This window comes from Chelatococcus sambhunathii (assembly GCF_001418005.1).
GTDB lineage: Bacteria > Pseudomonadota > Alphaproteobacteria > Rhizobiales > Beijerinckiaceae > Chelatococcus_A > Chelatococcus_A sambhunathii.
In genome coordinates this window covers 1-222,718 of sequence record NZ_LIOL01000004.1, presented here as the reverse complement: position 1 = coordinate 222,718, position 222,718 = coordinate 1, and the positions used below count along the sequence as shown (strand labels likewise).

The following is a 222,718-nucleotide window of genomic DNA, read 5'->3' as shown; positions in this document are numbered from 1 at the left end:
ACGACGAAGACCTTGACGACCGCGATGAGGATATAGGGCGCCGAGGCCAGGCGCGCGAAGCGCCAGTTGCGCCACAGCCCGACGGCGAGGATGGCGACGCCGATGACGACGAGCGCGGCGGAATAGGTCCACAGCTCGGCCTCGCCCATCTGGCGCCAGAGGCCGATCTGCGGCCCCTGGAAGAGGAAGCGGATGATGTTGATGGTAAAGGCGAGGTGCAGGAGCAGCGCCAGCGCCAGCGCGCTGCGCACGTACCAGGTCGGCCGGTGCGCCCGCGCGAGCCAGGCGAGGCCGGCGGCGATGACGGCCGGCACGAGATAGGCGAGGACGAGCGTGTTGAAGACGGCGCCGCCGAGGACGGGCTCGTCCGTGAACAACGGGTTTTCGGCGAGGAGGAGCCCGAAGCCGGCGACGATGAGCGTCAGCACGCCGAAGGCGAGCCCAGCGAAGTGGTAGACCGGATCGGCACGGTGCAACTCGAGCCGCATCAGCACGATCGAGAAGGCAAGGCCCGCCGTCGCCATGAGCCCCATCTCGACGAAGCCGGAGTCGGGCGCGAAGGGATCGCCGCCGTGCAGCGCGTGGCGGATCTCGAAGAAGACCAGCAGGGCGCAGAACAGGATGGCGAGACTCTCGCACAACTGCGTCACCCAGTCCCGCCCGCTCATGGCGAGCACCCGGGCGGCCAGCACGAAGGCGAGCGCGGGCACGCCATAGCCCCACAGCAGCCAGTTGAAGATCGGGGTGGTGCCGAGCGCGTCGCCCGCGATGGCCGGATCCCAGACGACACGACCGAGGACGAGGAGGCCGGTGGCACCGACCGCGTAGCGCAGCACCGGCACCGCGATGCGTTGTGAGACGAACGCGGTGCCGAGCGCCGACAGGGCGAAGGCGACGGTGAGCATGCCCTTTTCGAGCGCGAAGGTGAGGCCGAGCGCCAGGGCCGCGAGCGCAGCCGCCGCCATCGCCCCGGTGCCGAGCGCCGCGACCGGCCGGGCTTCGCTGCCGTCCCCGTGCAGCAGCCGGGCGGCCCCTGTGAACAGGAGCGCAAGGACGGCCGCGCCAAGCGCGAAGGGCACGCTCGTATCGAAGGCGGTGACGCGCCAGTATGCGATGACGAGCAGGGCGAGGACGCCGGTGGTGCCGGCCGCCGCATGGCACGCCGCCGCGACGAGCGGTAGGTCTTCGCCGCGCATGAGACGCCGCACGGCTGCCGCAAGGAGCGCCGCCCCCGCCGCGATGGCGAAGGCGAGATAGAGGCTGAGGGCCGCCGGCTGCTCGCCGGGCGCGAGCGCGGGGCCACCGGGCAGGGAGGCGCCGCCGGGGTCGAGCATGGCGAGGCGCGCGACGGGCCAGAAGGCGAGGCAGCCCGCCGCGACGAGGGCCGCGATCAGGCCCGCGCCGGCCGCTGCGGCATAGGTGAAGCCGGTGGCAAGGAGGATGGCGACCATCGCGCCCGAGAAGGTCGCCCGCCCGCCGCCCCCGGCGAGATCGCCCGCGAGAATGGCGAGCGCGCCGAAGGCGCTGAGCACGGCGAGGGCCGGAATGTCGAGCGGCCAGGTCCAGAAGGGCGGCTCCGCCTTGGGCTCGGCCGGCGCGGCCCCTTCGGCATCACCGCCGTCCTCGCCGGTTTCGGCCGGAGGCTCTCCCTCCGTCTCGGCCGCGGCCACATCCGCCGGGAGGGGAAGGGCGCCGCCGTGCGGCAGCGCGACGAGGAACACGACCGCGAGCACGGTCTGCGCCAGCACCAGCACCATGGCGGGCAGGGCGTCGGCGTTGCCGACCGTGGACACGACGAGCCAGCCCCACAGCAGGGCGCCGCCCGCTGCCGAATACGCCAGCCACCGCCACAGACGCAGCCGCGCGAGGCCATAGGCCGCCGCGACCACGGCGACGAGATAGATCACCACCGGCCACGGCTGCGGATCGTCGCTCGTGACGAGGAGCGGCGCCGCAAGTGCGCCGAGAAGGCCGAGGGCGGCGAGCGCCGGCCCGTGCAGGGCGGCTGCGACCATGGTCGCGACGCCGATGAGGCCGAGCAGCGCGAAGGCGAAGGCCGGGCCGATGAAGCCGTAGAGCGCATGGGCGGCATAGACGCTGGCGAAGGCCGTCATGGTGCCGGCGGCAGTCAGCACGCTCGGCACATGCGCGGTGACGACGCCTCCGGTGGAAAGGGTGGACGCCTCCCCGGCATGCTCGCGCCGTCGCAGCCACTCGCCGCCCGCGATCAGCGTTAGCGCCGTGGCAAGGCCGGCAAAGATACGCGCGGCCGGCCCGAAATAGCCCTCCTCGATGGAATAGCGCACGAGCAGGACGCCGCCGAGCGCCAGAGCGACGCCGCCGACCCACACGGCCCAGCGGGAGCCAAGCCGCTCCTCGAGCCCGGCCTGTGGCGCAGCCGCGGCAGCGGCTGCGGGCGCCAGATGGGGAGCGGGTTCTTCCGCAGGCTCTTCCGGCACGAGCGGACCTTCGGGTTCGGTCGCCGGCTCGGGACGCGGCGCGACTTGCGCCTTTTCTTCCGGGGCGGGGGCTGGCTGTTCCGTGCCGGAGAAGGCGTCGCCGGAGACAACCGGCACCATGATCCCGGCTTCGGCGAGCTTCAGTTCCAGCGCCGCCAGCCGTGCCTCGAGGGCCGACGTGCGGCCGCGTAGCCCGAGCGCCATGAAGAAGCCGGCAATGGCGGCAACAGGTACCGCAAGCGCGATCAGAACGATGAGCGCAATGATCGAATCGTCGCCCACGGCGGTCCCCCCGGAAAGATCGGTGCACTTTGCCGCGGGATGGTCGTCGATGCAAAGCAAGGCTCGCTGTGCGCAGGCGCACCTCAGGCCAGGCGGCGCGTATGCCGCTTCCGGGTCAGGCCCGCGTGCCGAGGCGCAGGCCCGGCGCCGGTCGCTCCTGCAGCACCTCCCGGCGGAAGCGGAAGAGCGCGGCGGGGCGCCCGGCCGTCGGCATCATCTCGCCGGTGGGTTCGACGAGGGAGGTCGCCTCGACGAGGCGGCGGAAGTTCTGCTTGTGCAGGTGCCGGCCGGTGATAGCCTCGACGCTCGTCTGCAGGGCCGTCAGGGTGAAGCGCTCTGGCATCAGCTCGAAGACGACGGGGCGGTACTTGAGCTTGGCTCTGAGACGGCTGATGGCCGTTGCGAGGATGCGCCGGTGGTCGTAGGCAAGCGGCCTGCCGAGCGGCGGCAGGCTGGCGCGCGCCAGTGCGGCGGGCCGGCCGTCGCGCGCCGCCTCGGCGACGAGCCCGGCCTCGTAGAGGAGTTCGTAGCGCTCCAGCGCCTTTTCCTCATCCCACGGGCTGCCGTCGCAGCCGAAGCACAGGCGCAGGCGCTCCTCGCGCGTGAGTGCTCTGATCTGGCCGTCGTCGGCATGCGGCGTCCGGGCCCATTCCTTGAGCTGCGGCAGAATGTGCGCTGCCAGGATGGCGGGCGGACCGGTGCGCCAATCCTCCCACGGGAAGAAATCGTACCAGGGCATGAAGCCGGCGTCGCCTGCAGGTGCTGCCGTGCCGGCGAGCCCTCGGGTGAGTGCGAGATAGCCGACGGAGACAACGTGTGGGCCGATATCGCCGGCAGCCGCGCTGCGCCCCCGATCGCCGAAGGTGTAGAGCTGCTCGACATAGCCCAGCGCCAGGCCCGTCTGCTCCCGCACCCAGGCGCGCAGGCCGACCTCGAAGGTGCGGTGGGCCAGGGGATCGAACGGCCCCGCCGGCAGGGCCGGCATCTCCGCGTCCGGACGATGCGCGACGAGGATCTGCGGCATGTCGCCCTCGACGGCCACGATGGCTGCGGCGAGGCCGATCTCGATGGCAGGCCGCGGGCGGGGAGGGCTGGCCTCGGTCATGACCGTTCAGCGGTCGAGGGGGAGGGCGAAGGGTGTGCCCTCGAAGGCATCCACGCCGCGGCCGATGGCGGCCACGGCCTCGCTCATCCGGCCGCGCCGGCCCAGCAGTTTGTCGGCCGCCGCCACCAGCCGGGCGTTGGGCGTCGCACTCGGCGCCGCCTGGCGCAGGCGCTCGGCGAGGAGAAACTCGTCGAGGTCGGGTCGCAGCGCGCACAGGCCGATATAGGCCGCGGCGGTGGAGCGGCTGATACCGGCATAGCAATGCACGACCATGGGCCTTGCCCGGTCCCAGCCGCGCACGAAGCCGATGACCTGCCGGGCGTGCTCCTCGCCGGGCAGAATGTGCCCCTCCATCGCCTCAACGATGTCACTGACGCCGATGAAGAGGTGCCGCTCGGGCTGGATGCCGTCCGGCCGCGGGACGGGCGTCGCGGCATTGATCAGGGTCAGCACGTGGCTCGCGCGCACGGCAGCGACCGTTTCGGCGAGGCGCGAGAGGGGGCATACGTGAAGGGCCGGCATCGTCGTCGAACCTCCGCAAACGCTCCCCGATCTCCAGAACGATAGTGGGGCGATTCGATGACGGCGACGATACTGAGCTGTGGACCGGCGCAGTGATCAGGGCGAGGGAGCAAGGGCGTTGAAGCGGGCGAGAAACCGCGTCTCCGCCTCTCCGGCGGACCAGGGCGCGAGCAGGGCATCGATCGCCGGCGGCAATGGCGCCGGACGGCCGAAGAAGGTCAGCGCCTCCTCCCGGGCAAAGCCGGCAAGGCGCGTCGCCTCGAGGAAGGCGGCAATCCTGTCGGCGCGCTTCGTTACCCGCACGAGGGCCGCGGGCGTGGTCGCCGGCAGGCCGAAGCGCAGGTGGATCGCTGCTGCCAGCCGGTGCTCCACCTCCTTGTAATTGCCGCCGAGCACCGCCTTGAAGGGCGAGATCATGTCGCCGATGACATATTCCGGCGCGTCGTGCAGGAGCACGACGAGGCGCGCCCGGGCGTCGAGCTCCGGATAGACGTGCCCAGCGATCGCATCGACCAGAAGCGAATGCTGCGCGACCGAGAAGATGTGCGGACCGACGGTCTGCCCGTTCCAGCGCGCGACGCGGGCAAGGCCGTGGGCGATGTCCTCGATCTCGACATCGAGCGGGGAGGGGTCGAGCAGGTCGAGCCGCCGCCCGGACAGCATGCGCTGCCAGGCGCGCGGGGGCTTGGCTGGCTTGCCGCTCATCGCCCACCACGTGCTGCGGGCACGCATTCCACGGTCGGGCGGGCCGGAGAAAACGCTCGCGACAATCCGTGCAACAGGGATCTCCTCTTCCTTGCCGTCAGGCATGCCGAAACAGGCCGGAACCGCTCGGCTCGCTCCCTACCTAGCACCATGAGGCATGCGGGCAAGACGCCGGCGGCGGCATGGCGGCGGCGCTCGGCCTCGAAGGCGGACGAGAGGGCGCCGTTTGCCACCGACCGCGACGCACATTGCGAGGCGCGAATAGAAAATTATTGTAATCGTCCCGCCACTACTTTGCGTATGAACCTGATCAACCCGAGAATTGATATATCAGGGCGGTCAAGGCCGCTCGATGTGGTGCCTATGCTTCAATTCCCATAAGCAATGGTGCCTTTATTCTCTTCTCGGGGAGAGCGGGGTCGCGCGAAGAAGCAGCGATCAGGCGAGAAACATAATGAAACTTTCAGAGATGCGTTTCCGTGGCTCGTCGCCGCGGACGATCGAATTCGTCCCCACGATGCAGGTGCTCCTGCCGAGAAGAGAGGGAATAGGGATTCGGGCAATCGCGCTCAGGTATCTTGTCGTGTCGGTCGCGATTTTATCCTGCTTGAGCCCCGGGGAATCCCGCGCGCAACTCGCCTGCACCAACGGCGCAAACTATTCATGCGAGCCGCCATCCAAGAACGGCCTCACACTCACGGCGAATCCCGATTCCATCGTGGCCGATGAGAACATGGTATTGCGCGGCGGCGGGTCGGGACAGCCCGTGCGCAACTATTTCGTCGGCAATGCCGACAACGCCAACCAGGCGAACGTCTGGATCGGCGATGCCGGCCACACGGATTCGACCACGACGATCTATGCCAACCACTTCGCTGTCGGGGACAGCACGACCTCGGCCTCCGGCGCCAATGCGGCGGCCATCGGGCCGGGCGCGGTGGCGAGCGAGGCCGATGCGCTGGCATTCGGCGCCGGTTCGCAAGCGACGGCGGAAGGAGCGGTCGCGCTCGGCGCCGGCTCGGCGGCCGACCAGGCCAATACCGTGTCGGTCGGCGCGGTCGGGAACGAGCGGCGCATCGTCCATGTCGCGGCGGGCGTCGACCGCACGGATGCGGTCAATGTCGGCCAGTTGCGGGATGTGGAAACGGCGTTGAACGAGCGCATGGACATCCTTCAGGGGATCGTGCTCGAGACGCGCAGGGAAGCCCGCCAGGGTGTCGCCGCCGCCGTCGCCATGACGACCGCGCCCATGCCGTCGGCGCCCGGGCGCACCAGCTGGGCCATGAACCTCGCCACCTTCAAGGGCGAATATGCCTTCGGCGGCTCTCTGGCCTATCGCTTCGACGCACCGGTCCCCATCGCCCTGACCGCCGGCTATGCCTATGGCGGCGGCAAGTCCCACGCCGCGCGCGTCGGCCTGCAGGGGGAGTTCTAGGGCGACGGCAGCCCGGCGGCCGCTCCTGGCGGTGCGTCGGGCGCGCCGCTCACCGCGTGTCGCGGGCGAGCGCGGCGCATTCCTCGCGACGATAGCAGCCGACGAGATGGTCGTTCACCATGCCTACCGCCTGCATGAAGGCATAGACGATGGTGGGGCCGCAGAAATTGAAGCCGGCCTGTTTCAGCGCCTTCGACATCGCCCGTGATTCTGCCGTCTCGGCCGGCACCTGGGCCATGGCGGAGAAGCTGTTCTGCCGCGCCCGTCCGTCGAGGAAGCCCCACAGGAAATTGCTGAAGCCGTCGCGCTCCATGATGGCGAGCCAGGCGCGGGCGCTCTGCACGGTGCCGGCGATCTTGGCCCGGTTGCGCACGATGCCGGCGTCCTGCATCAGCGCCGCGAGCTTCGCCTCGTCATAGCGCACGATGGCCGCGGGATCGAAGCCGTCGAAGGCTCTGCGGAAATTGTCACGCTTGCGCAGGATGGTGATCCACGACAGGCCGGCCTGGAAGCCGTCGAGGATCAGCTTTTCGAAGAGCGCGCGGTCGTCATACTCCGGCACGCCCCACTCGGTGTCGTGGTAGGTGACGTAGAGCGGGTCGACGCCCGGCCAGCGGCAGCGCCATTTTCCGTCCTCGTGCAGGATGAGATCCGCCTTCGCCACGTCGTTCATGGCCCCCTCCGTCACCGTCATCCCCGCGCCGGGTCAGGAGCCGATTCGCCGGGGAAGGCGAAGGTGGCGAATCCCGGCTTCTCGAGGGTGAGGGCGAGGCCGCCGGCGGTCGGCGTCAGGCCCGCGGCGAGCGCATCCGCCACGCGGTCGAGCCGCAGCATGGCGAGGCCGCGCCCGCGGGCGCAGGAGCCGACGTGGCCGAGCGTCTTCTCGCCCGCGACGACCGCGGCCCCGTCCTCCGGCACGAATCCCCCGGTGAAGACGACGGGTACGATGCGCGTGCGGGCGGTGCCGCGGTGCTGCATGCGCGACACCACCTCCTGGCCGACATAGCAGCCCTTGTCGAAGGACACGCCGCCGAGCTGGTCCATCAGCACCTCGTGCGGGAAGGCTTCGCCATAGGTGAAATCCTTGCCGCCCTCCGGCACGCCCGCCGCGATGCGCATGGCGTGGTAGTCGGCGAGCGCTGCCTCACCGAAGGCCTCGATGTCCGCCCGTGGGCCGATGGCACGTCGCCCGAGAGCGGTGAGGCGCGGGTCTTCGTAGACCTGGCCAGGCGCCGCTGTCTCGTCGCCCCACAGGGCGGCGACGGCGAGCGCCTCGCTTTCGTCGGCGATGATCACCTTGGCGCGCAGCTTGTAGAAGGCGAGGCGCTTGACGAGGTCGTGCGTGAGCGCCCGCGGCGCATCAAGCAGATAGCCGCCGCCGTCACCCTCCGGCACGGCGAGGACGAGAAAGTCGAAAAGAATCTTGCCCTGCGGCGTCAGCAGCGCCGCCCACCGGGCCGTTCCGGGCGCAAGATCCGCGACGGCGCTGGTGACGATGCCGTCGAGGAAGCTGCTGGCGTCCTCGCCCGTCACCCTGACGACGCCCCTGTCCGGCAGAAAAGTCCTCGGCATTCAGCCCTCCGTCCGATCTCGCTCGAGAGATAGGGGGAGGGCGTGCACCGCTCAACCCGGTTTCGAGAGGATGCCCGTCAGGCCGGACGCATCAGTGCTTGCTGGCGGTGGAAAAGGCGCCGCCGCGGATGCGCTCCGGCAGGCGCTCCGCAAAATCCGCCACCGCTTCCTCGCCATAGGTGCTCACGAGTTCCTGAAAGGCGGCGAACAGCGCGGCATGGGCCACGCAGTCTCCGTCGAGGCCGTCGAGCTGCGCCTCGGCGAAGGCCTCGCTCAGATAGGTGAGCGCAGCGCGCTTCTCCTCGGCGGCCCCGAGGAAGTCGTCATCGTGCTGGTTGAATTCGTCCATGTTCCTGCCGTTACGCAACCCGTGGCGCGCTGCCGCCGGTCCACCCACTCTAGCAGCCGCGGGCCGGCACTCTAGCGGCTTCTTTACGCGAGGTTAACAGCGCGGAGAAAATGCCTGCAATCCACAGGGGACATGGCTGGGCGCGGGATCGCGCCCGGCGGCGGCAGCATCACGCCTCACTGGCCGAAGCGCGTCGCCAGGGTGCGCGTCAGGCGCTGGCCCTCGGCGACGTGCAGAGCGCGCGCCGCCCGCGCCGCATCGGTGCAGCGCCGATAGGTCAGGGCATAGCTGCGATAGCCCCGGTTGTAGGCGCCGGCGAGGCGCTCGCGCCGCTGCGGGCTCGCGCCTTCGGCATCGAGCAGGTCCGCCATGCGCTCGCGCCATTGCTGCGCATCGGCTTCTTCGCACAATCCATCGATGAAGGTGAGCACGCCCAGCACACGGGCGAGGCGCTGCATGTCGGCATCGTAGGGTGGGGGCGTCTCTACGCCGCTCTCCGGCTGCGCTGCGGGCGGCAGCGTCTGGGAGAAGGTGGCCGTGGCGAGGCTTGCTGCGATGGCGGCGCAGGCGGCGAGCGCGACCGGTTTCATCGCGGCCCCCCGTCGAGAACGGCGGCGGCCCGGGTGACGATGGCGGCAAGACCGGGTGTCGTCCACAACTGCGCCACCTCGTCCGGCAGGGCCCAGCGCACCGCGCCTGCTTCAGGACCGGGGGTCGGTTCGCCGGCGCGCCAGCGGGCAGCGAAGGCGGCGATGACGAAATGATGCACGACGCCGGTCGCGTCCCGCTCGATGATCTCGACATGGTCGACGAAGGCGGCGATCTCGGCCTCGACGCCCACCTCCTCGCGCAGTTCCCGGAGCGCGGCGTCGTGGAGGCTCTCTCCCGGCTCGACGAGCCCGCCTGGCAGGCTCCAGCACGCCTCCATCGGTGGGCGGCCGCGCGTCGCGATCAGCACCCGCCCGTCGCGGAAGGTCGCGACGCTCGCGGCGAGGAAGGGGCGGGCCGGATAGCGGCGGTCTTCGGGCATGCCGAGCGCTCTAGACGTGCTGGCCGCCGTTGATGTGCAACTCGGCACCGTTCACGTAGGAGGAGGCCTCCGTGCACAGGAAGTAGATGGCCTTGGCCACCTCGTCGGGCGTGCCGAGGCGGCGCAGCGGGATCTGCTCGACGAGCTTCTCCGTGCCGGGCGACAGGATGGCGGTGTCGATCTCGCCCGGCGAGATGGCGTTGACGCGGATGCCGCGCGGGCCAAAATCCGCTGCCATCTCCCGCGTCAGTCCGGCGAGCGCCGCCTTGGACGTGGCATAGGCGGCCCCGGCGAAGGGGTGGACGCGCGAGCCGGCGATGGAGGTGACATTGACGACGGAGCCGCGCGTGCGGGCGAGCTCCTCCACGAGGCCGCGCGCCAGCATGATGGGGGCGAAGAAATTCACCTGGAAGACCTGCTTCCAGTCCTCGAGGCGCGTGTCCATGGTGCCGAGCCGCGAGCCGCCCGGCCCCTTCGGCGAGATGCCGGCATTGTTGACGAGCGCGTGCAGTACGGCGCCCTCGGGCTCGAGGCGGCGCTTGATCTCCTCGATCGCTTCCACGGTGTTCTCGGGATCGGCGAGATCGACCTGGATGTGGTCTTCAGGGCCCATCTCCCACGGACATTCCTCCGGAAAGGAGTGGCGCGAGCAGGTGATGACCCGCCAGCCGGCGGCGGAGAAGCGCTTGACCGTCGCATGGCCGATGCCACGGCTCGCCCCGGTCAGGAGCATCACGCGCCGGGTCGCATTGGTGGATGGGGGCATGGCGGTTCGTCCTGCTGGTGATCGGGGCGTCGAAGGGGCTCGCCCCTCAGGGATATAGGCGCTCGCGCTGCCACGCGCCATCGGGCGCCGGCCGGTGGAAGCGGATGCGATCGTGCAGGCGGAAGGGCCGGTCCTGCCAGAATTCGATCGCCACCGGCCGTACGCGGAAGCCGCGCCAGTAGTCGGGGCGCGGGATCTCGCCGACGCCGAACTTGGCCGTGTAGACGGCAACCGCCTTCTCGAGCGCGAAACGGCTCTCGAGCGGGCGGGACTGCTGCGAGGCCCAGGCGCCGATGCGGCTGCCGCGCGGGCGCGAGGCGAAATAGGCGTCCGCCTCGGCATCGGTGACGTTTTCCACCGGGCCGCGCACGCGCACCTGCCGGCGCAGGCTCTTCCAGTGGAAGAGGAGGGCGGCCTTCGGCACCGCGGCGAGCTCGCGCCCCTTGGCGCTCTCGGCATTGGTATAGAAGACGAAGCCCTGCCCGTCGAAGCCCTTCAGCAGCACCATGCGCGCGTCCGGCAGGCCGTCCGCGTCCACCGTGGCGAGCGCCATGGCGTTGGGATCGTTCGGCTCGCTCGCCGTCGCGTCCTCCAGCCAGCGGGCGAAGAGCGCGAAGGGATCGGTTTCGTTGGCGAAGTCACCGCTCGTTAACGCTTCCACGGCTTAAATTCCTGACGGATTCGAATGGATCGGCGAGGCGGCTCGTGACCCGGGGCGATATGCGCAGCTCTTATAAGAGAACAGCGTCGTTGTGCGAAGGCATTCACGCGGGTCGTGGCGTCGCACGCGCTGCCGCGCTCGTGGCGGCACTGGCTGCGGGCGGCTGCAGCATTTCCTTTCCGCTCGGCTCCCTCGTTGGCGAGGACGTGGCGACGACGAGTTCGGTCGCGCCCGCGCCATCGCCTCTCTCGCCCGAGCTGACGGCGGAGGACTGGCGTCGCGCCAGAAGCGCTCTCGAGGTCGCGCTCGACCCCTTCGGCAACGGCACCAGCGCCTCCTGGGATAATCCGGAAACCGGCGTCAAGGGGGCCTTCCTGCCGCTCGGGCAACCCTATGTGAAGGACGGCGACGTGTGCCGCGCCTTCCTCGCCGACCTGTCGCTGCAGGTCGGCGCGCAGGCCATGCAGGGCACCGCCTGCCGGCCGTCCGGCGGCGGCTGGTCCATCACCGAGGTGAAACCCTGGCGCAAGCCCGCCTGAGGCTCCCGGAATCGCGCAATAACCGTTGCAGCCGTGCAACAGTTGCCCCATATGGGAGGGGATTGGTTGCGGTGCCCCGCTCCCTGACGGAATATCCATGCGCGATCCATACAGCATTCTCGGTATTGCCAGATCGGCGAGCGACGCGGAGGTCAAGAAGGCGTTCCGCAAGCTCGCCAAGGCCTATCATCCCGACCAGAACAAGGATGATCCCAAGGCGAAGGAGAAGTTCGCCGAGGTCAATGCCGCCTACGAGATCCTCGGCGACAAGGCGAAGCGTGCCCAGTTCGACCGCGGTGAGATCGACGCGGAGGGCAAGCCGCGTTTCCAGGGTTTCGACGGGTTCTCGGGCGCAGGCGCCGGGCGCGGCCAGCACGGCGGTTTCGACTTCCGCCGCTCCGGCGCCGGCGCCGGTTTCGACCCGCAGGACTTTTTCTCGGACCTTTTCGGCGAGGCGATGCGCAATGCCGGCCGCACGGCCGGCGCGGGTCGCGGCCGGACCCATCATCCGCGCGGCGAGGACGTGAAGGCCGACATCACCGTCACGCTCGAGGAGGCGGTTCATGGCGGCAAGCGGCGTATCAACTTCACCACCGGCCGCGAGGTCGAGGTCAACCTGCCCAAGGGCGTCAGCGACGGCAAGACCATCCGCCTGCGCGGCCTCGGCGAGCCGAGCCCCTTCGGCGGCGAGCCGGGCGATGTCCTGCTCACGGTCCATGTCGCGCCACATCCGCAGTTCCGGGTTGAGGGCAAGAACCTGCGCCTGCGCCTTCCGGTGCCGCTGGCCGATGCGGTGCTCGGCGCCAAGGTGCGCGTGCCGACCCTCGATGGCGCCGTCAGCATGACGATTCCACCGATGTCGAGCGGCGGCAAGAGCTTCCGCCTGCGCGGCAAGGGCATCCCTCAGAAGGACGGCCCGGGCGACCTTATCGTCACGCTCGACATCATCCTGCCGGATGCCGCCGACCCGGCGCTCGACGCGCTCATGCGCAAGTGGCGCGAGGCGGCCTCGGCCAAGAGCTGAGCGGTACGGGCAAGCCTTCGGCTCGGCTTTTTGTGCTGATTCCCGGCTCTCGCCCGCGCTTCGCGCACGACAGTCGGGAAGCGAGGTCGTTCGCCGAGAGGACCTCGTTGCTCGAACAGACGCGGCAAAGCGGGACGGGAGGCCGTGCCCAGCTTGAAAACCCGCCGGTGCCCGTAGGCATCGCCACTTCTCCTGGCCACCCGAATCAGTTCGGCGTGTGCTGCCCGCGGCTCTGCCGCTTATGCCCAGGCGAAAGGCTTGTCACATCGAAGTGGCGCGCCGAGGCTTCCGTCCGCCGTCGCTCTCGGCTAATGATGCGGGTCCGCTCCGGACCATCCGGCTTTCAGACAGATCAGATTTCGAACGGCCATGGCAGACAACTCAGCGACACGCCCGTCCATCATGTCCGGCAAGCGCGGGCTCATCATGGGAGTGGCCAACAACCGCTCCATTGCCTGGGGCATTGCCAAGGCCGCGCACGCCCATGGGGCCGAACTCGCCTTCACCTACCAGGGCGATGCGTTGAAAAAGCGCGTCGAGCCGCTTGCGGCGGAGCTTGGCGCCGAGGTCATCGGGCATTGCGACGTCACCGACGGGGCGACCATCGATGCTGTCTTCGCAGAAGTGGAGAAGCGCTGGGGCAAGCTCGACTTCCTCGTCCATGCCATCGCTTTCTCAGACAAGGACGAGCTTACCGGTCGCTACGTCGATACGAGCCAGGAGAACTTTTCCAAGAGCCTGCTGATCTCCTGCTACTCGCTGACGGCCGTCGCCCAGCGCGCCGAGAAGCTGATGACGGACGGCGGCTCCCTGCTGACGCTGACCTATTACGGCGCCGAGAAGTGGATGCCGCACTACAATGTCATGGGCGTCGCCAAGGCGGCGCTCGAGGCAAGTGTGCGCTATCTCGCGGCCGACCTCGGCCCGCAGGGCATCCGCGTCAACGCCATCTCTGCCGGGCCGATCAAGACGCTCGCCGCCTCGGGCATCGGCGACTTCCGCTACATCCTCAAGTGGAACGAGTACAACTCGCCGCTGCGCCGCACGGTGACCATCGAGGAAGTGGGCGAGACGGCGGCTTATCTCCTGTCCGACATGTCGCGCGGCGTGACCGGCGAGATTCACCATGTCGATGCCGGCTATCATGTCGTCGGCATGAAGAACCCCGACGCGCCCGACATCGTGCTCGGCAAGGAATGACGGCAAGGCCGCGTCTCTTCTTCGTCCGCCACGGCGAGACGGACTGGAACGCCGAGGGGCGCCTGCAGGGCAAGCGCGACACGGCGCTCAACAACACCGGACGCGGCCAGGCCCAGACGGCGGGGCGCCTGCTGCGCGGTCTCGTGCCCGATTGCGAGGGCCTCGACTTCATCGCGAGCCCCCTCGCGCGCACGCGCGAGACGATGGAACTGCTGCGCCACGCCATTGGCCTGCCGCGGCAGGGCTACCATCTCGAGCCGCGCCTCGCCGAGATCTCGTTCGGCGAATGGGAAGGGCGGACGTGGAAGGAGCTGCGCACGAGCGAGCCCGACCTCTATGCCGCCCGCAAGCGCGACTGCTGGCACTTCACGCCCCCGGGCGGCGAGAGCTACGCCGCGGTCGCGGCTCGGGTGCGGCCGCTCCTCGAGAGCCTGACCCGCGACACCCTCGTTGTCTCGCACGGCGGCGTCGCCCGCGCCGTGCTGACGCTCCTCTCCCGCGTCGCGACGCACGAGGCGCCGCACATCGACATCTGGCAGGGCCGCATCCTCGTCTTCGACGCCGGCGACCACCGCTGGGAGCCGGCCTGAGCGGGCTGGCATCTAGGCCAACGCGTCTGAAGCCGTGCTGATGGTTAGGCACGTCGCGAAACGATGAACCGTCGGCTCCCTCTTCTCCCTCCCCGCCGCAGGCGAGGGGAGGGAGGCCCGGCCGTGCCGGTGGTCCGGACCGGGCCGTTTGACGATGCGTCCCCGCGCGCGTAAGACGCGCCGAGCATTACGGCGGCGAGATCCATGTCCCACAACAGCTTCGGCCACCTCTTCCGTGTCACCACCTTCGGCGAGAGCCACGGGCCTGCCATCGGCTGCGTCGTCGATGGCTGCCCGCCGCGCATTCCGTTGACCGAGGCCGATATCCAGCATGACCTCGACCGCCGCCGGCCGGGCCAGTCGCGCTACACGACCCAGCGCCAGGAGCCGGACCAGGTGCGCATCCTCTCCGGCGTCTTCACCGACGAGAAGACCGGCGTGCAGATGACGACGGGCACGCCCATCGGCCTCACCATCGAGAACGTCGATCAGCGCTCGAAGGACTATGGCGAGATTCGGAACAAGTATCGTCCGGGCCACGCCGACTATACCTATGACGTGAAATACGGCATCCGCGACTACCGCGGCGGCGGCCGCTCCTCGGCGCGCGAGACGGCGATGCGCGTCGCTGCCGGTGCCGTCGCCCGCAAGGTCGTGCCGGGGCTCCTCGTGCGCGGCGCGCTCGTGCAGATGGGCCCGCACCGGATCGACCGCTCCCGCTGGGATTGGGACGAGACCGGCCGCAACCCCTTCTTCTGCCCGGACGCCGAGGCGGCGGCCTTCTTCGCCGACTATCTCGACGGCATCCGCAAGAAGGGCTCGTCCATCGGCGCCGTCATCGAGATCGTGGCCGAGGGCGTGCCGCCCGGCCTCGGCGCGCCGATCTACGGCAAGCTCGATGCCGACCTCGCCGCGGCATTGATGAGCATCAACGCAGTCAAGGGCGTCGAGATCGGCGCCGGCTTCGAGGCGGCGGCGCTGACGGGCGAGGAGAACGCCGACGAGATGCGCCTCGGCAACGACGGCAAGCCGCTCTTCCTCTCCAACCATGCCGGCGGTGTCGTCGGCGGCATCTCGACGGGCCAGGCGGTGGTGGCGCGCTTCGCCGTCAAGCCGACCTCCTCGATCCTGCAGCCGCGCCTGTCGGTCGACCGCTTCGGCGCCGAGACGGATGTGGTGACCAAGGGACGGCACGACCCCTGCGTGGGCATCCGCGCCGTTCCCGTGGGCGAGGCCATGGTCGCCTGCGTTATTGCCGACCACTTCCTGCGCCACCGCGGCCAGGTGGGCGAGACGATGCCCTGGCCGATGGATTGAGTGTAGCTAAACGGGAGAGCCCCGTCCCCACGTCGTGCCCGCCGCTTTCACCGCGTCATACCCGCGCTCGTCGCGGGCATCCACGCCGCGACGGATGCGCCAGGCTGAAGGGCGCGGATCGCCGGGACGAACCAGGCCATGACGGCGGAACGCTTGCGTTGCAGAGCATCGCGTCATCGTTGTCGCGTGATCCAACAGCCGTGCGACGAGAACCGGCAGGACGGCGAGCAGGGGCGGGAGCCAAGTCGGCGCCACCTCGCAACTTGGCGATTTTAGTTGAACTAAAATCCCGCCGGCGTTAGCGTCGCCTCATGAGACTGGCCGACTGGCTTATCCGCGAGAACATGACGCGCGTGGATTTTGCGCGCCGCATCGGCGTCACGCCCGGCGCGGTCACGCAGCTGTGCCGCGACGATGGCGCCTGGCTATCGCGCGAGACGGCGCGCCTCATTCTCGAGGTGACCCGTGGCGCCGTCACTCCCAACGATTTCATCGACGCCCGGAGCGGTTCTCCGGTGCGCGAGGAGGCTTTCATGACCCAGACGGTGACCGAGGCGATCGAGGCCTTCGCCCGCGGCGAGATCGTCGTCGTGACGGACGACGACGACCGTGAGAATGAGGGCGACCTCGTCGTCGCCGCCTCGCTCTGCACGCCGGAGAAAATGGCTTTCATCATTCGCCACACCTGCGGCATCGTCTGCGCACCGCTGACCGGCGCCGACGCACGGCGCCTCAGGCTCGACCCCATGGTGGCAGCCAACGACGCGCCGCTCGGCACGGCCTTCACCGTCTCGGTCGACGTGCGCCACGGCCTCACCACCGGGATTTCGGCCGAGCAACGCAGCAACACGGTGCGCGCCCTCGCCAACAACAACATGGGGGCGGGCGATTTCGTGCGCCCCGGTCATGTCTTCCCGCTCATCGCCAAGGACGGCGGCGTGCTCATCCGCTCGGGCCACACGGAGGCGGCGGTGGACCTCTGCCGTCTCGCGGGGCTGCCCGAGGTGGGCGTCATCTGCGAACTCGCCAACGACGACGGCACGGTGATGAAGGGGCGCGAGATCGACGATTTCGCCAGGACGCACGGCCTGAAGCGCCTTTCTGTGGCCGACCTCATCGCCTATCGCCAGGCGCGCGAAAAGCTGGTCGAGCGTGTCGCCACCTTCCCGGTGACGACCGAGATCGGCGAGATGACCGGCCATGCCTATGTCACGCCTTTCGATACCGTGAACCACTTCGCCTTCGTCTACGGCAACATCGGCGACGGCCGGGGCGTGCCGGCGCGCCTGCACCGGGCCAATGTGGTGGCCGACGTCTTCGGTGGTGGCAGGACGCTCAACAAGGTGCTCGGCCAGTTCGCCAAGGAAGGGCGGGGCGTGATCGTCTACCTGCGCGACGGCACCGCCGGCGTGCCGCTGACCGTCGTCAGCGAGGATGCGACCGGCTCCGAGTTCGCCCGCACCCAGCAATGGCGCGAGGTCGGCCTCGGCGCGCAGATCCTGCGTGACCTCGGCGTCACCTCGATCCGCAACCTTGCTTCCAGCTCGCGCGCCTATGTCGGCCTCAGCGGCTTCGGCATCGAAATCGCTGATACGGTCATCCTGGAGGGGTGAGGGGCCTGGCAGGGCACGGCTCCCCCGCGAGGACAACGACACACCGTTCCCGCGTCATGGCCGGCCTCGTCCCGGCCTCCACGCTTTTCCGCCTTGCGTAACGTCAGGGCAGGGATGCCCGCGACAGGCGCGCGCATGACGGGTCTCCTTTCTTTGACCGTCGGCGAGGGACTAGGCACCGCTCTTCTCCCTCTCGACCACAAGGGGGAGGGGAAGCAACTCGCTCCGACAGCCGTCCCTCGCGCCGTCGAAACTCACCCCCGCATCAGGCACTGCACGTGGGCGGCCACGGAAGCCGCCAGGCCCTGCAGGTCATAGCCGCCTTCGAGCAGCGACACGATGCGCCCGCCGCACTGCCGGTCGGCGATGTCCATGAGCTCGCGCGTCGCCCAAGCGAAGTCTTCCTCCGTCAGGTTGATGTTGGCGAGCGGGTCGCGCCAGTGGGCGTCGAAGCCGGCGGAAATGATGATGAGGTCCGGCCGGAAAGCGGAGATGCGCGGAAATATGGCGACTTCGAGCGCCTCGCGGAAGCTCTCGCCCCCTTCGCCCGCATGCAGCACGGCATTGACAATGTTGTCGTGCGCCCCGCGCTCGGAGGCGGCACCGGTGCCGGGATAGAGCGGCATCTCGTGCGTCGAGCAGTAAAGCACGCTCGCATCGTCCCAGAAGATGTCCTGCGTGCCGTTGCCGTGGTGCACGTCCCAGTCGAGAATGGCGATACGTTGGAGGCCATGCCGTTTCTGCGCGTGTCGCGCGGCGATGGCTGCGTTGTTGAAGAAGCAGAAGCCCATCGCCGTCGCCTTCTCGGCGTGGTGGCCGGGCGGGCGGGCGGCGCAGAAGGCATTGGTGGCCGAGCCGCCCACCACCTCGTCCACCGCGAGGATGGCCGCGCCCGCGGCGTGCACGGCGGCCTCCAGCGTGCCTGCCGACATGGTCGTGTCGGCATCGATGCTGACCACTCCCTCGCGCGGCGCGGCGGCGACGAGGGCATCCACGTGCCTTGGCGGATGCGCGCGGCAGATGGCATCCCGATCCGCAGCCGGCACGTCGCGGATGCGCACGAGATCGGCGAATTTCTCCTGCTCCAGCGCCTGCTCGATGGCCCGCAGGCGCTCCGGCCGTTCCGGATGGCCTGGCGGGGTCGCGTGGGCCATCGAGGAAGGGGGGGAGATGAGGAGCGTCGTCACGGCGATATCCCAGGAGAGGATGCAGCTTTGCAGGCGGCGGGCGTTGTGTCCATGTCACGCTTGGCGAGTATTTGCCGATCGGGGTCGTTTTCTTGTCGGCGGCCGTTGCTACGCCGTTCGCATGTGCCATACAGCACCGCGAATCGGGCGCGTCGAATCGCATCTTACGCCCGATCGATGATCGTTTGGGGGCGATTGGCATGTTCTTGAGGATGTTGGGTGCCGTCGTGGTGATCGGCATGTCGCTGGCCGGCTGCAATTTCAAGGGTGTGCCCGACCCGGATGTCTCGGCGCGTGACCGCGAGTGGATGTCGCTCGTTCCCCAGGCAGACGTCGATCCGCAGTTCGGCCGCTACATGATCGACGATCCAACCGGCGAACCCCCCGGCACCATCGTCGTCGATCAGAAGTCGCGCCTGCTTTACTTCGTCTTGCCTGACCGCAAGGCCATCCGCTACGGCGTCGCCGTCGGCGACGAGGCCTACGGCTGGACCGGCACGGCCGAGGTCGCCCGCAAGGCCGAGTGGCCCAACTGGAATCCGCCGGCCGAGATGAAGGCCCGCTGGCCGCACGTGCGCTTTACCGAGGGCGGGCCGAACAACCCGCTCGGTGCCCGCGCGCTCTATCTCTACGAGAACGGTCGCGACACGCTTTACCGCATCCACGGCACCAACGAGCCCGAGAAGATCGGCCAGGCCGTGTCCTCCGGCTGCATCCGCATGCGCAACATCGACGTGATCGACCTCTACAACCGCACCAAGGTCGGCGCGCGCGTCATCGTCAAATAGCGGCGCTCACGTCAGCGGCCCCGGCTGGCCGCCGAGATGGATGAGCACAATCTCCGGCGGCACACCGAGGCGCATGGGCAGGATACTCGTGCCAAGGCCGCCGGAGACGATCATCGTGCGGCCGCGCTCGGCCACGAGGCCATAGGCATAACGATTGCCGTAAGCGGACGGTACGACGGGCGAGTAGCCGAGTAAGCGCACTTGCCCCCCGTGGGTATGGCCGGCCAGCGTCAGGCTGACGCGCGCCGGCACGGTGGGGAAGATGTCCGGCTCGTGCGCGAGCAGGATGACGGGCGCGGTGTCGTGGACCTGGGCGAGCGCCGCGGGCAGGTCGTCGACACCGCGGAATCTGTCCGGCCCGAGAATGTGGGCGATCTGGTCGCCGAGGCCGATCAACCAGAAGGCCCTGCCGTCCTTCTTCAGCCGGACGGCGTCATTCTCGAGCACCGGGATGCCGACGCCCTCGAGCGTGCGCCGCATGGTACGCGCCCCGTCCGCTGGCATGCCAGGCGCGATGGCGTGCCACCAGTCGTGGTTGCCGAGGATCGAATAGACGCCGAGCGGCGCCGCGAGCCGGCCGAGCGGCTCGGCCCATTCCTCCGGTTCGAGACGTCGCGTCACGAAACGGTGCGTGCCGATGTAATCCCCGAGCAGCACCGTCACGTCCGGCTTGAGCGCATTGGTCGCCGCGACGATCTCCGCGACGCGGGCGGCGGGCATATGCGGCTCGCAGACGTGCAGGTCGGCGATGGCGGCCAGCGTCAGCTCCATGTCCGACGGCCAGCCGCGCGGCGTAATCCAGTAGCGCTTGACGATGAGCCGCATGCCCGGCTCGACCGCCAAGGCGTAGGAGGCGAACCCGGCACCTGCAACGACCGTCCCGGCGAAGGCTTTGAGAAGAGTTCGCCGGGTCGGCATATTTCACGAAGGTCCTGTCAGCTGGCAAAGGGTCCGTCGCGCAGATAGTCGGGCAGCCGCTCGGCCTTCCTCTGCCTGCCACGGCGGAATTGCTCCACCGCGGCCGCCACCGCCGGAATCCCGATGGCACGAAACGTTGGCGCATCCGCCTTGCCTTGGCAAGCGGGGGTGATCCGGGCGGTGGCCACGGCCGTCTTCCCGGCCTTATCTTCGGAACGTGAAGGGATCTCGGTCATCTGCTCGGTCTCATGGCTCTGCCGGCGGCCGGCCGGCTGGGTGCGCCGCCTGCCGTGCGGCGCGACGTTCGTCACCATCGCGCCCGATCGCGTCGGGCGCTTGGCGGCACTGCGGCAAAGGCGTGTTATATCGCGATCGACTCCGCGACAGGGTTAACAGCGCCGTGCGGATCGAGACGCTAACCAGCCGACGCCGCACGGGATGTGCGCTGGCGCTCCGAGAGGCCGGGACTTGTCTTTCAGGCGTTCCGGCCGGGCGGCACGAAGCGGCAGCCGCGTTCCTCCAGGAGGCGGGCGACGGCAATGGCCGTCGCATCGGCCCATTCTGCCGCGACGATCTGTACCCCCGTCGGCAGGCCGGCCGCCGTGCGCATCACGGGTACCACCGCCGCCGGCAGATGCGCAACGCTCGCGAGCGAGGACCACAGGAGGAAGTCGAAGTAGGGGCGCTCCGTACCGTTGACGGCGATCGTGCGGGCGTGGATGTCCGGCGTTTGGTCGTGCGGAATGGCCGCCACCGGCGCCGGTGGCATCAGCACCACGTCCCAGTCTCTGAAGAAGACGGCCCAGTGCTCCTTGAGCGCGCGCCGGCGCTCCAGCAGCCTTTGCCAGGTGGTGACGTCGAGCCGTGCTCCGCGCGATTGCAGGGCCCGGTGCGACAGGTCGCCGGGAGCGTAGCTGGCGGCATCGGCCGCCAGCCTGTCGCGCACCTTCTGCGGCAGGCCGGCCGCCACGATGGCGTGGTTGAGAAGCGCGTAGACCTCGAAGGTCTCGGCGAAGGAAAAGCCCGGCCGCGCCCGCTCGTCGACGATGGCTCCGGCCTCGGCCAGCAGGGATGCGGCATGGGCGACCCCGGCCGCCACCTCGGCATCGACCGGCGCCAGGGGCTCATCGAGCCAGACGGCGACCCTGAGGCCGCGCCCGTCGAGACGCGGCACGTCGATCGGCCGGCCGTCGCGCGCGATGACGGGCAGGATCAGCGCTAGGTCTTCCGCCGAGCGGGCGAGGGGGCCGGCGACGACGAGGTCGCCCTCCTTGGGCGTGCCTGGCGCGGGCGGCACGTGGCCGAGTGTCGAGACGAGAGACCAGGTCGGCTTGAGGGCGAAGACGCCGCAGGCATGCGCCGGCCAGCGCAGCGAGCCGCCGAGGTCCGACCCGAGCTCGAAGGCGCTCATGCCGGTCGCGACGGCAGCGGCCGCCCCACCCGACGAGCCGCCCGTGGAGCGCGTGATGTCCCAGGGATTGTTGGTGGTGCCGTGGACGGGGTTGTACGTCTGGAAATCCCCCGAGAAAAGCGGCACGTTCGACTTGCCGAGGATGACGCAGCCTGCTTCGCGCAGCCGTGCGACGGCCGCCGCATCCGCTTCGGGCACCCGGTCGCGGAAGCTCGGCGCCCCGGCGGTCGAGACCATGCCGGCGACGTCGAAGGCATCCTTGATGGTGATGACGAGCCCGTCGAGTGCGCGGGCCTTGCCCGCGGCCCGGCGGGCGTCGCTTTCTTCGGCGGCGCTGCGTGCCGCGATCGTGTCGAGTGTCACGATGGCGTTCAGCGCCGGGTTCTCGGTGGCAATGCGCGTGAGCGTCATGTCGAGCAGCGCGACGCTCGACAATTCGCCGCGCTCGAGGCAGGAGAGGATGGCATGCGCGGGTTGCGTCAGGAGATCCACGGCCCCTCCCAGGGTTCATACGAGCTTGTCCTGCGGCCCGTTCATTCGGCCGCGGGAGAGCGGATGCGCCCCGGCCTGCCGGCAGGGTCGCTCCGGTCCTCCTCGTCGCGGCGCAGGATATCGCGCCAGGCAAGGAGCACACGTTCCAATTCCGCGATATCGGTGTGCGGAAGAACGCCCAGGGTCCGCTCAACATAGGCGCGCTGGGCGGCGATGCCGCGCTCGGCAAGCGCACGCCCCTTCTCCGTCAGATGGAGCGCATAGGAGCGGCGGTCCCCGGCAATGGGCTGGCGCACGACGAGGCCGCTCGCCGCGAGCCGGTCGACGAGGCCGGAGACGTTGCCCTTCGTCACATAGAGGCGCTCTGCCAGCTCCTGCTGCGTGATGCCCTCGCGCTCGGTCAGGGTGGATAGCACGTCGAACTGGGGAATCGACAGGTCGAGCCGGCGCAACTCCTGGTTCATGGCCGCATAGAGCCGCTGGTTCATGCGGACGAAGCGCAGCCAGGTTCGTATCAGCGCGTCGCCCTGCTGAACGCCTTCTGTCATCAGTGTCGGCCCGTCCCCATGCTTGCCCCAAGGCCTTAACCCATCTGCGCGGCGATGAAAACACCGCCCGACTGCACGATGATGCCGCCGCGACGCCGATGCCGTTGCGCCCGCCGCCATGCGATGCCATCCATGGCTACGCGGTCGTCCCGGCCGTTCCTGCCGTCGTCTCTCCTGCCGCGAGCCGTCCCATGCGCCGCCTGATCGTCGAGGAGCCTTTGTCGCAAGCGGCCGTCTGGAGCCGCAGGGTCGGCTGGTTCGCCCTGCTCGTGGCGGCGGCGGGCGTGCTGCTGACCCGCCTCGGCCTCGTCGAATGGTTCGCCGGCCTGTCGGTCATCGCAAGCGCGGTCGCGCTGGCGCTCGTCGCTCTCGCCCTCGCGGTCGCGGCCTTCGTTTTCATCTGGCAGGAGGGGCAGCAGGGGCTTACCCTCGCCGTGCGGGGCGCCGTGCTGGCCCTCGTTGTGCTCGGCTGGCCGGCATTCCTCGGCTTCAAGGCCGTCGTCCTGCCGCGGATGAACGACATCAGCACCGATATCCTCGACCCGCCCGCCTTCTCGCGCTCGGCGCAGGTGCTTGCCGCCCGCGCGGGCCACGTGCCCCGCGAGATCGCGGCGGACGAGCGCTTGCCGCAGCGCGACGCTTATGCGGACGTCGTCCCGATCTATGCCGAGCTGTCGCCAGAGGATGCGCTGTCGGTCGCCGAGAGGGTGGCACGCACGCTCGGCTGGGACATCGCGGAGGTGCGGCAGCCCGGCGGGCGTACCGGGCGCGGCCAGATCGATGCCGTCGACCACACCTTCCTGCTGCGCTTTCCGGACGACATTGTGATCCGGGTGACGCCGCGCGCAGAGGGGACGAGGGTCGATGTGCGCTCGGCTTCCCGCTATGGCGTGCACGATTTCGGCGTCAATGCCGAGCGCATCGCCCGCTTCATCACCGAGTTCGAGCTGCAGGCGAGGGCGGCGCAGTTCTGACCGTCACGCCAGCCGGTAGCGGGCCGTGAGCGTCGGCGCGCCATCGCAGGCGACGAGTCTGCGCGCCACCAGGTCCTCGAGGTGGGCGAAGACGGAGAGCCCGGCTGCGCCGAAGAGCGCCGGCGGCAGCCCCTCGTAGAGGGACGGGACGATCTCGGCGATGGTCTCGTCGCCGGCCGCAAGCCGGTTGAGGATCGCGGCCTCGCGCTGCCGCCGGTGGTGGACGAGGGCGCGCAGGAAGCGCTGCGGCTCGCGCACGGGGCCGCCGTGGCCGGGCCGGTAGATCGTCTCCTCGCGCATCTTCAGCTTCGCGAGCGAGGCCATGTAGGCCTGCATCGACCCGTCCGGCGGCGCGACGATGGTGGTGGACCAGGCCATGACGTGGTCACCCGAGAACAGGGTGTTCTCCTCGGGCAGCGCGAAGGCGAGGTGATTGGCCGTGTGGCCGGGCGTCGCGAGCGCCGTGAGTGTCCAGTGCGGGCCGGCCACGGCCTCGCCGTCCGCGAGGACGACATCGGGCGCATAGGCGTGGTCTGCCGAGGCATCGAGCGCATTGGCCTCGCCGAGTGCCAGCGGGCGCGACGCGACATGGGGTCCGCAGCCGACGACGAGGGCGCCGGTGGCTGCGCGCACCGCGGCCGCAGCCGGGGAGTGGTCCCGGTGAGTGTGCGTGACGACGACGTGCGTCACCGTCTCGCCCCGCACGGCATCGAGCAGCCGCGCCACATGGGTGGCGTCGTCGGGCCCCGGGTCGATGATGGCGACCCGGCCGCGGCCGACGATGTAGCTGCACGTCCCGCGATAGGTGAAGGGGCCGCCGTTCGGCGCGACGAGCCGCCGCACGAGCGGCGTGAGCGCCTCGGTCCGCCCGATCGGGGCCTCCATCTCCTCTTCGAAGGGAATGGCCTGCGTCATTGATTCGGCCCTCACCGGGATGCGGCGACCGGCTTTCGGATCACCCGAGGCGCTCTTGTAGCACGAGCGGTTGGCAACGCGACCATCGGCCATCAGCCGGTCTACAGGCCGTATGCGAATGGCGCCGGAGAAGGCTCGCATTCTATGCAAAGTTGCATAAAATGCTATTATTAGCGCGCTGGTTGCATTGCTGTATGAGCATTTGATGTTCAGTTTTGAGGGGTAACTTTTCGCTACGACGTCAGTCGAGAGAAATAAAATGATAAAACAAAATGAATTGAGCGATGTTAATGTCGTAATTAGGACAACTTATAATAGAATAGATGGCGAGTTTCAGTCGGATATGTCGGCCCTTGTCGGGGTCGACAAATGCGATTTCATGCTGGATGGTGAGTTCAGGGCAGCCATCGATTGGATAAAGTATAACGACATGCGCGTCTGCAGCATGGCGTTGCCGCCGGGGCGTCTTCTGCGCGAAGTGGTGCAGGTTGCAGGCAAGGCGCCCTGCATCGTCATGACGGCCGTACAGAACGGTGCCATGCGGCTGACGCTGGAGCATGGCGCGTTCGATGTGGGTGGCGAACGCATCGTTGTGTTCGACGCGCGGGCACTATCGTCGATCGATATGATGGCGGGTGAGGACGGGCGGTGCACCTTCCAGTGGCTGGAACTGTCGTCGATGACGGATTTCGCCGGGGCGCTGAAGGGGGAGGCGGCGAGCATCGAATCCGTTTCGTTGCGCGAATACATGCAGTTCTTCTCCCGCTTCCTCCTGAAGTATGGCAATTCGCATATCTCGGACTATGTGGATGTCTCGATCCGCCAGAACATCGTCGAGATGCTCAAGACGTTCCTGCGCGACCAGACGGCGCGCAGCGATGGCGGCAACAAGGCGCGCCTCGCCAACGACATCATCGAATACATCAAGAAGAACATCGATAATCACGACCTGGGGGCCGGGCGCATCGCCCGCCAGTTCAACATTTCCCAGCGCAAGCTGTACAAGATCTTCGAGGAATCGGGACTGTCGCTGCGCGACACCATCCTGCACTACAGACTCGAGGCGGCACGCAAGGAGCTGGCGTCGTCGTCTGAGAAGAAAATCATCAACATCGCCTTCGACAGCGGTTTCAACGACGTCTCGACCTTCTACCGCAACTTCAAGCGCAAATACGGCTACTCGCCGCGCAGCTCCCAGTAGCGGGGTGGTCGACGCGGCGGCGTGGGAGGCGCAGCTTCCCATACTCGGGGGCGTCGCAACTGGCGCAGCATATCCAATTTTGCTAATTGTGTCTCATGAAAGAGAACAATTCGCGATTTTTGGAGATTGGCCTGCGCCTGCGCGCCTATCGCCTGGGGCGTGGCATCACGGCGGAGCAGGTCGCGGACCGTCTTGAGATGTCGCGTGCAGCCATCTACCGCCTGGAGAAGGGCGAGGTGGTCAAGATCGAGACGATCCAGCGCATCGCCGACCTCCTCGATGTCTCGGTTGCCTCGCTGCTGGGCGTCAGCGTCGAGTATTACGACAACGCGGTGGCCTATTTCGAGCGCATGCGCCAGCTGGAGGAGGGGGCCGAACAGATCCTCGCCCATTTCGCGCCGTTCTCGTACCTGCTGTCGTCGGACGAATATGCCCATGCCGTCGAACTCGCCATCCGCGAGACGGTGGTCGGCGACGTCGGCGAGGAGGAGGTCGCTCCCGAGGTCGAGGCACTGGTGCGCATCCTGCGCGAGCGGCGCGGTCACGCCAGCCGCCGGCGGCCCGGCATCGTCAGCATCGTCGGGCTACAGGACATCGAACGGCTCTTGCGCAGCGGCGTCATCGGCCGTTTCGACCTGCCGGAGGAGGAGGCGGCCGAACGGCGGGCGATCGCGCGGCGCGAAATCCTGCGTCTCGCCGATCTCCTCGAGGAGGAGCCCATCGGCATCCAGATCGGCATCGTCGAGGAAACCCTGCCGCAGCAGACCTTCCAGATCTTCCGGCAGAAGGAGCGCACCTTCGTCGCCATGAGCCCCTTCCGCTTCGCCGACCATCCCAACATCCGCAATGGCGTCGCCATGGTCACCGAGGCACCGGACGCCGTGCAGCTGTTCGACAACCTCATCGCCTCTCTCTGGCGCAGGGCAGCAAAAGGCCGGGAAGGCGCCGAGCGCCTGCGGCAGGTTGTCGAGCGAGTCGATGCTGGCGTGCGCGACGCGTAAAAAAAATTAGACAACACTCAAAAAAGCGATATCGTTTCGGCTTCCGTATAGCCGGAGGAAGAAACGGATGCTCACGCGCAGATTAGTTCTGCTCGCGGCCGGGCTGGTCATTGCGGGGACCTTCGCCGCCCAGGCCCAGCAGGCCAAGTACGTCGCCAAGATCGGCCATCTCGAGGCCGCCACCCAGCCGCGCCACAAGGGGCTTGAAAAGGTCGCTGCGCTCGTCAAGGAGCGCACCAATGGCGAGGTCGAGTTCCAGCTCTATCCCGCCTCGCAGCTCGGCAATGCCCGCCAGATGGTCGAGGGCGCCCAGCTCGGCTCGTCCGAGGGCACGGTGATGCCGGCCGCCTTCCTCGGCGGCTTCAATCCCGTCGTCTCGGTGCTCGACATCCCCTTCATCATGCCCGAGGACCGCGCCAAGTCGCAGGCCCTGCGCGATGGCCCCTTCGGCCAGGCGATCCTCGATTCGTTCACCAAGCGCGGCCTCGTCGCCATCGCCATCTGGCCGAACGGGCGCAAGAGCGTCACTTCCGCCAAGCCTCTCGCCGGCGTCGACAGCTTCAAGGGCCAGAAGTTCCGCGTCATGGATTCGCGGATACTCATCCAGCAGTTCGCGGGCGTCGGCGCCGCCGCCATCGCCATTCCCTTCGGCGAGCTCTACACGGCATTGCAGACTGGTGTCGTCGACGGACAGGAAAACCCGCTCGATACGATCTCGACCATGAAGTACTACGAGGTGCAGAAGGACCTCGTGGTCTCCAACCACGGCGCCATGGAGGACCTCGTCCTCTTCAATCCAGCCTGGTGGAACAGCCTGCCGGAAGGCCACCGAGACGTCATCGTCAAGGCCTTCCTCGAGGTGCGCCCGCAGGTCGAGACTCTGAAGGAAGAGGTGCAGACGCTGGCCTTCAACCAGATCAAGGAAGCGGGCGTGAACGTGCGCGTTCTCGGCGACGCAGAGCGGGCCGACTGGCGCGCCAGGATGTTCCCGCCCGCCCGTGACGCCTATCTCGAGCGCGCCGGCGCCGAGGGCAAGGCCGTCATGGAGGTCTACGAGGCGGAAGCGAAGAAGCTCGGCCTCGCCAACTGAGCCTTGCGACGAAACCCGAGGGCGCGACCCCATGCTCCGCACCGCAATGACCGTCCTGCGCACCTTCGAGCGCAACATCATCGGCCTTCTGCTCGTGGCCATGTCGGCCGGCTATGTGGTCAACGTGCTGGTGCGTGTTTTCGCGCCCTCGCAATCCCTCCATTTCGCCTGGATGGAGGAGGCGGCGCTGTTCATGCTCGCCTGGCTCGTCTTTCTCGGCCTCGGACTGACGCTGGAGAAAGGCCGTCACATCGCCATGACAGCGCTCTACCGGCGGATGCCGGCGGGCGTGCAGCGCGTCGTGGCCTTCGTCATCAATGCCGTCGGCCTTGCCTTCTGTGCCTATCTGACGAAGGTCGGCTACGATTTCGCGCGCTTCATCGTCAATTCCGGCCAGACGAGCCCGACGCTCGATGTGTCCATGGTCTGGCTCTATGCGGCCCTGCCGGTCGGCTTCGTGCTGCTGGGCCTGCGCTACCTGCTTGAGCTTGTCGGCGTCGAGAACCGCTTCGTGCTCGCCGACCGTGGCCAGGACCACTGAACCCAACCACCGCGGCGGACGGTCCGACGTATCGAAGAGGGCGCTTTTCCCGTGTTGATCCTGCTCTGCATACTGGCTGCCCTGCTTCTCGTTCTCGGGTTCGAGATGCTGCTCGTCATGGGCGTGCCGAGCGTGCTCGCCCGCCTTGCGGAATTCCCGAACCTGCCGGACATCGTCATCGCCCAGAAGATGGTCGGCGGTGTCAATGTCGGCACGCTGCTCGCCATTCCGTTCTTCATCTTCGCCGCCGATCTCATGGCGCACGGCACCATCGCCGAGCGGCTCATGAACCTCGTCAAGAAGAACCTCGGCCATCGCGCCGGCGGCATCGGTCACACCACGGTCGTCTCGTGCATGGCCTTCGGTTCGGTCTGCGGCTCCGCGCCGGCCACCGTCGCCGCGCTCGGGCGCTTCCTCCATCCCGAGCTGATGCGCGCCGGCTACAAGGAGCGCTTCTCGCTCGGCCTCATCGCATCGAGCGCGGAATGTGCGCTGCTCATCCCGCCGAGCATCACGCTCCTCGTCTATGCCTGGCTCACTGGCACCTCCGTCGCGGCGCTGTTTGCCGGCGGCCTTGCCGTCGGCGTGGTCCTCGCCCTCGCCTTCATGCTCTACGTCGCCTTCGTCACGCGCCGTGCGGGCATCGAGCCCGCCCCGCGGGCGAGCAGCGCGGAGCGCTTCGAGGCGGTGAAGGCCTCGCTGCTCGCGCTCGGCATGCCGGTCATCATCCTCGGCGGCATCTATTCCGGCTTCTTCACCGCCACCGAGGCCGCGGCGGTTGCCGTCGCCTATGCCCTCCTCGTCGAGATGGTCATCTACCGCCAGCTTGGGTGGCGGGACGTGATGCAGGTTGCCGAACAGAGCGCGCTCACCATCGTCGCCATCTTCATCCTGCTGGCGGTCGGCTCGCTGCTCTCCTATTTCGTCACGCTTGCACGCCTGCCGGATCAGCTTCTCATGCTGCTCAACGACTGGCAGGTGAACTGGATCGTCTTCCTGCTGATCATCAACGTCGTGCTGTTGATCGCGGGGATGTTCATCGATCCCAATTCCATCATGGTCATCCTGCTGCCCGCCATCTTCCCGGTGGCGACGGCGCTCGGCATCGACCCCATCCATTTCGGGCTCGTGGTCTGCCTGAACATCTGCATCGGCATGATCACGCCGCCCTTTGGCCTCGACCTCTTTGTGACGTCGTCGGCCTTGCGCAAACCGGTTGAGATGGTGATCGCGGGCATCTGGCCGTTCGTGCTGACGAACATCGCCGTGCTGCTCGTGATCTCCTACGTGCCGTCCATATCGACGGCGCTGCCGCGGCTGCTGGGCTACTGACCCGGCAGACCTGGGAGAAGAAAACATGTTGCAAAGCCTCGAGACGCGGTCCGTATGGACCGCGAACGATGCCCCCGTTGCCGATGCCGAGACCGTGGTCCTCAGTCACACGGCCGTCAACGACGAGTACCGACACCTCGTGCTGCGCGCCGGCAGGCCGGCGACGCTCGCCGCCCCGGGCCAGTTCTTCCACCTCCTGTGCCCCGCGAGCGGCGCGGACAAGCCCTACCTGCGCCGGCCGATGAGCACCTACAAGGCCGACCCGGAGGCGGGCACGCTCGAATTCCTCTACAAGGTCGCCGGACTCGGCACCCGCGCCCTCGCGACCTTGAAGCCCGGCGACCCGTTCCGCGTGCTCGGCCCGCTCGGCGTCGGCTTCAGCCTCGACGACGACTGGCGCCACATCGTCGTGCTCGGCCGCGGCGTCGGCCTCGCGACGCTCGCCCCGCTCGCCGAGGCTGCGGCCGAAAAGGGCATCGGCGTCACCGCCATCCTGAGCGCCCGCCGACCCGATCTCGTCATGTCTGTCGACCGCTTCGCGGCCGTCGGTGCCGACGTGCGCCCCGTGCTCGACAGCGACGGCTCCAGTACGCCCGAGAATGTACGGGAGATTCTCGCCGGGCTGGCCCGCCAGGGAAGGGCGGATGCCATCTTCACCTGCGGCTCCAACCGCCTGTTCCGCCTCGCCAAGGACTTCGCCCGCGAGGCGGGCATCGCCGGCCAGGTGGCGCTCGAACAGCAGATGGCCTGCGGCATCGGCATGTGCTTCTGCTGCGTGCGCAAGTTCGAGGTCGACGGGGATCTCGTCGACAAGCGCGTGTGCTGGGACGGGCCCGTGTTCGATCTGAAGGAGGCCACCTCATGGTAACGGCCATGTCGTCTCCCGCCGGTTCCTCCGTCTCCCTTGCCGTCGACGTCGGCGGGCTGCGCCTTGCGAACCCCGTCATGCCGGCCTCGGGCACCTTTGCCGAAGGGCTCGACAAGGTGATCGACCTCAATCGCCTAGGCGCCTTCGTGACGAAGACGATCACGCGTGAGTTTCGCGCCGGCAATCCCGTGCCGCGGGTGTGCGAGACCACCGAGGGCCTGATCAACTCGATCGGCATCCCCTCGAAGGGGCTCGACTATTTCCGTGACAACGTGGTGCCGTTCTACCGGGCCTTCTCCCCGCCGCTCGTCGTCTCGATCTCGGCTCCGACGGTGGACGACTTCGCCGCCATGGCGCGCGACCTGACGGTGGCCGGTGTCGCCGCCATCGAGGCCAACATCTCCTGCCCCAACATCGAGGAGGACGGCCGCTCCTTCGCCATGGAGCCGCGCCTGACCGAAACGGTGACGGCCGCCATGCGCAAGGCGACTGCCCTGCCATTGTGGGTGAAGCTGACGCCGAACACCGGCGACATCGTCGCCGTCGCCCGCGCAGCGGAGGTGGGCGGTGCGGATGCGGTCGTGGTCGCCAACACCATCCTCGCCATGCGCATCGACACCGAGACCTTCCGGCCCAAGCTCGGCAACGTGCTCGGTGGCCTCTCGGGGCCGGCGGTGAAGCCCATCGCCCTGCGCATGGTCTACCAGTGTGCCGACAAGCTCACCATTCCCGTCATCGGCTGCGGCGGCATCGCCACCGCTGAGGACGCGGTGGAATTCCTGCTCGCTGGCGCCCGCGCCGTGCAGGTCGGCACGACCACCTTCGTGCGCCCGACGGCTATGATCGACGTCATCGAGGGGCTCTCGGCCTTCTGCGCCCGCCGTGGCATTGCCGATGTCAACGCGCTTGTCGGCGCGGTCGCTGATGGCAACACGGCGCCCGAAGAGGCGGAGGCCGTGCTGTGAAACCGCTCGCTCATCCGACGCGCAACGAGCGCGACTGGGAGGCGCTGGCCGTGGAGGTCTTTGCCGAACTGCACCAACTCGGCTTCGATGGGGTCGGCATCACGCGCCAAGCCTTCGGCGAGGGCGAGGCGGCGGCGATGGCTGTCATGGAGCGCCTTGCCGGGCGCGAGGGCCTTCTTGCCACACGCGATGCCGGGGACAATCTTGTCGTCTCTCTGCCCGACGAGGCGCCCGGGCCTTACATCCTTGTCGGCTCCCATCTCGATTCCGTGCCGCGCGGCGGCAATTTCGACGGTGTGGCGGGCGTACTCGCCGGGCTCATGGTGCTGGCGCGAATGAAGAGCGAGGGCATCACACCACCGCGGCCCGTACGCGTCATCGGCCTGCGCGGCGAGGAATCGCCGTGGTTCGGCAAGCCTTACATCGGCTCGTCGGCCCTGCTCGGGGCGCTGAAGCCGCAGGACCTCGACCTCAGGCAGCGGGACGGCGCGCGCAGCCTCGCCGAGGCGCTCGCCGGTGTCGGCATCGACGTCGAGAAGGTGAGGGAGGGCACGCCCCTCGTCGACAAGCGCGATATTGCCGCCTTCCTCGAATTGCATATCGAGCAGGGCCCCGTGATGGTCGCCCGCGCATGGCCGACGGCGGTTGTCACCGGCATCCGCGGCAACATCCGCCACCAGCGCATCCTGTGCCAGGGCCAGGCCGGCCATTCCGGCGCCGTGCCGCGCTGGCTGCGCAAGGATGCGGTCTTCGCGCTCGCGGAGCTCGTCTCGCGGCTCGACGAGCATTGGCGCGTTCTCCTGGAGCGCGGCCTCGATCTCGTCGTCACCGTCGGCATCGTTGCGACGAACCCCGAGGATCACGCCTCGACCCGCATTCCGGGCGAGGTCGCCTTCTCCTTCGAGATCCGCAGCCAGAGCCGGGAGACGCTCGAAGCCTTCTACGTGCTCTTCGAGACGGAATGCGCCAACATCGCCCGGGAGCGGGGCGTGAAGTTCGTCTTCGACCGGCGGCAGGACGCGGCGCCCGGGCGCATGGACGAGGGCTGGGTGAAGCACCTCGTCGAAGCCTCGCGCCGTCTTGGCCTGCCGGCCGAGACCATCGCGAGCGGTGCGGGGCATGATGCGGCCGTCTTCGCCAATGCCGGCATTCCGGCGGCCATGGTCTTCGTGCGCAACGAGCATGGCTCGCACAATCCGGACGAGGCGATGGCGATTGCCGATTTCCTTGCCGGCGTCGATCTGCTCTATGAGGCCCTGACGAAGGAGCCGTAAGATGACCGAGACCATCACCATCCGCCGCCCGGACGACTGGCACGTGCACCTGCGCGACGGCGCCATGCTGAAGGCGGTGCTGCCCTTCACCGTCGCGCAGTTCGGCCGCGCCATTATCATGCCGAACCTCGTGCCGCCGGTGACGACGACGGCGATGGCCGATGCCTATCGTGCGCGCATCATGGCCGCCCTGCCGGCGGGCAGCTGCTTCGAGCCGCTGATGACGCTGTACATGACGGACGACACCGACCCGGCCGACGTCCTCTCCGGCTACGAGAGCGGGCGCATCGCCGCGGTGAAGCTCTACCCGCAGCACGCGACGACCAACTCGCATTTCGGTGTCACCGATATCGAGAAGATCCATCCCGTGCTCGCCGCCATGGAGAAGGCGGGAGTGCCGCTGCTCATCCATGGCGAGGTGACGCGGCCGGACGTCGATATCTTCGACCGCGAGGCGGTGTTCATCGACACGGTGCTCGACCCGCTGGTGCAGCGCTTTGCCGGTCTCAAGGTCACGCTGGAGCACGTGACGACGAAGGAGGGCGTGGACTACGTCACCGGCGCGCGCGAGCGTGTGGGCGCCACCATCACGCCGCACCACCTCATCTTCAACCGCAATGCCATCTTCCAGGGCGGCATCCGCCCCCACTACTACTGCCTGCCGATCGCCAAGCGTGAGGTGCACCGGCAGGCGCTGCGCCAAGCGGCGACGTCGGGCAATCCGCGTTTCTTCCTCGGCACCGACACCGCCCCGCATACCCGTACCGCGAAGGAGGCGGCCTGTGGATGCGCCGGGCTGTTCGTGGCGCCGGTCGCGCTTGCGTGCTATGCGCAGGTTTTTGAGGAGGAGGGCGCTCTCGACAGGTTCGAGGCTTTCGCGAGCCTCAACGGCCCGCGCCACTATGGCCTGCCCGCCAACGAGGGAACGATCACCCTCGTGCGCCGGCCGCGGATGGTCGCCGAGGATGTCGCTCTTCCCGCAGGCGAGGCGGTGCACGTCTTCCGTGGTGGCGAGACGGTGTCGTGGGCGGTTGACGACGCGGACAGCGCCGCGGCTGCCGTCGCCTGATTGGACAACCAAACCGGGGGCCGAGGGACCATGGACAAGTCATTCATCGCTTCACAGACGGCCCGTATGATGCTGGAGGTCCAGGCCATCCAGTTCAACGCCGAGAAGCCCTTCATCTTCACCTCGGGCTGGGCGAGCCCGGTCTATGTCGACTGCCGCAAGCTCATTTCCTTCCCGCGCCTGCGCCGGCGGCTGATGGACTTCGCCGCCGAGCAGATCCTGTCCGAGATCGGCACCGAATCATTGGACGCTGTGGCCGGCGGCGAGACGGCGGGCATCCCCTTCTCCGCCTGGCTGGCGGACCGGCTGATGCTGCCGATGCTCTACGTGCGCAAGAAGGCCAAGGGCTTCGGCCGCAATGCGCAGATCGAGGGTGACATCAAGGAAGGCGCGCGCGTCCTCCTCGTCGAGGACCTGACGACGGACGGGCGCTCCAAGCTCGCCTTCGCCGAGGCGCTGCGCCGCGCCGGGGCTGACGTGCAGCACACCTTCGTCGTCTTCCACTACGGCATCTTCAAGGAAAGCACGGCGACGCTCGCGGAGCACGGCATCAAGATGCACGCCCTCGCCACCTGGTGGGACGTGCTCGCCGAGGCGCGCGAGCGCGGCTATTTCGCTGCAAGCACCCTCGACGAGGTGGAGAAGTTCCTGCACGCCCCGGCCGAATGGTCGGCAAGGCACGGCGGCAAGTCGGATTTCTGAGAAGAGCTGCGGTTGGGAGTGGGCAGTCGGCCGTCGGAAATAGGCGGTCTGGCGAGCGGCAGTTGGGCGACCGGCGGTCGGGCGATCGGCAGGCGCCGCATGCAGCACGCCATGCGCAGTCCCTAGCGCGTCATGGCCGGGACAAGTCCGGCCACGACGCTGGGAAAGGCTCAGCCCGGGCGATTGGGGGTGCTGCGCATGCGTCCTGGCCGATGGCCGTCTAAAAAATTTGATCCGTGCCGTCTTTTGGGATAGCGTCCCTTTTTAACGTGCACTGTGAGGGAGCGATGAACACGCGCGCGTTGCTTGAGTGGTTCCGCCAGCAGAATGAGGGTCTGCGCACCTATTCGTCCCTGCGCGAGTTGTGTGCCAAGGACATGGCCCCCGGCGCTCCCGATGCGGCGGTGCGACAGCTCCTCGTCTGCGCGCTCGACGGTTTCATCGACCGCTATTTTGGCGAGCCCTTCACGAGCGAGGTGGCCCGCACGGCGCGCGAGAACACGCTCAAGATGCTCGAGGAAGCTGCGGCGGCAAGCGAGGCGGATGCGGCCGGCAAGGTCGCCGCGCTCGACGGGCTGGCCTTCCGCCAGATTGCTGACTGAGCTTCTCCAATATCCTTCGGCCGAAGCCGTGACCGCTGCCGCGGGCGCGGCTTCTTGCGTTTTGGTAGCCACCGCCGCGGCCGGGACGACGCCTACGCAAGGCGCTGCGATTTTCGCGAAAGTCGCTTGAACAGGACCTCGCGCCTCCCCTATTGTAACGATTTAAAGAACCAATTCGCCAGAAGGCGATGGACAAGGGCGAGCCGGTAAGCGGCTGCTCCACGGGACCGGAAACAGTTCGAGAGAGGAGACCTTGATGCGCAGGACTTTCCTGAAAACGCTTGTCGCCGCGGCGGCCGCGGCAACGCTCGCCCTGCCGGGCGCGGTGCTGGCGGCCTATCCGGAGCGGCCGATCACGATGATCGTGCCGTGGGGTGCGGGCGGCGGTACCGATGCGACGGCCCGCATCGTCGGCTCGCTCCTCGAGAAGGAACTCGGCCAGCCGGTCAATGTCGTCAACCGCACGGGCGGCTCGGGCGTGGTGGGGCACGCGGCCATCGCCGACGCTGCGCCGGACGGCTATACGCTCGGCATCATCACCGTCGAGATCGGCATGATGCACTGGCAGGGGCTGACGCAGCTCACCTACGAGAGCTACACGCCGCTCGCCCTCATGAACATCGACCCCGCCGGCGTGCAGGTGCGTGCCGACGCGCCCTACAAGGATGTCAAGGAACTGCTCGCCGCCATCAAGGCGAACCCGGGCAAGTTCAAGGCCTCGGGTACCGGCCAGGGTGGCATCTGGCATCTCGCCCTCGCGGGCATGCTGGCAATGGACGGCATTCCGCCGAACGCAGCCCCGTGGGTGCCCTCGAACGGCGCCGCCCCGGGCCTGCAGGATCTCGTGGCCGGCGGCGTCGAGGTCGTCACCTGCTCAGTGCCGGAGGCGCGTTCGCTCATCGACGCAGGCCGCGTCAAGAGCCTCGCCATCATGGCCGACAAGCGCAGCGACGCCTTCCCCGATCTGCCGACATTGAAGGAAGCGGCCGGCATCGACTGGACGCTCGGCGCCTGGCGCGGCTTCGCCGCTCCCAAGGGGCTGCCGGCCGACATTCAGGACAAGCTCGTCGCCGCGCTCGACAAGATCTACAAGGGCGCCGAGTTCCAGGATTTCATGAAGGGCCGTGGCTTCGGCGTGTCCTGGGCGCCCAAGGACGAGTTCGTTGCCTTCATGAAGCAGAGCAACGAATCGCTCGGTACCGTCATGAAGGAACTGGGGCTCGCCAAGTAGGGCGCCCGACGGGTCAGGCGCCTCACAATCAGGCGCGTCATCGAGGTTGCCCGGGGCATGGCCCGCGCCTGCCACGGGCAACCGGTTCGATCCGGCCCGCACCATTCATCAGGCGCCGCGAGTTACCGTTCATGGTCAAGTCGGACATCATCATCGGTTTCATCCTGACGATGCTCGGGGTGGCGGTCATCCTGCACGCGCAGTCCTTCCCCGCCATTCCCGGCCAGGAATATGGCGCCGCCGTCTTCCCGGTGCTGATCGCGGGTGCGCTCGCGATCTGCGGCATCCTCCTCGCCTTCGGCGCCTGGCGGCGCAGGGCCTCGCTCGCCGCGGTTGATCTGGAGCACAGCATGGCCGGTATCACGTCGGCCGGCTGGACGAAGGGGTTGGCAACGATAGCGCTCGTCGTCGGCTATTGCCTGTTCGCGGACCGCATCGGCTTCATTCCCGCGATGGCGATCGTGCTGATGGTGGGCATGCTCATGCTGGGCGTGCGCTGGTGGGTGGCGCTCCTCGTCAGTGCGGCAACGATCCTCGTGATCTATCAGCTCTTTGTCGTTCTGATGCGCGTTCCGCTGCCACGCGGATTGCTCGCACCGTTCCTCTGAGGCGCCCATGCAAGCCATCGAGAAAGCCTTCGGGCTCGTCGCCACGCCGGGCGTGCTCATTTCCGTCCTGCTCGCCTCGGCCTTCGGCATGGTCATCGGCGCCATCCCGGGCCTGACGGCGACGATGGCGATCGCGCTGCTCGTGCCGATCACCTTCTTCATGGACCCCCTGCCGGCCGTCGGCGCGATGATCGCCTGCTCGGCCATGGCCATCTTCGCCGGCGACATTCCGAGCACCCTGCTGCGCATTCCCGGCACGCCCGCCTCCGCCGCCTATACGGACGAGGCCTACGCCATGACGCGCAAGGGCGAGGCGGAGACGGCGCTCGGCGCCAACCTCCTGTTCTCGGCCATCGGCGGCCTGTTCGGCACGGCCGTCCTCATCGTCGCCGCGCCGGCCCTTGCCGAGGTGGCCCTCCGGTTCTCGTCCTTCGAATATTTCTGGCTCGCGGTGCTGGGCCTCACCTGCGCCATCTTCATCGGCGCGGTCTCGCCCCTGAAGGGCCTCATCAGCCTCTTCATCGGCCTGCTGGTCGCCACCGTCGGCCTCAACAACCCGGCCGGCGTGCCGCGCTTCACCTTCGGCTATACGGAGCTGATGGGCGGCATCGACTTCATCCCGGCGATGATCGGCCTCTTCGCGGTCTCCGAGGTGCTGCGGGCCATGGTGCATGGCGCAACCGACCTCAAGGTGACGCAGAGCCGGGTCGGCAACCTGTTCCGCAACTGGGGCGGGATGATCAAGACCTACTGGCGCCAGCAGGTGCGGGGCAACACGCTCGGCACGGCCATCGGCATCCTGCCCGGCGCGGGAGCGGACATTGCCGCCTGGGTCGCCTATGCGATGTCGAAGAAGTTTTCGAAGACGCCCGAGAAGTTCGGCAAGGGCCATGTCGAGGGCATCGTCGAGAGCACGTCGGCCAACAATGCGGCCCTTGGCGGCGCGTGGGTGCCGGCGCTCGTCTTCGGCATTCCGGGCGATTCCATCACGGCCGTTGTCATCGGTGTGCTCTTCATCAAGGGGCTCAACCCCGGACCGACGCTCTTCATCAACAATCCCGAGAGCATCTACGCCGTCTTCCTCATCTTCATCCTCGCCAATCTCTTCATGATCCCGCTCGGCTGGGCGGTCATGAAGGGGGCAACGGTCATCCTGCGCGTGCCGCGGCGCGTGCTGATGCCGCTCATCCTCGGCTTCTCGATGGTTGGTGCCTTCGCCGTCAACAACACGGCCTACGGCATCGTCATCATGCTCGCCTTCGGCGTGCTCGGCTTCCTCATGGAGGAGAACGACATTCCCGTTGCGCCATGCATCCTCGGCATCGTGCTCGGGCCGATGATCGAGGAGAACTTCGTGACCTCGATGATCAAGTCGGACGGCAGCTTCCTCGCCTTCTTCGAGCGGCCGATTGCCGGCGCGCTCGGCGTCTTCACCATCCTCGTGGTGCTGAGCCCGCTCATCGGCATGGCGCTGCGGCGCATGCGGCGCCCGGCGGCGAACGCGGCGTGACGGGGAGGGGTCCCGGCTCCCCAAGCAGAAGAACCTTGTGCCCCGGACACGCCGCAGCCTGACACGATGCGGCGCCGATCCGGGGCCTATTCATTCGCGCCTTCGGCAAGTTCTTGCGCTGGTTCCCGGCTCGCATTCCGCTTCGCTGCATGGGTCCGGGAAACGCGGTTGCGCGACTGCGGGTCGCCCCTCGGTCGTCACGTCCGGGCTCGTTGTTCAGCCCGGAGACAGCGCCGAAGGCTGTTCGGGGAGATGAAGATCATCATCGCATCGATTGGGCTTGAGGGAGGCCATCCACGCCTTTCAACCCCGCTGCGCGAGCGTCGGCGGCGTGGATGCCCGCGACGAGCGCGGGCATGACGTGGAGACGGCTGCGCAAACGGAGCGGGGAGCGTGGCACAACCTCTCCACCCGTCTTGGCCGGGCTTGTCCCGGCCATCCACGCCTTTCAATCCCGCGCGAGCGTCACGGCCTGGATGCCCGCGGCGGGCGCGGGCATCACGCGGCGGCGGCTCCTCGCCGGTCGCCTCACACCGGCGGCGTCTTACCCGTGCCGAGATCCCAGTAGAGCCCGGCCATGAGGCCGAGAGCCTCGCGCGCGATCGCGACCGGCAGGTGCTCGTTCGGCGCATGTTGCGAGCAGCCGGGGTAGGAGTGCGGCACCCAGATAGTGCGCAGGCCGAGCACCTCGGAAAAGATGTCGTTGGGCAGCGAGCCGCCGAGATTGGGCAGGATCGCCGGCTTCTTGCCGGTGGTCTGCGCGATGGAGCCGACCGCCCAGGTCACCCACGGGTCCTCCGGATCGAGCCGGGTGGCGTGGAAGATCTCGTCGCGGCTCTTCTCGACCTTGACCATCGTGAAGCCGTGCCGAGCGAGGTGGCGCCGCAGGGCCGGCAGCACCTCCTCGGGATCCACGCCGACGACGAAGCGCAGCTGGCAGCGCGCCCAGGCCTTGGGCGGCACGGCATTGACCGGCGTCTCGGGATTGCCGGCCTTCATGGCGAGCACGTCGAAGGAGCACCAGCCGAAGACCTGCTCGGCCGGGCTGAGGCCGGGCTCGCCCCATTCGGGATCGATGGTCGGGCCGTCCGGGCCGCCATCCACCTCACAGTCGGCGAGCACGCGGCGCACGCTCTCGGGCAGCTCCTTCGGCACCCATTCGTGGATGCGGATCTGCCCCGTCGGCGAGACGATGGTGGAGATGGCGTGGGCGAGCTGGATGGCGGGATCCGACAGGAGGCCGCCCCAATTGCCGGAATGGTGGCCGCCCTCGCGGGCGTCGATCGTCACGTCGAAGGTCACGCCGCCGCGCGAGCCGAGGAAGACCGTTGGCCGCTCGGCGTTGAGCCGCGGCCCGTCCGAGCCGATGAGCACGTCCGCCCTGAACAGCTCCTTCTGCTCGGCGCAGAGCTCGCGCAGGCCGGGCGAGCCCATCTCCTCGCCCATCTCGATGAGATACTTGGCGTTGAAGCCCAGCTTGCCGCGCGTCTGCAAGACGGCCTTCAGCGCCGCGATGTTGATGACGTGCTGGCCCTTGTTGTCGACGACGCCGCGGCCGTACCAGCGGTCGCCCACCTCCGTCAACTGCCAGGGCGAGAGACCCTCCTTCCAGTCTTTGTCGAGGCCGCGGATGACGTCGCCGTGGCCGTAGCCGAAGATGGTCGGCAGGGCGGGATCCTCGATGCGCTCGGCATAGAGGAAGGGGGCGCGCGCCTTCGGGTGCTCGAGGAGGCGGCAGGCGAAGCCCAGCGCCTCGAGGGCAGGCACCATCTCCTTGACGAGATAGTCGCGCAGCACGGGCGCGCGCTCCGGGTTCTGGCTCTCTGTCGGCATGGCGACGAGGCGCGCCAGGTCGGTCTTGAGGGCTCCAGAATCGAAGTAGTCTTCGGCGCGGGCGATGGCCGCTTCACGGGTCATGGTGTCTGGCACTCCTTGCGGGTGGAACGGCGGGGCTCACGGCGCCACTGCCGGAAAGGGAGAGACCTGCTCGTAGGCGCGCACGAGCTGCAGCACGGAGAGGTCGTCGCGCGGCCGCCCGACGAGCTGCATGCCCATGGGCAGGCCAGCCGCGTTGAAGCCGACGGGAACCGAGACGGCGGGGCAGCCGGAGAGGGTGACGGGGGCCACCACTTCCATCCAGCGGTGGTAGCTGTCCATCGTCCGGCCGGCGATCGTCTGCGGCCATTCCTCCTCCAGGGGGAAGGGGAAGACCTGCGCCGTCGGCAGGGCGAGATAGTCGAAGTGCTCGAAGAGCCTGAGCACGCTCGCGTACCAGGCCGAGCGTACGGTGCTCGCCTCGTAGAGCGCGTAGGCGCTCAGCCGCTGGCCGCCCTCGATCTCCCAGCGCACGGCGAACTTGAGCTTCTCGCGCTTCTCCGGATCGTCGTAGAGCGCCTTCAGCTTGCCGCCGACCATGAAATGGCGCAGCGCGACGAAGGCCTGCCACAGGGCCTCGAAGTCGAAGGCCGGCACGTGTGGCTCGACGACGAGGCCGGCATCGGCGCTCAGCCGCAGGCCGCCCTCGCACAGGGCGAGGATGCCGTCCTCCATGGCAAGGTGCCCGCTAAGGTCGCCGAGCCAGGCGATGCGCTTGCCCTTGAGGTCGGTATCGAGCGCGGCTTCGTAGTCGTGCCCGCTGCCGTCGAGCGACAGCGGCGCGCGCGGATCGTGCCCCGCCTGGACGGAAAGGAGCCGCGCGAGGTCCGCCGCATTGCGCGCCATCGGCCCCTCGGTGCCGAGCTGGGTGAAGAAGCCTTCCGGCGCGGGCAGGCTCGGCACGCGGCCCTGGGACGGGCGGAAGCCGAAGATGTTGTTGTAGGCAGCCGGGTTGCGCAGCGAGCCGCCGAAGTCGCTGCCATCGGCGACGGGCAGCATGCGCGTGGCGAGCGCCACGGCCGCCCCGCCGCTCGACCCGCCGGCCGTGCGGGCGGGCGCATAGGCGTTGCGGGTCGCGCCGAAGACGGGGTTGTAGGTGTGCGAGCCGAGGCCGAATTCCGGGGTGTTCGTCTTGCCGATGATGATGGCACCGGCGGCGCGCATGCGGGCCACCGCGATGGCATCGGCCGGCGGCACGAAATCGGCGAAGAGCGGCGAGCCGAAGGTGGTGGTGAGGCCCTTCGTCGGCGCGAGGTCCTTGATGGCCTGCGGTAGGCCGTGTAGCGGACCCGCCGCCTCGCCCCTGGCGAGCGCAGCGTCCGCCGCATCCGCCTCGGCGAGGATGTCCGCGCGCGGGCGCAGGGACACGATGGCGTTGTAGGTCGGGTTGATCGCCGCGATATGGTCGAGAAAGGCGCCGATCACCTCGCGCGCCGAGACGTCCCGCCGCTTTACGAGACGGGCGAGCGTTCCGGCGTCGAGGCGGCACAGCTCCGGCGCCTTGCCGGTGATGTCGCCCGTCGGGTTCGCTGCAGCAAGGCGCATGGCGCCTCTCCTTCAGTGGGGCGCCGGGCCTTGCCCGTGGAGATGGCAGGCGACGGCGCCCGTCTCGTCGCGCAGGATCTGCGGCACCACGCTCGCGCATTGCGGCAGCCGCTCGGGGCAGCGCGGGTGGAAGGGGCAGCCCGAGGGCGGGTTGAGCGGGTCGGGAAAGGCGATGCCGAGCCCCGTGTCCGGGATGCCGAGCCCGGGCTCCGGCGTCAGCACCGAGGCGAGCAGCGCCTTGGTGTAGGGATGGCGCGGGGCCTTGAAGAGCGCCGCCGTCTCGGCGAGCTCGACGACGCGGCCAAGATACATCACCGCGACGCGCGTCGCGATGTGCTCGACGACGGCGAGGTTGTGGCTGATGAAGACATAGGTGAGGTTGAGCTCGCGCCTGAGGTCCATCAGGAGGTTGAGGATCTGCGACTGCACCGACACGTCGAGCGCCGAGGTCGGCTCGTCGCAGACGACCACCTCGGGCTTCATGACGAGCGCGCGCGCGATGGCGACGCGCTGGCGCTGGCCGCCGGACAGCTCACGCGGATAGCGGTCGGCGAAGCGCTGCGGCAGTCCGACCTTGTCGAGCATCTCGATCGTCATCTTCCGCCGCTCGGCCGCCGTGCCGATGCCGTGCACCTCGAGCGGCAAGGCCACGATGGAGGCGATGGTGCGGCGCGGATTGAGCGAGGAATAGGGATCCTGGAACACCGGCTGCACGCGCCGGGCCATGCCCTTGCGGCCGAGGCTGCGGATGTCCTGCCCCTCGAGCGTGATCGCGCCGGCACTCGGCGGCAGGAGGCCGAGCAGCATGCGCGCGAGGGTGGACTTGCCGCAGCCGGATTCTCCGACGATGGCGAGCACCTCGCCCTGGCGGATGTCGAGCGAGATGCCGTTCACGGCATGGAGCGTGCGCTTGCCCTTGAACATGCCACGGCTCACCTCGAAGGAGCGGGTGAGGTCGTGCGCTTCGATGAGAGCCGTCATGCCGCGTTCTCCAGGATGCAGCGCCAGCGGTGGCCGTCCGCGGTCTCGCGCACGGGCGGGGCGTCGAGGCAGGCCTGTTGGGCCTTGGTGCAGCGATCACGGAAGCTGCAGCCGCGCACCTCCCCGACGAGCGAGGGCACGACGCCGGGAATGACGCCGAGGCGCCCGCCGGGCTCGGTGCGGCCGGGCACAGGGATACACGCGATCAGCCCCTGCGTGTAGGGATGGCGCGGGGCGTTGAAGAGGGAGGCTGTCGGGCCCTCCTCCACGATCTGGCCGGCGTACATCACCGCCACCCGGTCGGCGATGCGCGCCACGATGCCGAGGTCGTGCGTGATCAGCACCATGGCGATGCCGAGCTCCCGCTGCAGGTCGGCGAGCAGGCGCAGGATCTGGGCCTGGATGGTGACGTCGAGCGCCGTCGTCGGCTCGTCGGCGATGAGCAGTTCCGGCCCGCACATCAGCGCCATGGCGATCATGACACGCTGGCGCAGGCCGCCCGAGAGCTGGTGCGGATATTGCCCGAGGCGCTCGGCGGCATTGGCGATGCCGACCTTGCCGAGCAGGAAGACGGCGCGCTCGCGCGCCTCCACCTCCGAGGCCTTCTTGTGCAGGCAATAGGCTTCGACAAGCTGATTGCCGATGGTGTAGGCGGGGTTGAGCGCCGTCATCGGCTCCTGAAAGATCATCGACATGCTGTTGCCGCGCAGCGCGTTGATGCGGCCCTTGCCGGCGCGCGACAGGTCCTCGCCCGCGAAGGCGAGACGCCGCGCCGTCTTCGTCGCGGCCTTCGGCAGGAGGTCCATGATCGCGAGCGAGGTCATGGACTTGCCGCAGCCCGATTCACCGACGAGGCAGAGCGTCTCGCCGCGCTTCACGGAAAAGGAGATGTCGCGCACGGCGTGCAGCGTGCCGCCCGCGGTCCTGATGTCGACGCTGAGGCCGTCGACCTCGAGAACGATGTCGCTGGAATTGGCCATGCCGTCAGCTCCGTCCTTCGGGGGCGATGATGTCGCGCAGGCCGTCGCCGGCGAGGTTGATGGCGAAGATGAGCAGCGCCAGCGCCGTGCCGGGGATGGCGATGAGCCAGAAGGAGAAGAACATGTAGGCCTTCGCCTCCGAGATCATCAGGCCCCAGGAGGGCAGGGGCGGCTGCACGCCGAGGCCGAGGAAGGAGAGGGCGGCTTCGAGCAGGATGGCGCTCGCCGCCTCCAGAGTCGCGACGACGATGAGGTGCGGGGCGATGTTGGGCAGCACTTCGCCCAGGACGATGCGCGTCGTCGAGGCGCCGGCCGCCTCCGCCGCCGCCACATAGTCGAGCGAGCGCACCTGTTGCGTCGCGCTGCGCATGACGACGGCGAAGCGGTCCCATTTCAGGAAGCCGAGCACCAGGATGACGATCCACAGCGAGCCGCCGATCATGGCGACGACGGCGAGCGCCACGAGGATCACCGGCATCGACAGGCGCGTGGTGACGAGGAAGGTGACGAGCATGTCGACCTTGCCGCCGAAATAGCCGGCCGCGAGCCCCAGCGTCGTGCCGATGAGGCCGGAGATGATGACGACGCTGATGCCGATGAGCAGCGAGATGCGCGCGCCGTAGATGACGCGCGAGAGATAGTCGCGCCCGAGCTGGTCGGTGCCCAGCGGGTGGACCCAGGAGCCCTTGGCGTACCAGAAGGGCGGCACGTTGCGGGCGCTGAGGTTCTGCAGATAGGGATCGTGCGGCGCGAGCACCGGCGCAAGGAGCGCGATGAGCACGATGGCGGCGACGATACCGATGCCAATGACGAAGGCCTTCTGCCCCAGCACGCGGCGCATGAGGCGGGAGTAGGCGGTGGGCTCTGCCGCGGCGGGCAGGGAAAGCGGTTCGCTCGTCATGTCATGCCACCCGGATGCGCGGGTCGAGCCAGGCGTTCGCGATATCCGCCGCGAGCGTCAGCAGAACGTAGAGGACGGAGAGCATGAGGACGATCACCTGCATCACGGGAAAATCCTTGAAGGTGATGCTCTGGTAGGCGAGGTAGCCGAGCCCATCGAGGGCGAAGATGGTCTCGATGACCACCGAGCCGCCGAGCAGGAAGCCGAGCTGCACGGCCGTGAGGGCGACGACCGGCACCACCGCGTTGCGCAGGGCGTGCTTGAAGATGACCTTGCGCGTCGGCAGGCCCTTGGCGCGGGCGGTGCGGATGTAGTCCGCCGACAGCACCTCGATCATGCCGGCGCGGATGAGCCGCATGAAGGCCGGCGCGACGTAATAGCCGAGCGCGATGGTCGGCATGATGAAATTCGCCCATGTCTTCGAGCCCGAGACCGGCAGCCAGCGCAGCGTGATGGAGAACAGCATCACGAGGATGAGGGCGAAGAAGAAGTTGGGCAGCGCCTGCCCGACGACGGCGATGGCGAGCGCCAGGCGGTCGATCCAGCTGTTGGCATAGACGGCGGCGAGCACGCCGAGCGGGATCGAGACGAGGAGCGCGAAGCCGAGGGAGAGGACGCCGAGCAGCAGCGTCGTCGGCAGCTTGGCGAAGACGAGCGTGGCGACATCGGTCTTGAAGTAGATCGACGTGCCGAAGTCACCCCGGAGCGTGTTCCACAGCCACTCGACATATTGCACCACGAGGGGCCGGTCGAGGCCGTAGGTGCGCCGCACGAGCTCGATGTCCTCCTGCCGCGCGCCCTCGCCGGCGATCGCGATGGCGACATCGCCCGACATGCGCAAGAGGAAGAAGGCGATGGCCGAGACGGCGAGCGCGACGAGCAGCGCCAGCCCCAGTCGTTTCAGAATATAGCCGATCATGGGCCGTTCTCCGGGCTCTTGCTCCGGTTGGGCGCCAACTCCCCTCCCCTTGTGGGGAGGGGTAGGGGTGGGGGTCGTCACCGGCGAGTGTGCCGCCGTTCGTTTGGCACCGCCCCCCTCCCTAACCCTCCCCACAAGGGGGGAGGGAACAGGGCGCGCACGCTCCGACGTTCAGCTGGAACAGTCCCCAGCTACTCGGGCGGTCCTTACTTCTTCCAGGTCATTTCCCAGAAGCGCGGCATCTCGTCCGGATAGGCGCGGAAGTCGAGGTCTGCCGTGGCGACGTAATAGACCGGCAGCGAATAGAGCGGCACGGCATAGGCCTTCTCGGCGATGCGGGTCAGCGCTTCCTTGTAGGAGGCGTTGCGCACGGCCGGGTCGACCGAGTTGTCGCCCTTGTTCAGCGCGTCACGCACTTCAGGATCGCGCGAGATGTCGTCGTCGCCCATGGCGAAATAGACCGGCGTCGAGGCCGAGACGTCGTTGACCGAGAACGAGCCCCAGGTCTGGTGCGTCAGCATCGCCTTGTTGCCGCGGATCTGCTCGCGCATCGCGGCATATTGCAGGAAGCGCAGGTTGGCCTTGATGCCGACCGCCTGCAGGTAGCCGATGATGGCTTCCGTCTGGTTGCGCTCACGATAGGCGACGATGTCGAGCTCGAGCCCGTTGGGAAAGCCCGCTTCGGCGAGGAGCGCCTTGGCCTTCTCCGGGTCGTACGGATACTTCGGCGCGCCGTGGTCGGTGCAGCCGAACTGCGAGGGGAAGCAGATCGTGTTGATGACGCGCGAGCCCTTGCCGACGATCTCCTTCACCATCGTCTCGCGGTCGATGGCGTGGATGATGGCCTTGCGCACGCGCTCGTCCTTGAGCGCGGGGGCGGGCGTGCCCTCCTGCGAATTCATCTGCATGAAGACGATGCGCATCGTCTCGCCCGAGACGACCTGCAGGTGGGGCGCGGCCTCGAGCTGCTCGGCCTGGTCCTTCGGCACGTGCATGATGAAGTCGACGCCGCCCGAGATGGCCTCGGCCATCTGCGTCTGCCGGTCCGGGATGAAGCGGATCTCGACCTTCCCGATCGTGGGCTTCGGCTTCGGCGAATCGGCGAAATAATCCGGGTTCGTCTCGAGCACGATCGACTTGCCGGGGACGTATTCCGTCACCTTGTAGGGGCCGGAGCCGACCGGCTTGTCGTTCTGGCCGGCCGGGCCGACCTTCTCGTAATATTCGTTCGGGTGGATCACCACCGGCCCGGCGAGATATTCGATGGCCGCGGGGAAGACCTTCTTGGTCGTGATGCGGACTTTGTATTTGTCGAGCTTCTCGGCCTTCTCGATCCAGCTGACGTTCTGCTGGGTGGTGACCTTGTTCTCGGGCTTCGAGACGAAGTTCAGCGTGTAGACGACGTCGTCGGCGTCGAATTCCTCTCCGTTGTGGAACTTGATGCCCTGGCGCAGCTCGACCTCGAGCGTGCGGTCGTCGACCCATTTCCAGCTCTTGGCGAGCTGGCCCTTGTAGTCGTTCGTGATGGGATCGCGGTAGATCAGCGTGTCCCAGACGTGCTGACCGATGATCACGCCGATGCGGACGTTGTTGAAGAACGGATCGACGCTTTCCGGCGCCTGGTCATAGGCCATGACGACGGAATTGTCGCTCTTGCCGGCGAAGGCCGGCGCGGAGAGCGCCAGGGCGCTGACCGCGGCAAGGGTCGTGAGCTTGATCAGGTTGCGCATGTTCACCCTCTTTCTGGCGGAACGTGGCAACCCCGACGCCAATTATGACGCAGCGCCTGCGCCTCTCGCGCGCGGCGGCTCCGTCACCGGCTCTGACCGGCTGTTCCCCGTTCCCTTGGCTGGAGGGGACATTTTCGCCCTCCTCCGTTGCGAGCCGGCCAAGCCGGTCCGAGTGCATATTTTCAGAACACGACTACACTTTCTGCAATTATATTGTTTCGAAACTTTCATTGCCGATTTGGCAAGGCAGAGGGTAAGGCGTCATGCAAGGCACGGCCCTGCGCTATTTTCTGGAGGTGGTGCGCACCGGCTCGGTGAGCGAGGCGTCGAGCCGGCTCAACGTGGCCGCCTCCGCCGTCTCGCGGCAGATCGCCAAGCTTGAGCGCGACCTCGGCAGCCGCCTGTTCGAGCGGCGGCCGCGCGGCATGGTACTGAGCGAGGCCGGCCGCCTACTCGCCACCTATGCGCGGCGCATGGCGCTGGAAGGCGAGCGGGTGGTGGGCCGCATCCGCGAGCTCGAGGGTCTCGCCCGCGGCGAGGTGCGGATCGCGACGACGGAGGGCTTCGCGCTCGACATGATGCCCGAGGCGATCGTCGCCTTCCGCCGCCGCTACGAGGGCATCCGGTTTGACCTCGCGGTCGTCCCGTTCACGGCGGTGACGCGCCTCGTGCAGAACGGCGATGTCGACATCGGCGTCACCTTCGGCCTCGCGCCGTCGCCGGACGTCAAGGTGCAGCGCGCCTGGCCGGCGCCGATCCTTGCCGTGATGACGCCGGACCATCCGCTCGCCGTCCGCGAGAGTCTGACGCTGCACGACCTGCGCGACCATCCCGTCACCTTGTCGGAGGCAAACACGACGCTGCGCCAGCTCGTCGACATGGCCTGCGCCGACGAGGGTGTGGCGCTGGAGCCGGTGCTCATCACCAATTTCGTCTCCGCGCAGCGCCGCTTCGTCGAGACGAAGGGCGGGGTGCTCGTCGCTTCGCCCTTGTCGATGGTCTCGGGGCTCCTTTCGGGCCGTCTCGTTGCCCGCCCGGTGCGCTCCGAGTTCCTTCATCGCCGCCGCTTCGAGATCCAGACCATGCTGGATCGCACCCTGCCGACGGCGGCCGAGGCCTTCGTCGCCTTCCTCAGCGAACATATCGACAACGACCTTGCCGCGCTGTCGCAGGTGCTCGGCTTCCTCGTCTATCTCGCGCATACGGAGGCGGAAGCCGAGATTTGATCAACCGCAAGGACGTCCGCCGGGCGTGCCGTCATGGTCGGGCAACGCCGGGCCTTCGCGCCGGCAAGTCGTTCGAGAGGTTGGTCGATGAACGAGGACAAGGCGTCCGCCTATGGCGACGAGCGCCTGCCGCGCTATACGAGCTACCCCACCGCTCCGCATTTCTCGGATGCCGTGACGGCAGACGTCTATGCGCGCTGGCTGGGCGAACTGTCGCCGGATCTGTCGGCCTCGCTCTATCTGCACGTGCCGTTCTGCCGGCAGATGTGCTGGTATTGCGGCTGCAACACCACCGTGATGCGCTCGGATGCGCCGATCTCGGCCTATGTCGCCGAGCTCTGCCGAGAGATCGACACGGTGGCCGGTTGCGTGCCGCATCCCCTGACGGTCGGCCACGTGCATTTCGGCGGCGGCACGCCGACGATCGTCGCGCCGCATGAGTTCCTGGCGCTGATGGCACTGCTGCGTCGGCGCTTCGATCTCGGCCCCGATGCTGAAGTCGCCGTCGAGATCGATCCGCGGCGCCTCGAGCGGCCGATGGCGCAGGCCCTCGGCGAGGGCGGCGTCAACCGCGCCAGCCTCGGCGTGCAGAGCTTCGACCCCGTGGTGCAGCAAGCCATCAACCGTGTGCAGAGCTATGCCGTCACGGCCGCCTCGGTCGAGATGCTGCACGAAGCGGGCATCACGGCCGTCAATTTCGACCTGATCTACGGCCTGCCGCACCAGACCGTGCAATCCTGCCGCGAGACGGCGCGCCAGTGCCTGGCGCTGCGGCCGGCGCGCTTATCCGTCTTCGGCTATGCGCACGTTCCATCCTTCAAGCCGCACCAGCGCCTCATCGACGAGGCGGCTTTGCCGAACGGCGCCGAGCGGCGGCGGCAGGCAGAGGCGATCGCCGAGGTCCTGTGCGCGGGCGGCTACCGCCGCATCGGCTTCGACCATTATGCCCTGCCGGACGACGAACTCTCCATCGCCGAGCGGGAAGGGCGCCTGCACCGCAATTTCCAGGGCTATACGAGCGACGCCTGCGACGTGCTCGTCGGCTTCGGCGCCTCCGCCATCGGCCGCCTGCCCCAGGGCTATGTGCAGAACGAGCCGCTGCCGCGCCGCTATTCCAGGCTGATTGGGGAGAGGGGCCTCGCCACCGTCAAGGGCTACGCCCTGACCGCCGACGACCGGCTGCGGGCCGACATCATCGAGCGTCTCATGTGCGATTTGGCCGTCGACGTGGGTGCCATCTGCGCCCGGCACGGCACGGATCCGGCGCCGCTCATGAACGCGCCGCGGCTCGGCGACGTGGTCCGCGACGGGCTCGCCCGCATCGAAGGCCATGTCGTGCGCGTGCCCGACGAGGCCCGCTTCCTCGTGCGCACCATCGCCGCCGCCTTCGACGCCTATCTCGGCCAGGGCGGCCGCGCCCACAGCCGCGCGGTGTGAGGAGAGGGACGCCCCGCACGCAGGCCTTTCCCGGACGCGTTGAGCGAAGCGCCGGCGGGTGGACCCCGGCTCAGTACCGCATCATTTCATGCTGCGGTGCGTCCGGGGGCGAGGATGTTCCGTGGTGGAGGGCAACCCTTCGGCCAGACCATGCGCAGCCTACGCCGCACAACCTCGTTTCCCGGACGCAGCAGCGATAGCGGAATGCGATCCGGGAACCAGCGCAAGAATCTGCACGGCTCCAAAGTAATCTGCACGGCTCCAAAGTGGGCGGCCGGTACCGCGCGCTGCCAGCGCTCCGGAAAGTCAAAAAAATCGTCCGAAAGGGTCTGCCACCTTTCGGACGATCAAGGGCCGGCCCGGCAGAGCCGAGAGGGACTGGAGGTCAACCGTTGAGACGGGCGAGAGCCGCCTTGTCGCGCAGGACGATCGTGCGGCGGCTGGCCGGTACGTCGATGATGCCCTTGCGCTCGAGCTCGGTCAGCGAGCGCGACACGGTCTCGATGGTGAGGCCCAGGTGGTCGGCGATGTCGAGCCGCGACATGGGGAGCTCGACGGCATCGGCGCCGGCGAGCCGCTCGGCCATGTCGACGAGGAATGTTGCGATCTTCTCGATGGCGGACTTGCGGCCGAGCAGCAGCATGTGGCGCTGGGCCCGCTCGAGCGCATGCATCATCGCGCCGAGCACCTCGCGCGAGAAGGTCTCGTCGAAGAGGAGGTCGTCGAGATCGCGCCGGCGGTAGGCGACGACGGTGGCGGCGCTGGCCGCCTCGGCGCTGAAGCGGTGCTCGGCGCCGGCTTCGACGCCGAAGACGTCGCCCGGGAAGTGGAAGGCGTCGATCTGCCGCCGGCCGTCGCTGAGGAGTTTCGACGTGCGCACGACCCCCTGGGTGACCCTGTAGAAGGACACGGCCGGATCGCCCTCGGCGAACAGCTCCTCGTCCTTGTCGAGGGTCCGCACGGAGCCGACGCCGGCCGGGCGCCGGCCCTGCGCGACCGCGGCGCGGGACAGGACGGCTGCGTCGAAGTGCCTGGCGGCGGGGGTGTTCATCACGATCTGCATCTGCACCTCCTCGAGGGCACCCAAATGACTTGTTGCATGATGGGTAGCCCGGACGCGGCATGCGGAAAATTCCGCTCGATACCTAAGGGAAACCCCTGATGACCGCCTGTCGCAGCCCAATGGCACGCCTAGCCGGTGCCACGCCGGCACCGGCCTTCAGGAAGGAATGAGGGAGGATCAGGGTGAGTCGGCGAGGGCCGTGCGGATGCCGTCGAGCAACTGACTGTCTTCGAGCGGCTTCTCTAGCACCTGGCGGAAGCCGTGGCGCTCCGCCTGGCGGCGCAGGTCGTCATTGACCTTGCCGGAGATGAGAATGGCGGGCAGGCCGATGTGGCGCAGGCGCAGGGCATCGATGAGCTCGAGCCCGCTCATGCCGGGCATCGAATAGTCGACCACGATGCAGCCGTGCGGCGGAAGCGCCTTCTCCGCCAGAAGCTGCGGGGCGCTTTCGTAGAGGCGCACATCGAGCCCTTCGAGCTCCAGCGCGAATTTGAGCGAGGCGCGGACCGCCGCATCGTCATCGACGATGAGGACAGGCCCCCCAACCAGCGACATCAACACGTCCCGTATGGTCTTGGCGATTGGGAACACCCTACGCCGTCGACGCGAGCAACGGCTTGATGTGCCTCAAGACCGGGCCATGCTCCAATTACGGAAATCTACCTACTCGCCGCCTCGCCGGCGGCGCGGCTCACGCTTCCCGGCGCTCGCCGGCGCCCTCGCCGACGAGGACCATGCGCACGAGCTGGGACAGGCTCGCCGCCTGCATCTTGGCCATCACGTTGGCGCGATAGATCTCGACCGTGCGCGGGCTGATGCCGAGCTCGAAGGCGATGACCTTGTTGGCCTTGCCGTCGACGAGCCCTGCGAGCACCTGCCGCTCGCGCTCGCTGAGCGTCGAGAGGCGCTCGTTGAGGGCGCTCGCCTCTGCCACGCGGCGCGCCTCTTCGGCATTGCGGTCGAGCGCAGTGCGGACGGCGGCGAGGAACAGGTCGTCGTCGAACGGCTTTTCGAGAAAGTCGACGGCACCAGCCTTCATCGCGGATATCGCGAGCGGCACATCCGCGTGCCCGGTCATGACGATGACCGGCAAGGTGCTGCCGCGGCGCCTGAGCTCCTGCAGGAAGGCGATGCCGTCGAGCCCGGGCATGCGTACGTCCGTGACGATGCAGCCCGCCTGAGCTTGCACGGCGCTCGCGAGGAAGGCGGTAGCCGATTCGTGCAGGCGTACCGGCAGGCCGTCCGAGGCAAGCAGGAAGGACAGCGACTGGCGCACGGCGAGATCGTCGTCGACCACGTGAACCACCGCCTCAGGTGCCATGGATGAACTCCTCCTCTCCAGCCGTCCGCAATGTGAAATGGAACGTGGTGCCGGCACCGGCCTCCGTCTCTGCCCAGATCCGACCCCCATGGGCCGCAACGATCGTGCGGCAGATCGACAGGCCGACGCCCATGCCGTGCTGCTTGGTCGTCACGAAGGGCTCGAAGAGGCGGTTGCGCACCTCTTCCGACAGGCCCGTGCCCGTGTCGGACACGGCGATCTCGACGAGGTGCTCGTCGGGCAGCGCGCGGGTCGTGACCGAAAGCTCGCGCACGGGGGCATCCTGCATCGCCTCGATGGCGTTGCGGATCAGATTGAGCAGGATCTGCTGGATCTGGATTCGGTCGGCGAAGACCTCGGAGGCCTGCGGGTCGAGGCCGAAGGTCACGCGCACGCCCTTTTCCCGGGCGCCGACGAGGGCAAGCGCGCTCGCCTCCTCGATGAGTTTGGGCAGGCTTTCCAGCCGATGCTCGCTCTCGCCGCGGGCGACGAACTCGCGCAGATGGCGGATAATCTGTCCCGCCCTCAGCGCCTGCTCGGCGGCCTCGTTCACGCCGTCGCGCAGCAGCGCGATGCGCTCGCCCTCCAGCTGCCCGAGCAGGCGGTGGCAACCCTTGAGATAGTTGGTGATGGCGGTGAGCGGCTGGTTGATCTCGTGCGCCAGCGTCGAGGCCATCTCGCCGAGGGCCGTGTAGCGGGACATGTGGACGAGCTCGGCCTGCAGCTCCTGCAGCCGTGTCTCCGTCTTCTGCCGCTCCGTCAGGTCGCGGATGAAGCCCGTGAAATAACGCGCTCCGCCTGACACCATCTCGCCCACCGCGAGTTCCATCGGGAAGGTCGAGCCGTCGCTGCGCTGGCCGACCACGACGCGGCCGATGCCGATGATGCGCCGCTCGCCGGTCGTCAGGTAGCGCTCGATGTAGCCGTCGTGCCGCTCGCGGTAGGGCGAGGGCATCAGCATGCTGACGTTGCGGCCGATGACCTCGGCCGCCGAGAGGCCGAAGAGGCGCTCGGCCGCCACGCTGAAGGACTGCATCAGGCCCTGCTCGTCGATGACGATCATCGCGTCGGGCACGGTCTCGAGGATGGAACGCAGATGGGCCTCGCGCGCCTTGAGCGTTTCCTCCGCCGTGGCGCTGGCAGAGATGTCGCGGATGACGAGCGCAAAGCCCATGGGCGTGCCCTGGTCGCCGAGTGGCGTCAGGCTGGCCTGCGCGACGAAGGTGCCACCGTCTTTGCGCTGCAAGGGCCGCCGCAATTCGTGTCGCCCTTCGGCCGCCGCCGCGGCGAGCGCCTCCGCGGGCAGGCCAGCGGCCGCCGCGTCGGCCGGGAACAGCTTCACCCAGTTCTCGTCGAGCAGTTCGTCCTCGCGCCAGCCGGTGATGGTGCGAGCGCCGGCATTCACCGTCGTGATCACGCCTCCGGTGTCGAGTACGAAGAGCGCGATGTCGGCGACGGCGTCGATCAGAAGTTCGGCGCGCCGGCCCCGTGAGGCGGCGAGCGCCGATTGGGCGCTGGCGTCGGTCAAGCGATCCCCCGGATGATCGGTCACGCCGATTGTATAACGCCCTCAGGTGCCGGGGGCCACCGTCCCGCGTGCGTGGCAGCCTTGCGGCGGCGCGTCGCACGCGTGGCGCGCATCAGAGCCTGACCGACCGGCCGGAGGCCAGCGACGTCACCGCGGCATCGGCCAGCCTGAGCGCGGCCAGACCGTCCTCGCCCGTCGGCACCGCGATGTCTTCGCCAGCCGCCAGCCGGCAGAAGGCCGCGAGCTCGAGCCGGTAGGCCTCGGCATAGCGCTGCATGAAGAAGTCGAGCAGCGGGTCGCTGGTGAAGCCGGACGCATTGGCGCGCGTCAGCGTCGTAGCCGTCTCGTTGCCCGCCTGGATCATGCCCTTCTCGCCATGCACCTCGAGGCGCTGGTCGTAGCCGTAGCTCGCCCGGCGCGAATTGGTGATGACGGCGATGCGCCCGCTCGCCGTCTTCAGTGTCGCGGTCGCCGTGTCGACATCGCCCGCTGCGCCGATGGCAGGATCAACGAGGGCGGCGCCGGTGGCGAAGACTTCCGTCACCTCCTCGCCGAGCAGGAAGCGCGCCATGTCGAAGTCGTGGATCATCATGTCGCGGAAGAGCCCGCCCGAGCGCTTGATGTAGTCGACCGGCGGCGGAGCGGGGTCGCGGCTCGTGATCTGCACGAGCTCGACCTTGCCCACCGCGCCGGCCTCGACCTCCGCCTTGAGGCGAGCGAAACTCGGGTCGAAGCGGCGGTTGAAGCCGAGCATCAGCCTGGCATTGTGCTCGCGCACCACGGCGAGGCAGGCCTCGGCGCGGGCGCTGGAAAGGTCGATCGGCTTCTCGCAGAAGATCGCCTTGCCTGCGCGCGCCGCTTCTTCCACCTGCGTCGCATGCAGGTCCGTCGGCGTCGCCACGATGACGGCGGCGATGTCCTTGTCCGCCATGATCTCCTCGACGCTGGCGCGCCGCGCCCCCGTCAGCGCCTGCGCCGCGTCGGCGGCCGCATCGACGGGATCGAAAACGGCCGCGATGCGCGCGTCGGGGAGGGCGATCACGGCCCGGGCGTGGGTGATGCCGATGCGGCCTGCGCCGAGCAGTCCGATATTGAGCATGGGTGTCGTCCTTGGGTCGGGGGCTTCTATCTTGGCGGCGCGCCGCCACACCAACGGCCCTGTTTCCCCACCGTCATGCCCGCGCTTGTCGCGGGCATCCACGCCCTGAAGCCTGAGCTATGTCAGAGGCGTGGATGGCCGGGACAAGCCCGGCCATGACGGTGGAGGCGAGGGCCGTTTGCATCACTTGTCGCGCTGGAAAATCCAGTCGTGGTCCGGGTGGTTCTGGAAACGCCATTTGCGGATCGGGCCCGCCATGACGTTGAGGTAGTACATCTCGTAGCCGTAGGGCGTGCCGCAGGGATGGTGGCCGCGCGGCACCAGCACCACGTCGCCGTCGCTCACCGCCATGGTCTCGTCGAGCGTGCCGTCCTCGGTGAAGACACGCTGAATGCCGAAGCCCTGCGCCGGGTTGAGGCGGTGGTAATAGGTCTCCTCGAGATAGGTCATCTCGGGATAGCGGTCCTCGTCGTGCCGGTGCGGCGGGTAGCTCGACCAGTTGCCCTGCGGCGTGAACACCTCCGTCACCAGCAGGCTGTCGGCGACGTCGCTGTCCTCCATGGCGATGGGATGGATGTAGCGCGTGTTGGCGCCCTTGCCGCGCGTGACCTTCTCGATGCCGGTCAGCACGCGGGCCTCGTGCCCGCCCTTGCCGGGCGCCGTGCAGATGGCGAGCGTGCAAGGCGTCGTCGCCCGCGCCGACCAGGTGGTGCCGTTCGGCGCATAGACGCCGTGCGGCGGCGTGCCCTCGAAGACGTTCAGGCGCTCGCCAAGCTCGCCGAAGCTTTTGTCGCCGACGCCGATCTCGGCCTTGCCCTCGACGAGCACCAGGATCACCTCGGTGTCGCCGGTCGGCTCCGCCGCCGTCTCGCCGGGCACGAGCCGGTAGAGGCCGAAGCCGACATAGCCCCATCCGGCGCTCGTCGGGGTGATGTCGTGCACCTTGCCCGTCGTGCCGGTGGGCTTGCGCAAGAGCTGGGTCATTGCATCGTCTCCGCCTGTTCCGGGCTGTCTCTTCCTGCCATCACGCCTTGTCCAGCCCCGCCTCGCGCGCCATGGCTTTCAGCGCCTTCAGCCCCATCGACTGGTATTCGTAAGGGTTGCGCACGGCCGGATCCTGCTCGGCCTCGATGACGAGCCATCCCTGATAGCCGTGCTCTGCGGCGATCTTGAGTACGGGCGGGAAGTCGACGCCGCCCTCCGGGTCGCCCGGAACGGTGAAGACGCCGCGGCGCACGCCCTCGAGGAAGGAGAGACCCTCCTTCTCGACCTCGGCGCGGATGGCGGGGCGCACGTTCTTGGCGTGGATATGGGCGACCCGGTCCATGTATTTCTTCGCGACGCGCGCCGGGTCGCCGCCGCCGAACCAGCAATGGCCGGTATCGAGCAGGAGATGCGTCGCCGGCCCCGTATGCGCCATCAGCGCGTCGATCTCCTCCTCCGCCTGCACCACGGTGCCCATGTGGTGGTGATAGACGAGGGTGATGCCCTCATCGGCGCAATATTGCGCGATCTGTTCCACGGCGGCGCCGAAGGCCTGCCAGTCACCGGCCGGCAGCACCGGCCGATCGCTCAACGCCACCGCGTCGTTGCCGTGGATGGCGTTCGACGTCTCGCAGACGATGCAGACCTTGCATCCCATGGCTTTCAGCAGGTCGAGATGCGGCCTGATCGCCTTCTTCTCCTCCTCCACCGAATGGGCGAGCAGGTTGAGCGAGTGCCAGCCGGAGACGAAGGAAAGCCCGTGCGGCGCGAGCGCGGCCTTCAGTGCGGCGGGCTCGGTGGGCATCTTGTGGCCCTTCTCGATACCGTCGAAGCCGATCTTGCCGGCCTCGCTCAGGCACTGCTCGAGGCTGATATTGGCGCCGAGGCTCTGGTCGTCGTCGTTGGACCAGGCGATGGGATTGGTGCCGTAGAGGATCATTGCGCTATCCGCGTGGGGGCTGGTTTGGCTGAAGGTGGTTGCGGCGATGCCCTCTCGGGCATCGGGTTGTCCGCTGGTTCCCGGCTCTCGCCTGCGCTTCGCGCATTCGGGCCGGGAAACGGGGGTGTGCTTTGAGAAGAAGCCTGTTCCCCGGATGCATTGAGCGAAGCAGAACGCGAGCCGGCGCGCTGCGCACGGAGCCGTGTCGAAGGCTCGCCGCCACGCCCGATCGGTCTCGATCCTGCCCCGCTCATCTCAGGCTCCGGGAAAGGCCTGGCGTCAATCCGCCGGGCGCTGGTTCTTGAGGTTCTTTTCATAGGCGGCACGGGCGGCGTTGACCTCCGGCCGCACGGAGACCTCCGGCACCGCCACGTCCCACCAGTGGCCGCCGGCCTCCGTCGTCGGCATCGGGTCCGTGTCGATGACGATGGCGCTCGGCCTGTCCGCCTTGCGGGCGCGGGCCATCGCCTCTTCCAGCTCGGCGATGCTCGCCACCTTCTGCGCATTCGCGCCCATGGAGGCGGCATGGGCGGCGAAGTCGACGGCGGAGGGTACCGCATGGCGGGCCGTGTCGAGCAGGTTGTTGAAGCTCTCGCCACCGGTGGCGCGCTGCAGGCGGTTGATGCAGCCGTAGCCGCGGTTATCGAGCACGACGACAATGATCTTCTGGCCGAGCATCACCGCCGTCGCGAGCTCCGAATTCGCCATCATGTAGCTGCCATCGCCGACCATGACGACGACCTCTCGGTCGGGCCGCGCCATCTTGACGCCGAGCCCGCCGGCGATCTCGTAGCCCATGCAGGAGAAGCCGTATTCGAGGTGGTAGCCGTTCGGGCGGCTTGCCTTCCACAACTTGTGCAACTCACCGGGCAGGCCGCCGGCGGCACAGACGAGGATGGTGTCTTCGCCGACGCTGCGCTGCACGGCGCCGATGACCTGCGCGTCCGACGGCAGCACGTTGTCGCCGGGCGCCATGGTGGCGGCATCGACCGCCTTCAGCCATTCGGCCTTCAGTTGCGGCTCGGGCGCCGCCGCCTTGTGCCCGCCGAGCGCTGCCGACAGCGCTTCGAGCGCCACCTTGGCGTCGGCGACCAGCGGGATCGCCCGGTGCTTGCCGGCATCATAGGGCGTCACGTTAACGGCGAGGATGCGCCGGTCGGGATTGCGGAACAGGGCCCAGCTTCCGGTGGTGAAGTCCTGCAGGCGGGTGCCCACCGCGATCACGAGGTCGGCCTCGGCCGCCACCGCATTGGCGGCGGAAGAGCCGGTGACGCCGATGGCGCCGAGATTGAGCGGATGGTCCCACGGCAGAGACGACTTACCCGCCTGCGTCTCGGCAACCGGAATCTGGTGCGTCTCGGCGAAGGTGGTGAGTGTCTGCGTGGCGAGCGAATAGAGCACGCCGCCGCCGGCGATGATCAGAGGCTTGCGCGCGCCGCGGATGGCCTCGGCCGCCTCGGCGAGCTCGCGTGCATCCGGCTGCGGGCGGCGGATGTGCCAGGCGCGCGGGGTGAAGAACGTCTCCGGCCAGTCATAGGCTTCGGCCTGCACGTCCTGGCAGAAGGCGAGTGTCACCGGCCCGCAGTCCACCGGGTCTGTCATCGTTGCCATGGCGCGGGGGAGAGCGGTGAGCAACTGCTCCGGCCGCGCGATGCGGTCGAAATAGCGGCTGACCGGCTTGAAGCAGTCGTTGGCGCTCACCGTGCCGTCGCCGAAATCCTCCACCTGCTGCAGCACCGGGTCGGGTGCCCGGTTGGCGAAGACGTCGCCGGGCACCAGCAGCACCGGCAGGCGGTTGACGTGGGCGAGCGCCGCGGCGGTGACGAGGTTGAGGGCGCCCGGGCCGATGGAGGTCGTCACCATCATCGCCCGCTGGCGGTTGAGCGCCTTGGCATAGGCGATGGCCGCATGTGCCATGGTCTGCTCGTTGTGGCCGCGCCAGGTCGGCAGGGCGTCGCCCGCGCCGTGCAGGGCCTCGCCCATGCCGGCCACGTTGCCATGGCCGAAGATGGCCCAGCAACCGGCGATGAAGGGCTCGCCGTCGGCCGTCTTCTGGGCGGCGAGCCAGCGGACCATGGCCTGAGCGGCCGTGAGGCGGATGGTGCTCATGACGGTTGTTCCTTCTGCGTGCGGACGCGGTCCCAGATGTCGCACAGCATGCGGTATTTCTCGGCCATCTCCGTGACGGCCTCCTCGTCGCCGGTCTCGCCGGCGAACCAGCGTCGTGCCGCGTCGCCGAAGATGGTGCGGCCGACGGCGAAGCCCTTCACGAGATCGAAGGCCGCCGCCATGCGAAGGCTCGCCGAGAGCTCCTCGAGGGGCGCATCGAGCCCGAGGACGACGATGCCGCGCGTATGGGGATCGTTGCGCGAGACGGCCTCGACCGCATTGCGCCAGGCGGTTTTGCTGCGTAGCGGCTCGAGCTTCCACCAGTCGGGGAAGACGCCGATCTCGTAGAAACGCTCGATGACGCGCGCCGTGGTCGTGTCGTCCACCGGCCCCGCCTTCGAAGCGATGATCTCCAGCAGGAATTCGAGGTTGTTGCGCCGGGCCGCCTCGGCGAGACGCTTCACCGTCTCCTCCTGCCGTGCCTTGAGGCCGGCGTCGTCGTCCGGATGATAGAAGCACAGCACCTTGACGACATGCTCGACCGGCCATTCGGCGAGCGCCGTGCCATAGTCTAGCCCCAGTTCCGCTTCGAGTTCGAGTGGACGCGACCCCGGCCGTTCCACGGGGCGGCCGATCCACAGGCCCGTGCCGGCGGCGGCATGGAGCGCTTCGCGTCCGAGGCGGCCGTCGCACAGGATGCCGTAACCCGCCTTTCCATCGGCGACGCGCTGCGCCGCCCTGAGGCACAGGGACTTGAAGGGGCCGATGCGCTCGCGCGGCGCACCCGCCTGGTCGGCCATGTCCTCGAGCTGCATGCGGTGGTCGAAGGCGAAGACGCGCATGTGCGGCCATTGGCCCTTGCGCGTCGTCGCCCAGTGGATCTGCTCGAGCTCGGTGTCGTGGCGCAGCGCCGGAGTGACGATGCCGCGCTTCAGGAAGAACTGCAACTCCTCCCAGCTCGGATAGGCCGGCGTGCAACCGTGGCGCGAGACGGCGAAGGCACCGCAGGCATTGGCGTAGGTGAGGCTCGTCACCCAGTCCTCGCCGCGGAGCCAGCCGCGCAGGAGCCCCGACATGAAGCCGTCGCCGGCGCCGAGCACATTGAAGACCTCGATCGGAAAACCCGGCCCGGAGATGCCGTCGTCGAGGCTGTCGGGAATGGCGCCCTCGAAGGCGGCAGCGCCCATCGGCCCGCGCTTGCACACGAGCGTCGCGTTGGAAACGGCGCGCACGGCGCGGAGCGCTGCGACCGTGTCGGTCGTGCCGCCGGCGATGTGGAACTCCTCCTCCGTGCCGACGATGAGGTCGAAGAGATGCAAGGTCGACTGCAGCTTCTGTGTCACCGCTGCGGAGGCGATGTAGCGGCTCTCGCCAGCGCCGTGGCCGGCGAGGCCCCAGAGATTGGGGCGATAGTCGATGTCGAGCGCCGTCTTTGCCCCGTTGTCCCGCGCGAGCCGCACGGCCTTGAGCACAGCCGCCTCGGTACGCGGATGCGACAGGTGCGTGCCGGTCGCGGTCACGCAGCGGCTGCCGGCGATATAGGCGGGGTCGATGTCATCCTCGCTCAGCGCCATGTCGGCGCAGTTCTCGCGATAGAAGATGAGCGGGAACTGGTGCTGGTCGCGGATGCCCAGGATGACGAGGGCGGTGAGCCGCTCCGGGTCCGTCTTGACGCCCGTGACGTCGACACCCTCGGCGATGAGTTGCTCGCGGATGAAACGGCCCATGTGCTCGTCGCCGACGCGGGTGATGAGGCCCGACTTGAGGCCGAGCCGCGCCGTGCCTGCGGCCATGTTGGTGGGCGAGCCGCCGATATATTTGCGGAAGCTCGCCATGTCCTCCAGCCGCCCGCCGACCTGCGCGCCGTAGAGGTCGACCGACGAGCGGCCGATGGTGATGACATCGAGCATCACACGGTCCCTCCGAGCGAGCTTTCGAGCACCGCGAGTTCCTGGCCGCCAGCCATCAGGTCCTGCAGCGCCTCGGCCGTGATCTCGCCGCGCACGGCCGTGCCCAGCGTCTTGCCGCGGTTGAGCACGGTGAAGCGGTCCCCGACGGCCATGGCATGGCGTACGTTGTGGGTGATGAAGACGATCCCGATGCCCGCCTTGCGCACTTGGTCGATGGTGGCGAGCACGTTGGCCGTCTGACGCACGCCGAGCGCCGAGGTCGGCTCGTCGAGGATGAGTACCTTGGCGCCGAAATAGACCGCGCGGGCGATGGCGACCGTCTGGCGCTCGCCGCCCGAGAGGGTGCCGACCGCCTGCTCCGGCTCGCGCAGGTTGATGCCCATGCGCGCCATCTCCCGCATCGTCACCTCGTTCGCCTTGGCGAAGTCGATGGTCTTGAAGGGGCCGAAGCCCTTCTCCGGCTCGCGGCCCATCCAGAAATTGCGTGTCACGCTCATCAGCGGGATCATCGCCAGATCCTGATAGACCGTCGCGATGCCGGCTGCCATGGCGTCGCGCGGGCTGTCGAAGACGACCTCCTGACCTTCTACCACCATGGTGCCGCGCGAGGGCTTGTGCACGCCCGACATGGTCTTGATGAAGGTGGACTTGCCGGCGCCGTTGTCACCGAGCAGGCAGTGGCACTCGCCCGGACGCACGTCGAAGGAGACGCCGCCGAGCGCGATCACCGGGCCGAAATGCTTCTCGATGTTGCGCATCTCGATGATGGGAGCGGTCATCAGCGTTCTCCCGTGATGAGACGGCGGATGTAGGTGTTCATGATGACCGCGAGGATCAGGATCGTGCCGAGGAAGACGCGGAACAGCGAGCTCTCCGCCCCGGCGAAGAACAGGCCCTGCTGCACGACACCGAAGATGAGCGCCCCGAGCGCCGCCCCGATGACCGAGCCGTAGCCACCGGTGAGCAGCGCCCCGCCGATGACCACGCAGATGATGGCCTCGAACTCCTTGAGGAGGCCGCGGTCGGCGGCAGCCGAGCCGAACTCCATCACCTGGCACATCGCGAAGACCGTGGCGCAGAAGGCGGTGAACATGAACATCAGCACCTTCACGCGGTTGACCGGCACGCCGACGTAGCGCGCGGCCTGTGCATCGCCGCCCGAGGCGAAGATCCAGTTGCCGAAGCGCGTCTTCGCAAGGAGCCAGTGGCCGAAGATGATGAGCCCGATCGCCCAGACGATGAGCATCGGCACGCCCTCGACCACCGGCTGGCCGGCCCGTGCGCCGCGCGTGAAGGTGTCGATGAGGCCCACGTCGCCGAGCCACTGGAAGAAGCCCTTGAAGATGACCCCGCCGAAGAGGGCAGCGAGCCAGTCGCCCTCAGCCGCCTCGCGCACACCCCCGATGATGGTCTGGCGCGTGGTCAGGATCGATAGCCAGATCGTGAGGCCGCGCAGGATGTAGAGGAAGGCGAGGGTGACGATGAAGCTCGGCAGCCCGGTGCGAATGACGAGCAGGCCGTTGATGGCGCCCAGTCCGATGCACACGGCGAAGGTGACGAGGATGGCGAGCCACGCCGGCCAGCCCCACTGCACGGTGAGGATGGCGGCGATGACGCCGGCAAAGCCGATCATGGAGCCGACGGAAAGGTCGAACTCGCCCGCGATCATCAGGAGGCAGGCGCCGACCGCGATGATGGCGAACTGTGCCGAGACGACGAGCCAGTTCTGGAAGCCGGCCGGCGCGAACATGCCGCTGTCGCCCGCGACCATCAGGAAGAAGGCGAAGACCAGGATGACCCCGCAGATCGCCCCGAGTTCCGGCCGGATCATGGCGCGGCGCAGCGAAGAGACGGGCATGAGCCGCTCGTCCGTCATGACGTTTCCCCGTTTTCGATGGTGCTTGGCATGCGGGGCGCGAGGCGCGCCCCGCCGCAGTCCTCAAACGCCGGGGCGCGAGGCGCGCCCCGCTGCAGTCCTCAAACGCCGGGGCGCGAGACGCGCCCCGCCGCGGTGTTTCGCATGCGGGGCGCTCGGCGGCGCCCCGCAGCATCGACCAATGTTTCAGCGGTATTCGCCGGCGAGCTTCTCGACGAGGGCGATGTTGTCCTTGGTGATGAAGCCCGGGCCGGAGTTGATCGCGTTCGGCGGTATGACGCCGTAGCGGGCATAGTTCGTCAGGAGCACCACCGGCAGATAGCCCTGCAGGTAAGGCTGCTGGTCGATGGCGAAGGCGATGGTGCCGTCCTTGATGGCCGCAGAGATGCCGGCCGACAGGTCGAAGGTGCCGAAGTGGACCTGGCCGGCCATGCCGTTCTCCTTGAGCGCCGCGATCGTCGGCTCGGCGGAGTTGGGGCCGAGGGCGATGATGCCGTCGGTGTCGGCGTTGGCACGCAGATAGGCGGAGACCTTGTTCTTGACCTCGGAAGGGTCGAGGCCAGTGTCGATCATCTGGTTGCCGAGCGGCACGTTCAGCCCGTCGGCGAAGCCTTGGCAGCGCTGCACGGAGGCCGGATTGGTGATGTAGTGGTTGACGCACAGGAACTTCTTGACGCCGGCTGCCTTCGCCCGCTCGCCGGCGGCGAAGCCCGCCGCATATTCGGGCTGGCCGATATGCAGCAGCGCGCCGATGTCTTTCGACTCCTCGATGGTGCCCGAGTTCACGGTGATGACCGGGATGCCCTGCTCGACTGCCTTGGCGAGCGGGCCCTTGAGGACGTTGAAGTCGGCGATGGTCGAGATGATGCCAGCCGGGTTCGAGGCCGTGGCCTGCTCGACGATGCGGGCCATGTCGGCGAGGTCGCCGGTCGGCGGGTTGCGGTATTCCACCGTCACGCCCATCTGGCTGCTCGCCACCTTGAGCGCGTTCTTGATGGTGTTCCACCAGCTGTCGCTGTCAGGTGCGTGGCTGACGAAGACGAAGCGCTCGCCCTCCGCGTGGGCCGGCGTCGCCAGGCTGCCCGCGAGCGCGAGGGATGCGACGGCGAGCGCCGCAAGTGTCTTTCTCATGGTTCCTCTCCCAGACTTCAGAAGTGTCAGGCCATCGAGCTTGCGCGGATCCCGCCCGGCGCAGTCCCGCTTGGCGCGGCGTCTCCGTGCGTCCGGGAGCTGCGGCCGCCATTGGTCATGGGCCGTCTCGCAGGCTCTTGGATGGAAATTTTGTTCCAAAAAAATCAGAATGCAATAAAAAAATTCCATATCATCGTGATTGCCGCACCGCCCCCACGGCCACGGCCAGCGCGATCGCGAGCGAAAGGGTGGCCGACAGGGCGCGGAACGAGCCGACATCCACTTCCGAGACATCGAGGGCGTGGACGCCGAGGCGCCTGAGCGGGCTGGTGACGGTGTCGGTGATGGCGACAACCTCGTTGCCGCGCTCGCGCGCATAGGCGGCAAGGTCGATGGTCTCCTGCGTATAGGGCGCGAAGGAGATGGCGATGACGACGTCGCCCGGGCGGATGGCGTGGCGCCGCCCCAGCTTGCCGACGCCGTCATGCAGGATGGAAGGGATATCCATCTTCTCGAAGGCGTAGCTGAGATAGGTGGCCACCGGGAAGGCCCGGCGCATGCCCATGACGTGGATGGTGGGCGCAGCGGCGAGCGCGGCCACAGCGGCATCGAGCGCTTCCGAATCGACCGTCGAAGCCAGACGCTCCAGCGACAGCCGGCCCGCCTCGATGAATTCGGCGAGCAGCGCCGACGGGCTCTGCCCGCCCTCCGCGCGCAGGTTGTCGAGCCGCGTGGCATAATCGGGCCAGCGCTGGCCGTAGCTGTCGCGGAACAGGCGCTGCATGTCGCTGAAACCAGCAAAGCCGAGCAACTGACAGAAGCGCATGAAAGCTGACGGCTGTACGCCGGCGCCCGCCGCCAGTTCCGCGACGGTGGAGAGGGCGATCCTGTCCGTGTTGTGTGCCACGAAATCGGCGCACTGCCGCAGGCGCTTGGGCAGCGTGTCCGCGATCTGGACGAGCCGCTCCTGAAATTCGTCGACGGAGGCGGGTGCGGCCGGCTTCTTCATGACATTGTTCCTTGACAGAACCGTCGTTCTATATTCATCGATTGAATGGAATATATATTCCATTTGCTCGGGAGGGGAGCCGGAAAATGGAAAGCCTGGGCATCGGCCTCATCGGGACGGGTTTCATGGGCAAGTGCCATGCACTCGCCTTCGGCGCGGTCAAGGCGGTGATGGGAGACGTGCCGACGCCGCGGCTCGAGCTCCTGTGCGAGACGCCGGCCGACAAGGCGGCGGCCATGGCCGGCCAGTTCGGCTTCGCCCGTGCGACCGACGACTGGCGCGCGCTCGTCGCCGATCCCGCCGTCGACATCGTCTCGATCACGACGCCGAATCGCCTGCACCACGAGATCGCCATGGCGGCCATCGCGGCGGGCAAGCACGTCTATTGCGAAAAGCCCATGGCGCTGACGCTGCACCAGGCCGAGGAGATGGCGGCGGCAGCACGCGCGGCCGGCGTCAAGACCATCGTCGGCTACAACTACATCAAGAACCCCACCTTCATGCATGCGCAGCGCCTCGTGCAGGAGGGCGCCATCGGCCGCATCGTCCACTTCCGCGGTTGGGTGGACGAGGACTATCAGGCCGATCCCGACCTGCCGTGGACCTGGCGCGCGCGCCACGCGGAGGCCGGGCTCGGGGCGCTCGGCGACCTCGGCTGCCATCTCGTCTCCATGGCCTACGGCCTCGTCGGGCCGATCGAGAGCCTCGTTGCCGACATGCAGACCGTCCACCGCACGCGCCCGCTCGCCGACGGCTCGGGCGAGGCGGCGGTGGAAAACGAGGACGTCGCCACCGCCCTCGTGCGATTCAAGGGCGGCTTCCACGGCAGCCTCGCCACCTCGCGCAGCGCCTGGGGCCGCAAGAACCGCCTCGGCTGGGAGGTGCACGGCACGAGGGGCATGCTGATCTTCGACCAGGAGCGCATGAACGAGCTGCAGCTTTACGAGAATCAAGGCCCCGGCGCGCAGCAGGGCTTCAAGACCATCCTGACCGGCCCAGCCCACCCGCCCTTCGGCGCCTTCGTGCCGGCGGCGGGCCACCAACTCGGCTTCAACGACCTCAAGGTCATCGAGGCTGCCGCCCTCCTGCGTGCCATCGCCGAAGACAGCCGGCCCGAGCCTGATTTCGTTGCCGCGCTCGCCTTCGAGCGCGTGATCCACGCCATCGCGGAGGCGGCCCACACCGACCGGCGGGTGGTGATTTAACATCGTCGGCGAGCGCTCGCGGATTGGAATGCATGCTGACAGAAACCGTCAGCATCGATGCTATGCTGGCGCCATGTCGCGCGCGCACCGCCTGTTCGATCTGCTGCAGATGCTCCGTCGCCACCGCCGGCCGGTGAGCGGGGCGGCGCTCGCGGAGGAGGCCGGCGTCAGCCTGCGCACGCTCTATCGCGACATCGCCGCGCTGCAGGCCATGGGCGCCGAGATCGATGGCGAGCCGGGCGTGGGCTATGTCCTGAAGCCGGGCTTTCTCCTGCCGCCGCTCATGTTCTCTGCCGAAGAGATCGAGGCACTGGCGCTCGGCCTCAGATGGGTGGCGGGGCGTACGGACGAGAGCATGGGCGCGGCGGCGCGCGATGCGATGGCCAAGCTCGCTGCCGTCCTTCCGCCGGATCTTGGTGAACGCATGAACGACGATGCGCTCGTCATCGGCGCCGGCTGGGAACGTCCCAAAGGCGTCGCGCTGGCGCTCCTGCGGCAGGCGCTCAATACCGAGCGCAAGCTGGCGCTCACCTATGTCGACGAAGCCGGCGCGAAATCCGAGCGCGTCGTGTGGCCCGTGACGCTCGGCTTCTTCGAGACGAAGCGGGTGCTGGTGGCCTGGTGCGAGCTGCGCAATGCCTTCCGCAGCTTCCGCGCCGACCGCATGCTCGCCGCTGAAATCCTTCCCGATCGGTCGCCGCGGCCGCGCCGGCAGATGGTGCAGGAATGGCGGCAAACCATGCTGACAAAAACTGTCAGTGAGCCGTCCTATCGTGGGGTTACGTCAACCGACGTCACCAGAGACCGCGAGGAGATCCACATGAGCAAGGAATTGATTTTCTACACGAATCCGCAGTCGCGCGGCTATATCGTGCACTGGATGCTGGAGGAGGTCGGCTGCCCCTACACCGTCAAGGTGCTCGATTTCGGCACCACGATGAAGGCGCCGGACTATCTGTCCATCAACCCCATGGGCAAGGTGCCGGCGATCGTCCATGGCAACCAGGTCGTCACGGAAGCCGCCGCGATCTGCGCCTATCTCGCCGATGCCTTCCCGGACGCGGGCCTGCTGCCGGCGCCCGAGCATCGCGGCGCCTACTACCGCTGGCTGTTCTTCACTGCAGCCTGTCTCGAGCCGGCGGCCTCCAACCATGCGGCAGGCTGGAATCCCTCGCCGGAACAGCAGCGCAGCTTCGGCTATGGCTCCTACGAGATGGTCCTCGAGACGCTGGCGGGCGCGCTCAAGGGGCGGCGCTATATCGCTGGCGACCGCTTCAGCGCGGCCGATGTCTATCTCGCGAGCCACCTGCAGTGGGGCATGATGGTCGGCATGATCGAGAAGCGCCCCGAGTTCGAGGCCTATTGCGCGCCGCTCGTCTCCCGGCCGGCGGCCGAGCGCGCCGACACCGAAGTCAAGAAGCTCGAAGCGCAGAAGGCGTGGTCGGCGGCCTGAGGATGGATAACAACATGAGTCCCGCCGCCTGGCGGCGGGACAGCGTGGCCTGGCGGGCCGATCTGGCTGGGGCGGCAGGATTCGAACCTGCGAATGGCGGTACCAAAAACCGCTGCCTTACCACTTGGCGACGCCCCAACAGCACTCAGGCGGGGCGGACCATAATTCGAGCGACGGCCTGACGCAACGCCGATGCGGCGGCCGGGCCGGGCGGATGGCGCCGGCCTAGCGTTGTCCACAAGCGGCGGGCGGAGCGGAACGGCGACTGACCGCGCGCCCGCTTCGCGGCCGTTGCAGCACTTGCCCCACGGCGGCATGTGGATGCATGAAAAGAAGTTGCGCGAGGACGCTTGCCGGCCGCAGGCGTCGAGTCTATAAGACCGCCTGCCGACGGGCACATGTCGGAGTGTAGCGCAGTCTGGTAGCGCACCTCGTTCGGGACGAGGGGGTCGCAGGTTCAAATCCTGCCACTCCGACCATTTTGCAGCTCTTCACGACATCACAGCAGACATCCCGGTGACGCGCCTTTCGCAAGGGTGCGTACGCCGGTGCCATGCCCCGGCCCGGCCTGAAGCCGGCCGTGCCGAGACGAAAGCCTTCTCAGGCGAGAGGCTCCTCGCTCGCCCCCGTCTGCACGATGGCGAAGGCATAGAGCCGCGCCACCTCTTCCAGCCGTTCGAAGCGTCCGGCGGCGCCGCCGTGGCCGGCTTCCATGTTGGTGTGGAGGGCCACGGGGCCGCCGCCGGTCATGCGCTCGCGCAGGCGCGCCACCCATTTGGCCGGCTCCCAATAGGTGACGCGCGGGTCCGACAGGCCGGCGACGGCGAGGATGGCGGGATAGGTCTGCGGTTTCACCTGGTCGTACGGCGAATAGGCGAGGATTCGCCGGAAGGCCGCCTCGTCGCGAATCGGATCGCCCCACTCCGGCCATTCGGGCGGCGTCAGCGGCAGGCTGTCGTCGAGCATGGTGTTCAGCACGTCGACGAAGGGCACTTCGGCCAGGATGGCGCGGAACAGGTCCGGTGCGTCGTTGGCAACGGCGCCCATCAGCATGCCGCCGGCGCTGCCGCCATGGGCGACGAGCCGCTGCGGTGCCGTATAGCCGAGCGCCGCGAGGTGCCGGCCGGCGGCGATGAAGTCGCTGACGGTGTTGGTCTTCTTCTCGCGCTTGCCGTCCGTGTACCAGCGCCAGCCCTTCTCCGTGCCGCCGCGGATATGGGCGATCGCATAGACGAAGCCGCGGTCGACCAGCGACAGTCGGTTGGTCTCGAAATCGGCGGGAATAGCGATGCCATAGGCGCCGTAGCCGTAGAGCAGGCACGGCGCCGTGCCGTCGAGCGCGAGGTCGCGGCGGTGCAGCACCGAGATCGGCACCGTTTCGCCGTCCGCGGCCGTCGCGAAGAGGCGCTTCGTCACGTAGCGGGCCGGGTCGTGGCCGCTGGGCACCTCGCGCCGCTTGATAAGCTGCCGCGCGCGGCTCGCCATGTCGTAGGCATAGGTCTCGGCCGGCGTCGTCATCGAGGAATAGGTGAAGCGCACGACCGGCGTGTCGTATTCGTAGCCCGGCTCGTAGCGCAGGCCGTAGGCCGGCTCATCGAAGGCGATGGCGTGTTCATCGTCCGTGGCGAGCGCCCGCACCACGAGGCGCGGGTTGGCGTCCTCCCGCTCCAGCCGCACCAGGAAGTCGCGGAAGGCGGTGTGCTTCAGCAGCATGATGCCCGGCCGATGCGGCACGAGCTCGCGCCAGTTCTCGCGCTCGGGGGCGGAGAGCGGCGCCGTGACCAGCTTGAAATCCTCCGCCCCGTCCGCGTTGGTCGAGATGACGAGATCATCGCCCATGTGCTCGACGCTGTAGCGGTGGCCCGTCTCGCGGGCGACGACGAGGCGCGGCCGGGCGGAAGGATCGGCGAGGTCGATGAGATATACTTCGCTCGTCTCGTGGTCGGAGACGCTGATGAGGCCGAACGCGCCGGACTGGGTGCGCGACAGGTGCACGAACCAGCCTGCGTCGTCCTCACGGTAGATCTCCTCGTCATTCGCCGGATCCGTCCCGAGGATGTGGCGGAAGACGCGCGAGGGCCGGTGGTTCTCGTCGAGGCGCACGTAGTAGAAGCTGCGCGAATCGGCAGCCCAGACCACCTCGCCCGTTGTCCGCTCGACCGCGCCGGTGGCATCTGCGCCGGTCGCCAGATCGCGCAGGCGGATCGTGTGCAGTTCGCCGCCCGTCTCGTCGGCGCTCCAGGCGAGCAGGCGATGGTCAGGCGAATGCTGCGCCTCGGCGAGGTCGAAGAAGGTCTTGCCGGCCGCCAGCGCATCTGCGTCCAGAAGGATCGTCTCCTCGCCGCCGTCGCGTGGCCGGCGGCAGACGAGCGGATGCTGCCCGCCTTCCCGGAAGCGCACATAGTAGCTGTAGGGCCCGTCCGGGCTCGGCACGGAGGAGTCATCCTCCTTGATGCGCCCGCGCATCTCGGCCACGAGCCGGCGCCGCAAGTCTCCGGCCGGGGCGAGGATCGCGTCCGCATAGGCGTTCTCCGCGCGGAGATGGTCGCGGATGTCGGCCGGCAGGAGAGTGGGATCGCGCAGCACGTCGCGCCAGTTGTCGGCCCGCAGCCAGCCGTAGGCGTCGGTGATGTCGGTCCCGTGGACTGTCCGGGTGACCGGTCGGGCCGGCGCACGGGGGGGAAGGGGCTGTGTCATCGCTCGTTCCGTGTCTTCTCGCCGGCTCCTCTCTCGGTCCCTTCTGGCTCGAAGACAAGCGCGCTGCCATTGGTGCAATAGCGCAGGCCCGTCGGCTGCGGTCCGTCGGGAAAGACGTGGCCGAGATGGGCGTCGCATCGGGCGCATCGGATCTCCGTGCGCGGCATCGCAAGTTTGTGATCGGGCGCTTCGGCGATGGCACGACGATCAACCGGCTCGAAGAAGCTCGGCCAGCCAGAACCGGATTCATACTTGGCATGGCTCGCGAACAGGGGCTCGCCGCAACAGACGCAACGGTAGAGACCCGGCCGTTTCTCGGTATTGTAGGGGCTCGAAAACGGTGGCTCCGTGCCGCCGAGGCGGGCGATGCGAAACTGCTCGGGCGACAATTCGGCGCGCCATTGCGCCGCATTCTTCTCCACCTTGCCGTTGCCGTCCGATGCTGGCATGGATTTTCCCTCCTTGATCGTGCTGACGATATGTTCCCGCGCCAAGGCCGGCGCAAGCCGGCGCGCGCAAAGTTCGCAATGCTCGGCGCGGGACAGTGCACGCGCGGGGCGCGCGCGCCTGCTGGAGCTTCAGCTATTCAGGGTTGTTCACACAGCTGCGCCTGATTACGAGAATTTCAAAGAAGTGAAAAACTTGTCTTGCGAAATTCTCAACTTTGCCATACTTCATGAGTGTGATTGGAACACGAAAATGCCAGTGTTCGCAGGGTGGCTGTTCAAGCTCTCGCCGGCGCAACGGTAGGCGGTTTGGTGTTGTCGCCGGTTACCTGCCGGCATTGGCTGGTAACCGGATGATCGGGACAAAGAGAGGAATTCGGGTTCAATGAACGACAATGCAGCGTCAGCGAACTATATCGAGCTCGCGGCCGATATCGTTTCCGCCTACGTGAGTAACAATTCTGTCGCCTCCGCGGACCTGCCCGGGCTGATCAGCGAAGTCCATGGCGCACTGATGCGCGTTGCCGGCGGTGTCGTCGAGGTGCCGGTCGAGGCTCCCAAGCCGGCCGTTCCGATCAAGAAGTCGGTTACGCCCGACTTCATCATTTGCCTGGAAGACGGCAAGAAGTTCAAGTCGCTGAAGCGTCACCTGCGCACGCAGTACAACATGACGCCCGAGCAGTATCGCGAGAAGTGGGGCCTGCCGGCCGACTATCCGATGGTGGCGCCGAACTATGCCAAGGCCCGTTCGCAACTCGCCAAGGAGATGGGCCTCGGCCAGCAGCGCCGCAAGCGGCGCACCTCGAGCCGCGGCTGATGCGGCTTCGCCGCGCGGCGAGCGGCGGATCGGCAATGAATGGACGGGGCAACCGATGGGTTTGCCCCGTTTGCTTTTGTCCGTCGGATGATGCTTTCCGACGGCCCGGCATGGTCTCTTGCGTCGGCGGCAAGCGGCGTCAGGCGCTGTGCTGCGGGGCGAGCGGGTGATTGCCGACCACGCGGTCTCGCCCCTGTCGCTTTGCTTCGTAGAGATGCGCATCGGCATGGGCGACGAGGTCGCGAACCGTGTGCGCGTCATCGGGAAAGGTGGCGATGCCGATGCTGACAGTCGGCGCGGCCGCGAATTCCCGGGCCAGCGTCTGATGCAGCGAGAGGCGCATGCGTTCAGCCGAGGCTAGGGCCGCCATATGCGGCATGTTTTCCCAAAGAATGACGAATTCCTCGCCGCCGTAACGAAAGACGAGGTCATCGGTCCGGATCTCCGCCCGCAGGCACGCGACCACGCGCCGCAGCACCTCGTCGCCGGTGACGTGCCCGTAGCGGTCGTTGATGCCCTTGAAATGATCGACGTCGACGAGGGCCAGGCTGACGGGCCGTCGGGTTGCCGCATTGCGGTCGAGAATCACCTGACCCAGCGTCTCGAAGCGCTCGCGCGTCAGCGCGCCGGTCAGGGCATCATAACGGGTCTTGCCGAGAAGCTCCTCGTACTTGTGGCGGTAGGTGAGCTTGTAGAAGACGTCCGATATGGCCTGGGGCGCCACGCTGCGCGCCTCCCGCTCGAATAGCGCAAGGTATAGCCCGATCAGGCCGCTGTAGACGGCAGCGGCGCCCATCTTCGCGATCCAGCCGCCGATTAGTGCGTCGAAGGGCGTACCAGTCACGAAACGCAGGCCGATGAAGAAGAAGATCTGGTCGAAGGTCAGGATCACCGCGAGGGTGGCGCAGGCCCGCAGTACGACCGATCCCCTCAGGACTGATCGCATCTTCTCGTAAAGCAGGATGAGCGCGATCGCGTCGATGAACAGCAGCGTTGTGCCCCACACCATCAGCGCCCCCATCTGGTCTATCAGCACGAGATCGGGGTTGTAGCCCGGCAGGGGCACGGGCGGGCCGGCGAGCCGCAGCGTCGCCACGAGGGCGACCATCAGGAAATTGCCGATGAGGAGGCCATAGATCGGCTGGCGAACCGTCTCGGCATCCTCGCGGATGTAGAACAGCAGGATGATCGCCAGCTTGCCCGAGAACAGGACCGTCGAGCCAGGCGAGAGAAGGCCGAAGGGTAGCTCGATGAAGAAGACCGCCGCGAGATAGGTCTCGAGGAAGTGCATGACACCGAGGGCGCACAGGAAGGCGCCGAGGCCCATCCTGTGCCGCAGCCGGAAGAGGGCCGCCATCACGCCGAAATAGATCAGCGCCTGCGAGAGAAGAAGGACGGTACCCGACATGGATTGCGGCTGCGCAAGGAAGGCAATGCCTTTACAGCACGGTGACGGGCGCGCCTGTCAACTGTCTCCGGTGGTGCCGGCCGCATTCTGCGGTCTCCTGTGCCTCATGGAGCACGGCGTGCGCCGCCGCGCGGCATGAAAAGGCTCGCACCGGCGCGCCTCGTCGGGGCCGGCCGCGGGCGGCCTTCCAACGGGGGCTTGCCTGAACAAATATAGGAATGTATACCTATAAACACTCCCCTTCCTCCCGATCGGGCGGCGGTTGGAGAGAACATATAGTGAACATATCTGCGGTTTGGCGCAACGCCCTTGTTTCGGCAGCGATGGCGGCATCTTTCCCTGTCGCACCGGCGCAGGCTGGCTTTGCCCCTGACAGGAAGGATCGGATGATGACCCGACATGTTGAGAACCTGAGCGCGGCCGGTCAGCGCCTGCTCCTGCACCTCGCACAGGCGGAGGGCGCCTTCGCCCAGGCGAGCGTGGACGACGCCGGCCATGTCGCGCTTTATGCGCGGCGCGGCGCGACCACCCTCGGTGCAGGCCGTGTCCCCATCGCGGCGGCCGAGCGGCTGGTAGCGGAAGACCTTGCCTGCTGGGAGCGCCCGTCGCGTGGTCGCCGCCTGCTGGTCGCCACCGGTGCCGGTCACGCCCGCGCCGCGCGCCTGCGGGCCGGCGATGGAGCGGAGGGGTTTCAGGCCCAGCACCGGGACCTGGTCGAGAGGGTCGAGCGGCCGGCGGCCGGCGACGAGGCGCGCCGGTTGCGCGTGAATGCGGCCGAGAGCCCGCTGCAGTCGCTGGCGCGCCGGCGCGGGCGCTGCGGCACGCCACTGGTCGATGCGGCCGGGCTCGAGGCGGGAGAGCGTCTGCGACGGGACATCACCATGGGCCAACTCCTGCCGAGCGTCAGCGCGCGCTGGCATCCCGTCGGCGGGCAGGGGGGTGGGGGGATGCACGATCCGGCGAGCGCCAGCGATGCCGTCATCGCCGCCCGCCAGCGCGTGCGGCGCGCCATGAAGGCGGTCGGGCCGGAATTCGCCGATCTCCTGTTCGACGTCTGCGGCTTTCTCAAGGGCCTCGAGACGGTTGAGCGCGAGCGAGGCTGGCCGGCGCGCTCCGCGAAGCTCGTGCTGGGCATGGCGCTCGCGCGTCTCGCGGAGCACTATGGTCTTGCCGTGGAGGCGCGGGGTCCGGCGCGCGCCCGGTCTCTGCGGCTGTGGCGTGACGAAGGTACCGCAGCCCCGATCTAGGCCGGTGCCGACGCTCGGCGCTCAGGCGGCGGCCAGCGCGGCGCGGGCCTCGCCCTTGATGCGCTCGACCATGGAACGCAGGCCGTTCGAGCGCTGCGGCGTCAGGTGCTCCGACAGGCCGAGCCGCTTGAAGATGGCGAGCGCATCCGTGTCGATGATCGTCGTCGCCGGGCGGCCGGAGAAGATCGCGAAAGCAAGCGCGACAAGCCCGCGCACGATATGCGCATCACTATCGCCGCGAAAGTCGAGCACCGGCTCCCGGCCCGGCTCCCGCACCACGCGGGTGTCGAGCCAGACCTGGCTGGCGCAGCCGCGCACCTTGTTGGCGTCGGTGCGCGCCTCTTCCGGCAAGGGCTCGAGCGTGCGGCCGAGTTCGATCAGATAGCGATAGCGATCATCCCACTCGTCGAGCAGTTCGAAATTGTCCAGAATCTCGTCGAGAGAAGGCTGCATCACCAATCGTCCATTGCCCGGCCCGTCACAATCCGGTGCAGGCTTTCTGTCACCGAGACTTATATAGACGATCGGCGGCGGATTGCACGGTGCGCAGGGTCGCGGGCAGCGACTGGGGTCAACCCCTGCCGGCGTGGGGTCCCCGCCACGGAACGTCGCGATCGCCTTCGTTCAGCGTGTCACGGCTGCCGGCTGCAGCAGCCGGGGGGGCCTTCGTCGCCGTCTGGCCGGTCAGGGCTTCGACGAGGCGGCTGCGGGTATCGTCGTCGAGCATCTGCCAAAAGGCGAGCGCCCGCTGGGCCGCGTCGGCCGATCTTGCAACCTGCCCCGGCAGGGGCTGGGCGACAGCGGGGAATCCCGAACCCGACGCTGCGGCGGAGCGTCCGTCATCGGCTTCCTCGCGCACGGGAGAGAGAAGGAAGATCACGCCGATGACGAGCGCGCTGCGCAGCAGGAAGGTCATGGGATCATGCGTCCGTCGTCTTGTGTCCGTCGTCTCGCGCGGCTGATCCGCCGAGCCTGCCACCCGTTCCGCAAGGGCCGGTGAACGGGATTGTTACAATTCGACCGATCCTGGCCGCGCTGGGGTGACAGCCCTTGCAGCGGGCCGGGCGGTACTGGCCAATCCCTTGTCGGGCAGGATCTCCCGCATGTTCACCCTTCGTTAACAGCGATATGAGTCCGCAACCGATTCCCAATTCCGCCGCCGTAAGGAACGTGACGCGGCCGGCCGTCGTGGCGGCGCATTTTCGCCGCCGCCTTTAGGGTTCGCTTAATCGCAGGGTGGCAAGCTGCGGGCACGAGTTGGAAGGAGCGCGCGAGGGGTCTCGTGCGGACGTGTGTAGAGTGGCTGCAGCGCAGATCCTGTCGATCCTTCGGGCGCGCATCGGCGTCCTCGTCCATCCGGCGGTCGAGGACGAGGCCGAGCGTCTGCGCCACATCGACTTCATGCTGACGCGCCTTGCCACCGGCCTTGCCGCCCTTGCGCTCGTGCCGGTCTATCTCGTCGTCTGGGGGGCACCGGGAGGCCTGGCTGCACTCGCCCTGTCCAGTCTTGCGCTGCCGGTCGTCGCCGCCGCCGTCCTCTCCCGCACCGGACGGCTTCTGCCCGCCCATGCCATTTCGTCGCTGGCGCTTGCCGGCCTCATCCTGACCGTCAGCCGCGGTACGGGCGGGATGGCCTCGCCGGCGCTCATTTTCCTGCCGCTGATGCCGCTCGCGGCACTCGCCTGGGGCGATCGGGGCGCCGCCCTCGCCGCCGCGGCGATCGCGACAGCGACGGCCGGCGTCGTGCTCGCCGCCGAATCGCTCGCCGGTCCCGCCGCCAGCATCCTGTCCGCATGGGTCGGATGGCCGCTCGCGGCCGCCACGGCGATCGCCTACGCCACCGCCCTCGTGCTCCTCGCCCAAGGGCGTGACAGAGAGGGGCGGCGGCGGGAAGCGGCGCGTCACATGCGCGACCGGGCCGTCCTCGGTGCGCTGAACGATCTCGTCACCTGGCACGATGCCGCCGGGCAGGTGGTGTTCGCCAGCGAGGCGGCGCGGTCTCTTCTCGGCGCGGCGCCTGAAGGCCTCGGTGGCCGTGGCCTGTTCGAGCGCGTGCATGTGGCGGACCGGCCTGCCTTCCTCAAGGCGCTGGCGGACGCCCGCCACACGGCCCGGCCGGTGGAAGTCCGCTATCGGCTGATGACACCGTCCCCCGAAGGGTGTGGCGCGCCCACGGTGCGCTGGGTTGAGATGCGGGCCGCACCGGCGGATGCGCAGGCGCCCGACGGCTGCGCCGTGATCGCGGTGACGCGCGACGTCAGCGACCAGCGCCAGCGCGAGCGCGAGCTCGAGGAAGCGCGTCGCGCGGCCGTTTCGGCGAGCGAAGCGAAGGACCGCTTCCTGGCCGTCGTCAGCCACGAGCTGCGTACGCCGCTCAACGCCATCATCGGTTTCTCGGAAATGCTGGCGAGCGATGCGCTGTGCCCGGCCGACGAGGCGCGCCGGCGCGAATATGCCGGCATCATCGCCGGGTCCGGCCGGCACCTGCTGGACGTGGTCAATGCGCTGCTCGACGTCTCGCGCATCGAATCGGGCAATTTCACCATCGCGCCGGAGCCGTTCGACCTTGCCGCGCTCGCGCGCGAATGCTGCGACATGATGGAGGTTAAGGCCCGGTCAGCCGGAGTGCTGATCTGCCGCGAACTCGGGACGGATGCATGCACGATCGTGGCCGATCAGCGTGCCTGCCGGCAGATCCTCCTCAATCTTCTCGCCAACGCCCTCAAGTTCACCCCGCAGGGGGAGGTCGCCGTGCGGCTCGCCCATCGTGGCTCCCATGTCACGCTCACGGTCAGCGACACCGGCGTCGGCATGGCGGAGAGCGACCTGACCCAGCTCGGCAAGCCTTTCTTTCAGGCGCATTCGTCCTATGATCGGCCGCACGAAGGCACAGGCCTCGGCTTCTGCGTGGTGCAGGGGCTCGCGGCCCTGCATGGCGGCACGGTCGAGGTGACGAGCCGCAGCGGCGAAGGCACGACGGTGACGGTCTCGCTGCCGCGCGACGGCCTAGGCGCCCTGCCTGCGCCGGCGGCCGTTGTCGAGACCCTCGCCCGCCCGCGCGGCTCGGTTCACCCCTTCAAGGAAGAGATGAAGAAAAGTGCGTGAAGCCCTCGCCCGTTCGGACCACGATTTCGTGCTCTATGAGCGCCCGCAGGGGCGGACGCAGCAGCGCGGGCGGATCGTGGCCGCCTCGCAGCGAAAGGCCTTTGCCGGCCGCCTGATGGGGCTCGTGCTGCGCCGCCCGAGCCGCACCTTCGGTGTCGTGCTGGCGGGTGGCTTTGCCGTTGCCGTCGCGGTCAATGCGCTTGTCATGCAGCCGCGGCCACATCCGGCGCCACTCTTCACGGCACGGGGAAGCGAAGCGCCCGTCCGCATGGCGCCGCCTGCACGGCCCACGCCGCAGCCCGCGGCCGTCGTCGACACGGCTGCGCCGGCGCCCGCCGCCGTGGCGGAGCCCGCGCCGCCATCGCGCCCCTCGGCCCTGACGCAGCATCTCATGGAAGGAGCCGGCGAGGTCATGCCGCGCCCGCGGCCGGCCGATCCGATCGGCGATCTCATACGCACGGGCCTTGCGGGCGCAAGCGGAGGGGACACGGCCGTTCTCGACGCCCAGAAAGCGCTCGCCAAGCTCGGCTACGGCGTGACGCCGGACGGCCTGTGGGGGCCACAGACCCGTCAGGCCATTGAGCAGTTCGAGCGCGACCGCGGCCTGCCCGTGGCCGGGGAGCTCACCGACAAGATGCGTTCCCTGCTCGCGGCGGCAGCCGGCAACGCCGGCCGGTGAGCGGCGTGCGGCTACGCAGCGACATCTGGGTTTCGGCCTATATGCGCCGCTGCCGCATCGAGGGGGCCTTCGCCTATCTGCGCCGGCGCGGTGCGGAGGAGGCCGGCGCCATCTTCATCAAGCTCGATTCGCTCGACGGCTCGGTGCGGCTCTTCGGACCGGCGCCGCAATATGCCGTCGAGGACAAGGGCGCGGACCGGCTCTTCGTCGAGTTGCCGCTCAAGGGCGACATTCCGGCGCTGGCGGCGGAGGAGAAGCTGCAGCGCGAGATCTCCTTCGATCCCGACCTGTGGGTGGTCGAGGTCGAGGATCGGGCCGGGCGCCATTTCCTCAACGTCGTCGAAGTCTGAGGCATTCGCCGGGCGACGCGCGGGCGGTCAGCCCTGCCGGCGCACCGATTCCCTTTCGCCCTTCACAGACGGCGAGGCGTCTGCCGCCGCGCGCTCCGGTGATCGCGACGGCGCCATCGCCGGCACATGGCCTGCGCCGCGGCCGCCGGCGCGGTCGAGGCGCTTGCCGAGGCACGCCTCGAGCGCGAGGAGGGCGGTTTCGGCGTCGGTGGTGCGAACACGCTCCGTCAGGGTGAAGACCGTTTCCACCGAACGGGCGATGGCGGGCTCCAGGGTGAGGAAGATGCGCACTGCCTCGTCCGGCGTCAGACCGGCGACGATGAGAGCCAGCGCCAGAAGCTCGCCGGTCGGGTCCGTCAGTACCCGCGCGGCTCCTTCCGCATCAAGCCCGATGGCTCTCGCGATGAGAACGCCGAACCCGAGCCTGTCGCGGTCGGCGGCGTGATCGATGAGCGCCCGGGTCACGGCCGAGCCTGCGGGGCGGGTACGGCGTGGCGCGACACGCGCCTGTTCGGCGAGCCGTGTGAGAATGGCCTTGCGCTGGCGGACTGGAGCCAAGGGCAGAAGCGAGGCTGCGTCCATTGCCGGCAGATCGGGCCGCGCGAGCAGGGCGCGGGCGAGCGGGACGTGCCGGCGCGCCCGGATGGTCAGGTCCCGGATGACGGCGTCGGGCAGAGGCGTGGCGCTGTTGCGCGCGATGGCCAGCATGATCGCTTCGTCGCTCCGGGCGGCAAGGTCCCGGACCACGGCGGTTGGCAGGTCGGCGCGCGTCGCCAGCGCGGCGAGAAGCTGCCGGTCTCCCGACGCCAGCACCTCTTCGCGCCACCGTTCCGGCAGTGTGGGCATCGCCGCGATGACGGCTGCCGCCGCATCGCCGCCGCTGCGCAGGAGCGCTTCAAGCACCGCTGCCGGCGCAGCCGGATGACCGGCGAGCGCCTGTGCCACGAAGGCGCGGGTGTCGGCGTCGACGAGGGGGACGAGGCCGCATGCCAGGGTGGTGAAGGTCGCGATGTCGTCTCGCGAATAGGAGGCAGCGTCGAGAAACAGCCGTGTACGAACACGCAGCAATGTTGGGCGCGCCTCGGCCGCGCCGGAGCCGGCGAGATCGGCCAGGCCCGACAGGTCACGATCGCGCAGCGAAGCCTTATCCATGAGCGTGAAACAAAACGGTGAACGCGGCGTTCGATAATGGCAGCCTGCTGCTTAGCGTCGGGTTAACCATCGCGGGCCCGGTTGCCACACGAGACGTGTCAACGATTTGTTAACCTTGACGAAGGCTTAATGCCGAGGATGTCGGCGTAGGGATCCTCGAACCGGCCTGGAGGGCGAAATGAGCGACATCGCCGGCCACAGTGGAGACAACCTCGTCGCCTTTCCGATGGCGCGCCGCCTCGAACGGGCTCCGGCTCCGCCTGAGGAGTGCGGTACCGTCCTGCTGTTCACGGGTGTGCGCTACAGCCGCTGGGGCAGCGACGATGCCGACCCGGCGGGCCGCTCCGGCGGCGGTGCGACGACGGGTCGCTCGCAGCGGGCCGGGCGCAGTCTCGTTCGCGGATCTTGAGTCGTAAGCCCGTTCGGATCACGTTGCTGTGCAATCCGATCCGCAGAACGGTCTGTTTCTTGGCGTTCAGAGACGGATCGACCGATCAGGTTGGCCCAACCCGATCGGATTCGGGTCTAGTCCGACTCGCTCAGGCATTCCATCGCCGCCGCGCGCTCGCGCGCCTCGGGCAGGCCGCTCGGATAGGCGGCGAGCGCTCGCACCAGCACCAGCCCCTGCACTCGCGGCGAGACAAAGCGCAGTTCCGAGCCGGCGTCATCGCCCCGCCCTCTGGCCAGTGCCTCGTCGTGCTGCTGGCGCGTCATGACGATGAGGGTCACGACCCCGTCGACCGCTGTGCGGTCCGTCACGGAATAAAGAACGGTGCCGTCGCGGCCATGGACGGAGAGCGAGCCGAAGCCCTCGGGCATCGGCGCCTCCACGCGTAAGGGCGCGTCGCTGATATCGAACGCGCACACCGCCATTGCCATTGCAGGATCGGCAAAGGGCACAGCCGTCTCGTTCTGCTGGGCGGCGAGCAGCCGGGTCTCACCGGGTGCCAGGGCGGCGGCATGGCGGTCGAACGCGCTGTTGCCTGCCAGCGTCGGCATGGCGAGGATGATCGCCAGATGGGTCATGCCGCCGAGCAGGAGCCCGGCCGCGAGCGCGATCCCGAGGGAGCCGGCCAGGCGCCTCACGAGCAATCCCCGCGGATAATGCGCGGCATGGTTGCCGGCTCGATGGCCGCTGCATCGGCCGACTGGGGAGAGTCATAGAGCCTCAGGGCGAGGACGAAGCGTCCGATGGCCGGCAGCGGCAGCCAGTTGCCCGGAGATGCGCGGCGCGAAAGCACGATCTGCGCTTCGCCGTTTGGCGCCCGCAGCACCTCTGCCGACGTGAAGCCGGCGCGCTCGCCATATGCCTTGCCGGCGGTATCGTAGACGGTCAGCGTCCAGGCGCGGGCGGCCGGCATGGCGCCGGCGACCGTGTAACTGCAAGAGGCCTGCAGAGGGCGTCCCGCATCGTCCCGTGCGGCGAGAAACTCAAGGCCCTCGCCGGCACCGAGCGGCAGCGTTCCCGAGCGGACCGTGATCGCCCGAGCATAGGGGTCGACGTCGCGCCCGCCGAGGGCGGGCCACGTGACCCAGGAGCCGATCGTCAGGGCGCCCAGCGGCGGGCGGCCAGATGTCGCCCAGTCCGCGCTCGTGACGCCGGTCAGCGCGCCGATCGCGAAAGCGACGAGGATGCAGAGGATGGCGGGCACGGGTCTCGTAGCGTGAGGGACGGCGAAGAGGTGCGCATACCAGCCCGTGGAACGGCTCCTCGTCAACCGCCTCGCAGGGGCCTTTCCGGCATCGGCTCGGGTGATCACCGCGGCTCTCAGGGCAACGCGATGCGGCCGCCGAGCGCCCGCACGCCGTCCTGGGCGATCTGGGCGGGGTATCCGTTCCCCCCGCCTGTGGCCTGCCGGTCGGGACGTGCCGGCCGGCGCAGGAGGTTGCCGATGCTCTCGATGACCTCGAAGGAGCGGCGCGAGAGATTGCCGCCGCTCGACTGCGCGGCATCCGCGTCGCGGTTGTCGCCAGCCTGGGCGACCGCGCCCGCCGTTCCTTCGAGGCCGGGCAGCGGGCCGGTTTCGGTTCCCTGATGCGCGAAGGCCATGACTTCGTGCCAGGTCATTGCCGGCAGCGTGCCCCCCGTCATTCGGTTGGTCGACGTGTAGTCGTCGTTGCCGAACCAGACGGCCGTGACGAGGCGGCGAGTGTAGCCGACGAACCAGGCGTCGCGATAGGCGTTGGTCGTGCCGGTCTTGCCCGCGGCCTGCACGCCCTCGATGATCGCGCGGCGGCCGGTGCCGGCCTCCACCACCTTGTTCAGCATGAAGTTCATGTCCGCCACGACGGATGTCGCCACCACCTGCTCGGCCGGCTTCGCATTGGCATCGTGACGCCAGATCGTCTCGCCATGGTTGTTGCGCACGTCGAGCGCGGGATAGGGCCGGGCGCGTCGGCCGCCATTGGCGAGGACCGCATAGCCGGCCGCCATGTCGAGGACCGTTACCTCGGCGGCGCCGATCGGCAGGGAGGTCGTATCCTTCAGCTCGGTCGTCAGCCCCATGGCCCGGCACATCTCGATGATCTTGGCGCGCCCGGCCTTGGCATTGCCCTTGCCGAGCGCCAGCGACATGCGCACCGGGATGGTGTTGATCGAGCGCGCCAGGGCCGAAGTGAGCGGCATCGCCCCGGCATAGGAGCGGGTGTAATTGTTGGGGCACCAGTTGCCGATGCACACCGGCGCGTCGACGACCGTGCTGTTCGGCTTGTAGAGCCCCGCGGCGAGCGCCGCGGTGTAGACGAAGGGCTTGAAGGCGGACCCGGGCTGGCGGAGGGCATCCGTCGCCCGGTTGAACTGGCTTGTGCCGTAGTCCCGGCCACCGACCATGGCGCGGGCGGCGCCATCCGGGTCGAGCACGACGATGGCGCCCTGCTTCGCGCCATAGGTCTTGCCGTGCTGGCGCAGGCCGTTTTCCAGGGCTTCTTCCGCGCGCTTCTGGATGGCCGGGTCGAGCGGCGTCTTGACGGTGAGCACGCGCTCATGGCCGAACAGGCCGTCGCGCGCCATCTTCTGCACTTCGCCGAAAGCCCAGTCGAGGTAGTAGTCGGGACTGAGGTCGCGCTGCCGGTCGACGGGGGTCGCCGGATTGCGCCGCGCCGACAGCATCTGGCCTTCCGAGATGAAACCGGCTTCCACCATGTTGGCGAGCACGTCGTTGGCGCGGGCGCGTGCCGCCGGGAGGTTGACGTGTGGCGCAAAGCGCGTAGGCGCCTTGAAGAGGCCCGCCAGCATCGCGGCTTCGGCAATGCTGATGTCCTTGACATTCTTGCCGAAGTAGAATTCGGCCGCCGCCGCGACGCCGAATGTGCCGCCGCCCATGTAGGCCCGGTCGAGATAGAGCTTGAGGATCTCGTTCTTGGTGAGGTGCGTCTCGAGCCAGACGGCGAGGAAGGCTTCCTTGACCTTGCGCTCGATGGAGCGCTCGTTGTTGAGGAAGAGGTTCTTGGCCAACTGCTGCGTGATGGACGAGCCGCCCTGCACCACGCCGGAGGCGCGGGCGTTCGCCGACAGGGCGCGCATGGTGCCGATGACGTCGATGCCGAAATGGCTGTAGAAGCGCCGGTCTTCTGTGGCCAGCACCGCCTTGATGAGGTGGTCGGGCAATTCCTCGAGCTTCAGGGAATCGTCGTGCAGGATGCCTCGCTTTCCGATTTCGTTGCCGTAGCGGTCGAGGAATGTGACGGCGAGCTCCTGCTGCTTAAGCCAGTCCTCGCTCGTCTCGCGGAAGGCGGGTATGGCGAGCGCCAGCATGACGACGCAACCGGCCGTGCCGATGTTCACGGCCTCGCTGGCCCCTTCGAACGCAAGGCGCCAGCCGCCTCGCACGGCGAAACGGTCGAAGAGGCCGGAAAAATTCACCCATGCCTCGCCCGCGCGCTGGCCGGCGGTGTAAAGGGAAGCGTCGATCCACGAATCGACGGCGAGCGCGGCGCGCTTGATGCGCATCAGAAGCGTCGTCTCGCCGAAGAATGCCACGATCGTCTACTCTTAAGTCCGGACGCAGATGGGAGGCGCCGATCGGGCGCCCCATGCTGCTGATAGTAGCGCTAATCGTATTGCGCGACGGAGGCTAAAGCAAAAGGTGCATTCGCACATTCAGGACAACGAAAGGGGCGGCCAGAGGCCGGCCGGACAGGCATGAAGGACGACACGCCGTTCTGGCGCCTCAAGACGCTCGAGGAGATGACGGCCGGCGAATGGGAGAGCCTGTGTGACGGCTGTGGCCGCTGCTGCCTCGTCAAGCTGGAGGACGAGGACAGCGGCAAGATTCTCTTCACCGATGTCGGTTGCACGCTGCTCGACGGTGAGAGCTGCCGATGCCGCAACTACCCCGAGCGCCAGGGCATCGTCGCCGATTGCGTGCGCCTGACGCCGGAGGTGGTGCGCACGCTCACTTGGCTACCGCCGACCTGCGCCTATCGGCTGGTGCGCGAAGGCCGGGATCTCTACTGGTGGCATCCGCTCGTCTCGGGCGATCCGGAGACGGTGCACTTGGCCGGCGTCTCCGTGCGCGGCCGCGTCTCGGCCAGCGAGGACGACGTCAGCCTCGACGACATGGTCGATCATATCGTGACGTGGCCGATGCGCGTACCCAGGGCGGCCCGTGGGTCCGGGCCGCGCTCATGATGGAAAGTCGCCTTGACCGGCGCGGAAATCAGGCGGCATGAAGGCTTGCGACCCTCCTCACGACGCCCATTCCGCATAGGCCTTCACCAGCCCTTGATACCGGTCCATTTCCGGGAAGGTCTCGAAGCTCTCCACGGCGCCCGTCTCCGCGAACGGCAGCTTCGCCGATGTGTAGGTTTCCATGAACGGCCGGAACCAGCTGGTATCGTCGAACAGCGTCGGCCGCACGTTGACGAACCAGTCCATGCCCTCCGGCTTCGTGAACATCCACGTCATGCAGTGGCCGCAGAAATAATGGTGGACATCGGGCCCGTGCAGGCCGCCGATCACCGGATCGCCCTTCGTTACCGCGAAGCCGTCGGCAGGCATGATTGCCGTCAGGGAATAGGCCGAGGACGACATCTTCTGGCAGCCCCGACAGTGGCAGGCGCTGGTTGCGAGCGGCGGCTTCGTCAAGCGGACTTCCACGCGCCCACAGCGGCACGATCCGGAAAGCGGCAACGGAATCGGTTTCATGGCAATCTCCCGATGTGGGCGACCAGTATAGCCTACCGAGCCACCTTGCTGCGGCTTCAACGCCAGACGGCGATCTGCGCCTGGCCGTCGATCTCGGGAAGGTCGGTGACGGCGAGGTCGGGGTTGACGCCATCGTCGCCGGGGAAGGGCGCCACAGCGTCGTGCGATGCCACCCGTGGGCTGCCCGAGCCAAGCACCGTGACGCGCGTGCCGATAGGGACGCGGCGGTGCAGATCGATGATATCCTGGTTGATGAGACGGATGCAGCCGCTCGATACGGACTGGCCGATCGACCACGGCTCGTTGGTGCCGTGGATGCGGTAGAGCGTGTCGCGGTCCCCCTGATAGAGATAGAGGGCGCGCGCGCCGAGGGGGTTGTCCATGCCGCCGGGCATGCCGCTGGCCCATTCGGCGAGTTCCGGCTGACGGCGAATCATCGAGGCGGGCGGGGTCCAGGTCGGCCAGGCGGCCTTGCGGCGGATGGTGGCATTGCCGCTCCAGCCGAAGCCCTCGCGTCCCACGCCGACGCCGTAGCGCATGGCCTGTCCGCCTTCCATCACGAGGTAGAGGAAGTGGCGATAGGGATCGACGACGATCGTCCCGGCCTCCTGAGGGCCGGCGAAGGGCACCACCTGGCGCAGGAAGATGGGGTCGATCTGCGTGAGGTCGACCGCCGGAACCGAATAAGGCTCGGTGGTGATCTCGTCGTACATGTCGAAGTACATCGGGTCGATGCGGGGCCCTTGAGCGACGGGGGGCGGAGCCGTCGTCGTGCAGGCGGCCAGCGCTGCGGGCGCGCCGATCAGGAACGAGCGGCGGCTGATGGAATGCATGTGATTGTCACCTCGATCATTGCTTTCGGTTCGTATCGAACGTGAAAATGCCGACAATGGGGCCGGGTGGAGGCCCGGCCGGGATGATGAATGGCCCACGCCGCGGGAAAGTTCCAGGCCGTGGCGGCTCGAACCATGCCCCTCACCGAATGCCGCGACATTGCACCGAGCGCTGATGACCTTTGAACGTCGCGCATTGACCGAACCTTGCGGCGCGCTCGTCGCGCAAGTCCAAACCATCGTGGATTCACCCGAACGTGAACGCGCGATTGCTTGATAGGAATTTAATCATTGACTTGCGCGCGGTGATAGGATAGTGTTCAAGCATGCTCCGGTTCTGCGCCCGACGGCGCTCCTCCGGGCGGTTCATTCCTTTCCCATCGCCGATGCCGCTTCGCTGCCCTCCGGGGGGCGGTCGAGCATCGTCGCGGAGGCCGAACCTGCATGACGACAGATGATGATGACGCTGCCGGCCGGAGGAGCGCCGGCAGAAGCCGCCGTACCGGCGAGACGAGGCGGCGCTCGACGCTTGTGGCACGGCTGTGGCGCGCTGCCGAGCGGCAGGTGCGCGAGATCGAGGCGCGAGCGAAGACGGTGCGCGGCGACGCCGCCGGGGCCGAGCGCGACGCCCGGGCACTGGCGACGCTGGCCCGCACCCTGCGCGAACTGACGGAATTCTCTGCCGAGCCCGGCGGCGTGGCGGCCGGGCGGGAAAGGGACGAGGATGGCGCTGCATTCCGCGAGTTCGACGATTTCCGACGCGAGCTTGCGCGCAAGCTTGATCGACTGCGCGAGGAGCGGGGTGCTGCCGACCCTGCTCAGCCGTTGTGACGAGCCGCTGCTGCGCTGGATCGCGCATCACTGGCCCTTCTTCGCCCGGCCGGACCAGATGCCGCCGCCCGGCGAGTGGACGGTCTGGCTGGTGCTCGGCGGGCGCGGCGCGGGCAAGACGCGCACAGGCGCCGAATGGGTGAGGGCGCAGGCCCTTGGCCGCAACGGGGCATCCGTCTCGCCGATCGCCCTCGTCGGCGAGACGATGGCCGACGTCCGCGACGTCATGGTCGAGGGCGTCTCCGGCCTGCTTGCCGTGCACCCGCGCGACGAGCGACCGCACTGGATCCCCACCCGCCGCCGGCTCGAATGGCCGAACGGGGCGTTGGCCATGGTCTTCTCGGCGGAGGACCCGGATGCACTGCGCGGTCCGCAGTTCGCCGCGGCCTGGGCGGACGAATTGTGCAAATGGCGCCATGCCGAGGAGACGTGGGATATGCTGCAGTTCGGCCTGCGCCTCGGGACGCGCCCGCGCGAGGTCGTCACCACGACGCCCCGTGCCATGCCGCTCCTGAAGCGGCTGATGGGCGATGCGCGCACGGCGCTCTCCCGCGCGGCGACGCGTGACAATGCGCTGAACCTGGCGCCTGCCTTCCTTGAGGCGGTCGTCGGCCGCTATGCCGGTACGCGCCTCGGACGGCAGGAACTTGACGGCGAGCTTATTGAGGAGAGGGCGGACGCCCTCTGGTCGCGGGCCATGATCGAGGCTGCGCGCATCGATGCGACGCCGCCCCTCGAACGGGTGGTCGTCGCTGTCGATCCGCCGGCCTCGTCCGGCCGGCGGGCAGATGCCTGCGGGATCGTAGCCGCCGGCTGCGATGCCGCGCGGACGATCTATGTGCTGGAGGATGCGACGCTGCTGCGCGCGAGGCCGCTCGCCTGGGCCGAAGCAGCCATCGCCGCCTATCATAGACATGAGGCCGACGCCCTCGTCGTCGAGGTCAACCAGGGCGGCGAGATGGCCGCCGCCGTGCTGCGCGACGTCGATCCAACAGTTCCAGTCACCAGCGTCAGGGCGACGCGCGGCAAGTACCTGCGGGCCGAGCCCATCGCCGCCTTGTCGGCGCAGGGACGGCTGAAATTCTGTGGCGCCTTTCCGGCGCTCGAGGACGAGATGACCGATTTCGGCCCGGGCGGCCTGACGAGCGGGCGCTCGCCCGACCGGCTCGACGCGATGGTCTGGGCGGCGACCGCCCTCATCGGCGCCAGCGGCTCGGGGCCGCGCGTGCGCCGCATCTGACTGTTACCCGACGAGAGACGACATGATGGCAGCCTGGATCGACCGCTGGACGCGGCGGCGCGCCCCCGCGCGCCTTGCCGACGCCGTCCCGGAAACGAAAGCCTCGCGCGTTGCGCCCCTTCTCGCGATCTACGGCGTCGGCCGGCCGGTCTGGACGTCGCGCGAGTTCGAGGCGCTCGCCCGCGAGGGCTTTTCGCGCAATCCCGTCGTGCACCGCTGCGTGAAGCTGGTGGCGGAGGCCGCCGCCTCGGTGCCGTGGGTCCTGCACGATGGCGCCGAGGAACCCGAGCGGCATCCGCTGCTTGATCTCGTCCGGCGGCCGAACCCGCGCGAGGACGGCGGCTCGTTCCTGGAGAGCCTGTTCAGCCACCTGCTCGTCGCCGGCAATGCCTATGCGGAGGCGGTGTGCATCGGTGAGGCGCCGCGGGAGCTCTACGTGCTGCGGCCCGACCGCATGCGCGTCGTGCCCGGCGGCGACGGCTGGCCCGCGGCCTATGACTATACGGTGGGCGGACGCACGGTGCGCCTGGCGCGCCGCGAGGGCAGTCCCGTCGAGCCCGTGCTGCATCTGCGCCTGTTCAATCCCGTCGACGACCACTACGGCCTTTCGCCGATGGGGGCGGCGGCCGGGGCCGTCGACATCCACAATGCCGCAAGCGCCTGGAACAAGGCGCTGCTCGACAATGCCGCCCGCCCCTCCGGTGCCCTCGTCTACAAGGGGCCGGACGGTGTCGGCCTCACCGACACGCAGTTCGAGCGCCTGAAGGGCGAGCTCGAGCAGCAGTTCCAGGGGCGCGACAATGCCGGCCGGCCATTGCTGCTCGACGGCGGGCTCGACTGGCGGCCGCTGTCGCTGTCGCCCAAGGACATGGATTTCGTGGAGGCCAAGGCGGCGGCAGCACGGGAGATCGCGCTCGCCTTCGGTGTGCCGCCGATGCTGCTCGGCCTGCCCGGCGACAACACCTACGCGAATTTCGCCGAGGCCAACCGCTCCTTCTGGCGCCAGACGGTCATCCCGCTCGCCCAGCGCGCGGCGGCGAGCGTCGCGCACTGGCTCGCCCCCGCCTTCGGCGGCGAACTGCGCTTCGAGATCGACCTCGACCGCATCGACGCCCTGGCGGGCGAGCGCGAGGCCCTGTGGCGGCGCATCTCCTCCGCCGATTTCCTGAGCGAGGACGAGAAGCGCGAGGCCGTCGGCTACGGGCGGCGCGAGCGCCTTCCCCAGAACGAATGAGGCCTGCGATGGACGCCGTGACGGACAGCATCATCGCGCGCGGCGACCTCGCCCATCTGGCGCTGTTTCTGTGGGCGAGCGGCGCCTCCGCCATGCTCGCCATCGTGCTGCGCGAGCTCGCGGCGGCGAACCGGCGCTTCGACCATTTCGTGCGCGAACTCGCGCGCTTCAACCGACGCTATTCGGGAGACGATCCATGAGTCGCAAGCGATCGAACGGCCCAGCCCGCCCGCGCGCCGAGCCGCGGGTGACGGCCCGCGCCGGGGAGGCACGTTTCAAGGAGGCGGTCGCCGGGTTCGTCCGCGCGCTCGAGCGGCTCGACGGCGCGCGTCGCCGCGGCGCGGCGCCTCCTGCCCAACCGGGACCGGCCACGTGAGCGCCGGCGTGATCGTGCAGGGCGGCGCCCGGCCGGACGAGGCCCCCCTGGTCTTCGAGGGTTACGCGAGCCGCTTCGGTGTGCCGGATCTGGGCCGGGACGTGGTCGAGCGCGGCGCCTTTGCGGCGAGCCTCGCCCGGCGCGGCGCACGCGGCATCCGGATGCTCTTCCAGCACGATGCCGCCCAGCCGCTCGGCACTTGGCTGGCCCTGCGCGAGGACGCGCACGGGCTCTTCGTGCGCGGACGGCTCAATGCCGGTGTCGCCCGCGCCCGCGAGATTGCGAGCCTGATCGCGGAGGGCGCTCTCGACGGTCTTTCCATCGGTTTCCGCACACGACGGGCCGTCAACGATGCGCCCGGCCGCGTGCGCCGCATCCTCGAGCTCGACCTGTGGGAGATCTCGCTCGTCACGTTTCCCATGCAACTGGGGGCGCGGGTCATCGCGCGCCCCGCCCACCACAAGGCCGCGGCGCAGGGCGCCGATGCCGGCGGCCTCGCGCGCCTTGTCCGGGATGCCGCACGCCGCATCAATCCAAGCGAAAGGACCCTTGCATGAACAACGCTCCGGAAACGAAGGCGCTCGGCATCGATGTCGGCGCGGCCTTCGAGGATTTCTCGCGCGCCTTCGAGGCTTTCAAGGAGACCAACGACCAGCGCCTCGCCGCGCTGGAGACCCGGCGCCCGGTCGACGTGCTCGTCGAAGAGAAACTCGCCCGCATCGATGCGGCGCTCGATGAGGCCCGGAGCCGGCTCGACCGGCTGGCCCTCGATGCACGCCGGCCGCCGCTCGGCGGCACGAGCGAGCCGACGGCGCCCCTGGTGGGCGAGCACAAGAGCGCCTTCGATGCCTATGTCCGTACCGGCGAGGCCGGAGGCCTCAAGGCACTGGAGGAAAAGGCGCTCAGCGCCGGCTCCGGCCCCGACGGCGGCTATCTCGTGCCGGCGCAGGTGGAAAGCGAGGTGCTGCGCCGCCTCGCCGCCGTCTCCCCCATCCGCGCCATCGCCTCGGTGCGCGTGATCTCGACCGGCACCTACAAGCGCGCCGTTGCCGCGGCGGGGCCGGCCACCGGCTGGGTGGGCGAAGAGGCGCCCCGGCCGCAGACGAGCGGCCCGACGCTCGCCGAGCAGTCCTTCCCGGCCATGGAGCTCTACGCCATGCCGGCCGCGACACAGACGCTGCTCGACGACGCTGTGGTCGACATCGACGCCTGGCTCGCCGAGGAGGTGGAGACGGCCTTCGCCGAGCAGGAGGGGGCGGCCTTCGTCAACGGCGACGGCATCAACAAGCCGAAGGGCTTCCTCGCCTACGACCGCGTCGCCAACCAGAACTGGAGCTGGGGCCGTATCGGCACCATCGCGACCGGGGTCGCCGGTGCCTTCTGGGAAGAGGCGCCGGCCGACGTGCTCATCGACCTCGTCCACGCGCTCAAGGCGGGCTACCGTCAGAACGCCTCCTTCGTGCTCAACCGCAAGACGCAGAGCGTTATCCGCAAGATGAAGGACGAGGAGGGCCGGTATCTCTGGCAGCCGCCGGCCGGTGCCGGCCAGCAGGCGTCGCTCATGTCCTTCCCCGTCGTCGAGGCCGAGGACATGCCGGACATCGCGGCCGATGCCGCGGCGGTCGCCTTCGGCGACTTCCGGCGCGGCTATCTCGTCGTCGACCGTGCCGGCGTGCGCGTGCTGCGCGATCCCTATTCCGCCAAGCCCTACGTGCTCTTCTACACGACGAAGCGTGTCGGCGGCGGCGTGCAGGATTTCGACGCCATCAAGCTGTTGACCTTCTCGGCGTAAGAGGACAGGCGCGTTTTGCGCATCGCCCGCTTCCTCGCTTGGCATAACTGGCCGATCATCGGCGCAGCTGAGGGGCGGGCGAAGAGCAAGTTACAGGAGGTTTACCTGTCTCGTATTGAACGTGAGACTTCAGCCATACTGGCTGCGATAGTTTATTCGATTCGTCGAGGGGCGCCTTGCCGCTGAAGTTTCACCCTGAGCCGGGTACAGTGTTAATTTGCGACTTCGATAGTGGATTTCGCGAGCCTGAAATGGTCAAACGCCGGCCGGTTGTGGTCATTTCCCCGCGGCTGAAACGGCGTACCGGATTGGTTTCCGTGGTGCCGCTAAGCACGACGCCGCCCGATCCCATCGAGGACTATCATTGCGAAGTTCGGATGGAGCCACCCCTGCCGACGCCCTTCGATTTACCGACCGCTTGGGTGAAAGCCGACATGCCCTATACGGTTGGTTTCCAGAGGCTTGAGCTCGTCCGTACGGGACGTGATCAATACGGAAAACGCAAATACTTAACGCCTGTGCTTGCCCCGGTGGAACTGGCGAGAATTCAGCACTGCGTGCTTGTCGCTCTCGGGCTTTCCGGATTGACAAAGCGGTCCGAGTAGCCATCTTTACATCGTTCCTGCGCTGCCTATGGCATCAGGCTTTCAAGACCTCTTCGGAGGCGGTCGTGCGAACGGGCGATGACAAGCTCGCTGCACGACCTTGAGGCCCCGCCGCTAATCACGGCGGGGCTTTGCCTTTCCAGGCCGCAAGCAGAGGCATCACGGCTCATCCCGGCGACCTGCGAAACTGGCTACCTCACTCGGCCCAGTTGGCCTCGCGTCCCCAGTGCCTGAGCGTACCGTCGATGAAGGCACGCTCGGGCGCGACGAGCGTGCCCTGGGTCATAAGCCCGCAGCGGTCGCGGCCCTCGCCGCGGGCAAAGCCCGTCACGGCGACCACGCGCCCTGCGGCATCGGCGATGGGGCCGCCGGAATCGCCGTCGCAGGCACCGGCGCGGCGCTTCGGCCCGTTGCCGAGCCAGACGAGAATCCGCCCCGGCCCGTAGGGCTCCACGACGGACATGTCGAGCGCGCGGAAGGTGCCGGTGCTGCGGTGGTCGCCCTCGGCGGCGACGCCCCAGCCGCCGAGCGTCATCCGGGCGCCCTCGCGTGGCGCCGCCGCGCGCGACAGGGTCGCCGCCGCGAACGTGGCCGGCAGCGGCTCCGGCAGCCGCACGAGGGCGAGATCGACCGATTGCCGCCGGGCCTTGATGGCGTCACGGTCGTAGCGCGGATGGACGACGACCTCCCGCGGCACGATCAGCACCGGCTCGCCGGCCTCGTCGCGATAATGCACGCGATAGGCGTCGGCCCCCGTCACGCAATGGGCTGCGGTCAGCACCGCATCGGGCGCGAGCACGATGCCGCTGCACACGCCGCCGCGCGCGTTCAGCACCATGACGCTCGCGTCAGCGAGCGGTCCCGCATCCTCCCGCCCGCCGATGACGGCTTCGGCCGGCATCCGTGCGGAGACCAGAAGGCCGGCGAACACGCAGGTCATCCAGGCGAGCCGTCGGGCGGCGCGGGGCAAGAGCCGTTGCACGAGCAGTCCTTTCGTTGGCTGCGCCAGCCTTAGCGGCGGCTCCGGCCGGCGCAAGGGGGTGCATACAGTTTTGAGGTTTCCATGACACCCATTCTGCTGCAGCCGCCGGCCGAGGAGCCGGTGCCGCTCGACGAGGCAAAGGCCTTCCTGCGCCTTGACGACACGGCTGAGGACGGGCTCCTCGCGGCGCTCGTCACTTCGGCGCGGCTGACGGTCGAGGCCGTGAGCGGGCTCGCGCTCGTCTCCCAGACCTGGCGCTTCGTGCTCGGTGCCTGGCCCGGGGCCGGCGTGCTGCGCCTGCCGATGGCCCCGGTCGATGCCGTGCTGGCCGTGCACGGTCGCGACGCGGGCGGTGCCCCGCTCGCCTTGCCGGACGGCATCGTTGCGCCTGCCGCCGCCGTCGAGCGCGACGCCCTTCTTTTCGGTTGGCTCGCAGCTTCGCCCGCCGCCGTCGAGGTCGACGTGCGGCTGGGCTATGGCGCCGCCGCCGATGTGCCCGGGCCGCTGCGCCAGGCCGTGCGCCTACTGACCGCCCACTGGTTCGAGAACCGGGGCGATGCGCCGGCGGCGGGCAAGCCGCCCTTGCCGCCGGATGTCGTCGCCCTTCTCACCCCCTGGCGCCGGATGAGGCTGTGACATGGCCGACCTTCCCCTCGGCCGCCTGCGCCGCCGTGCGGCGCTGCTGCGGCCACGCGAGACGCCGGACGGTACCGGCGGTGTGGTTCGCGCCTTCGAGCCGGCCGGTCATCTGTGGTGCTCGCTGGATGGCGTGACGGCGGGCAGCGACGAGCGCGAGCACGCCGACCGACGCGATCTCGCCGCCCGCTTCCGGGCCGAGATGCGCTGGCGCGGCGATGTCGACGGCACCTGTCGCTTCGCCATCGGCGGGCGGTCCTTCGCCGTGCTGTCGGCCGTCGACCCCGACGGGCGCCGGCGCCGGCTCGTGTGCACGCTGCAGGAGGTGACGCCGTGAAGCCGTCCCACATCGCGCTCCGCGAGACGCTGATCGCGCGCCTCACCGGCGACGCCGATCTCGTCGCCCGCCTCGGAGGGGCGCGCATCTTCGACGAGACGCCGCGGGGACTCGACGGGCTCTACTGCGTCATCGGTCCCTGGAAGGCGCGCGACTGGTCGACCGGCACCGATCGAGGTGAGGAGCACGACATCACGCTCACCGTCTGGGCTCGTGCCGGCGGCGCACGCAGCGCCCTCGAAAGCGCCGGGCGCATCGACGCGCTGCTCAGCGAAATATCGCTGCCGCTCGACGGCCACCGGCTCGTGAACCTGCGCACCGTCGAGACGGAGGCGCGCCGCGACGAGCGCGCCGACCGCTCGCGCGTGACGCTGCGCCTCAGGGCGGTGACGGAGCGCCTGCCGGCGCCGTGACGCCGGTGCCATCGACCAATCGGAGAGGACACGACATGGGTGCCCAGAAAGGCAAGGACCTGCTGCTGAAGCTCGACATCGGCGGCACTTTCGTCACGGTCGCGGGCCTCCGGGCCCGGCATATCGCCTTCAACGCCGAGACGGTGGACGTCACGCATGCGGAATCGGCAGGCCGCTGGCGCGAATTGCTCGCCGGTGCCGGCGTGCGCCGGGCCGGCATCAGCGGCTCCGGCATCTTCAAGGACGAGGCGTCCGACGCCTATGTCCGCGAGCTCTTCTTCGACGACGACATCCGCCCCTGGCAGGTCGTGGTGCCGGATTTCGGCACGATCGAGGGGCCTTTCCAGGTCACCGCGCTCGAATACCGCGGCGACCACGCCGGCGAGGTCACCTTCGAGCTCGCGCTCGAATCCGCCGGCGCGCTCGCCTTCTCAACCCTGTGAGGCGGCCATGGCCAATCTGAGACGCGGCGAAATCACGGCCGAGATCGGCGGTGAGACCTTCGTGCTGTGCCTGACGCTCGGGGCGCTGGCCGAGCTGGAGGACGCCTTCGGGGTCGAGGATCTCGCCGGGCTCGGCGAGCGCTTCGCGCGCGGGCGCCTGTCGGCCGGCGACATGATCCGCCTCATCGGCGCCGCCATCCGCGGCGGTGGCGGGGCGATGAGCGACCGCGAGGTCGCAGCCCTGCCGATCGGGCAGGGGCTTGAGAACCTCGCCGCCATCATCGCCCGGCTGCTCGCCGTCACCTTCGGCCCCGGGGAGGCCACGCCGCCAAACCCTTGACCGCCGCAGGGCGCCCTGAAGCCACGGCCGCCTCGCCCTTTCCGTGGGACGAGGTGCAGGCCTTCGGCTTCGGCGCTCTGCGGCTCGGTCCGGACGCCTTCTGGCGCCTGACGCCGCGCGAGATCGCGGCGACGGCGCGTGCCCTCGGCCTCGGCCGCAGCGCCACCCCGGCGCGTCGGGATCTCGCCGCGCTGATGCGCGCCTTTCCCGACACGGCCGCCTCAACGGGAGCCATAACGCCATGACGAGTGATCCGCAGGACCTGCGCATCGACCTTGACGAATTGCGCGAGGCCAACCGGCTGGCGACGAGCTTCGGCGCGGCGCTCGTCAAGGCCTTCTCGTCGAGCGTCGTCGAGGGCCGGCGCTTCGAGGACGTGCTGCGCAGCATCGGCCAGCGCCTCATCGACATTGCCCTCAAAGCCGCCACGAAACCGCTGGAAAGCGCGCTGGGCAGCGGCCTCGAATCCCTGTTCTCGGGCCTGTCGAGCGCCTTGCCCTTTGCCAAGGGCGGCGTGATCTCGCGCGGTCTCGTGCAGCCTTTCGCCCAGGGCGGCGTCGTCGCCGCACCGACCTATTTCCCGCTCGCCGGCGGGCTCGGCCTCATGGGCGAGCGCGGCGCCGAGGCGATCATGCCGCTGGCGCGCGGACCGGACGGCCGGCTCGGCGTGCGCGCGGCCGGTTCGCAGGGCGGACCCGTGGCGCAGGTCACCGTCAACATCAGCACCAACGATGCCGAGAGCTTCCGGCGCTCGGAAGCGCAGGTGTCCGCGGCGCTCGCCCGTGCCGTCGCGCGCGGCCAGCGTGCGCTGTGAGGGAGAAGCGATGAGCTCGTTCCACGAAGTTAGGTTCCCCGTCGACATCTCGCTCGCGAGCAGCGGCGGCCCGGAGCGGCGCACGGACATCGTCCTCCTCGGCTCCGGACGCGAGAGCCGCAATGCGCGCTGGCACCACGCGCGCCGGCGCTACGAGGCCGGCTATGGCATCAAGACGCTCGACGCGCTGGCGGCGGCCGTCGCCTTCTTCGAGGAGCGGCGCGGCCGGCTCTACGGCTTCCGCTGGCGCGACCGGCTCGACTTCAAGTCGTGCCTGCCGTCGCAGGAGCCTGCGCCGACCGACCAGGCGATCGGGACCGGGGATGGGGAGAGGGCGAGCTTCCAGCTCGTCAAACAATACGGCGGCGCCCATGCGCCCTATGTGCGCCCCATCGCCAAACCCGTCGACGGCAGCGTCCGCATTGCCGTCGACGGACAGGAACTGACGGCCGGTCTCGAGTTCACCTGCGATGCAACGACGGGCCTCGTCACCTTCGCCGAGGGAAGCGTTCCGGCGCCGGATACGGCGGTGACGGCCGGCTATCTGTTCGACGTTCCGGTCCGCTTCGATACCGACCGGCTCGAGGTGGATTTCGCGGCCTTCTCAGCCGGCGCCATCCCGCAGCTGCCGGTGATCGAGATCGTCCCGTGACAGGGCCTTCAAGGACATTGCCATGCGCGACATCGACCCCGCCTTCGCCGAGCATCTTGCGGCGAGCGCGACGACGCTCTGCCATTGCTGGAAGCTGCTGCGCCGGGACGGGGCCGTCTTCGGCTTCACGGACCACGACCGCGATCTCGCCTTCGCCGGTGTCACCTTCGCGGCGCGCAGCGGGCTCGAGCCCTCCGAAGTCTCGGCGGAACTCGGCTTTGCCGTCGCGACGAGCGAGGTCGCCGGCGCGCTGAGTGCGGTGGCGCTGACCGAGGCCGATATCGTCGGCGGGCTCTATGACGATGCCACCGTCGAGACCTGGCTCGTCAACTGGGCCGATCCGGAGGCGCAGCGCCTCCTCGTCGACGTCGCCTCGATCGGCGAGATCAAGCGCACCGACCATGCCTTTCTCGCCGAACTGCGCGGCATCATGCATCGCCTCGATCAGCCCCAGGGGCGGCTCTATTCGCTCGCCTGCGCCGCCGATCTCGGCGATGTCCGCTGCGGCGTCGACCTGACCCTGCCGGCCTTCCGGGCCGAAGGCGCCGTGACGGCGACGGACGGGCGCCTCGTGGTGCAGGCGCGCGACCTCGGCGACCATGCCGACGGCTGGTTCACCGGCGGGCGGCTGGTCTGGACGGGCGGCGCCAACGCCGGTGCCGCCGTGGAGGTCAAGCACCATCGCCGTGACCAAGGGGTGCATCTCCTGACGCTCTGGCACGCGGCGCCGGCGACCATCGGCGAGGGCGACGCCTTTACGGTGACGGCGGGCTGCGACAAGCGCCATGCCACCTGCCGGGACCGCTTCTCCAACACCGTCAACTTCCGGGGTTTCCCCCACATGCCGGGCAACGACTTCGTCGTCACCTATCCGCGCGAGGGCGAGGGGCATGACGGCGGGAGCTTCTTTCGATGAGCGGGGGCGTCGCCCGGGCCGCCATCGTCGCCGCGGCGCGCGGCTGGATCGGCACGCCCTACCGCCACCAGGCATCGCTCAAGGGCATCGGCTGCGACTGCCTCGGCCTCGTGCGCGGTGTCTGGCGCGAGGTGGTGGGGCAAGAGCCCGAGGCGGTGCCGCCTTATGCGCCCGACTGGGCCGAGGCCGGCCTGCGCGAGATGATGGCCGAGGCCGGCGAGCGCCATTTCATCCGCATCGCCCCTGCGGATGCCGGCGCGGGCGATGTCCTCCTCTTCCGCTGGCGCGCGCATCTGCCGGCCAAGCATGCGGCCATCATGACGAATGCTGCGGGCATGGTGCATGCCCATGACGGCGCCGCCGTCGCCGAGGTGCCGCTGAGCGGCTGGTGGCGGCGCCATCTCGCCTTCGCCTTCCGCTTTCCAGGAGTGACCGACTGATGGCCACGATCGTCCTGCAGGTTGCCGGTGCCGCTCTGGGCGGGCTCGTCGGCGGGCCCGTCGGCGCCATGGTCGGGCGGGCGCTCGGCGGCCTCGCCGGGGCCGCCATCGACGGCGCGCTCCTCTCGCGCACCGGCGGCGGCACGCGGCGTGTGGTGGAAGGGCCGCGCCTTCAGGATGTCGACGGCATCACCTCGACCGAAGGCGCGCCCATTCCCCGCGTCTACGGCCGGGCCCGCGTCGGCGGGCAGCTCATCTGGGCGACGCGCCTGAAGGAGGAGGCGGTCACCACCGTGACGCGCACCCCTTCGTCCGGCGGCAAGGGGTCGCCCCCGAAGACGACAACGATCGAGACGACCTACAGCTACTACGCCAATATCGCGATCGGCCTGTGCGAGGGGCCTGTCGCCTACATTCGCCGCGCCTGGGCGGACGGCAAGGAAATCGACCTTGCGCGGGTCAACATGCGCGTCCACCGCGGCAGCGAGAGCCAGACACCCGACCCGCTCATCATCGCCAAGGAAGGCGCGGCGAACGCGCCCGCCTACCGCGGCCTTGCCTATGTCGTCTTCGACCACCTGCCGCTCGCTGCCTACGGCAACCGCATTCCGCAATTCTCCTTCGAGGTGGTGCGGCCGGTCGAGGGGCTCGGCAGCGCCATCCGGGCGGTCAACCTCATCCCGGCGGCGAGCGAGTTCGGCTACATGCCGGGCCATGTCACGCAGGTGCTCGGCTTCGGCGCGTCGCGCTCGGAGAACCGCCACCAGCTGATGAACAGCGTGGATGTGGTCGCCTCGCTCGACATGCTGACAGCGCTGTGCCCCAACCTCGAGCGCGTCGCGCTCGTCGTCAGCTGGTTCGGCGACGACCTGCGCGTCGGCTCCTGCACCATTGCGCCGCGCGTCGAGACGGCGGCCAAGGCGACCGAGGACGGGCGCGGCCAGCTCCCGTGGCGGGTCTCTTCGCTCACGCGCGAGGCGGCGCGTCTTGTCAGCCATGTGAACGGCCGGCCGGCCTATGGCGGCACGCCGTCGGACGACAGTGTGATCGCCCTCATCCGTCACCTCAAGGCGCGCGGTCTCGAGGTCGTGCTCTATCCGTTCATCATGATGGACGTGCCGGCCGGCAACGGCCTGCCCGATCCCTGGACGGGCGCCGCCGGGCAACCGGCCTATCCCTGGCGCGGGCGCCTCACGTGCCACCCGGCCCCGGGCCGGCCGGGATCGCCGGACGGCAGTCCCGCCGTCTCGGCACAGGTTGAGGCCTTCTTCGGCCATGCCCAGCCGCAGCATTTCGCCCGTTCGGGAGACGCCATCTCCTACCAAGGGCCGCCGCAGTGGTCCCTGCGCCGGCAGATCCTGCATTATGCCCATCTCGCGGTGGCGGCGGGCGGCGTCAAAGGCTTCGTCATCGGCTCGGAGCTCGTGAGCCTGACGCGGCTGAGCGCCGCCTCGGGCCACTATCCGGCGACATCCGCGCTGATCGCATTGGCCGAAGCGGTGCGCGCGGTCGTCGGCCCGGGCACCGCCATCACCTATGCGGCGGACTGGACGGAATACGGCGCCCATGTGCGCGACGACGGCAGGGAGGTGCGCTTCCCGCTCGATCCGCTCTGGGCCTCGCCCGCCATCGACGCGGTGGGCATCGATTTCTACCCGCCGCTGAGCGACTGGCGCGACGGCACCGACCATGCCGACGCGGGAGAGGCGCGTGCCATCTATGACCGCGACTACCTGCGCGGACGGCTCACCGCCGGCGAGGCCTACGACTGGTATTACGCGAGCGAGGCGGATCGCATCTCCCAGCGCCGCAGCCCCATCACGGACGGCGCCTACGGCAAGCCGTGGCTGTTCCGGCAGAAGGATCTGGCCGGCTGGTGGGCGAATGAACACGTCGAGCGCGTCAACGGCGTCGAGACCGGCCGCACCGCCTGGCAGCCGGGCGCCAAGCCCGTCTGGCTGACGGAGCTCGGCGTGCCCGCCGTCGACAAGGGCACCAATGCGCCGAACGTCTTTCCCGATCCGAAGTCCATCGACGGCGGGCGCCCGCCGTTCTCCTCGGGCGGGCGCGACGACCTCATCCAGGTCCGCGGGGTCGAGGCGATGCTCGCCGTCTATGGCGCGCCGGGAGAGGCCAACCCGCTCTCGCCGGTCTACGGCGGCACCATGGTCGCGCCCGGCCATGCCTTCGTCTGGGCCTGGGACGCTCGGCCTTTCCCCGCCTTTCCCGAACTCACCGGCGTTTGGTCCGACGGGCACAACTGGCAGACCGGCCATTGGCTGACGGGACGGTTGGAGAGCGTGCCGCTCGACAGGCTGGTCGCCGCCGTTTTGCGCGACTTCTCCGTCAATCTGCCACAGCGGCTCGACATCGACGGCATGGTCGACGGCTATGTCGTCGACCGGACGATGGCGGTCCGGCAGGTGCTGGAGCCGTTGGCGCAGGCCTTCGGGTTCGATGCGCTGGCGAGCGGCGGCGTGCTGCGTTTCGCTATGCATGCGCGTCGCGTGGCGGCGACCCTCGGGGAAGACGATCTGGTGCCGGACGAGAACGGCGCCCTCATCGTCCTGCACCGCCAGCAGGAGACGGAACTGCCGCGCGAGGTGCGTATTGGTTATAGCGACAGCGAGCGCGACTTCCGCCGTGCTGCCGCCCGGTCGCGCCGGCTTGCCGGGGAAAGTGAGCGCGAGGCGAGCGCGGACTTGGCGCTGGTCACGCGCGCAAGCGAAGCGGCCCGCCTCGCCGAGGTCTGGCTGCAGGACCTGTGGGTGGGGCGCGAGAGCGCGGAGTTCTCGCTCTCGCCGCGGCTCGCCGGCCTCGAAGTCGGTGATATCGTCGCCCTGCCGACGGCGCCGGCGCCGCGCACCTACCAGATCACCAGGCTCACAGACGGCACGGCCCGGCGCGCGGCGGCCCGTAGGCTGGAGCCATCCGTCTTCTCCCTGCCGGCCGTCTTCCAGCCCTTGCCGGGAAAACCGCCGCCGGTGCTGCCCGGCCGACCGCATGTCGTGGTGCTCGACCTGCCGGCGGCGATGCAGGACCCGCCGGTTCTGCAATATCTCGCCGCCGTCGCCGATCCGTGGCCGGGGCAGGTGGCCGTCTGGCGGTCGAGCGACGGAGCGAGCTTTGCGCCACACCTGGCGGCGGATCTTCCTGCCGTCATCGGCGAGACGATCGACCCGCTGCCGGCCGGCCCGGTCTGGCGCTGGGACCGGCAGAACCGGCTGACCATGCGGCTCGGCGGGGGCGTCCTCACCAGCGTCGGCGAAGGCGCGGCCCTGTCCGGAGCGAACCTCATGGCCGTGCGCGGCCCGGATGGTGCCTGGGAAATCATCGCCGCAGCCGAGGTCGAACTGATCGATGCCGATGTGTACCGCATTGGCTGTCTCCTGCGCGGGCTCGCCGGCTCCGACCTTCTGGCGGCGAGGACCGTGCCTGCTGGCGCGACGGTCGTGCTCCTCGATCGTGCCCTCGTGCCGCTGACGAGCCGCCTCGATGACATTGGCCGCTTTGCCTACTACCGCGCCGGCCCGGCAACGCTCGATCACGGCGATCCTGCCTATGCTGCCTTCGGCGCGGGGGCGACCGATCTCGCGCTGCGGCCCTTCGCGCCGGTGCACCTGAAGGCGCGGCGCATGGCCGAGGGTATCGTGATCTCCTTCATCAGGCGCACGCGCTCCAACGGCGACGGGTGGGAACTCGTCGAGGTGCCGCTCGGCGAGGATGTTGAGGCCTACGAGATCGACCTGTTCCGGGATGGCGAACTCGTGCGCCGACTGCGCACAGCCGAGCAGCGTGTCTTCTACGCGGCGGAGCAGGAACTGGCGGACTTCGGCGGTCCTCAGCACCGTCTCGATATCGCCGTCGCCCAGCTCAGCGCCGTCGTCGGCCGCGGCTTTGCCCGGCGCGGCGAAATCGACGTGCGCTGAGCTTTCCCGGGACCGCCTTTTGCGAGATACGGCCATGGCCATCGCGAGTTTCGACGAAGCCCTCGAGGCCGTCCTCGGCTTCGAGGGAGGCTACGTCAACCATCCGTTCGATCCCGGCGGCGCCACCAAGTTCGGCATCACGCGGGCGGCGCTGAAACGGGCGCGCGGCCGTGATGTCGCCATTGCCGAGGTGATGGCGCTGACCCGGCACGAGGCGGCGGTGATCTACCGCGAGCACTACTGGCACGCCGTGCGCGCCGACGAACTGCCCGCCGGCATCGATCTCGCTGTCTTCGACACCGCCGTCAACTCCGGCCCCGCCCGCGCTGTCCGCCTGCTGCAGCAGGCAGCGGGCGTCACCGTGGACGGCCGCATCGGGCCGGTGACGCTCGCGGCGGTCGAGGCGCAGGTGCCGCACCTTCTCATCGATCGCTACTGCGCCGCGCGCCTCGGCTTTCTGGAGCGGCTGCGCCATTTCCACGTCTTCGGCCGCGGCTGGCGCCGCCGGGTCGAGCGCGTCGAGGAGCGGGCGAAGCGGCTTGCCACGCAGGCCGACGTCGGGCCTGGCACGATACCCAGTCACCCAGCAAGGAAAGGAAGCGACATGTCCGATACGAAATCGATCTTCACGAGCCGCACGGTCTGGGCCAATGCCGTCGGCATGGCTGCCATCCTCCTGTCGCTCTTCGGAGTTGAAACGGATGGCGTCGACACCGGTGCGCTGACCGACGCGCTCCTTCAGATCGTCGCCGGCGTCAGCTTCGTGGCGTCCACCGTCTTCCGCGTTATGGCAACCAATCGCCTCGAACGATGAGGCCGATCCGGCGCTGCCGGATCGGTCCGTGGCGGCCATGCATTCAGGGAATGTTCAGGCCTTGGCCGCCATATTTCGGCGCCATGTGGGGAGCTAGGACCATCTTTGCCGCGAGCGTGCTTGTTGCTGGACTCGCCTCGTCCGAAACGGCGGCTCAGGGCACGTGCCTGTCGCCGGAGGAGACGCGCACCGCCGTGGCACAGGGGGGGGTGGTCGCGCCGCCCCGGGCCGTGTCCGCCGCGCGTGACGCGGCTTCGGGTGGCGAGGTCGTCAGGGCCGAGCTCTGCCGGCAGGGCGGTAGCTATGTCTACCGGATCTCGGTTCTGCGCCGCGACGGCCGCGTCGCGCGAATCGTGGTTGACGGCGGCAGCGGCAGGGTTCTGGAAGGGCGCTGAGCGTCGGCGGGCTTGTTGATGGGAGGGCGCGCGTGCGGCTCTTGGTTGTCGAGGACGACAGGGACATCAACCGGCAACTCGCCGATGCGCTCGTGCAGGCGGGCTATGCGGTCGATCGGGCATATAATGGCGAGGAGGGCCTCTTCCTCGGCGAGACGGAGCCCTATGACGCCATCATCCTCGACATGGGCCTGCCGAAGCTCGATGGCCAGTCGGTGCTGACGAAATGGCGGCGGGCCGGTCGCGACATGCCCGTGCTGATCCTGACCGCCCGCGACCGCTGGAGCGACAAGGTCCAGGGCTTCGATGCCGGCGCCGACGATTACGTGACGAAGCCCTTCCACATGGAGGAGGTGCTTGCTCGGGTCCGGGCCCTCCTGCGTCGCGCTGCGGGCCATTCCTCGAGCGAGATCGTCTGCGGGCCCGTGTGCCTCGACACGCGGGCGAGCCGGGTGACGGTCGATGGCGAGTTCGTCAAGCTGACCTCGCACGAATACCGCCTTCTCGCCTATCTCATGCATCACACGGGGCGCGTGGTGTCGCGCAGCGAGCTGGTCGAGCACCTCTACGACCAGGATTTCGACCGCGATTCCAACACGATCGAGGTCTTCATCGGCCGCCTCAGGCGCAAGCTCGGCGTCGATGTCATCCAGACGGTGCGGGGGCTCGGCTACCGGCTCGAGCCGCCGGCGGAGTAGCCGCCCCGTGCCGGCAGGCTTCTTCGAACGCCGCTCCATCGCCGCGCGCCTGCTGCTCTTCGGAGCGCTGTGGACGGTCCTTGTCCTGCTCCTCGGCGGCCTGGCGCTGTCGCAGGTCTATCGCCGCACCAGCGAGCGAGCCTTCGACGAGCGCCTGCAGGTCTATCTCACCGATATCGTCGCCGACCTTGCCGGTCCCGAGCCGCTCGACGACAAGTCGCTCGGCACCTTGGGCGAGCCGCGCTTCGACCTGCCGCTCTCCGGCTGGTACTGGCAGGTGACCCGTGTCGATCCGGAAGGCAAGGGGGAGATGCGCGCCTCCAAGTCCCTCTTCGGCAGCAGGCTGCCGCCGCTCGCCGAACTCGGGGCCCCCGCGCGGGAGGGCGGTGCGCGCGAGGCCTATTACGACGGTGTGGACGGGCGCCGGCTGCGGGCGGTCGAGCGCGTCATCGACCTCGGCGAGGGCGAGCGCTTTCTCGTCGCGGTGGCGGCGCCCGCCGATGCCATCGAGGCCGATATCCGCAGCTTCGAAATCGTCGTGGCTGCCACGTTCCTCACGCTCGCGCTCGTTCTCGGGCTCACGACGCTGCTCCAGGTGCGCTACGGCCTGCGCCCGCTCGTGCGGTTGCGCCGCGCCGTCGGCGCCGTCCGCCGCGGGGAGGCGGAGCGCATTGCGGGCACCTTCCCGCACGATATCGCGCCACTTGCCGGCGAGCTCAACCTTCTTATCGACAGCAACCGCGAGATTCTGGAGCGGGCGCGCACGCAGGTGGGCAACCTTGCCCACGCCCTGAAAACGCCGCTCAGCGTCATCCTCAACGAGGCCGACGTCCGGGACGACGCGCTGGCCGCCAAGGTGCGCGAGCAGGCCCTCGTGATGCGCGACCAGGTCAACTACTACCTCGAGCGCGCGCGCGCGGCAGCGCTCGCCGGCACGCTCGGCACGGTGACGGAGGTCCAGCCGGCAGTCGCCGGCCTCGTGCGGGCTTTGGAGCGCATCTACGAACGGCGCGGGCTTTCTCTCGCGCTTGAAGTTGCGCCCGGCCTGCGCTTCCGCGGTGAGCGGCAGGACCTCGAGGACATGGTCGGAAACCTTGCCGACAACGCCTGCAAATGGGCGGCCGGACGGGTCCGGATCGGTGCGAGCGCGGTACCGGACAGCGAGCCGCCGGTGATGCTGATCGTCGTCGACGACGACGGTCCGGGCCTTGGGGAGGCCGAGCGGCAGGCCGCCGTGCAGCGCGGCCGCCGGCTCGACGAGAGCAAGCCGGGGTCCGGCCTCGGCCTTGCCATCGTCAGCGAGCTGGCGGGGCTCTACGGCGGTGCTCTGGAGCTGGGCGTGGCGCCGGAGGGCGGCCTGCGGGCCAGCCTGCGGCTCCCGCGCGTTTGAGGCCGATCAATGCCGCGCCAGCCGCGTGACCTTATGTCGCCGTATCGTGACATGAGCGGGCCCCGGGCCTTGCGCTAAACAATGCCCATGTTGATCTGGCTGATCTTTGCCCTGATGACCGGCGCGGCCGTGCTTGCGGTGCTGTGGCCCCTGTCGCGCGCCGAGACGGCCGTCGCGGCCGAGACCGGCGATGCCGCCTTCTTCCGCCAGCAGATGGCGGACCTCGAGCGCGACCGCGAAGCCGGCCTCGTCTCCGAGCGTGAAGCCGAGGCGCTGCGCGCCGAGATCGGCCGGCGCCTGCTGCGGGCGGCGCGCGGGGAGGGACGCAGCGGCCCGGAGGGCGAGCCCGCCCTGCGCCGGCGCCGCGCCGCCTCGGCCATCGCCTTGTCGACGATCCCGCTTCTGGCGCTCGCCATCTATGGGGCCATGGGCTCGCCGCACCTGCCTCAGGCGCCACGCGCCGCGCGGATGGACGGCGGCCAGCTCGATGTTGGTGCGGCGGTTGCGAAGATCGAGGCGCATCTCGCGCAGAATCCGGGCGACGGCCGCGGCTGGGAGGTGCTGGCGCCGGTCTATCTGCGGGCCGGGCGCTTCGGCGATGCCGCGCGCGCCTATCAGTCCGCCCTCGACATCCTCGGCGAAAGCCCGGCGCGCCTCACCGATCTCGGCGAGGCCGTGACGGCCGAGGCCGGCGGCATCGTCGACGCACGGGCCCGCGCAGCCTTCGAGCGGGCGCTCGTGCTCGATCCTGCCAATGCCAAGGCGCGGTATTACCTCGCCGTCGCCACGGGCCAGGACGGCGACAACGCCAAGGCGATCGATATGTTACGGAAGCTCCTGGCCGATGCGCCGGCCGACGCGTCCTGGCGCGGCGCCGTCGAGCAGCGGCTCGCGGCCTTGTCGATGAGCGAGGGCGCGAGCGCGATCACGTCCCTGCCTGAGGGCGAGCAGGCGCTCGCCATCCGCGGCATGGTGGAGGGGCTCGCCGCGCGCCTCGACGCCGACGGATCGGACGCGGCCGGCTGGGCGCGGCTCGTGCGCTCCTATGTCGTTCTCGGCGAGGAGGAGAAGGCCCGCGAGGCGCTTGCCAAGGCGCGCAGCCAGCTTGCGGCCGACCCTGCCTCGCTCGATATGTTGGCGGCGCTCGCGCGCCAGCTGTCACTTGAAACCGACGCGACCGGAGCACCGCAGTGACTCGCAAGCAACGACGGCTCACGCTTATCGCAGCGGCCCTCGCCGTGCTTGGGGTGGCGCTCGGGCTCGTGCTGTTCGCCATGCGCGACAACATCGTGTTCTTCTATTCGCCGACGGATCTCGAGGCCAAGGCGGTGACGCCGGGCACGCGCCTGCGCCTCGGCGGCCTCGTCGCCGAGGGCTCGGTCGAGAAGGGCGAGGGCCAGAACGTGACCTTCGCCGTCACCGACACGAACCGCAGCATCACCGTGCGCTACACGGGGCTGCTGCCGGACCTCTTCCGCGAGGGGCAGGGCGTCGTGACGGAGGGCGTGCTCGAGAGCGCGGGCCTGTTCCGGGCCGACAGCGTGCTCGCCAAGCACGACGAGAACTACATGCCGCGCGAGGTCGCCGACAGCCTGAAGGAGCAGGGGCTGTGGCAGCACGGCGGCAAGACGGATGCGCAAGGTGGCGGTGCGACCGCCGCGAGTGAGTGAGGGCCGATGTTCGTCGAAGCAGGGCACTACGCGCTGACCCTCGCCCTTGGGCTCTCGCTCGTGCAGTTCCTCATGCCGCTGTGGGCGGCCACGGTGCGGGACGAGGCGCTCGCGGCCATCGCCGCGCCGGCGGCGCTCTGCGCCTTCGCCTGTGTGACGCTGGCCTTCGCCGCGCTCACCTATGCCTATGCGACCTCGGATTTCTCGCTCGTCAATGTCGTCGAGAATTCGCATTCGCTGAAGCCGTTCATCTACAAGCTCACCGGCGTGTGGGGCAACCACGAGGGCTCCATGCTGCTCTGGGTGCTTATCCTCACCCTCTTCGGCGCCATGGTCGCCTTGTCGCGCCGGGCCGTGCCGTCGCGCCTGCGCCACCTGACGCTCGCCGTGCAGGGGGCGGTGGCCTTCGCCTTCCTCGCCTTCGTCGAGTTCACCTCCAATCCCTTCCTGCGGCTGAACCCGGCTCCGTTCGAGGGGCAGGACCTCAACCCGATCCTGCAGGACCTTGGCCTCGCCATTCACCCGCCGCTGCTCTACATCGGCTATGTCGGCTTCTCGATCTCCTTCGCCTTCGCGCTGGCGGCGCTCATCGAGGGGCGGATCGACGCCGTCTGGGCGCGCGCCGTGCGGCCCTGGACGCTCACGGCCTGGGTCTTCCTCACGCTCGGCATCGCCATGGGCTCCTACTGGGCCTATTACGAGCTCGGCTGGGGCGGCTGGTGGTTCTGGGATCCGGTCGAGAACGCGTCGCTGATGCCGTGGCTCGCCGGCACGGCACTCCTGCATTCCACGATCGTGATGGAAAAGCGCGATGCGCTGAAGATCTGGACGATCCTTCTCGCCATCCTCACCTTCTCGCTGTCGCTGCTCGGCACCTTCCTCGTGCGCTCGGGTGTGCTGACCTCGGTGCACTCCTTCGCCACGGACCCGACGCGCGGCGCCTTCATCCTCGCCATTCTCGTCGTCTTCATCGGCGGCGGCTTCGCCCTCTTCGCCTGGCGCGCGCCGCTCCTGCGCCAGGGCGGGCTGTTTGCGCCGATCTCGCGTGAAGGCGCGCTCGTCGCCAACAACCTCCTTCTCGTCACCGCCTGCGCCACCGTGTTCATCGGCACGCTCTATCCGCTGGCGCTCGAGGCGCTGACGGGCGCCAAGATCTCGGTCGGCGAGCCCTTCTTCAACGCGACCTTCCTGCCGATTGTGATGCCGCTCCTCGCGCTCATCCCGATCGGCCAGACGATCGTTTGGAAGCGGGGGGACCTGCTCGGCACGGTGCAGCGGTTGTGGGCCGCCTATGCCGCCGGCCTTGCCGGGGCGCTCATCATCTTCGCGCTCGTCCGCGGCGGACCGGTGCTCGCCCTCCTCGGCATCGGGCTCGGTGTCTATCTCCTCGCCGGTTCGGCCGTCGACATCTACCACCGCGCTGGCGGCGGCCGGGTCGCGCCCGGCGTCATGCTGCGCCGTGCCGCCGGCCTGCCGCGCTCGGCCTGGGGCACCGCCATCGCCCATGCCGGCGTCGGCATCACCGTGCTCGGCATCGCCGCCCAGGCCTGGAGCACCGAGACGCTGGCCGTGGTCAATCGCGGCGATCTCGTCAACGCCGGCGCCTATACCCTGCGGCTCGACGCCATCTTCCCGCGCACCGCCCACAACTACCGCGAGGACGTGGCGCGCTTCACGGTCCTCAGGGACGGGCGCATCATCGGCACGCTCGAGGGCTCGAAGCGCATCTACGTGACGCGCGGCATGCCGACCACCGAGGCCGGCATCATGACGCTCGGGCCGAGCCAGCTCTATGTCAGCCTCGGCGAGCCGCAGCCTTCCGGCGGCATGGGCGTGCGCATCTATTGGAAGCCCTATGTCATCTTCGTCTGGCTCGGCTCCGTGATCATGGCTCTCGGCGGGCTTCTGTCCCTGACCGACCGGCGCCTGCGCGTCGCCGCGCCCGTTGCCGCGCGCGGTCGGCTCGTTCCGGCGGAGTAGGGCGATGCGGCGCCTCCTGCCTGCCTTCGTCGTCGCTCTCGCCCTGTCGCTGCCCGCGCTCGCGGTGCAGCCGGACGAGGTGCTGCGCGATCCGGCGCTCGAGACGCGGGCGCGGGCGATCTCCGCCGAGCTGCGCTGCCTCGTCTGCCAGAATCAGTCGATCGACGATTCCGATGCGCCGCTCGCGCGTGACCTGCGCATCCTCGTGCGCGAGCGCCTCACCGCCGGCGACAGCGATCGCGAGGTGCGCGACTTCGTCGTGGCGCGCTACGGCGATTTCGTGCTGCTGCGCCCGCCGGTCAACTGGCAGACCGCTTTGCTGTGGGGCGGGCCGTTCCTCGTGCTCCTCGCCGGCATTGTGGCGATCGCCATCGCGGCGCGCCGCCGACGCGTGGAGGTCTCGACCACGGCGCCGCTCAGCGACGAGGAAAAAGCCCGGCTCGCCGCTCTCCTCGAGTGGCGCGACAAGGACCTGTGACCGCGGACGCGGAGCCCGCGCTCATCCTCTCCCGAATGGCCCCGGCCCTCGCCATGCGCTGTCGGCAGATGCGCCGGCGGGCGCGATGGCGCATGCTGCCGCCCCTGACCGGCTGCGTGATTCACCTCGCGCGGCACCGCTGACGGGAGTGGAGCGATGACGCGAGGCACCGAGGCCGAGGAGGCCGTCTGCCGCTGGCTGGCGGAGCGGGAGGGCGAGATGCTCGCCCTCCTCGAAGAGGTGGTGAACATCGACAGCGGCAGCTACGACAAGGCCGGCGTCGATGCGGTCGGCGAGCGCTTCGCCCGTTTCTTCGCGGTTCATGGCATCCCGACGTCCTGGCGGCGCGGCGACACCTATGGCGACGCCCTGCGCGCCGAGCTCGCCAGCCCCGGCAGCAATCTCAAGCCAGTCCTCCTCATGGGGCACCGCGACACGGTTTTCCCGAAGGGTGAGGCGGGGCGCCGGCCGTTCAGGATCGTCGACGGTCGCGCCTATGGTCCGGGTGTCGCCGACATGAAGGGCGGGCTCGTCGTCAATGCCTTCGTCCTCGCCGCGCTTGCGGCGCAGGACGCTGCCCCCGGCCCGGTGGTGGCGCTGATGACGGGTGACGAGGAGATCGGCTCGCCCTTCTCGCGCCCGATCATCGAGGAGGAGGCGGCCGCCGCGCGCGCCGCCTTCAACGGCGAGCCGGGCCGCGCCTCCGGCAACATCGTCAGCGGCCGCAAGGGCGGCATTTTCCTGCATCTCGAAGTCTTCGGGAAGGCAGCCCATTCGGGCGCCAACTTCGCCGACGGCGCGAGCGCCATCGGCGAACTCGCCCACAAGATCGTCGCGCTGCATGCGCTGACCGATCTCGAGGCCGGCATCACGGTCAACGTGGGTACCGTGCGCGGCGGCCAGTCCGTCAACACGACGGCGCCTTTCGCCGAGGCCGAGGTCGATCTGCGCTATGTGACGCCGCAGCAGCGCGCGGCGCTCGTTACGGCGGTCGAGCGGATCGTCGCGGCTTCCACCATTCCCGGTACCCACGCGCGCTTCACGACGCGCGGGGACTTCCTGCCGCTCGTCGCCTCGCCCGAGAGCGAGCGCATGATGGCGACCTACAAGGCCGCCGCAGCGGATTCCGGCCTTCACGTCGACGGCGAGTTCACCGGCGGCTGCTCCGACGCCGGCTTCTCGGCCGCGGTCGGCACGCCGACGCTGTGCGGTCTCGGCCCGGTGGGCGGCAAGGCCCATTCCCCGGAAGAATACATGGAGGTGGCCTCGCTCGTGCCGCGTGCCCAGGCTCTGGCGCGCGCGGTGCTGCGTTGCGAAGCGGGTCGCTGAGGGCCTCCCGCCTCCATTACGAAGTTTTCATGCGCTCGTGAGGCTGTCGTAAGGCGCGGCGAGCCATCGTCGGCGGCGATAACGGGTTCGGCCCGAAAGTTCGCCAACGGAGATGGCCATGCACGAGAATGACCACAGCGAAGCCTTGAAGGTCCGCATCAAGTCGCCGAAGCGCGCCAGCCGGCGCGTGTCGATGCTGCTGGGTGCCGTCGCGCTCGGCGCCTTGTCGACCGGTGCGTTGCTGCAGAGCACCTTCGACGTCGGCCCGGCGCCGGCCTATGCGCAGAACCTGTCGGCCCAGGTGCCGACCGCCAATCCTGCCGGCTTCGCCGACGTCGTCGACCATGTGAAGCCGGCCGTCGTGTCGGTGCGCGTCAAGGTCGCGGTCGAGGGCGCGAGCGCCGAAGGGCTCGATCTGCGCCAGTTCGGCCTGCCCGAGGGCAGTCCCTTCGAGCGCTTCTTCCGCCGCTTCGGCGAGGAGGACCAGCGCGGTCAGCGCCCGGCGCCGCGCCGCTTCGGCGAGGCACAGGGGTCCGGTTTCTTCATCTCGGCCGACGGCTATGTCGTCACCAACAATCACGTTGTCGAAAAGGCCCGCGAGGTCGAGATCCAGACTGACGACGGCAAGACCTATTCGGCCAAGGTGGTCGGCACCGATCCCAAGACCGACCTGGCGCTGCTCAAGGTGGACGAGGGCGGCAAGTTCCCCTACGTCAGCTTCGCCAGCGGCACGCCCCGCGTGGGTGATTGGGTGCTCGCCGTTGGCAATCCCTTCGGCCTCGGCGGCACGGTGACGGCCGGCATCGTCTCGGCCCGCGGGCGCGATATCGGCGCCGGCCCCTATGACGACTTCCTGCAGGTCGACGCGGCCGTCAACCGCGGCAATTCCGGCGGGCCGACCTTCAACACATCCGGCGAGGTCGTCGGCGTCAACACGGCCATCGCTTCGCCGTCGGGCGGCAACGTGGGCATCGCCTTCGCCATCCCCGCCGAGACGGTGCAGAAGGTCGTCGCTGAGATCAAGGACCACGGCACGGTGCGCCGTGGCTACCTCGGCGTGCAGATCCAGCCGATCAACGAGGGCATTGCCGAAGGGCTCGGCCTCGAGGAGGCCAAGGGCGCCATCGTCGCCCGCGTCGAGGACGGCAGCCCCGCCGCGAAGGCCGGCATCAAGTCGGGTGACGCTATCCTCGCCGTCGATGGGCAGGAGGTGAAGAACGCCCGCGAGCTCGCCCGCGACATTGCCGGCTTCGCGCCGGGGCGGACGGTCGACATCACCGTCTGGCGCGGCGGCAAGAAGAGCGACATCTCCGTCACGCTGGCGACGATGCCCGGCGAGAAGACCGCGAGCGCCGAGAGCGGCGAGGAGCAGGCCGGAAGGCTCGGTCTTTCGCTGGCGCCCTCGGGCTCGGTCGACGGCGTCGACAAGGACGGCGTCGTCGTCGTCGGGGTCGAGCCCGGCAGCCCGGCCGAGGAGCGCGGTCTGCGCACCGGAGACGTCATCGTTACCGTCGGTGGCAAGAAGGTCGAGACGCCGCAGGACGTGCGCCAGGCGGTCACGGAGCTGCGCAAGGAGGGGCGCAAAGCCGTGCTGATGCAGGTCGAGACGGCGAGTGGCGCCCGCTTCGTCGCGCTGCCCCTTGCCTGAATTCGGGGAGGGCGGCGGGCCGCCTGTCGCCACGGGCCCGTCGCTCCTCCTCGTATGGCGGCAGGTCGGACACCCCCGCGTCCGGCCTGCCGTTTGCGTTGCGGAGTTGCTACCATGAGCGCCATGAAGATTCTCGTCATCGAAGATGATCAGGAGGCCGGCGCCTACATGGTCAAGGCTTTCCGGGAAGCCGGCCACGTGGCGGACCATGCGGCCGACGGCCTCGATGGCTATGCCATGGCGCGCGAGGGCGGCTACGACGTCCTCGTCGTCGACCGCATGCTGCCGAAGCTCGACGGGCTGTCGCTCATCCGCTCCCTGCGCGAGCAGAAGGTGGATACGCCCGTGCTCATCCTCTCCGCTCTCGGACAGGTGGACGACCGGGTCAAGGGCCTGCGCGCCGGCGGCGACGACTACCTGCCGAAGCCCTACGCCTTCTCCGAGCTGCTGGCGCGCGTCGAGGTTCTCGCCCGTCGCAGCAAGGGGGCGAACGGCGAGCCCACGAGCTACCAGATCGGCGACCTCGAACTCAATCGCCTGTCGCATCGGGTAACCCGCGCCGGGCAGGAGATCGTACTGCAGCCGCGCGAGTTCCGCCTGCTCGAATATCTCATGAAGCACGCCGGCCAGGTGGTGACGCGCACCATGCTGCTCGAGAACGTGTGGGACTATCACTTCGACCCGCAGACGAACGTCATCGACGTGCACGTCTCGCGCCTGCGCGCGAAGATCGACAAGGGACAGGACGTGCCGCTGATCCAGACGGTGCGCGGAGCGGGATACATGATCCGTGACGGGGCTCGGTAAGCTCTTCCGCACGACGGCCTTCAAGCTGTCGGCGGCCTATCTCCTCGTCTTCGTCCTCTTCGCCGGCTTCATCCTCGGCTATGTGGCCTGGAATGCCCGACGTGTGCTCGACGACCAGATCCAGGGCACCATCGACGCCGAACTGCAGGGCCTTGCCGAGCAGTACCGCATCGGCGGCATACGCCGGCTCGTCAACATCATCGACCGGCGCTCGCGCGCGCCGAGCGCCTCCCTCTATCTCGTCACGACCATGGCCGGCGAGCGGCTGGCGGGCAACGTGGTCGAAGTGCCCTTCGGCATTCTCGACGAGCCCGGCTCGCGCGAGATCGCCTATCGGCGCAGCGACGAGACGGGCGACAGGGAGTTCCGGGCCCTCGTGCGCGTCTATGTGCTGCCCGGCGGCTTCCGCCTGCTCGTCGGCCGCGACCTCGAGGAGCGGCTGCAGTTGCAGGCTGTCATCCGCCGCGCGCTCGTTCTCTCGATCGGCCTCGTGACCGTGCTCGCCTGCCTTGGCGGCTGGTTCATCACACGCCGCGTGCTCAAGCGCGTCGATGCGATGACGGAGACGACGCGCACCATCATGGAGGGCGACCTCGACGGGCGACTCACTGTGACCGGCACCGGCGACGAACTCGACCGCCTGGCGCAGAACCTCAACGACATGCTCGGCCGCATCGGCGAGTTGATGGCCGGCATGCGCGAGGTGTCGGACAACATCGCCCACGACCTCAAGACGCCGCTGACGCGCCTGCGCAACAGGGCGGAGGAAGCGCTGCGCACGGCGCGCTCATTGGACGAATATGCCACCGCGCTCGAAGGCATCATCGACGAATCGGACAATCTCATCCGCATCTTCAACGCGCTCCTGATGATCGCGCGGCTCGAGGCGGGCAATGCCAATGCCGCGATGGACGGTTTCGATGCGGCCGAGATCGCCGGCAGCCTGGCGGAGCTCTACGAGCCGCTCGCCGAGGAGGCGGGCATGCCGCTCGTTGCCGCGATCGAGCCCGACCTGCCGGTCAGAGGCAATCGTGAGCTCATCAGCCAGGCCGTCGCCAATCTGATGGACAATGCCCTCAAATACGGCACAAGCTGTCGGACGACGCCGGAGGTGAAGATCACCGCCCGGCGCCGCGGCGGCATGGTGGAGATCGCGGTGAGCGACCGGGGCCCGGGCATTCCGGAAGGGGAGCGGGAACGGGTGCTGGAGCGCTTCGCGCGTCTCGAAAGCGCGCGCTCCAAGCCGGGCTTCGGCCTCGGCCTCAGCCTCGCCTCGGCCGTCGCGCGCCTGCACACGGGCGCGCTGCGGCTCGAGGACAACGGGCCGGGCCTGCGGGCCGTCCTCGCGCTGCCGCTGGCGAAAAACGAGGGATGAAGGCAGGCCGTCATGCCCGCGCTTGTCGCGGACATCCACGCCGTGACGCTCACACGACGTCGAGGGCGTGGATGGCCGGGACAGGCCCGGCCATGACGAGCACTGAAATGTCGCTCTCAACACCGGTTATAAAATGGGCAAGAAACAAAACGTGACAGGGCAGGAAGCAACGCCTCTCGCAGCCATGGCCCGCTGCCTGCCGGCTCCGCCCGGCAAGCCGGCCGTTGCACGCATCGCCGCCGACCTCCTCGACGGGGACGCCACCTCCGCCGCCCTTGGCCGTCTCCTCGATGCGCATCCGCAGCTTGCGAGCCTCACCGCCGCCTTCGCCGACTATTCGCCCTTCCTGTGGCGGCTCGCGACGACGAAGCCCGAGCGGTTCCTGGCCCTGATCGAGGGCCCCCCGGACGCGATCTGCGCACGCATCCTCGCCGATGTGCAGCGTGCCGGGGAGGAGGCGGAGGAGGTCGCGGACATCATGCGCCGTCTCCGGCGCCTCAGGGCTGAGTTCGCGCTCTTCGTCGCGTTGTGCGATTGCGGTGGCCTGTGGCGCCTGCCGGAGGTCACGCGCGCGCTCAGCGATTTCGCCGATGCCTGCGTCGCGGCGGCGGTCGCCTTCCTCCTGCGCGAGGCGCGGCAGGCCGGACGCCTTACGGCAGCGGACGGGGAGGGGCCGGGCTTCGTCGTGCTGGCGCTCGGCAAGCACGGGGCGCGGGAACTCAACTATTCGAGCGACATCGACCTCGTCGTCTTCTTCGATCCCGAGGCGCCGCTGCGCGAGGGGCTGGAGCCGGCGCCCTTCTTCGTGCGGCTGACACAGGGGCTCGTGAAGATCCTGCAGGAGCGCACCGGCGACGGCTATGTCTTCCGCGTCGACCTGCGCCTCAGACCCGATCCCGGCTCGACGGCCGTTGCCGTGTCGCTTCCGGCCGCCTTCTCCTATTACGAGAGCGTCGGCCAGAACTGGGAGCGCGCGGCCTTCATCAAGGCGCGGCCGGTGGCCGGCGACATCGCGCTCGGCGAGCGCTTCCTCTCCGACCTGCGCCCTTTCGTCTGGCGCAAGTACTTCGACTTCGCCACCATCGCCGATATCCACGCGATGAAGCGGCAGATCCATGCCGTGCGCGGCCACGAGGCCATTGCGGTCGCCGGCCACGATATCAAGCTCGGCCGCGGCGGCATCCGCGAAATCGAGTTCTTCGTGCAGACGCAGCAACTCGTCTTCGGCGGACGCCGCCCCTCGCTGCGCGGGCGCCGCACGCTCGAGGTGCTCGATGCGCTTGTCGAGGAGAAGTGGATCACGCCCCAGGCGCGCGACGACATGGCGGCGGCCTATATTTTCCTGCGCACCGTCGAGCACCGGTTGCAGATGGTGGCGGACGAACAGACGCAGCGCCTGCCGGACGACGCCGAGGCGCTGGCGTGCGTCGCCCGCTTCTGCGGCTTTGCGACCGTGGAAGCTTTCGGCGAGGCGCTGACAGCCCATGCGCGCAAGGTGCAGGGCCACTATGCCATGCTGTTCGAGGAGGGGCCGGAACTCGCGGCGGAGGCCGGCAGCCTCGTTTTCACCGGCACGAGCGACGACCCGGAGACGCTCGAGACCCTGCGGCGGCTCGGCTTCTCCGATCCGCCGCGCGTCGCGGAGACCGTGCGTGGCTGGCACTTCGGCCGCCGCTCCGCCGTCACCAGCGCCCGCGCGCGCGAGGTGCTGACGGAACTGACGCCGGCGCTCCTGACCGCGCTCGGCCAGACGGCGGCGCCGGATGCGGCGCTGGCGGCGCTCGACGAGGCCTTCGGCCGCATGCCGGCCGCCGTCGAGCTTCTCTCCATGCTCCGCTCCAACGAGCGGCTGCTGCGTCTCTTTGCCGATCTTCTCGGCGGCGCCCCGCGGCTTGCCGAGGTCGTCTCCGCCAGCCCGCACGTGCTCGATGCCGTCATCGACCCGACGTTCCTCGATCCGACGAGCGACGAGGCGGCGATCGAGGCGCGCCTGCGCGGCCTCCTCGGCAAGCCGGCGAGCTACGAGGATTTTCTCGACCGGCTGCGCGAGGCCGTGCGGCAGGAGAATTTCCTCGTCGGCGCGCGCTTCCTCTCCGATATCCTGTCGCCGCCGCGCGCCGGGGAGGCCTTCGCGGCCGTGGCGCAGGCCGCCGTGCGCCTCAGCCTCGAGGCCGCGCAGGCCGCCTTTGAGGAGGAGCATGGCAAGGTGCCCGGCGGGCGCGCGGTCGTCGTCGGCCTCGGCCGCCTTGGGGCGCGCGAGATGACAGCTGCTTCCGATCTCGACCTCGTCGTCATCTACGATTTTGATGCCGAGAGGCGGGAGAGCGACGGCCGCCGGCCTCTCGATGCCGTCGTCTACTACAGCCGCCTGACCCAGCGCCTCGTCAGCGCGCTGACCGTGCCGACGAGGCGCGGCAGGCTCTACGAGGTCGACATGCGCCTGCGCCCCTCGGGTCGCAAGGGGCCCGTCGCGACGCAGTTCGATGGCTTCCTCGCCTATCAGAAGAACGAGGCTGAGACCTGGGAGCACATGGCGTTGACGCGGGCCCGCGTCATCGCCGGAGACGCCTCCCTCGCGGCCGATGTGGAGGAAGCGATCACGGCGGTGCTGAGCGAGGCGCGCGATCGCGAGAAGCTCGCCACCGACATCCGCGAGATGCGCGCCCTCATCGCCGAGGAGAAGGGGGAGGACGACCCGGGTGACCTCAAGCTCGCCGCGGGCGGCCTGGTGGACATCGAGTTCATCGCCCAGTTCCTGATGCTGGCCCATGCGGCGACGGAGCCGGCCCTGATCGTGCCCGGCACGGCCCATGTCCTTGCCCGCGCAGCCGAGAAGGGGTTCATCGCGCCGGACCACGCCGACGTCTTGCGTCCCGCCTACGACCTTCTGTCGAGCGTCTTCCACTGGCAGCGCCTGACGGTGGAGGGCCGCTTCGACCCCAAGGCCGTCGCCCCGGCGATCCAGAAGCGCATCGCCACGGCCGTTGGCCTGCCCGACCAGAAGGTGCTGGCCCGGACGCTCGACGACACGCGCCGCCAGGTGCGCGCCACCTTCAACGAACTTCTGGGCGCCGGCGGCAAGGCGAAGTCCCGCAAGGCGAAGGGGTAGGACGCTCCCCCCCTTGCGGACCGGGCGAGCCGCTGCACGGCCGTGAAGCGCCACCTCTCCCCGCGTCATGGCCGGGTTCGTCCCGGCCATCCACGCCGTTTGCCTTCGTGCATTGGTCCTGGCGTCGATGCCCGCGACAAGCGCGGGCATGACGACAGGGAAGCGTTGCGCTTCTCCTTCAGGCGAGCGTCTCGTAGAGATCCCGCCACTGCGGGTTCATTTCGAGGATGAGCCGTATCTTCCAACGGCGCGGCCAGTGCTTCATGTTGCTCTCGCGTTGGATGGCGCTGCGAATATCCTCGTAAGCTTCGTAATAGACGAGCTGCTTCAAGCCATAGCGTTTGGTGAAGCCGTCGATCATGCTTTCGTGGTGCTCCCATGCGCGACGCGCGAGGTTGCTCGTCACGCCGATATAGAGCGTGCCGTTCGGCCTGTTGGTCATGATGTAAACCCAGCCGCCCCGCATGTTCATAGAAGAGCAGGCATGCACATCGGCGACAAGCGCGGCTCTTCGGGATTGCCGGGATGCCCCGCCGGGGAATCTTGGCGCCACCTCCCCCCGCGTCATGCCCGCGCTTGTCGCGGGCATCCACGCCGGGACGATTGTACCAGGCCAAAAGGCGTGGATGGCCGGGACAAGCCCGGCCATGACGTGAAGAGGTTGCGCGGTGGCTCCCCGTTCGTTCCCGCCAACGGACGGCTATGCGATTAGGCACGGGCATGACGGCAGGGAAATATCCACCGCGGCGCCACCTCTCCCCGCGTCATGCCCGCGCTTGTCGCGGGCATCCACGCCGGGACGATTGCGCCAGGCCAAAAGGCGTGGATGGCCGGGACATGCCCGGCCATGACGTGGAGAGGTTGCGCGTTGCTGTTTTCCGTTCGGCTCCCCGCTCCGTTTCTACCTTCCGTGTCCGTCAGCGGACAGCCGCCTGACCGGCAGGGCGAGACGGCGCGGGCCCCGCGAGGGGCCTTTCCTGCGCCTCACGCCGCCTTGCGCTGCTCCGCCTGGGGCAGGTGCACCATGACGATGGTACCGGAACCTGGGGTCGAGCGGATGCGCAGGGCGCCCCCGTGCAGTTCCGTCAGCGAGCGGGCGATGGCAAGGCCGAGGCCAGAGCCCTTGTAGGTCTTGCTGTATTCGGTCTCGACCTGGGTGAAGGGCTGGCCGAGCTTGCCGATGGCCTCGCCCGGGATGCCGATGCCGTTGTCCTCGACATAGATGTTGACGGCCTGCGCCGCGCTGCGCGCGCGCAACGCCACCCGGCCTCCCTCCGGCGTGAACTTGACCGCATTGCGCAGCAGGTTGACGAGGATCTGCCGCAGCGCCCGCGGGTCGGCGTCGAGCGTCTGGGCCGGCAGCGTCTCGAGGTCGAGCACGATGTTCTTCGCCTCTGCGGCCTCCGCCACCGAGCGCACGGCCTCCGTCATCACCTTGTCGAGGGCGATGCGCTCCTTCTCCAGCTTGTGGCGGCCGGCCTCGATGCGCGACATGTCGAGAATGTCGTTGATGACGGCGAGCAGATATTGCCCGCTCTGGCGGATGTCGTGGCAGTACTCCGTGTACTTCTCGTTGCCGAGAGCGCCGAAGATGCCGCTTTCCATGATCTCGGAGAAGCCGATGATGGCGTTGAGCGGCGTGCGCAACTCGTGGCTCATGTTGGCGAGGAACTCGGATTTGGCGCGGTTGGCGCCCTCCGCATGGGCCTTCTGCTCGAGGTAGCGCTCGGCGAGGTCGGCGAGCTGCTGGGCCTGGACCTCGAGCTTCTGGCGGGATCGCTTGAGGTCCATCACCGTGGCGATGAGCCGCCGCTCGGAATCGAGCAGCTTCTCCTCGTGGCGTTTCAGGGCCGTGATGTCGGTGCCGACCGAGACGTAGCCGCCGTCCTTCGTGCGGCGCTCGTTGATCTGCAGCCAGCGTCCGTCGGCGAGGCGCGCCTCGAAGCTGCGCGCGCCGATATTGGCCTGCTCGCCCGTCAGGGCCTGGGTGGTGACGACGGGCGGGCGGCTCGCATCCATGATCTCGGCATAGCTGCGCCCGGCGGCGGCGGCGTCCGCCGGCAGGCCGTGCAGCTTCTGGAACTTGGAGTTGCACATCACGAGCCGGTTGTCGGCGTCCCACAGCACGAAGGCCTCTGAGATGGTCTCGATGGCATCGCGCAGGCGCATGTCGGCGGTCGCAGTACGCTCGGCGAGGCGGCGCTGCTCGGTAATGTCGACGGCGATGCCGACGAGATGCGGGCCCTCCGCCGGGTCCCCGTCGACGATCTCGGCGCGGGCATTGATCCACACCCACTCGCCGTTCGCGGCTCGGATGCGGAAATCGTGGTCGATGGCCGTGGTGCGCGAGGCCGCCAGCATGTCGGCGAGTCCGTAGAGATCCGTGTCGTCCGGGTGGACGAGGCCGTTGACCTCGCCGAAGGACAGGAACTCGTCGCGCCGGCGGTAGCCGAGGATGGCATACATGGAATCGGACCAGTAGATGCGTCCTCGGGCGATGTCCCAGTCCCACAGGCCGCAGCGGCCGCGATTGAGAGCGGCGTCGACCCGCTCCTTCACCTTGTCGCAGATCTCGTCGGCGGCCTTGGCCCGGCCAGCCTGCATGAAATAGGCGGCGGAGATGGCGAGCAGCACGAAGGCCGCGGCGGCGATCAGCGTCATCTGGCCCCAGGTCTGGGCCCGCCAGGGGGCAAGTGCACCCGAGACGGGCTGCACTACCGCAAGCTGGCCGCCGCCGGCACCGAGATTGCGCACGGTGGCGAGCGCATCGGTGCCGCCGGGGAGGGTCAGGCGCAGCACGCCAGCCCGGTCGGCGAAGGTCGTGAGGGGTTGGGACGAACCAAGGACATCGACCAGCGGCTCGCCGGTGGCAAGCTGGGCCGGGATGGCCCCGATCAGGGCGCCCGTGGCGTCGGTGAGAAGGAGGCTGCGCCCGTTCCCGATCATTGGCGCCGGGATCTGCCGCTCGAAGGCGGCGACGAGATCGCGCGTCGCAGCAGGACTGTCGCCGCGGGCGATCTCGGCATTCAGCACGCGCGCGGCGAGCGAGGCGAGCGTGTCAATTTCGGCGGCGGCGTCGTTGAGTGCCTCGTTGCGCGCGTCGACGGCCTGCAGCGAGGCTCCCGTGACCAGCGAGACGAGAAAGACGACGAGCAGCGCCGGAACGGCAAGGCGCAGCCAGGGTTCCGCCAGAACGAGCCTTCTATAGGCGGGATGTGCTATGGAGCGCGCAATTCCGAGAATCGTGCCCGCGCGCGCGGGCACGTACGTCGCGTCGACGCCCGCCATCGAATGCCCCCTTCGGAGTCCAAACGTCTCATCGGGAAGACGTGCCGCATCTCACCGAATCACTTACATCTGAATCCTGAAGGGGCCGTTTGTCCAGAGTCTTTATGATTGGTTGACGCGACACGGTAAATGCTTGTTGTGCACCTGCATTTCCGCTCACGCGCCATCAGGACTACTTTTGCCTACATTTAGTATATCAAGATAGCGAGCGGCCCGATATGTCGGCGACGTCGGGCGAAAGGCCGGGCGTGCCGGCAACACGGCGCAACGCCTTCTCCGCCTCGGCCCTGCGCCTGGGCTCGAGCATCTTCCAGGTGCGAAAGGCGGTCAGCAGCCGGGCGGCGACTTGCGGGTTGCGTGCATCGAGCGCGAGGACCATGTCGGCGACGAAGTCGTAGCCGGCGCCGTCCGCCCGGTTGAACTGGGTGAGATTGGCCATCGCGAAGCTGCCGATGAGCGAGCGCACCCTGTTGGGGTTGCCCATCGAGAAGGCGGGATGGCGCATCAGGCCACGCAACCGCTCCAGCGTCTCGGGCTCGGGGATCATGGCCTGCAGCGAGAACCACTTGTCGAGGACGAGCGCATTGTTGCGGAAGCGCTCCGAGAATTCGGCAAGCGCCGTCTCGCGGGCTGCACCGGGCAGGTGCGACAGGACGCCGAGCGCCGCGAAGCGGTCCGTCATGTTGTCGGCATCGCGGAACTGGCGCATGGCAAGCTCTTCGCCCTCGGCGGGGCGGCCGGCCGCGAAAAGATCGAGGCAGGCGTTGCGCAGGGCCCGACGGCCCGCTCCGGCTGCATCAGGGACATAGGGCTCCCGCGAGCTCAACTGACTGTAGAGCTCCGCCAGTTCCGCCGCGAGTGCCGCGCCGAGCTCGACCTTCACCAGCTGCCGCGCCCGGTGAACGGCATCGGGATCGACGTCGTGACCGATCTCGCGGGCGATGTCCGCCTCCGTCGGCAGGGCGAGCACCTGGGCGGCGAAGGCAGGATCGCTGCCGGCGCGCATGGAGAGGAAGTGGCGCAGCGCATCGGCCATGCGACGGTCGGGCGCAGGCGGCGTCCCGGCGCCCACGGCGCGCAGGATGGCTCGCGTGGCGACCGTCTGGGCGGATTGCCACTGGTTGAAGGCATCGCTGTCGTAGCGGAAGAGGACGAGAAGTTCGTCCTCGTCGAGGTCGATCTCCAGCCGGACCGGGGCGGAGAAGCCGCGCAGCAGCGAGGGCACCGGCTTTTCCGGCACATTGGTGAAGGTGAGCGTGGCCGACGGGCCGTCGAGCACGAAGACGCCCGGCATGTGGCCGGCCGTGGCCGCGGGTGACAGCGCGATCTCCGTGCCGCTGCCCCCAACCAGCCCGAGGCGGATCGGGATGACCTGCGGCGCCTTCTCCGGCTGGCCTGGCGTCGGCGGCGTCACCTGGGTCAGGGCGAGGCGATAGGTCTTCGCCTCCGCGTCGTAATGGCCGCGGGCGTTCACCGTCGGGGTGCCGGCCTGCTCGTACCACTGGGCGAAGTGGCCGAGATCGCGCCCGCTCGCTTCGGCGAAACAGGCGACGAATTCCTCGATCGTCGCCGCCGTGCCATCGTAGCGGTCGAAATAGAGGTCCATGCCGCGGCGAAACGCATCGTCGCCGATCAGCGTCCTGAGCATGCGGATGACCTCCGCACCCTTCTCGTAGACCGTCGCCGTGTAGAAGTTGTTGATCTCGCGGTACTGACGCGGCCGCACGGGATGGGCGAGGGGCCCCGAATCCTCGGCGAACTGCTGTGCCCGCAGCACGCGCACGTCGGCGATGCGCTTGACGGCGCGCGAGCGCTCGTCGGCCGAGAACTCCTGGTCGCGGAAGACGGTGAGCCCTTCCTTCAGGCACAGCTGGAACCAGTCCCGGCAGGTGATGCGGTTGCCCGTCCAGTTGTGGAAATATTCGTGGGCGATGATCGCCTCGATATTGGCATAGTCGGCGTCCGTCGCCGTCTCGGCGCTGGCGAGGACGTATTTGTCGTTGAAGATGTTGAGGCCCTTGTTCTCCATCGCCCCCATGTTGAAGTCCGACACGGCGACGACGTTGAACACGTCGAGGTCGTATTCGCGCCCGAAGACGCGCTCGTCCCAGGCCATGGAGCGCTTGAGCGCATCGAGGGCGTAGGTCGCGTCCGCCGCCTTGCCGGGTTCTACATAGACCGCGACGTCAACCGCGCGCCCCGACATGGTCGTGAAGCGGTCGGCCACCTTGTCGAGGCGCCCGCCGACGATGGCGAAGAGATAGCACGGCTTGGGGAAGGGATCGTGCCAGATGGCGAAATGGCGGCCGCCGCCGGCATCGCCCGCCGCGACCGGATTGCCGTTGCCGAGCAGCACCGGCGCCTCATCCCGGTCCGCCTCGATGCGGGTCGTGAAGACGGAGAGGACATCGGGCCGGTCGAGGAAATAGGTGATGCGGCGGAAGCCCTCGGCCTCGCACTGCGTGCAATAGGCGCTGCCCGAGCGGTAGAGCCCCATCAGCTTGGTATTGGCCGTGGGATCGGTCTCGGTCTCGATGGTCAGCGTGAACGGCTGCGCCGGCGGGGCGTGGATCACGAGGCGCTCGGGCGAGGCCTCGAAGGCCTGCGGCGAGGCGGGTACGTCGTCGATGGCGAGCGAGACGAGCCGCAGCTCGTCCCCGTCGAGGACGAGGGGCACGGCCGGCCGGCCCGCCGGGTTGGCGCGCAGATGGAGCTTGGCGAGGATGCGGGTGGCGTGACGGTCGAGCCGGATGTCGAGTTCCGCGCGATCGATCAGGTAGTCCGTCGGCCTGTAGTCTTCCAGCCGGATGACGGCCCCGCTCTCGTCACGCATCAACGCTCTCCCCGTATCCTGTCTCAACGATAGCCGCTTGTGCCGCCCGCTGCGATGTCTCTTCCGGCTGTCTCCGGTCGCGGCTCGGCATGGCCGACGATGCGGCCGATCTCGGGATGGTCGGTGCGCATCCGCCGGTCGAGTTCGTCGACCATATCGTGCACGGTCGCGATGTCGAGGCCGGGATCGAGCCGGCAGTGGTAGTTGACGACAAAACCCGCCGGCGTCTCGCGCACGCGTACGCTGTGCACGCCGGTGATGCCGTTGCATTCGCGCGCATGGTTGGCGAGCGACAAGGCGATGCCGGCGACGGTCTCGGCATCCGCTTCGCGCCCGTCGAGATGCTGCACGACGAGCGGCTCGATGTGGCTTTCCACCTCCACCTGCGGCCCGAGTTCCTCGACGAGCGCCGTCTCGAGCCGGCTGGCCACCTCGTGCGCCTGGGCGAGGGTGAGGCGGGCGTCGACTTCGATGTCGAAGCTCACCGACAGGCGGCTGGCGAGGTTCTGCACGGTGACATGGTGCACGGGCACGCGCAGGCGCGCAGCGATGAGCATCACACGCTCCAGCACTGTCTCGTCGTCGATCTGCACCGGCGTCGTCGAAATGGTGAACTCGCTGTCCGGCAGGTCCGCGTGGATGGCGTTGCGCACCCGCTCCTTGATCTGGGTGACGCGGTCGAGCGGCAAGGTGCGCGAGACGCGGATGCCCACCTCACCCATGATCAGCGAGCCGGAGGAGCGCACGCGCACGCGATCCACGCCAACCACGCCGGGCACCTTCTCCGCGAGCCCCGTCACACGCTCTGCCAGACCCTTGGGCGCCGTGTCGAGCAAGGTGTCGATGGTGCGGCGGGCGAGGCGGAAGCCGGCGAAGGCGATGAAGAACGACACGCCGATGGCGATGAGCGCATCCGCCTGCGGATAGCCGAAATGGGCGGCGGCGAAGGCGACGAGGACGAAGACGGAATTGACGAGATCCGAGGAGAAATGCAGCGCATCCGCCGCGAGCGCCTCGCTGCCCGTTTCGCGCGCCACGCGCGTCAGCCCCCACCAGCGCCAGGCATCGACGACGATCGAGCCGACGACCACGCCGACGGCCGGCCATGAGAGGAGGATTTCCGTCTCGCCGCTCGACAGCCGCCGCACGCCCTCGACGGCGATGACACCCGAGAGGAGGAAGAGGAAGGCCGTCTGCACGAGTGCCGAAAGCGATTCGAACTTGCCGTGGCCGTACTGGTGCTGCGCGTCGGCCGGCTTGTGTGCGGCGCGCACGGCGAGCCACGTCATGGTCGTCGCCGCGACGTCAAGCAGGCTGTTGGCCGCATCCGAGATGAGGGCGAGCGAGCCCGTGGCGAAGCCGGCTACCCCCTTGCCGAGGGTGAGCCCGGCGCTCGCCAGGATCGAGACGAAGGCGGCGCGTTCCTTGCGCCGTTCGTTGCGCTGCCGCTCCGACGAGATGGACGGTGGGCTCATGGCACCTATTCCGCTTGCGGGTTTGACTTGCCCGCGGCATCGACGATCCTCTCCCGCATCAGACGGGAGGTGACCCATGCGATATCTGCACACGATGGTGCGTGTCTCGAATCTCGAGGACTCGCTGGACTTCTATTGCAACAAGCTCGGCCTCGTCGAGGTGCGTCGGATGGAGAACGAGAAGGGCCGCTACACCCTCGTCTTCCTCGCCGCGCCGAAGGACAAAGAGGCCGCTGCGGCGAGCCAGGCCCCCCTGCTCGAACTGACCTACAACTGGGACCCGGAGGACTACAAGGGCGGGCGCAACTTCGGCCATCTCGCCTATCGCGTCGACGACATCTACGACCTGTGCGACCGGCTGATGAAGGCGGGGGTCACCATCAACCGTCCGCCGCGCGACGGGCACATGGCCTTCATCCGCTCGCCCGACGGCATCTCCATCGAGCTGCTGCAGGAGGGCCAGCCCAAGCCCCCGGCCGAACCCTGGGCTTCGATGCCGAATACCGGGACGTGGTGAGGCCAACGGCGGTCGTGTGCGCCGGATGCACCGCAGCATGGAAGGATGCGGTGCCGATCCGGGGGCGGTCATTCGGCGCCTTCAACCGATTGTTGCGCTGGTTCCCGGGTCGCATTCCGCTTGCGCTCCATGCGCCCGGAAAAGGGGTTTGCGCTTGAAGGCGATGGTGCGAGCTCAGCCCGACTGCCGACTGCCGACTGCCGACTGCCGACTGCCGACTGCCGACTGCCGACTGCCTCAATCAACGGCATAGGGGTCGTTCTCCGCATCGATCAGCTGGCCAGGCGCCGGATGCGGCATATAGGCTTGGGCCGGCTGCGTGCGCGTGCCCGACGAGGAGCTGCAGGCGGCGAGCACGAGGCCGAGGAGCGCGGCGACGACGATGATGCGCATGGACATCCCCTTGTGATGCGTTGCGTTTCGCTCTTGCGCGAGGCGAGGTGCCCCGGACGGGCGGCAAGGTCAAGGCGCGAGGCCGGACATCGGGATACGGTCCGGAATTTGGCAAGATCGTGGCCGCCGGAGTAAAGCTGTCAACCTGAGCCGGAACGAGCGGTGACCGGCCGCGCGAGAAACGGAGCGTCGATGAGCGTTAGAGATTTCGGTGTGGCCGAGGGCCAGCCCGTCCGCGAGATCACCATTCGTGCCCCCAAAGGCAAGGCGCATGCCAAGGTGCTGACATGGGGCGCCGTGTTGAGGGACATGCAGGTGCCCCTGCCGTCGGGCGAGTTGCAGCGCGTCGTCCTCGGCTTCGACAGCCTCGACAACTACATCGCCCATTCCCCGCACATGGGCGCCATCGCCGGCCGGGTCGCGAACCGCATCGGCCACGGCCGCTTCTCCATCGACGGCACCGTCTACGAGGTCGACCGCAACCAGAGCGGCCGGCACATGCTGCACGGCGGCGCGAAAGGTTTCGGCAAGCGCCCGTGGCAGCTCGCCCACCACGATGATTCGAGCGTCACGCTGACGCTCGTCTCCCCGGACGGCGACCACGGCTTCCCCGGCAATGTGACGGTCACCTGCGTCTACCGCCTCACCGAGCCGGCGACGCTGCGCATCGAGCTCTCGGCGACGACCGATCGGCCGACGCCGGTCAACCTCGCCCACCATTCCTATTTCAACCTCGACGGCTCGCCCTCGGTTCTCGATCACCGCATGCGCGTCGAGGCGGATTTCATCACCGTGACGGATGCCGACCTCATCACCACCGGCGAGATCCGCTCGGTCGAGGGCACGCCCTACGATTTCCGCGGCAACCGCTCGATCCGCTTTCCCGACGCCGAGACGGGCGCGCCTGTGCACTACGACATCAACTTCGTCCTGCGGCGCAACCGGCTGGAGCCATCCGGCATCCCCGGCCTGCCGCTCGCCCATGCCGCGCTCGTCGCCTCGCTGCGCAACAACCTTGCCCTCGATGTGTGGACGACGGCGCCCGGCCTCCAGGTCTACGACGGGCGCAAGATCGACCTTTCCGGCATTCCCGGCCTCGACGGCGCAGCCTATGGCTCCAACGCGGGCCTCGCGCTCGAGCCGCAGCATTTCCCGAACAGCATCAACGTGCCGCATTTCCCCTCGACACTCCTTACTCCCGGCGATGTCTACCGGCAGGTGAGCGAATTCCGCTTCCACGCGGGCTGACGGGACCGGCCTGGTACGCCTTTGTGCCCGGACGCGCCGCAGCACGCAGTGATGCGGCGCTGAGCCCGGGCCCATTCCCGGGACACTCCCTCATCGCAGCAGCGCGGGATTCGCCTCACGCCTGTCTGCGCCGCACTCCCGGCGGCCTGCCTTTTCCCCTGTTGCACGGCCCCCCGAATGGGGCACACTCGGGCAAACAGAGGGACGAACCAGAAAATGCGCCGAACAATCCGTTTCCTGAGACGGAACGAAACGGTCGAGGTCGGGAATGTCGAGCCGCGCACCACGCTTCTCGACTGGCTGCGTCTGACAGAAAGGTCCACCGGCACCAAGGAAGGCTGCGGCGAGGGCGATTGCGGGGCCTGCACGGTCGTGCTGCGCCGCCTCGTCGACGGCCGCCTCGTGTCCGAGCCGGTCAATGCCTGCATCCTCCTCCTCGGCCAGGTGGACGGCGCCGAGGTGCTGACGGTCGAGGATCTCGCCGCCGACGGGCGCCTGCATCCCGTGCAGCAGGCGATGGTGGAGCGCCACGGCTCCCAATGCGGCTTCTGCACGCCCGGCATCGTCATGAGCCTCCTCGCGCTCTACGAGACGGGCGAGGCACCGGACCGGCAGGGGGTGACGGATGCGCTCGCCGGCAATCTCTGCCGCTGCACCGGCTATCGCCCCATCGTCGCGGCGGCGTTCGATGCGCTTGGCCGGATCGAGGCCGATCCGTTCGCGCAGCGGCGGCTGGATGTGGCCGGGGCGCTGGCGGCCCTCAGGGACGAGGCGGACGTTTTCGTCGGCGACGAGCGCTCCTTCTTCGCCGCTCCGGCGAGCACCGATGCACTGGCCCGGCTCTATCTCGGCCACCCGGATGCGACGCTGGTCGCCGGCGCCACCGATGTCGGCCTGTGGGTGACCAAAGCCCTCGCCGACTTGCCGAAGATCATCTGGCTCGGCCGCGTCGCCGGGCTCGATGCGGTCGCGGAGGAGCACGGGACGCTCACGCTCGGCGCCACCGTGACGCTGGCGCGGGCGCGCGAGGCGCTCGGCGCGCTCGATCCCGATCTCGACGAGCTGATGCGCCGCTTCGGTTCGCAGCAGGTGCGGGCCTCCGGCACGGTCGGCGGCAATATCGCCAACGGCTCGCCCATCGGCGACCTAGCGCCCGCCCTCATCGCCCTAGGCGCCACCCTTCACCTGCGCCGCGGCGACGGCCGCCGCAGCCTGCCGCTCGAAGACTTCTTTCTCGATTACCGCAAGCAGGACCGGCAGCCGGGCGAATTCGTCACGGGGGTCACGGTGAGGAAGCCCGCCGGCCGGCACGTCCGTGTCTTCAAGGTGACCAAGCGCTTCGACGAGGACATTTCCGCCGTCATGGGTGCCTTCTGCTTCGACTTAGCCGACAACGGGACGGTGCGCGAGGCGCGCATCGCCTATGGCGGCATGGCCGGCATCCCCAAGCGGGCGCGGGCGGCCGAGGTGGCGCTCACCGGCGCGGCCATCGACGATCACGCCGCCGCCGAGCGGGCGGCCGCCGCGCTCGACGCCGATTTCGCCCCTCTGACCGATCACCGCGCCTCCGCCGCCTATCGCCGCCGCGTCGCCGGCAATCTCCTCATGAAGGCGTTGATGGAGATCGCGACGGGTGACGATGCCGCAACGCGCCTCATTGCCCACCGGGAGGTCCGCCATGCGGCAGAATGAAGAATCGGGCGATTTCCGGGTGCCTGGAAGCAGGTTGGGCGCATCTGATCCCTCCCCTTCAGGGGAGGGTGGATCGCGCCGCAGGCGCGAGACGGGTGGGGCGCTCCCAGCGGCGGTCGCGCAGGCCCCTTCCGTCGGCCTGCGGCCGCCACCTCCCGCTGCGGGGGAGGATCACGCGGCGCCCTCCGGGACGTCTGGCGTTTCCGGTGACGGTTCGCCGCTCCGCCACGTCCATCGCCCCCTGCCGCACGATTCCGGCATCCGCCACGTTTCGGGCGCGGCGCTCTATATCGACGATATCCGCGAGCCGGACGGCACCCTGCATGTCGCGCTCGGCCTCAGCCCGGTCGCACGCGGGCGGCTCTCGGGGGTCGATCTGGCCGCCGTGCATGCCGCCCCCGGCGTCGTCGCCGTCCTGACGGCCGCCGACGTGCCAGGCCGCAACGACATCTCGCCGGCCAATGCCGATGAGCCGGTATTCGCCAAGGACGAGGTGCTCTTCCACGGCCAGCCGGTCTTTGCCGTGGTGGCGACAACCCGCGACGCGGCGCGGCGGGCCGCGCGGCTCGCCGCCTTCGACATCGCCGAGGAGGCGCCGAGCGTGACGGTGGAGGATGCGCTGGCGCGCCGCGAGACGGTGCTGCCGGACTATGCCTTCGGCCGCGGCGACGTTGAGGCGGCGCTCGCCGACGCCCCCCATCGCCTCGAGGGTGTGCTGCGCATCGGCGGGCAGGAGCATTTCTACCTCGAGGGCCAGGCCGCGCTCGCCGTGCCGGGGGAGGACGGCGACATGCTCGTCCATTCCTCCACCCAGCATCCGAGCGAGGTCCAGCACATCGTGGCGCGTGCGCTCGGCATCCCTGACGCCTTCGTCACCTGCGAGGTCAGGCGCATGGGCGGCGGCTTTGGCGGCAAGGAGACGCAGGCGACGCAATGGGCCGTGATCGCTGCGCTTGCTGCTCGCGCCACCGGCCAGCCTTGCAAGCTGCGGCTCGACCGCGACGACGATATGGCGGTGACCGGCAAGCGTCACGACATGCGGGCCGACTGGCGCGTCGGCTTCGACGACAAGGGGCGCATCGCGGCCTACGACGTCACGTTCAATGCCCGCTGCGGCTGTTCGGCCGACCTCAGCCAGGGCGTCGTCGACCGCACCATGTTCCATGCCGACAATGCCTATTTCCTGCCGGCGGTGCACATCGCCTCGCGGCGGCTGAAGACCAACACGGTCTCCAACACCGCTTTCCGCGGCTTCGGCGGTCCGCAGGGCATGCTCGCGGCCGAGCGCGTCATGGACGAGATCGCTGCCCGCCTCGGGCGCGACCCGCTCGACGTGCGCAAGGCGAACTTCTACGCACCCGGCCGGGACGAGACGCCCTATGGCCAGAGCGTCGAGGACACGGACGTGCTTGCCGCCCTCGTCGAGCAGTTGGAGGCCGAGTGCGACTACCGCGCCCGCCGCGCCGCGATCACCGCCTTCAACGCGCGTTCGCCGGTGCTGAAGAAGGGCCTGGCGCTGACGCCGGTGAAGTTCGGCATCAGCTTCACGCTCACCCATCTCAACCAGGCCGGCGCGCTCGTGCACGTCTACCAGGACGGCTCGATCCATCTGAACCACGGCGGCACCGAGATGGGGCAGGGGCTCTTCATCAAGGTGGCGCAGGTGGTGGCGGAGGAGTTCGGCGTCGGCATCGAGCGCGTGCGCATCACGGCGACGACGACGGCCAAGGTGCCCAATACCTCGCCGACGGCCGCCTCCTCGGGCTCCGACCTCAACGGCATGGCGGCCCGCATCGCCGCGGGCACCATCCGCCAGCGCCTTGTCGATTTTCTCTGCGAGATCTTCGATGTCGCCGAGGGCGAGATCGAATTCCGCGACGACCGTGTCTTCTTCGGCAACGAGAGCCTCGCCTTCGCGGAACTGGTGAAGAAGGCCTATCAGGCCCGCATCCAGCTCTCCGCCACCGGCTTCTACCGCACGCCGAAGATCCATTGGGACCGGGCGGCGGGGCGGGGACAGCCCTTCTTCTACTTCGCCTATGGCGCCGCCTGTGCCGAAGTGACCATCGACACCATGACCGGCGAGTACAGGCTCGACCGCGTCGACATCCTGCACGACGTCGGCCGCTCCCTGAACCCGGCCATCGATATCGGCCAGATCGAGGGCGGCTTCGTCCAGGGCATGGGCTGGCTGACCACGGAGGAGCTGGTGTTCGACGGCAAGGGCCGCCTCGCCACCCATGCGCCCTCCACCTACAAGATCCCCGTCGCCTCGGACGTGCCGGCCGATTTTCGCGTCACGCTCTTCCCGAGCGCCAATCGCCAGCCGACCATCTACCGCTCCAAGGCGGTGGGCGAGCCGCCTTTGATGCTGGCAAATTCCGTTTTCTGCGCCATATCCGATGCAGTGCGCGCCGCGCGTGGCGACGGTCTTGCGCCGCTCGACGCGCCGGCGACCCCGGAGGCCGTGTTGCGCGCCATCGTCGGCGCGCTGTGAGGCGAGATGCCCATTTGGCGGACATTGCGGGATTTCGTGCGCGCCCATGGGCGTGGGGCGCTCGTCACCCTCGCCGACGTCAAGGGCTCCGCGCCGCGCGAGGCCGGTGCCCGCATGGTGGTGCGGCCGGACGGCGCCTTTCACGGCACGATCGGGGGCGGCCGGCTCGAATGGGAGGCGCTCGCCGAGGCGCGCCGGGCCATGGCGGCCGGCCGGCGAGCCCTGACGCGGCTCGACATGGCGCTCGGCCCCGATCTCGGCCAGTGCTGCGGCGGGCGGGTCGCCGTCCATGTCGAGGTGTTCGGGCGCGAGGATGCGGATGAACTCGCGGCCTTGGCCACCGCGGAGACGGAGGGGCCGTTCACGGTCTCGGCGGCTCGCGACGCCTCCGGGCGCATCGTGCGGCGCATCGGCGGGGAGACCCCGGCCGGCGGCTGGCGCGAGCGTTACGAGGACCAGGCGACGCCACTACTCCTCTTCGGTGCCGGCCATGTTGGGCGCGCGCTCGTCCTGGCGCTCGCGCCGCTGCCGTTCGCCGTCCGCTGGCTCGATGCACGCCCCGACGCCTTCCCGGCCCACATCCCGGCCAATGCGACGCCGGCCGTTTTCTCGGATCCTGCCGAAGAGTTCGCCGCCGCGCCGGCCGGCGCTTTCGTCCTCGTCATGACGCATGACCACGCGCTCGACCTCGCCGTCGTGGCAGCGGCCCTGCGGCGGGCAGACATTTCCTACGTCGGCCTCATCGGCAGCGCGACCAAGAAGGCGCGTTTCGTCAGCCAGCTCGCCCAGGCCGGGCTCGATGAAACCGCCATCGCCCGCCTCGTCTGCCCCATCGGCATTCCCGGCATCGCGGGCAAGGCGCCGGCCGTCATCGCAGCGGCGACGGCGGCGGATCTTCTGATCCGGCGCGAGGCCCTGCGCTGAGGCGAAAACCGCTTACACTTTCGGACGCCATGGTCTAGACAGCCGGCGACGAGCAACCGGAGACCCCCTGATGGCTGCCTTCGATATTCTGGCATTCGGCGAACCCCTGATGGAATTCGCCCAGCTCGACGATTCGCGGCGGCACTACCTGCCCGGTTTCGGCGGCGACACCTCGAATGTCGCCATCGCGGCGGCCCGGCTCGGGGCGAAGACGGCGGTCTTCACTGCCGTCGGCGACGACGCCTTCGGGCGCGACTTCCTGAAGCTGTGGGACGAGGAGGGGGTCGATCGCTCCTCCGTCATCACCATGGCCGGCGAGCGCACCGGCATCTACTTCATCAGCTACGGCCCGGACGGGCACGAGTTCAGCTATTATCGCGCCGGATCCGCCGCGAGCCTCGTCCGCCCTTCTCTTTTGCCTCTCGATCTAATCGGTTCAAGCCGCGTCCTCCACATCTCCGGCATCAGCCAGGCGATCTCGGTCGAGGCGTGCGACACCTGTTTCGCGGCGGTGCGCCATGCCCGCGAGAAGGGCGTGGCTGTCAGCTACGACACCAACCTGCGCCTGCGTCTGTGGCCGCTCGACAGGGCACGCGCCGTCATCAACGCGACGGCGCAACTCGCCGACATCGTCCTGCCGGGCCTCGACGATGCCCGCCAGCTCACCGGGCTCGACCGGCCGGAGGACATCTGCGATTTCTATCTCAAGGGCGGCGCGCGCATCGTCGCGCTCACGCTCGGCAAGGACGGCACCATGGTCGCCGTGCCGGGCGAGCGGCGCTTGATCGCGGGCCGGCCGGTCAAGGCGGTGGACGCGACCGGCGCGGGCGACACTTTCGACGGCGCCTTTCTGGCCGCATGGCTGCGCTCGGGTGATCCCTTTGCGGCTGCTGCCTATGGCAATGCCGCCGCGGCGCTCTCCACGCTCGGCCATGGCGCCGTCGCGCCCATGCCGCGGGTGGCGGACGTCGCCGCCTTCCTGGCCAAGGGCTGAGCCCCGCGACGAAGAGTCGTCGCCTCCTTCTGCGGCATTCGGGCGATAACGGCGCCCGTTTGCCGATGGAAGGAGCGTTCGATGATTCTCAAGCCGCTGCTCGCAATCGCCATTCTCGTTACCACCTTGTCGCCGGCCGCCGCCGCTGGCGACGCCAAGGCTGGCGAGCGCGTCTTCCTCAAGTGCCGGGCCTGCCATCAGGTCGGCGAGAAGGCGAAGAACGTCGTCGGACCGGAATTGAACGGGCTCTTCGGCCGCACCGCGGGCACGGCGCCCGGCTACAGCTATTCCGAAGCCAACAAGGCGTCCGGCATCGTCTGGGACGAAGCCAATTTTCGCGAATACATCGCCGATCCGCGGGCCAAAATCCCGGGCACGAAGATGGTCTTCGCCGGCCTCAAGAAGGAGCAGGAGGTCGACGACCTCGTCGCCTACCTGAAGACCTTCAACGCCGACGGCACACGCGTGGCCGAATAGACCACCGGGACCGAACGGCGATTGCGCCGGCGCCCGCCAGCCGCCATTCTGCCGCGAACGATCCGGGAGGACCTGCGTGGACGACAGCCCCATCATCTTCGCGCGGGCGGAGGGCATCGCCTCCATCCGCTTCAACAGGCCGCAGGTGCTCAACGCGCTCGACGAGGCCATGGTCGCCGCCCTGCGCGCGGCGGTGGAGACGGCGGCCCGCGACGAGCGCGTGCGGGTCGTCGTCATCTCCGGCGAGGGCCGCGGCTTCATGGCCGGCGGCGATGTCAGCCGTTTCCATGCCGCGGGGCCTGAGGCGCCGGCGCTGGTGCAGCGGCTGATCGAACCGTTTCACGAGGCGGTTGCGCGCCTCGCCGAGATGCCCAAGCCCGTCATCGCCAGCCTGCACGGCCCGGTGGCCGGAGCCGGGCTCAGCATCGCGCTGCTGGCCGATCTCGCCATCGCCGCCGACGACGCGCAGTTTACGCTCGCTTATGCCCGCATCGGCGCGAGCCCGGACGGCTCGGCCACTTGGTCCCTGCCGCGCGTCGTCGGGTTGCGCAAGGCGCTTGAGCTGGCGCTGCTCGCCGATACCGTCGACGCCACCGAAGCGCTGCGCCTCAACCTCGTCAACCGCGTCGTGCCGCGCGAGCGGCTCGAGGCGGAGACGGAGGCGCTCGCCACCCGCCTCGCGGCCGGGCCGGCGCTCGCCTACGCCAGGATCAAGCGGCTGATGCGCACCTCGCTCGACAGGGACCTGCCCGCGCAGCTCGCCGAGGAGGCCTCCGCCTTTACGACCTGCGCCGCGAGCGCGGATTTCGCCGAAGGCGTCAGCGCCTTCGTCGCCAAGCGGGCACCCCGCTTCACCGGCCGATAGGCTATTTCTCCAGCGACTTCAGGTAGGCGATGAAATCGTCGATGTCGTCGGGCGCGAAGGTGATCTCGGGCATGTCGGGATGCAGGGTCACCATGCCCTCGGCGAGCGCCTCCTCGAGGCCCTCGACCGGATAGCGCTCGTGCAGCGTGCGGAAGGGCGGCGCCTCCGGCTTGGGGCTCTTGCCCGTCTTGTCGAGGGCGTGGCAAGCGCCGCAGTGCTTCTGTGCCAGGGCATGACCCGCCACCACGTTCCCGGGGCGGGCCATGGCCGCCGTGCCGACCATCGCCGCGGCAACGCCGAGCATCAACCAGCGGACATTCATGGCGTTTCGCTCCCGTCCCAGGCCGCGATTCGCACGATGGTAGCCCAATATGGCCCCGATGCGTCGCGGCGAAGGGATGCGCCGGGTGTGGATATCCGGGCCGCGTGTCGTTGCGTGGTCCGATATGTGAACCGCGGGCATCGCACTTCAAGCATGCTCGGTTGTCTCGCACGCAATCGGCGCTAATCTCGTCGCCTTTCCGGGTGGGGCGGGAGTTCAGGATGATCCGCAGTATGGATCATGCGTCGAACGGCAAGGCCGAGGGGGCGCAGAGCGTCGATCGGGCGCTCGCGCTGCTCATGATGGTCGGCGCCCGTCGCCGGGAGGGCGCGCGTCTGGCCGATCTCGTGGCCGAGAGCGGGCTCAACAAGCCGACCGTCCGCCGCCTGCTGCTCTCGCTCATGCGTGCCGGTCTCGTCGAACAGGAAGAAACCGGCGGGCGCTATCACCTCGGACCCGAGAGCTACGTGCTCGGCACCCTGGCGGAGGAGCGCTTCGGCCTGCATCGCCTGTCGCTCGAAGGCGTGGCGCGGCTCGCTGCCCGCACGGAGGATACGGCCTTCGTCTCCATCCGCCGCGAGAACTACGCCATCTGCCTGCACCGGGAGGAGGGGGCCTTCCCCATCCGCACCCATGTGCTGATGCCGGGCGACCGGCACCCGCTCGGCGTCGGCTCCGGCTCGCTCGCCATCCTGGCGGCGCTGCCGGACGAGGATGTCGAGGCCGTGATCGCCGCCAACAACGCGGTCATGACCGAGCGCTACCCGCGCTTCACGCCGGAGATGCTGCGCACGAGCGTGGCCGAGACGCGGGCCGCCGGTTATGCGCTCAATCCGGGCCTGCTGATGCAGGGCTCCTGGGGCATGGGCGTCGCCGTGCGCGATGCCGCAGGCCAGCCCGTGGGCGCGCTGAGCGTCGCGGCCATTGAGAGCCGCCTCGGCGAGGCCCGGCGGGCAGAGGTCGCGGCGCTCCTACACGAGGAGGCGCGGCGTCTCGAGACGAAGCTGGCCGATTTCGGCCGCGGCCGCGAGACGAGAGCGCGCGCGGTCCGCAGGGCCTGAGACGGGTCAGTGGTCGTGACCGTGCCCGTGTTCGTCCTCGGGCCATGGTTCCAGCTTGAAATGCGCGACGAGGTCCTGGACCTGCGCCGGCGAGAGCAGGCGCGGGTTGAGGCCGCGTGTCAGCAGGTGGAGCTTCGCCGTCTCCTCCAGCTCCTCCGTGGCGTAGACGGCCGCCTCCAGCGTGTCGCCCGCCACCACCGGGCCGTGGTTGGCGAGCAGCACCGCGCTGTAGCGGCCGGCCAGACCGCGGATGGCGTCCGCCACCGCCGGATCGCCGGGGCGGTAGTAGGGCACCAGCGCCGTGCGGCCGACACGCATCACCGAATAGGCGGTGAGCGGCGGCAGGACGTTGTTGGCATCGATCTCCGGCAGCATGGACACCGCGACGGAATGGGTCGAATGCAGGTGCACGATGGCGCGGGCGCTGCCGCGCGTCTCGTAGAGTGCAGCGTGCAGTGGGATCTCCTTGGTCGGCGCATCGCCGCCCACGAGGCGCCCGTCCGCGTCGAGACGCGAGATGCGGGCAGGATCGAGGAAGCCGAGGGAGGCATTGGTCGGCGTCACCAGCCAGCCGCCGTCGTCGAGCCTCACCGAGATGTTGCCGGACGAGCCGGGGGTGAGCCCGCGCTCGAAGAGCGAGCGGGCGAAGCGGGCGATCTCCTCGCGCAGTTTCGCCTCGCTCATGCCGCACCTCCCGCGCTCTTGTCTTCTGTGCCCATACCTCCCACGCCCTTGCCGGCGAGGACGGTCGCCGCCTTGTCGAAGAAGTCCGGCGCGCCGAAGTTGCCGGACTTGAGCGCCAGCGCCAGCGGCCCGTTGCGCGAGCCGGACAGCGCCGGCACCCCGGGGTCGATCTCCGGCCCGATGTCGAGCCGGTCGATCTCGAGCGCGCTGACGATGGCACCCGACGTCTCTCCGCCGGCGACGATGATGCGGTTGACGCCGCGGTTGTTGAGGGTGACGGCGAGTTCCCCGAAGAAGCCCTCGATCGCCTCGGCCACCGCCTCGCGGCCGTAGCGGTCCTGCACCGCCTTCACCTCCTCGGGCGTGGCCGTGGAATAGCAGATCGGCGTGAGGCGGATGCGCTCCATCAGGAAGAAGGCGGCCTGGTCCGGCGTCAGGGTGCCGCTCATGATCTTGTCGATCTCGAGCGCGAGGCCGGGGTGCTGCGCGGCATGGCGCCTCACCTGCTCGCGCGTCGCGCCCGAGCAGCTGCCTGCCAGCACGACGGTCGGGCCGTCGACGGGCGTGAAGGCCGAGCCCTTGCCGGAGAGGAGACCGGCCTTGCGGAAGTTCTCGGGCAGGCCGAGCGCGATGCCCGAGCCGCCGGTGACGAGCGGCGCCTCGGCGAGCGCCGCGCCGATGGTGAAGAGATCGGCATCGCTGATCGCGTCGATGATGACGAGGGTCTCGCCGCGCCCCGCCGCCTCCTTCAGGGCCGTCTTGACCGCGTCAGGGCCCGCATCGACGGTCGCCCACGGCACGTGGCCGACCGGCGTCTTCGTCTGCAGGGCAAGGAAGCGCCGAAGGTCCGGGTCCGTCATCGGGGTGAGCGGGTGCTTCTCCATGCCGGATTCGGACAGGAGCCGGTCCTTCACGAACAGGTGGCCCTGGTAGATCGTGCGCCCCGTGGTGGGAAAGGCCGGGCAGGCGACGGCGCCCCTGGTGCCGAGCGCCTCCGCGAGCGCCTCGCCCACCGGGCCGATATTGCCCTGGGGCGTGGAATCGAAGGTCGAGCAATATTTGAAGAGGAATTGCCGACAGCCCTGCTGCCGCAGCCATTTGAGCGCGGCGAGCGACTGCGCCACGGCCGCGGCGGCGGGAATGGAGCGGCTCTTCAGCGCCACGACGCCGGCCTCGCAGTCGCCCGCCGCCGGTTCCGCCGGCACGCCGATGAACTGTGTGGTGCGCATGCCGCCTTTGGCGAGCGTATTGGCGAGGTCGCTCGCGCCGGTGAAGTCGTCGGCAATGCAGCCGAGAAGCATGGGATTTTCCTCTCTTGTCGTGGCCGGTGAGGCTTACGCCGTCTCCCCGGCGATGAGCTCGAAACCGACATCGATGGTCGCGGGTTTCGCCGCTGCCTCCGCCGCCCCCTGCCGTGTCAGGATCTGTTCGGCCGCCAGTTGACCGATGCGGTAGCGCGGCGAGCGCACGGTGGTGAGCCGCCGGGGCAGCTCCTGGCCGATGTCGAGGCCGTTGAAGCCGGCGATGGCGAGGTCGTCCGGCATGCGGAGGCCGTTGGCCTCGCAGTGGAAATAGCCGCCCACCGCCATGTCGTCGTTGGAGAAATAGACAGCGTCGAGGTCGCGATGGGCGGCAAGGAGCGTGGCGAGCCCGCGACGGCCGGCGGCGACGGAGGAGGGGCCGGCCACCATCTCCTCGGCGACGAGCGCGACCCCGCGCCGGGCGAGTTCTGCAGCAAAGCCGTCGAGGCGCTTGCGCGCCCGGATGTCCCGCGAGATATCGTGACCCACATAGCCGAAGCGGCGATAGCCACGCGCAAGAAGATGCGCCGCCATGGCCGCGCCCGCCGCTCCGTGCGAGAGGCCGACGCGCCGGTCGAGCGCCGGCTCGGCGCCGTCGATGTCCATCATCTCGACGACGGCCGTGCCGTTGGCGGCGAGCAGATCGCGCAGGCGCGGCGTGTGGTCGATCCCGGCGATGACGAGGCCGCGCGGCCGCCAGGCAAGCAGCGCCGAGACGATGCGCTCCTCGCGCGCGAGATCGTAGCCCGTGACGCCGATGACGGCCTGAAGCCCCGCTTCCTCCAGCCTTTCGGTGACGCCGCGCAGCACTTCGGCGAAGACGATGTTGTCGAGCGAGGGCACCACGACACCGACGAGGGCGCTGCCCGTCGAAGCGAGCGCCCCGGCGAGGCGGTTGGGCACGTAGCCGAGCTCCTCGGCGGCCTTCAGCACGGCGACGCGCGTTGCCTCCGCGATCGGCCCGATGTTGCGCAGCACGCGCGAGACGGTGCTTTCGCTGACGCCGGCCCGCGCGGCCACCTCGGCGAGACGCAACGGGGAGGCGGGCATCGGCGCGGTCTCGTGGCGGATGGTCATGGCAGGCCCCGGCGCAGGTAGAGTGGCGCAAGATAGCATCTATGCAAGCGCTGTCATCCATTATAATGCTTCGTTGACAGCGCTTGCACAAGTCGGGTGCTGCAAGCCGTATGGGGAGGCATCTTATGACGCTGGAGGAGACGAAGAAGGGGCGCGTCGGCGTGGTCGGCCTTGGTGCCATGGGCTTCGGCATGGCTGCATCGCTCGTCCGCGCCGGGTTTGACGTCGCCGGCTTCGACCTGTCGGGGGAGGCCATGCAGCGGCTCGTTGCCGCCGGAGGGCGTGCAGCTGCAACGCCGGCCGCCGCGGCCGAAGGGGCGGATGCGCTCTTCTCGGTCGTCGTCAATGCCGCCCAGACCGAGGACGTGCTCTTCGGCGCGGAAGGCGCCGCAGCCGCCCTGCCGGAAGGCGCGGTGTTCGTGTCCTGCGCCACCATGGCGCCGGAGGCGGCGCGCGCCCTCGCGGCCCGCGTCGCCGCGATGCGGCGTCACTATCTCGATGCCCCGATCAGCGGCGGGGCGAAGAAGGCCGCGGACGGCGCCCTGACGGTGCTCGCCTCCGGCACGCCCGCGGCCATGACGAGGGCCCGTCCGGCGCTCGCCGCGGTGGCCGGGACGGTGCACGAGCTCGGCGACGAGGCCGGCACGGCGGCCGCCTTCAAGATGGTCAACCAGCTGCTCGCCGGCGTGCATATCGCCGCCGCCTGCGAGGCCATCACCTTCGCGGCCAGGCTCGGCCTCGATATCCGCAAGGTCTACGAGGTGATCACGGGCGCGGCGGGCAATTCCTGGATGTTCGAGAACCGGGTGCCGCACATCCTCGAGGGCGACTACACGCCGCTCTCGGCCGTCGACATCTTCACCAAGGACCTCGGCATCGTCATGGACATGAGTCGGGCCAGCAATTTCCCGGTGCCCGTCGCGGCCACGGCCCTGCAGCTCTTCACCATGACCTCGGCCGCCGGTATGGGCCGCGACGACGATTCCTCCGTCGCCCGTTTTTATGCGCAGACCGCTGGCGTGACGCTGCCTGCCAAAAAGTCCTGACCTTCTGAACCGCGAACGCACGAGGCCGCCATGCCGCGCTTTGCCGCCAATCTCTCCATGATGTTCAACGAATGGTCGTTCCTCGACCGCTTCAAGGCGGCGGCCGATGCGGGCTTCGAGGCCGTCGAATATCTGTTTCCCTATGAGCACGCGCCGGAGGATGTCGCGCGGGTGCTCACCGACAACGGCCTGACGCAGGCCCTGTTCAACTGCCCGCCCGGCGACTGGGGCAAGGGCGAGCGGGGCATCGCGGCCTTGGCGGGCCGGGAGGAGGCGTTCCGCGCCTCGATTGATACGGCGCTGCGCTATGCCGCCGCGACGGGCGTGAAGCGCCTGCATCTCATGAGCGGCCTCGCCGATGCCGCCGATCCCGCTGCCGCGGCGCGCTACCGCGATGCCGTCGCCTTCGCCGCCGACCGGCTCGGCGAGCAGGGCATCGACCTCATGCTCGAGCCCATCAACGGCCGCGACATGCCCGGCTATTTCCTCAACGACTTCGGCCGCGCCGTCGCTCTCATCGAGGCGCTCGGGCAGCCCAACGTGAAGCTTCAGTTCGACATCTACCATCGGCAGATCATGCACGGCGATGTCACCATGGCGCTGCGCGCGCTCCTGCCGGTGACGGGCCACATCCAGATCGCCAGCGTGCCCTCGCGCAACGAGCCGGACGGGGGGGAATTGAACTATCCCTTCCTCTTCGGCGAGCTTGACCGCCTTGGCTACACCGGCTTCGTGGGCTGCGAGTACCGCCCGCGCGCCGGGACCTTGGACGGTCTCGGCTGGTTCGAGGTCTATCGGGGCAATCGGGAGTAGGGCAGCCGGCAGCCGGCAGTCGGAAGAGGGCTATCGGAAGAGGTTGCTCAGGGTTGCAGCGGCCTGCAATCCGCCCGACTGCCGACTGCCAATCCTTATGACAGCGCCTGCAGGTCCGCCAGCAGCCGTGCCGCCTCGTCGCCGGGGACGCGGCTGGCGAGCTTCTTCTGGCACTCCTGCCAGTAGGGATAGGCCGCGGCCAGCACACGCCGGCCGTCGTCGGTGAGGCTCAGGCGACGGCTGCGCTTGTCGTCGGGGTCGACGCTCACGGTGAGAAGCCCCCGTCGCTCCAGCGGCTTCAGGTTCGCCGTCAGCGTCGTGCGATCCATGGCGAGCAGGGAGGACACCTGGCCGATCTTCGGCGGCTCGGGCCGGTTGAGCGACATCAGCAACGAGAATTGCCCGCTCGTCAGCCCCACGGGGCGAAGAGCGTCGTCGAAGCGCCGTGCCAGCGCGCGCGCCGCGCGCTGCACGTGCAGGCACAGGCAGTTGTCGCGCACGTGCAGGGTGACCTCGAAAGGCAGTATCGTTTCGGCCGGCACATCCGTCTTTGACATGACTTATTAATGTTGATATCAACGTAAAAAGCAATGGGCAAGATCGCCGCAGGCCTGCCCAAATGCGATTGAATCGGCTCATAGCCGCCGGGCCGAGGGCCGGCAAGACGGCCGTGGCGCGACATAAAGACCGGACGGAGGGAGAAGAAGAGGATGGACCGGCAGCAGAAACTCGTCCCGCATCTCGTCGTCGACGGCGCCGCCGCGGCGATCGACTTCTACCGCCGCGCCTTCGGCGCCGAGGAGGTGATGCGCATGCCGGCCGAGGACGGCAGGCGCCTCATGCATGCGGAGCTCCTCGTGCACGGCACCAAGCTCTATCTCTGCGACCATTTTCCGGAGTTCTGCACCGAGGCGAGCGGCGAGAAAAAAGTCGCCCCGCCGCCCGTCATCGGCGGAACAGCCGTGACTCTGCATCTCGACGTGCCCGATTGCGACGAGGCGGTGGCCAAGGCGCAGGCAGCGGGGGCAACGGTCACCATGCCGCCGGAGGATGCTTTCTGGGGCGACCGCTATGCCCGCATCCGCGATCCCTTCGGCCATGCCTGGAGCATGGCGCATCGCCTGCCGGGGGCGCAGACGGGTTGAAGCTTAATCGACATCCAGGACGCGTGGCGCCACGGCCATCCCCTCGCCCTCGAAGTGGTGGGAAGGGTCAGGGTGGAGGCGGTGCCGCTCGGCAGGACGCTCGGAATTGTCAGCAACGACAACGGGTGTCGTCGATCATGTGGAGGCTCCCCCCACCTCTAGCCCCGCTGCAAGCGGGCGAGGGGGACGGGTCGCTCATCGCTCGGCGGTTGCTGCCCTCACTTTCGCCCGGTTCAATCCACGGCCCGGGTGCTCTCCCTGACCACGAGTTCGACCGGCAGCAGCCGCCGTTCCCCCGCATTCACTGCGACGGCAGCCTCGTCGTCTTTGGCCATGAGGGCGAGCAGCATGCGCGCCGCCGTGGTGCCGATGCCGTCGCGCGGCTGGTGCACGGTGGTCAGCGCCGGGACGTAGCGGGATGCCGTCTCGATGTCGTCGAAGCCGACGACGGAGACGTCACGCGGTACGGAAAGGCCGTTGCGATGCAGCTCCGAGATGAAGCCGAAGGCCATCTCGTCGCTCTGGCAGAAGACGCCCGTCGGCCGCTCGTCGCAGGCGAGCCAGCGGTGCGCCGCGGCCGCACCGCTCTCCATGGTGAAATCGCCGGGCAGGAACCAGTCCTCGCGGGCCGGGATGCCGGCCTGCGCCAGCCCCTCCAGCGTCCCGCGGCGGCGCTCGACGGTAAGGACGTTCGTCGGCGGCCCCATGATGTGCGCAATGCGCCGGTGCCCCAGTTCAGCGAGATGCCGGATGGCGAGGCGCGCTCCTGCGGCGTTGTCGATGACCACCGAAGGGGTGGCGAGCCCTTCGATCCACTCGCAGGCGAAGACGAGCGGCGGCAGCGAGCCGGAGCCACCGATATCCCGCCGCAGCTCGTCGGGCAGGTGGCCGTCGAGCAGGATGAGCCCGTCGGCGCGGTTGTTGCTGAGATAACCGAGCATGCGCTCGTCGTCGCGCTCCTGCCCCTGCGGGGCCGTGTCGGCGACGAGCACGTTGTAGCCGATCGGCGCGATCTCGGCGGCGATGGCCGAAAGGATCTTGGAGAAGAACGGATTGGCGAGGTTCGGCACCAGCACGACGACGGCGCCGGTGCGGCGGCGCCGGAGGTTCCGCGCCGCCTGGTTGATCGTGTAGCCGGTGGCGTCGATGGCGGCGAGGACGCGCTCGCGCGTCTCCCGGGAGACCTGCTCGGGGTGCGACAGCGCGCGGCTGACGGTGGCGGTGGAGACGCCGGCAGCCAGGGCAACATCCCGGATGCGCGGCAGGGGCTTGTTCATGGATTCGCTTCAACTCCTGGCTGCCTTTTGTCCGCCTTTTCCGGGTAAGGCAAACACATTTTCGGCCACCGGCGCACGCGCTTGTAAACGATTACAGTCTAGCGTATGACTGGTTGCAACCGATTACAACAGAACGGGCGGCAGCGACCGCCTGCCGGGCCAACGAGCCCTCGGGAGGACAAACGATGAAGACGATCAAGGGCCCCGCGCTCTTCCTCGCCCAATTCGCCGGCGACGCGGCCCCGTTCAACTCCTGGGATTCCATTACCCGCTGGGCAGCCGACTGCGGCTATCTCGGCGTGCAGGTGCCGAGCTGGGACGCGCGCCTGTTCGATCTCGACAAGGCCGCGGCCTCGCGTGACTACTGCGCCGAATTCACCGGCAAGGCGCGGGAGAACGGCGTCGTCGTCACCGATCTCTCGACACACCTGCAGGGCCAGCTTGTCGCCGTGCACCCGGCCTATGACGAGGCCTTCGATGGTTTCGCGGTGCCGGCCGTGCGCGGCAATCCGAAGGCCCGGCAGGAATGGGCGGTCGAGCAGGTGAAGAAGGCGATCACCGCCTCGCGTAACCTTGGCCTCTCGACGCTCGCCTCCTTCTCCGGCGCGCTCGCCTGGCCCTTCGTCTATCCGTGGCCGCAGCGCCCGGCGGGGCTGATCGAGGCTGCCTTCGACGAGCTTGCCCGCCGCTGGCGTCCCATCCTCGATCATGCCGAGGATAACGGCATCGACGTCTGCTACGAGATCCACCCCGGCGAGGATCTGCACGACGGCATCACCTTCGAGATGTTCCTGGAGCGCGTCGGCGGCCATCCGCGCGCCAACATGCTCTACGATCCCTCGCACTACGTGCTGCAGTGCCTCGACTATCTCGAGAACATCGACATCTACCGCGACCGCATCAAGATGTTCCACGTCAAGGACGCGGAGTTCAACCCCACCGGCAGGCAGGGCGTCTATTCCGGCTACCAGAACTGGGTGGACCGGGCCGGACGCTTCCGCTCTCCCGGTGACGGGCAGGTCGATTTCGGGGCCATCTTCTCCAAGATGGCGGCCAACGACTTCGATGGCTGGGCCGTCGTCGAATGGGAATGCGCCCTGAAGCACCCGGAGGACGGGGCGCGCGAGGGCGCGGAATTCGTCCGCCACCACATCATCCGCGTGACGGAGAAGGCTTTCGACGATTTCGCCGGCGCCGGCACGGATGATGCCGCCAACCGCCGCATGCTCGGGCTGGAGAGGTGAGCGATGGCGATCGAAGCCTCCCGTGAGAGCGCGCCCGCGCGCATCCGCCTCGGCATGGTCGGCGGCGGCAAGGACGCCTTCATCGGCGCCGTGCACCGCATCGCCGCGCGGCTCGATGGTGAGTTCGAGCTGGTCGCTGGCGCGCTGTCCTCGACCCCGGCCAGGGCGCGTGAATCCGGCCGGCTCCTCGGTCTCGCCGAGGACCGCGTCTACGACAGCTTCCGCGAGATGGCGGCGCGCGAGAAGCGCCTCAGGAACGGCATCGAGGCGGTCGCCATCGTCACGCCCAACCATGTGCATTACGAGGCGGCGCGCGAGTTCCTCAAACGCGGCATTCACGTCATCTGCGACAAGCCGCTGACGGCGACGCTCTCCGATGCCAGGCGCCTTGCCGCGCTCGCCGAGAAGTCGGACGCGCTGTTCATCCTGACGCACAACTACACCGGCTACCCCATGGTCCGGCAGGCGCGCGAGATGATCGCGGCCGGCGAGTTGGGCGACCTGCGCCTGGTGCAGGTGGAATATGTGCAGGACTGGCTGACCGAGCCGCTAGAGCGCACCGGCGCCAAGCAGGCCGAGTGGCGCACCGATCCGGCCCGTTCTGGTGCGGGGGGCGCCGTCGGCGACATCGGCACCCACGCCTTCAACCTCGCCACCTTCGTTACCGGCTTGACGCTCACGAGCCTGAGCGCCGATCTCGACAGCTTCGTCGAGGGGCGGCGGCTCGATGACAACGCCCATGTACTGATGCGCTTTGCCGGCGGCGCCAAGGGCATGCTGTGGGCGAGCCAGGTGGCGCCCGGCAACGAAAACGGTCTCAAGCTGCGTGTCTACGGTACGCGCGGCGGCATCGAATGGTGCCAGGAGGAGCCGAACCGCCTGTGGTTCACGCCCTTCGGCAAGCCCAAGACGCTGCTGACCCGCGGCGGGGCGGGCGCCGGCGCGGCGGCGCAGCGCATGACGCGCACCCCGGCCGGCCATCCGGAGGGCTACCTCGAAGGCTTCGCCAATATCTATGCCGAGGCAGCGCGCGCCATCCTTGCCCGCCGCGAGGGGCGCCCGATTCCGCCGGATGTCGTCTATCCCACCGTCGCGGATGGGGTCGCCGGCGTTGCCTTCATCGAGGCCTGTGTGCGCTCGTCGAAACGCAACGCCGCCTGGGTCACGCTCTGAGGCGATGGCCGTGGCTGCTCCCGCCGCCTCGGCTGCCCCCATCCCGGCTGCTGCGCCGGTGCTGGCGCTCGCCGGTGTCGGCCGCGCCTTCGGGCCGGTCGAGGTGCTGTTCGGCATCGACTTCGACCTGAAGCCCGGCGAGGTGCACGCCCTCATCGGCGAGAACGGCGCCGGCAAGTCGACCATGATGAAGATCATGGCCGGCTACCTCGCCCCGACGAAGGGCAGGGTGCTGCTCGATGGCGCGCCGGTGGCCTTTTCCTCGAGCGAGGAGGCGGAGGAGCGCGGCGTCGTGCTCATCCACCAGGAGTTCAACCTCGCCCGGCAGCTCTCCGTCGAGCAGAACATCTTCCTCGGGCGTGAATTGAAGCGCGGCCCCTTCCTTGACCATCGTGCGATGCGCGAGACGACACTGGCGCTGCTCGCCGAACTCGAGACGCCGGTCGACCCGGCGGCGATCGTCGCCGATATCTCGGTGCCAGAGAAGCAGATGGTCGAGATCGCCAAGGCGCTGTCGCGCAAGGCGCGCGTCATCATCATGGACGAGCCGACGGCGGTCCTGACGCGCAAGGAGGCGGAGGTGCTCTTTCGCCAGATCGAGCGCCTCAGGGCGGCGGGCACGGCGATCCTCTACACCTCGCACAAGCTCGACGAGGTGGCGCGGCTCGCCGACCGGGTGACCGTGCTGCGCGACGGCCGCCATGTGGTGACGGCGCCGCGCGGCGCCCTGAGCGAGGACGCCATGGCCGAGGCCATGGTGGGGCGCGAGCTCTCCAACCTCTTTCCGGCGAAGGCCGAGCCGGCCTCCGCCGCGCCGGTGCTGACGGTCGAGAATTTCAGCGTCGAGGGCTTTGCCGAGGACGTGTCCTTCACCCTCGCGCGCGGCGAGGTGCTGGGCTTCGCCGGCCTCGTCGGCTCCGGGCGGACGGAGCTGATGGAAGGGCTCGTCGGCCTCAGGCCGGCGCACGGCGCGGTGAGGCTTGCGGGCCGCCCGGTCCGGATCCGCTCCGTCGAGGAAGCGCGCCGCGCCGGCATTGCCTACCTCACGGAGGACCGCAAGGAGCGCGGTCTCCTGCTCAATCTGGCCATGCGTCCGAACCTCACCTTGCTCGCGCTCTCTCGTTTCGGCCGTTTCCTCATCGACCGCAAGGCAGAGGAACTGGCGCTCGACAAGGCCATCGCCGAGTTCGACATCCGTGCCCCGCTGCGCGAGATTCCCGTCGGCAACCTCTCCGGCGGCAACCAGCAGAAGCTGCTGCTCGCCAAGACCATGCTGGCTGACCCGGACATCGTCATCATCGACGAGCCGACGCGCGGCATCGACATCGGCACCAAGCAGCAGATCTACGGTTTCGTGCAGCGCCTCGCCGCGGCCGGCAAGAGCATCATTCTCGTCTCGTCCGAGATGGCGGAGATCATCGGCCTCGCCACCCGAGTCTGCGTCATGCGCGCCGGGCGGCTCGCCGGCACGCTGAGCGGCGCCGACATCAACGAGGACGCCATCGTGCGCCTCGCCATGGGCCTCGAGGCAAGGAGGGCGAACGGCAATGGCTGACGCGACGACCACCCGGCAGGAGTTGCGGAAGCCGCGCCGTCCGGCTGTCAACCTGCACGTCGTCGGTCCGCTCGTCGCGCTTGCCGTCCTCATCGTCGTCGGCGTGCTGCTGAACCCGAACTTCCTCAGCTACGGCAACGTCACCAACGTGCTCGCCCGCTCAGCCTTCATCGGCATCATCGCGGTGGGCATGACCTTCGTCATCACTTCCGGCGGGCTCGACCTCTCGGTCGGCTCCATGGCAGCCTTCATCGCCGGGCTGATGATCCTCGTCATGAACGCGCTGGTGCCCACGCTCGGCCCCGGCTGGCCGGTCATCCTCATCGGCATGGCGGCGGCGCTCGTCTTCGGCTTCCTCGCCGGGCTCGGCAACGGCCTGCTCATCACGCGGGCGCGCATCGAGGCCTTCATCGTCACGCTCGGCAGCATGGGCATCTTCCGCTCGCTCATCACCTGGCTCGCCGACGGTGGCACGCTGTCGCTGAACTTCCAGGTGCGGGACGTCTACCGGCCGGTCTATTACGACGGCATTCTCGGCGTCTCGTGGCCGATCATCGTCTTCCTCGTCGTGGCCATCGCCGGCGAGATCGCGATGCGGCACACGGCCTTCGGCCGCCATTGCGCGGCCATCGGCTCCAACGAGCAGGTGGCGCGCTACTCGGCCGTGCATGTGGAGCGCGTGCGGCTCGCCACCTATGTCATGCTCGGCATGCTGGTCGGCCTCGCCACCATCATGTATGTGCCGCGCCTCGGCTCCGCCTCTTCGGCAACCGGCGTCCTGTGGGAGCTCGAGGCCATCGCTGCCGTCATCATCGGCGGCACGGTGCTGAAGGGTGGCTTCGGCCGTGTCTGGGGCACGGTGGTGGGCGTGCTCATCCTCAACCTGATCCAGAACATCCTCAATCTGACCGACCTGGTGAGTCCCTATCTCAACGGGGCCATCCAAGGCGTGATCATCGTTCTGGCCGTCGTTCTGCAGCGTCAGAAGAAGGCGCTCTGAAGGGCGGCGCAAATGCCCGGCAACAGGGCTGTATGAAGAGAGGGAGAAGCACGATGGGAGTGGTCAAGGCTTTCAAGGCGCTGGCCCTGGCAGCGGCGCTCGCCGCGCCGGCTGCGGCGCAGGCTCAGGACAGCAAGGTCATCGGCGTATCCATCCCGGCGGCAACGCACGGCTGGGCCGGTGGCATGAACTATCATGCGCAGGAGGCGGTGAAGCGCCTTGAGAAGACCTATCCGCAGCTGAAGTTCGTCCTCGCGACAGCGGGCGATCCCGGCAAGCAGGTCAGCGACATCGAGGACATGATGGCGACGCGCAACATCGACGCGCTCGTCGTGCTGCCCTTCGAATCGACGCCGCTCACCGGCCCGGTCAAGCGCGTGGCAGAGGCCGGCAAGTGGGTCACCGTCGTCGATCGCGGCCTTGCCGAAGAGGGCATCGAGGACCTCTACGTCGCCGGCGACAATCCCGGCTTCGGCCGCGTCGCGGGCGAATTCTTCCGCGAGCGGATGCCGAGCGGCGGCAAGATCGTCGTCCTGCGCGGCATCCCGACCACCATCGACAACGAGCGCGTCGAGGCCTTCCGCAAGGCCATCGAGGGCAGCGGCATCGAGATCATCGGCATGGAGCACGGCAACTGGAACCGTGACAGCGCCTTCACCGTGATGCAGGACTTCCTCTCGAAGCATCCGAAGATCGACGCCGTCTGGGCCTCGGACGACGACATGGCCGTCGGCGTGCTCGAAGCCATCAATCAGGCCGGCCGGCAGGACGAGATGTGGGTGCTCGGCGGCGCCGGCATGAAGGAGATGATCAAGCGCGTCATGGACGGCGACAAGCGCGTGCCGGCCAATGTCACCTATCCGCCGGCGATGATCGCCACCGCCATCGAGATCACGGCGCTGCGGTTCGTCTCCAACGCGCCGGTGTCCGGCCGCTTCGTCATCGGCTCCGAGCTGATCACCCAGGAGAACGCCCAGAACTTCTACTTCCCCGACAGCCCCTTCTGATCAGGAGCGGCGGGCCTTGGAGCGGCCCCGCAAGGGGCCGCTTTTTCATGTCCGCCCGGGCAGGCCAAGGCCGCCGGCCGCCTCCTGCCGGATCCAGCTGCGCAGGGCCGCGATCCGTTCGGGATGCGGCGGCTCGGCCGGGTAGAGGAGGCGATAGTCATACCCGCGCAGCCGTGGTCCGAAGGGCACGACGAGGCGGCCGGCCGCGATCTCGTCCGCCACCAGCACGAGCCCGGCGAGGGCGACACCCTGGCCGGCGACCAACGCCTGCACCGCCTGGCTTTCGTCGCTCAGCGTCAGCTCCGCCCGCGGCACCAGCCCCGAAAGCCCCGCCTCGGCGAGCCAGCGCTCCCAGACGGGATTGTCCCGGTGCGGGCGCCGCCATTCGAAATGGATCAACGTGTGCTCCGCGAGTTCATCCGGATGGTGAAGGCCGAGCGCGGGGCTGCACACCGGCGCGAACATGTCCTCGAACAGAAGGTCGCCGACGAGGCCGGCCGGCACGGCCCGGCCATAGCGCACGGCAGCATCGGCGGTGCCGCTGATCAGGTCGACCGGCTCGTCGGAAGCGTGCAGCCTGAGATCGAGCCCGGGATTGGCCGCGTGGAAGGCCGCGACGCGCGGCACGAGCCAGCGCGCCGTGAAGGCGACCGTCGCCGAGAGCGTGACGACGGGCTTGAGCCGTTGGCCGCGCAACTGCGCGATGGCCTCCTCGAAGGCGTCGAAGCCGTCGCGCAGCACCGGATAGAGCACGCGCCCTTCCGGCGTCAGCGCCACGCGCCGGGGGCGGCGTACGAACAGCCTGAGAGCGAGCGCATCCTCCAGCTGCCGCACATGGTGGCTGACGGCTGTCGGCGTCACCGCCAGTTCCTCGGCGGCCGCCTTGAAGCTGAGGTGGCGGGCCGCGGCCTCGAAGGCGCGCAAGGCGGGCAGGGGAGGCAGCTGGCGGCGGGTGCGTCGCTCGGTCATGGCAATGCAGCGCCTCTATGGATGAGCTATTCTCATCTATAGGCTGAGAACTATGCGTTTGTCATCATCCTGTAGAAGAAGGAACCTGCCGGCTCTGAGACCCTACCTGAAGATGAGGGCATGTCACTCATGGCGACCGTTCTGCATATCGATTCGAGCGCCCGTCCGGCTGGTTCCGACCTCGCAACCTTCGGCTCCCATTCCCGCCGTCTCAGCAAGCGCTTCGTGGCGCGCTGGCGCCATCAGCGGCCCGGGGACACGGTGCTCTACCGGGACGTCGGCCTGACGCCGCCGGCGCCGGTCTCCGCCGCCTGGATCCACGCCGCCTTCACACCCAAAGAGCGTCGTGCGCCGTGGATGGATGGCGTCCTGCGGGAAAGCGACATGCTGATCGACGAACTGATCGGTGCCGATGTCATCGTGGCCGGGGTGCCGATGTACAACTTCGGCGTTCCGGCTTCGTTCAAGGCCTATATCGACAACATCGTGCGCGTGGGGCGCACCTTCGGCTTCGATCGCACCCGGCGGGGCGAGCCGTACTGGCCGCTGCTCGCCGGCATGGGCAAGCGGCTCGTCATCCTCTCCTCGCGCGGCGATTTCGGTTACGGCGAGGGCGAGCGCATCGCCGACATGAACCATGTCGAGCCGAGCATCCGCACCGCCTTCGGCTATATCGGCATCACCAATGTCGCGTCCGTCGCCGTCGAATACGACGAATTCGCCGACGAGCGGCTCGCAGCCTCGATCGCCGCAGCCGAACGCGCCGTCGACGAACTGGCCGAGCGCCTGGCGGCGGCCGTGGGCGAGGAGGAGCGGGGGCCTGCCAGCGAGGCGGCCGCCTGAGGCTGCTCCCGCCGCGGCTCATGCCGCCGAGACGCTGTCGCCGGCGGCCTGCGCGGGGGCACGGGTCTGCCGCATGCGGTGCATGAGACAGGCATCCCAATAGGGCTCGCCACCGAAATGGGCGACGAGCGTGTCGATGAGCAGCCGGACCTTGGCCGGCACGTAGGCGCCCGGCGGCCGCACCACATGGATGCCGGCCTCCGGCATCTCGTAGCCGGACAGCAGTGGGACGAGCGTGCCTCGTTCGATATCCTCGGCGGCGAGGAAGGTCGGCGCCACCACGATGCCGAGTCCCGAGCGGGCCCACTGCAGAAGGGCATCGCCGTTGTCGGCCAGGAGCCGGCCGCGCGGCCGCACGCTCGTCCAGCGCGTGCCATGGCGAAAGCGCAGGTCAGGTTCGCTCGCCGCGGTATAGACGAGGCATTCGTGGCGCGTCAGGTCGTCTGGCGTCTCGGGGCGGCCGTGCCGGGCGATATAGTCCGGGCTCGCCGCGACGATGCCGTAGACGGGCGCAATCTTGCGGGCGATAAGGGTCGAATCGCGCAGGGAGCCGATGCGGATGGCGGCATCGAAGCGCTCCGCCATCAGATCGACGACGCGGTCGCTGTAGGCCACGTCGATGCCGAGCCGCGGATGTGCGCTCGCCATCTCGGCGAGGATGGGCGTCACATATTTGACCCCGAAGGACAGAGGCGCCGACAGGCGCAGCGTGCCCACGATGCCGCCGCCGTGCTGGGCCACGGCGTCCTTCGCCTCGGCAAGATCGGCGAGGATGCGCTCGCTGCGGGTCTTGAACGCGAGCCCCGCCTCGGTCGCGCTGATGCCGCGCGTCGTGCGGGTGAGGAGGCGCGTGCCGAGCTCCGCCTCGAGCCGCGCGATGCGGCGGCTGACGATGGACTTGGCGATGCCCAGCCGCTTGGCGGCACGGCCGAAGCCGCCGCTGTCCACCACCTCGATGAAGCTCTTCAGATCGTCGAAGTCCGGCATCCATGTTCCTCGTCCAGCAACGGCTTGGTGCAAATAAAGAGAATACCGGTGCGGCGAACGAACCGCCAGCTTTCCGGCACGCTCTTGTCATTCATGTCGGAGAAGCTGAACATGACCACGGTTCTCGCCATCACCAGCAGCGCCTCGGGCGCCGAATCCGTTTCCAACCGCCTCGTCGCGGATGCGCTCGACGCTCTCAAGGCGAGCGGTGGTGCCGATCGCGTCATCACGCGCGATGTTGGCAGCGAGCCGATCCCGCATCTGACGGCCGAGACGACGGCCGCCCTGCGCAAGGGCGAGACGGCGACCGAGGCGCAGCGTGCGGCACTCGCGCTGTCGGACCGGTTGGTGGGCGAGCTGCGCGAGGCGGACGTGATCGTCATCGGTGCGCCGATGTATAACTTCGGCATTCCCTCCACGCTGAAGGCGTGGTTCGACTACGTGCTGCGCGCCGGTGTCACCTTCAGCTACAGCGAGAAGGGGCCGGAAGGCCTCATCAAGGGCAAGCGCGCCATCGTCATCGTGAGCCGCGGCGGCCTCTACAGCGAAGGCCCGGCGCAGGCCATGGATTCGCAGGAGCCGCACCTGCGCACGATGCTCGGCTTCATCGGCATCACCGACGTGACCTTCGTGCGCGCCGAGAAGCAGGGCTTCGGCCCGGAGGTGAGCGCAGAGGCCGTGGCGGCCGCGCGCGGCGAACTTTTGCGCCTTGGCGAGCGCCTCGCCGCTTGACGCCGGGGCCCGCATGGTCGCTGATTTGGCCGGCGGGCCGCGCTGGCGGGTGCCATGTGCGCCCGGCGCCCCCGCGCCGCAACGCGAGACCTGCAGGGAGCCCGGCATGAATCCTCCATCGTCCACGCGCCCGGTCGTCAAGGTGGCGCTCGGGCAGTTTGCCGTCGGACGTGAGTGGCAGGACAATGCGGCGACGGTGGTGCGGCTGATGCGCGAGGCCGGCACCGCCGGCGCCAGGCTGCTCGTCCTGCCCGAGGGCATCCTCGCCCGCGACATCGCCGATCCCGACATCGTCCTGAAGGCGGCGCAGCCGCTCGACGGGCCCTTCATGCAGGAGGTGCTCGCCGCGAGCCGCGGCAGCGACCTTGCGGTGATGGGTTGCATTCACGTGCCGGCCGGCAACGGCCGGGTCTTCAACACGCTGATCACCGTGCGCGACGGCGCCATCATCGGCGCCTATCGCAAGCTGCACCTCTACGACGCCTTCCGCGTCAAGGAATCGACCCATGTCGCGCCCGGCGACGAGATCCCGCCGCTGATCGAGGTGGCGGGGCTGAAGGTCGGCACCCTGACCTGCTACGACCTGCGCTTTCCGGAGATGGCGCGGCGCCTCGCCCTCGACGGGGCCGATGTGATCACCGCTCCATCCGCCTGGCTGCGCGGACCCGGCAAGGAGGCGCATTGGGAGGTGCTCGTCACGGCCCGGGCGCTCGAGAACACCTGCTACGTCGTGGCGACCGGCGAATGCGGCGAGCGCAACATCGGCGCGAGCATGGTGGTGGATCCGCTCGGCGTCGCCATCGCCCGTGCCGGCGAGGTGCCGGCCCTTCTCTTTGCCGACATCGATCCGGCCCGCATCGCGCACGCGCGGAGCGTCCTGCCGGTTCTCGCCAACCGCAGGTTCAAGGCGCCGGAACTGGCCGGCGACAGGTGAGCCTGCCGTCGCAATGGCTTGCGCGACACTCGCGTTAATTGGCTCTCGGCATCGGCGGGCGCCCGTGGCGAGCGACAGCTCCGGCTTGGGCCCGAGACGGGCCGTTACCTCGCCGGACAAGGTTCTTTCCGCCCCGCCTGCGATGCTGATGCTGAAGGCCGCTACCGGGGTGCCTCGCAGGCGATTGTCATGGTGGCGTATTCCTGGACGCTGTCGAAATACTCCCGGTTGTCGGGATCGCATTGCCAACTGACGAACAGTGTCTTCCGGCTGCCGGGGGCGGGATCGCCGCACAGCTCGTTGTTCACCTTGATCTCGCAGGAGGACCGGCCGAGGCAGAGGTTGGAGACGGACGAGTAGGCCGAGCACGTCTTGCCGCCGCCGCCCGGCAGGCCGTATTGGGCCTGCCGCACGACAATGCAGGGTTGGCTGGCTTCGCAACTCGCGGCGTCGACCGGCGCGGCCGGTCCCAGGAGGCCAGCGGCGGCCGCGACAGCGATGGCTGCCGTCGAACGGATGGATCGCATGATGCCGAACCTCCGACTGTCTATCCGCAGAACGCGCGCACGACGCGGCCCGTGCGGGGATCTGTCTCGACCGTCACCCGCGCCGGCGCGTAGTCCATCGTGACCGGTTGGCCCGGCGCGATCTGTCGTACCGCAGTGGCGCCGGTGATCTGCTTCGCCTCGTCATCGGCCGGTTTCGGCTTGCCGACGAGCCCGCTTGTCGCCTCCGGCCTGCAGGGGCCCGGCGCCAGTGCCGCAGAGTCGGTCGCCGGCGATGGCGTGCAGGCGGACACCGCCATGCCGAGGAGGGCCGCCGCCACCGCCGGCAACAGACTTTCCTTGATCATCATTATGCCTCCGGAATGGGCCCCGGTCGCGCCGCAAGGGCGGGGGCGGACTGTTCACCCGGTCCGTCGCACGGCCGCACCGGCTCAATACGTCGGGAAGGCGCCGATTTGGCCGGGTTTCCGGCCAATGACAGCGCCGTTCCGCGCATCAGTGATGTTATGTCGAGCATGGCGCCATGCTGGTTCCCAGGCGCGTCCGCCCGTGTGCCACGCGCGAAGGATGACCTGCCGACAGGTGCCCGGCCTGCCGCGGTATCGCCGGTGCCCTGTCAGCCGACAGCGACCTGACGATTGCGCGATCGATGCCGTCGACGCGCTCTTCGCCGAAGATGAGATCGCCCCGCTCCGATCGCATGGTCATCTTCCTTCCGATGGCCGTGGGCCGCGCGCCGAATATGAACGGGGGCAGCGGGGCGGGCAACCGGCAGTTGATGCGGGCCCGCCGGAACGCGCGAAGGAGTAGGGCGGAAGCCGACCATTCCCGTTGTCCGCGAGCCCGTCGCGGGCCCGGGCTCGCGGACGGTTTCCAGACATCGAGAACGAGGCCGGTCTGCGGATGGGATGGCGGTGTAATCCGATCCGACCGGGCTCTAGTGCGTGACGGCGGGACGAGCTACGGCGGTGCCGCTGAGACGTACGCCGGCTCCCTCGGCGATCGTTGCGAGCGACTGGTCGATGATGACGCGGCTCGTCTCGGCGACCCGGGCCTTGATCGCCACGTCCAGTTCTCCGAGGACGATCAGGGCCCTCTCCTGCGCGGCGGAGGCAAACGTCTCGAATGCAGCCTGCCTGTCCGATTCGAAGTCGCGTGCAATCGCCTGGATGAAAGCGTGGGAATAGGCTTCGACAACCTGATGAACCACGAGTTTCAGCATGGCTTCCTTTACTTCCGGCGCCATGTGCCTCGGCTCATCGATCGTCATGTGTTCTCCCCAGCGTCGTTATTGATTGCGCAAGTTGCTGCAATGATCATGGCGGAATTGCGATCCTGAGAATTTTACCGATTATGGCTTGCCGGAGGGTGGTGTGCTGCGGTGGTTGTCGCATTCGGCCGCGATCCGGGCTAGATAGGTCGTCGAGCCAACCCTCGCTCGCAGCTGCGGTGGCGAAGCCAGCCTCGCCCGCGATCCGCAGGGCACGTCGGCTGCGGCACGACATCGACAGCATGACGCTGGAAGCTGCTAACAGGTGACTGACTTCACGCCCCACAGATTTTCCGTCGCGCCCATGATGGATTGGACGGACCGGGACTGCCGCGTCTTCCACAGGCTGATGACGCGCCATGCCCTGCTCTACACCGAGATGGTGACGACCGGCGCGGTCCTCCACGGGGACCGGGAGCGTCTGATCGGCTTCGATGCGGCGGAGCAGCCGCTCGCCGTGCAGCTCGGCGGCAGCGAGCCGGGCGAACTGGCGGAGGCCGCGCGCATCTGCGCCGCCTTCGGCTACCGCGAGATCAACCTCAATGTCGGCTGTCCGTCGGACAGGGTGCAGAGCGGCCGTTTCGGCGCCTGCCTCATGCGCGAGCCGGAACTGGTCGCCGCCTGCGTCGCGGCGATGAAGGACGCGGTCGACGTGCCGGTGACGGTCAAGTGCCGCATCGGCGTCGACGAACAGGATCCGGAGGTGGCGCTCGATCAACTGGCCGATGCCGTCGTCGCCGCCGGGGCGGAAAGGCTCATCGTCCATGCCCGCAAGGCCTGGCTTCAGGGGCTCTCGCCCAAGGACAACCGGGAGATCCCGCCGCTCGACTACGGCCGCGTGCACCGCCTCAAGGCGCGCCTGCCTCATGTGCCGATCCTCCTCAACGGCGGCCTCCGGACGCTCGAGGAGGCCCATGCGGCCATGCATCCGGCGGACGGGCCGGCGCTCGACGGCGTCATGCTCGGCCGCGCGGCCTATCAGAACCCGGAGATCCTCCTCGGCGTCGATCCGCTGTTCTTCGGTACGCCGGCGCCGCTCGCGGACGCCTTCGCCGTCGTCGAGGCCTATCTGCCCTATGTCGAGCGCCGCCTCGGCGAGGGCGTGCGCCTCAACCAGCTCACCCGCCACATCCTCGGCCTCTTCCCCGGGCGGCCGGGCGCGCGCCAGTTCCGCCGCCACCTCGCCACGGAGGCCTGCAAGCGCGGCGCCGGGCCGGAGGTCATCGTCGAGGCGGTCGCCCATGTGCGGCGGGAGATGGCGCGCCGCGAGGTCGAGGCCGCCTGAGGCGTGCGCAACGGCCAAGGGCGTTTTGCGTGACTGTGTCTTGCTGCTCCTCTTCCTCTTTCCTGAAATGCAGGCGGGGAGGAGGGCGCGATGCACAGGCCGCAGGACCCGGATTTCGAGGCGCGCGTGCGCCGCAGCTTCGGCAAGCAGAGCGTGATGGAGACGATCGGCGCGCGCATGACCGAGGTCGCGCCGGGCGCGACCACGATCGCGCTCGCGGTCGCGCCGCACATCTGCCAGCAGCACGGCTTCGTCCATGCCGGCATCGTCTCCACCATCGCGGATTCGGCCTGCGGCTATGCCGCCCTGTCGCTGATGCCGGCCGGGGCCGGCGTATTGACCGCCGAATTCAAGATCAACCTGCTCGCCCCCGCCGCCGGCGACAGGCTCGAGGCGCGCGGGCGCGTGGTGCGGGCAGGGCGCATGCTCACCGTGGCGCAGGCCGAGGTGGAGGCCATCGACGGCGAGCGGCGCAAGACCGTTGCCGTGATGACGGCGACGCTCGTGACGCTCGAGGGGCGCGAGGGTATCGCCGACTGAGCGCGGCGCCGGGCGGCCATGCCCCGGCGGCGCTTGCCTTGGCGGCCGAGATCGCGCACGAGAGGGCTCCTGCTGCAGGAGCCGCCATGTTCGCCGCCATTCCCACATCAGAACTCGTCATGCTCGCCGGGGCGCTGCTTGCGGCCGGCGCCGTCACGGGCATCCTCGCGGGTGTCTTCGGCGTGGGCGGCGGTGCTGTCGTCGTCCCGGTGCTCTACGAACTCTTCCGGGTCGTGGGCGTGCCGGAGGAGGTGCGCATGCCGCTCTGCGTCGGCACCTCGCTCGCGGTGATCATCCCCACCTCGATCCGCTCCTTCAATGCCCATCGCGCGCGCGGCAAGGTCGACATGTCCATCGTGCGCGTCTGGGCAATCCCCGTCGTCCTCGGTGTGGGGCTCGGCAGCTTCATCGCCCGCTATGCCCCGGCGGACCTGTTCAAGGTGGTCTTCGTCGTCGTCGCGGGCATCTCGGCCGTGCGGCTCCTCTTCGGCAAGGACAACTGGCGCCTCGGCACCGAGGTGCCCGGCAAGATCGTCATGAGCATCTACGGCGTCGTCATCGGCGTGCTGTCGTCGCTGATGGGAATCGGCGGCGGGCAGCTGTCGAGCCTGTTCATGACCTTCTACGGCCGGCCGATCCACCAGGCGGTGGCGACCTCCTCGGGGCTCGGCGTCCTCATCTCCATTCCGGGCGCCATCGGCTATGTCTACGCCGGCTGGCCGCGCGCCGCCGAATATCCGGATGTCGCGGCCCTGCAGTTCCCCATGGCGCTGGGCTATGTCTCGCTCATCGGCTTTGCGCTCTTCGTGCCGACGAGCATCTTCACGGCCCCCTTGGGCGCGAGCCTCGCCCACGCCTTGTCGAAGCGGCGGCTGGAGATTGCCTTCGGCCTCTTCCTCCTTGCCGTCTGCGCCCGCTTCGCCTGGAGCCTCCTGACTTGAGCCTCACCCGCCGCGCCCGCGCAGGATCAACCTGTCGCCGCGCACCTCGAAGGAGGCGAGGCGCTCGAGAAAGGTCATGCCGAGCAGGTTCTGCGAGAGGCTGCCTTCGCGGGCGACGAGGGCCGGCACGCGCCGCTCGGTGATGTTGCCGACAGTGAGCTCGCCAAGCGTGGTGGAAGCCGCCATCGTGCGGCCGTTCGCCGTCATCACCGGCTGCGTGTAGAAGAGCGTCGCCGGGTCGATGCCGGCCCGGGCGGCGGCCTCGCTCGTCAGCACCACCGCCGAGGCGCCGGTGTCGAGGATGAAGCGCGTCGGCACGCCGTCGACGGCGCCGTCGATGACGAAGCTGCCGCCGGCATGGCGCGCGACCTGCACCTCGCCGCCGGCGAGCGTCACCGTGTAGCCCGGCGCCACCTCCCCGAGCAGCCGGTTGGCGAAGCTCTGCAATTCGAAGCGATAGCTGTAGACAGCCACCAGCATGACGATCATCGCCATCCAGAAGGCGATGGCCTCGAGGGCGCGTGTCCACTGGCCGCGAAAGTGCTGTACCACCCAGCCGAAGGCGAGGATGCCGACGGCGCCGAGCCAGGCGAGCGAGGCAATGAGGTCCGGCCGCAGCCCGAGGATGGTCTCGTTGCCGCCGAAAAGGACGAGCACCGCGATGGCGGCGATGATGACGGCGAGGGCGACGAAACCGCGCATGGCTCTTCCTTCACGAGGCGCCGGCGAGCGGCGCAAGGGCGAGGAGGCCGGCGAGGAAGGCGATCTCGCCCGCCTGCTGGGCCGCCCCCGCGATGTCTCCCGTATGCCCGCCGATCTTCGCCCGGGCAATGCGGGAGAGGCCCACACCCGCGCTCGCCGCAAGGGCAAGGGCGAGCACGATCGGGAGGAAGCCGAAGCCGGCTGGCAGCAACAGGAGGAAGGCCATGACGGCGGAGCCCGCGGCCGCCGTGGCGAAGGCGGCCTGCGTCGGCCGGCCCGCCGCATGCGCGGCGCCGTCACTGCGGGCGGGTGCCAGCAGCAGGAAGGGCAAGAGCCCCACCGTGCGCGAGGTCGCCGCGGCCGCGACGAGTGCCAGGGCTGTGGCCGGCGCCGGCATGCGTCCGGCGAGCGCGGCGATGAGCCCGACGCGGATCATGAGATCGAGCGTGAGCGCCGCCGCGCCGTAGGAGCCGACGCGGCTGTCGCGCATGATGGTCAGGCGCCGCTCGGGCGTCGCGCCGCCCCACAGCCCGTCGGCGGTATCGGCGAGACCGTCTTCGTGAAAGACGCCCGTCGCGACGATGAGAGCGGCGACGGCGGCGCAGGCGGCGAGATACGGCCCGAAGCCGAGGCCCGTCGCGAGGAGGAAGGCGAGCGCGCCGACGAGGCCGATGGCGGCGCCGGCGAGCGGCAGCGCCCTGACGGCGCGGGAGAAATCCGGCATGGCATGCGGCGCCGCCTCGAAGGGCAGGGCGGGCACCGGCAGGCGCGAGTAGAAGCGCAGGCACGCGGCCGCATCGGCGAGGAAGGCGAGCGCCGGGCCCGGCCCGGGGCCGGCCTCGGCCTGCGGCATCTCGTTGTCCTGCGTCATCTTCACCTCGGCGCGTGGCATGCTATTAGCTCCGGGCCCGACAGCCGCGACCATGGGCCGGCCATAACGACATAGTGGAGAATTGCGATGGATGCGACGGCAACCGGCCTACCGTTCGACGACGTGCGGCGGCTTTTCGCCATGCTGCCCGACGTGGACGAGGCGGCCATCGCCGCCGTGCGCCGCCGCGACGCGGAACTGACGAAGCCGCCGGGCTCCCTCGGCCGTCTGGAGGAGATCGCCGCCTGGGTGGCCGGCTGGCAGGGCAAGGGGCGACCCAGCGTCGCGCGCCCACTCGTCTGCGTCTTTGCCGGCAACCACGGCGTCGTGCGCCATGGCGTCTCGCCCTATCCGCAGAGCGTCACCCGCCAGATGCTGGAGAACTTCGCCGCGGGCGGCGCCGCCATCAACCAGATCTGCGCCGCTTACGATCTCGGCTTCAAGGTCTTCGACCTCGCGCTCGACCTGCCGACGGGGGACATCGCCACCGAGGCGGCCTTCGACGAGAAGGCCTGCGTCGCCACGCTGGCCTTCGGCATGGAGGCGATCGCCGGCGGCACCGACCTCCTGTGCCTCGGCGAGATGGGCATCGGCAACACCACCATCGCCGCCGCCATCTACGCCGCACTCTATGGGGGGCCAGCGGCGCGCTGGGTCGGGCGCGGCACCGGCCTCGACGATGCGGGCCTTGCCCGCAAGACGGCGGTCGTGGAGCAGGCGCTCGCCACCCATGCCGGCCATCTCGGCGATGCGCTCGAGGTGCTGCGCCGGCTCGGCGGGCGCGAGGTCGCCGCCATCGCCGGCGCCATCCTCGCCGCGCGGCTCGAGCGCATCCCGGTCATCCTCGACGGCTACGTCGTGACCGCCGCGGCCGCCATCCTGCATGCCATCGATCCACGCTCCATCGCCCATTGCCTCGCCGGCCACCGCTCCGCCGAGGGCGCGCACGGCGAGGTGCTCGACAGGCTCGGCCTCGCCCCGGTGCTCGACCTCGACATGCGCCTCGGCGAGGCGACCGGCGCGGCGCTCGCCGCCGGCATCGTCAAGGCCGCGGTTGCCTGCCACAATGACATGGCGACCTTCGCCCAGGCGGGGGTCGACACGGCCGACGAGGGCGAGCGGCCCGAGCGCCTGCAGTGAGGCGAGGGGCGCGGTCTCAGGCGACATTGCGCTGCTGCGGCGGCTCCGCCTGCCACCGGTCCCATGCCGGCTCGCCGGCGAAATGGCTGACGAGCCGGTCGACGAAGAGCCGCACCTTCAGCGGCAGGTAGCGCGCCTGCGGATAGACGGCGTAGATGCCGGCTTCCGTCGGCGTGTAGTCGGGCATCAGCGGCACGAGCGTGCCGCTCGCGATCTCCGGCCCGACGACGAAGGTCGGCGACAGGATGACGCCGAGGCCGCGCAGCGCCGCCTCCCGCAGCATCAGGCTGTTGTTGACGATGATGCGCGGCTGCACGCGCACGCTCTCTTCCCCGTCGGGCCCCTGGAAGGTCCAGTTCGACTGGCTTTGCCGGTAGGCATAGTCGAGGCAGGCGTGCTGCGAAAGATCGGCCGGCCGCAGAGGCGCTTCACGCGCCGCCAGATAGGAGGGGGCGGCGCACAGGGCGAAGCGGCATGGCGCGAGCCGGCGCGCGATGAGCGAGGAATCCTTGAGGCGCCCGATGCGGATGGCGAGGTCGACGCCCTCCTCGATGATGTCGACGATCATCTCGTTGAGCGTGAGGTCGACCTGCACCTCCGGATGGTCCCGGAGGAAGCTGTCGATCACCGGCATCAGATAGGTGACGCCGAAGGTCATTGGCGCGTTGATGCGCAAGGTGCCCTTGGCCTGGTCCTGGATCGAGCTGACGCCGTGGCGCAGGTCGTTGACCTCCTCGAGGATCGGCACGCAGCGCGCATAGAACTCCGCCCCGGCCTCGGTCAGGTTGACGCGCCGCGTGGTGCGGTTGAGCAGCCGGGCGCCCAGCCACTCTTCCAGCATCTGCACGTGTTTGGTGGCCGCCGCCGGTGAAATGCGAAAATGCCGTGCAGCTTCTGCAAAGCTGCCATTGGAGGCGACGCGGGCAAATACCGCCATCATCATAAGTCTGTCCATGAAATCCTCACTTCAATCAACATAGAAAAGTAACAATTTTCCTTATGGCGTATATTATTAGACGATCCATTATATGTTTCCTTAGATGGCATAAAATCGGCATTTAGTAAAATTTTACGGATATATTTCTTTCTTATGACGTGTGAATTATTATTTGAGGCCAAAAACTATCTTCCTTTATTTGTGCGTGCTCGCATTGACCGCCCGTGGCAGCTTTGAAAGTCTCCGCGGGGGTGAATTTCGCGTGCGACTCGCCGCGATTGCCGATCGTGCTGCAGGCGATGCAGCCGCCCCCGCGTGGTTTCCGCCCGGTTTCCCCGCGATCAATCCTTTTCGGCGTAGTGGCCCCTGCCGTTAAGGTCCTCATCAGACAGCTCCGCTAGAAAGCGGCCATGCGAAGGGACAGGCTTGCGACAGGGCGAGGTGGGCAGCGCCATGTGGAGCGGCGGCTGCGCGACCTCGTGCGCGCGTCGGCTATCCTCACCGGGCTGCTGGTCGCGCTCGGCCTGCTGCTGTGGCGTGAGGAGACGCGCGTCGCCGGGCCCGTCGATATCGTCGACGGCGACACGCTGCGGCTGGCCGATGGGCGGCCGCTGCGCCTCGAGGGCATCGATGCGCCCGAGATCGACCAGCTCTGCGACAAGCCGTCCGGACCCTATCCCTGCGGCCGGGCCGCGCGCAGCGCCCTCGTTCGCCTCGTCGCCGGCGCCAACGTCACCTGCGTCGTCGGCGGCAAGGACCGGTACGGCCGCCTGCTCGGGCGTTGCAGCGTCGGCGAGGAGGACATCAACGCCAGCCTCGTCGCGACCGGCTGGGCGGTGGCGAGCGGCCGGTACCAGGCCGAGGAGGCGGAGGCGCGCGAAGGGCGCCTCGGCCTATGGCAGGGCCGCTTCGAGCGGCCGACGGACTGGCGCGCGCGGCGTTGAGGATCGATTAACCCTGTCTTTCACCAAGCCATCGTCCATGTGTTCTGGCGCACATCGGGAACAAAGGTGGAGGGCTACAGTTATCGACATCAAGGACCTCCCTCCCTGACCCCTCCTCGGGCGCGGCTCAACACCGCGCCCTTCTTTTTTGTGGAGCCGGCCGCCGGTCGGGCGGCCGCGATTGACCGGCGCCGGCGGCGATGGTCGACTTGCCCGAAACGGGCGAAGCGACCCGCAGGAGGAAACGATGAAGCGCGAAGGCGTTGTGCGGGAGCTGATTCGCCCGGGTTCAGCCGGTCCGGAGACCTGAACGATGCGCCTGACGTTCATCGGCAGCGGCGATGCCTTCGGTTCGGGCGGGCGGTTCAACACCTGCCTTCTGGTGGAGGCCGGCCGCACCACGATGGCGGTCGATTTCGGCGCCACCTCGCTCGTTGCCCTGAAGCAGCGCGGCATGTCACCCAACAGCATCGATACCGTCGTCCTTACCCATCTGCACGGCGACCATTTCGGTGGCCTGCCGTTCCTCCTCCTCGATGCGCAGTTCGCCTCGAGCCGCAAGACGCCGCTCACCATCGCCGGCCCGCCGGGCACGCGCGAGCGGCTGGAGGCGGCGCTGGAGGTGTTCTACCCCGGCGCCATCGGCAACGACTGGCGCTTCCCGCTCAAGGTCATCGACATGCCCCTGCGCACGCCCTGGGCCTTCGGCGAGGCGAGGGTGGAGAGCCACGAGGTCGTCCACGCCTCGGGCGCGCCGTCGACCGGCGTGCGCGTCACGGCCGGCGGGCGCGTGCTCGCCTATTCGGGCGACACGACCTGGACCGATGCGCTCGTCGACATCGCCCGCGACGCCGACCTCTTCGTCGTCGAGTGCTACCGCCCGGCGGGGCGTACCTCCAACCACCTCGATCTCAGGACGCTCATCGCGAACCGCGACCGGTTGACGGCCCGCGCCATCATGCTGACCCACATGAGCGAGGCCATGCTGGCCGCGCAGCATGAGGCAGCGGCGGCGGGCTTCCTCGTCGCCGAGGATGGCCTGACGCGGGAGATCTGAACCGATCCCGGCAATCCCGGAGGCACCGGGCGGCCGTCTTGCCCGGCGGAGACGTCAGCGGTCGAGACGCGCGATGAGGGACGAGGTATCCCACCGATTGCCGCCGAGCCGCTGCACCTCGGAATAGAACTGGTCGACGAGCGCCGTGACGGGCAGATGGGCGCCATTGTGACGCGCCTCGGCCAGGCAGATGCCGAGATCCTTGCGCATCCAGTCGACGGCGAAGCCGAAGTCGAACTTGTCCTCGTTCATGGTCTTCCAGCGGTTCTCCATCTGCCAGGACTGCGCGGCGCCCTTGGAGATGACGGAGATCACCGCCTCGACGTCGAGCCCTGCCTTCTTGGCGAAATGGATGCCTTCCGAGAGGGCCTGCACGAGGCCGGCGATGCAGATCTGGTTGACCATCTTGGTGAGCTGGCCGGCGCCGGAGGGGCCGAGCAGCCGGCAGGCGCGGGCAAAGCTCGCGATGACCGGCTCGGCCTTGGCATAGTCGGCTGCATCGCCGCCGCACATCACGGTCAGAACGCCGTTCTCGGCGCCGGCCTGCCCGCCGGAGACCGGAGCGTCGACGAAGCCGAGCCCCATCTCCTTCGCCTTCGCATGGAGCTCGCGCGCCACTTCCGCCGAGGCGGTGGTGTGGTCGACGAAGATGGCGCCGGGCTTCATGCCGGCAAAAGCGCCGTCCGGGCCGATGGTGACGGCGCGCAGGTCGTCGTCATTGCCGACGCAGGAAAAGACGATGTCCTGCCCTTCGGCGGCGGCCTTCGGCGTCGGCGCTGCGCGCCCGCCGTTCTCGGCCACCCATCTCTCGGCCTTGGCGGCCGTGCGGTTGTAGACGGTGACCTCGTGGCCCTTGTCCTTGAGGTGGCGTGCCGTGGGATAGCCCATGACGCCGAGCCCGAGAAAGGCAACCTTCATATGTTCCGCTCCCGATGATTGGCGGGCCGATGGTGCGCACCGGGCCCGCGCCGGTTGATCATGCCGGCTTCAGATGCCGTGTCAGCCGCCGCTCGGCGACCGCCCACAGACGACGTACCCCTTCGACGAGGATGAGGTAAAGGGCTGCCGCCCACAGATACACCTGGAAATCGAAGCTGCGGGAGAAGGCGAGGCGCGTCACGCCCATGACGTCATAGATGGTGATGAGCGAGACGATGGCGCTCGCCTTGATCATCAGGATGAGCTCGTTGCCGAGCGGGCGCAGCGCGGTGACGAGCGCCTGCGGCAGGACCACCTTGCCGAAGGTCAGCCAGCGCGGCAGGCCGAGGGCGAAGGCGGCCTCCCGTTGGCCGCCGGGAACGGCCCGGATGCCGCCGCGCAGGATCTCCGCCTGGTAGGCCGCCGTGTTGAGGGTGAAGGTCAGGAGCGCACAGAACCATGCGTCGCGAAACAACGTCCACAGCCCCACCGCCTCGAAGGCGTCGCGCAATTGCCCGGCGCCGTAATAGACGAGGAAGACCTGGGCGAGCAGCGGCGTCCCGCGGAAGAAGTAGACATAGGAATAGGCAAGGGCGCGCGGCACGCTGTTCTTCGACAGACGCGCGAGCGCCACCGGCACGGCGAGCAGACCGCCGAGGATGAAGGAGATCCCCACGAGTTGCAGCGTCACGAGAACGCCGTCGAGAAAGCGCGGGCCGTAGCGCGCCATGAGGTCGAGATTGATGAGGCTGCCGAGGATGTCGCTCATGCCGGCCTCCGCGCCTGCCCGCGGCTCGTCCGCGCTTCGAGCCAGCCGAGCGCCCCGCCCGACAGCATGGAGAAGAAGAGATAGACGAGACACGCGACGAGATAGAAGAACAGCGGCTCCTTGGTGCTGCCGACGGCGATGTTCGTCTGGCGCATCAGGTCCGCGAGGGCGATGGTCGAGACGAGCGAGGTATCCTTCAGCAGCACCAGCCAGTTGTTGCCGAGGCCGGGCAGGGCGACGCGGACGAGCTGCGGCAGGACGACGAGGCGAAAGCTGAGTCGGGCGGAGAGGCCGAGTGCGCGTGCCGCCTCGCGCTGCCCGTTCGGGATGGCGTTGAGCGCGCCCACCCACACCTCGCTGGAGAAGGCGGCGAGCACCAGCCCGAGAGCGACGAAGCCGGCGAGGAAGGAATTGACCTGGACCTGCGCCCCGTAGCCGACGACGGATGCCAGCTTTTGCAGCAGCAGTTGGCCGCCGTAGTAGACGATGAACAGCGTCAGCAGTTCGGGCAGACCGCGGAAGACGGTGGTGAAGGCGATGGCGGCATTGCGGGCGAGGCGGTTCGCGGAGCGCTGGCCAAGGGCGACGAGCAGGCCGAGCATGAGTCCGAAGGGCAGTGTGAGCACCGCGAGGGCGATGGTGACGAGCGCGCCTTGCGCGAGTTCATCCCCCCAGCCGTCGGGGCCGAACGAGAGTAGGTCGAGATAATAGCTCATTCATTCACCGCCGGTGCCGCATCCGGACCCCGGCGGGCCCGCGCCTGCGGTTGGCTGTCGAAGCTGCCGTCAGCGCGCGGGGCGGGCGCTGCTGTCCCTTCCGTGCCGCGTGCGGAGGACGAGACGGGGACGTGTCGGCCGCGCGCCATGCCTGGCTTCGAGTCATGAGGCCGGCCCCGGATCCCTCTCTCGGAAGGAAGAGAGATCGCTTGTCGCCCCCATGGGCTTTCGACTCAATAGATCTCGAAGTCGAAGTACTTCTTCGCGATCGTGTCGTAGGTGCCGTCGGCACGGATATCGGCGATGGCCTTGCTCAGGAGCTCCTTGAGGTCCTGGTCGCCCTTGCGGACGGCAAGGCCGATGCCCTCGCCGAAATACCGCGCGTACTGCTTGTCGTCGACGTCGCCGAGGATCTTGCAGCAATCGGCTCCATCCTTCTTCAGCCAGTCGAGCAGCACGATCTTGTCGGCGAAGACGGTGTCGACGCGGCCGGACTTGAGATCGGCATTGGCCTCGTCGAGCGTCGGATAGAGCTTCACCGTGACGCCCTCGGGCCCATAGACGTCCTCGAGCATCGTCGCGTGGGTGGTTGAAGACTGGGCGCCGACGATCTTACCCTTGAGGTCGGCCGGGGTGACGCCGGTCAGCTTGGTATCCTTGGGCGCGACGAAGGACACGGGCGCGCTTGCGTAGCGCTCCGTGAAGTCGACCTGTTGCTTGCGCTCCTCGGTGATCGACATCGAGGCGGCGATGGCGTCGTATTTGCTGGCGAGGAGGGCCGGGATGAGGCCGTCCCAGTCCTGCGCCACGACGGTGCATTTGGCCCCGATCTTGTCGCAGAGCGCCTTGGCGATGTCGACGTCGAAGCCCTGCAGTTCACCGTTGGAGCCGACGAAGTTGAACGGGGGATAGGCGCCTTCCGTGGCGATGCGGATTTCCTTCCATTCCTTGGCGGAGGCCGCGCCCGTCAGGGCGAGAAGCATGGCGGCAACGGCAATGGTCAATCGCATGATGAACCCCTCGATCGGCTATTCTTCTGTTGTCCTGGCGGCTCTCGGCCGACCGGGCGCTGGCGTGATGTTTCCACGATCGCCACATTTCGGGCAAGGCATGTGGATGATTTGCCGCAAGGCGATGCGCTGGTCCGCCCGCCGGGGCGCGCCCCCGTGGATGTTGACCGGGTCTGCCGCCGGTCCCAATGTGCGCCCGTTCTAAGGAGGAGCAGATGGTGACGCGGGAGACGATTCTGGAGCGGCTGGCGAGCGTGGCGGGGCCCGACGGCAAGACGCCTCTGCCGCAGTCGGGAACGTTGTCCGAGATCGTCGTCCAGGATGGCAAGGTCTATTTCTCCATCGCCATCGACCCCGCCCGCTCCATGGAGCTTGAGGCGATGCGCCGGGCGGCCGAGGAGGCGGCGGCTTCCGTGCCGGGCATCGCCCAGGCCATCGTCACCCTGACCTCTGACCGGCCGGCAGGTTCCGGCCCCTCCGCTCCGGCTCAGCGCCAGCCCGGGCCGCGCGCTGCTGCGGCTCAGGCGAAGGCCGCCGTCGCCGGCGTCAGGCACATCATCGCCGTGGCGAGCGGCAAGGGGGGCGTCGGCAAGTCGACCACCGCCTGTAACCTCGCGCTGGCGCTCGCTCGCACCGGCCTTTCCGTCGGCGTGCTCGACGCCGACATCTACGGCCCTTCGATGCCGCGTCTCTTCGCCCTCAAGGGGCGACCGCAGGTCGTCTCCGGCCGCACGCTGAAGCCGCTCGAGGGCTACGGTCTCAAGGTCATGTCCATCGGCTTCCTGGTCGAAGAGGAGGCGGCCATGATCTGGCGCGGGCCGATGGTGATGTCCGCCATCCAGCAGATGCTGCGTGAGGTGGCCTGGGGCGATCTCGACGTGCTCGTCGTCGACATGCCGCCGGGCACGGGCGATGCTCAGCTCACCATGGCCCAGGCCGTGCCGCTTGCCGGCGCCGTCATCGTCTCGACGCCGCAGGACCTGGCGCTCATCGATGCGCGCCGGGGCGTCGCCATGTTCCGCCGGGTCGACGTGCCCATCCTCGGTGTCGTCGAGAACATGAGCACCTTCATCTGTCCCCATTGCGGCAACGCCTCCGATATCTTCGGCCACGGTGGCGCGCGCCACGAGGCCGAGCGCCTCGGCGTGCCCTTCCTCGGCGAGGTGCCGCTGCACATGACGATCCGCGAGAAGTCCGATGCGGGCCTGCCCGTGGTCGTCAGCGAGCCCGACGGTCCACATGCCCGGGCCTATCTCGACATCGCCCGAAAGATCGCGGCCGGTCTTGCAGACGGAGCCGCCGGCCGCGCCGCGCCGCGTATCGTGATCGAATGAGGCGGTCGACAGCCGGCCGCCCCGTGCGCAAAAATCCAGAGCCCGCAGGCGAGATTCCGTCTTGAAACGGTGCACGGACTGGCTTCATGTGACACGCCACAGAGGGAGCGCGGCAACGAACCGCCAGGGCCAAACGGGAGAGCTCAGAGGAGACGAACGGAAATGAAGCGTCGCCAGTTTTTGACCGCGGCAGGCACGGGCCTCGCCGCCGGCGCGGTTGCCATGCCCGCCATCGCCCAGTCCATGCCGGAAGTGAAATGGCGTCTGACGTCGAGCTTCCCGAAGTCGCTCGACACCATCTTCGGCGCCGCCGAGCTGTTTTCCAAGGCTGTGTCGGAGGCGACGGACGGCAAGTTCCAGATTCAGGTCTTCGCGGCCGGCGAACTGGTGCCGGGCCTGCAGGCGCTCGACGCCGTGCAGAACAACACCGTCGAGATGTGCCACTCCGCGTCCTACTACTATGTCGGCAAAGATCCGACATTCGCGCTCGGCACCGCCGTGCCCTTCGGCCTCAATGCCCGCATGATGAACGCCTGGTTCTTCCATGGCGGCGGTCTTGAGGTGCTGAACGAGTTCTACAAGAAGTCGGGCGTCTACATGCTGCCGGGCGGCAATACTGGCACCCAGATGGGCGGCTGGTTCCGCAAGGAGATCAAGTCGGTCGACGATCTCAAGGGCCTCAAGATGCGCATCGCCGGCATCGCCGGCCAGGTGCTCGCCAAGCTGGGCACCGTGCCGCAGCAGATCGCCGGCGGCGACATCTATCCGGCGCTGGAGAAGGGCACGATCGACGCGGCCGAGTGGGTCGGCCCCTATGACGACGAGAAGCTCGGCTTCCAGAAGGTCGCGCAGTACTATTACTATCCCGGCTTCTGGGAAGGCTGCGCGGCGCTGAACTTCTTCTTCAACGAGGCGAAGTGGAACGAACTGCCGGAGGTTTACCGCTCCGTACTGACGACGGCCGCGGCGCGCGCCAATGCCGACATGCAGGCGAGCTACGACGCCAAGAACCCGGGCGCGGTCAAGCGCCTCGTGGCGAGCGGCGCCCAGCTTCGGCCCTTCCCGCAGGAGGTCATGGAGGCCTGCTACAAGGCGGCCAACGAGATCTACGAGGAAACCTCGGCCAAGAACGCCGATTTCAAGAAGATCTACGACCACATGCGCGCCTTCCGCAATGACGAGTACCTGTGGTTCCAGGTCGCGGAATACACCTACGACAACTTCATGATCCGCGCGCGCGCGCGGGGCTGAGGTTCGCTGCACGCTATCGAGGTTCGCCCTCGCCATGGAAGCGCCCGGCGGCTGTCCGCCGGGCGCTTCTGCGTTCTGTTTCCATTCCTCTCCTGCCGGCGCCCCGCGCCATGGCCTCGAAGGGAACTCGCCACACTGAACTTTCTTACCAGTTGTGCTTGAGCCGCGAATATGCCTCAGTCGCAGATGGTTTCGGTGCGCGAAAAAACAGAGGGGCGCTCCGGGACTGCGCAACCTTGGGAGGAAATGTATGAAGCGTCGTCAATTTCTGGGTGCCGCGAGCGCCGGGCTCGCGGCAGGTGCTCTTGCTCGGCCCGCGATCGCGCAGTCGATGCCGGAGATCAAGTGGCGCCTGACCTCGAGCTTCCCGAAATCGCTCGACACCATCTTCGGCGCGGCCGAGGTCTTCGCGAAGGCGGTGTCCGAGGCGAGCGACGGCAAGTTCCAGATCCAGGTGTTCTCGGCAGGCGAGATCGTGCCCGGCCTGCAGGCGCTCGACGCGGTGCAGAACGGCACGGTCGAGATGTGCCACACCGCCCCCTATTACTACGTCGGCAAGGACCCGACCTTCGCATTCGCCACGGCCATTCCCTTCGGCCTCAACGCGCGCCAGCAGAACGCCTGGTTCTACCACGGCGGTGGCATGGAACTGCTGAATGCGTTCTTCGCCAAATACAATGCCCATGCGCTGCCCGGCGGTAACACCGGCTGCCAGATGGGCGGCTGGTTCCGCAAGGAGATCAAGACGACCGACGATCTCCAGGGCCTCAAGATGCGCATCGGTGGCTTCGCCGGCCAGGTGCTCAGCAAGCTCGGCGCCGTGCCGCAGCAGATCGCCGGCGGCGACATCTACCCGGCGCTCGAGAAGGGCACGATCGATGCTGCCGAATGGGTCGGCCCCTACGACGACGAGAAGCTCGGCTTCCAGAAGGTCGCCAAGTACTACTACTACCCGGGCTGGTGGGAGGGCGGCGCCGCCCTTCACTTCATGATCAACAAGGCGAAGTGGGACGAACTGCCGGTCACCTACAAGGCCCTGTTCAACGCCGCGGCCGGCATCGCCAATGTCGACATGCTCGCCAAGTACGATGCGAAGAATCCCGCGGCGCTGAAACGCCTGGTGGCGAACGGCGCCCAGTTGCGCCCCTTCCCGCAGCCCGTGCTCGACGCCTGTTTCGAGGCCTCCGGCGAGCTCTACGGCGAGACATCGGCCAAGAACGCCGAGTTCAAGAAGATCTACGACAGCATGATGGCCTTCCGGAACGAGGAATATCTCTGGTTCCAGGTGGCCGAATATACATTCGACAACTTCATGATTCGCGCCCGCGCCCGGGGGTGATGCGTACCGCCGGAAGCCTGGCAAGGAAGGCCCCGCCTTGGCGGGGCCTTTTGTTTGGAAGCTTCGGAAGGCATCGTTTCGCCCTTGCTCTTTGTCCGGCCGGACAGCACAGATAGCGCACCAGCGGGGGCCGGGCGGCAATGCATCCGTCCTGACGGGAGGCACGATTCTAAGGAGTTCGAACGATGAAGCGTCGTCAGTTTCTGCGGACGGCCGGGGTCGGCCTTGCCGCCGGCACGGTTGCCGCGCCCGCCATCGCGCAGTCGGCGCCCGAGATCAAGTGGCGCCTGACGTCGAGCTATCCGAAGTCCCTCGACACGATCTACGGCGGCGGCGAGGTGCTGGCCAGGGCCGTCTCCGAGGCGACGGACGGCAAGTTCCAGATCCAGGTCTTCGCGGCGGGCGAGATCGTGCCCGGCCTGCAGGCGCTCGACGCGGTCGAGAACGGTACGGTCGAGATGTGCCACTCGGCGCCCTATTTCTACATCGGCAAGGATCCGACCTTCGCCTTCGGCACGGCCGTGCCTTTCGGGCTCAACACGCGCCAGCAGAATGCCTGGTTCAATCATGCCGACGGCATGACGCTGCTCAACGAGCTCTACGGCAGGTTCGGCACCTACGGACTGCCCGGCGGCAACACGACGGCCCAGATGGGCGGCTGGTTCCGCAAGGAGATCAAGACGACCGACGATCTCAAGGGCCTCAAGATGCGCATTGGCGGCCTCGGCGGCCAGGTGCTCGCCAAGCTCGGCGTCGTTCCGCAGCAGATCGCCGGCGGCGACATCTACCCGGCGCTCGAGAAGGGCTCCCTCGATGCGGCCGAATGGGCCGGCCCCTATGACGATGAGAAGCTCGGCTTCCAGAAGGTCGCGCCCTACTATTATTATCCGGGCTTCTGGGAGGGCGGCGCCTCCATTCACTTCTTCATCAACAAGGCGAAATGGGAAGGCTTGCCGAAGAACTACCAGGCCATCCTGCGTCAGGCGGCGGCCTTCACCAACGCCGATATGATCGAGAAGTACGACGCCAGAAACCCGGCAGCCCTCAAGAGCCTCGTGGCCAGCGGCGCGCAGCTGCGCCCCTTCTCGCAGGAGATTCTGGAGGCCTCGCTCAAGGCCACCAACGAGATCTTCGACGAGATTGCCGCCAAGAACGAGCTGTTCAAGCGTGTCTACGATTCGATGAAGAGCTTCCGTAACGACGAATATCTGTGGTGGCAGGTGTGTGAATACACCTACGACAACTTCATGATCCGCAATCGCACGCGTGGGTGACGCAGGCTTCCGTGGCCATCAGCAAGAAAGGCCCCGGCATCGCCGGGGCCTTTCTTCTTTCTCTCATCGATCAGTCGAACTTCGGCGGACCGAGGTCCATCGGCGGGGCGAACTGGTCGAGCCCCGGCGCAAGATTCTGTAACTGCTGCTCGAGCTGCTGCTCGTCAAGCTCCACGTGGCCCGACTTGTAGTGAAGCACCATCTGGGGGAAGAGCATGACAATCGCGACCATGAGGATCTGGATGAGGATGAAGGGCAGGGCGCCCCAGTAGATCTGGCTCGTCAGGATCGGCGCCGTCGTCTTGCCGGTCAGCCGGTCACGATAGGCCTGCCGCGGCGCCACCGAGCGCAGGTAGAACAGCGCGAAACCGAACGGCGGCGTCAGGAAGCTCGTCTGCAGATTGATGGCGAGGATCACGCCGAACCAGATGAGGTCGATCCCCAGCCGCTCCACCGCCGGCACGAGGAGCGGGATGATGATGAAGGCGATCTCGAAGAAGTCGAGGAAGCAGCCGAGCACGAAGACGAGGAAGTTGACGAAGAGCAGGAAGCCGATCTCGCCGCCCGGCAGGGCGACCAGCAGTTCCTCCACCCACTTGTGCCCGTCGACCCCGTAGAAAGTCAGCGCGAAGACGCGCGCGCCGAGAAGGATGAAAAGCACGAAGGCGGACAGTTTCGCCGTCGAGAACGTTGCCTGCCGCAGGAGGTCGAACGTCAGCCGGCGCTTGAACAGCGCCAGCAGCACCGCCCCGGTCGCCCCCATGGCGCCACCCTCGGTCGGCGTGGCGACGCCGATGAAGATCGTGCCGAGCACGAGGAAGACGAGCGCGAGCGGTGGCACCATGACGAAGATGACCTCCTCCGCCATGCGCGACAAGAGCTTGAGCCGCAGGAGCTTGTTGAGGAGCGCGAGCACGAAGGCGATGGCCACCGCGAGCGTCATGGTGAGCACCACGAGGTCTGCCAGGTTGCGCACGTTGCTGCGCTGCATGACGAGATAGGCGGCCGTGCCGGCGATGACGGTCACGACGAGCAGCGACAGGCGCCGCGCGCGGCCGTCGGGATCGTTGAGCGTCTGCGCTTCCGGCGGCAGGCCGGGCGCCATCTTCGGACTCGCCATGCTGGCCACGAAGACGTAGCCCGCATAGAGCAGCGTCAGGACGACACCCGGGATGAAGGCGCCCTGATACATGTCGCCCACGGAGCGGCCGAGCTGGTCCGCCATGACGATCAGCACGAGCGAGGGCGGGATGATCTGCGCCAGCGTGCCCGAGGCGGCGATGATCCCGGTGGCGAGGCGCCGGTCATAGCCGTAGCGCAGCATGATCGGCAGCGAGATGAGGCCCATCGAAATGACAGAGGCGGCCACGACGCCCGTGGTCGCCGCGAGCAGCGCGCCGACGAAGACCACCGCATAGGCGACGCCGCCCCGCACCGTGCCGAACAGCTGGCCGATGGTATCGAGCAGATCCTCCGCCATGCCCGATCGCTCGAGGATGAGTCCCATGAAGGTGAAGAACGGGATGGCCAGCAGCACATCGTTGTTCATCGTGCCGTAGACGCGCTCCGGCAGGGCCTGCAGGAAGTCGGGCACGAACAGGCCGAGTTCGATGCCGATGAGGCCGAAGATGAGGCCATTGGCTGCCAGCGCGAAGGCCACCGGATAGCCGAGAAGCAGGAAGATGACGAGCGCCGCGAACATGATCGGCGCCATGTTGTGGATGAAGAACTCCACCATGGAGAGGCTCCTGAAGCGTTCGCGGATTGTCAGGGCCGGCCAGAGCCGGCGTCGGGCCCGAGGTTGTGGATCATCTGCTCCGCTTCGGCCACCTCTGGCGGAAGTTCAGCGTCGGCGTGGGGATCGTCGATGTCGCCGCGCAGCACCGCGATGCGCTTGATGAGCTCCGAAACAGCCTGCACCAGCAGCAGGGCAAAGCCGAGCGGCACCAGCATCTTCGCCGGCCATTGCGGCAGGCCGCCTGCGTTGAGCGATTGCTCGTTGATGGCATAGGACCGCTCGGCGAAGGGGATCGAGGTCAGCAGCATCACGACGCACAGCGGCATGAGGAAGAAGACCGTGCCGAAGATCTCGATCCAGTTCCGCACGCGCGGCGAGAGGCGAGCGTGCACCACGTCGATGCGGATGTGCTCGTTGACGATCAGCGTCCACGGCGCACACACGAGGAACACGGCGCCGAACAAGACCCACTGCAGCTCCAGCCAGGCATTCGACGACATGTCGAACGCCTTGCGGATGATGGCATTGACGGCTGAAATGGCGATCGCGACCACGATCAACCAGGCAACCCAGCGGCCGATGCGCGCATTGATCGCGTCAATGGCCCTTGAAATCGCAAGCAGAATCGACACGTAGACTCCCTTCCCGGACCGTCCGCTACCTCTCGTCTGGAGGTTTTTCCCCTGGAGGGCGGCCATTGATGGGTCTGACGCCCACCGCCCGGCACGGGTGGTAGCGCATCGTTCAGTCGCATACAAGCAGGGCGCTCGCGCCTTTCCGCACGGATGGCGGGCTTGTCGGATGCTGGTCTGAATCCTGGAGCCGGATGTCTTCAGGGTGTTCCAACCTGATCGGTCAATCCGTCTTCAAACATTAAGGCACAGGCTCTAGCGGCTGCGTCCGGAGCGGCCGTAGCGATGGGCGGCAAAGCTTGCGACGATGCAGATTGCCATCACGGCGATGAGCGCCGTCGGCGCCGCGACCACTGCCGCCCCCGTGATGAAGGAGACGAGCGCGCCGAGCCCGAGCTGCAGCGCGCCGGCGACGCCCGCGGCCGTGCCCGCCGCCTCCGGCCGGGCTGACAGCGCCCCGGCGGTCGCGCCGGGCATGGTGAGGCCGTTGCCCACCGCATTGACGACGAGCGGCAGGAACAGCGTCACCGGCGTCCACGGCATCATGGCGATGAGCACGACCTCGGCGCCTATGGCGGCGAGCGAGAGCACGGTGCCGATCGTTACCATGAGATCGGTGCCCATGCGCAGGGCATAGCGGCCGGACACGAAGTTGCCGACCATGTAGCCGAGCGCCGTCAGCGCGAAGAAGGCGCCATAGACATCCGCCGAACGCCCCATGCTCTCCACCACGACGAAGGGCGCGCCGGCGATGAAGGCGAAGAAGGCCGCGCTCGTGAAGGACATGGCGAGCGCATATCCGAGAAAGCCCCGGTCGCCGAGCAGGAGCGGGAAGGCGCGCAGCATGTCGCCGACGCTGGTGAGATGCGTCTTCGGCGCCGTCTCGCCGAGTACGGCAAAGGCATAGGCGAGCACCGCCACGCCGAAGAGCGTCTTCACGCCGAAGATGGCGCGCCAGCCGAGGTGGGAATCGATGACGCCGCCGACGAAGGGCGCCACCATCGGCGCCACCACCATGACCATGGTGAGATAGCCGATGCGGCTCGCCGCCTCGTCCCTTTCCGACGTGTCGCGCACGATGGCGCGCGCCAGGGCGAAGGCGGTGCCTCCGCCTGCCGCCTGTACGACGCGGGCGGCGAGCAGCGTCACGGTGTCGAACGCAAAGGCTCCGGCGAAGGAGCCGATGGTGAACAGCGCGACACCGCCGATGACGCAGGGCCGACGGCCGAACCGGTCGGAGATCGGGCCGATCACCACCTGCGTGACGGCGACGGCGAGCAGATAGAGCCCGAGGGTGAGCTGGATAGTGGCGTAGTCTGTCGCAAAGGTGCGCGCCAGCGCCGGTGTTGCCGGCGCGAGCACATTGAGCGCGAATGGCTGCAGGGCCGAGACCGCCACGAGGACGGCAAGGCTCGGCCGCGGCGGCGCCGTGACCGCCTGGGGCGGAAAGGGCCGGTTCACGGCTGCGCCGCCGGCACGGGCTTGGCCTGCGGCTGCGGCGCCGCGGCCGTGGCGCGGGCCTCACGCATGCGCACGCGCTCACGATGGATGGTGTAGACGCCGGCAGCGACGATGAGGCCGGTGCCAGCCATGGCGAGCGTGTCGGGCAACTCGCCCCAGACGAGGAAGCCAAGCATGACGGCCCAGACGACCACGCTGTAGCGGAAGGACGAGACGAGCGACACGTCCGTGCCGCGGCAGGCGACGATGAGGCAATAGTTGCCCAGCGAGACGAGCACGGCCGCCCCGGCGAGGAAGCCCGTGGCCCGGGCGTCGATCGGCTGCCACTCCTGGGTCGGCGACAGGGCGAGGCCGACGAGCGGCACGGCGGCGGCGCTGGCGATGGTGACGAGGCCGGTCGAGACTTCTGCCCGGATCTGGCGGGTGACGAGGTCGCGCGTGGCGGCGAGCGCCGCAGCGCCGAGCGCGACGAGCGCCCAGGCGTCGAAGCCGCCCATGTCCGGCTTGACGATGAGCACCACGCCGCAGAACCCCACGAAGACGGCGCACCACCGCCGCCAGCCGACGGTTTCGAGGCCGACGACGGCGGCGATCATGGTCATGAGGATCGGCGTCGCCTGCAGGATGGCGGTGATGTTGCCGAGCGGGATGTGGGCGAGCGCGGTGATGAAGGTAAAGGCGACCGCCGCCTCGAGGAAGGCGCGCAGGAGGAGCATGGGATTGCGCAGGCCGCGCCAGCTGCCGACCTGGCCGAGGGCGAAGGCGAGCACCGTCGCTGCGATGACGGCGAATAGGCCGCGCACGGCAAGGATCTGGCTTGCGGGATACGCACCCGTGGCAAGCTTCACCAGCGTGTCGTTGCCGCAGAAGAGCGCCATGGCGCCCAGCATCGCAACGATGCCGCGCCGGTTGTCGGCAGCCGTGGCCAAGATGAACTCCTCGGACGAAACAGCCGATGATTACGCCGCTTTGCCCAGCCGGTCGAGCTTGAACAGGCCGAGATCGAATGCAGGGCGTGCACCGCTGGCCAGATCTGCGAGAATGTCTCCGATCGCGCTGGCGAATTTGAAGCCGTGGCCGGAGCAGGGGGAGGCCACGATGACGCGCGGGTTGTCCGGCAGCGTGTCGATGACGAAATGCTCGTCCGGCGTGTTGGTGAAGAGGCAGCCGCGCAGCGACATCACCGGCCCGTCCGCGGCCGGGAAATAGTGGCGGATGCCGGCGCGCAGCGCCTCCTCGTCGCGCGCGTTGGCCTCGCGCGGCAGGTCGTCCGCCGTCCCCGTCTCGTTGAGATGGTGGTAGAGGCCGATCTTGAAGCCGGGCATGCCCCATTGCGGGAAGACGTAGAAGTGCCCGTGCTCAGTGAGGAGATTTCCGACGGGGAAACGGTCGAGCGCGAACAAGGCGGGGTCCTTCGGCCAGAACCAGCCGATCACCTGCCGCTCCGGCACGGCCTTGCCGGCGAGCGCCGGCACCATCTCGCCCATCCAGGCGCCGGCGGACATGACGAGCCGCTCGGCGTGATAGGTGCCCTGCGGCGTGCGCACCGAGACGCCTTCGCCGCCAGACGACCAGTCGAGTACCGGCTCGCGCCCCCGGATCTCGGCACCATGGCGCAGCGCCAGCCAGACATGGGCGAGGATGGCGCGCTCGCTGGCGACGAAGCCGCCTTCCGGCTGGTAGACGGCGGCATAGCCTTCCGGCAGCTGCCAGCCGGGAAAGCGCTCGGCGAGCTCCCGCGCCGTCAGCTCCTCATGGTCGAGCCCGTGCTCGATGCACGAGGCGAGCGAGCCCGCCGCCACGCGGCTGCCGCGCGGCCCGGCGTCGATGGAACCCGTGATGAAAAGCAACTGCTCGCCGTGTGCCTGTTCCGTCTCGCGCCACAGGCGATAGGCGTGGCGCAGCAGCGGCACGTAGTCGGGATGCTCGAAATAGGCGAGGCGGATGATGCGGTTGACGCCGTGCGACGAGCCCATGCCATGGCCGATGTCGAAGCGCTCGAGCCCGAGCACGCGCTTGCCGCGCCGCGCGAGATGATATGCCGCGGCGCTGCCCATGCCGCCCATGCCGACGACGATGACGTCGTAACGCTCACCCGCACCCATGGGCGCCTCCGCAAATCAGATGGCCGCCGCAGATCGGCAGCTCGGGGATAGATCGCGAAGAAGGGACTGTGCGTCAACCGCCGGTGACGCTCATGTGCCGGCCGACGGCGGGCTGGCGGCGGCGCCGGTCGATGACGAAGTCGTGGCCGCGCGGCTTGCGGGCGATGGCGCGCTCGATGGCCTCTTCCACCGGCCCGTCGCTCATCGAGGCGCGCAGCGGCGCGCGCAGGTCCGCCGCGTCCTCCTGGCCGAGGCACATGTAGAGCGTGCCCGTGCAGGTCAGGCGCACGCGGTTGCAGCTCTCGCAGAAGTTATGGGTCATCGGCGTGATGAAGCCGAGGCGCCCGCCCGTCTCCCGCACGCGGACGTAGCGCGCGGGGCCGCCGGTGCGATAGTCGAGCTCGTCGAGCGTGTAGCGCTCCGTGAGCCGCGCCTTGACGAGGGAGAGCGGCAGGAACTGGTCGACCCGCGCCGGCTCGATCTCTCCGAGCGGCATCACCTCGATGAGCGTGAGGTCCATGCCGCGCCCGTGCGCCCATTCCATCAGCGCGGGGATCTCGTTCTCGTTGACGCCCTTGAGCGCCACGGCGTTGATCTTGACGGCGAGACCCGCCTCCTGCGCCGCATCGATGCCGGCGAGCACCTTGTCGAGGTCGCCCCAGCGCGTCAGCGTGCGGAAGGTGGCGGGCGACAGCGTGTCGAGCGAGACGTTGATGCGCCGGATGCCGCAGGCGGCGAGGTCGCGCGCGTGGCGGGCGAGCTGCGTGCCGTTGGTGGTCAGCGTCAGCTCCTCCAGCGCGCCGCTGTCGAGATGGCGCGAAAGGGAGCCGAACAGGCGCATGATGTCGCGCCGCACCAGCGGCTCGCCGCCCGTGATGCGCAGCTTGCGCACGCCGCGGCGGATGAAGACGCTGCACAGCCGGTCCAGCTCCTCCAGCGTCAGCAGGTCGCGCTTCGGCAGGAAGTGCATGTCCTCGGCCATGCAATAGACGCAGCGCAGGTCGCAGCGGTCCGTCACCGATACGCGCAGATAGGTGATGGCGCGCGCGAACGGGTCGACGAGCGGCAAGGTCGGCCGGGCTTCGCCCCGGTCGAAAACGGTCGTGTCGGCCAATGCCGGTCCCTCCCTCCAGCGGCGCTGCCGCTCTGGCGTCTTTTACCGTACCAATTTAAGTGTCATCGCCAAGGCATCAATCCCGGATCGGCGCATCTCGCATGAAGCCCGATCACGGTCCCGCGCGTGGGAGCACCCGATCCATGGAAAGCATCCACTGGCCGAGCGAGGTCCGCCTGGCGAAGGATCGCCGCCAACTCCTCGTCACCTTTGAGGACGGGCGTCAGTTCGCGCTCGCAGCCGAATACCTGCGCGTGTCGAGCCCCTCCGCCGAGGTGCGCGGCCACGGGCCGGGCGACCGCAAGACGGTGTCGGGTAAGAAGAACGTCGAGATCATCGGCGTCGAGCCCGTGGGCCGCTACGCCGTCAAGCTCGTCTTCGACGACCTGCACGACACGGGCATTTATACCTGGGACTACCTCTACGAACTGGGCAACGACTTCGAGGCGAAGTGGCAGGCCTATCTTGCGGAGCTCGAGGAGAAGGGGTTGTCGCGGGAGCCGGTGAGGAGACGATGAGGGGAGGAGACTATGGCACGCCCGTCTGTGAATGCCTCATGGACGAAAGCCGGTCGCGCGGCGGCCGGCTTCGTCACAAACGGCAGTGAGCCAGCGGCTCAGCGCATCACCACAACCTTTGTGCCGACGCGCACGCGGTCGTAGAGGTCGACCACATCCTCGTTCATCATGCGGATGCAGCCGGAGGACACCGCCTGGCCGATGGTGTCGGGCTCGTTGGAGCCGTGGATGCGATAGAGCGAGGAGCCGAGATAGAGGGCGCGCGCGCCGAGCGGGTTGTCCGGGCCGCCGGGCATGTAGCGCGGCAGGTCGGGCCGGCGCTTCAGCATCTGCGGCGGCGGGCGCCAGTCGGGCCACTCGCGCTTCATCGATACGGTCTTCACGCCGCCCCAGGTGAAGCCGGGGCGGCCGACGCCGATACCGTAGCGAATGGCGCGACCGTTGCCGAGCACGTAATAGAGCCGCCGCTCCGACGTGGAAACCACGATGGTGCCGGGGGCGTGGCGGCCATTGTAGGCCACCGTCTCGCGCGTAATGCCGCTCGCCTGGGGCTGATACTGCTCAGCCTCGTAGAGCGGCTGACGTGTGAGCGGGTCTATCTGATAGGCGCCGGCCGGGGTGGCCGCGAGCGCCACGAGACCGGTTATGGCAATGAGAATGCCGCGCATCGGTTGCCTCGATGGGTGGGTGCGGGATGATCTTAAGAATGGCAAAAGGCTGTCGAAGGTTCCGCCTCGTTTGGCCAATGTGTCCAAACCTCGGCCTTCGCGCAACGACAGTGTGGCGCTCCTGCGGCCAAAACATCGTGATCAGCCCGCCGCGTGGCGGCCTTGCCACACCGGTGGCTTCGGGTTGCTGGCATGGCGTAAATGAATACTCAACACTCGATGCCGTATTTTAGTCGTATGTGATTAAAATGGGGTCAGACGTCATGGCGGATTCGGCGAATTCAATGCATGGCGCGCAGGCCGATGCGGCCGGAGCGCGCATTCGCACGCTTGCGACCAATCTCGCCGTCGTGGGCCTCGACAGCGCTCTCGTCTGCGCCGAGACGGGCGGGCTGGGGCGCGGCACGGCGGAGGCGGCGCGCCGTCTCGCCGCGCTGGCGGCCCGCATGGAAAGGGCGGCCTGGCCGCTGGGCGTGCCGCAGCGCGCGGATCAGGCAGGAGACGGCTGGCAGGCCGCGCTCGAGGTGGCGGAGGAGGCATCGGCGGTCGCCGGCAGGCTGCTCGCCGCCGCGGTCACGGCACGACGAGCGGCCGATGGCGAAGGCGAGGCGGAGGCGTCATCCGCGCCCGTCGGCGCCACGCCCCGCGCCGTGGCTGCGGGCCGGCGCCTCGAGGCCCGCTCGGGCGATGCGCGCCGCATCGCCGCCTGGCTGCGCGCGAACAAGGTGCGTTGACGGAAGAGGAGAGGGAGCGCGCCGTCGGCGCGTGCCTGACCGACCGGCCTGTATACGCCACCGCCGTCAGGCCCGCGCTCGTCGCGGGCATCCACGCCGCGAAGTTCGGCAACTGCAAGCAGTCGTTGGCCGGGGCAAGCCCGGTCAGGCCTGTCATGCCAAGGGCGTGCAGGCGCGGCGCTCAACGCCGGCCATGGCTCCATCCCGGTGATGATCGCCCCGAACGGTGGGCGTCAATCGACGCATGGGTGCGCAAAAAAGTGCGCAAACCGTGTATGTCGGGCAGTGGCCCAAGCGTCAGGAACGGCGCTAACGTATCGATTTTTCTGCGGAAAATGATGGTGGGCGTGACAGGGATTGAACCTGTGACCCCTCCCGTGTGAAGGGAGTGCTCTCCCGCTGAGCTACACGCCCGAGCCATAGCATCGCCTGCCGCCGCAGGGCTCGTAGGGCGCCTTCTATGAGCACCGCGCGCCGGCGTCAAGCGAGGAAGCGCACAATGTCGCGTTGCCCCTGTGCAAAGGCCGCGCTACTGCTCGTGTCATGTGCGATCGAGAGGGATGAATGCGGCTGCCGCGCCTCCTCGCTGTTCTGGCGCTCGCCTATGCGCTCGCCCTGCAGGCCCTGCTTGCGGGGGCGGTGGGCATCACGCCCGCCGCGGCGGCGGATCGTTCCGGCGTGCCCCTCGAACTCGCCTGGTGCATGCCGGGGGGCGGCGATCACGCGAGCGGGGACGAGGCGCCCGGCGGGCACCACGACCTGCGCTGTATCCTGGCCTGTGGCCAGCTCACGCCTTCGCCGGCGCTCCTGCCGGCGGCCGTGCCCTCTGCGGCGCCCGTCGCACGCGCCTTTCCCGACGGACCGGTCCCCCTTGCGGGCGAGCCCCTGTCGCGGCGGGACCTCTCCCGCCTCAAGCCGGCGCCGCGTGCGCCGCCGTTGATCTGATCCCGATCAAGCGCTTTCAGGCATTCACGGCGTCCGTGGGAGCCATTGACGGACATGGGATCCGTCGCCCGCCCGCCGCCATCGGAGATCAGGTTCATGACATCGCTTTCCCGCGCCGGCCTCGCCGCGCATCGCACCCCATCCCGTCGCCGCTTCCTCGTCGGTGCGGCGGTCCTCGCTGTCGGCCTCGCGGCGCTGGTCAGCCCCGCCTCGGCGCACGGCTACAAGGCCGGTGCCCTCAAGATCGGCCATCCCTGGTCGCGCGCGACGCCGGCCAATGCCCCGGTCGCCGGCGGCTTCATGACTATCGAGAACACCGGCGAGACGGACGACCGGCTCGTCGCCGTCAGCGCCGAGATCTCCCCGCGCGGCGAGATCCATGAGATGAAGATGGAAGGCGACGTCATGAAGATGAGCCCGCTCCCCGAAGGGCTCGTTATCAAGGCTGGCGAGACGGTGAAGCTCGCGCCCGGCGGCTACCATCTCATGTTCATGCCCTTGCAGCGGCAGCTGAGGGAGGGCGAGGCCTTCAAGGGCGAGCTCGTCTTCGAGAAGGCCGGCAAGGTCGCGGTCGAGTTCAAGGTGGAGGGCATCGGCGCCCGCGGCGACGGCAAGACCGACGCGCACAAGAGCCACACCACCCATTGAGGAGCAGCGCCATGAGTCGTTTGCGCATCATCCTGTGGAGCCTCGTCGCCGTTATCGCGCTGGTCGCGGGCGCCCTGTGGATCGTCGGCGACCGTCTCGTGGCGCCCCAGGGGGGTGTCCGGACGAGCGGCGTCGCCAATATCGGCGGACCGTTCACCCTGACGACGCACGACGGCAAGAAGCTGTCGTCGGCCGATCTCGCCGGGCGCCCCTTCGCCGTTTTCTTCGGCTTCACCCATTGCCCGGACGTGTGCCCGACGACACTCTTCGAGATGTCGGAGAATCTGAAGGCGCTTGGCCCGGACGGGGACAAGCTCACCGTGCTGTTTATCTCGGTTGATCCCGAGCGCGATACGCGTGAGCTGATGGCGACCTACCTCGAGTCGTTCGACCCCCGCATCATCGGCCTCACCGGCACCCAGGAGGAGATTGACGCGGTGGTGAAGGCCTATCGCGCCACCTATCAGCGCGTACCGACCGAGGGGGATGGCTACACGGTCAATCACACAGCCTCGGTCTATCTCATGGATCGGCAGGGGCATTTCGCCGGCACGCTCGACTATCACGAGCAGCAGGACACGCAGATGCGCAAGTTGCGCCGGCTCGTCGAGGGCTGAAGGCTTCAGGAATCGGCGAGGGAACTGCGGCGGTATAACGCCGCCGCGGCATCCCACAGAGCGTCGAAATGCTCGATGATGATGTCGGGGCCAAGCTCGCTCACCGGCGTCATGGTGTAGCCGAACGGCACGGCGATGACCGGGATACCGGCGGCCCTGGCGGTCGCGATGTCGGTCTGCGAATCGCCGACCATCAGGGCCGCCTCCGGCACGCCGCCGGCGGCCGCGACCGTCATCGTCAGGTGGCGCGGGTCGGGCTTCGAGAACGGGAAGGTGTCACGCCCGCAGATGGCATGGAAATGCCCGGCAATGCCGAGCGCCTTGAGCAGCATCACCGAATGGTGCTCGAACTTGTTGGTGCAGACCGCGAGCCGCCAGCCGGCGGCACGGAATCGCTCGAGGGCGGCCGCAACACCAGGAAAGAGCCGCGTCTCGACCGCGATGCGTCCCGCATAGATCGAGAGGAAGCGCTCGAAGAGCAGGTCGAGATGCGCGGGCGCGACGCTGCGGCCGTTCGCCGCGATGCCCCGTTCGAGCAGTGCCCGGGCGCCGGCACCGATGAGGTCGCGCGCCTCGCTGAGCGGCAGTTGCTCGAGACCTTCCTCGGCGAGGATCAGGTTCAGCGTCGCGATGAGGTCGGGCGCGGTGTCGGCCAGGGTGCCGTCGAGGTCGAAGACGATGGTCGCGATGGTGTCGGACATGGCAGAGCGCTAGCCGATGCCGCCGGCGCGGGCAAGCCCGGCAAGCCGTCGGGCCACAGGTCGCCCCGTTCTCGCCGGCGGCGCGATGGTAGAATGCCGACGCGATTCGCCCGCATCGGAGTTGTCATGTCGCCCATCGTGAAGTTGCCCGCCGCCGCTGCCCTGCTTGTCGCCCTCGTCCTGCCCGCGCAGGCCAACCAGTTCGAGTTCAAGGCCGCCCCGCAGACAGACCTCAACCGCATCTACCGCATCGATCGGGTCACGGGCGAGGTCGGCGCCTGCCAGTACGGCCTCAAGGAAGGCACCATCGGCGTCACCTTCTGCTATCCCGCGGGCGAGGGGGCCGGACCGCAGAAACCCGGGGAATATGGTCTCGTCGCCTCGCATCACCAGAAGGAGGCGGGCGTCTTCCGCGTCAATTACCGTAGCGGGGAGATGAGCGTCTGCTACGTCTTCAACGATCAGGTCGTGTGCACGCCGCAGGCCACCAGCGCCGCGCCGGCCGGCGGGGAGGGCGGCGAGCAGCCGGCCGCGGGCGACAGCGGCCAGCGCGGCTCCGGTGCCCGCTGATCTGCCCTGCCTTTCCGCTGCCCGAAGCGCATGGTAAAGCGGCTCAGGACAAGCGGACCGGCACGGGCGGCGGCCGATCGGGCATGCGGCGCACCGGCTGGCGGATTCGGGGCGGATTGTTTGGGATGAATGCCGAAGAGATGAAGCGCGCCGCGGCGGCGCGGGCGGCAGAGCTGGTGCGGGACGGCATGCGCCTTGGCCTTGGCACGGGCTCGACCGCCCGCCATTTCGTTGCCATCCTCGGCGAGAAGGTGCGGGCCGGGCTCAAGGTCGTCTGCGTGCCGACTTCGGAGGCGACGCGCCTGCAGGCCGAGGCGGAAGGCATTCCCCTCACGACGCTCGACGAGACGCCAGCCCTCGACCTCACGGTCGACGGCGCCGACGAACTCGACGACAGCCTGCGCCTCATCAAGGGTGGTGGCGGCGCGCTCCTGCGCGAGAAGATCGTTGCAGCCGCCAGCCGGCGCATGGTCGTCATTGCCGACGGCTCCAAGCATGTGGACGTCCTTGGGCGCTTTCCGCTGCCCATCGAGGTCAACCCCTTCGGGCTGCGCGCGACGCAGGAGGCCATCGCCCAGGTTCTCGCGCGGCGCTGGCCCTCGGCCCCGCTGACCCTGCGGCGGGGGGGCGACGGCAACCCCTTCGTCACCGATGGCGGCCATTTCATCCTCGATGCCGCGCTTCAGCGCATCGAGGAGCCGGAGGCGCTCGCCAGCGACCTTGTCGCCATCCCCGGCGTCGTCGAGCATGGGCTCTTCCTCGGCCTTGCATCCGGCGCCGTTATCGCCACGGAGGCGGGGCTCGTGGAACTTGGCGAGCTTGGCTGAGGCCCGGCAAGATATTGACTTCGAGCGCAGTTCCATCGTTCTGATCGCAGCGATCCGCTCGACATGCGCATGACGCGCGAGGCGCCAGGGAGATACCGATCAATGAAGCGTACAGCCACTCACGTCGCGGCCGCCGCCGCCGTCGCCTTCGCCCTCGCCGGTCCGGTCTTTGCCCAGGACACGGGCAGTATCACGCCGGCCAAGGTCGAGGCCGCGCGCCAGATCGTGACCGGCTCGGGCATGGACCGTTCCTTCGAGGCGCTCGTGCCAACCTTCGCCCAGCGCATCAAGCAAAGCTATGTCACCCGCCCCGAGATCACCAAGGACCTCGACGAGGTGCTGGCGCAGCTGCAGCCCACCATCGAGAGCAAGAAGGCCGATCTGGTGGAGACGGCGGCCAAGATCCTCGCCAGCCGCATGAAGGAGACCGATCTCAAGGCTGCCGCCGCCTTCTTCAGTTCCGATGCCGGCAAGGCCTATGTCGCGGCGCAGCCCGCCGTGCTCGACGACCTCTATGTCGCCATGCAGGACTGGACCGGGCGCGTCTTCGAGGAGGCGATGACTCAGGTGCGGGCCGAGATGGCCAAGCGCGGCCACCAGCTCTGAAGTGTCCACGCGCCAGCGCGAAGGAAACCGGCGGCGCCGCAGTCGCCGGTTTTTTCGTGGCCGCCTTCGGCGTCGTCAGTCTTCGTCGGCCTTGAAGCGCGACAGGCCCCGGAACAGGAGGGGCGCTACCAGCGCCAGTGCCGCGATGGCGAGCAGCGTGGCCGCGAGGGGGCTCTCGATGAGCGCCATCGGGTCGCCCAGGCTGATCTGCAGCGCGCGCCGCAACTGCGTCTCCGCCATCGGCCCAAGGATGAGGCCGACGACCATCGGCGCGATCGGATAGTCGTAGCGTCGCATGACGAAGCCGAGGAGGCCGAAGACCGCGAGCATGACGAGTTCGACGGGCGAGGGGTTGGCGGCAATCGTCCCCATGGCGGCGAAGACGAGGATACCGGCATAGAGCCAGGGCTGCGGAATGGCGAGCAGCCGCACCCACAGGCCGATGAGCGGCAGGTTGAGGATCACCAGCATCGCATTGGCAATGAAAAGGCTGGCGATGAGGCCCCAGACGAGGTCCGGCCGTTCGGCAAACAGCAGCGGGCCGGGATTGAGGCCGTATTGCTGGAAGCCTGCGAGCAGGATCGCCGCCGTTGCCGAGGTTGGCAGGCCGAGCGTGAGCAGCGGCATCAGGGTGCCGGCCGCAGAGGCATTGTTCGCCGCTTCCGGGCCGGCGACACCCTCGATGGCGCCCTTGCCGAATTCCTCCGGATGCTTGGTCAGCCTCTTCTCGATGGTATAGGAGAGGAAGGTCGGTATCTCGGCGCCGCCGGCAGGCAGCGAGCCGATGGGAAAGCCGAGCGCCGTGCCGCGTAGCCACGGCTTCCACGAGCGCTTCCAATCCTCCCGCGTCATCCACAGGGAGCCGCGCACCGGCTCGATCGTCTCGGGCGCGTGCTTCATGCGTGAGGCGACGAAGAGTGCTTCGCCCACGGCGAAGAGCCCGACGGCGAGCGTCGTCACCTCGACGCCGTCGAGCAACTCCGGCACGCCGAAGGTCAGCCGCGCCTGGCCGCTCAGCGCATCGATGCCGACGAGACCGAGCATGAGGCCGATGAAGAGGCTGGTGAGGCCGCGCAGCGGCGAATCGCCGAAGGTTGCCGACACAGTGACGAAGGCCACGATCATCAGGGCGAAATAGTCGGCCGGTCCGAACTGGATGGCGATTTCGACCAGCCAGGGGGCGAACAGCGCAAGACCGATGGTAGCGATGAGTCCGGCGACGAAGGAGCCGACGGCAGAGGTGGCGAGCGCCGGTCCGCCGCGGCCGGCCTTGGCCATCTTGTTGCCCTCGAGCGCCGTGATCATCGAGGCGCTCTCGCCGGGCGTATTGATGAGGATCGACGTGGTCGAACCGCCATACATGCCGCCGTAATAGATGCCCGCGAACATGATGAGCGAGCCCGTCGGGTCGAGCTTGAAGGTGACGGGCAGGAGCAGCGCCACGGTGAGTGCCGGGCCGATCCCCGGCAGTACGCCCACCGCGGTGCCGAGGAAAACGCCAATGAGGGCAAAGAGCAGCTTCGTCGGCTCCAAGGCGACGGAAAAGCCCTGCGCCAGCGCGAAGACGGAATCGAGCACCGGAGGGGCCTTTCAGAAGAGCCGCTCGATCGGCCCCTGCGGCAGCGACAGGGCGAGCAGCTTTGTGAAGCCGAGATAGACGATCAGGCCGAGCACGACGCCGATGCCGAGATCGGTGGCGAGCGCCCGCCGGCCGAAGCCGCGCGCCGTCAGACCGAAGAGCAGCGCCATGGCGGGAATGAAGCCGCCGCCGGCGCTGATGGTCGCGATCATGGCGGCGATGCCGGCAACGATGGTGAGGACGGCGGCGCGATCACTCGGCTCCGGCGTGGGGACCTCGCCGCGCAGGGTGCTGACGAGGGTGCCGGCAGCGAGCAGGCCGAGGCCGGCCGCCACGGCCCATGAAGCCGCGCTCGGGCCGATGCCGGCATAGCTCGATACCGCCCCCATACCGACGGCGTCCTTGGCGACGAAAGCCGCAAGGACCAGAAGTCCTGCCGCGATGACGAAGCCGACAGGTGCGATCCTGCGGTCCTCTTTTTGTTGCGTCATGCCCTTCCCCGGATGGCCTCCGATGCGGCGAGGCAGCGGAGAAGACCTTTCTCCGCCGCTCTGCCATTGGCGGTCGGTCTCTCTACTTGACGAGACCGATCGACTGCAGCACCTCGGCGACGCGCACCTGCTCGTTCTGGAGGAACGTCGCGAAGGCCTCACCCGAGAGATAGGCGTCGTCCCAATTCTTGGCCTTCAGAGTCTCCTGCCACTGCTTCGACTTGACCATCTTGTCGATGGCCGCGAGTAGCGTCTTCGTCTGGGCCTCGTCGAGGCCGGGAGGCGCCACGACCGAGCGCCAGTTGACGATGGCGAGGTCGATGCCCTGATCCTTCAGGGTCGGCGCATCGAGACCGGGCACGGGCTTTTCGGCGGCAATGCCGATGAGGCGCAGCTTGCCGGCCTTGATCTGGCCCTCGAATTCGCCGTAGCCGGAGACGCCTGCCGTCACCTTGCCGCCGAGGATCGCCGCCAGCGCCTCGCCGCCGCCGGAGAAGGGCACGTAGTTGATCTTGGTCGGATCGACGCCGACCGCCTTGGCGAAGAGACCGACCATGATGTGGTCGGTGCCGCCCGCCGAGCCGCCGGCCCAGGTCACCTTGGCGGGATCGGCCTTCAGTGCCTCGGCGAGGTCCTTCGCGTTCTTGATCGGCGAATTGGCCGGCACGACGATCGCCTGGTTCTCGGCGGTGAGCCGCGCGATTGGCGTCGTCTGCGCGAGGGTCACGGGCGCCTTGTTGGTGAGAATGGCGCCCACCATGACGAAGCCGTTGACCATGAGCTGCGACCCGTCGCCCTTCGCATTCACGAATTGAGCGAGCCCGACGGTGCCGCCGGCGCCCGGTACGTTGACCACCTGCGCGCTCTTGACCGCGCCGCTTTCGGTCAGGGCCGCCTGCATGGCGCGCGCCGTCTGATCCCAACCGCCGCCCGGTGCGGCCGGGGCCATGATCTTCAACTCGAGACTCTGGCCGAGTGCGCCCGTGGACAGGCCCGCGGCCACGAGGAGCGCGGCGACGGCGCCGGTAACCATCTTGTACGAATGGAACATGTGGTTCCTCCCATTTTACGATCTGTTCTTGCTGATCGGACGCAGACGGTATCGGCGGCTTCTTCCCCCATCAAGCGAACATCGCGTCACATTATATCGGAACAATAGCTCCGTCGCGGGCCTTTGCGGCTTTCCCTTTGGCAGGGCTTCTTCTAAAGCCGGACCGTCGCATCTTCGAATCCAGCGAGTGCCCTTCTTGCCTCTCGCCATGCCCGCTCTCCGCGCCGCGCCCTCCGTTCATGCCCGCCGGCTGGAGCTGGCGTCCCTCGTCACGCTGGCGCTGCTGCCGCTGGCGATGGCGCTCGCCAATCGCTCCTCGCCGCTCGTGGTCGGCGTGGCGGCGGCGCTCGCGATTCTCGCGGCGCTCGTGGAGCCGCCGGGCCGGATGCGCCTTTTCCTCGCCTCACGCGCGATCGCGCGTGCGCCGGCGCTCCTCGTCGTCTCCGCCTTCGCGGCCTATGCGGCGGTGAGCATGGCGTGGAGCGTCCTTCCCCGCGCCTCGCTCTTCACCTTTGGCGAGGCGCTGCTGCCCGCCTTCGCCGCGACCGTGGCGGCCATCCTCCTGCCGCGCCGCGTGCCGGGCATCGTCACGGTGCTGGCGGGTGCCGCCTTTGTCGCGGCCTGCTTAGTTGTCATCGGCGATCTCGCCACCGGCCTTGCCGTGCGCCAGAAACTCGGCCTGCGCGCCACGGGGGGCTTCGTCTTCAACCGCAGCATCATCACGCTGCTGATGCTCGCCTGGCCGCTCGGCCTCCTCTGGTGGGAGGGCAGTCGGCGGATTTTGGCAGGCGCCGCTCTGGCCGCCCTGCTCCTCGTGCTGGTCGTCGGCGAATCGGGGGCGGCGCTGATGGGCGCCCTGTGCGGTATCGGCACTTTCGCCATCGCGCTCCTCAGTCGGCGGGTCGCCCTCGCCCTCGTCACAGCCGGGCTCCTGGCCTGTCTCATCATTGCCCCCTTCAAGGGCTCGCTCACGATGCAGCTGCCAGACTCCTTCGTCGCGCTCGTGCAGCAGCGCGGCCACGCTGTCGAGCGCATCGCGCTGTGGCGCAGCTTCGAGGAGGTCGTCCGGCACCGGCCGCTTCTCGGCACCGGCTTCGGCGCAAGCCCGCGCCTTGCCGATGATCCGGTCGCGCAGGAGGTGCCGGAAGACCTGCGCGAGATGCTGGCGATCGGGCATCCGCACGACGCCTTCCTGCAGATATGGGTCGAGCTCGGCGCCGTCGGGGCCGTGCTGGCTGCGCTCGTGATTGCGACCATGATGCGTGCGCTGGCGCACTTGCGGGGGCTGCGGCTGGCTGCTTCGCTCGCGCTCGTGGCCTCCGCCGCCGGCGTCATGCTCGTCGGGCACGGGGCCTGGCAGGGCTGGTGGATCGCGGCTGTGGGCGCCGCGGTCGTCTGGTTCCGGCGCCGTCCGGACAGGGCGGTGCCTTCCAAGGGGGTGGATCATGAGTGATTTCGACGTCGATCTCTTCGTGATCGGTGGAGGCTCCGGTGGCGTGCGCGCCGCGCGCATCGCCGCCGGCCACGGCGCCCGCGTCATGCTCGCCGAGGAAGACCGGATGGGCGGCACCTGCGTCATCCGCGGCTGCGTGCCCAAGAAGCTCCTCGTCTACGCCAGCCGCTTCGCTGGCGATTTCGAGGACGCGGCCGGCTATGGCTGGAGCGTGCCCAAGGCGGCGTTCGACTGGCCGACCCTGATCAAGAACAAGGATGCGGAGATCGCCCGGCTCGAGGGCATCTATCGCACCAACCTCACCAAGGCCGGCGTCGACATCGTCGACAGCCGCGCCGTGATCGAGGATGCCCACACGGTGCGCGTCCTGAAGACCGGCGCGCGTATCCGCGCCCGCGTCATCCTCGTCGCCACCGGCGGGCGGGTGGTGAAGGTGCCTGCGGTGCCCGGCATCGAGCACGCGATCACCTCCAACGAGGCCTTCCATCTCGAGCGGCTGCCGGAGCGCATCGCCGTCGTCGGCGGCGGCTACATCGCCGTCGAATTCGCGGGGATCTTCGCCGGCCTTGGTGTCGAGACCACCCTGATCCACCGCGGCGAGAAGCTGCTGCGCGGCTTCGACGAGGATGTGCGCGACGCGCTGGGGGAGGCCTATGCGCAGCGCGGCATCAGGCTCTGCCTCGAATGTGGCCTGACGAGCATCGAGAAGATGGACGGCGAACTGCTCATCACCCTTACGGACGGGCGCGAGTTGCGCGTCGACCAGGTCATGATCGCGACCGGCCGCGTGCCCAACACCGAGAAGCTCGGCCTCGAGGAGGCGGGCGTGGCGCTCGCCTCCAATGGCGCCATCGTGGTCGACGCCATGTCGCGGACCAACGTGCCGAGCATCTACGCCGTCGGCGACGTGACGGACCGCGTCAATCTCACCCCCGTCGCCATCCGCGAGGGCCATGCCTTCGCCGATACCGTCTTCGGAAACCGCCCGGCGAGCGTGGACCACAACGTCATCCCGACTGCCGTCTTCTCCTCGCCCGAGATCGGCACCGTCGGCCTCGGCGAAGCCGACGCGCGCCAGCGCTATGGCAATGTCAGGATCTTCCGGTCCAGCTTCCGCGCCATGAAGGCGACCCTGTCGGGGCGCGAGGACCGGGTGCTGATGAAGATCGTCGTCGACGGCGATACCGACCGCGTGCTCGGCGTCCATATCCTGGGGGACGGCGCCGGCGAGATGATCCAGCTCGTCGGCATCGCCGTCACCATGGGCGCTACCAAGGCCGACTTCGACCGCACCATGGCCGTCCACCCGACGGCGGCGGAGGAACTCGTGACCATGCGCACGCCGGTGGCCTGAAAGGAAGCCGTAAGCTCGATTCGCCTTCACCTGCGGGGAACGACACCCGCGCTCGCCCGGCGACCGCAACGGGAAGGCGCTGGGCTGGGCTCTCCTGTTGCCGCGCGGAGATCCCTGCCTGAAGCTTTGTTGGCTTGCGTTCATGCACAACGCCATCAAGCGATATATTTCTGATAGTTATTGTCGTGTCGATTTGAGCGACTATGATCCGGTGTTGCTGTTCAGCGATAATTATGCGGTGCATATATTTTGTTTATTGGAATGGATTGGCTGACATGAATAACCGTATTGCTGGCATGGATGCCGCGGCAGCGAAGCGCCTCGGCAATGTCGTGGCGGAGTTCTCGGATCATGTGCGGAGCGGCAGCGCGCCGGTCTTGCCGAGCGTCGTCCGGCAGCGCGTGCGCGAGGCCCGGGCTGGCCAGAATGGCCCGGTGTCTGCGCGCCGGTCGGCAACTCCGGATCGGAATGCGAGACAGGCGGAAACCTTGCTGGCCCCGATGCGGCGGGCGGTTGCGCGCGGCCGTGACGCCCTCGGGTATGCCGGTCCGGTCGTGGCACCAGCGCTCGAACTGGCGGCCGCGAGCGCCTCTCACTGGGCGACGTCAGCCGAAGGACAGGTGAGCCTCGGTCGCGATTTCCTGAGCAACGAGCTGTGGCGCGGTTCCATCCGGCTGCCCGAAGCTCCGCAGAGCGAAGAGGCCGGCGCTTCCGGGCGGCTCGGCGCGTTGGCCGGTCGGGGTACCTACGCTGCCACGACAGCGGGGCGCGCAAAGCTGCTCTTCACATTGCTGGGCAATACGCCGCTGTCCTCGGCAGCCGGCTATGCCTATGCGGTTGGCTGGGGCGTCAATGCGTTGTCCGGCGCGGCGCAGGCATGCGTGGATGTTTCGCAGGACCTGTCCCAGCGGGGTCTGCGGGGCGGGCTGCTGCTCACGCGCGACGCCTTCGCCCTGCTGTCCGCGGGTCTCAATCTGGCGGCGGCGGTCGAGAGTGGATATGCGCAGCGGGCTGCGGATGCCGGGGATGACGCAGGGGCCGTCGGGCATGCGCGCACATCGGCCTTCCTGTGGGGCGGAGGTTCCCTGAGCGGCATCGCTTCGGGCGGGGCTCAGCTCCTGGCTGATTACATCGCGCCTGCACGACCGGCACCGCGTGAAGCAGCTTCCGCGGCGCCGGATGTCGAGGCGCAGCGGTTGCTCTCCACCTGAGCCGATCGGCGAAAGAGGGGGGGACGTCCCGGCCTCTGGCCGGGGCGCCCTTCCGATCATCCAGGATCGCTATGGCACCGGATGGTGTGCCGCTGTTCCGGGTGGCGCTTCCAGCACGAGCTGCGCATCGGAGGGCGGGCGCTGCATCATGCGCCAGGCGACGAAGCCGACGAGCATGGCGTGGATGGCGGCGTTATGCACGAAGAGCATGACGTCGCCGAAGAGCGTCATCAGCGTCGCGGCGACGATGGGCCCGACGATGCCGCCGACGCAATAGAGGAACAGGAGGGTACTCGACAGGTGCACGGCCCCCTCCTGCGAGCGACGGTCGTTGGCATGGGCCGAGATCAGGGGGTAGATGACGGAGGTGGTGAGGCCGAGGGCGAAGGCGAGCGCGTAGAGCACCGCCGTCTCGCCGCGCCCGACGATGACGAGCGCCACCTCGACCACGCAGGCGACGGCCGAGACGCCGAGGATGACGCCGCGCCGATCGACGATATCGGACAGCTTGCCGACGGGATAGGGCGCGGTGGCCGAGCCGAGGATCATGGCGGTCATGAAGCTGGCGACCACGCCGGCGCCGAGGTCGAGCCGCTCCACATAGGCGGGGGCGAGAGACCAGAAGCTGCCGTTGGCAAGGCCGACGAGCAGGATGCCGACGGCGCCGATCGGCGTCGTGCGGAAGAGCTCCAGGATGCGCAGCCGCCCCTTGGCCGGCAGCGGCGGGGCCTCGGCCCGCGTCATGGCGAGCGGCACCAGTGCCAACATGAGGAAGGCGGAGGCGCCGGAGAACAGGCTGAAGGAGCGCGCGCTGTCGAGGCGCAGCAGCTGCTGGCCCGCGGCGGAGCCGGCGAAGTTGACGATGTTGTAGAGGCCGAGCATGCGGCCGCGGTTGCCGTCGTGCGCCTTGGCGTTGATCCAGGCCTCGACGATGGCGTAGAGCCCGGCGAAGCAGAAGCCGACGAGCCCGCGCAGCACCATCCACACAAGCGGCGAGAGGAAGATCGCGAAGCCGAGGCACGCGACCGCCGCGACCGCGGCGAAGGCCGCGAAGGCGCGGATGTGCCCGGCCCGCCGCACGATGGCCGGCGTCACCCAGGTGCCGGCGAGCATGCCGCCGAAATAGACCGAGCCGATGACGCCGACCTCGGTCGGGGAGAAGCCCTCGAGCACGCCGCGCAGCGGCACCAGCGTGGTTAGGAGGCCGTTGCCGGCGATGAGGATGAAAACGGCGAGGAGAACCGGGGACAGGGGAACGATGGCGGTCGGCACGATCGGGTCCGGTGTTCGGGCGGGGCGCGTCGGCGCGCATCTCCAACCTTCGCCAAGAGAGGCGGGAAAGGAAAGTGCTTCGTCGACGCTGCAGTCATTCAACCAGGGCAGGGCGTCCCGGGCCTTGCGGGCCGCGACAGGCGAACGATCATCCTGCGCGAATGTGGCAGCGCACGGGCGGCGATCGGCGCTGCCGCGCCGCATATCCTGCTGCGGATGGGCGTCGATTTTGCGCAAAATGCTTTGCCGATGCGCGATTTTTCCGCCCCGAAGGCACGGAGGGGCGCCGGCAAGCCTGTCTTGGCAGGCGCCGCGTCGCCGCGCCGCAGCGCAAAGAAGCAGCATCGCACCATGATCATCGGACTTCTGGCCGGGCTCGCCGCCGGCGCCGTGTGGGGGCTCGTCTTCGTCGGTCCGGCGGCGGTGATGCCCTATACCAGCCTCGACCTCACGGTCGCGCGCTATCTCGCCTTCGGCATCGGCTCGCTCGTTCTGATGCTGACGGTGCCCCGCTGCCGGGCGGGCATCGTGCCGCGGCGGGATGCGGGCGCCGGGCTCGTGCTCGGCCTCACCGGCTATGTCGTCTACTACCTTCTGGCCGCCGGCGCGGTGCAGCTTGCAGGGCCGGCCATCCCGCCGCTCGTCATCGGCTCGCTGCCGGTGGTGCTGGCGCTCGTCGGCAACTGGCGGGAGCGGACGGTGCGCTGGCGGACGCTCGCCATGCCGCTCGGGCTGATCCTCGCCGGCCTCGCGCTCGTCAATATCGCGACGCTCGCCGGCGCGGACAGCGCCGCTTCGCGCGCCAACGTCGTTCTCGGCTGCCTGTGCGCCCTCGGCGCCGTCGCCGTGTGGACGATCTACGCCCTCGTCAACGCCCGCACCTCGCGGGCGCTCGCCGGCGACGGCGTCTATGCCTGGACGAGCCTTCAGGGCGTCGGCTCGCTCGTTGGCGTGCTGCCGCTCGTGCCGCTCCTCACCGTCGACGGTTGGTCGAGTGTGCCGCAGCTCGGCCTCTTCAATGCCGACGGGCTGCGCCTCGTCCTGTGGGCGGTCCTGCTCGGCATGGTCAGCTCCTGGGTCGGTGCGGTGCTCTGGATCATCGCGGCGCGGCGCCTGCCGGTGGCGTTCGCCGGGCAGCTCATAGTCTCGGAGACGGTCTTCGCGCTCGTCTACGGCTTCCTGTTTGAGGGCCGCTGGCCGACGCCCGGGGAGGTGGGCGGCGCCGGCCTCCTCATGCTCGGCGTCTTCGCGGCGGCGAGTGCCTTCCGCCGTGCGGAGGAGGGCAGCAAAGACGCTCGCCTTGTCGCGGACTGTCAGCTATAAGCGCCACCTCTGTTGTGGCACGATGGAGGGAGCCTGACGGCTTTCCCTGTACTTGTTGGGAGTTGGTGAGATGACCGAGCGGTGGACGCCCGCAAGCTGGAGGAAGATGCCCATCCAGCAGGTGCCTGTCTATCCGGATGCCGATGCTCTCGCGGGCGTCGAGCAGCAGCTTGCCGGTTTTCCGCCGCTCGTTTTTGCAGGGGAAGCCCGCCGGTTGAAGCGCGACCTCGCCAAGGTCGCGGCCGGCGAAGCCTTCCTCCTGCAGGGGGGCGACTGCGCCGAGAGCTTCGCCGAGCATTCCGCCGACAACATCCGCGACTTCTTCCGCCTCTTCCTTCAGATGGCGGTGGTGCTCACCTTTGCCGGCGCCTCACCGGTTGTGAAGGTCGGCCGTGTCGCCGGCCAGTTCGCCAAGCCGCGCTCGGCGCCGACCGAGAAGGTGGGCGACACCGAACTGCCGAGCTACCGTGGCGACATCATCAACGGCATCGAGTTCACGGAAGAAAGCCGCACGCCGGATGCGCGCCGCCAGCTCATGGTCTACCGCCAGTCGGCGGCGACGCTGAACCTCCTGCGTGCCTTCGCCGGCGGCGGCTATGCCAACCTGCAGAACGCCCACCGCTGGATGCTGGGCTTCGTGAAGGACAGCCCCTCGTCGGGCCGTTATCAGGAACTCGCCGGGCGCATCACCGAGGCGCTCGATTTCATGCGCGCCTGCGGCATCGATCCGGAGTCGCATCCCGAGATGCGCTCGACCGATTTCTACACGAGCCACGAGGCCCTGTTGCTCGGCTACGAGGAGGCGCTGACGCGCGTCGATTCCACCTCGGGCGACTGGTACGCGACGTCGGGCCACATGGTATGGATCGGCGACCGCACGCGCCAGCCCGACCATGCGCATGTCGAATACTGCCGCGGCATCAAGAACCCAATCGGGCTCAAGTGCGGCCCGTCCCTGAAAGCCGATGAGCTTCTGCGCCTCATCGACACGCTCAACCCGGACAACGAGGCGGGCCGGCTCACGCTGATCTGCCGCTTCGGCGCCGATAAGGTGCTGGAGCACCTGCCAGCCCTCGTCCGGGCCGTGAAGGAGAGCGGGCGCTCGGTCGTGTGGTCGTGCGACCCCATGCACGGCAACACGGTCAAGGCCGGCAACGGCTACAAGACCCGGCCCTTCGACCTCATCATGCGCGAGATCAAGGGTTTCTTCGACGTGCACCAGGCCGAGGGCACGCACGCCGGCGGCATTCACCTCGAGATGACGGGCAAGAACGTCACCGAATGCACCGGCGGCGCCCGCGCCCTGACGGACGAGGACCTGCACGACCGCTACCACACCCATTGCGACCCGCGTCTCAATGCGGAGCAGGCGCTCGAGGTGGCCTTCCTCGTCGCCGAGCGACTGAAGCGCGAGCGCGCCGCGCGCATCGTGCCGCATGTCGAGGCGGCCGAGTAAGGCTCAGTCACGAGAAAAGGCAAGGGCGGCCCCGGGGCCGCCCTTGCCTTTTTGGAGACGAAGGAAGTGGCGCAGCGCCGCGAGACATGTGGTTGCGCCCGCTCGTGTCCGGTCGAGTCGGCGGGCGGGTTCATCGCCGCGAAGGGGACGGGCGGCGTCCTCCGGCGTTCGGCCTGATCGTCGCGCCCATGGCGATGGGGGTGAGACCGCTCGCCACGCGCGGTCAGCTGGACGCGGCCGCCTGAGGAGGCTCCCCGCGGGAACTGCCGGCTGACGGCCGGCGTTGACGCAGGGGCAATTGGGAGGCGATGCCGTGGCGTTCAAGAATTCCTGGAGCGGTCTCAAGGTCGCCTTCCGCAACGACCGCAACGTGCGCATCCTCGTCGCGGCGCTGCTGGCGGCGGTGCCGCTGTCCCTTGTCGTGGGTTTCTCGCCCCTCGTTTCCGCGGCGCTCATCTGCGTCGTCGTGCTGGCGCTCGCCGTCGAGCTTCTCAACACGGCGATCGAGGAACTCGCCGACCACGTCACCCCCGAGCACAATCCCGACATCAAGCGCACCAAGGACTTCGCTTCGGCCGCGGTGTTCCTGACGCGTCTGCTCGCGGCCTTTGTCTGGGGCGCGACGCTGGTCGAGCGCGCCGTCTTCGGCATCTGGTAGGGCCAGCCCGCAAACCATGTCTTGCGCCGCTGCAACGGCGCGGGGTGGCCGACGGCGCTATATTCAATCCCGACGGTCGGGTCGCACCATCGTCATGGCCGGGCTTGTGCCGACCGTCCACGCCCTGGACGTTGCGGGGCTATCAAGGCGTGGGTGCCCGCGACGAGCGCGGGCATGACGAGAGAGGAATGTCGTTCTCCGAAGCCGTTAGCAAAGAACAAAGAGGCCCAAGGAGCCGCCGATGCCGGATGCCACCCTGATGCCGACGCTCTTCCTGTCGCACGGCGCGCCCAACCTCGTGCTGCACAACACCGAGGCGCACCGTTTCCTCAAGGCCTTCGGCGCCGCGTTGCCGCGCCCGCGCGCCATCCTGGTCGCCACGGCGCATTTCATGACGTCCGCTCCTACCCTGACGGCCGATGCCCGGCCCGAGACGATCTACGACTTCGGCAATTTCGAGCCGGAACTGTTCCGGATGACCTATCCCGCGCCGGGCGACCCCGCGCTCGCGGCGCGGGCCGCGGCGCTCCTTGGCGAGGCGGGGCTCGCAGCCGGCACCGTCGCGGGCAGGGGCTTCGATCACGGCACCTGGGTGCCGCTCACGCTGCTCTATCCCGCGGCCGACATTCCGGTCGTGCAATTGTCCGTCCAGCCGCGCTCCGGGCCGGCCCATCACCTCGCCCTGGGCCGCGCGCTCGCGCCGCTGCGCCGGGAGGGCGTGCTCGTCGTCGGTTCCGGGGCGCTGACGCACAACCTGCACGAGCTGTTCGGGCGCGGCTACGCGCTCGATGCACCGGCGCCCGACTGGGTCTCGGCCTTCGGCGAATGGATGCGCGCGGCGATCGAGGAGGGGCGCACCGACGATCTCCTCGACTATCGCCGCAAGGCCCCCTTCGGCCTCGAGAACCACCCGACGGAAGAACATCTCCTGCCGCTCTTCGTCGCCATGGGCGCTGCCGGCGAGGCGCGTGGCGAGCGCGTGCACGCGAGCGCGCAGTATGGCGTCCTCATGATGGACGCCTACCGGTTTGGCTGAAGGCCGCGCCGGAGGGCCTGCCCCGCCGTGTACCGCGCATCCCTGTTGCGCCTTGCCGCCGTTGCCGGGCAGGCGCGGCCGCGCTAAATCGAAGGCATGACGACACCCATCGATCGCTTCCGTCTCGCGCTCGCCCAATTGAACCCAATCATGGGCGACATCGCGGCCAATCTCGCCATGGCGCGCAAGGCGCGTGCCGAGGCCGCCGCCATGGGGGCGGATGTGGTGATGTTCACCGAGCTGTTCCTTGCCGGCTATCCGGCGGAGGATCTCGTGCTCCGTCCTGCCTTCCAGGACGCCTGCAGACGGGCCTGCGAGGATCTTGCCCGCGACACCGCCGACGGCGGCCCCGCCGTCCTCGTTGGCCTGCCGTGGAACGAGGACGGCAAGGTCTACAACGCCTATGCCGCGCTCGATGCCGGCGCCGTCGCCGCCGTGCGCTTCAAGGTGGACCTGCCCAACTACGGCGTCTTCGACGAGAAGCGCGTCTTCGCCGCCGGGCCCCTGCCGGGGCCTGTCAGCCTGCGTGGCCTGCGCCTCGGCCTGCCGATCTGCGAGGATATCTGGGGTGAGGAGGTGGTCGAGTGCCTCGCCGAGACTGGTAGCGAGATCCTGCTCGTGCCCAACGGCTCGCCCTACTGGCACGACAAGATGCTGGAGCGTTACAACATCGCGGCCGCCCGCGTCACCGAGACGGGCCTGCCGATGGCATACCTCAACCAGGTCGGCGGCCAGGACGAACTCGTCTTCGACGGCGCCTCCTTTATCCTCAACGGCGATGCGAGCCTCGCCGGCCAGTTCAGGGCCTTTGCCGAGACCGTCGCGCTCACCGAGTGGCGCCGCGAGCCGAGAGGCTGGCGCTGCGTCGCGGCTCCCCGCGAGCTGGTGGAGGAGGGCGAGCAGGCGGACTATGCCGCCTGCGTACTCGGCCTGCGCGACTATGTGGAGAAGAGCGGCTTTCCTGGTGTCGTCCTCGGCCTGTCGGGCGGCATCGATTCCGCGCTCTGCGCCGCGATGGCCGTCGATGCACTCGGCTCGGAGCGCGTCCACTGCATCATGCTGCCCTACCGCTACACTTCGAGCGAGAGCCTCAATGACGCCGCAGCCTGCGCGAAGGCGCTCAACGTGCGCTACGACATCCTGCCCATCGCCAGCGCGGTGGAGGGGCTGGAGGCGGCCCTCGCACCGCTCTTCGCTGGCACGCCGCGCGGCGTGACCGAGGAGAACCTGCAGAGCCGGGCCCGCGGCACCATGCTCATGTCCGTCTCCAACAAGTTCGGCGCCATGGTCGTGACGACGGGCAACAAGTCGGAAATGTCGACTGGTTATGCCACGCTCTACGGGGACATGAACGGCGGCTTCAACCCGATCAAGGACCTCTACAAGACCGAGGTCTATCGCCTCTCCGCCCTGCGCAACGGCTGGAAGCCGTCTGGCGCCCTGGGGCCGGACGGCGAGGTCGTGCCGGCCAACATCCTCGTCAAGGCGCCGACGGCGGAATTGCGCGAGGGGCAGAAGGACCAGGACTCGCTGCCGCCCTACGACATCCTCGACGATATTCTGGTCGGGCTCGTCGAGGAGGAGCGGCGCGTCGCCGAGATCGTCGCGCGCGGACATGACGAGGCGACGGTGAAGAAGGTGGAGCGCCTGCTCTATCTCGCCGAATACAAGCGTCGGCAATCGGCCCCGGGCGTCAAGGTGACGCGTCGCAACTTCGGTCGCGACCGGCGCTATCCGATCGTCAATCACTTCCGCGACACCGGCGCGCCGGCGCACGTGCCGGAAGCGGGCATGGACCGGGCAAGGGGCGCAGCCCGTGCCGACGCCGTCGATTTTTAAGGGGCAGGGACGGTCCGCGCCGGCAGCATCATGGCCTCGGATCGTCATGGCCGGGCTTGTCATCGCAAGTCGGGCTCGCCCGACTTGCGAGATCCTAAAGGAGACGCAACGCGCCTGCGCGTTGCTGTTGCCATCCACGCTTCCCACGTCGCGCATCGTGTCAAGGCGTGGATGCCCGCGACGAGCGCGGGCATGACGGTGGGGACAGTTACGCAAATGGAACGTGAAGAGCGTGGTACAACCTCCCCGTTCGTCATGGCCGGGCTCGTCCCGGCCATCCACGCCTTTCCGCCTTGCGCAACGTCAGGGCGTGGATGCCCGCGACGAGCGCGGGCATGACGATGGCGAAGTCCAATATTTGATATAAGCCACTTGTCCTGCCGTTCGCTTCGAGCATTGCGGCGGCAAGCCTATAAGGTCCATCTGATGCCCGCTCCCGTCGTCCGCTTCGCCCCGTCGCCCACCGGCCGCCTGCATATCGGCAACGCGCGCACGGCGCTGCTCAACTATCTCCTGGCGCGGCGGGAGGGGGGGCGTTTCGTCCTGCGCCTTGACGATACCGATCTCGCGCGCTCGACGCGGGAATTTGCCGACGGCATTGTCGAGGACCTCGCCTGGCTCGGCATTGTGCCGGACGTCACCGTGCGCCAGTCGGAGCGCACGGCGCTCTACGATGCGGCGGTGGACAGGCTCATCGCCGCGGGCCGCCTCTACCCCTGCTACGAGACGCCGGAAGAGCTCGAGCGCCGCCGCAAGCGCCAGCTCGGCCGTGGCCTGCCGCCGGTCTACGACCGGGCCGCGCTGAAGCTGACGGCGGAGGACAAGGCGAAGCTGGAGGCCGAGGGGCGGCGGCCGCACTGGCGTTTCCTGCTCGAACACCGCGTCGTCCACTGGAACGACCTCGTGCGCGGCGACAGTCACGTCGACTGTGCCTCCCTCTCCGACCCCGTGCTGCGGCGCGAGGACGGCACCTATCTCTACACTTTGCCGTCCGTCGTCGACGATCTCGACCTCGGCATCACGCATGTGGTGCGTGGCGAGGACCATGTGACCAACACCGCGGTGCAGATCGAGATCATCGAGGCGCTGGGCGGCACGGTGCCGGCCTTCGGCCACCACAACCTGCTCACCACGGCGAGCGGCGAAGGGCTGTCGAAGCGTCTCGGCCATCTCTCGCTCAAGGGTCTGCGGGATGGCGGTCTCGAGCCGATGGCTGTTGCGAGCCTTGCCGTGCTCGTCGGCTCGGCGGAGTCTGTCAGGCCCGTCGCCTCTCTCGACGAACTCGCCGGTCTTGCCGATCTCGGCCGCCTGTCGCATGCGCCGGCCAAGTTCGACGAGGCCGAGCTCGACGGCCTCAATGCCAGGCTGCTGCACGCGATGCCCTACGATGAGGCCCGGCCGCGTCTGGCGGCGCTCGGGGTCGGTGGCGGCGCCGCCTTCTGGGAAGCGGTGCGCGGCAACCTCGTGCGCCTGGCGGATGTGGCGACGTGGTGGGAGGTGGTCGCCGGCGAGATCGCGCCCGTCGTGACGGACGCGGCGCTCGTCGCCAAGGCGCGCGCCCTTCTGCCGGACGAGCCGTGGGACGGGGCGACCTGGAAGGGCTGGACGGATCAGGTGAAGGCCGAGACCGGTGCCCGGGGCAGGGCACTCTTCATGCCGCTCAGGCAGGCGCTCACCGGCCTCGACCACGGGCCGGAACTCGCGGCGCTGCTGCCGCTCATCGGCCGGGACAAGGCGGCCGCGCGGCTCGAGGGCCGCACGGCCTGACGAAGGCTCCTGTCGGGCCCGGACCCCGATCGGATTGCATCTCGTCGCGATGGGCTTCAGGCGGGCAGCCGGCGGTCGTAATCCTGCTGCAGGCGCTGCCAGCTGTCCCAGAACGGTGTGGGTTCCGTGCCCGAAGCGCGGGCGACCAGAATGTCGAGATGCATGTGCCAGCCGGCGCTGACCTTGAGCAGGCTCGAGCGGTCGGGCAGCCGGCGGTGGGTGACGGTGAGCAGCACCGCCTCGCCTTGCGGCTCGAGTTCGAAGGTGACATCGCCGCTACCGTTCCAGGTGAAGGATAGTCGGCGGGGCGGATCGACCTCCGTGAGGCGGCTCTGCATCCGGTGCTCTTCCGAATAGCCGGATGGCCGCTGGCCCGGCGGATCCGTCAGCTCATCGTTGCGCCAGACGAACTCGAAGGGCGCGCCGACCCTCATTTCCATGTCTCCGGCCGCGAGCCAGCGGCGCCTGAGGTCGCTCTCCGTGAGATAGGCCCAGATGCGTTCCACTGGGCCCGGCAGAAGACGCTGGATCTTGAGCGTGGCCGGTTCGGTCAGCATGCCATAGGCGTCGAGGGTGGCTTGCTCGGTCATTGTTCCTCTCCTTCGGGGGTGGGGGAGCGGCCGGCGTCCTCCGCGCGCAGGAGCATCTCGAGCACATCGAGACGTCCTGTCCAGAAGCGCTCGTAGAAGCTCAGCCAGTGATGGGCGCTGGCGAGCGGCCCGGGATCGAGGCGGCACACATGCGTGCGGCCCCTGATCTCGCGCCGGATGAGCCCGGCATTCTCCAGCGCCTTGATATGTTTCGAGGCCGCTGCGAGCGAGATGGCGAAAGGCTCGGCGAGCTGGCCGACCGTGCGTTCGCCGCCGGCAAGCGCGTGCAGCATGTGCCGGCGCGTAGCATCGCCGAGAGCGTGGAAGACGGTGTCGAGTTGGGGTGCGTTTAATTCAACCATAGGGTTGAATATAGGGTACGCAGATTAACTGTCAACCGACAGGTTGAATGACCTCGCGTGGCGGTCGAGCCGCTGGAGCATGCCTGCCCCCTTGTTGGTATGTGTGCCTTGAAAAGTCGCGCAAGTTCAAAGGCGTGGATGGCCGGGACGAGCCCGGCCAAGACGCTCCGGCCAAGACGCTCCGGCCAAGACGCTCCGGCCGAGACGCTCCCGGCGCAACACCCCCGCCGTCATGGCCGCGCTCGTCGCGGCCATCCACGACTGCCCGCCCAAGCGCCAGCGTTGCGGCGTGGATGCCCGCGACGAGCGCGGGCATGACGGGGGAGCCGGTGGGAAGACAACGGCAATGCCGTACATTCGGTCCCGCCGCCCGAAAGCTGGCGGCATCCTCTCACGCATGCGGACAGCGCCCTTCAAGAACGGCGCAGGAGGTCACCCGGTCGGCAGAATAGGGCACGTGACCTTCGGTGCCGCCGGGGAGCGGCACATGCGGCTCCACGAGCGCGCAGGCCTTGGAAGAGGCGCGCCCGCCTTTCCACCGTCATGGCCGCGCTCGTCGCGGCCATCCACGACTGCCCGCCCAAGCGCCGGCGTTTGCGACGTGGATGCCCGCGACGAGCGCGAGCATGACGGACTGCCCCAAGACCGGACTGCCCCAAGACCGGACTGCGCCAAGACCGGGCATGCCCCAAGATCTGACATGCCCCAAGGGCAGGGGCAGGGCAGGCAGTCCTACCTGTTCGGCACCGGCCCTTCGACCTTTGGCACGGCGACGACGTTCGGGGCAACGATGCGCACGCGGGTGCGCACGCCGTCGGGGCGGGTGACGTCCTGCGTGGGACCCTCGTGCTGATCCACCGTCGGCCCGGTGTCCTCGATGGCGCCGGCATCGATGCCCGACGATTCGCTCGAGCCCGTGGGCAGGGCGCTCGCCGATTCGCCCGCTTCTTCTTCCGCATCCGCCGGCTTCTTGGCCTCTTGCGTGCGGCTGCGCTGCGGCGCCTCCTGCTTGGGCCGCGACAGTTCCTCGGCCTTCTCGGCCGTGACGATGATGTCGCCCTTGCGGCCCTCGATCATTTGCTCGGCCCGCTGCAGCACCTCGGCCCAAGTCTCGTTCTGGCTCTTGCAGCTGCAGGCCGGGTCGAAGGTCTTCTTGTAGCGGCCGGCGTTGGGCATCGCCGTGTAGGGCTGGCCGGACCAACTCGCGGCCTGCTCGATGGCGCCGCCCTGCGGCATGAAATAGAGATCGGTCGCGGCGCCGGGACACAGCGCCTGGCACATGCTGCGTCCACCCTCGCGCCCGCCGGGGCTCGCTCCGAGCGGGAAAAAATAACCGTCGCAGGTGCGCACGCAGACGGCGCGCGAGCCACCGAAGCGCTGAGCCTCGTCGAGGGGTACCTCGGTCATCTCGGGCACCGGCTCATCCGGGGGCAGGCCGCCACCGAAGAGGCTTTCGAAGAAGCCGCGCGGGCGCCCACCCGGCTGACACTCGCGGGCGATCATCCCTTGCAGGTGTCGGCGACGCTGCTCGACGCCCGGCCCGCCGCCGAGACGGTCGGCGGTGGCCAGCAGCTGCTCGAGATTGTTCTCCATCTGTCTGATGCGGCCGGCCAGGCCGTTGCACTCGGGCGGCGGCGCATCGCCGAAGAACAGGAAGCGGCCCCGGCTGCAGCCGAGCTGGTCGAAATAGGCGCGCGTGCGGTCGAGTTCCTGCCGCTGGCGCCGAGCCGCCGTCTCGTACTGGCGCGCACGAGGGTCTGGCCCCGCCTGCAGGGAGGCGAGTTCGGCCCGGTAGCGGTCGCAGACCGGCGATTGCGCGAGTGCGGAGGTGGCGGCGACGACGAAGACGACGGTCGCAACAGCGAACTTCAGTGAGCGAGCAACCATCGATCCTTCTCGGGGCGGCGGGACAGCGGACGTGGAACCGGCGAATTAGGACAACGAGACATCGACCAAAGTGTGTCGCGGCGCCGTCTGGAGCCATGCGGACGGCGGCGGGCACTCGTCAATGGCTTAGCCGAGCGCGTCTCACTGATCAATCGCCGGCGGCTCTTCGTGCAGGGCGGCGCAGCGCTGCATGAGGTGCTCGATGACGCGGCCGAAGGCGGCGAGGTCCTCCTGCGGGACGCCGTCGGTCAGCCGCTCCGCGAAGCCGAGCGCGATCGGCACGATGGCAGCATAGGTTTCCCGGCCCTCGCGCGACAGTGAGACGAAGGCCTCGCGCCGGTCCTCCTCGTTGGAGCGCCGGTCGATGAGCCCGCGCTCGTCCAGCGCGCTGATGGCGCGTGACACCTTCGTCTTGTGCATGCGGCTGTGGCGACCGATGTCGCGCGCCGTCATCTCGTCATACTCGCCGAGCGTGGCGATGACGCGCCACTCGGGGATGCCGAGCCCGAAGGTTTCCGCATAGCTCTCGGCCAGCGCCTCGGCCACCAGCTGGGCCACGACGTTGAGCCGGTAGGGCAGGAAGGTGGAGAGCGCGAGCCTGACCTGCCTCGCAGGCGAGGCGGTGGCCGCCGGATCCGTCGAAATCGCTTTCATGTGCTACAGGTCGTTGCCTCTTGCCGGTCGCCCGTCCGTTGGTCACGCGCGCAGCATACAGCGTTCGTCCGCTGCCTCTTTGCGCAGCCCGAAAGATCTGAGGATTTGATCGAATACCCGAGATGGCGGGCGCTGCAAAGCTCGGCAAGGCGTGCAGCACGAGAGACACGGCGCGCACGGCGCCGAACCGGGTTAAGCTGTGCATCCGCAAGAAGCCGCGTCGGCGACGGTTCTCGCCGGGGAGGAAACGAAGCAGATGAAACTCGCCTCGCTCAAGCACGGCCGCGACGGCCGCCTCGTCGTCGTCTCGAAGGATCTCACCCGCGCCACCGATGCCTTTTTCATCGCTCCGACCCTGCAGGCGGCGCTCGACGACTGGGAGCGCGCCGCGCCGCCCCTCGCGGATCTCGCCGAGCAGCTCGAGCACGGCTCGGTGCCCGCCTTCCGCTTCCACGAGCATGATTGCGCGGCGCCGCTGCCGCGCGCCTTCCAGTGGGCGGACGGCTCGGCCTATGTCAATCACGTCGCACTGGTGCGTCAGGCGCGCGGTGCCGAGATGCCGGCGTCGTTCTGGGAAGACCCGCTGATGTACCAGGGTGGCTCCGATGCACTTCTTGGCCCGCGCGAGGCTATCGTGGTGGCTGACGAGGCTTCGGGCATCGACTTCGAGGCGGAGGTCGCCGTTGTCACGGGCGACGTGCCGATGGGCAGCAATGCGGCGGCGGCGCGCGGGCTCATCCGGCTCGTCATGCTCGTCAACGACGTCTCCCTGCGCGCCCTCGTGCCCGGGGAACTCGCCAAGGGCTTCGGCTTCTTCCAGTCGAAGCCCTCGTCCGCCTTCTCGCCGGTGGCCGTGACGCCGGACGAACTCGGCCCGGCGTGGGACGGCGGGCGGCTGCATCTTGCCCTGTCCTCCTACGTCAACGGCAAGGCCTTCGGCTGCCCGAACGCCGGCGAGGACATGACCTTCGATTTTCCGACGCTGATCGCCCATGCCGCAAGGACGCGGCGCCTCGGTGCCGGCACCATCATCGGCTCCGGCACGGTGTCGAACCGGGACCGCGACGGCGGGCCGGGGCGCCCTGTCGCGGACGGCGGGCGCGGCTATTCCTGCATCGCCGAGCAGCGCATGGTGGAAACGATCCTCCGCGGCGAGCCGCATACGCCCTTCCTGCGCTTCGGCGATACCGTCCGCATCGAGATGCGCGATGCCGCCGGCCATTCCATCTTCGGAGCGATCGAGCAGCAGGTCCGCGCGCCGGATTGATCGCTCGGGCGCTGTGCAACGCAGGCTCCGGGACAGTTACTGTCGGTTGCATCGGCTAAAGCGCGCGAGACTGGCGGCGGACGAACTCCGCCGGTCCCGCCGACGGTGCGCGCAAATCCGCAACCGCGATCAAGCCCGGTGCGCTAGAGCGTCCATGCACCGGCATCCTGCCGACCCATAAGCGAGGAGACGACATGCTGAGCCACGTCACGCTGGGAACGTCCGATATCGAACGCGCCAAGGGCTTCTACGACACCGTGCTCGCGGTGCTCGGCATCGCATGCCAGTTCGACGAGCGCGCGCACGGCTGGCTCGGCTATGCTGCCGGCCCGGAAAGCCTCCCGCAGTTCTGGATCGGCCGGCCGATCGACGGTCGCGTGCCCACCGTCGGCAACGGCGTCACGGTTGCTTTCGCCGCGTCCTCGCGGGTCATGGTGGACGCGTTCCACCGCACGGCTCTCGGGGCGGGCGCGAGCGACGAAGGAGCACCCGGTCTCCGGCCTCACTATCACCCGGACTACTACGGGGCTTACATCCGCGATCTCGACGGCCACAAGATCTGCTGCGTCTGCCACGCACCCGCCTGAGGCGGGACGAGCCTCAGGCGCGGCTGGACGGGGAAGGCGGTCGGTAGCGGCCGCGTCACCGTCAGTTGCGGGCCGGCGGAGCGCTGGTGCGGCACGAGTGCGAGGCCGGCGGCTGCAATGACGCTGGCGGCCAGGCAGAGAATCCATTCTGCCCGTGCAACACGCCGCGGCGATACGATCTCGAACGTTCCCGTCATGCATGGCTCCTTGGCTGCTTGAGGGTCATTCTGCCTGTCTCCCGTCCGCAGGGCTAGCGTCGTAGAGGAATAAAATCAAACAAAATCAATAGTTTAGATTTTTTCCGATGTGATTCTGCGATGGCGTCGGCAGAGGCTGGTGCGGGGCGGATGCGCTGCCCATATGATCCTGCAGTTCTGCAGGAGGGCATGCATGGCGTTTCGTCGGTTTCTCATGGCAGCCGCGGCGGGAGCGGCGGTGATCGTCGCGGCCGCGGTGCCGGCGCGGGCGGACGGCCCCGACCTCATCTTCAAGAAATCGACCGTGTGGAAGATGCTGACGCCGGACGACAAGCTCGCCGTCTATGGCATCGACGACCCCGTGGCCGATGGCGTTGCCTGCCACTACACCTTGCCCGAGCGCGGCGGCGTCAAGGGCATGTTCGGGGTCGCCGAGGAGGTGTCGGACATCTCCCTGTCGTGCCGGCAGGTGGGCCCGATCAGCTTCAAGGGCAAGTTCGAGCAGGGCGAGGTCGTCTTCAGCGAGCGCCGCTCGCTCGTGTTCAAGCGCATGCAGATCGTTCGCGGCTGCGACGTCAAGCGCAACGTGCTCGTCTATCTCGTCTATTCCGACAGGATCATCGAGGGTTCGCCGAAGAACTCCACCTCGAGCGTACCCATCATGCCCTGGGGCGACAGCGAGGCGCCGCGCTGCGCCGACTGGCTGAAGAGCTGACGCTGGCCCGGCTTGCCAGGATCGCAGGCGTCCCGCTCAGGGCGCGACCGAGCAGGTGATGGAGACGGACGGCGCGCCCCGGCGGCTCGTCACGGCCACCTCTTCCTTCAGCGAACCGGTTGCCTCCCGGCGGTCGACCACACCGAAATGCGTCGCGCGGGCGTAGCCCTGGGCCGTGCACCAGGCCTGCGCCACGCCGGCCGCGCAATCGTCGCCCGTGGCGAGGCATTCTGCGACGCCGTAGCCGTCGCTCGCCGGGATGATGAACGTCGCCTCGTCCGCCGGCTGTGCCGTCACGGCGGCGGGCAGGAGGAGGGCGAGCGCGATGAGGTGGGCGGCAAGACCGGTCAGGACGAAGGCGCGGCGCATGGGGACGTGTCTGTTGTCGGCGACGGTGGGTTGGGACGAGGCCCGAAGGCACTCTCCATGATGAAGCTGAACAAAGCCTGAAAGTTCCGTGGGGCGAGGTGCGCCGCCGCACAGCGGAGTGCGGGCCGCGCATTCACGGCGGAGGTCTCTTGACGGATTCTCGCCGAAAAGGCAAACATCACGGCCATGACGACGGCCACCGCGATCATTCGCCCGATCATTATTTGCAGCTAGCGTTTCCGCTGGCTGGAGCCGTCCTGTTCTCTCGCAAAGATCGGATTGCCCTCCCTGCCGGCGGCTAGGAGATCATTATCCATGTCTCAAGAGACGTTGCGGCTCCACAACACGCTGACGCGCACCAAGGAAGACTTCCGCCCCATCGATCCGGCGAACGTGCGCATGTATGTGTGCGGTCCGACGGTCTACGACTATGCCCATATCGGCAACGCACGGCCCGTCATCGTCTTCGACGTGCTGTTCCGCCTGCTGCGGCACATTTATGGGGAAAACCACGTCACCTACGTCCGCAACATCACGGACGTGGACGACAAGATCAACGCCCGCGCCGCCCGCGACTATCCGGACCTGCCGCTCAACGAGGCCATCGCGAAGGTCACGGAGAAGACCGAGGCGCAGTTCCACGCCGACATCGCCGCCTTCGGCGTCCTTCCGCCGAGCGCGGAGCCGCGCGCTACGGGCCACATCGAGGAGATGAAGGCCATCATCGAGCGGCTCGTCGCCCGCGGCGTCGCCTATGTGGCCGAGGACCACGTGCTCTTCTCCCCGGGCGCCATGGACGCGCGCGGCAAGGCGCCGAAATACGGCACGCTCGCCCGCCGCTCGCTCGACGAGATGCTGGCGGGCGCGCGCGTCGACGTCGCGCCGTACAAGCGCGACCCGATGGATTTCGTCCTGTGGAAGCCCTCGAAGGAGGGCGAGCCGGGGTGGGAGAGCCCCTGCGGCATCGCGGCGAAGGGCCGGCCGGGCTGGCACATCGAGTGCTCGGCCATGGCCATGGCGAAGCTTCTCGAGCCCTTCGGCGGCGGCCTCGCCTGCGAAGACCCGATGAAGAACGTCTTCGACATCCACGGCGGCGGCATCGATCTCGTCTTCCCGCACCATGAGAACGAGATCGCCCAGAGCTGCTGCGCCTTCGACACCGGCCGCATGGCCAACTTCTGGCTGCACAACGGCTTCCTCATGGTCGAAGGCGAGAAGATGTCGAAGTCGCTCGGCAACTTCGTCACGATCAACGAGTTGCTCGCGACAGATAGCTTCGGCGGCCGCTCCTGGCCGGGTGAGGTGCTGCGCCTCGCCATGCTGCGCACGCACTACCGCCAGCCGATCGACTGGACGGTAAAGGCGCTGGAGGAGGCGGAGAAGACGCTGCGCGGGTGGGCCAACGTTCTTGAGTTGAATCAGACGGCATTCACTCACGACTATGCGCCTGCGCCTGAAGTGATCGACGCTTTGTGCGACGATCTCAATACGCCGCAGGTGATTGCTGACTTGCATGGTCTTGCCGCGGATGCACGGAAGGGCGATTTCAGTGCGGCCTGCGTCCTTCACGGTTCGCTGTCATTGCTAGGTTTTGACGTCGGCAAGTTGCTGTCTTCCCATGGCGAAGCTGCAGTTCGAGCGGCTGCGGCCGAATTGGTGGCGACCCCGGAAATCAAGGCCCTGATGGACGCTCGCCTCGTTGCAAGGAGAGCCAAGAATTGGGCCGAGTCAGACCGTCTCCGCGATGAACTGGCGAAGATGGGCTTCGCCGCCAAGGACGGGAAAGATCCTGCGACCGGAGAGCCGATCACAGAATGGAAGATCATCCGATGAGCGCCCAGGCGCTGCCCGCTCCCGCGCTCCGGCCCTTCCTGCCGGCCGACGTGCCGGAGCTCGCCTTGATCTTCCGCGCCAGTATCGAGGAACTGGCGGGCGAGGATTACAGCGAGGCGCAGCAGGAAGCGTGGATGATGCTCGCCGACGACGAGGCGGCCTTCGGCACCATGCTCGCCGGCATGCTGACCATCGTCGCCACCATCGGCGGCATGCCGGTGGGCTTCGCTGCACTCAAGGGCGCCGATCACATCGACATGATCTACGTGCATCCCGAATTCGCCCGCCAGGGTGTCGGCAACGCCCTGTGCGACGCGCTGGAGAAGCTCGCCGGCGCCCGCGCGGTGAAGCGCCTGACGACGGATGCGAGCGATGCGGCGCGGCCTTTCTTCGAACGGCGCGGCTATCTCGCGCAGCACCGCAACACGGTCATGCGCGGCGAGGAATGGCTCGGCAGCACCCGCATGGAAAAAGCCCTGCCGGCGGCAGGGGAAGGACCAGCCTCATGACAACGCGAGAGCGCGTCTATCTCTACGACACCACCCTGCGCGACGGCGCCCAGACCACGGGCGTCGACTTCTCGCTGGAGGACAAGCGCCTCATCGCGGGCCTGCTCGACAAGCTGGGCATCGACTATGTGGAAGGCGGCTATCCCGGCGCCAACCCGCTCGATACCGAGTTCTTCGCGGCGAGGCGCACGGAACGCGCGAAGTTCGCCGCCTTCGGCATGACGAAGCGCGCCGGCCGCTCCGTCGCCAACGATCCGGGCGTGGCGGCGCTGCTGGAGGCGAAGGCCGACACTATCTGTTTCGTCGCCAAGTCCTGGGACTACCAGGTCACCGTGGCGCTGGAGACGAGCCTCGAGGAGAACCTCGCCGGCATCCGCGAGAGCGTCGCCGCGGCGAGGGCCGCCGGGCGCGAGGTGATGCTCGACTGCGAGCATTTCTTCGACGGCTACAAGGCCAACCGCGACTATGCGCTCGCCTGCGCCAAGGCGGCCTATGAGGCCGGCGCGCGCTGGGTGGTGCTGTGCGACACCAACGGCGGCACCTTGCCGGAGGAAGTCGCTGCCATCGTCGCCGATGTGGCGCGCCACGTGCCGGGCGACCATCTCGGCATCCACGCCCACGACGACACGGGCTGCGCCGTCGCCAATTCGCTCGCCGCGGTGAACGCCGGGGTGCGGCAGGTGCAGGGCACGCTCAACGGTCTCGGCGAGCGCTGCGGCAACGCCAATCTCATCAGCCTCATCCCGACGCTGAAGCTGAAGGCGGGCTTCGCCGACCGCTTCGAGATCGGCGTCGACGAGGAGGCTTTGGCAGGTATCACCCAGCTCTCGCGCGCGCTCGACGAGATCCTCAACCGCGCGCCGAACCGCCACGCGCCCTATGTCGGCGCGAGCGCCTTCGCCACCAAGGCTGGTATCCACGCCTCGGCCGTGCTGAAGGATCCGCGCACCTACGAGCACGTGGCGCCGGAGAGCGTCGGCAACGCCAGGCAGGTGCTCGTCTCCGATCAGGCCGGCCGGTCCAACCTGCTTGCCGGTCTGGAGCGCGTCGGGCTCCATGTCGACCGTGCCGACCCGCGCATCTCCCGCCTGCTCGAGGCGGTGAAGGAGAAGGAGGCCCAAGGCTATGCCTACGAAGGGGCGGACGCATCCTTCTTCCTGCTCGCCAAGCGCGTGCTCGGCGAGGTGCCGGAGTTCTTCATGGTGGAGCGCTTCAGCGTCAACGTGGAGCGACGCTACAATGCCATCGGCGAACTCGTCACCGTGGCCGAGGCCATCGTCAAGGTGAAGGTGGGCGACGAGATCCTCATTTCCGCCGCCGAGGGCAATGGCCCCGTCAACGCCCTCGACCTCGCCCTGCGCAAGGACCTCGGGAAGTACCAGCGCTTCATCGAGGGCCTGGAACTTGTCGACTACAAGGTGCGCATCTTCCAGGGCGGCTCGGACGCCGTGACGCGCGTGCTCATCGAATCCGGCGACGAGACCGGCGAACGCTGGTGCACCGTCGGCGTCTCGGCCAACATCATCGATGCCTCTTTCCAGGCCCTGACGGATTCGGTCGTCTACAAGCTCGTCAGGAGCGGCGCGGGGAGGGAGTGAGGGCACGCCCCACCGTCATGCCAGCGCTTGTCGCGGGCATCCGTGCCTCTGGAACCTTGATGCTGTCAGTGATTTGGGTGGCCATGACGAGCCCGGCCATGACGCGTGGAGCGGCTCCTCAGAACCGCTCGCCGAGCGGCATCTTGGCTTCCCGCTCCTCGTCGCTGACGCGGGCAGCCGCTTGCTCGATCATCGGTATCACGTCGCCCACCTTCTCGGCGACGAGATAGGACACTTCGAAGCCGGGGCGGATGAAGCCTTCGTTGCGCATGTGGGCGAACAGCTGCAGCAGCGGGCGCCAGAAGTCCCGCGTGTTGAGCAGCAGGACCGGCTTGCGATGCTGGCCGAGCTGGGCCCAGGTGAGCTGTTCGACGAGTTCCTCCAGCGTGCCGATGCCGCCCGGCATGGCGACGAAGGCGTCCGCCCGCTCGTACATCATGCGCTTGCGCGTATGCATGTCGGGGACGACGATCGTCTCCTGCGCGTCCGTCAGCATCACCTCGCGCTTCTTGAGGAATTCGGGAATGATGCCTGTCACGCGCCCGCCTGCATCCAGGACGGCGCGCGCCACGGTGCCCATGAGGCCGATGTTGCCGCCGCCGTAGACGAGGCCGATGCCCTTCTCGGCCATGGCTGCGCCGAGTGTTTTTGCCGCAGCCGCATGGGCAGGCTCGTCCCCGGCCGCCGAACCGCAGTAGACGCAAATGGATCGAATCTTGCTCATGACCTAGGGGTTTGCTTGTCCCGGCGCTTCCGGTCAAGTCACGAAGCGTGAGATGTTCCGGAACGGCACAGGCAAGGTTGATGTGGCAAGCACTGTCGCCGGAGAGCGCAAACGTGCCGCCGGCTCAGAAGGATATGGCGAGCGCATGTCAACGCCGCTAGCTTGGGCAATCGGATAATCGGGGGTTCGTCGCATATGGTCCTGTCCCGCAACTCGCAAGTTGCCATTGCGGTCGCAGGGGTGATCGCCCTGGGACTCATCGTCTATCTTTTCGGTATTCCGCGAGAGGCCGGGCAGCGGGCGCAGCGTGATTTGCCCGTCGTCGCAACCGATGTACCCGGCCGGGGCGCGCCCGCTGCACCGACGACGACCGGCGACAGGCCTTCCGGCGATGAGCCCAAGGACGACACGGCCAACGGCGAGGCGACCAGGGGTGGTGCGGTCCAGAACCCGGAGGCGGGCAAGGCGCAGCAGCATGCCGAAGCGCAGCCGGCAGCGCCGCAGGCGCCGGCAGCCTCGCAGCCCGTCGTGCCATCCTTCGATATCGTCCGCGTCGAGCCGAGCGGCGAGGCCGTCATCGCCGGCCGCGCCGCGCCCAACGGCAAGGTCGAGCTCCTGCGCAACGGCGAGCCCTTCGCCGAGGCGTCGACCGATGCAGCGGGCCAGTTCGCCATGACACCGCCGGCCCTGCCGGCCGGCACCTTCGAACTGACCCTGCGTCTGACCGATGCCGAGGGGCGCACGCAGCACTCCGGCCAGTCGGTGACGGTGGTCGTCGCCGACGACAAGAAGCAGCAGCCCATGGTGGCCCTCGCCACCCCGAACGCACCGACGCAGGTGCTGTCGCGCCCCGAGACGACCGTCGCTCAGGCACCTTCGGTCGCGCCGCAGAACGCTCAGCAGGGCGTTCAGGAAACGCCGCCCGCCCGGCCTGCCGGGGACGGAGCCGACCAGGTTCAGCCGCCCGCAGGCGCGGCGCCTGCGGCGCCCGGCACCGGTACTCCCGCGACGGCGGATTCGCCAGCGGCAGGGCAGGCGACCGAGCGGGTCGGCGTCGCCATCGATGCGGTCGATGTGGAAGGCGGGGGCAGGCTCTTCGTGTCAGGCCGCGGGGCTCCTGGCGCCACGGTGCGGCTCTATCTCAACGACAGCTATCTGGCGGCGGGCGACGTACCGGCCGACGGGCGCCTGTCCTTCTCCGTCGAGCGCGGCGTGGCGCCGGGCGACTACCGCGTGCGCCTCGATGATGTGGATCCCGGAACCGGAGCCGTGCTGTCGCGCGCCGAGGTGCCCTTCACCATGCCGGGGCCGGAAGCGGCCGTGGCTGTTTCCACCGCCCCGGCCGCACAGGGAGCGGCGGCGCCGACCGGGCCGGCCTCGCCGGAAGTATCGAGCGTCCCGGCCGGGCAGGGGGAGGTCGCGCCAGCCGAAGCGGCCCGGCCCGCCGGAGGCGAGGCAGTCGTCGTGGTGCCCGAGGTGCGCACCGCGGTTGTCTCCCGCGGCGACAGCCTCTGGCGGATTAGCCGGCGCATCTATGGCCACGGCATCCGCTACACGGTGATATACGACGCCAATCAGGAGCAGATCCGCAATCCCGACCTGATCTATCCCGGCCAGGTTTTCGTGCTGCCCAACGGCGACGCCCGACGGTGAGCGGTGGTGCGGCCCTTCGAGCGCAAACGCCGCGGCGCGCTGCAGCACCCTGTCATCGGCAGGGTGCACAAACGGCCAGCCGGGCCTATATGAGGGACGCGTTCTGTCTGGAATCTTTCTGAATGGCTGACCAAGCAACCGGCCTCGCCGCGCCGGAAACGGCCGCGCAGGGGCCTGCCGCAGCGTCGCACCGGCCGGGTATCGCAGGCACCATGGTGCGGCTGTGGCCCTATCTGTGGCCGCACGACCGGGCGGACCTGCGCCTGCGCATCTACATCGCCTTCGCCCTCCTTCTGGCGGCGAAGATCGTCACCGTCCTGATGCCCTACAGCTTCAAATGGGCGACGGACGCGCTGACCGGCGAACTCGGGGGTGCCGGCGCGCAGACCACGGCGCCACTCTGGGCCGGGGCCGTGACACTCACGGTGCTCTACGGCCTCACCCGCATGCTCATGGCCGCGCTCACGCAATTGCGCGACGGCGTTTTTGCCTCGGTGGCCATGAATGCCGTGCGGCGCCTGGCACTCAAGACGTTCGAGCACATGCACCAGCTCTCCCTGCGCTTCCATCTGGAGCGCAAGACAGGCGGGCTGACGCGCGTCCTCGAGCGCGGCCGTACCGGCATCGAGGAACTGGTGCGCCTTGCGGTGCTGCAGCTCGTGCCCACGATCATCGAATTCGTGCTGGTGATGGCCGTCCTCTGGCTGCAGTTCGACTGGCGCTACGCCGCCGTGGTCTTCGTCATGGTCATCGTCTATCTCGCCTTCACCTATCAGGCGACGGAGTGGCGCATCGGCATCCGCCGGCGCATGAACGAATCGGACACCGATGCCAATACCAAGGCCGTGGATTCGCTGCTCAACTACGAAACGGTGAAGTATTTCGGCGCGGAGGAGCGCGAAATCCGCCGTTACGACCGCTCGGTCGAGCGTTACGAGCGCGCCAGCATCGAGACCTATACCTCGCTTGCCGTGCTCAACGCTGGCCAAGCCGTCATCTTCACGCTCGGCCTGACGGCAGCCATGGTGATGGCGGTGTTCGACGTGCGCGCGGGCCGCACGACGGTCGGCGGCTTCGTCATGGTCAACGCCATGCTGATCCAGCTCTACATTCCGCTCAACTTCATGGGCATGCTCTATCGCGAGATCAAGCAGGCACTCATCGACATCGACGACATGTTCTCGATCCTCGCCCGCCACCCGGAGGTGAGCGACAGGCCCGGTGCCAAGCCACTCGCCGTCGGCGAAGGCACAGTGCGCTTCGAGGACGTGCGCTTCTCCTACGTGCCGGAGCGGGAGATCCTCAAGGGCATCTCCTTCGAGGTCCCGGCGGGGCGCACGGTCGCCATCGTCGGCCCCTCGGGCGCCGGCAAGTCGACCATCTCGCGCCTGCTGTTCCGCTTCTACGAGCCGAGCGGCGGCCGTATTCTGATCGACGGGCAGGACATTGCCGCCGTGCAGCAGGCCAGCTTGCGCGAGAAGATCGGCATGGTCCCGCAGGACACGGTGCTGTTCAACGACACCATCGGCTATAACATCCGCTACGGCCGCTGGGAGGCGGATGAGGACGAGGTCGCAGAGGCCGCGCGCCTCGCGCAGATCGACACCTTCATCCGATCGTTGCCGGAGGGCTACGACACGCCCGTCGGTGAGCGCGGCCTCAAGCTCTCGGGAGGCGAGAAACAGCGGGTGGCGATCGCCCGCACCATCCTGAAGGGCCCGCCCATCCTGGTGCTCGACGAGGCGACCTCGGCCCTCGACAGTTTCACCGAGAAGGAGATCCAGGACGCGCTGGACCGGGTGTCGCGCGGCCGAACGACGCTGGTGATCGCCCACCGCCTTTCCACCGTGGTCGGCGCCGACGAGATCATCGTGCTCGACAAGGGCGTGATCGCCGAACGTGGCACCCATGACGGGCTGCTGGCGGCAGGCGGCCTCTACGCCGCCATGTGGAACCGCCAGCGCGAGGCCGACGAGGCCCGCGAGAAGCTCAAGCGTGCCGCCGAGGAGGAGGGCGAAAGCCTGCGCCTGAGCCTGACGGCGGGTTGACGGGCGGTCCAAGGCCTGCCATCCCACTGCGCCACGCGGATCCCGTGCAGGGCGCGGGTTGCGAGCAGCGTCGCTGTCGCGACGGCGCGCCCCTGCTGGGTTTGCGTTTTCATGACGGAACCGGCTTCCACCGGCCGGATGACGACTTCCGCCAAGGGGACAGGGTCCGGGTCCCGGCGGCACAGTGCCGATGCGAGAGCAAGAGATGTCCATCTACGAATCGATCCGCAAGACGCTGACGCCGATCCATAAGGAGGGCTATCCCTTCATCGCCATCGCCGCGGTGGCCTCGCTCGTCCTCGGGCACCTGTGGGCGCCCTTCGGCTGGATCGGCCTCATCATCACGCTCTGGATCTGCTATTTCTTCCGCGATCCCGAGCGTGTGACGCCGACGCGTGACGGCCTTGTCATCGCTCCGGCGGACGGGCGCGTCAGCGGCATCGCCACGGTGGTGCCGCCGCCGGAGCTCGCGTTGAGCGAGGAGCCGCACACGCGCGTCTCCATCTTCATGAACGTCTTCGACTGCCATGTGAACCGCGCCCCGGTGCCCGGCCGCATCGCGCGCATCGTCTACACGCCCGGCCTGTTCATCAACGCCGAACTCGACAAGGCGAGCGAGAACAACGAGCGCAATGGCCTCGTCATCGAGTCCGGCCCCCATCGCATCGGCGTGGTGCAGATCGCCGGGCTCGTCGCCCGGCGCATCGTCAGCTTCGTGCACGAGGGCGACACGCTCGTCGCGGGCGAGCGCTTCGGCCTCATCCGGTTCGGCTCGCGCGTCGATGTCTATCTGCCGGCGGGCATCCAGCCGCTCGTCGGACTAGGCCAGCTCACCATCGCCGGCGAGACAGTGATCGCCGACCTCAGGTCCGAGGAGGGGCCGCGCGCCTTCCGCAGCGCCTGAGGTTGTGCCGGTGGCGCCTTTGCCCGAGAATGACCCGCGATGACTGATCTTTTCCCGCCCTTCGCGCCGGATCCGGAGGAGGCGCGCCGCCGGCGCTTCACGCCGATTCCGCTGCGCGTGCTGGTGCCGAACGTCATCACCCTGCTCGCGCTCTGCCTCGGTCTCACCGCTATCCGCCTCGCCATCGAGGAGCGGCTCGAGCCGGCGATGATCGCCATCGTCATCGCTGCCATCCTTGACGGTATCGACGGGCGTGTGGCGCGTCTGCTCAAGGGCACCTCGCGCTTCGGCGCCGAGCTCGATTCGCTGTCGGACTTCGTCAATTTCGGCGTGGCGCCGGCGCTCATCCTCTACAGTTTCGTGCTGCACGAGCTCAGGTCGATCGGCTGGATCGCGGCGCTCGTCTTTGCCATCGCGGCGGCCCTGCGCCTTGCGCGTTTCAACGTCATGATCGACGACCCGGCTCGGCCGGACTGGCAGAAGAATTACTTTGTCGGCATGGCGGCGCCGGCGGGGGCCATCTGTGCCCTTCTCCCGATCTATCTCTACATGCTCGGCCTGCCGGTCGACGGAATCGCTGCCCCTTTCGTCGCCGCCTATCTCGTCGGCATCGCCTTCCTCATGGTGAGCCGCATCCCGACCTATGCCGGCAAGACGCTGGGCAGCCGCGTGCCGCGCGAGAAGGTGCTGCCGCTCTTTGCGATCGTCGTTCTCTTCGCGGCGCTGCTCGTCAGCTTCACCTTCCAGGTTCTCGCCATCGGCGTGATCGTCTATCTCGCGCTCATCCCGGTGGGCGTCATGCGCTACCGCCGCATGGCGCGCGCGGACGCTGCCCGCTCGAAGGGCGATGAAGCCGCCGCCGCGCCGGGGGAGACCGCTGGCGAGGCACCGCGCCGCGGGCCGGCGGGCGCGTGAAATCCATCCAATGGCCCAGTTCACAAGACTTCACCTTTCGATTAGTTTCCGCGCCGTTTCGCTGTCAGAGCTGGTCAGAGCATGTCGAAAGAAGAGCTGCTCGAGTTTCCTGGGGTCGTCACCGAATTGCTTCCCAACGCGATGTTTCGTGTGAAGCTGGAGAACGATCACGAAATCATCGCCCATACGGCGGGCAAGATGCGCAAGAACCGCATCCGTGTCCTTGCCGGTGACCGTGTCCTCGTCGAGATGACACCCTATGATCTGACCAAAGGGCGCATCACCTACCGCTTCAAGTGATGCAGACGCGCCGCGCGCGGCCGACCCTACGTTCGATGCGGAGAGAGGTTTGTCCTTGAAGCCCAACCCGGCCGGCGGCTGGCGCCCCAGGCTCATACTGGCATCTGGCTCGCCCCGGCGGCTCGCGCTCCTGCAGCAGGCGGGGCTCGAGCCCGATGCCGTCCTGCCGGCCGATCTCGACGAGACGCCCCGGCGGGGCGAGAAGCCGCGCGATCATGCCCGCCGCCTCGCGCGCGAGAAGGCGGAAGCTGCGCTCGCCGTGGCGCGCGGGCGCGAGGAGCTGGCCGAGGCCTTCCTCGTCTCCGCCGACACGGTGGTTTCCGTCGGCCGGCGCATCCTGCCCAAGGCGGAGGTGGTGGACGAGGCGGCACAGTGCCTGCGCCTGCTCTCCGGCCGCGTGCACCGCGTCCACACCGGGATCTGCGTCGCGACGCCCGCCGGCAAGCTGCGCGAGCGGGTGGTGGAGACGCGCGTGCGCTTCAAGAACCTGTCGCGCGACGAGCTCGAGAGCTATCTCGCCTCCGGCGAATGGCGCGGCAAGGCCGGCGGCTACGCCATCCAGGGCCTGGCCGGCTGCTTTGTCGTCAAGCTCGTCGGCTCCTACACGGCCGTGGTGGGCTTGCCGCTGCAGGAGACGGTCGCCATCCTGGAGGGCGAGGGTTATCCCGTGCGCCTCAGCTGGCTCAATGCCGTGTGACGGGACGTCGATGCCTCAGGGAGTTCGGACCATCAAGGATTTCGCGACGAAGCCGGCCAACGACGAGGCAAGGGCCCCGGCGTGTCCCATCTGCGGCAAGCCGCGTGTCGAGCGCTGGCGCCCCTTCTGTTCCTCGCGCTGCGCCGATGTGGACCTCAACCGCTGGCTGAGCGGCAGCTACGCCATCCCCGCCGCCGAGGACGACGACCTGCCCGACGACGGCGGGGCGGGCGAGGGCGATCGGCGCCGCACCGGCGAGGACTGACCGCGACCGGCGACGACCGTCCTTTCAGTCTTGTCCGGGTCCTCTCGTCATGGCCGGGCCTGTCCCGGCCATCCACGCCTTGGAGCATGTCGCGGGCTTCCACAGGACGTGGGTGCCTGGATAAGCGCCGGGCGTGACGGCATCGACGGCGCCGTTCTCCCATGGGGATCAACCTGCCTGTGGAACTCCGCATCACCCGGCTGGACAGGCGCCGCCGCACTCTCTATAAGCGCATCGTCCGCAGCGGCGCCGCAAGGCGCGGCGAGCGTGGGCCCAGATAGCTCAGTTGGTAGAGCATGCGACTGAAAATCGCAGTGTCGCTGGTTCGATTCCAGCTCTGGGCACCATTTCCCCCAATCATGTTAGAAATTGCTGCGGCGCTCCAACATTGGAGTGGGTGTAGGGGAATAACGCCCGTCCGCAGTTTACGTAGATACTGCGCTAATGGGGCAAACTGTTAATCGTCAGATCGACACCGATCAGCTCCATTAATGCGTGCATCGCTGATTGTTCCTCGCCCCGAAAAACGAGAACCTTGTCGAGCCGGTTCATGGCACGGCCAAGAACACGGGATGATAACGCCGTCGGCCGTTGGCTCTCCACAATCGACACGACTCGAAGGGGGATTTGCGCCTGGTATTTAGCTTCCAGACGTAAGACCTGAGCCTCGGTCAGGCGCATGTCGTTCGTTCCAAAAAAAACGGCTATTGGCGTAACGCCATGCCGTTCTACGACGGCATCTGCAACAATATCAGGTAGATGGTCGCTAACAATTTTGTCGAACGCTAGATGGGCTTTTCCCTCAAGCGCAATTTCCATCGCTCGACGTACGTCGTCTTTGAATGTGTTCGCGACGGATTTTGGATGAAGCAGGAGGAAATCCTGCAGCCGAAGCCGTAGACTGACGAAACGCATTGCAGCTTCCGGCAGCGCCTCTTCGTCAAATGGGCCGCTTATTAGTTCCGCGTCGGACTCGTTAAAGGAAAACCCGTATTCCGCGAGGAGTTCCGATAACGCACTTGCTCGGGTGCTCCCATCGAACGAAATCCCTTGTGCCTCCAGGAATGGAATCGTCGTTCCATCGTCAGATATCCAAAAGCCATCATTCGCGCTTGTAACATAGAAGCCGATGCGATCCCCATCCGAGAGGCTAAATTCGGTGCCGACGGCAATCACGCCGCCAGCGAGATGCCGCGTGGTGATCGTGCCGCAAAGGGCTTTTTGAAGAACGTCGACCGGATTCACAGCAGACCTCCAACGGTCTTGGACGCCACTTTGAAGAAACCATACGCCAGAGACAAGGCATCTTGCTCGGTGAACGCGCCCCGCCGACGATAGTGCCGGTTCGGCAGGCGCTGCATACCCCCGTAGCTCTGACGACCGATCGGGGGTAGCGTTTCTGGATCGCAGCAGACATGAACGTGAAGCCCGGGGTGAGTGCCGTGATCCTCAAGGCGGATCAAGACCAAGATATCGTCATTTAGGTGCTGTTCGGCCAGCCAAGCACCAAAGTTCTCCCGATCCGCTCGGAAGAAGGTCAGAAGCAAGAATTTGCGCTCGCCCGTCTCAAGTCCATCAACGCGCCAACGGAAGGCCGGTCCGAGCTTTATTGCATTCTGACCTGACCCCCTGTTTTTCCTCCACTTGCGAGTAGAGTCCGGCCCAGCAGAGGGACGGATTGGATGAAGCGGAAGCGGTTTTCGGACGAGCAGATCATTGGCATTTTGAAGGAGGCCGATGCGGGGGCGGTGGTGCTGGATCTGTGCCGCAAGCACGGGATGTCGAGCGCGACTTTCTATGCGTGGAAGGCCAAGTATGGCGGGCTGGAGCTGAGCGAGGCGAAACGTCTGCGCGCGCTCGAGGACGAGAATGCCAGGCTGAAGCGGCTGCTGGCGGATGCGATGCTCGACAATGCGGGGTTG

General features: G+C 68.5%; 220 protein-coding genes, 4 tRNA genes and 1 pseudogene (1 of these 225 cut by a window edge). 130 read left to right on the top strand and 95 right to left on the bottom strand.

Features of this window, described 5'->3' with window-relative positions; genetic code table 11:
* The 4 genes from ASC46_RS10120 to ASC46_RS10105 all read right to left on the bottom strand — a co-directional run.
* Window positions 1-2,741, bottom strand: partial view of a DUF2339 domain-containing protein gene (locus ASC46_RS10120; protein WP_141659676.1) — the 5' portion only. Its footprint begins 145 nt before the window's first position; only the first 2,741 of its 2,886 coding nucleotides appear in the window; it begins with the start codon at window positions 2,739-2,741; its stop codon lies off the left edge, out of view.
* A gap of 115 nt (window positions 2,742-2,856) precedes the next feature.
* The gene (locus ASC46_RS10115; RefSeq protein WP_055459186.1) at window positions 2,857-3,846 is read right to left on the bottom strand and encodes an NUDIX hydrolase; all 990 of its coding nucleotides are present in this window, start codon (window positions 3,844-3,846) and stop codon (window positions 2,857-2,859) included.
* A gap of 6 nt (window positions 3,847-3,852) precedes the next feature.
* Window positions 3,853-4,368 (bottom strand): tyrosine phosphatase family protein, encoded by a 516-nt coding sequence (locus ASC46_RS10110; RefSeq protein ID WP_055459185.1) that lies wholly within the window; start codon window positions 4,366-4,368, stop codon window positions 3,853-3,855.
* Window positions 4,369-4,464: 96 nt separating this feature from the next.
* The gene (locus tag ASC46_RS10105) at window positions 4,465-5,073 is read right to left on the bottom strand and encodes a YfbR-like 5'-deoxynucleotidase (protein ID WP_055459184.1); all 609 of its coding nucleotides are present in this window, start codon (window positions 5,071-5,073) and stop codon (window positions 4,465-4,467) included.
* Between the two features lie 718 nt (window positions 5,074-5,791).
* Between ASC46_RS10105 and ASC46_RS21850 the strand changes: the two genes are divergently transcribed.
* A complete protein-coding gene (locus ASC46_RS21850; protein WP_280949163.1) occupies window positions 5,792-6,508 on the top strand; it encodes a YadA family autotransporter adhesin in 717 nt (238 codons plus the stop codon).
* A gap of 49 nt (window positions 6,509-6,557) precedes the next feature.
* On the opposite strand, the gene ASC46_RS10095 is transcribed toward ASC46_RS21850, so the two are convergent.
* From ASC46_RS10095 to pdxH, 7 genes are all read right to left on the bottom strand, one after another.
* Window positions 6,558-7,181 (bottom strand): DNA-3-methyladenine glycosylase I, encoded by a 624-nt coding sequence (locus tag ASC46_RS10095; RefSeq protein ID WP_055459182.1) that lies wholly within the window; start codon window positions 7,179-7,181, stop codon window positions 6,558-6,560.
* Between the two features lie 17 nt (window positions 7,182-7,198).
* Window positions 7,199-8,080, bottom strand: a complete 882-nt coding sequence (ygfZ, locus tag ASC46_RS10090; protein WP_055459181.1) for a CAF17-like 4Fe-4S cluster assembly/insertion protein YgfZ — start codon at window positions 8,078-8,080, stop codon at window positions 7,199-7,201.
* Between the two features lie 91 nt (window positions 8,081-8,171).
* Window positions 8,172-8,429: a hypothetical protein gene (locus tag ASC46_RS10085; protein ID WP_019401472.1), complete on the bottom strand. Its 258-nt coding sequence runs from the start codon at window positions 8,427-8,429 to the stop codon at window positions 8,172-8,174.
* A 176-nt stretch (window positions 8,430-8,605) separates the two neighbouring features.
* A complete protein-coding gene (locus ASC46_RS10080) occupies window positions 8,606-9,019 on the bottom strand; it encodes a TIGR02301 family protein (protein ID WP_055459180.1) in 414 nt (137 codons plus the stop codon).
* Entirely contained in the window at window positions 9,016-9,459 is a 444-nt protein-coding gene (locus ASC46_RS10075; RefSeq protein ID WP_055459179.1) for an NUDIX hydrolase, read from the bottom strand. Before ASC46_RS10075 ends, ASC46_RS10080 begins: the two co-directional genes overlap by 4 nt.
* A gap of 10 nt (window positions 9,460-9,469) precedes the next feature.
* Window positions 9,470-10,225 carry an SDR family NAD(P)-dependent oxidoreductase gene (locus ASC46_RS10070; protein WP_055459178.1) on the bottom strand — a complete coding sequence of 252 codons (756 nt, stop codon included), beginning with the start codon at window positions 10,223-10,225 and terminating at the stop codon, window positions 9,470-9,472.
* 46 nt (window positions 10,226-10,271) lie between these two features.
* Window positions 10,272-10,886, bottom strand: coding sequence for a pyridoxamine 5'-phosphate oxidase (gene pdxH / locus ASC46_RS10065; protein ID WP_055459177.1), 615 nt, complete (start codon window positions 10,884-10,886; stop codon window positions 10,272-10,274).
* A gap of 89 nt (window positions 10,887-10,975) precedes the next feature.
* Between pdxH and ASC46_RS10060 the strand changes: the two genes are divergently transcribed.
* From ASC46_RS10060 to ribB, 6 genes are all read left to right on the top strand, one after another.
* Window positions 10,976-11,425 carry an RT0821/Lpp0805 family surface protein gene (locus ASC46_RS10060; RefSeq protein WP_055459176.1) on the top strand — a complete coding sequence of 150 codons (450 nt, stop codon included), beginning with the start codon at window positions 10,976-10,978 and terminating at the stop codon, window positions 11,423-11,425.
* A gap of 97 nt (window positions 11,426-11,522) precedes the next feature.
* A complete protein-coding gene (locus ASC46_RS10055) occupies window positions 11,523-12,449 on the top strand; it encodes a DnaJ C-terminal domain-containing protein (RefSeq protein ID WP_055459175.1) in 927 nt (308 codons plus the stop codon).
* Window positions 12,450-12,818: 369 nt separating this feature from the next.
* Window positions 12,819-13,649, top strand: coding sequence for an enoyl-ACP reductase FabI (gene fabI, locus ASC46_RS10050; protein WP_055459174.1), 831 nt, complete (start codon window positions 12,819-12,821; stop codon window positions 13,647-13,649).
* Window positions 13,646-14,239, top strand: coding sequence for a histidine phosphatase family protein (locus tag ASC46_RS10045; RefSeq protein ID WP_055459173.1), 594 nt, complete (start codon window positions 13,646-13,648; stop codon window positions 14,237-14,239). The genes fabI and ASC46_RS10045 overlap by 4 nt, the downstream gene beginning before the upstream one ends.
* A 204-nt stretch (window positions 14,240-14,443) precedes the next feature.
* Window positions 14,444-15,556 (top strand): chorismate synthase, encoded by a 1,113-nt coding sequence (gene aroC, locus ASC46_RS10040; protein WP_055459172.1) that lies wholly within the window; start codon window positions 14,444-14,446, stop codon window positions 15,554-15,556.
* 311 nt (window positions 15,557-15,867) lie between these two features.
* Window positions 15,868-17,169 (top strand): 3,4-dihydroxy-2-butanone-4-phosphate synthase, encoded by a 1,302-nt coding sequence (gene ribB, locus ASC46_RS10035; RefSeq protein WP_096335352.1) that lies wholly within the window; start codon window positions 15,868-15,870, stop codon window positions 17,167-17,169.
* Window positions 17,170-17,423: 254 nt separating this feature from the next.
* On the opposite strand, the gene ASC46_RS10030 is transcribed toward ribB, so the two are convergent.
* A complete protein-coding gene (locus ASC46_RS10030; RefSeq protein WP_055459171.1) occupies window positions 17,424-18,356 on the bottom strand; it encodes a histone deacetylase family protein in 933 nt (310 codons plus the stop codon).
* Between the two features lie 200 nt (window positions 18,357-18,556).
* On the opposite strand from ASC46_RS10030, the gene ASC46_RS10025 reads away from it, so the two are divergent.
* On the top strand, window positions 18,557-19,144 hold the full coding sequence (locus tag ASC46_RS10025; protein WP_055459170.1) for a L,D-transpeptidase: 588 nt from the start codon (window positions 18,557-18,559) through the stop codon (window positions 19,142-19,144).
* A 6-nt stretch (window positions 19,145-19,150) separates the two neighbouring features.
* Here the strand turns inward: ASC46_RS10025 and ASC46_RS10020 are convergent, their stop codons facing one another.
* The 4 genes from ASC46_RS10020 to ASC46_RS10005 all read right to left on the bottom strand — a co-directional run bounded on the left by ASC46_RS10020 (window position 19,151) and on the right by ASC46_RS10005 (window position 22,513).
* Window positions 19,151-20,062, bottom strand: coding sequence for a metallophosphoesterase (locus tag ASC46_RS10020; RefSeq protein ID WP_055459169.1), 912 nt, complete (start codon window positions 20,060-20,062; stop codon window positions 19,151-19,153).
* A gap of 17 nt (window positions 20,063-20,079) precedes the next feature.
* Window positions 20,080-20,376 carry a hypothetical protein gene (locus ASC46_RS10015; RefSeq protein ID WP_055459168.1) on the bottom strand — a complete coding sequence of 99 codons (297 nt, stop codon included), beginning with the start codon at window positions 20,374-20,376 and terminating at the stop codon, window positions 20,080-20,082.
* A gap of 161 nt (window positions 20,377-20,537) precedes the next feature.
* On the bottom strand, window positions 20,538-21,965 hold the full coding sequence (locus ASC46_RS10010; RefSeq protein WP_055459167.1) for an amidase family protein: 1,428 nt from the start codon (window positions 21,963-21,965) through the stop codon (window positions 20,538-20,540).
* A 41-nt stretch (window positions 21,966-22,006) separates the two neighbouring features.
* On the bottom strand, window positions 22,007-22,513 hold the full coding sequence (locus ASC46_RS10005) for a MarR family winged helix-turn-helix transcriptional regulator (RefSeq protein ID WP_055459166.1): 507 nt from the start codon (window positions 22,511-22,513) through the stop codon (window positions 22,007-22,009).
* A gap of 191 nt (window positions 22,514-22,704) precedes the next feature.
* Between ASC46_RS10005 and ASC46_RS10000 the strand changes: the two genes are divergently transcribed.
* Window positions 22,705-23,487, top strand: a complete 783-nt coding sequence (locus ASC46_RS10000) for a DUF1499 domain-containing protein (RefSeq protein WP_055459165.1) — start codon at window positions 22,705-22,707, stop codon at window positions 23,485-23,487.
* A gap of 3 nt (window positions 23,488-23,490) precedes the next feature.
* On the opposite strand, the gene ASC46_RS09995 is transcribed toward ASC46_RS10000, so the two are convergent.
* Complete coding sequence (locus tag ASC46_RS09995) at window positions 23,491-24,402, bottom strand: MBL fold metallo-hydrolase (RefSeq protein WP_055459164.1); 912 nt, start codon at window positions 24,400-24,402, stop codon at window positions 23,491-23,493.
* 259 nt (window positions 24,403-24,661) lie between these two features.
* On the opposite strand from ASC46_RS09995, the gene ASC46_RS09990 reads away from it, so the two are divergent.
* The 14 genes from ASC46_RS09990 to ASC46_RS09925 all read left to right on the top strand — a co-directional run bounded on the left by ASC46_RS09990 (window position 24,662) and on the right by ASC46_RS09925 (window position 38,396).
* Entirely contained in the window at window positions 24,662-25,603 is a 942-nt protein-coding gene (locus tag ASC46_RS09990) for a helix-turn-helix domain-containing protein (protein ID WP_082464784.1), read from the top strand.
* A gap of 95 nt (window positions 25,604-25,698) precedes the next feature.
* A complete protein-coding gene (locus ASC46_RS09985; RefSeq protein WP_055459162.1) occupies window positions 25,699-26,604 on the top strand; it encodes a helix-turn-helix domain-containing protein in 906 nt (301 codons plus the stop codon).
* A gap of 67 nt (window positions 26,605-26,671) precedes the next feature.
* Window positions 26,672-27,694, top strand: coding sequence for a TRAP transporter substrate-binding protein (locus ASC46_RS09980; protein WP_055459161.1), 1,023 nt, complete (start codon window positions 26,672-26,674; stop codon window positions 27,692-27,694).
* A gap of 31 nt (window positions 27,695-27,725) precedes the next feature.
* The gene (locus ASC46_RS09975; RefSeq protein ID WP_055459160.1) at window positions 27,726-28,235 is read left to right on the top strand and encodes a TRAP transporter small permease; all 510 of its coding nucleotides are present in this window, start codon (window positions 27,726-27,728) and stop codon (window positions 28,233-28,235) included.
* A gap of 51 nt (window positions 28,236-28,286) precedes the next feature.
* Complete coding sequence (locus ASC46_RS09970) at window positions 28,287-29,567, top strand: TRAP transporter large permease (RefSeq protein WP_245280519.1); 1,281 nt, start codon at window positions 28,287-28,289, stop codon at window positions 29,565-29,567.
* Window positions 29,568-29,592: 25 nt separating this feature from the next.
* Entirely contained in the window at window positions 29,593-30,435 is an 843-nt protein-coding gene (locus ASC46_RS09965; protein WP_055459158.1) for a dihydroorotate dehydrogenase electron transfer subunit, read from the top strand.
* Entirely contained in the window at window positions 30,429-31,400 is a 972-nt protein-coding gene (locus ASC46_RS09960; protein ID WP_245280518.1) for a dihydroorotate dehydrogenase, read from the top strand. Before ASC46_RS09965 ends, ASC46_RS09960 begins: the two co-directional genes overlap by 7 nt.
* Complete coding sequence (locus ASC46_RS09955) at window positions 31,397-32,674, top strand: hydantoinase/carbamoylase family amidase (protein WP_055459157.1); 1,278 nt, start codon at window positions 31,397-31,399, stop codon at window positions 32,672-32,674. The genes ASC46_RS09960 and ASC46_RS09955 overlap by 4 nt, the downstream gene beginning before the upstream one ends.
* A 1-nt stretch (window position 32,675) precedes the next feature.
* Window positions 32,676-33,743, top strand: a complete 1,068-nt coding sequence (pyrC, locus tag ASC46_RS09950) for a dihydroorotase (protein ID WP_055459156.1) — start codon at window positions 32,676-32,678, stop codon at window positions 33,741-33,743.
* 30 nt (window positions 33,744-33,773) lie between these two features.
* The gene (locus tag ASC46_RS09945; protein ID WP_055459155.1) at window positions 33,774-34,445 is read left to right on the top strand and encodes an orotate phosphoribosyltransferase; all 672 of its coding nucleotides are present in this window, start codon (window positions 33,774-33,776) and stop codon (window positions 34,443-34,445) included.
* A 287-nt stretch (window positions 34,446-34,732) separates the two neighbouring features.
* On the top strand, window positions 34,733-35,047 hold the full coding sequence (locus ASC46_RS09940) for a hypothetical protein (RefSeq protein WP_055459154.1): 315 nt from the start codon (window positions 34,733-34,735) through the stop codon (window positions 35,045-35,047).
* A 256-nt stretch (window positions 35,048-35,303) separates the two neighbouring features.
* Window positions 35,304-36,278 (top strand): tripartite tricarboxylate transporter substrate binding protein, encoded by a 975-nt coding sequence (locus ASC46_RS09935; protein ID WP_055459153.1) that lies wholly within the window; start codon window positions 35,304-35,306, stop codon window positions 36,276-36,278.
* A 131-nt stretch (window positions 36,279-36,409) separates the two neighbouring features.
* Window positions 36,410-36,886: a tripartite tricarboxylate transporter TctB family protein gene (locus tag ASC46_RS09930; RefSeq protein ID WP_055459152.1), complete on the top strand. Its 477-nt coding sequence runs from the start codon at window positions 36,410-36,412 to the stop codon at window positions 36,884-36,886.
* A gap of 7 nt (window positions 36,887-36,893) precedes the next feature.
* A complete protein-coding gene (locus ASC46_RS09925) occupies window positions 36,894-38,396 on the top strand; it encodes a tripartite tricarboxylate transporter permease (protein WP_055459151.1) in 1,503 nt (500 codons plus the stop codon).
* A gap of 528 nt (window positions 38,397-38,924) precedes the next feature.
* Here ASC46_RS09925 and ASC46_RS09920 read toward each other — a convergent pair.
* The 7 genes from ASC46_RS09920 to ASC46_RS09890 form a co-directional block, all read right to left on the bottom strand.
* The gene (locus ASC46_RS09920; protein WP_055459150.1) at window positions 38,925-40,313 is read right to left on the bottom strand and encodes a M20 family metallopeptidase; all 1,389 of its coding nucleotides are present in this window, start codon (window positions 40,311-40,313) and stop codon (window positions 38,925-38,927) included.
* Window positions 40,314-40,349: 36 nt separating this feature from the next.
* Window positions 40,350-41,816, bottom strand: coding sequence for an amidase (locus tag ASC46_RS09915; protein WP_055459149.1), 1,467 nt, complete (start codon window positions 41,814-41,816; stop codon window positions 40,350-40,352).
* 12 nt (window positions 41,817-41,828) lie between these two features.
* Window positions 41,829-42,797: an ABC transporter ATP-binding protein gene (locus ASC46_RS09910; protein WP_055459148.1), complete on the bottom strand. Its 969-nt coding sequence runs from the start codon at window positions 42,795-42,797 to the stop codon at window positions 41,829-41,831.
* Window positions 42,794-43,777, bottom strand: a complete 984-nt coding sequence (locus ASC46_RS09905; RefSeq protein WP_055459147.1) for an ABC transporter ATP-binding protein — start codon at window positions 43,775-43,777, stop codon at window positions 42,794-42,796. Before ASC46_RS09905 ends, ASC46_RS09910 begins: the two co-directional genes overlap by 4 nt.
* 4 nt (window positions 43,778-43,781) lie before the next feature.
* On the bottom strand, window positions 43,782-44,678 hold the full coding sequence (locus tag ASC46_RS09900; protein ID WP_055459146.1) for an ABC transporter permease: 897 nt from the start codon (window positions 44,676-44,678) through the stop codon (window positions 43,782-43,784).
* A gap of 1 nt (window position 44,679) precedes the next feature.
* Complete coding sequence (locus tag ASC46_RS09895; protein WP_019402429.1) at window positions 44,680-45,597, bottom strand: ABC transporter permease; 918 nt, start codon at window positions 45,595-45,597, stop codon at window positions 44,680-44,682.
* A 206-nt stretch (window positions 45,598-45,803) separates the two neighbouring features.
* Entirely contained in the window at window positions 45,804-47,327 is a 1,524-nt protein-coding gene (locus ASC46_RS09890) for an ABC transporter substrate-binding protein (RefSeq protein WP_055459145.1), read from the bottom strand.
* Between the two features lie 263 nt (window positions 47,328-47,590).
* On the opposite strand from ASC46_RS09890, the gene ASC46_RS09885 reads away from it, so the two are divergent.
* Window positions 47,591-48,553 (top strand): LysR family transcriptional regulator, encoded by a 963-nt coding sequence (locus ASC46_RS09885; RefSeq protein ID WP_055459144.1) that lies wholly within the window; start codon window positions 47,591-47,593, stop codon window positions 48,551-48,553.
* Window positions 48,554-48,640: 87 nt separating this feature from the next.
* Window positions 48,641-49,990 carry an oxygen-independent coproporphyrinogen III oxidase gene (hemN, locus tag ASC46_RS09880; RefSeq protein ID WP_055459143.1) on the top strand — a complete coding sequence of 450 codons (1,350 nt, stop codon included), beginning with the start codon at window positions 48,641-48,643 and terminating at the stop codon, window positions 49,988-49,990.
* 385 nt (window positions 49,991-50,375) lie between these two features.
* Here hemN and ASC46_RS09875 read toward each other — a convergent pair whose 3' ends face one another.
* The 13 genes from ASC46_RS09875 to ASC46_RS09815 all read right to left on the bottom strand — a co-directional run bounded on the left by ASC46_RS09875 (window position 50,376) and on the right by ASC46_RS09815 (window position 64,960).
* Window positions 50,376-51,053 (bottom strand): helix-turn-helix domain-containing protein, encoded by a 678-nt coding sequence (locus ASC46_RS09875; RefSeq protein ID WP_071924411.1) that lies wholly within the window; start codon window positions 51,051-51,053, stop codon window positions 50,376-50,378.
* A gap of 177 nt (window positions 51,054-51,230) precedes the next feature.
* A complete protein-coding gene (locus ASC46_RS09870; protein ID WP_055459141.1) occupies window positions 51,231-51,608 on the bottom strand; it encodes a response regulator transcription factor in 378 nt (125 codons plus the stop codon).
* A gap of 136 nt (window positions 51,609-51,744) precedes the next feature.
* Window positions 51,745-52,374 carry a response regulator FixJ gene (gene fixJ, locus ASC46_RS09865; RefSeq protein WP_055459140.1) on the bottom strand — a complete coding sequence of 210 codons (630 nt, stop codon included), beginning with the start codon at window positions 52,372-52,374 and terminating at the stop codon, window positions 51,745-51,747.
* Window positions 52,364-53,902: a PAS domain-containing sensor histidine kinase gene (locus ASC46_RS09860; protein WP_055459139.1), complete on the bottom strand. Its 1,539-nt coding sequence runs from the start codon at window positions 53,900-53,902 to the stop codon at window positions 52,364-52,366. Before ASC46_RS09860 ends, fixJ begins: the two co-directional genes overlap by 11 nt.
* A 112-nt stretch (window positions 53,903-54,014) precedes the next feature.
* Window positions 54,015-55,001 carry an inositol 2-dehydrogenase gene (iolG, locus tag ASC46_RS09855; RefSeq protein WP_055459138.1) on the bottom strand — a complete coding sequence of 329 codons (987 nt, stop codon included), beginning with the start codon at window positions 54,999-55,001 and terminating at the stop codon, window positions 54,015-54,017.
* A gap of 183 nt (window positions 55,002-55,184) precedes the next feature.
* Window positions 55,185-55,985 carry a 5-deoxy-glucuronate isomerase gene (gene iolB / locus ASC46_RS09850; protein ID WP_055459137.1) on the bottom strand — a complete coding sequence of 267 codons (801 nt, stop codon included), beginning with the start codon at window positions 55,983-55,985 and terminating at the stop codon, window positions 55,185-55,187.
* Between the two features lie 40 nt (window positions 55,986-56,025).
* The gene (gene iolE, locus ASC46_RS09845; RefSeq protein ID WP_055459136.1) at window positions 56,026-56,925 is read right to left on the bottom strand and encodes a myo-inosose-2 dehydratase; all 900 of its coding nucleotides are present in this window, start codon (window positions 56,923-56,925) and stop codon (window positions 56,026-56,028) included.
* Between the two features lie 279 nt (window positions 56,926-57,204).
* Entirely contained in the window at window positions 57,205-59,034 is a 1,830-nt protein-coding gene (gene iolD, locus ASC46_RS09840; protein ID WP_055459135.1) for a 3D-(3,5/4)-trihydroxycyclohexane-1,2-dione acylhydrolase (decyclizing), read from the bottom strand.
* On the bottom strand, window positions 59,031-60,944 hold the full coding sequence (locus tag ASC46_RS09835) for a bifunctional 5-dehydro-2-deoxygluconokinase/5-dehydro-2-deoxyphosphogluconate aldolase (protein ID WP_055459134.1): 1,914 nt from the start codon (window positions 60,942-60,944) through the stop codon (window positions 59,031-59,033). The genes iolD and ASC46_RS09835 overlap by 4 nt, the downstream gene beginning before the upstream one ends.
* Complete coding sequence (locus ASC46_RS09830; protein WP_055459133.1) at window positions 60,944-61,723, bottom strand: ATP-binding cassette domain-containing protein; 780 nt, start codon at window positions 61,721-61,723, stop codon at window positions 60,944-60,946. The genes ASC46_RS09835 and ASC46_RS09830 overlap by 1 nt, the downstream gene beginning before the upstream one ends.
* Window positions 61,723-62,820 (bottom strand): ABC transporter permease, encoded by a 1,098-nt coding sequence (locus ASC46_RS09825; RefSeq protein ID WP_055459132.1) that lies wholly within the window; start codon window positions 62,818-62,820, stop codon window positions 61,723-61,725. The genes ASC46_RS09830 and ASC46_RS09825 overlap by 1 nt, the downstream gene beginning before the upstream one ends.
* Window positions 62,821-63,006: 186 nt before the next feature.
* Complete coding sequence (locus tag ASC46_RS09820) at window positions 63,007-63,951, bottom strand: sugar ABC transporter substrate-binding protein (protein ID WP_055459131.1); 945 nt, start codon at window positions 63,949-63,951, stop codon at window positions 63,007-63,009.
* Between the two features lie 190 nt (window positions 63,952-64,141).
* The gene (locus tag ASC46_RS09815; protein ID WP_055459130.1) at window positions 64,142-64,960 is read right to left on the bottom strand and encodes a MurR/RpiR family transcriptional regulator; all 819 of its coding nucleotides are present in this window, start codon (window positions 64,958-64,960) and stop codon (window positions 64,142-64,144) included.
* Between the two features lie 86 nt (window positions 64,961-65,046).
* Here ASC46_RS09815 and ASC46_RS09810 point away from each other — a divergent pair, with 86 nt between their 5' ends.
* The gene (locus tag ASC46_RS09810; RefSeq protein ID WP_055459129.1) at window positions 65,047-66,165 is read left to right on the top strand and encodes a Gfo/Idh/MocA family protein; all 1,119 of its coding nucleotides are present in this window, start codon (window positions 65,047-65,049) and stop codon (window positions 66,163-66,165) included.
* A 73-nt stretch (window positions 66,166-66,238) separates the two neighbouring features.
* Window positions 66,239-67,618, top strand: coding sequence for an HTH domain-containing protein (locus tag ASC46_RS09805; RefSeq protein ID WP_055459128.1), 1,380 nt, complete (start codon window positions 66,239-66,241; stop codon window positions 67,616-67,618).
* A 63-nt stretch (window positions 67,619-67,681) separates the two neighbouring features.
* Here ASC46_RS09805 and ASC46_RS09800 read toward each other — a convergent pair.
* Window positions 67,682-67,756: transfer RNA gene (locus ASC46_RS09800), tRNA-Gln, on the bottom strand.
* Between the two features lie 264 nt (window positions 67,757-68,020).
* Between ASC46_RS09800 and ASC46_RS09795 the strand changes: the two genes are divergently transcribed.
* A tRNA-Pro gene (locus ASC46_RS09795) sits at window positions 68,021-68,097 on the top strand.
* A gap of 121 nt (window positions 68,098-68,218) precedes the next feature.
* Here ASC46_RS09795 and ASC46_RS09790 read toward each other — a convergent pair.
* The gene (locus tag ASC46_RS09790) at window positions 68,219-70,315 is read right to left on the bottom strand and encodes a S9 family peptidase (protein WP_055459127.1); all 2,097 of its coding nucleotides are present in this window, start codon (window positions 70,313-70,315) and stop codon (window positions 68,219-68,221) included.
* Window positions 70,312-70,764 (bottom strand): peptide-methionine (R)-S-oxide reductase MsrB, encoded by a 453-nt coding sequence (gene msrB, locus ASC46_RS09785; RefSeq protein WP_055459370.1) that lies wholly within the window; start codon window positions 70,762-70,764, stop codon window positions 70,312-70,314. The genes ASC46_RS09790 and msrB overlap by 4 nt, the downstream gene beginning before the upstream one ends.
* Here msrB and ASC46_RS21235 point away from each other — a divergent pair.
* Together ASC46_RS21235 and ASC46_RS09780 are read left to right on the top strand one after the other, a co-directional pair.
* Window positions 70,763-71,065: a hypothetical protein gene (locus ASC46_RS21235; protein ID WP_141659675.1), complete on the top strand. Its 303-nt coding sequence runs from the start codon at window positions 70,763-70,765 to the stop codon at window positions 71,063-71,065. The genes msrB and ASC46_RS21235 overlap by 2 nt on opposite strands.
* Before the next feature lie 81 nt (window positions 71,066-71,146).
* Entirely contained in the window at window positions 71,147-71,578 is a 432-nt protein-coding gene (locus tag ASC46_RS09780) for a Ros/MucR family transcriptional regulator (RefSeq protein WP_055459126.1), read from the top strand.
* A 139-nt stretch (window positions 71,579-71,717) separates the two neighbouring features.
* Here the strand turns inward: ASC46_RS09780 and ASC46_RS09775 are convergent, their stop codons facing one another.
* Entirely contained in the window at window positions 71,718-72,986 is a 1,269-nt protein-coding gene (locus ASC46_RS09775) for a GGDEF domain-containing protein (protein ID WP_055459125.1), read from the bottom strand.
* 389 nt (window positions 72,987-73,375) lie between these two features.
* Here ASC46_RS09775 and ASC46_RS09770 point away from each other — a divergent pair, with 389 nt between their 5' ends.
* A complete protein-coding gene (locus ASC46_RS09770; protein WP_055459369.1) occupies window positions 73,376-74,233 on the top strand; it encodes a DUF6456 domain-containing protein in 858 nt (285 codons plus the stop codon).
* 21 nt (window positions 74,234-74,254) lie between these two features.
* On the opposite strand, the gene ASC46_RS09765 is transcribed toward ASC46_RS09770, so the two are convergent.
* Entirely contained in the window at window positions 74,255-74,686 is a 432-nt protein-coding gene (locus ASC46_RS09765; RefSeq protein WP_055459124.1) for a SufE family protein, read from the bottom strand.
* 118 nt (window positions 74,687-74,804) lie between these two features.
* Complete coding sequence (locus ASC46_RS09760) at window positions 74,805-75,149, bottom strand: hypothetical protein (protein WP_055459123.1); 345 nt, start codon at window positions 75,147-75,149, stop codon at window positions 74,805-74,807.
* 383 nt (window positions 75,150-75,532) lie between these two features.
* Between ASC46_RS09760 and ASC46_RS09755 the strand changes: the two genes are divergently transcribed.
* Genes ASC46_RS09755 through ASC46_RS09745 form a run of 3 tightly spaced genes read left to right on the top strand, consistent with a single transcriptional unit; the run spans window position 75,533 to window position 78,367 of the window.
* Window positions 75,533-77,338 carry a sensor histidine kinase gene (locus tag ASC46_RS09755; protein ID WP_055459122.1) on the top strand — a complete coding sequence of 602 codons (1,806 nt, stop codon included), beginning with the start codon at window positions 75,533-75,535 and terminating at the stop codon, window positions 77,336-77,338.
* Window positions 77,331-78,017, top strand: coding sequence for a peptidoglycan-binding domain-containing protein (locus ASC46_RS09750; protein WP_055459121.1), 687 nt, complete (start codon window positions 77,331-77,333; stop codon window positions 78,015-78,017). Before ASC46_RS09755 ends, ASC46_RS09750 begins: the two co-directional genes overlap by 8 nt.
* Before the next feature lie 5 nt (window positions 78,018-78,022).
* Window positions 78,023-78,367 carry a DUF1491 family protein gene (locus ASC46_RS09745; RefSeq protein ID WP_055459368.1) on the top strand — a complete coding sequence of 115 codons (345 nt, stop codon included), beginning with the start codon at window positions 78,023-78,025 and terminating at the stop codon, window positions 78,365-78,367.
* A gap of 27 nt (window positions 78,368-78,394) precedes the next feature.
* Here the strand turns inward: ASC46_RS09745 and ASC46_RS09740 are convergent, their stop codons facing one another.
* Window positions 78,395-79,519 carry a DUF2336 domain-containing protein gene (locus ASC46_RS09740; protein WP_055459120.1) on the bottom strand — a complete coding sequence of 375 codons (1,125 nt, stop codon included), beginning with the start codon at window positions 79,517-79,519 and terminating at the stop codon, window positions 78,395-78,397.
* 178 nt (window positions 79,520-79,697) lie between these two features.
* Here ASC46_RS09740 and ASC46_RS09735 point away from each other — a divergent pair, with 178 nt between their 5' ends.
* Complete coding sequence (locus ASC46_RS09735) at window positions 79,698-79,928, top strand: hypothetical protein (RefSeq protein WP_055459119.1); 231 nt, start codon at window positions 79,698-79,700, stop codon at window positions 79,926-79,928.
* A 116-nt stretch (window positions 79,929-80,044) separates the two neighbouring features.
* Here ASC46_RS09735 and ASC46_RS09730 read toward each other — a convergent pair whose 3' ends face one another.
* From ASC46_RS09730 to ASC46_RS09720, 3 genes are all read right to left on the bottom strand, one after another.
* The gene (locus ASC46_RS09730; protein ID WP_141659674.1) at window positions 80,045-80,605 is read right to left on the bottom strand and encodes a DUF1254 domain-containing protein; all 561 of its coding nucleotides are present in this window, start codon (window positions 80,603-80,605) and stop codon (window positions 80,045-80,047) included.
* Window positions 80,602-81,171 carry a DUF1214 domain-containing protein gene (locus tag ASC46_RS09725; protein ID WP_055459117.1) on the bottom strand — a complete coding sequence of 190 codons (570 nt, stop codon included), beginning with the start codon at window positions 81,169-81,171 and terminating at the stop codon, window positions 80,602-80,604. The genes ASC46_RS09730 and ASC46_RS09725 overlap by 4 nt, the downstream gene beginning before the upstream one ends.
* Window positions 81,172-81,287: 116 nt before the next feature.
* Window positions 81,288-83,468 (bottom strand): transglycosylase domain-containing protein, encoded by a 2,181-nt coding sequence (locus ASC46_RS09720; protein ID WP_245280529.1) that lies wholly within the window; start codon window positions 83,466-83,468, stop codon window positions 81,288-81,290.
* Window positions 83,469-83,660: 192 nt separating this feature from the next.
* Between ASC46_RS09720 and ASC46_RS09715 the strand changes: the two genes are divergently transcribed.
* Window positions 83,661-84,149 carry a YcgN family cysteine cluster protein gene (locus ASC46_RS09715; protein WP_055459115.1) on the top strand — a complete coding sequence of 163 codons (489 nt, stop codon included), beginning with the start codon at window positions 83,661-83,663 and terminating at the stop codon, window positions 84,147-84,149.
* 57 nt (window positions 84,150-84,206) lie between these two features.
* On the opposite strand, the gene ASC46_RS09710 is transcribed toward ASC46_RS09715, so the two are convergent.
* Complete coding sequence (locus ASC46_RS09710; RefSeq protein WP_055459114.1) at window positions 84,207-84,665, bottom strand: GFA family protein; 459 nt, start codon at window positions 84,663-84,665, stop codon at window positions 84,207-84,209.
* Window positions 84,666-84,721: 56 nt separating this feature from the next.
* Window positions 84,722-85,498, bottom strand: coding sequence for a L,D-transpeptidase (locus ASC46_RS09705; protein ID WP_055459113.1), 777 nt, complete (start codon window positions 85,496-85,498; stop codon window positions 84,722-84,724).
* Window positions 85,499-85,942: 444 nt separating this feature from the next.
* Between ASC46_RS09705 and ASC46_RS09700 the strand changes: the two genes are divergently transcribed.
* From ASC46_RS09700 to ASC46_RS20830, 8 genes are all read left to right on the top strand, one after another.
* Complete coding sequence (locus tag ASC46_RS09700; RefSeq protein ID WP_055459112.1) at window positions 85,943-86,329, top strand: hypothetical protein; 387 nt, start codon at window positions 85,943-85,945, stop codon at window positions 86,327-86,329.
* On the top strand, window positions 86,301-87,569 hold the full coding sequence (locus tag ASC46_RS09695; protein WP_425349113.1) for a DNA-packaging protein: 1,269 nt from the start codon (window positions 86,301-86,303) through the stop codon (window positions 87,567-87,569). The genes ASC46_RS09700 and ASC46_RS09695 overlap by 29 nt, the downstream gene beginning before the upstream one ends.
* Before the next feature lie 22 nt (window positions 87,570-87,591).
* Entirely contained in the window at window positions 87,592-88,803 is a 1,212-nt protein-coding gene (locus tag ASC46_RS09690; protein ID WP_096335350.1) for a phage portal protein, read from the top strand.
* An 8-nt stretch (window positions 88,804-88,811) separates the two neighbouring features.
* Complete coding sequence (locus tag ASC46_RS09685; RefSeq protein WP_055459110.1) at window positions 88,812-89,003, top strand: hypothetical protein; 192 nt, start codon at window positions 88,812-88,814, stop codon at window positions 89,001-89,003.
* Entirely contained in the window at window positions 89,000-89,179 is a 180-nt protein-coding gene (locus ASC46_RS09680; protein WP_055459109.1) for a hypothetical protein, read from the top strand. Before ASC46_RS09685 ends, ASC46_RS09680 begins: the two co-directional genes overlap by 4 nt.
* Complete coding sequence (locus ASC46_RS09675) at window positions 89,176-89,736, top strand: HK97 family phage prohead protease (protein WP_245280517.1); 561 nt, start codon at window positions 89,176-89,178, stop codon at window positions 89,734-89,736. Before ASC46_RS09680 ends, ASC46_RS09675 begins: the two co-directional genes overlap by 4 nt.
* Window positions 89,733-90,971, top strand: a complete 1,239-nt coding sequence (locus tag ASC46_RS09670; protein ID WP_055459108.1) for a phage major capsid protein — start codon at window positions 89,733-89,735, stop codon at window positions 90,969-90,971. The genes ASC46_RS09675 and ASC46_RS09670 overlap by 4 nt, the downstream gene beginning before the upstream one ends.
* Before the next feature lie 176 nt (window positions 90,972-91,147).
* Window positions 91,148-91,576, top strand: coding sequence for a type II toxin-antitoxin system PemK/MazF family toxin (locus tag ASC46_RS20830; RefSeq protein ID WP_072249476.1), 429 nt, complete (start codon window positions 91,148-91,150; stop codon window positions 91,574-91,576).
* 196 nt (window positions 91,577-91,772) lie between these two features.
* On the opposite strand, the gene ASC46_RS09665 is transcribed toward ASC46_RS20830, so the two are convergent.
* A complete protein-coding gene (locus ASC46_RS09665) occupies window positions 91,773-92,516 on the bottom strand; it encodes a S1 family peptidase (protein WP_055459107.1) in 744 nt (247 codons plus the stop codon).
* A 123-nt stretch (window positions 92,517-92,639) separates the two neighbouring features.
* Here ASC46_RS09665 and ASC46_RS09660 point away from each other — a divergent pair, with 123 nt between their 5' ends.
* The 24 genes from ASC46_RS09660 to ASC46_RS09545 all read left to right on the top strand — a co-directional run bounded on the left by ASC46_RS09660 (window position 92,640) and on the right by ASC46_RS09545 (window position 117,171).
* A complete protein-coding gene (locus ASC46_RS09660; protein WP_055459106.1) occupies window positions 92,640-93,194 on the top strand; it encodes a head-tail connector protein in 555 nt (184 codons plus the stop codon).
* A 1-nt stretch (window position 93,195) separates the two neighbouring features.
* Window positions 93,196-93,531 carry a phage head closure protein gene (locus ASC46_RS09655; RefSeq protein WP_055459105.1) on the top strand — a complete coding sequence of 112 codons (336 nt, stop codon included), beginning with the start codon at window positions 93,196-93,198 and terminating at the stop codon, window positions 93,529-93,531.
* Window positions 93,528-93,944: a DUF3168 domain-containing protein gene (locus tag ASC46_RS09650; RefSeq protein WP_055459104.1), complete on the top strand. Its 417-nt coding sequence runs from the start codon at window positions 93,528-93,530 to the stop codon at window positions 93,942-93,944. Before ASC46_RS09655 ends, ASC46_RS09650 begins: the two co-directional genes overlap by 4 nt.
* A 35-nt stretch (window positions 93,945-93,979) precedes the next feature.
* On the top strand, window positions 93,980-94,387 hold the full coding sequence (locus tag ASC46_RS09645) for a phage major tail protein, TP901-1 family (RefSeq protein ID WP_055459103.1): 408 nt from the start codon (window positions 93,980-93,982) through the stop codon (window positions 94,385-94,387).
* Between the two features lie 7 nt (window positions 94,388-94,394).
* A complete protein-coding gene (locus ASC46_RS09640; protein ID WP_055459102.1) occupies window positions 94,395-94,727 on the top strand; it encodes a gene transfer agent family protein in 333 nt (110 codons plus the stop codon).
* A complete protein-coding gene (locus tag ASC46_RS09635) occupies window positions 94,724-94,972 on the top strand; it encodes a rcc01693 family protein (protein ID WP_019401027.1) in 249 nt (82 codons plus the stop codon). Before ASC46_RS09640 ends, ASC46_RS09635 begins: the two co-directional genes overlap by 4 nt.
* Window positions 94,969-95,541, top strand: coding sequence for a phage tail tape measure protein (locus ASC46_RS09630; protein ID WP_055459101.1), 573 nt, complete (start codon window positions 94,969-94,971; stop codon window positions 95,539-95,541). The genes ASC46_RS09635 and ASC46_RS09630 overlap by 4 nt, the downstream gene beginning before the upstream one ends.
* Before the next feature lie 10 nt (window positions 95,542-95,551).
* The gene (locus tag ASC46_RS09625; RefSeq protein WP_055459100.1) at window positions 95,552-96,193 is read left to right on the top strand and encodes a DUF2460 domain-containing protein; all 642 of its coding nucleotides are present in this window, start codon (window positions 95,552-95,554) and stop codon (window positions 96,191-96,193) included.
* 22 nt (window positions 96,194-96,215) lie between these two features.
* Window positions 96,216-97,109 (top strand): DUF2163 domain-containing protein, encoded by an 894-nt coding sequence (locus tag ASC46_RS09620; protein ID WP_055459099.1) that lies wholly within the window; start codon window positions 96,216-96,218, stop codon window positions 97,107-97,109.
* Window positions 97,106-97,549, top strand: coding sequence for an NlpC/P60 family protein (locus tag ASC46_RS09615; RefSeq protein WP_055459098.1), 444 nt, complete (start codon window positions 97,106-97,108; stop codon window positions 97,547-97,549). Before ASC46_RS09620 ends, ASC46_RS09615 begins: the two co-directional genes overlap by 4 nt.
* Window positions 97,549-101,478, top strand: coding sequence for a baseplate multidomain protein megatron (locus ASC46_RS09610; protein ID WP_055459097.1), 3,930 nt, complete (start codon window positions 97,549-97,551; stop codon window positions 101,476-101,478). The genes ASC46_RS09615 and ASC46_RS09610 overlap by 1 nt, the downstream gene beginning before the upstream one ends.
* Window positions 101,479-101,512: 34 nt before the next feature.
* Window positions 101,513-102,292 (top strand): glycoside hydrolase family 108 protein, encoded by a 780-nt coding sequence (locus ASC46_RS09605; protein WP_055459096.1) that lies wholly within the window; start codon window positions 101,513-101,515, stop codon window positions 102,290-102,292.
* A gap of 194 nt (window positions 102,293-102,486) precedes the next feature.
* Window positions 102,487-102,687, top strand: a complete 201-nt coding sequence (locus tag ASC46_RS21230) for a PepSY domain-containing protein (RefSeq protein WP_141659673.1) — start codon at window positions 102,487-102,489, stop codon at window positions 102,685-102,687.
* 32 nt (window positions 102,688-102,719) lie between these two features.
* Entirely contained in the window at window positions 102,720-103,385 is a 666-nt protein-coding gene (locus tag ASC46_RS09595; protein ID WP_055459094.1) for a response regulator transcription factor, read from the top strand.
* Window positions 103,386-103,392: 7 nt separating this feature from the next.
* The gene (locus tag ASC46_RS09590) at window positions 103,393-104,775 is read left to right on the top strand and encodes an ATP-binding protein (protein ID WP_055459093.1); all 1,383 of its coding nucleotides are present in this window, start codon (window positions 103,393-103,395) and stop codon (window positions 104,773-104,775) included.
* A gap of 87 nt (window positions 104,776-104,862) precedes the next feature.
* Window positions 104,863-105,969, top strand: a complete 1,107-nt coding sequence (gene ccmI / locus ASC46_RS09585; protein WP_055459092.1) for a c-type cytochrome biogenesis protein CcmI — start codon at window positions 104,863-104,865, stop codon at window positions 105,967-105,969.
* Entirely contained in the window at window positions 105,966-106,445 is a 480-nt protein-coding gene (ccmE, locus tag ASC46_RS09580) for a cytochrome c maturation protein CcmE (RefSeq protein ID WP_055459091.1), read from the top strand. The genes ccmI and ccmE overlap by 4 nt, the downstream gene beginning before the upstream one ends.
* Before the next feature lie 6 nt (window positions 106,446-106,451).
* Window positions 106,452-108,425 carry a heme lyase CcmF/NrfE family subunit gene (locus ASC46_RS09575; protein ID WP_055459090.1) on the top strand — a complete coding sequence of 658 codons (1,974 nt, stop codon included), beginning with the start codon at window positions 106,452-106,454 and terminating at the stop codon, window positions 108,423-108,425.
* 4 nt (window positions 108,426-108,429) lie between these two features.
* Window positions 108,430-108,903 carry a cytochrome c-type biogenesis protein gene (locus ASC46_RS09570; protein ID WP_055459089.1) on the top strand — a complete coding sequence of 158 codons (474 nt, stop codon included), beginning with the start codon at window positions 108,430-108,432 and terminating at the stop codon, window positions 108,901-108,903.
* Window positions 108,904-109,059: 156 nt separating this feature from the next.
* A complete protein-coding gene (locus tag ASC46_RS09565) occupies window positions 109,060-110,232 on the top strand; it encodes a M20 family metallopeptidase (protein ID WP_055459088.1) in 1,173 nt (390 codons plus the stop codon).
* A gap of 112 nt (window positions 110,233-110,344) precedes the next feature.
* Window positions 110,345-111,880 (top strand): Do family serine endopeptidase, encoded by a 1,536-nt coding sequence (locus ASC46_RS09560; protein ID WP_055459087.1) that lies wholly within the window; start codon window positions 110,345-110,347, stop codon window positions 111,878-111,880.
* 123 nt (window positions 111,881-112,003) lie between these two features.
* Window positions 112,004-112,687: a response regulator transcription factor gene (locus ASC46_RS09555; RefSeq protein ID WP_055459086.1), complete on the top strand. Its 684-nt coding sequence runs from the start codon at window positions 112,004-112,006 to the stop codon at window positions 112,685-112,687.
* The gene (locus tag ASC46_RS09550; RefSeq protein WP_055459085.1) at window positions 112,671-114,062 is read left to right on the top strand and encodes an ATP-binding protein; all 1,392 of its coding nucleotides are present in this window, start codon (window positions 112,671-112,673) and stop codon (window positions 114,060-114,062) included. The genes ASC46_RS09555 and ASC46_RS09550 overlap by 17 nt, the downstream gene beginning before the upstream one ends.
* Before the next feature lie 184 nt (window positions 114,063-114,246).
* Window positions 114,247-117,171 (top strand): bifunctional [glutamine synthetase] adenylyltransferase/[glutamine synthetase]-adenylyl-L-tyrosine phosphorylase, encoded by a 2,925-nt coding sequence (locus ASC46_RS09545; RefSeq protein WP_425349121.1) that lies wholly within the window; start codon window positions 114,247-114,249, stop codon window positions 117,169-117,171.
* A gap of 178 nt (window positions 117,172-117,349) precedes the next feature.
* Here the strand turns inward: ASC46_RS09545 and ASC46_RS09540 are convergent, their stop codons facing one another.
* The 4 genes from ASC46_RS09540 to ASC46_RS09525 form a co-directional block, all read right to left on the bottom strand.
* A complete protein-coding gene (locus tag ASC46_RS09540; protein ID WP_055459366.1) occupies window positions 117,350-117,637 on the bottom strand; it encodes a GIY-YIG nuclease family protein in 288 nt (95 codons plus the stop codon).
* Between the two features lie 518 nt (window positions 117,638-118,155).
* Entirely contained in the window at window positions 118,156-120,459 is a 2,304-nt protein-coding gene (locus ASC46_RS09535) for a sensor histidine kinase (protein WP_055459083.1), read from the bottom strand.
* A 196-nt stretch (window positions 120,460-120,655) separates the two neighbouring features.
* Entirely contained in the window at window positions 120,656-123,292 is a 2,637-nt protein-coding gene (gene pepN / locus ASC46_RS09530) for an aminopeptidase N (protein WP_055459082.1), read from the bottom strand.
* A gap of 23 nt (window positions 123,293-123,315) precedes the next feature.
* Window positions 123,316-124,767, bottom strand: coding sequence for a cation diffusion facilitator family transporter (locus ASC46_RS09525; protein WP_055459081.1), 1,452 nt, complete (start codon window positions 124,765-124,767; stop codon window positions 123,316-123,318).
* A gap of 76 nt (window positions 124,768-124,843) precedes the next feature.
* Between ASC46_RS09525 and ASC46_RS09520 the strand changes: the two genes are divergently transcribed.
* Window positions 124,844-125,284, top strand: coding sequence for a VOC family protein (locus ASC46_RS09520; protein ID WP_055459080.1), 441 nt, complete (start codon window positions 124,844-124,846; stop codon window positions 125,282-125,284).
* 237 nt (window positions 125,285-125,521) lie between these two features.
* On the opposite strand, the gene ASC46_RS21225 is transcribed toward ASC46_RS09520, so the two are convergent.
* A complete protein-coding gene (locus ASC46_RS21225) occupies window positions 125,522-125,677 on the bottom strand; it encodes a hypothetical protein (RefSeq protein WP_157672328.1) in 156 nt (51 codons plus the stop codon).
* 192 nt (window positions 125,678-125,869) lie between these two features.
* On the opposite strand from ASC46_RS21225, the gene ASC46_RS09515 reads away from it, so the two are divergent.
* From ASC46_RS09515 to ASC46_RS09485, 7 genes are all read left to right on the top strand, one after another.
* The gene (locus ASC46_RS09515; RefSeq protein WP_055459079.1) at window positions 125,870-126,925 is read left to right on the top strand and encodes an aldose epimerase family protein; all 1,056 of its coding nucleotides are present in this window, start codon (window positions 125,870-125,872) and stop codon (window positions 126,923-126,925) included.
* 216 nt (window positions 126,926-127,141) lie between these two features.
* Window positions 127,142-128,617 (top strand): xanthine dehydrogenase small subunit, encoded by a 1,476-nt coding sequence (xdhA, locus tag ASC46_RS09510; protein WP_055459078.1) that lies wholly within the window; start codon window positions 127,142-127,144, stop codon window positions 128,615-128,617.
* Entirely contained in the window at window positions 128,604-131,114 is a 2,511-nt protein-coding gene (gene xdhB, locus ASC46_RS09505; RefSeq protein WP_245280515.1) for a xanthine dehydrogenase molybdopterin binding subunit, read from the top strand. Before xdhA ends, xdhB begins: the two co-directional genes overlap by 14 nt.
* 6 nt (window positions 131,115-131,120) lie before the next feature.
* Window positions 131,121-132,038 (top strand): xanthine dehydrogenase accessory protein XdhC, encoded by a 918-nt coding sequence (xdhC, locus tag ASC46_RS09500; RefSeq protein WP_055459077.1) that lies wholly within the window; start codon window positions 131,121-131,123, stop codon window positions 132,036-132,038.
* Between the two features lie 70 nt (window positions 132,039-132,108).
* A complete protein-coding gene (locus ASC46_RS09495; protein WP_055459076.1) occupies window positions 132,109-133,032 on the top strand; it encodes a sugar kinase in 924 nt (307 codons plus the stop codon).
* Between the two features lie 81 nt (window positions 133,033-133,113).
* The gene (locus ASC46_RS09490; protein WP_055459075.1) at window positions 133,114-133,509 is read left to right on the top strand and encodes a c-type cytochrome; all 396 of its coding nucleotides are present in this window, start codon (window positions 133,114-133,116) and stop codon (window positions 133,507-133,509) included.
* A 76-nt stretch (window positions 133,510-133,585) separates the two neighbouring features.
* Entirely contained in the window at window positions 133,586-134,374 is a 789-nt protein-coding gene (locus ASC46_RS09485; protein ID WP_055459074.1) for an enoyl-CoA hydratase-related protein, read from the top strand.
* Window position 134,375: 1 nt separating this feature from the next.
* On the opposite strand, the gene ASC46_RS09480 is transcribed toward ASC46_RS09485, so the two are convergent.
* Window positions 134,376-134,696: a c-type cytochrome gene (locus ASC46_RS09480; RefSeq protein ID WP_055459073.1), complete on the bottom strand. Its 321-nt coding sequence runs from the start codon at window positions 134,694-134,696 to the stop codon at window positions 134,376-134,378.
* 233 nt (window positions 134,697-134,929) lie between these two features.
* Between ASC46_RS09480 and ASC46_RS09475 the strand changes: the two genes are divergently transcribed.
* Window positions 134,930-135,757, top strand: coding sequence for an IclR family transcriptional regulator (locus tag ASC46_RS09475; RefSeq protein ID WP_055459072.1), 828 nt, complete (start codon window positions 134,930-134,932; stop codon window positions 135,755-135,757).
* A 6-nt stretch (window positions 135,758-135,763) separates the two neighbouring features.
* Here the strand turns inward: ASC46_RS09475 and otnC are convergent, their stop codons facing one another.
* The 3 genes from otnC to ASC46_RS09460 are packed head-to-tail and all read right to left on the bottom strand — an operon-like array spanning window position 135,764 to window position 138,819.
* The gene (otnC, locus tag ASC46_RS09470; RefSeq protein WP_055459071.1) at window positions 135,764-136,441 is read right to left on the bottom strand and encodes a 3-oxo-tetronate 4-phosphate decarboxylase; all 678 of its coding nucleotides are present in this window, start codon (window positions 136,439-136,441) and stop codon (window positions 135,764-135,766) included.
* Complete coding sequence (otnK, locus tag ASC46_RS09465) at window positions 136,438-137,742, bottom strand: 3-oxo-tetronate kinase (protein WP_055459070.1); 1,305 nt, start codon at window positions 137,740-137,742, stop codon at window positions 136,438-136,440. The genes otnC and otnK overlap by 4 nt, the downstream gene beginning before the upstream one ends.
* A gap of 33 nt (window positions 137,743-137,775) precedes the next feature.
* On the bottom strand, window positions 137,776-138,819 hold the full coding sequence (locus ASC46_RS09460; RefSeq protein WP_055459069.1) for a LacI family DNA-binding transcriptional regulator: 1,044 nt from the start codon (window positions 138,817-138,819) through the stop codon (window positions 137,776-137,778).
* Window positions 138,820-138,944: 125 nt separating this feature from the next.
* Between ASC46_RS09460 and ltnD the strand changes: the two genes are divergently transcribed.
* Together ltnD and otnI are read left to right on the top strand one after the other, a co-directional pair.
* Window positions 138,945-139,865, top strand: a complete 921-nt coding sequence (gene ltnD, locus ASC46_RS09455; RefSeq protein WP_055459068.1) for an L-threonate dehydrogenase — start codon at window positions 138,945-138,947, stop codon at window positions 139,863-139,865.
* Between the two features lie 30 nt (window positions 139,866-139,895).
* Window positions 139,896-140,678, top strand: a complete 783-nt coding sequence (gene otnI, locus ASC46_RS09450; RefSeq protein WP_055459067.1) for a 2-oxo-tetronate isomerase — start codon at window positions 139,896-139,898, stop codon at window positions 140,676-140,678.
* 95 nt (window positions 140,679-140,773) lie between these two features.
* On the opposite strand, the gene ASC46_RS09445 is transcribed toward otnI, so the two are convergent.
* Complete coding sequence (locus ASC46_RS09445) at window positions 140,774-141,235, bottom strand: MarR family winged helix-turn-helix transcriptional regulator (protein WP_055459066.1); 462 nt, start codon at window positions 141,233-141,235, stop codon at window positions 140,774-140,776.
* 153 nt (window positions 141,236-141,388) lie between these two features.
* Here ASC46_RS09445 and ASC46_RS09440 point away from each other — a divergent pair, with 153 nt between their 5' ends.
* Window positions 141,389-141,823, top strand: coding sequence for a VOC family protein (locus ASC46_RS09440; RefSeq protein ID WP_055459065.1), 435 nt, complete (start codon window positions 141,389-141,391; stop codon window positions 141,821-141,823).
* A gap of 233 nt (window positions 141,824-142,056) precedes the next feature.
* On the opposite strand, the gene ASC46_RS09435 is transcribed toward ASC46_RS09440, so the two are convergent.
* Window positions 142,057-143,100 carry a LacI family DNA-binding transcriptional regulator gene (locus ASC46_RS09435; protein WP_055459064.1) on the bottom strand — a complete coding sequence of 348 codons (1,044 nt, stop codon included), beginning with the start codon at window positions 143,098-143,100 and terminating at the stop codon, window positions 142,057-142,059.
* A 185-nt stretch (window positions 143,101-143,285) separates the two neighbouring features.
* Between ASC46_RS09435 and ASC46_RS09430 the strand changes: the two genes are divergently transcribed.
* Genes ASC46_RS09430 through ASC46_RS09410 form a run of 5 tightly spaced genes read left to right on the top strand, consistent with a single transcriptional unit; the run spans window position 143,286 to window position 149,079 of the window.
* Window positions 143,286-144,344 carry a sugar phosphate isomerase/epimerase family protein gene (locus tag ASC46_RS09430; RefSeq protein ID WP_055459063.1) on the top strand — a complete coding sequence of 353 codons (1,059 nt, stop codon included), beginning with the start codon at window positions 143,286-143,288 and terminating at the stop codon, window positions 144,342-144,344.
* 3 nt (window positions 144,345-144,347) lie between these two features.
* Window positions 144,348-145,517: a Gfo/Idh/MocA family protein gene (locus ASC46_RS09425; protein WP_055459062.1), complete on the top strand. Its 1,170-nt coding sequence runs from the start codon at window positions 144,348-144,350 to the stop codon at window positions 145,515-145,517.
* Between the two features lie 4 nt (window positions 145,518-145,521).
* The gene (locus ASC46_RS09420) at window positions 145,522-147,072 is read left to right on the top strand and encodes a sugar ABC transporter ATP-binding protein (protein WP_055459061.1); all 1,551 of its coding nucleotides are present in this window, start codon (window positions 145,522-145,524) and stop codon (window positions 147,070-147,072) included.
* Window positions 147,065-148,072 (top strand): ABC transporter permease, encoded by a 1,008-nt coding sequence (locus ASC46_RS09415; RefSeq protein WP_055459060.1) that lies wholly within the window; start codon window positions 147,065-147,067, stop codon window positions 148,070-148,072. The genes ASC46_RS09420 and ASC46_RS09415 overlap by 8 nt, the downstream gene beginning before the upstream one ends.
* Window positions 148,073-148,125: 53 nt before the next feature.
* The gene (locus tag ASC46_RS09410; RefSeq protein WP_198300610.1) at window positions 148,126-149,079 is read left to right on the top strand and encodes an ABC transporter substrate-binding protein; all 954 of its coding nucleotides are present in this window, start codon (window positions 148,126-148,128) and stop codon (window positions 149,077-149,079) included.
* Between the two features lie 45 nt (window positions 149,080-149,124).
* On the opposite strand, the gene ASC46_RS09405 is transcribed toward ASC46_RS09410, so the two are convergent.
* A complete protein-coding gene (locus ASC46_RS09405; RefSeq protein WP_055459058.1) occupies window positions 149,125-150,048 on the bottom strand; it encodes a LysR substrate-binding domain-containing protein in 924 nt (307 codons plus the stop codon).
* Window positions 150,049-150,177: 129 nt separating this feature from the next.
* On the opposite strand from ASC46_RS09405, the gene ASC46_RS09400 reads away from it, so the two are divergent.
* Window positions 150,178-150,891 (top strand): FMN-dependent NADH-azoreductase, encoded by a 714-nt coding sequence (locus ASC46_RS09400; protein WP_055459364.1) that lies wholly within the window; start codon window positions 150,178-150,180, stop codon window positions 150,889-150,891.
* A gap of 18 nt (window positions 150,892-150,909) precedes the next feature.
* Here the strand turns inward: ASC46_RS09400 and ASC46_RS09395 are convergent, their stop codons facing one another.
* Together ASC46_RS09395 and ASC46_RS21845 are read right to left on the bottom strand one after the other, a co-directional pair.
* On the bottom strand, window positions 150,910-151,878 hold the full coding sequence (locus ASC46_RS09395) for a LysR family transcriptional regulator (RefSeq protein ID WP_055459057.1): 969 nt from the start codon (window positions 151,876-151,878) through the stop codon (window positions 150,910-150,912).
* A complete protein-coding gene (locus tag ASC46_RS21845; RefSeq protein ID WP_280949162.1) occupies window positions 151,857-151,991 on the bottom strand; it encodes a hypothetical protein in 135 nt (44 codons plus the stop codon). Before ASC46_RS21845 ends, ASC46_RS09395 begins: the two co-directional genes overlap by 22 nt.
* On the opposite strand from ASC46_RS21845, the gene ASC46_RS09390 reads away from it, so the two are divergent.
* Both ASC46_RS09390 and ASC46_RS09385 read left to right on the top strand, forming a co-directional pair.
* The gene (locus ASC46_RS09390; RefSeq protein ID WP_055459363.1) at window positions 151,990-152,610 is read left to right on the top strand and encodes an FMN-dependent NADH-azoreductase; all 621 of its coding nucleotides are present in this window, start codon (window positions 151,990-151,992) and stop codon (window positions 152,608-152,610) included. The two genes, ASC46_RS21845 and ASC46_RS09390, sit on opposite strands and share 2 nt — an antisense overlap.
* A 106-nt stretch (window positions 152,611-152,716) precedes the next feature.
* Window positions 152,717-153,544 (top strand): deaminated glutathione amidase, encoded by an 828-nt coding sequence (locus tag ASC46_RS09385; RefSeq protein WP_055459056.1) that lies wholly within the window; start codon window positions 152,717-152,719, stop codon window positions 153,542-153,544.
* A gap of 161 nt (window positions 153,545-153,705) precedes the next feature.
* On the opposite strand, the gene ASC46_RS09380 is transcribed toward ASC46_RS09385, so the two are convergent.
* From ASC46_RS09380 to ASC46_RS09370, 3 genes are all read right to left on the bottom strand, one after another.
* Complete coding sequence (locus tag ASC46_RS09380; RefSeq protein WP_055459055.1) at window positions 153,706-154,071, bottom strand: hypothetical protein; 366 nt, start codon at window positions 154,069-154,071, stop codon at window positions 153,706-153,708.
* A 20-nt stretch (window positions 154,072-154,091) separates the two neighbouring features.
* Complete coding sequence (locus tag ASC46_RS09375) at window positions 154,092-154,400, bottom strand: I78 family peptidase inhibitor (RefSeq protein WP_055459054.1); 309 nt, start codon at window positions 154,398-154,400, stop codon at window positions 154,092-154,094.
* 587 nt (window positions 154,401-154,987) lie between these two features.
* Window positions 154,988-155,320 (bottom strand): hypothetical protein, encoded by a 333-nt coding sequence (locus ASC46_RS09370; protein WP_055459053.1) that lies wholly within the window; start codon window positions 155,318-155,320, stop codon window positions 154,988-154,990.
* 265 nt (window positions 155,321-155,585) lie between these two features.
* Between ASC46_RS09370 and dusA the strand changes: the two genes are divergently transcribed.
* The 3 genes from dusA (at window position 155,586) to ASC46_RS09355 (ending at window position 158,086) form a co-directional block, all read left to right on the top strand.
* Window positions 155,586-156,605 (top strand): tRNA dihydrouridine(20/20a) synthase DusA, encoded by a 1,020-nt coding sequence (dusA, locus tag ASC46_RS09365; protein ID WP_425349112.1) that lies wholly within the window; start codon window positions 155,586-155,588, stop codon window positions 156,603-156,605.
* Window positions 156,606-156,695: 90 nt separating this feature from the next.
* Window positions 156,696-157,145 (top strand): PaaI family thioesterase, encoded by a 450-nt coding sequence (locus tag ASC46_RS09360; RefSeq protein ID WP_055459051.1) that lies wholly within the window; start codon window positions 156,696-156,698, stop codon window positions 157,143-157,145.
* Between the two features lie 86 nt (window positions 157,146-157,231).
* Window positions 157,232-158,086 (top strand): sulfite exporter TauE/SafE family protein, encoded by an 855-nt coding sequence (locus ASC46_RS09355; protein WP_055459050.1) that lies wholly within the window; start codon window positions 157,232-157,234, stop codon window positions 158,084-158,086.
* Window positions 158,087-158,089: 3 nt separating this feature from the next.
* On the opposite strand, the gene ASC46_RS09350 is transcribed toward ASC46_RS09355, so the two are convergent.
* Together ASC46_RS09350 and ASC46_RS09345 are read right to left on the bottom strand one after the other, a co-directional pair.
* Window positions 158,090-158,788, bottom strand: coding sequence for a retropepsin-like aspartic protease family protein (locus tag ASC46_RS09350; protein ID WP_055459049.1), 699 nt, complete (start codon window positions 158,786-158,788; stop codon window positions 158,090-158,092).
* Between the two features lie 10 nt (window positions 158,789-158,798).
* Window positions 158,799-159,680 (bottom strand): adenosylcobinamide-GDP ribazoletransferase, encoded by an 882-nt coding sequence (locus tag ASC46_RS09345; protein ID WP_425349111.1) that lies wholly within the window; start codon window positions 159,678-159,680, stop codon window positions 158,799-158,801.
* A gap of 66 nt (window positions 159,681-159,746) precedes the next feature.
* Here ASC46_RS09345 and cobT point away from each other — a divergent pair, with 66 nt between their 5' ends.
* Window positions 159,747-160,799 (top strand): nicotinate-nucleotide--dimethylbenzimidazole phosphoribosyltransferase, encoded by a 1,053-nt coding sequence (gene cobT / locus ASC46_RS09340; protein WP_055459048.1) that lies wholly within the window; start codon window positions 159,747-159,749, stop codon window positions 160,797-160,799.
* Window positions 160,800-160,815: 16 nt separating this feature from the next.
* Here the strand turns inward: cobT and ASC46_RS09335 are convergent, their stop codons facing one another.
* Window positions 160,816-161,754: a LysR family transcriptional regulator gene (locus ASC46_RS09335; RefSeq protein ID WP_071923591.1), complete on the bottom strand. Its 939-nt coding sequence runs from the start codon at window positions 161,752-161,754 to the stop codon at window positions 160,816-160,818.
* A 392-nt stretch (window positions 161,755-162,146) separates the two neighbouring features.
* On the opposite strand from ASC46_RS09335, the gene ASC46_RS09330 reads away from it, so the two are divergent.
* Both ASC46_RS09330 and ASC46_RS09325 read left to right on the top strand, forming a co-directional pair.
* Window positions 162,147-162,680, top strand: coding sequence for a thermonuclease family protein (locus ASC46_RS09330; protein WP_082464779.1), 534 nt, complete (start codon window positions 162,147-162,149; stop codon window positions 162,678-162,680).
* Between the two features lie 313 nt (window positions 162,681-162,993).
* Complete coding sequence (locus tag ASC46_RS09325) at window positions 162,994-163,737, top strand: MBL fold metallo-hydrolase (protein WP_055459045.1); 744 nt, start codon at window positions 162,994-162,996, stop codon at window positions 163,735-163,737.
* A gap of 54 nt (window positions 163,738-163,791) precedes the next feature.
* Here ASC46_RS09325 and ASC46_RS09320 read toward each other — a convergent pair.
* From ASC46_RS09320 to ASC46_RS09305, 4 genes and pseudogenes are all read right to left on the bottom strand, one after another.
* Window positions 163,792-164,679: pseudogene (locus tag ASC46_RS09320) on the bottom strand (NAD(P)-dependent oxidoreductase); the annotation flags it as partial.
* A gap of 34 nt (window positions 164,680-164,713) precedes the next feature.
* The gene (locus ASC46_RS09315) at window positions 164,714-165,424 is read right to left on the bottom strand and encodes an ABC transporter permease (RefSeq protein ID WP_055459043.1); all 711 of its coding nucleotides are present in this window, start codon (window positions 165,422-165,424) and stop codon (window positions 164,714-164,716) included.
* Window positions 165,421-166,140, bottom strand: a complete 720-nt coding sequence (locus ASC46_RS09310; RefSeq protein WP_055459042.1) for an ABC transporter permease — start codon at window positions 166,138-166,140, stop codon at window positions 165,421-165,423. Before ASC46_RS09310 ends, ASC46_RS09315 begins: the two co-directional genes overlap by 4 nt.
* A gap of 233 nt (window positions 166,141-166,373) precedes the next feature.
* Window positions 166,374-167,150, bottom strand: a complete 777-nt coding sequence (locus tag ASC46_RS09305) for an ABC transporter substrate-binding protein (protein ID WP_082464778.1) — start codon at window positions 167,148-167,150, stop codon at window positions 166,374-166,376.
* A 215-nt stretch (window positions 167,151-167,365) separates the two neighbouring features.
* Here ASC46_RS09305 and apbC point away from each other — a divergent pair, with 215 nt between their 5' ends.
* From apbC to ASC46_RS09285, 4 genes are all read left to right on the top strand, one after another.
* Window positions 167,366-168,484 (top strand): iron-sulfur cluster carrier protein ApbC, encoded by a 1,119-nt coding sequence (gene apbC, locus ASC46_RS09300; RefSeq protein WP_055459040.1) that lies wholly within the window; start codon window positions 167,366-167,368, stop codon window positions 168,482-168,484.
* Between the two features lie 162 nt (window positions 168,485-168,646).
* Entirely contained in the window at window positions 168,647-169,735 is a 1,089-nt protein-coding gene (locus ASC46_RS09295; protein ID WP_055459039.1) for a TRAP transporter substrate-binding protein, read from the top strand.
* 250 nt (window positions 169,736-169,985) lie between these two features.
* A complete protein-coding gene (locus ASC46_RS09290; protein WP_055459038.1) occupies window positions 169,986-171,074 on the top strand; it encodes a TRAP transporter substrate-binding protein in 1,089 nt (362 codons plus the stop codon).
* 185 nt (window positions 171,075-171,259) lie between these two features.
* Complete coding sequence (locus tag ASC46_RS09285; RefSeq protein WP_055459037.1) at window positions 171,260-172,348, top strand: TRAP transporter substrate-binding protein; 1,089 nt, start codon at window positions 171,260-171,262, stop codon at window positions 172,346-172,348.
* A gap of 70 nt (window positions 172,349-172,418) precedes the next feature.
* Here ASC46_RS09285 and ASC46_RS09280 read toward each other — a convergent pair whose 3' ends face one another.
* The 6 genes from ASC46_RS09280 to moaA all read right to left on the bottom strand — a co-directional run bounded on the left by ASC46_RS09280 (window position 172,419) and on the right by moaA (window position 179,398).
* Window positions 172,419-174,086 (bottom strand): TRAP transporter large permease, encoded by a 1,668-nt coding sequence (locus tag ASC46_RS09280; protein WP_055459036.1) that lies wholly within the window; start codon window positions 174,084-174,086, stop codon window positions 172,419-172,421.
* A gap of 29 nt (window positions 174,087-174,115) precedes the next feature.
* Window positions 174,116-174,718, bottom strand: a complete 603-nt coding sequence (locus tag ASC46_RS09275) for a TRAP transporter small permease subunit (RefSeq protein ID WP_055459035.1) — start codon at window positions 174,716-174,718, stop codon at window positions 174,116-174,118.
* A 255-nt stretch (window positions 174,719-174,973) separates the two neighbouring features.
* Complete coding sequence (locus ASC46_RS09270) at window positions 174,974-176,179, bottom strand: multidrug effflux MFS transporter (protein WP_055459034.1); 1,206 nt, start codon at window positions 176,177-176,179, stop codon at window positions 174,974-174,976.
* A complete protein-coding gene (locus ASC46_RS09265; protein ID WP_055459033.1) occupies window positions 176,176-177,108 on the bottom strand; it encodes a DMT family transporter in 933 nt (310 codons plus the stop codon). Before ASC46_RS09265 ends, ASC46_RS09270 begins: the two co-directional genes overlap by 4 nt.
* Before the next feature lie 30 nt (window positions 177,109-177,138).
* A complete protein-coding gene (gene solA / locus ASC46_RS09260) occupies window positions 177,139-178,284 on the bottom strand; it encodes an N-methyl-L-tryptophan oxidase (RefSeq protein WP_055459032.1) in 1,146 nt (381 codons plus the stop codon).
* Window positions 178,285-178,357: 73 nt separating this feature from the next.
* Window positions 178,358-179,398, bottom strand: coding sequence for a GTP 3',8-cyclase MoaA (gene moaA, locus ASC46_RS09255; RefSeq protein ID WP_055459031.1), 1,041 nt, complete (start codon window positions 179,396-179,398; stop codon window positions 178,358-178,360).
* Window positions 179,399-179,541: 143 nt separating this feature from the next.
* On the opposite strand from moaA, the gene ASC46_RS09250 reads away from it, so the two are divergent.
* A complete protein-coding gene (locus tag ASC46_RS09250) occupies window positions 179,542-179,916 on the top strand; it encodes a gamma-butyrobetaine hydroxylase family protein (RefSeq protein ID WP_055459030.1) in 375 nt (124 codons plus the stop codon).
* A gap of 98 nt (window positions 179,917-180,014) precedes the next feature.
* On the opposite strand, the gene ASC46_RS09245 is transcribed toward ASC46_RS09250, so the two are convergent.
* On the bottom strand, window positions 180,015-180,584 hold the full coding sequence (locus tag ASC46_RS09245) for a L,D-transpeptidase (RefSeq protein ID WP_055459029.1): 570 nt from the start codon (window positions 180,582-180,584) through the stop codon (window positions 180,015-180,017).
* Window positions 180,585-180,868: 284 nt separating this feature from the next.
* On the opposite strand from ASC46_RS09245, the gene ASC46_RS09240 reads away from it, so the two are divergent.
* A complete protein-coding gene (locus ASC46_RS09240; RefSeq protein WP_210165988.1) occupies window positions 180,869-181,318 on the top strand; it encodes a hypothetical protein in 450 nt (149 codons plus the stop codon).
* Between the two features lie 339 nt (window positions 181,319-181,657).
* On the opposite strand, the gene ASC46_RS09235 is transcribed toward ASC46_RS09240, so the two are convergent.
* A tRNA-Val gene (locus ASC46_RS09235) sits at window positions 181,658-181,732 on the bottom strand.
* 150 nt (window positions 181,733-181,882) lie between these two features.
* On the opposite strand from ASC46_RS09235, the gene ASC46_RS09230 reads away from it, so the two are divergent.
* From ASC46_RS09230 to ASC46_RS09220, 3 genes are all read left to right on the top strand, one after another.
* On the top strand, window positions 181,883-182,263 hold the full coding sequence (locus tag ASC46_RS09230) for a DUF2946 family protein (RefSeq protein ID WP_055459027.1): 381 nt from the start codon (window positions 181,883-181,885) through the stop codon (window positions 182,261-182,263).
* Window positions 182,264-182,359: 96 nt separating this feature from the next.
* Window positions 182,360-182,911, top strand: coding sequence for a copper chaperone PCu(A)C (locus ASC46_RS09225; protein WP_055459361.1), 552 nt, complete (start codon window positions 182,360-182,362; stop codon window positions 182,909-182,911).
* A gap of 11 nt (window positions 182,912-182,922) precedes the next feature.
* Window positions 182,923-183,528, top strand: a complete 606-nt coding sequence (locus tag ASC46_RS09220) for an SCO family protein (RefSeq protein ID WP_055459026.1) — start codon at window positions 182,923-182,925, stop codon at window positions 183,526-183,528.
* A gap of 5 nt (window positions 183,529-183,533) precedes the next feature.
* On the opposite strand, the gene gph is transcribed toward ASC46_RS09220, so the two are convergent.
* Window positions 183,534-184,229: a phosphoglycolate phosphatase gene (gene gph, locus ASC46_RS09215; protein ID WP_055459025.1), complete on the bottom strand. Its 696-nt coding sequence runs from the start codon at window positions 184,227-184,229 to the stop codon at window positions 183,534-183,536.
* A gap of 93 nt (window positions 184,230-184,322) precedes the next feature.
* Here gph and ASC46_RS09210 point away from each other — a divergent pair, with 93 nt between their 5' ends.
* The 3 genes from ASC46_RS09210 to ASC46_RS09200 all read left to right on the top strand — a co-directional run bounded on the left by ASC46_RS09210 (window position 184,323) and on the right by ASC46_RS09200 (window position 186,232).
* Window positions 184,323-184,799 (top strand): hypothetical protein, encoded by a 477-nt coding sequence (locus ASC46_RS09210; protein WP_055459024.1) that lies wholly within the window; start codon window positions 184,323-184,325, stop codon window positions 184,797-184,799.
* 125 nt (window positions 184,800-184,924) lie between these two features.
* Entirely contained in the window at window positions 184,925-185,626 is a 702-nt protein-coding gene (gene rpiA / locus ASC46_RS09205) for a ribose-5-phosphate isomerase RpiA (RefSeq protein ID WP_055459023.1), read from the top strand.
* Between the two features lie 102 nt (window positions 185,627-185,728).
* Entirely contained in the window at window positions 185,729-186,232 is a 504-nt protein-coding gene (locus ASC46_RS09200; RefSeq protein ID WP_055459022.1) for a DUF2059 domain-containing protein, read from the top strand.
* A 75-nt stretch (window positions 186,233-186,307) separates the two neighbouring features.
* On the opposite strand, the gene ASC46_RS09195 is transcribed toward ASC46_RS09200, so the two are convergent.
* From ASC46_RS09195 to ASC46_RS09185, 3 genes are all read right to left on the bottom strand, one after another.
* On the bottom strand, window positions 186,308-187,810 hold the full coding sequence (locus ASC46_RS09195; protein WP_055459021.1) for a tripartite tricarboxylate transporter permease: 1,503 nt from the start codon (window positions 187,808-187,810) through the stop codon (window positions 186,308-186,310).
* Between the two features lie 12 nt (window positions 187,811-187,822).
* Window positions 187,823-188,302, bottom strand: a complete 480-nt coding sequence (locus ASC46_RS09190) for a tripartite tricarboxylate transporter TctB family protein (RefSeq protein WP_055459020.1) — start codon at window positions 188,300-188,302, stop codon at window positions 187,823-187,825.
* Between the two features lie 82 nt (window positions 188,303-188,384).
* The gene (locus ASC46_RS09185; protein WP_055459019.1) at window positions 188,385-189,353 is read right to left on the bottom strand and encodes a Bug family tripartite tricarboxylate transporter substrate binding protein; all 969 of its coding nucleotides are present in this window, start codon (window positions 189,351-189,353) and stop codon (window positions 188,385-188,387) included.
* Between the two features lie 187 nt (window positions 189,354-189,540).
* On the opposite strand from ASC46_RS09185, the gene ASC46_RS09180 reads away from it, so the two are divergent.
* From ASC46_RS09180 to ASC46_RS09170, 3 genes are all read left to right on the top strand, one after another.
* Complete coding sequence (locus ASC46_RS09180; protein ID WP_055459018.1) at window positions 189,541-190,806, top strand: O-antigen ligase family protein; 1,266 nt, start codon at window positions 189,541-189,543, stop codon at window positions 190,804-190,806.
* Window positions 190,799-192,160 (top strand): glutathione-disulfide reductase, encoded by a 1,362-nt coding sequence (gene gor / locus ASC46_RS09175; protein WP_055459017.1) that lies wholly within the window; start codon window positions 190,799-190,801, stop codon window positions 192,158-192,160. The genes ASC46_RS09180 and gor overlap by 8 nt, the downstream gene beginning before the upstream one ends.
* Before the next feature lie 275 nt (window positions 192,161-192,435).
* Window positions 192,436-193,371, top strand: coding sequence for a hypothetical protein (locus ASC46_RS09170; protein ID WP_141659669.1), 936 nt, complete (start codon window positions 192,436-192,438; stop codon window positions 193,369-193,371).
* A 69-nt stretch (window positions 193,372-193,440) separates the two neighbouring features.
* Here ASC46_RS09170 and ASC46_RS09165 read toward each other — a convergent pair whose 3' ends face one another.
* On the bottom strand, window positions 193,441-194,643 hold the full coding sequence (locus tag ASC46_RS09165) for an MFS transporter (protein ID WP_055459015.1): 1,203 nt from the start codon (window positions 194,641-194,643) through the stop codon (window positions 193,441-193,443).
* 351 nt (window positions 194,644-194,994) lie between these two features.
* Between ASC46_RS09165 and ASC46_RS09160 the strand changes: the two genes are divergently transcribed.
* From ASC46_RS09160 to gltX, 6 genes are all read left to right on the top strand, one after another.
* The gene (locus ASC46_RS09160) at window positions 194,995-195,966 is read left to right on the top strand and encodes a DMT family transporter (RefSeq protein ID WP_071924422.1); all 972 of its coding nucleotides are present in this window, start codon (window positions 194,995-194,997) and stop codon (window positions 195,964-195,966) included.
* Between the two features lie 70 nt (window positions 195,967-196,036).
* Window positions 196,037-197,422, top strand: a complete 1,386-nt coding sequence (locus tag ASC46_RS09155) for a class II 3-deoxy-7-phosphoheptulonate synthase (RefSeq protein ID WP_055459013.1) — start codon at window positions 196,037-196,039, stop codon at window positions 197,420-197,422.
* 313 nt (window positions 197,423-197,735) lie between these two features.
* A complete protein-coding gene (locus ASC46_RS09150) occupies window positions 197,736-198,080 on the top strand; it encodes a diacylglycerol kinase (RefSeq protein WP_245280513.1) in 345 nt (114 codons plus the stop codon).
* Between the two features lie 241 nt (window positions 198,081-198,321).
* Window positions 198,322-199,116, top strand: coding sequence for a DODA-type extradiol aromatic ring-opening family dioxygenase (locus tag ASC46_RS09145; protein WP_210165987.1), 795 nt, complete (start codon window positions 198,322-198,324; stop codon window positions 199,114-199,116).
* Between the two features lie 96 nt (window positions 199,117-199,212).
* Entirely contained in the window at window positions 199,213-200,955 is a 1,743-nt protein-coding gene (locus ASC46_RS09140) for an NAD+ synthase (protein ID WP_055459011.1), read from the top strand.
* A gap of 426 nt (window positions 200,956-201,381) precedes the next feature.
* Window positions 201,382-202,722 (top strand): glutamate--tRNA ligase, encoded by a 1,341-nt coding sequence (gltX, locus tag ASC46_RS09135; RefSeq protein WP_055459010.1) that lies wholly within the window; start codon window positions 201,382-201,384, stop codon window positions 202,720-202,722.
* Window positions 202,723-202,778: 56 nt separating this feature from the next.
* Here gltX and ASC46_RS09130 read toward each other — a convergent pair whose 3' ends face one another.
* The 4 genes from ASC46_RS09130 to ASC46_RS09115 all read right to left on the bottom strand — a co-directional run bounded on the left by ASC46_RS09130 (window position 202,779) and on the right by ASC46_RS09115 (window position 206,215).
* Window positions 202,779-203,312, bottom strand: coding sequence for an SRPBCC family protein (locus ASC46_RS09130; RefSeq protein ID WP_055459009.1), 534 nt, complete (start codon window positions 203,310-203,312; stop codon window positions 202,779-202,781).
* Window positions 203,309-203,674 carry an ArsR/SmtB family transcription factor gene (locus ASC46_RS09125; protein WP_055459008.1) on the bottom strand — a complete coding sequence of 122 codons (366 nt, stop codon included), beginning with the start codon at window positions 203,672-203,674 and terminating at the stop codon, window positions 203,309-203,311. Before ASC46_RS09125 ends, ASC46_RS09130 begins: the two co-directional genes overlap by 4 nt.
* Before the next feature lie 732 nt (window positions 203,675-204,406).
* Window positions 204,407-205,561 (bottom strand): DUF2865 domain-containing protein, encoded by a 1,155-nt coding sequence (locus ASC46_RS09120; RefSeq protein WP_055459007.1) that lies wholly within the window; start codon window positions 205,559-205,561, stop codon window positions 204,407-204,409.
* A gap of 141 nt (window positions 205,562-205,702) precedes the next feature.
* Entirely contained in the window at window positions 205,703-206,215 is a 513-nt protein-coding gene (locus tag ASC46_RS09115; RefSeq protein WP_055459006.1) for a MarR family winged helix-turn-helix transcriptional regulator, read from the bottom strand.
* Window positions 206,216-206,471: 256 nt separating this feature from the next.
* Between ASC46_RS09115 and ASC46_RS09110 the strand changes: the two genes are divergently transcribed.
* The 3 genes from ASC46_RS09110 (at window position 206,472) to ASC46_RS09100 (ending at window position 208,981) form a co-directional block, all read left to right on the top strand.
* Window positions 206,472-207,482 (top strand): fumarylacetoacetate hydrolase family protein, encoded by a 1,011-nt coding sequence (locus ASC46_RS09110; protein WP_055459005.1) that lies wholly within the window; start codon window positions 206,472-206,474, stop codon window positions 207,480-207,482.
* A gap of 194 nt (window positions 207,483-207,676) precedes the next feature.
* The gene (locus ASC46_RS09105; RefSeq protein ID WP_055459004.1) at window positions 207,677-208,069 is read left to right on the top strand and encodes a VOC family protein; all 393 of its coding nucleotides are present in this window, start codon (window positions 207,677-207,679) and stop codon (window positions 208,067-208,069) included.
* 390 nt (window positions 208,070-208,459) lie between these two features.
* Window positions 208,460-208,981: a CreA family protein gene (locus tag ASC46_RS09100; protein ID WP_055459003.1), complete on the top strand. Its 522-nt coding sequence runs from the start codon at window positions 208,460-208,462 to the stop codon at window positions 208,979-208,981.
* A gap of 36 nt (window positions 208,982-209,017) precedes the next feature.
* Here ASC46_RS09100 and ASC46_RS09095 read toward each other — a convergent pair whose 3' ends face one another.
* Window positions 209,018-209,350 carry a hypothetical protein gene (locus ASC46_RS09095; protein ID WP_055459002.1) on the bottom strand — a complete coding sequence of 111 codons (333 nt, stop codon included), beginning with the start codon at window positions 209,348-209,350 and terminating at the stop codon, window positions 209,018-209,020.
* A 315-nt stretch (window positions 209,351-209,665) separates the two neighbouring features.
* Here ASC46_RS09095 and cysS point away from each other — a divergent pair, with 315 nt between their 5' ends.
* The 3 genes from cysS to cimA are packed head-to-tail and all read left to right on the top strand — an operon-like array spanning window position 209,666 to window position 213,290.
* Window positions 209,666-211,183, top strand: coding sequence for a cysteine--tRNA ligase (cysS, locus tag ASC46_RS09090; protein WP_055459001.1), 1,518 nt, complete (start codon window positions 209,666-209,668; stop codon window positions 211,181-211,183).
* Window positions 211,165-211,692: a GNAT family N-acetyltransferase gene (locus tag ASC46_RS09085; RefSeq protein ID WP_245280512.1), complete on the top strand. Its 528-nt coding sequence runs from the start codon at window positions 211,165-211,167 to the stop codon at window positions 211,690-211,692. The genes cysS and ASC46_RS09085 overlap by 19 nt, the downstream gene beginning before the upstream one ends.
* Window positions 211,689-213,290 carry a citramalate synthase gene (gene cimA / locus ASC46_RS09080; RefSeq protein ID WP_055458999.1) on the top strand — a complete coding sequence of 534 codons (1,602 nt, stop codon included), beginning with the start codon at window positions 211,689-211,691 and terminating at the stop codon, window positions 213,288-213,290. Before ASC46_RS09085 ends, cimA begins: the two co-directional genes overlap by 4 nt.
* 118 nt (window positions 213,291-213,408) lie before the next feature.
* On the opposite strand, the gene ASC46_RS09075 is transcribed toward cimA, so the two are convergent.
* Entirely contained in the window at window positions 213,409-214,014 is a 606-nt protein-coding gene (locus ASC46_RS09075; RefSeq protein WP_055458998.1) for an LOG family protein, read from the bottom strand.
* 195 nt (window positions 214,015-214,209) lie between these two features.
* Between ASC46_RS09075 and ASC46_RS09070 the strand changes: the two genes are divergently transcribed.
* From ASC46_RS09070 to ASC46_RS09035, 8 genes are all read left to right on the top strand, one after another.
* The gene (locus ASC46_RS09070; RefSeq protein ID WP_055458997.1) at window positions 214,210-215,667 is read left to right on the top strand and encodes a LysM peptidoglycan-binding domain-containing protein; all 1,458 of its coding nucleotides are present in this window, start codon (window positions 214,210-214,212) and stop codon (window positions 215,665-215,667) included.
* A 122-nt stretch (window positions 215,668-215,789) separates the two neighbouring features.
* Window positions 215,790-217,715, top strand: a complete 1,926-nt coding sequence (locus tag ASC46_RS09065) for an ABCB family ABC transporter ATP-binding protein/permease (RefSeq protein WP_055458996.1) — start codon at window positions 215,790-215,792, stop codon at window positions 217,713-217,715.
* A 190-nt stretch (window positions 217,716-217,905) separates the two neighbouring features.
* Window positions 217,906-218,619, top strand: coding sequence for a phosphatidylserine decarboxylase (locus ASC46_RS09060; RefSeq protein ID WP_280949161.1), 714 nt, complete (start codon window positions 217,906-217,908; stop codon window positions 218,617-218,619).
* Between the two features lie 39 nt (window positions 218,620-218,658).
* On the top strand, window positions 218,659-219,534 hold the full coding sequence (gene pssA / locus ASC46_RS09055; protein WP_055458994.1) for a CDP-diacylglycerol--serine O-phosphatidyltransferase: 876 nt from the start codon (window positions 218,659-218,661) through the stop codon (window positions 219,532-219,534).
* A gap of 81 nt (window positions 219,535-219,615) precedes the next feature.
* Window positions 219,616-219,834, top strand: coding sequence for a translation initiation factor IF-1 (gene infA, locus ASC46_RS09050; protein WP_026014757.1), 219 nt, complete (start codon window positions 219,616-219,618; stop codon window positions 219,832-219,834).
* A 55-nt stretch (window positions 219,835-219,889) separates the two neighbouring features.
* A complete protein-coding gene (locus tag ASC46_RS09045) occupies window positions 219,890-220,531 on the top strand; it encodes a Maf-like protein (RefSeq protein WP_186438055.1) in 642 nt (213 codons plus the stop codon).
* 10 nt (window positions 220,532-220,541) lie between these two features.
* Entirely contained in the window at window positions 220,542-220,796 is a 255-nt protein-coding gene (gene yacG / locus ASC46_RS09040; protein WP_245280511.1) for a DNA gyrase inhibitor YacG, read from the top strand.
* Between the two features lie 271 nt (window positions 220,797-221,067).
* Window positions 221,068-221,143, top strand: a tRNA-Phe gene (locus ASC46_RS09035).
* 94 nt (window positions 221,144-221,237) lie between these two features.
* On the opposite strand, the gene ASC46_RS20820 is transcribed toward ASC46_RS09035, so the two are convergent.
* Window positions 221,238-222,041 (bottom strand): DUF1828 domain-containing protein, encoded by an 804-nt coding sequence (locus tag ASC46_RS20820; protein ID WP_157672327.1) that lies wholly within the window; start codon window positions 222,039-222,041, stop codon window positions 221,238-221,240.
* A complete protein-coding gene (locus ASC46_RS21220; protein ID WP_157672326.1) occupies window positions 222,038-222,343 on the bottom strand; it encodes a hypothetical protein in 306 nt (101 codons plus the stop codon). The genes ASC46_RS20820 and ASC46_RS21220 overlap by 4 nt, the downstream gene beginning before the upstream one ends.
* Window positions 222,344-222,478: 135 nt before the next feature.
* Here ASC46_RS21220 and ASC46_RS09025 point away from each other — a divergent pair.
* On the top strand, window positions 222,479-222,718 hold a 240-nt coding region (locus ASC46_RS09025), incomplete at its 3' end, for a transposase (protein ID WP_055459358.1).

Coding starts and splice junctions, on each gene's coding strand:
- ASC46_RS09405 (WP_055459058.1), bottom strand. CDS start 150,048: ATGACCGAGCGACGCACCCGCCGCCAGCTGCCTCCCCTGCCCGCCTTG.
- ASC46_RS09615 (WP_055459098.1), top strand. CDS start 97,106: ATGAGCGGGGGCGTCGCCCGGGCCGCCATCGTCGCCGCGGCGCGCGGC.
- ASC46_RS10070 (WP_055459178.1), bottom strand. CDS start 10,225: ATGCCCCCATCCACCAATGCGACCCGGCGCGTGATGCTCCTGACCGGG.
- gor (WP_055459017.1), top strand. CDS start 190,799: ATGAGTGATTTCGACGTCGATCTCTTCGTGATCGGTGGAGGCTCCGGT.
- ASC46_RS09805 (WP_055459128.1), top strand. CDS start 66,239: ATGTCGCGCGCGCACCGCCTGTTCGATCTGCTGCAGATGCTCCGTCGC.
- ASC46_RS09810 (WP_055459129.1), top strand. CDS start 65,047: ATGGAAAGCCTGGGCATCGGCCTCATCGGGACGGGTTTCATGGGCAAG.
- ASC46_RS09705 (WP_055459113.1), bottom strand. CDS start 85,498: ATGCATTCCATCAGCCGCCGCTCGTTCCTGATCGGCGCGCCCGCAGCG.
- ASC46_RS09335 (WP_071923591.1), bottom strand. CDS start 161,754: ATGGACAGACTTATGATGATGGCGGTATTTGCCCGCGTCGCCTCCAAT.
- rpiA (WP_055459023.1), top strand. CDS start 184,925: ATGAATGCCGAAGAGATGAAGCGCGCCGCGGCGGCGCGGGCGGCAGAG.
- ASC46_RS10095 (WP_055459182.1), bottom strand. CDS start 7,181: ATGAACGACGTGGCGAAGGCGGATCTCATCCTGCACGAGGACGGAAAA.
- ASC46_RS09160 (WP_071924422.1), top strand. CDS start 194,995: ATGATCATCGGACTTCTGGCCGGGCTCGCCGCCGGCGCCGTGTGGGGG.
- ASC46_RS09760 (WP_055459123.1), bottom strand. CDS start 75,149: ATGACCTTCCTGCTGCGCAGCGCGCTCGTCATCGGCGTGATCTTCCTT.
- ASC46_RS09440 (WP_055459065.1), top strand. CDS start 141,389: ATGGACCGGCAGCAGAAACTCGTCCCGCATCTCGTCGTCGACGGCGCC.
- ASC46_RS09290 (WP_055459038.1), top strand. CDS start 169,986: ATGAAGCGTCGTCAATTTCTGGGTGCCGCGAGCGCCGGGCTCGCGGCA.
- ASC46_RS09975 (WP_055459160.1), top strand. CDS start 27,726: ATGCTCCGCACCGCAATGACCGTCCTGCGCACCTTCGAGCGCAACATC.
- ASC46_RS09560 (WP_055459087.1), top strand. CDS start 110,345: ATGGCCATGCACGAGAATGACCACAGCGAAGCCTTGAAGGTCCGCATC.
- ASC46_RS09945 (WP_055459155.1), top strand. CDS start 33,774: ATGGACAAGTCATTCATCGCTTCACAGACGGCCCGTATGATGCTGGAG.
- ASC46_RS09940 (WP_055459154.1), top strand. CDS start 34,733: ATGAACACGCGCGCGTTGCTTGAGTGGTTCCGCCAGCAGAATGAGGGT.
- ASC46_RS09890 (WP_055459145.1), bottom strand. CDS start 47,327: ATGCGCAACCTGATCAAGCTCACGACCCTTGCCGCGGTCAGCGCCCTG.
- ASC46_RS09775 (WP_055459125.1), bottom strand. CDS start 72,986: ATGTCGGGTACCGTCCTTCTTCTCTCGCAGGCGCTGATCTATTTCGGC.
- gltX (WP_055459010.1), top strand. CDS start 201,382: ATGCCCGCTCCCGTCGTCCGCTTCGCCCCGTCGCCCACCGGCCGCCTG.
- otnC (WP_055459071.1), bottom strand. CDS start 136,441: ATGAGCGAGGCGAAACTGCGCGAGGAGATCGCCCGCTTCGCCCGCTCG.
- ASC46_RS09575 (WP_055459090.1), top strand. CDS start 106,452: ATGTTCGTCGAAGCAGGGCACTACGCGCTGACCCTCGCCCTTGGGCTC.
- ASC46_RS09305 (WP_082464778.1), bottom strand. CDS start 167,150: ATGCGATTGACCATTGCCGTTGCCGCCATGCTTCTCGCCCTGACGGGC.
- ASC46_RS10015 (WP_055459168.1), bottom strand. CDS start 20,376: ATGGTGACGAACGTCGCGCCGCACGGCAGGCGGCGCACCCAGCCGGCC.
- ASC46_RS09110 (WP_055459005.1), top strand. CDS start 206,472: ATGAAACTCGCCTCGCTCAAGCACGGCCGCGACGGCCGCCTCGTCGTC.
- ASC46_RS09200 (WP_055459022.1), top strand. CDS start 185,729: ATGAAGCGTACAGCCACTCACGTCGCGGCCGCCGCCGCCGTCGCCTTC.
- ASC46_RS09420 (WP_055459061.1), top strand. CDS start 145,522: ATGGCCGTGGCTGCTCCCGCCGCCTCGGCTGCCCCCATCCCGGCTGCT.
- ASC46_RS09065 (WP_055458996.1), top strand. CDS start 215,790: ATGGCTGACCAAGCAACCGGCCTCGCCGCGCCGGAAACGGCCGCGCAG.
- ASC46_RS09660 (WP_055459106.1), top strand. CDS start 92,640: ATGACACCCATTCTGCTGCAGCCGCCGGCCGAGGAGCCGGTGCCGCTC.
- ASC46_RS09400 (WP_055459364.1), top strand. CDS start 150,178: ATGGCGACCGTTCTGCATATCGATTCGAGCGCCCGTCCGGCTGGTTCC.
- infA (WP_026014757.1), top strand. CDS start 219,616: ATGTCGAAAGAAGAGCTGCTCGAGTTTCCTGGGGTCGTCACCGAATTG.
- hemN (WP_055459143.1), top strand. CDS start 48,641: ATGAACGAGGACAAGGCGTCCGCCTATGGCGACGAGCGCCTGCCGCGC.
- yacG (WP_245280511.1), top strand. CDS start 220,542: ATGCCTCAGGGAGTTCGGACCATCAAGGATTTCGCGACGAAGCCGGCC.
- ASC46_RS09230 (WP_055459027.1), top strand. CDS start 181,883: ATGCGGCTGCCGCGCCTCCTCGCTGTTCTGGCGCTCGCCTATGCGCTC.
- ASC46_RS09910 (WP_055459148.1), bottom strand. CDS start 42,797: ATGACGGCTCTCATCGAAGCGCACGACCTCACCCGCTCCTTCGAGGTG.
- iolG (WP_055459138.1), bottom strand. CDS start 55,001: ATGCTCAATATCGGACTGCTCGGCGCAGGCCGCATCGGCATCACCCAC.
- ASC46_RS10080 (WP_055459180.1), bottom strand. CDS start 9,019: ATGAAACCGGTCGCGCTCGCCGCCTGCGCCGCCATCGCAGCAAGCCTC.
- ASC46_RS09120 (WP_055459007.1), bottom strand. CDS start 205,561: ATGGTTGCTCGCTCACTGAAGTTCGCTGTTGCGACCGTCGTCTTCGTC.
- ASC46_RS09895 (WP_019402429.1), bottom strand. CDS start 45,597: ATGATCGGCTATATTCTGAAACGACTGGGGCTGGCGCTGCTCGTCGCG.
- ASC46_RS09085 (WP_245280512.1), top strand. CDS start 211,165: ATGGAAGATCATCCGATGAGCGCCCAGGCGCTGCCCGCTCCCGCGCTC.
- ASC46_RS09280 (WP_055459036.1), bottom strand. CDS start 174,086: ATGGTGGAGTTCTTCATCCACAACATGGCGCCGATCATGTTCGCGGCG.
- ASC46_RS09395 (WP_055459057.1), bottom strand. CDS start 151,878: ATGCCGGACTTCGACGATCTGAAGAGCTTCATCGAGGTGGTGGACAGC.
- ASC46_RS09790 (WP_055459127.1), bottom strand. CDS start 70,315: ATGACACAGCCCCTTCCCCCCCGTGCGCCGGCCCGACCGGTCACCCGG.
- ASC46_RS09310 (WP_055459042.1), bottom strand. CDS start 166,140: ATGAGCTATTATCTCGACCTACTCTCGTTCGGCCCCGACGGCTGGGGG.
- ASC46_RS10085 (WP_019401472.1), bottom strand. CDS start 8,429: ATGGACGAATTCAACCAGCACGATGACGACTTCCTCGGGGCCGCCGAG.
- otnK (WP_055459070.1), bottom strand. CDS start 137,742: ATGCTTCTCGGCTGCATTGCCGACGACTTCACCGGCGCGAGCGACCTC.
- ASC46_RS09815 (WP_055459130.1), bottom strand. CDS start 64,960: ATGAAGAAGCCGGCCGCACCCGCCTCCGTCGACGAATTTCAGGAGCGG.
- pepN (WP_055459082.1), bottom strand. CDS start 123,292: ATGCGTGACGAGAGCGGGGCCGTCATCCGGCTGGAAGACTACAGGCCG.
- ASC46_RS09185 (WP_055459019.1), bottom strand. CDS start 189,353: ATGTTCCATTCGTACAAGATGGTTACCGGCGCCGTCGCCGCGCTCCTC.
- ASC46_RS09410 (WP_198300610.1), top strand. CDS start 148,126: ATGGGAGTGGTCAAGGCTTTCAAGGCGCTGGCCCTGGCAGCGGCGCTC.
- ASC46_RS09375 (WP_055459054.1), bottom strand. CDS start 154,400: ATGATGATCAAGGAAAGTCTGTTGCCGGCGGTGGCGGCGGCCCTCCTC.
- ASC46_RS09565 (WP_055459088.1), top strand. CDS start 109,060: ATGACGCGAGGCACCGAGGCCGAGGAGGCCGTCTGCCGCTGGCTGGCG.
- ASC46_RS10075 (WP_055459179.1), bottom strand. CDS start 9,459: ATGCCCGAAGACCGCCGCTATCCGGCCCGCCCCTTCCTCGCCGCGAGC.
- ASC46_RS09525 (WP_055459081.1), bottom strand. CDS start 124,767: ATGAGCCCACCGTCCATCTCGTCGGAGCGGCAGCGCAACGAACGGCGC.
- ASC46_RS09620 (WP_055459099.1), top strand. CDS start 96,216: ATGCGCGACATCGACCCCGCCTTCGCCGAGCATCTTGCGGCGAGCGCG.
- gph (WP_055459025.1), bottom strand. CDS start 184,229: ATGTCCGACACCATCGCGACCATCGTCTTCGACCTCGACGGCACCCTG.
- ASC46_RS09130 (WP_055459009.1), bottom strand. CDS start 203,312: ATGACCGAGCAAGCCACCCTCGACGCCTATGGCATGCTGACCGAACCG.
- ASC46_RS09520 (WP_055459080.1), top strand. CDS start 124,844: ATGCGATATCTGCACACGATGGTGCGTGTCTCGAATCTCGAGGACTCG.
- ASC46_RS09475 (WP_055459072.1), top strand. CDS start 134,930: ATGGATCATGCGTCGAACGGCAAGGCCGAGGGGGCGCAGAGCGTCGAT.
- ASC46_RS09390 (WP_055459363.1), top strand. CDS start 151,990: ATGACCACGGTTCTCGCCATCACCAGCAGCGCCTCGGGCGCCGAATCC.
- ASC46_RS09155 (WP_055459013.1), top strand. CDS start 196,037: ATGACCGAGCGGTGGACGCCCGCAAGCTGGAGGAAGATGCCCATCCAG.
- ASC46_RS09710 (WP_055459114.1), bottom strand. CDS start 84,665: ATGAAACCGATTCCGTTGCCGCTTTCCGGATCGTGCCGCTGTGGGCGC.
- ASC46_RS09425 (WP_055459062.1), top strand. CDS start 144,348: ATGGCGATCGAAGCCTCCCGTGAGAGCGCGCCCGCGCGCATCCGCCTC.
- ASC46_RS09780 (WP_055459126.1), top strand. CDS start 71,147: ATGAACGACAATGCAGCGTCAGCGAACTATATCGAGCTCGCGGCCGAT.
- ASC46_RS09630 (WP_055459101.1), top strand. CDS start 94,969: ATGACGAGTGATCCGCAGGACCTGCGCATCGACCTTGACGAATTGCGC.
- apbC (WP_055459040.1), top strand. CDS start 167,366: ATGGTGACGCGGGAGACGATTCTGGAGCGGCTGGCGAGCGTGGCGGGG.
- xdhA (WP_055459078.1), top strand. CDS start 127,142: ATGCGCCGAACAATCCGTTTCCTGAGACGGAACGAAACGGTCGAGGTC.
- ASC46_RS09875 (WP_071924411.1), bottom strand. CDS start 51,053: ATGCAGATCGTGATGAACACCCCCGCCGCCAGGCACTTCGACGCAGCC.
- iolD (WP_055459135.1), bottom strand. CDS start 59,034: ATGAGCACCATCCGCCTCACGGCCGCTCAGGCCATGGTCCGCTGGCTC.
- ASC46_RS09700 (WP_055459112.1), top strand. CDS start 85,943: ATGACGACAGATGATGATGACGCTGCCGGCCGGAGGAGCGCCGGCAGA.
- ASC46_RS09885 (WP_055459144.1), top strand. CDS start 47,591: ATGCAAGGCACGGCCCTGCGCTATTTTCTGGAGGTGGTGCGCACCGGC.
- ribB (WP_096335352.1), top strand. CDS start 15,868: ATGAGACTGGCCGACTGGCTTATCCGCGAGAACATGACGCGCGTGGAT.
- cysS (WP_055459001.1), top strand. CDS start 209,666: ATGTCTCAAGAGACGTTGCGGCTCCACAACACGCTGACGCGCACCAAG.
- ASC46_RS09350 (WP_055459049.1), bottom strand. CDS start 158,788: ATGCGCGGTTTCGTCGCCCTCGCCGTCATCATCGCCGCCATCGCGGTG.
- ASC46_RS09915 (WP_055459149.1), bottom strand. CDS start 41,816: ATGCGCCTTGCTGCAGCGAACCCGACGGGCGACATCACCGGCAAGGCG.
- ASC46_RS09170 (WP_141659669.1), top strand. CDS start 192,436: ATGAATAACCGTATTGCTGGCATGGATGCCGCGGCAGCGAAGCGCCTC.
- ASC46_RS09415 (WP_055459060.1), top strand. CDS start 147,065: ATGGCTGACGCGACGACCACCCGGCAGGAGTTGCGGAAGCCGCGCCGT.
- ASC46_RS10110 (WP_055459185.1), bottom strand. CDS start 4,368: ATGCCGGCCCTTCACGTATGCCCCCTCTCGCGCCTCGCCGAAACGGTC.
- ASC46_RS09930 (WP_055459152.1), top strand. CDS start 36,410: ATGGTCAAGTCGGACATCATCATCGGTTTCATCCTGACGATGCTCGGG.
- ASC46_RS09680 (WP_055459109.1), top strand. CDS start 89,000: ATGAGTCGCAAGCGATCGAACGGCCCAGCCCGCCCGCGCGCCGAGCCG.
- ASC46_RS10020 (WP_055459169.1), bottom strand. CDS start 20,062: ATGCCGACCCGGCGAACTCTTCTCAAAGCCTTCGCCGGGACGGTCGTT.
- ASC46_RS09610 (WP_055459097.1), top strand. CDS start 97,549: ATGGCCACGATCGTCCTGCAGGTTGCCGGTGCCGCTCTGGGCGGGCTC.
- ASC46_RS09715 (WP_055459115.1), top strand. CDS start 83,661: ATGAAGGACGACACGCCGTTCTGGCGCCTCAAGACGCTCGAGGAGATG.
- ASC46_RS09540 (WP_055459366.1), bottom strand. CDS start 117,637: ATGCGGGGCGGCTGGGTTTACATCATGACCAACAGGCCGAACGGCACG.
- ltnD (WP_055459068.1), top strand. CDS start 138,945: ATGACGCTGGAGGAGACGAAGAAGGGGCGCGTCGGCGTGGTCGGCCTT.
- ASC46_RS09145 (WP_210165987.1), top strand. CDS start 198,322: ATGCCGGATGCCACCCTGATGCCGACGCTCTTCCTGTCGCACGGCGCG.
- ASC46_RS10000 (WP_055459165.1), top strand. CDS start 22,705: ATGCGCCGCCTGATCGTCGAGGAGCCTTTGTCGCAAGCGGCCGTCTGG.
- ASC46_RS09095 (WP_055459002.1), bottom strand. CDS start 209,350: ATGCGCCGCGCCTTCGTCCTGACCGGTCTTGCCGCCCACCTCATCGCG.
- ASC46_RS09250 (WP_055459030.1), top strand. CDS start 179,542: ATGGAAAGCATCCACTGGCCGAGCGAGGTCCGCCTGGCGAAGGATCGC.
- ASC46_RS09830 (WP_055459133.1), bottom strand. CDS start 61,723: ATGACCGCTCCCATCATCGAGATGCGCAACATCGAGAAGCATTTCGGC.
- ASC46_RS09190 (WP_055459020.1), bottom strand. CDS start 188,302: ATGACGCAACAAAAAGAGGACCGCAGGATCGCACCTGTCGGCTTCGTC.
- ASC46_RS09835 (WP_055459134.1), bottom strand. CDS start 60,944: ATGCTCGATGTCATCACCATCGGCCGCTCGTCGGTCGACCTCTACGGC.
- ASC46_RS09330 (WP_082464779.1), top strand. CDS start 162,147: ATGCGAAGGGACAGGCTTGCGACAGGGCGAGGTGGGCAGCGCCATGTG.
- ASC46_RS09995 (WP_055459164.1), bottom strand. CDS start 24,402: ATGACGCAGGCCATTCCCTTCGAAGAGGAGATGGAGGCCCCGATCGGG.
- ASC46_RS09315 (WP_055459043.1), bottom strand. CDS start 165,424: ATGAGCGACATCCTCGGCAGCCTCATCAATCTCGACCTCATGGCGCGC.
- ASC46_RS10045 (WP_055459173.1), top strand. CDS start 13,646: ATGACGGCAAGGCCGCGTCTCTTCTTCGTCCGCCACGGCGAGACGGAC.
- ASC46_RS09220 (WP_055459026.1), top strand. CDS start 182,923: ATGAGTCGTTTGCGCATCATCCTGTGGAGCCTCGTCGCCGTTATCGCG.
- fabI (WP_055459174.1), top strand. CDS start 12,819: ATGGCAGACAACTCAGCGACACGCCCGTCCATCATGTCCGGCAAGCGC.
- ASC46_RS09720 (WP_245280529.1), bottom strand. CDS start 83,468: ATGCGCATCAAGCGCGCCGCGCTCGCCGTCGATTCGTGGATCGACGCT.
- ccmI (WP_055459092.1), top strand. CDS start 104,863: ATGTTGATCTGGCTGATCTTTGCCCTGATGACCGGCGCGGCCGTGCTT.
- ASC46_RS09245 (WP_055459029.1), bottom strand. CDS start 180,584: ATGCGCGGCATTCTCATTGCCATAACCGGTCTCGTGGCGCTCGCGGCC.
- xdhC (WP_055459077.1), top strand. CDS start 131,121: ATGCCCATTTGGCGGACATTGCGGGATTTCGTGCGCGCCCATGGGCGT.
- ASC46_RS09370 (WP_055459053.1), bottom strand. CDS start 155,320: ATGACGATCGATGAGCCGAGGCACATGGCGCCGGAAGTAAAGGAAGCC.
- ASC46_RS09075 (WP_055458998.1), bottom strand. CDS start 214,014: ATGAGCAAGATTCGATCCATTTGCGTCTACTGCGGTTCGGCGGCCGGG.
- ASC46_RS09740 (WP_055459120.1), bottom strand. CDS start 79,519: ATGGATAAGGCTTCGCTGCGCGATCGTGACCTGTCGGGCCTGGCCGAT.
- ASC46_RS09435 (WP_055459064.1), bottom strand. CDS start 143,100: ATGAACAAGCCCCTGCCGCGCATCCGGGATGTTGCCCTGGCTGCCGGC.
- ASC46_RS09985 (WP_055459162.1), top strand. CDS start 25,699: ATGAAAGAGAACAATTCGCGATTTTTGGAGATTGGCCTGCGCCTGCGC.
- ASC46_RS09690 (WP_096335350.1), top strand. CDS start 87,592: ATGATGGCAGCCTGGATCGACCGCTGGACGCGGCGGCGCGCCCCCGCG.
- ASC46_RS09935 (WP_055459153.1), top strand. CDS start 35,304: ATGCGCAGGACTTTCCTGAAAACGCTTGTCGCCGCGGCGGCCGCGGCA.
- ASC46_RS09670 (WP_055459108.1), top strand. CDS start 89,733: ATGAACAACGCTCCGGAAACGAAGGCGCTCGGCATCGATGTCGGCGCG.
- ygfZ (WP_055459181.1), bottom strand. CDS start 8,080: ATGCCGAGGACTTTTCTGCCGGACAGGGGCGTCGTCAGGGTGACGGGC.
- ASC46_RS09870 (WP_055459141.1), bottom strand. CDS start 51,608: ATGTCGCTGGTTGGGGGGCCTGTCCTCATCGTCGATGACGATGCGGCG.
- ASC46_RS09140 (WP_055459011.1), top strand. CDS start 199,213: ATGACGACACCCATCGATCGCTTCCGTCTCGCGCTCGCCCAATTGAAC.
- ASC46_RS09965 (WP_055459158.1), top strand. CDS start 29,593: ATGTTGCAAAGCCTCGAGACGCGGTCCGTATGGACCGCGAACGATGCC.
- ASC46_RS09685 (WP_055459110.1), top strand. CDS start 88,812: ATGGACGCCGTGACGGACAGCATCATCGCGCGCGGCGACCTCGCCCAT.
- ASC46_RS09545 (WP_425349121.1), top strand. CDS start 114,247: ATGGCCCGCTGCCTGCCGGCTCCGCCCGGCAAGCCGGCCGTTGCACGC.
- ASC46_RS09070 (WP_055458997.1), top strand. CDS start 214,210: ATGGTCCTGTCCCGCAACTCGCAAGTTGCCATTGCGGTCGCAGGGGTG.
- ASC46_RS21235 (WP_141659675.1), top strand. CDS start 70,763: ATGGATTTTCCCTCCTTGATCGTGCTGACGATATGTTCCCGCGCCAAG.
- ASC46_RS09825 (WP_055459132.1), bottom strand. CDS start 62,820: ATGACGGACGAGCGGCTCATGCCCGTCTCTTCGCTGCGCCGCGCCATG.
- ASC46_RS09360 (WP_055459051.1), top strand. CDS start 156,696: ATGCACAGGCCGCAGGACCCGGATTTCGAGGCGCGCGTGCGCCGCAGC.
- solA (WP_055459032.1), bottom strand. CDS start 178,284: ATGGGTGCGGGTGAGCGTTACGACGTCATCGTCGTCGGCATGGGCGGC.
- ASC46_RS09285 (WP_055459037.1), top strand. CDS start 171,260: ATGAAGCGTCGTCAGTTTCTGCGGACGGCCGGGGTCGGCCTTGCCGCC.
- ASC46_RS09925 (WP_055459151.1), top strand. CDS start 36,894: ATGCAAGCCATCGAGAAAGCCTTCGGGCTCGTCGCCACGCCGGGCGTG.
- ASC46_RS09920 (WP_055459150.1), bottom strand. CDS start 40,313: ATGACCCGTGAAGCGGCCATCGCCCGCGCCGAAGACTACTTCGATTCT.
- ASC46_RS09770 (WP_055459369.1), top strand. CDS start 73,376: ATGACCCGACATGTTGAGAACCTGAGCGCGGCCGGTCAGCGCCTGCTC.
- ASC46_RS09905 (WP_055459147.1), bottom strand. CDS start 43,777: ATGGCCAATTCCAGCGACATCGTTCTCGAGGTCGACGGCCTCAGCGTC.
- ASC46_RS09445 (WP_055459066.1), bottom strand. CDS start 141,235: ATGTCAAAGACGGATGTGCCGGCCGAAACGATACTGCCTTTCGAGGTC.
- ASC46_RS09480 (WP_055459073.1), bottom strand. CDS start 134,696: ATGAATGTCCGCTGGTTGATGCTCGGCGTTGCCGCGGCGATGGTCGGC.
- ASC46_RS09060 (WP_280949161.1), top strand. CDS start 217,906: ATGCGAGAGCAAGAGATGTCCATCTACGAATCGATCCGCAAGACGCTG.
- ASC46_RS09990 (WP_082464784.1), top strand. CDS start 24,662: ATGATAAAACAAAATGAATTGAGCGATGTTAATGTCGTAATTAGGACA.
- ASC46_RS09325 (WP_055459045.1), top strand. CDS start 162,994: ATGCGCCTGACGTTCATCGGCAGCGGCGATGCCTTCGGTTCGGGCGGG.
- ASC46_RS09900 (WP_055459146.1), bottom strand. CDS start 44,678: ATGACGAGCGAACCGCTTTCCCTGCCCGCCGCGGCAGAGCCCACCGCC.
- msrB (WP_055459370.1), bottom strand. CDS start 70,764: ATGCCAGCATCGGACGGCAACGGCAAGGTGGAGAAGAATGCGGCGCAA.
- ASC46_RS10055 (WP_055459175.1), top strand. CDS start 11,523: ATGCGCGATCCATACAGCATTCTCGGTATTGCCAGATCGGCGAGCGAC.
- ASC46_RS09430 (WP_055459063.1), top strand. CDS start 143,286: ATGAAGACGATCAAGGGCCCCGCGCTCTTCCTCGCCCAATTCGCCGGC.
- ASC46_RS09605 (WP_055459096.1), top strand. CDS start 101,513: ATGGCCATCGCGAGTTTCGACGAAGCCCTCGAGGCCGTCCTCGGCTTC.
- ASC46_RS09380 (WP_055459055.1), bottom strand. CDS start 154,071: ATGCGATCCATCCGTTCGACGGCAGCCATCGCTGTCGCGGCCGCCGCT.
- ASC46_RS09625 (WP_055459100.1), top strand. CDS start 95,552: ATGAGCTCGTTCCACGAAGTTAGGTTCCCCGTCGACATCTCGCTCGCG.
- ASC46_RS09980 (WP_055459161.1), top strand. CDS start 26,672: ATGCTCACGCGCAGATTAGTTCTGCTCGCGGCCGGGCTGGTCATTGCG.
- pssA (WP_055458994.1), top strand. CDS start 218,659: ATGACTGATCTTTTCCCGCCCTTCGCGCCGGATCCGGAGGAGGCGCGC.
- ASC46_RS09100 (WP_055459003.1), top strand. CDS start 208,460: ATGGCGTTTCGTCGGTTTCTCATGGCAGCCGCGGCGGGAGCGGCGGTG.
- ASC46_RS09665 (WP_055459107.1), bottom strand. CDS start 92,516: ATGACCTGCGTGTTCGCCGGCCTTCTGGTCTCCGCACGGATGCCGGCC.
- iolB (WP_055459137.1), bottom strand. CDS start 55,985: ATGACCCAGCTCTTGCGCAAGCCCACCGGCACGACGGGCAAGGTGCAC.
- ASC46_RS09345 (WP_425349111.1), bottom strand. CDS start 159,680: ATGCCACGCGCCGAGGTGAAGATGACGCAGGACAACGAGATGCCGCAG.
- aroC (WP_055459172.1), top strand. CDS start 14,444: ATGTCCCACAACAGCTTCGGCCACCTCTTCCGTGTCACCACCTTCGGC.
- ASC46_RS09460 (WP_055459069.1), bottom strand. CDS start 138,819: ATGACCATCCGCCACGAGACCGCGCCGATGCCCGCCTCCCCGTTGCGT.
- ASC46_RS09105 (WP_055459004.1), top strand. CDS start 207,677: ATGCTGAGCCACGTCACGCTGGGAACGTCCGATATCGAACGCGCCAAG.
- ASC46_RS09385 (WP_055459056.1), top strand. CDS start 152,717: ATGAATCCTCCATCGTCCACGCGCCCGGTCGTCAAGGTGGCGCTCGGG.
- ASC46_RS09655 (WP_055459105.1), top strand. CDS start 93,196: ATGGCCGACCTTCCCCTCGGCCGCCTGCGCCGCCGTGCGGCGCTGCTG.
- ASC46_RS09490 (WP_055459075.1), top strand. CDS start 133,114: ATGATTCTCAAGCCGCTGCTCGCAATCGCCATTCTCGTTACCACCTTG.
- cobT (WP_055459048.1), top strand. CDS start 159,747: ATGGATGCGACGGCAACCGGCCTACCGTTCGACGACGTGCGGCGGCTT.
- cimA (WP_055458999.1), top strand. CDS start 211,689: ATGACAACGCGAGAGCGCGTCTATCTCTACGACACCACCCTGCGCGAC.
- pyrC (WP_055459156.1), top strand. CDS start 32,676: ATGACCGAGACCATCACCATCCGCCGCCCGGACGACTGGCACGTGCAC.
- ASC46_RS09765 (WP_055459124.1), bottom strand. CDS start 74,686: ATGCAGCCTTCTCTCGACGAGATTCTGGACAATTTCGAACTGCTCGAC.
- otnI (WP_055459067.1), top strand. CDS start 139,896: ATGCCGCGCTTTGCCGCCAATCTCTCCATGATGTTCAACGAATGGTCG.
- ASC46_RS09640 (WP_055459102.1), top strand. CDS start 94,395: ATGGCCAATCTGAGACGCGGCGAAATCACGGCCGAGATCGGCGGTGAG.
- fixJ (WP_055459140.1), bottom strand. CDS start 52,374: ATGGCACCTGAGGCGGTGGTTCACGTGGTCGACGACGATCTCGCCGTG.
- ASC46_RS09820 (WP_055459131.1), bottom strand. CDS start 63,951: ATGAGAAAGACACTTGCGGCGCTCGCCGTCGCATCCCTCGCGCTCGCG.
- ASC46_RS09240 (WP_210165988.1), top strand. CDS start 180,869: ATGCATGGCGCGCAGGCCGATGCGGCCGGAGCGCGCATTCGCACGCTT.
- iolE (WP_055459136.1), bottom strand. CDS start 56,925: ATGATCCTCTACGGCACCAATCCCATCGCCTGGTCCAACGACGACGAC.
- ASC46_RS10025 (WP_055459170.1), top strand. CDS start 18,557: ATGTTCTTGAGGATGTTGGGTGCCGTCGTGGTGATCGGCATGTCGCTG.
- ASC46_RS09735 (WP_055459119.1), top strand. CDS start 79,698: ATGAGCGACATCGCCGGCCACAGTGGAGACAACCTCGTCGCCTTTCCG.
- ASC46_RS09645 (WP_055459103.1), top strand. CDS start 93,980: ATGGGTGCCCAGAAAGGCAAGGACCTGCTGCTGAAGCTCGACATCGGC.
- ASC46_RS09570 (WP_055459089.1), top strand. CDS start 108,430: ATGCGGCGCCTCCTGCCTGCCTTCGTCGTCGCTCTCGCCCTGTCGCTG.
- ASC46_RS10005 (WP_055459166.1), bottom strand. CDS start 22,513: ATGACAGAAGGCGTTCAGCAGGGCGACGCGCTGATACGAACCTGGCTG.
- ASC46_RS09515 (WP_055459079.1), top strand. CDS start 125,870: ATGAGCGTTAGAGATTTCGGTGTGGCCGAGGGCCAGCCCGTCCGCGAG.
- ASC46_RS09960 (WP_245280518.1), top strand. CDS start 30,429: ATGGTAACGGCCATGTCGTCTCCCGCCGGTTCCTCCGTCTCCCTTGCC.
- ASC46_RS09115 (WP_055459006.1), bottom strand. CDS start 206,215: ATGAAAGCGATTTCGACGGATCCGGCGGCCACCGCCTCGCCTGCGAGG.
- ASC46_RS10115 (WP_055459186.1), bottom strand. CDS start 3,846: ATGACCGAGGCCAGCCCTCCCCGCCCGCGGCCTGCCATCGAGATCGGC.
- ASC46_RS21225 (WP_157672328.1), bottom strand. CDS start 125,677: ATGCGCATCATCGTCGTCGCCGCGCTCCTCGGCCTCGTGCTCGCCGCC.
- ASC46_RS10105 (WP_055459184.1), bottom strand. CDS start 5,073: ATGAGCGGCAAGCCAGCCAAGCCCCCGCGCGCCTGGCAGCGCATGCTG.
- ASC46_RS09555 (WP_055459086.1), top strand. CDS start 112,004: ATGAAGATTCTCGTCATCGAAGATGATCAGGAGGCCGGCGCCTACATG.
- ASC46_RS09210 (WP_055459024.1), top strand. CDS start 184,323: ATGCCGACGCGATTCGCCCGCATCGGAGTTGTCATGTCGCCCATCGTG.
- ASC46_RS09535 (WP_055459083.1), bottom strand. CDS start 120,459: ATGGCGGGCGTCGACGCGACGTACGTGCCCGCGCGCGCGGGCACGATT.
- xdhB (WP_245280515.1), top strand. CDS start 128,604: ATGCGGCAGAATGAAGAATCGGGCGATTTCCGGGTGCCTGGAAGCAGG.
- ASC46_RS09225 (WP_055459361.1), top strand. CDS start 182,360: ATGACATCGCTTTCCCGCGCCGGCCTCGCCGCGCATCGCACCCCATCC.
- ASC46_RS09295 (WP_055459039.1), top strand. CDS start 168,647: ATGAAGCGTCGCCAGTTTTTGACCGCGGCAGGCACGGGCCTCGCCGCC.
- ASC46_RS09355 (WP_055459050.1), top strand. CDS start 157,232: ATGTTCGCCGCCATTCCCACATCAGAACTCGTCATGCTCGCCGGGGCG.
- ASC46_RS09495 (WP_055459076.1), top strand. CDS start 132,109: ATGGCTGCCTTCGATATTCTGGCATTCGGCGAACCCCTGATGGAATTC.
- ASC46_RS21845 (WP_280949162.1), bottom strand. CDS start 151,991: ATGTTCAGCTTCTCCGACATGAATGACAAGAGCGTGCCGGAAAGCTGG.
- ASC46_RS09125 (WP_055459008.1), bottom strand. CDS start 203,674: ATGGTTGAATTAAACGCACCCCAACTCGACACCGTCTTCCACGCTCTC.